Genomic DNA, 186,545 nt, shown 5'->3' with positions numbered 1-186,545 from the left:
ATTATTGCAAAATGCCTTCTCAAAGTGTATACCATGTCCCTGAATCAGACAAATTCATACGAACCTATCATTGAATTACACAAAATATTTAATTAAATTATTTAGTATTTTGATTGGAAAAATTTAATTAATCTAAGATTTAACTAATGTACTTGTCCGGCAGGTGGATCAGTAATCTTGTAACTAACCATCTGATTTAAAATTATATAAAAGTAGGTGAAAAAATGAGGAGGAAAAACATACTAATAATGGGAGCTGCAGGGAGAGATTTTCATAATTTTAACGTATGCTTTAGAAATAATCCCAATTATAATGTGGTAGCATTTACTGCTACCCAGATACCTAATATAGCTGGTAGAAAATACCCAAAAGAATTAGCAGGTAATCTGTATCAAGATGGTATTCCAATCTATGGTGAAAAAAACCTTGAATTTTTGATAAGTAAATACAATATAGATGAAGTTGTCTTTTCCTACAGCGATGTTTCACACGAGTATATAATGCACAAGGCATCTCTTGTAATAAAAGCTGGTGCGAACTTCAAATTACTTGGTTCCAATTCAACAATGCTGAAATCATCAAAACCGGTAATTGCAATATGCGCTGTTAGAACAGGTTGCGGGAAAAGTCAAACTACTAGAAAAGTTGCCTCAATACTTAAAGAAATGGGGTACAAAATAGCAATAATTCGTCATCCAATGCCATATGGAGATTTAAAGAAGCAAATATTACAAAAATTTAACTCAGTAGAGGATTTTAAAAAATACAATTGCACTATCGAAGAAATAGAAGAGTATGAACACCATATTTTAAACGGCAATACTGTATATGCTGGGGTAGATTATGAACTGATCCTAAGGGAAGCTGAAAGAGAAACAGATATTATACTCTGGGATGGGGGAAATAATGATATCCCATTTTATAAACCTGATCTCTACATAACCATCGTAGATCCTCACAGGGCAAATCATGAAGTAAAATATTTTCCAGGTGAAATAAACTTTATTGCTTCTGATGTCATAATCATAAACAAAATAGATACTGCTAATCCTATGGATATTCAAGTTGTGAGGGACAATATTAGCAAATATAATCCAGACGCGATTGTTATAGAAGCTGCTTCACCTATAATAGTAAATGAATATAAGAAGATAAAAGGAAAAAACGTCATTGTTGTTGAAGATGGACCAACTCTAACCCATGGAGAAATGAGTTATGGTGCTGGAAAAATAGCTGCCGAAAAATATGGTGCAAAAGAGATTATTGACCCCAGACCATGGTTATCTGGGAAAATAAAAGAGACATTTCAAAAATATCCAAATACTGGTAATATTATCCCAGCTATGGGCTACAGCGGGAAGCAAATCGAGGATTTAGAGAAGACAATCAATCAGATACCTGCGGAATTAGTAATTACCGGAACACCGATAGATCTCTCAAAAATTATCAAAATAAATAAACCCATGGTAAGGGTATATTATGATATACAAGAAATTGGATATCCAGATTTAAAAACGGTTATAAAAGATTTCTTAAATAAAAAGTAAAAAAAGATTTTTGTAAGATAAATCAGCTTATACTATATTTAAATAAAGGAGTTCTTTATGAATTACACTTTATCGATTTTAAAACCTGATTGCATAGAGAGAAAACTTACAGGTGAAGCTATTGACTTTATCTTAAAAAAAGGATTTGAAATAAAAGCAATAAAGATGGTTAAATTAACTAAACAGCAAGCAGAAGATTTTTATTCAGTTCATAAAGGAAAATCTTTCTTCCCAGATTTGATAAGATATATGACTTCTGGACCTGTAATCGTAATGGTCCTAAAAAAAGAAAATGCCGTTGAAGAATTTAGAAAAATAATTGGAGCTACTGATCCTAATGAGGCTGAAGAGGGCACCTTAAGAAAAAAATATGGTCTGGATGTAAGAAAAAATTTTGCTCATGGGTCAGATTCAGTAGAAAATGCAAATAAAGAGATTGCTTTTTTCTTTCCCCTGATTGAAATTATGGTATGAAAAATATTCAGGGGGAAATATGAAAAAATTAATTGGCTTAATGACGATCATTTTTTTAATTGTAAGTTTTTTGTTAATCATTAGCTGTGCTAAAAAAGAGGTAATACCAGGATATGTTGGTGAACCAATTCACCTCGCTGCAAAGATTAGTTCTCCTTCAGATACAGTAGGATGTACCTTTAAATGGTCGTTTGTATCAAAGCCAGAAGATAGCAACCTTGATGTCTTATCTTTTCAACCGACAAGCAGAAATTTCAATATTTACTTTGTCCCTGACGCTCCAGGTGAATATGTCGTTGAAAATATTATTTACGATCCAACAGGGAAAGAAAAAAAGAAAGATACTTTCATCTGTCAGGTAATTGAAGCGACACCAACCGAGGAAGCACCGGAAACAGTTACTGCTGAACCTGCTATACCAGAAGAAGAATTACCAATGGTAGAGGAAGAAGTTGAAGAAGCTCCAGCTGCAAAAGTAATATACGAAGAAAAGCCAGCACCAGAAAAAAAAGAAAGAATTGTTGCAAAGGGAATTCCCATTGTCTCTGGAAAATACACAATACAGTTATCCTCATGGAAAACATACAACGGTGCTAAGAAGGCTCTTGACGAAGTAAAGAAAAATGGTATTGATGCTTACATTCAGAAGGCATATATTCCAGAACTTGGTGGAATATGGTATAGAGTCAGAACAGGCTCTTTTAGCACATATAGCGAAGCAAAACAATCACTAAAACAACTGCAGAATCTTTTAGGTTGTAAAGATCTATGGATAGACTTTATGAGAAAGGATTACAGTGAATAATGGAGGTGTAAAATGATTAAGTTATACTTTGATGTTAGAGATGTTTTCAGAACTCCAAGATTAGCGCTAAGTGGTAAAAAGATCTGGGTTAACCTTCTTGGGTTATTCATTGGTTACATTGTATATTTTATTTCCTCTTACCTGGCTTTATTATTAAGCGGACAACCTTTATCTGAAATCTGGACTACTCATTACCTATTCCCATGTTTATTTAACAGCTCTATGACAATAACATGGTATTCTTGGGTTATTTACATCATAGGCATCATCATCTGGGGGTTAATCTTTTTACTTGCACAGACAGCAGTATCAAGAATCACTTACAAGCAACTTAAAGGAGATGAATTCTATTCCTCCGGAGACAGTTTCAAATTCGTTAAAAAACACTGGATAGCCCCAATTATGGGACCTGTTTCAATAATTTTAATAATTGCGTTTTTCATTGTTCTCGCAATAATTGCGGCATGGATAGCAAAATGGCCAGTGCTTGATATTATTTTCTTTGGAATACCATACCTCTTATATTTTATTGTTTCGGTATTTGTTGTCTATACAGCAGTGGTTTTTATTGTTTCCATGCTTATATCACCTTCAGTTGTGGCTACTGCTGAAGAAGATACTATGGAAACTGTATTCCAGAGTTATTCCACCTTATGGTCTCAACCATGGAGACTAGTTATTTATGAAGCAATTGTGGGGGCATTATCGGCCGTTGCTACTTTTGTATATGGATGGGCATTAATACTGGGTTATAGATTAATAAATTTTGTTTTTGGACAAAGCTGGTTGATGGGTGGTAAGCTAAGTAGAATAATTGAAACAGCAACTTCCTACATATATGGTACTCATTCACCTTTAACACCCAGTATCTCAAAATTCTTCAATGTATATACACCTTCTTCCTTAGGTTTTTCTTCATCTCCGGTACTAAGTACAACTGAAGCTATAACTACAACTATAGTAGCAATATTCCTTCTGATAATAGCTGGCACAGTCATATCCTATCTATTTACGAATTTTACGGTAGGACAAACATTGATTTATATAATATTAAGAAAGAAAAAAGATGATGAGAATCTGATTGAAAGAAAAGACGAAGATGAGATAGAAGAAGAAGAAGAAGAGGGAATAGAGGAAGAAAAGAAAGAAGAAAAAGAAGAAATCAAAGAAACGGAAGAATCCGAAGAAGGAAAATCCGATAGTCGGAATTCCGAAAGATAGTTGACATTAATCCAAAATTATAAATAAAATATGTTTGAAATTGGGCACCTTAATTAACAGGTGCCTTTTCTTATGAAATTTACTTGATTATACCAATGTGTAAATCTAAATTAGTATGACTTTTTGGTAATAGGTTATGATAATTAGACTTAACTCATTAAAAGAGGGATACCAAGAAATAACAATGCCCGTTAATATATCTGAAATTGATATTATTGAAGAGGAATTTATTTATCCTGTAAGCATCACTTTAAAAATTGAAAAATTCAAGTCCCAGATAAATATACATGGCACATTACATACAGAACTTGATCTTGTATGTGATAGATGTTTAGAACATTTCAAATATAAAATTGATCCGGAATTCATTGTAATATTTAAAATATCACCCAATAAAAAGTATGATATGGCAGATGAGATTAAAATAATTTCACCTTTTGAAAACAATCTCGATATAACACAGGATATAAAAGACTCTCTTTTACTTAGTATCCCAATGAAAAAACTGTGTCATCCTGATTGTAAAGGTATATGCCCTGGTTGTTTTGTGAATTTAAATTATGAAGAATGCAAATGCATCGAAAGTCCAATTGACCCAAGATGGGATGTATTGAGCAAGTTATTTTCCAAACAGTAAGGAGGTAAAATTGGCACAACCAAAAAGAAAAACATCAAAATCAAGAAGAGATAAAAGAAGAACCCATTGGAAAGCTGAACCTGTTACAACAGTGGCTTGTCCAAACTGTAAGGAACCAAAGCTACCACACAGAGTCTGTCCAAACTGTGGATACTATAATGGAAAACCTATTTTAACCGTCAAAGAGAAATAAAACTAAATAAAGGGTAAGTTTATTATTAAAACTTTATAAAACCAACTAACGGGGATGGAATCAGATGAATAAGCGGAGGGCAAAAATAACTGCATTAGGAAAATTTATACCTGAAAAAATACTTACAAACGCCGAACTTGAAAAAATGGTTGATACATCTGACGAATGGATAAAAACTAGAACAGGTATTGAAAAAAGGCATATTCTAGAAGATGACAAAGCAACAAGTGATATGATTGCTTATGCTTTTGAGAACATGAAAAAAAACTTCAAAATTAATCCTGAAGAAATAGAATTAATTATAGTAGCAACAATTACCCCTGATATGTTTTTCCCATCTACAGCAGCACTCACACAGAATAAAATAGGTGCAACCAATGCCTGGGGATTTGATATATCTGCTGCATGTTCAGGATTTCTCTATGCAATGGAAATTGCCCGTCAGTTTATCGAAAATGGAACCCATAAAAAAATACTTGTAGCGGCGGCAGAAACCCTTAGTAGGATAACCGATTATCAAGACAGAAATACCTGCGTACTTTTTGGAGATGGAGCCGCTGTGGTTTTAGTTGAACCTACTGAAAATAATGAAGATACTGGGGTAATTGATTCCATACTTAAAATGGATGGAAACGGAAAGGACTACCTCCATATTTTAGCTGGTGGGAGCAAACATCCTGCTTCAAATGAGACTATCAAAAAAAGAATGCACTACATTTACCAAGATGGTAAAACAGTATTTAAATTTGCTGTCAGTCGTATGGCTGATGTATCTCAGGAAATCTTAGAGAGAAATTCCCTATCAGGAGAGGACATTGCTCTTTTCATACCACATCAGGCAAACAAAAGAATAATAGATGCATGTGCTAATAAGCTGAAACTAAAAAAAGAGCAGGTTCTTATAAATATACACGAATATGCTAACACCTCAGCTGCAACCATTCCAATTGGTCTTGTAGACGCTTTTGAACAGGGTAGATTGAAAAAGGGTAATTTAGTACTGTTATCGGCTTTCGGTGGAGGATTTACATGGGGAAGTATGTTATTAAAATGGGGAATATAAATGAGTAAAATTGCCTTCATATTTCCAGGCCAGGCATCACAATATGTCGGAATGGGAATAGATTTTTATAATAAGAGTAAAATTGTAAAAAAACTATACGACTGTGCAGAAGAAAAATTTAATTTTTCTCTAAAAGAGATATCTTTCTACGGTTCACTTCGAGAGCTAACCGAAACAAGGGTAACCCAGCCCGCTATTTTCGTATTATCAGTCGCAATATTTCAAGAATTAAAATATCGCAATATTGTTCCAGATATGGTTGCAGGCCACAGCCTTGGGGAATATTCTGCAATAGTTGCCGCTGGATGTATCTCTTTTGAAGAAGGTTTAGAACTTGTTAAAATTAGATCCGAGCAAATGCAAATTGCATCAGAAAAGACACCTGGTACAATGGCGGCTGTCGTAGGACTTTCCTATAATAAGATAAAAAGTGTACTTTCAGGGACAAAACTATCTGGCGTCTGCACCATTGCAAATTATAATTCACCAGTACAACTTGTCATTTCAGGTGATAAAAAAGCTATCCAGAATGCAATGCTTGCACTTAAAAATGCCGGAGCAAAAAGGGTTATAGAGTTATCTGTTGGAGGAGCTTTCCATTCCCCTTTGATGGAACCCGCTTTCAAAAAAATATCAGAAACAATAGATTCTATTGAATTTAAAAAACCAGAAGTTCCAATATATATGAATGCCACTGGATTACCAACACAAGATGTGAATGAAATAAAACAAAGGCTAAAAGAACAACTTACATCACCTGTACTATGGACGACTATCATTGAGAATATGGTAGAAAATGGTGCGAAAAGATTTCTTGAAGTGGGTCCAGGTAAAGTTCTTCAGGGACTAGTAAAAAGAATAAATCCAAAAGTCATTGTAAAAGGAGTTGGGACATGGGAGGAGCTGGAGAATTTCAAATGGGAAGAATAGACCTAAACGATTACGTAAGTCTTATCACAGGCTCAGGCAGGGGAATTGGTTATACAACTGCAAGAAAGCTGGCTGAGCACGGCTCAAAAGTTGTACTATCAGACTATGATGAAAAAAGTTTGGAAAACGCCTCTGCTGAATTTAAAAAACTTGGATTCGATTTTATCTCAATCTCTTGCGACGTTACAAAACCTGATCAGGTAAATAGTATGGTTGATAAAATTTTAGAAAAATTTGGTAAGATAGACATCCTTGTCAACAATGCTGGTATCACACGGGATACTTTGATCATTCGAATGAATGAAGAACAGTGGGATCAGGTTCTAAATACTAATTTGAAAGGAACTTTTCTGGTGACACAAGCTGTAAGTAAAATAATGGTGAAGCAAAAATTTGGAAGGATCATTAATATTAGCTCTGTAGTAGGTATCACAGGTAATGCTGGGCAATGTAACTATTCTGCGAGCAAAGCTGGTGTAATTGGATTTTCAAAATCCATTGCGAAAGAATTGGCTTCAAGAAATATCACTGTCAATGTAATTGCTCCTGGATTTATAGAAACCGAAATGACAGCGGGATTACCAGATAATATAAAGCATGATTACTTAAATAAGATTCCTTTAAAAAAGGCAGGTAAGCCTGAAAATGTTGCCGATGCAGTTCTATTCTTTGCAAGTCCCCTAGCTGAATACATTACAGGACAGGTACTTAATATTGATGGTGGCATGGTAATGTAAAAAAGGAGGTAAAAATGGATTACTTAGAAAAAATTAAAGACATTGTAGCAGAAAAACTCGGTGTAGAAAAAGAAAAAATTACACCTGAAGCTTCTTTCATCGATGATCTTGGTGCAGATTCATTGGATACGGTTGAATTAATAATGAAAATGGAAGAAGAATTTGGAATTGAAATACCGGATGAAGAAGCTGAAAAATTAAGAACTGTTGGTGATGTCATCGAATATCTAAAAACAAAAGTAGGGCAGTAAAAGAAAAAAATACTATGGGTAAAAGAGTTGTTATAACAGGAATCGGAGTAATAACTCCAGTCGGGAATAGTGTTGAGGAATTCTGGAATAGCTTATTAAGTGGGAAAAGTGGTATTGATTATGTTAAAGCCTTTGATCCTATAGATATTCCTACAAAAATAGCGGGCGAAGTTAAAAACTTTAATCCAGATGAGTACATCGAACCAAAGGAAGCCAGAAAGCTTGACAAATTCACCCAGTTCGGATTCGCTGCAGCAGTCCAGGCTATCAAAGATGCAGAAATAGATTTTAAAGATATTCCAGCTTATAAAATTGGTGTCGTAACTGGCTCTGGGATCGGTGGTATCGGAACACTTGAAGCCCAACATCAAATAATGCTAAAAAAGGGGAAACGATTCGTTAGTCCATTTCTAATCCCGGCTATGATTCCAGATATGCTACCTGGCTATATTTCTATACGATATGGTTTAAGGGGACCAAATTACTCCGTTTCTTCCGCCTGCGCTTCTTCTGCCCATGCCATAGGGATTTCATATCAGCATATAAAAAATGGTGACGCCACTGTTATTGTAACAGGCGGTGCGGAGTCAAGCATAACGCCTCTATCATTTTCCGGTTTCTGCAATATGAAGGCTTTATCAACTAGAAACAATGAGCCGCAGAAAGCAAGTCGACCATTTGATAAGAATCGTGATGGCTTCGTTATGAGTGAGGGAGCAGGAATTTTAATACTTGAAGATCTGGATCATGCTGTAGCTAGGAACGCAAAAATATATGCAGAACTATCAGGCTTTGGATTTACTGCCGATGCCCACCATATTACAGCACCAGATCCCGAAGGGAAAGGTATGAAAGAAGCAATGGAAATGGCAATAGAATCCAGTGGAGTAAGTAAAGCAGATATACAGTACATCAATGCTCATGGTACCTCGACTCAGCTGAATGATAAGATTGAAACCAAAGCAATAAAAGAATTATTTGGAGAGCAGGCAAAAGAAATTAATATTAGCTCAACAAAGTCGATGACTGGTCATCTTCTAGGTGCTGCTGGTGCTGTGGAAGCCATAACTCTTACACTGGTTATTAAATATGGTAAAATACCACCTACAATAAACTACGAAGAACCCGATCCAGAATGTGATTTAAATTATACCCCTAATAATTTTGTTGAACGAGAAATAAAAGCTGGTTTGAGTAATTCCTTTGGTTTCGGTGGTCATAATGCTTCAATAGTTATAAAAAAATTCCAATAAAAGTTGACTATATTAAAAAACATATTTAAAAACCCCAGTTTTGAAATAGAAGCAAAACTGGGGTACGTTTTTAAAAATAAAAAACTTCTTAAATTGGCTATTACCCATAAATCAGCTGCTTCCAGAAGAGACGAATCATACGAAAGATTAGAATTTCTTGGTGATTCGGTATTACAACTCATAATCACAGAATTTATTTATAAAAGGTTCCCGACAAAAACCGAGGGAGAATTAACAAAGTATAGATCTGCAATTGTTAATAAATACAATCTTTATATAATTTGTAAAAAATTAAGCCTTATAAATTATCTGATGGTAAACCACAATGTTGATTTAGAAAAAGAGTCCACACTTGTCAATCTCTCCAACAGTTTATTAGAGGCAATAATTGGAGCAATTTATATTGATGGTGGTTTTAAAAAAGTAAGAGAATTCATAAACAAAAAAATTATCCAGAATATCGATCTGGATGATATATTAGACTCCTTTAATATAAAGGGAAAGCTAATAGAAATATGTCACCAAAGAGGAATAAAAAAGGTAAAATTTCGCACCATCTCAAAAGGTCCTGATCATGATAAGACATTCAAATCTGTGGTCTATATTAACAATAAGGAAATTGGAACTGGAACTGGTAAGACAAAGAAATTTGCTGAGGAAAATGCAGCAAAAATGGCTTTTAAAGAAATAAAAAAATTAAGTGATTAATTTTTCTCCGACTCCTTTTCCAGCTTATTTATTTCATCACGGATTTTTGCAGCAAGTTCATAATTTTCCTCATCTATCGCCTTTTGCAACTTCAACTGCAATTCAAATATTTTACTCAATTTGTCATCTGATTCAATCTCTTCCATATTTTGTATGTTATCCTCATATTTTTTCCTTCTTACCAGCTGTCCAGCCTCTCTCATTACCTTTTCTTCAACGTAAATCGGAGCATTTGCTCTCAACGCTAAAGCTATAGAATCGCTTGGTCGCGAATCAATTTCAAAAATAGCTCCATCATACATTCTTTCTATTATTACCTTAGCATAAAATGTCCCTTCGATCAGATCAGTAACAATCACCTCTTTTATTTCCGCATCAAGAGATTTCAAAATGTTGATGAAAAGATCATGACTAAGAGGTCTCGGCATTGTAACCTTTTCTAAAGAAAGAGCTATTGCCTGTGCTTCGAAAACCCCTACAATTATAGGTAATTGTCTAAATCCGGAAATCTCCCTCAGGATAATTGCATATCCTTTACTCGGAGGGTAAAATACTATCTTATCTATCCTTACTCTAACCATATCAACCAATATGCAATATATAATATGTGACAGCTTCAGTCAAGTATTAATTTTATTGAGATAAAGATTTTTTCAAAATATCTATCTTTTGCACAGGTGTTGGATCAGTTTCAAACATTATAGCAATATACCATGAGATAAAATCTCCGAGATAAACAAGATATAGCCATCTTTCAAGCAATGTATTCCCTTTGGAATTCACTTCAATTACTTTATTCGGTAATAACTCATCATTTTTATCCACAAGGAGCTTCTTTGTGATATTTTGCCTTAATTTTATTCTATCATGATCTCCAGAATCCTTCAGGAAAACTATATTGAAATTTTTTAATAGTTCCTTAAGGTTCTCCCAGCCGACTATTTCATTGTGATTCATTTCAGGGAGCGAATTATAATATGCAAGTATCTTGCTATTTTCAGAAAACTGGGTTGTCCATCTGCGTGCTATTACATCGGTTGAATCAGCTACTCCATAGATAATAGGTATTCTATTCATCAGAGATAGAGCTAATTCATATGGGTAATTTGGGCTATTTTCAAGATCAAACCTTTCCGCACATTCGTCAAGAAAATCAATCGAGTCCTCAATTTCTTTTGTATAATTGTCAGGAATATAACCCATTTTATTTAAAAGAAATACTAATGGCACAAATAAGTAACCAAAGGCTGTCCTTGGTGGATATCCTTTCGGCACTTCGATAAAAGCTATCCTCTCTTCTCGACTTATTAGCTGATCATACATATCTTTTATCTTTCCATCACTTGAAACGCAAACAACACGTGCCTTTTTCTCAACCGCTTCATTAAAGCAGGAAATTGTCTCTTCAGTGTTACCTGAATAGCTAACTAAAATTACCAGTGAATACTCATCAACATAACCGGGCAAGGTGTAATTTCTCACAACTTCAATAGGTATTTTCAAATCTCCTCGCAAATAATTTTTAACGAAATCCCCGCTTATGGCGGAACCCCCCATTCCACAATAAACAATATTATTAATATCAATCTTTTTATTAAGTTGTAGCCTTTTCCCTATTTCTATGGCTTCTCGTATTTGTTGTGGGAAATTTTGAAGGATACTATACATGTTTTCTAAATCAACACTTAGATTTAAACTCATATCAACCTCCCTTTCACCTTTCAGTTACTCATTATTTCATCATACTTAGCCTTTAATATTTTATAAAGAGATAGAATATTTGTCTCAGAAAGAATTAATTTTTCCATCTTTCTTACTTCCTTAAAGCTGATTCTGGAAATTAAGTCTACCACTGTTTTGAAAGCACTTAAATTTATACTAATTGAATCGATACCAATAGCAATTAACCCAATTAGTGAAATTGGATCAGCAGCCATCTCACCACAGACATAGACAGGTTTTTTATGAGTTTTACCTACTTCTACCACTTTCTTTATGGCTCTAAACATTTCGGGATGATAATGATTCTTTATCATATACTCGTCTCTTCCTTTCCCAAGCAAATATACGGCAAGATCATTCGTCCCTATACTCATGAAATCAACTCTTTTGGCAATTTCTTCCAAATTTTCAATAGCTGTTTTTGTCTCTACCATAGCACCAATAGGAATATCTGTACGACAACCAAGACTCTTACAATCAGTCTCATTCATAACTTTTCTAAACAATTTTATTGAAGCATCTATTTCATCTACCTTTGAAACCAGAGGCAGGAGTATCCTAATCTCTCCATTTTTTGATGCCCTTATAAAACTTCGGAATTGCGTTACAAGTAGTGAAGGATTTTCAAGCATAAAACGAACACCACCAACATCTTCCAAAACTTCCATTCCTTTCAGAGCTGTTATATCAAGAATATCAAGTATTTTATCTCTTCCAAAATCGAATACTCTGAAGGCCACTGGTTTCCCTTTCATATGTAATAAAACCTTTGTGTATAACTCAAATTGCTCATCTTCATCAGGTATTGCATTTTTCTCAAAGCAGATATACTCAGTCCTAAATAATCCTATTCCTTTGACCGATGATATGTTTATTAATTTTACTTCCTCAAAAAAACCTGCATTAACATAAATATCTATCTGTTTCCCATCTTTTGTTTTATGTTCCTCTCCTTCAACTCTAAAATATTTTATCTTAGTTATAAATTTTTTTCTCCGTTCTTGATATTCGTGTTCCAAAATAGGGTCAGGATCTATTATAACCTGTTCATTGTCCGCATCAAGAATTACATTACTATTTTCGTTTATTTTGTCGATATCTACCCCAGAAATATAAGGTATATTTAATGCCCTCGCCAGAATCCCGGTATGGGAATCAAATCCACCATATCGTGTTATCACCCCTAATATATCCTGATCATGCAAATGTATTAAATCAGAGGGACTCATCCTCTCACAAATAACAATAGAGGGAGTTTGTATCTTAGGTAAATTATACTTTTCATTAAATATTAAATGGTGTAGAACTCTTCTTTTTATATCGTTAATATCTATCACTCTTTCACTTTGATACAAAGATCCGGTATTCTTTAACATGTTTTCATATTCTGTCATTATCTCATGATAAACCCAAGCAATATTTTTTTTTGATTTTCTTATTCTCCTAAAAACCTCCTTTATCATTTCCTCATCAGCCATAGCTACTAGCTGAGAATCTATCAATTGTAACTGATCATCTCTTAGTTTACCCTTCAACAGAGACTTTAACTCCGTCAATTCAGTTATAGCTTTACCTATAGCTTTTCTAAACTTTAAAATTTCCAGAGGTATTTCATCATTTTTTATATACGTTCTTGGGACAAGATAATTTGTCCTTTCAACATAATAAACAGGACCTATAGATACCCCTGGAGATATTTTGTGCCCTTTCAGCTTTTTCATCTCTTATTCCATATTAAATTTATTGCCAATTAATCTTATTATACCCTCCATTGCTTCTTTCTCGTCAGGACCATCGGCTTCTATTACTACCTCAGCACCAGGTTCAATTGCCAGTATCAATATTCCGAGAATACTCTTTGCATTTGTTCGAACACCATTATATATAATATATATCTCGGAATCATATTTGCTCGCTTCATTTACAAGAGCAGTAGCAGGTCTTGTATGTAGTCCGTATTTGTTCAAAATCTTTACTTTCTTTCTTATCATTCAGTTTTGACGGTTTGATAAATAATCAATAAATGCTATCAAGTCACTTTTAAGATTTATGGGAAAGTTTCCGATAGCCAATTTAGCCTTTTCTAAATATTCACGTATTAAGTTTACAGCGTTTTGAATAGTACCAGAGTCTGAAAATAGATCAATAATAACTGTTTTGTTATCAGAATTAGTAATCAAATATTCACAAAAATTAACCCTTTCTGATTCGCTCAGCTTTTCCATATAATCGACAACTAAAAATGTCTTTTTCCCACTTTCAAGATCACTTTTTAAACTTTTCCCCATTTTTTCTTCTGTAGAAATTACCTCAAGTAAATCATCCTGTATCTGAAATGCAACACCAACGAGTCTTCCGAACTCTTCAAGCTTCTGTAGTATTTCAGCGTTCTGTACTGCCAAAATACCCCCAAATTTACAGGCAGTGGCAATTAACCTACCAGTCTTTTTTTCAATCATTCTCAAATATTCACTTTTAGAAATATCATATCTTTTTTCAAAATCCATATCCATTTGCTGACCATCGCATATCTCTAGCATCGCATTACTTAACTCCTCAACAAGCAAACCAGAGACATTCCTTGGAGCTTTTGCAAGTTCCCTAAATGCTAACGACATCAAAGCATCACCAGCAAGTATAGCAGAGTTAATTCCAAATTTTTTATGGACGGTCTCCCTTCCCCTCCTATAGTAATCACTATCCATTATATCATCATGGATAAGAGTAAATGTGTGAAGAATTTCAATTGCAAGCGCTGGATGAATAAGATCAGTTAATTCAGCCCCAAAACCGGAACCAACAAGTATTAATAGGATAGGTCGGAGTCTTTTACCCTTTGAAGATAGGGAATAGTAGACCAGATCACTTATTGCATCAAAAACCAGATTCCCTGCTATAGAATCCATCTGATTATCTATAAATTCCCTTAAATTTAAAATTTTTGCCTCAAAATCTTTCAAAGGTTACTCCGAGATTTTAATTTCACCAAATTCTTTAAGCTTATTTAATACTAACTCCTTGATCTCGTTCAACCTTCCCTCACTGATGGCTTCAAACCTTGTTACGATAACAGGTTGAGTATTAGAAGCTCTAACAAGTCCCCATCCATCCTTAAATTTTATCCTTACACCATCGACATCTATACAATCATAATTTTTCATAAAATAGTCATGAGCCTTTTTTGCAATTTCAAATTTTGTTTTATCATCAGGACATTCAAGCCTCATCTCTGGCGTTGAATAATAATGAGGATACTCTTTTAACTTCTCCGATAGTTTTTTATCAAGCCTCGAAACTTTTTGTGCAAATCTCGCTGATACGTAGATCGCATCATCATAACCAAAATAATCATCTGCAAAGAAAATATGCCCACTCATCTCCCCAGCAAAAGGAACCCGCAATTCCCTCATCTTTTCCTTTATCAGAGAATGTCCTGTCTTCCACATAAATGGTTTCCCACCAAGTCTCTTTATTTGGTCTTCCAGCACCTGAGAACACTTAACATCAAAAACGATAGTCTCTCCACTCTTTTTTATAACCTCATCCAGGAATAAAATCATTATATAGTCAGCAAAGATGATATTTCCTTTATCATCCACAACCCCAATTCTATCTGCATCACCATCATAGGCAACACCAAAGTCATAATCACATTTTTTTATCTCATCAATCAACCATTTCAGGTTGCTTAAAACAGTTGGATCAGGATGATGGTTCGGAAAAGTACCATCGATCTCACAGAAAAGTTCTTTCAAACCGCAACCAATTTTCTTAAAAATTTCAGGGGCAGCAAGACCAGCAGTACCGTTCCCGCAGTCCATTGCAACCTTCAATTTCCTTTCCAACTTTACCTTGGAAACTATATAATTTATATAATCCTGTAGAATTTCCTTTTTTTGAAAGCTACCCTTACCTGTTCTGAATGAACCTTTTTCAATCAACTCTCTCAAGTACTGAATATCTTTCCCATAAACTGCTTTTTTATCATAAGACATTTTAAATCCATTCATATCCGATGGATTATGACTACCAGTAATCTGCACAGCTCCATCGACTTGCAGTACAAACATGCTGTAATAATTCACAGGTGTCGGTACTATCCCCACATCTATCACGTTAACACCTGTTGAGAGTAACCCTTCGGTAAAAAGTTCTTTTAACCTGGGAGTTGATATTCTAACATCTCCACTGATGACAATTCTACTTCCCCCTTTCTCAATTACATAACTCCCAAAAGCTTTTCCAAGGTTTACTACCACCTCATCGGTAAAATCTTTTTCTACAACACCTCTTATGTCATATTCCCTGAAAATATAAGGGTTCATAACACCTCCCCTTCATTATTATCTAATATAAATCTAACAAATCCATTATATTTATCTAACAATTTTATTGCCTGTCTCTTTGTAATTCCTCTTTTAATCATCACGAGGGCGACTTTAACATTTTTATTAACCTTAAATAAATACTTTTTACTTTCCTCATAGGATAAACCTATTACCTTTGATATAATCCTGCAACCTCTATCAATCAGATTTTCATTAACTGCCTTTAGGCCCACCATCAAATTCCCGTATACCTTTCCAAGCTTTATTTTAGTAGCTGTACTAATCATATTCAAAACCATTTTTATTGCAGTACCCGCTTTTAATCTGGTGGAACCCGCAATGATCTCAGGACATGTAAGCACCTCTATCACGATATCTGCATTTATTTCTATATCTCTGCTTAGAGTACTTGTAAGAAATATAGTTTTACAACCTATTGATTTTGCATACTCCAAAGCACCATGCACATAAGGTGTTGTTTCCCCTGTAGCAATACCTATAACAACATCATTTTTATTGATCCCCTTTCTCACGCAATCACGTTTACCATCTTCGGGATTATCCTCAGCACCCTCAACTGACATACGTAATGCTTTGTACCCACCAACAATAATTCCCTGGACCATATCACGGGAGACAGAAAATGTAGGGGGGACATTCACTCGCATCAAGTACTCCTAACCTTCCACTTGTTCCCGCACCCACATAATACAGCCAACCACCAGCCTTTAATGTATTATACACAGTATCAACAGCTTTTACAATCTCGGGAATAGCTCTTCTAACTGCTTTATGAACAGTTCCATCCTCTTCATTCATCAATTTTACAATTTCTTCTGTACTCATAAGATCAATCTTTGAACTCTTTGGATTTTCTTTCTCCGTCAATATATAACTTCTTTTATACATCTTATCAATTGGGAAAAGCTACCGTCTTGTATTCACGAAGTCGCCGAAGGCGATTCCCCGAAGGGCAAGATAGCCTTATGGCAATTGCAAAATGAAGATCGCAAAGTGCAAAAGTCAAATTTATTTCCGTATACATTTTGAGTACAAAAGCCAAATCTGACAAAAGACGATTTTGCATTTTTCAATTTGCATTCTGATTTTTGCAATGAGCGATACCAGCTATACGACGCTGTGGCCTTCCTTCGTGAATACAACATTGCAAAATGAAGATTGCAATGTGCAAATTGCAAAGTCATTTTCCCCCTCCTTTCGCAGTGATTACCGATTTTGCAACAATTTTGATCAATTCGTTTGATTCAGCCAATAATGGTTGTAGCTCATTGCCAGAAATTAAGTCGCTTCTCTCCACCAGTTTCAGCCAATATAAAGACTCTCGTAATTCCTTCAAGACGAGTTGCATCTTATCTATAAAATCGGCTCTACTTTCTGCTCCACATGCCTCTTCATAATTTGCCCCAGAAGACGAAGCAGCTCGCATTAGCTGATTTGCTATGTACCGTCCCACAGCAGTCCTTTTAAGTCTAACTGTCAATTTAATGCTACTTGCTGCGAACTCTAATAGCCGTTCTGATAAATCGCTTCTATTTTGGCATTTTTCAATTTGCATTCTGCATTTTGCATTCTGTATTGAGCCATTGCGCTTAACACCCTATATACTCCTTTAGCCAGCTAAATAATTTTTATTACCAGAATCTACACGTCAGAGTAAAGACTGTTTCTCTCATTATAGGCCATATTCATATTAAGCACTATTGCACAACCATCAGGGATTAGATCAGCAACGATAATGCATCTTCGACTTATCAAATCAACCAAGTATAACACTCGCCTATAATTAGTAAGTAAATTCAACTTGGTAAAAATCTAACAATAAGATAATCAGAGTATTACTTTTCACAAAACTCCTTTTGCCTATTTAATTGAATAATTTCTTTATAAATATTACTACCCTCTTTGAGCCTGCGCTTCAAAGTTTTAAAATCCACATGATACAATCCAAATCTTTTAGTAAAACCCTCAGCCCATTCAAAATTATCCATCAATGACCAATAAAAATAACCTCTAATATCAACTCCATCAAGAAGTGCTTCATGCATAGCGTCAACATGATATAAAATAAAATCTCTCCTTAGATTTTTATTCTCCGTTGCTATACCATTTTCAGTAATAAAAATAGGTACCCCGAGTTTCCGATATTTTATAAGAGTCCGATATAATCCCTGAGGATATACTGTCCAGTTCATATCCGATATCGGTAGACTCTTTGTATTTTCCAGCAACAATCCCCACTGTCTCTTTAATGAAAAACCGCACAATATTCGTGTGTAGTAATTAATTCCTATCCAATCATATGAATATTTCAAACCTGGAATACTTTTCTTAAGATTTACTTTAAATGGAATATGTAATCTATATTCACCCGTTAATAATGACTCGATAAAAGATTCATTAAAGAAATTATCCAAGTAATAAAACACAATCCAATCGGGTAAATACCATCTACGATATGGATCAAATATCTGAGCACTTTTGGCTATACCGACGCTACAGTTTATTCCATCACCATCACTATCAACATTATCCAGCTCGTGAATAGTCCTGTATGCAAGACAATGAGCCTCTAAAATATTCATTAATACCTCGACTGATAGTATTAAATCCTTTTTCCCTGGTGGAAATTTACCATATATCCAGCCCATAATTACATAAACTAGTGGTTCATTAAAAGTCATCCAGAAATCAACATATTCTTTCAGTTCATCCACAACCTTCGCAACATAATCTATAAAGTAATCCACCGTATCTCTATTCTCAAAACCACCTATCTCCCAGATCCAGATCGGATTTGTAAAATGATGTAATGTCACAAAAGGTTTAATTTCTGAATCCCTAAGTCCTTCACAAAGAGCTTTATAATGATCCAAAGCCTCCCGAGACCATATTCCTCTTTCTGGTTCTACCTTACTCCATTCTATTGAAAATCTATAGGAATTACAACCAAGCTCTTTTATAAGCTTTATATCTTCCTTATATCTATTCCAGTGATCGCATGATAAACCTGATCTATGTCCAAATCTTACTCTTGGACAACCTTCCTCATCAATACTATTTTCCCATAGAAACCAATCATTGCTCGTACAATTACCTTCTACCTGATGTGCAGATGTTGCAACACCCCACAGGAAATCATTAGGGAAAATTAAATCTCTCTTATCAATATTTTTTAAATCCCATGAAATGGCTGGATATTTTAAGTTTAAATATATTGAAATTAGTATTATTAAAAGGATTAGATATATAATCAATAGCATAAAATCACTTTTTTCAATAAAATAACTTTTAAAATATAACAGTTAATATTAAATCACAAGAAAAAGAAATAGAAAGAAATTATTTATTAAATTACACGGGCAACTTTTGACCACTTTATTTAGTCCCATTTACGAAAATTGAAAACAAAAGAGGTTATATATAATGATAAGAAAACTTGAAATTATCTGGTTACTTTTTTTAACAATAGTTTATTCTGAGCTTTTCCCCTCGGAAAAGACAATAAAGGCAGAAAAGCTTATGCCTGGGGAAGTAATAATAATTGACGGTAAACCTGATGATCCTGTCTGGCAAAGAGCACAGAAAGCAGGAGGTTTTATTCAAAGGGAACCTGAGGAGGGGAAACCTGGTTCTGAACCAACTTATTTTCAGGTAGCTTATGATAATAAATTTTTATATGTCTTTGTTTATTGTTATGATTCGAAACCAGACAAAATAAAGGCATATCTTACCCGAAGAGATTCTTACTCTTCATCGGATTGGGTCGCAGTATCAATCGACAGCTACAATGACAACAGGACAGCTTTCGAATTCCGGATAAATCCTATAGGTGTTAAAATGGATATGATTAGATTCGATGATAATAATAGTGATCGGAGCTGGGACCCTATATGGTTTTGTGATACAAGAATTGATACTAACGGATGGTTTGTAGAATTCAAGATTCCTATGAAAGAGTTGAGATTTTCTAATAATAACACAGGACAGTGGGGTATACAGGTTTATAGACAAATTGCCAGGAAGAATGAGAGACAGTATTGGACTTATTGGTCAAAAAATGAAACTGGATGGGTTAGTCACTATGGAAACCTAATTGGAATCACAGATATACCAAGGCAAAAAAGAATTTACCTATACCCATATACTCTTGGCGGTATTAACTTATCCAATCTTTTAAGGACAGAAGTACATAAAAACAATTACGATATTTTAAGAAACTTTGGATTAGACGCAAAAATTGGTATTACAAATAATCTAACTATGGATATGACTGTTAATCCTGACTTTGGTCAGGTAGAGGCTGATCCAGGTGTTTTAAACTTAACGGCGTTTGAAACGTTCTATCCTGAAAAAAGACCATTTTTTATAGAAGGCAGAAATATTTTTAATTTCTCACTTGGCATTGGCGACGGAGATCTATCTCGAAACTCCCTATTCTATTCAAGGAGAATAGGACGAGCTCCTCAGCGAGATGTAGAATCCGACATAAGCTCTGATACTGTCTACTGTAATCAACCCGACTGGACAACAATTCTTTTCGCAAGTAAAGTCACCGGTAAAACAAATAATGGAATATCAATTGGAATACTCAATGCACAAACTGACCGTGAATACGCGTATATAAGATATAAATCAGGTAGAAAAGAGAAAGAGGTTGTTGAACCGATGACGAATTATACAGTTGCAAGACTTCAAAAGGACTTTAGAAATGGAAATACAACTCTCGGGGGAATTTTAACTTATACATACCGAAAGATTGATGATCCTGCACTTAATTTTTTACGAGACAGAGCTCTAACTATGGGATTTGATTTCACCAACTTATTCTGGAATAGAAATTACATGATTGACTTTGCACTGGCATATTCATATGTCCATGGCTCAAATGAAGCTATGATAGAGACCCAGCAAAGTTCGGCAAGGTACTTTCAAAGACCGGATGCAAAACATGTAAATCTTGATTCCAATAGAACATTCCTTACAGGATATGCTAATAAAATAGCTTTTGGTAAAATAGCAGGAGGACATTTTAGATTTGCCTCAGGTCTTGTCACCTCCAGTCCAGGTTTTGAGATAAATGACCTCGGATATATGCAACAGGTTGACCAAATTATCCATTTTACATGGGTGGCATTTGTTCAAACAAATCCAAAATATTTCTATAGAGAATACCAGATTAATTTCAACCAATGGTCAGCTTTCAATTTTGAAAAAATTAATCTTGGTAATGGAGGCAATGTCAATTTTCATATTGAGTTCAAAAACTACTGGGAACTACACACAGGTTATAACATTGAATTAAGTGGTATTTCAACAAATGCATTAAGAGGAGGTCCTTCTATTAAATATCCAAGAAGTCATAACTTCTGGTTTGGTATTAAATCTGATTACAGAAAAAATATAGCAGGGAACGTTTTCCTCGGGCAATCAAAGAGTAAAGATAATTCCTATAGCAGGTGGATAAATCCTCACTTGACACTTCGTCCGCATCAAAACATGAGAATTTCCATTGAACCATCCTATAGAATCGCTGTTAATAATTGGATGTGGGTAGATTGCTTTGAAGTAGATAATAAAAATCACTACGTATTTTCTAAAATAGAACAAAAAGTTATCTCATGCCAAATGCGATTGGATTATACCCTCACTCCAAATCTTTCTCTTCAATTTTACTGTGAACCATTCATAGCTACTGGAAAATACTCAGAATTTAAAGAGGTAAACAACCCAAGAGCTGATAAGTTTGATAAAAGATTTTACACCTACTCACCTTCGCAAATAAACTACGATGAGGAAAATGAGGTTTATAATATTGATATTGATACAGATGGTAATACCGATATATCTTTTGATAATCCCAATTTTAACTATAGGCAATATAGATCAAACTTTGTAATACGATGGGAATACTCACCTGGCTCGCTTCTTTACATAGTTTGGTCTCAGAATATTGATTCTTACGATAGTTTCGGGATATTTGATTTTGATAGAGAATTAAAATCTTTGAGAAAAGCAGCACCATTTAATACTATAATGCTAAAACTAAGTTACCTGATAAATTTTTAGCTTCTACCCCCACCCCGAGAAAGGGAAGCCCAAGCCCAATAATAAGGCTTCCCTTTTCTTTTTTATTTTGATTTATAACGTTTAAAACTTATTTTTCATCTCTGTTTTATGGTATAGTTATGATCTGGTACATATTATCAATCACATCAGGTTTATTTTTTGCTGCTGCCGACACAGTATCAAAGAAAGAATCTCAATTCTCATCACCATTGATCATAGCATGGGTACGTGAGGCATTTGCTTTACCCTTTTTACTCCCTACACTCTTCTTTACCAAAATACCATCACTCGATCTAACCTTCTGGATCGCTATTATTCTGTGCGTAGCCATGGATTTACTATCAACATATATGTATATGTATGCTATAAAAGTGGCACCTCTGTCTCTTACGGTCCCCTATCTCGGACTAACACCTATATTTTTACTATTTCTACCCAGAATAATTCTTGGCGAAACTCTTTCTGTCAACGGGATCATCGGTGTGATTCTTGTATCACTGGGGACTTACATACTCCAGCTTGATAGAGCTAGATATGGCTTTTTAGAACCATTTAAAGCGATATTTAAGAATAAAGGTTCACTCCTAATGTTTTTAGTAGCAATAATATATTCAATTACCGGTACCTTGGGGAAACTAGCTATTCAACACTCCAACGCTATTATTATGTCGACATTTTATTTTACATTACTTGCTATATTCTTTACCCCAATTGCGATAATGGAGGCGAAAAAAAAGAATATAAAAATATTAAAAAGAAGCAAAAGCTACATTATGATTGGAATTTTTATGGCGATAATGGCTATCACTCACTTTATAGCTATTTCAAAAATTCAGGTTGCATACATGATTTCTTTAAAACGCTTCTCACTTCTTTTTGCCATCCTGTTTGGCTGGATATTTTTTAATGAAAAGAATATAAAAGAAAGATTAATTGGTGGTATAATTATATTAACTGGTGGATTGCTTATTACACTTTTTTAAATATTAAAGTTTGCAATGTACTTTCCCGAAATTACGTGAAGACCATTGTCACGTGCATTTTCTATAAAACTTCTATTTGGCTGATGTGATACGAATATATAACCTTGAGCATTAAATAAATTTATTGTATGAATAATAGATCTCAAGGCTATAAAAGATTCCCTTGTTATAGGATAGGAAAAACATTGAAATATATAAAATTTACACCCTCTTAGCATTGCGATATCAATAATTGCTTCTGCCTTTGGACTAAGTGAGTGAGAGCTTCTGTCAAGCTTAACATCAAGTCTTATATCATCATATTGAGACCTATGCACTCTGAGAAAAACCAGCTCCCTCAACCATCCACCATTGAAAATATATGAATAGGCATTTCCTCCTATCTCACAGGTTTTAACGTTGTCTTGCTGACCATACCTAAATTTCATCGCCTTTTTTTCAGCATCATAATTAATAGTAAATTTTATGAAACGATCATTCAGTTTCCACTGTCTGGAAGGTTTTTCTTCTCCCAGTTCATTCCACTCTGCTCTTACCTTATCTATGAAAAGAACAATCTTCTCTATATTATTTCCCAAAAAATATGTCAAACTACTTCTCTTCCCAATCTCTGGATCAAAGCGTGTACCTGATAAAACTTTCACACCGTATAGTGCAGCATATTCATTCACAGTAAGTGCTGCATGAAAAGATTTAACTTCCTTGGATTTCAAATCAACTATTCTGGAATGATCCGTATCTACCAATATAACTTCTTTCCCTGCATTCATAAAAATATCGTAGGCAAGTATCGCCTGAATCCTGTCACCACCGGAAGCATTCAATATTATATCGTACTGTGGGTAGTCCTTTATAATCTGCTCGCATACTTTTATAAAATCATGGATATCTCCTGGCTGAACCTCTCGGGTCTCAAATTCTGCTTTTATCTGAGTGCTTAGAACACTCTCCAAATTAGATATCTTATTTTTTTGCCCCGGCATCTTAATCCAGACCACCGCATCAGGTTTTTTTAATAGGTTTCCTATATAATTCGCTACTGGACTATCATTTACAATACAAACTTCTAACAAAGGCATATTAATCTCCCATTTGAAAAAATACTAATTATCTATTTCTTTACCAATTAAAAAAACAGCTAAAATCAGTATCATTGATATAATAAAAATTATTATGAAATAATTCAATCCTAAACCCAATAGAGTATAACCCAGAATACCAGAAAAAATGGCAACTGTTATCGCATATGGTAATTGAGTTCTAACATGATCAATATGGTCTGAACTCGAAGCCACTGAGGATAAAATTGTCGTATCAGAAATGGGCGAGCAATGATCTCCAAATGTAGCACCTGATAATATAGCTGCGAAACTGGAAAGGAAAATTATAGAATCCGGATTACCATCTGTGTATCTAAGAGCTAATGGTGATATAAGGGGGACAAGAATCGACATTGTTCCCCAAGAAGTGCCAGTGGAAAAACTCACAAGTGCAGCCGAAGTAAAGGTAACAAAAGGTAAGAGCCAGGGTTTCATAATATTTTTTGTTATATTTATTATATAATCAGCTGTTTTTAGGTCAAGACAAACCCGTCCTATTGTCCATGCTAATACGAGTATTATAACTCCTAGCAACATAGATCGCAAGCCCAATAACCATCCTTCAATAGCCACCCTCAATGTTAAAAGTTTTCTAAAAAGAGATAAAATTATCGCCGTTATACCACCAACAGTCGATGCCCATAACAGGCTCGAATAAGCATCTGAACTTCCAATTATATTAATGATATTCTTTAACTTACCATTCAGATTCGAAAGCCCTGTAAAATATAAACTTATAACAGTTGCAATTATAACCACGAGAATAGGTATCGCACCATCAATCCATTTGCCTTCTTTTCTCTTTATTTTATTAGCATAAAATTTTGAGTCATCCATCAAAGGTTGGGCATCATCCCTTAACAATTTATTCTCTTTATAAGCTCTTACCTCCGCATCATACATCGGACCAAAGTCCCTTTTTGAAATGATCAACAGAAATACAACATATATAGCAAACAAACAATACAAATTAAATGGAATTGATTTTAGAAAAACTATATAAGGACTTCTGTTAATACCATAAATTTCAAAAGGTATTTCAAGAAGACTCATCTGGAAAACCGACCATGTGCTAATAAACGCTAAACATGCAACTGGTGCAGCAGTAGAATCTACGATATATGCAAGTTTCTCCCTTGAGATTTTCATTTTATCAGTAAAAGGTCTCATTGTATTGCCTACAATCAGTGTATTCGAGTAATCATCAAAAAATATAAATAGTCCTAACAATAGCGTTGCTAACTGAGCTTTACGACGACTATTTGCATATTTAGATACAGACATAGCAATGCCATTCATACCACCATTTTTAGAAATAACGCCAATCATCCCACCAAATAAGAGCGTAAACAATATTATTGTCGCATGTTCCTGATTCGTCACCGTTTCTACTAAATATTCACTCAAAGTGTACAGGAATCCTTTAAAAACATTGTAATCATAAATGATTGTCACACCGATAAAAATGCCTGTAAATAGTGCTACAATCATCTCCCTTACCAAAAGTGCAAACAATATCGCAACCAGCGGAAGGACAATGGCTATAAACCCAGGGATAACGCGAATAGAATATCTCTTATAGAAATCCTTTGCTGTTATTTCAAGTATATTCTTTCCAGTCTTAGAAAAAATCAAATTTTCTACACTAAAAAATTTATTTTTTACTAATACTGTATCAATATTCTTCTCAACTCTATAAACCAAACTTTCATGTATATATTGATCTGGAACTTCAAATTCAACTTTAAATGGGATATTCCTCAACACGATTTTTGGGAAATTTATATGAAACTCATCACTCCATCTTGGACTGATAGCTGATGATAATGACATTGTGACAAGAATTAGTTTAAATAAATTTTTAATCATAATGCTCAAAAAATTAATCGAATAAATTAAAAGAAATGAATTTTAAATCAACCAAGTAATTGATAATTTTAACTGATTTTTACCAATTAATAAGATTTTGAAAATGAAAGTTCTGGACAAATTTGTACTAAAATCTTTTCTCCAACTATTTATTTTGGTCATATTGACATTTATATTCATATTTATAATTGTCGATTTAATTGAAAAAATTGACATATATATTAAGAACCAGTTAACTGTGAAAATGGTATTATTTTACTATACTTATCAGTTACCATTTTTCATCAGCATAGCATTACCAATGTCGCTATTAATTGCAACAGTATTCTCAATAAGTTTCATGAAGAAAAATAATGAACTGTCAGCTATAAAATCAGCCGGAATCAGTATGTACAGAGTCTCTCTACCAATACTAATTCTTGGGTTGATGTTCACAATTTTTTCCTTTTTATTTGAGGACCACGTAGTAATCCCCGCCAATAGAAAAAGAATTGAAATTGAAAGAAATGAATTAAAACGTTCAAAATATAGAAAAAAAAATATACTGACTGATCTATCCTTCCAGGACTCTGAAAATTGCAATATATTTATAAAATGGTACAACGTCGAAGCATGTTACGGGAAAGAAATCTCAATCCAGTATTTTGAAGAAAATAGACTTTTAAAAAGAATTGACTCAAAATTACTTCACTGGGACAACGAAAGGCAAAATTGGCGAATAAAGAATTATGTATATCGGGAGCTCGACTCTGAGGGTCAACCTATAGTAGCAAAGACAGGAACCGATAGCCTGATAAAACTAAGTATAAAGCCAGCAGATGTAAAATATATGACATTAGACCCTGAAGGGATGAAAATCAATGAACTCAGAAGGTTTATAAAAAAGATAAAATCAAGTGGTAATGACACAACTAGGTGGGAAGTTAACCTCCATTATAAATACGCATTCCCACTGACATGCTTCCTAGTTATACTCATCGGGATCCCAATATCAGTTTATAGACCAAGGAAAGACATTGCCTTTGGCGCCGGATTTAGCCTGCTTGCAATTTTTATATACTACGGATTAGTAAAATTCGGGCAATCCCTTGGCTATCACAAGGTACTATCCCCTTTTTTATCTGTCTGGATCGCTAATCTGATTTACTTATTTGCAGGGGGTTATATGTTTTACAAAATAAGACAATAAATAAATTTATCGTATTTTATTCACGAAGTCGCCGAAGGCGATTTCCCGAAGGGCAAGATAGCCTTACGGCAATTGCAAAATGAAGATTGCAAAATGCAAAAGTCAAATTTATTTCTGTCTACATTTTGAGTACAAAAGCCAAATCTGACAAAAGACGATTTTGCATTTTTCAATTTGCATTCTGCATTCTGCATTGAGACATTGCGATTATCGTCTTGTATTAACGAAGTCGCCGAAGGGCAAGATAGCCTTACGGCAATTGCAAAATGAAGATTGCAATGTGCAAAGGTCAAATTTATTTCTGTATACATTTTGAGTACAAAAGCCAAATCTGACAAAAGACGATTTTGCATTTTTCAATTTGCATTCTGCATTCTGCATTGAGACATTGCGCTTAACGTCTTGTATTCACGAAGTCGCCGAATGCGATTTCTCAAAGGGCAAGATAGCCTTACGGCAATTGCAAAATGAAGATTGCAAAGTGCAAAAGTCAAATTTATTTCTGTCTACATTTTGAGTACAAAAGCCAAATCTGACAAAAGACGATTTTGCATTTTTCAATTTGCATTCTGCATTCTGCATTGAGCCTTTGCGCTTAACGTCTTGTATTCACGAAGTCGCCGAATGCGATTTCTCAAAGGGCAAGATAGCCTTACGGCAATTGTAAAATGAAGATTGCAATGTGCAAAGGTCAAATTTATTTCTGTATACATTTTGAGTACAAAAGCCAAATCTGACAAAAGACGATTTTGCATTTTTCAATTTGCATTCTGCATTCTGCATTGAGACATTGCGCTTAACGTCTTGTATTAACGAAGTCGCCGAATGCGATTTCCCGAAGTGTAAGATAGCCTTACGGCAATTGCAAAATGAAGATTGCAAAATGCAAAAGTCAAATTTATTTCTGTCTACATTCTGAATACAAAAGCCAAATCTGACAAAAGACGATTTTGCATTTTTCAATTTGCATTCTGCATTCTGCATTGAGCCTTTGCGCTTAACGTCTTGTATTCACGAAGTCGCCGATGGCGATTTCCCGAAGGGCAAGATAGCCTTACGGCAATTGCAAAATGAAGATTGCAAAGTGCAAAAGTCAAATTTATTTCTGTCTACATTTTGAATACAAAAGCCAAATCTGACAAAAGGCGATTTTGCATTTTTCAATTTGCATTCTGCATTCTGCATTGAGACATTGCGCTTATCGTCGTGTATATACCATTATAGAAAATTTTATCCCTTGCATTTTTCTTATTACAATACTATTGCAGAACCCTATAGCCCAATCAATATTTACAAGACCACCATAAAAACCACTACCTATTGCCACTTCCCTCATCTCTTTTCCACCAATACCAAAGCCAATTCTAACAGGTCGATTAACAGCTCTCAATATTTCAAATCCTATAGCCCATTTCCATTTTCCAAAGCTATAAAGCCGATCCTCGAAACCAGCTATAATATCAGAGCATATCACAACATCATTAAATCTCTTACTAAATCCTATCCTGAATAAACCTGGGTATCTCATAACGAATTTTGTAGTATCTTTGAACTCTGTCCCTCTCCCACTAAATACCTCATCATAAGATACACCTCTAAAAAATCTCCCGAAGCGTGCCTCATTTATTTTAAACTCATACTTATAATAATTACCATCCATTAATAGTATCTCATCAGTATCAAGTAAGCTATTCAGGAGTACCCTTTTGTTCCAGTATATCCTCCCAAACAGGTTGATAATAGATAATCCAAACCTGTATCCATTTATAAGCTTAGTGGTAACTCCAAAGTCAAAGCTATATCCCATTCCTCCAATTGTCTGCTGGAAAAGATAATAACCTTCCCCCTCTATATAATTCTTTTCGTCCGTAAAATAGGTAATTAAATATCCATACGATGAATCAGGATTAAACCCCATATAAATTAACCCCTGAAGATATTTAAAAGAAAACCCGATATTGAAATTTTCAAATGGGATACCAAAGGAAAATGCCCATTGACCAATACCTATTGCCTCTTCCTTTAACGTAAGATCAAGTTTCTCATTTATTGGATTACTATCAATTAACACTCTTATTAAATCTTTTGCAATGCCAATATCCGTTATAAACAACAAATCATAGGTAAAAGCTTTATTACCAGAAGAATAGTTTACAAGCGGTATCGGTAGGTGAAATCCAGCAAAAATACGCCATCCAGATGATGGTAAAGAAGCAAGGAAACTCTTTTTTAATGCCCCATTATTAGCTTCAAAATCCTGCCCGTTATATTTTCTATAGCGATATATTGTTAAAAAATTATTATTAATATTTAGAGCAAATCCACCAATGATTCTAATCCTGTCTTTCTCTTGTCTTATTGCAAGGTTAGCAGGATTATACCCTACGGAAAATAGCCCACGGGATTCAACTGCATAGGCACCACATAATGCCATCTCCCTCGGATCTGTGCGAGTCTGGGAATATAAAATAGAAAGTGTTATAAAGAGGATAAGAATTAGCAGTTTGTATTTCATAATATTCGCTATTTTAACAATCCTTCTGAGCTGATCGTAATAGAAAGTAATGATGAAATCTTGACCATATTTCTATCAGATACTCTAACATATGTTGAAGTACTATCTAAAAATATACGTGGTCTTATGTAATGAACTTTATCTTCGATTATCCTAAATAGTTTGACTGTATCAAGTACCGACGACTCAGAAATAAAACCTGGATTTTTAACCGAACCATCTACCTGATCAATTTCAGCTTTAGGCAGTCGTACTCCAAATAGTGTATCGATTGATATATATACTAAGCCAGTATCAGTATCTGCAAAAAGAGAATCATTAATCCAGACATACCCGGAGTCAAGATTTTCTTCACTACTATCAAGAGGAAAATAATCAAAATTAGAGAATAATAGTTGTAAAGTCCCCGCCAAAGGACATCCATTTTCAACATTATACATTACCTCCGCTGAGACTAGCCCAGTTTTTATCCTCTGTCTTGTGTCTTCATCAACAGGCTCCAGAACGGTCGATTTTACGGGAATAAAAGTAACAGGTTTTGTTTTCATTACAAATGGAACATTTACCTCATAACTGCCCCAGAAAGATTTACCCACTTGTAGCCTTGATGTATCGTTTGATGGAATATAGGCAACACCTGTTACTTCTATCGAGTCCGGCAATAAGTTAAATAACGGGGCAACATTAACTTTTATAATAGACTCAGAAACAGGGATTGCGTCAGTAGCCTTTGTTATTGTGTCTTCTACTGTTATTGTCTTGGCAACATTACCATTCTTATATCCATTCAGATCAAGATTGAGGTAGGTTGATGTCTGAATCTGGTTATATATTGTAATCAATAGATAAGCATATTTAAACTTTACGAAATCCAGACCTTCGGGTATATTTCTTATAGTCATCGGAGGAATATCAAAATATAAATTGAAAAATCCCGTAATTTCACTTAACAACATATTTGATATATAAAGATTAATACCTAATCCACCAGCTCCTTTTCCGATTCTTATAGTAACCAATGTATCCTCGGCATTTGGTAAAAAATCAAATTCAGCTTTAATAAATATAGAATCGACAACAGAAACACCATCTGGATTCCTCAATGTATCACCATCCAGTCTCTTTTTACTTATTATCTGTGTACCACCGGAAATAGTATTCTCCAGAGCTACCACCCCATCCTCATCGTAGAAATTCAATAAAGTCACTTTATTCAATAAGTTCAGATCTGTATTATTGTTATATGTTATCTTTAAAAAATTTGTATCTTGTGGGTTAGTTTGAGTCATTGCCAGTACAGCATTAATAACTGTATTCTTTGATTTAGGTAATTTCCGCCTTATATCAAAACTTATAGGCTTTGGAATTCCAGTAACACTCTCTACCTCCCTTACATTTAAACTTACCGAAAGACTTGCATACGGGTCTGTTCCTGCAGGGATTGTATGAGGTTGTCCATCAGTACCTGGTATCTCAGCTGCTATTATAAAATAAATAGAATCAGCAATACTAACTCCTGCAAGATTACCATATTCACCGTCTTCAATTGTAGTTCCTGACTCTATTATATCATGACTGGCATTATAAATAACATTTCCTCGAGTATCAACAATCTGTATTATAACAGGTGAAATATCTAAACCAAGTCGATTATCAATTGTTACAAATAAATCGCCATCTCCTATCGTTACATAATCGACCCTTTTAAAAAAAGGTATCCCATATTTATCGAATACTCTGAACCCTTGTCGACTATCAAACATTGTCATTCTGGGAATGGAGTCTACAACAATGTTATAATCTGATGGCAGATGTTCATTAAGTACTTCAGATAATCTAAACCTCTCTGTGTGTGATATATTTAAATTAAAGTAGCTCTGGTCAATCTCTTCAAATGATTGAGTTATTTCAAAACTCATATTTACAGGAAGAACAAATATATCTCTTGTCAGAGTTGTGGTATCGATATCGCCTTGAAATCTAAAATATATATAATCGCTATCAACATTTGATAGAATATTGTTCTCTGGATCTACCAGTTCAGTAAACTTATAATCAACTTCAAGAAGAGGTATATTTATCTTAGTATTGAATTCAGGCACTTCTGGCTCCGGTAACGGTTCATATGTACACTTTATAACAGCAATAGTAATTAATACAATTATTAAAAGATGATATCTAAACAATTTCAACATACTGTACTATTTATTAATTGAAATACTAAGTCCAAAATCAATTCCTTTTATCTTATGGATAAACAAACCCCTGTGAAATGCTATTGCCCAATCTATATTTATAAAACCGATTTTAACAATTGAACCAACCGATAATGCCACTCCTTTATAGCCGCCAATATTTAATCCTGTTCTTATGGGGAATCCCAAAACCTTATTAAATTCCGCTCCACATGCTAACTGCCACCCCTGCTTGTATAAGTAACCATCCCCAAAGGTAGATATTAAATCAATATTTAAGATCAATCTTTCCCATTTATTGGATACTCCAAATCGCAATACTAGTGGTATTCTTTCTAATGGAGTTGTATTATTTTTTTTAACCTCCCTTTTACTTACAAAAAAATCCGAAATAGAACTATCGGAATCAATAATTTTCTGCCCGTTCACTTCTCTAACTATAAATTCATAACTGTATGTCGAACCATCGAAATCAAGATCAGATACATTATTTCTTCTATTAAAACTATCACCTAATTTTTTTAAAGCAATCTCCCCATATCGCATTGATATAAATGTTGGTACATTTAATTTCAAAATTCCACCAACATTTATGATGCTTAAACCAATCCGCCATCCAAAAAAATTCGGGAATAACAACCCTATGTCCGATGAGAACCCTTCAGCCCCTATATATTGATCCAGTACAAAACTACCGCTACCGCTAATTACAAATTTTGAAGTATCAATTTTAATATACCCATTAGATTTATCTGGATCTATTTTTATACCTGCCAATCCCTGGATATAATACACTGATACCCCTAGACAAATATTTCCCACAGGGAACCCAATTGATAATCCATTTTTTAACCCAATAAATTCATTCCCTGAAATTTCATATTTATAATCTCTGCCCTTTTCCATCTCACCGAATAAAACTTCTATAAAATCTTTCGATAAACCATATTCCGTTAAATAAAAATACTCTGATGATATGGCTTTATTACCAAATGATATCTTGAAAAGAGGGATATTCATTATGGAAAAAGATTCCCAGCATTCATCAGAAACAAGCTCAGCAATCAATCCTTGATTATTTTTCCCCGTAACTCCAGCATTTTCCCCGGCGAAAGCAGAATAATCTTCAAGTGAAAAGGCATTATTTGATAAAGAAAAATTTACACTCGAGGCTAATAAAATATTAATGTGTCCCTGCTCATTTAAAGCAAGATTAGCAGGATTATAACCAAGACAATTTATACCATGAGCATATGCCGTCATTGCTTCTCCCATAGAAAGGGCAACAGGATTTGGTAAATAAAAACCGAGGAGATCAATAGCGAGCAAAAATGTAACTATTACAGATCTTAATGCCATAATTTTAATTCCCTCACTCTACTAGGCTGTCCGGATCGAAATAAAATCTAATATAGGATTTTATTATAATATTCTGATCTTGCTTTAATGTTAAAATGGAATCCCCACCCGGATAAAATTCGAAAAAAGGTATAAGAAAATGTTCACCATCTGATAGTAATCTGGATGTTTTTTCATAATTAATATAATAGTCAGACTGCTTTCCCCCACTTGAGTCAAACATAATACTACCAACGGTATCAATAAAAATAGAGTCAATAGCTAATAAACTATCAAAGTTTATACTATCATAAACGGTAAAATTATAATTAGTGTGAATAAATCCAACAATACCTTCCAATGGAGTATTATTAAAAACATCTGCTTCAAGACTTGCACCCTTTTGACATTTTTGCAATTTTCTTTTTGTGGTTGAATCTTCTATATAGAACTCAGTTGCTTTCCCACCATTAATTCTTATTGTATCAGTTAGTAAAATCTTAAAAGGAATATCAATAACTAGTTCCGCATTAATATTAGGTGTTATTAAAGAACTTGTACTATAGTATGTATTCAGCTTACTATAACACAACAACTCCATTACAATACTATCTGGAAATGTATTTATAACACCTAACGAATCAAGAGTAATAACACTTGATGGAGTGAAAAGTTTTGTATAAAAATGATTTCTCTCTCCGTGCTCAACTGTAAACAGGTTTAACCTCATCAAATCAAACTGGTTAAAATTACCTGATAAATGAAGTGCCAGAATACAATCACTAAAGTCAATTGTATCCGATGTTTCTGGATTATTTACAAATGAAATACTTGACACTTCCGTACTTGAGATCACTCTTCCCGTCAACTGATTGAACTCTAAGGGTAAAGGTTGAATAGACAAACTGAAATTATAAGAATTATTAATTAATTCCACACTTCTAAAATTTAATACAATCTCAAGTAAGAGCGAATTCACTGTATCAGCGTCGACAACATTAAAAACTGTATCATTTCTTAAATCGACAAACATGCTATCTTCTGTCGTCCCGGGTGGTATAGCCATATTTGCTAAGGTTTCATTTCGATCAACGTTATGAATGTTAGACGAAAATACAGCTATGAATAACGTTTCTGGTGCAGGATTAGAACTAGTAAAATGTATCATTATATGATTAAAATCGCTATTATTGGATAGTATCCCTTCTTTGATAAAAACCTTTGATGTATCAAAATATATTGGTATACGGCGCATTATAACATAGCTACCATCTTCAATTTGAACTGCCTGATCAGTAGAAAATCCCTCATTTATTCCATATGTATTCATTATCCAGAAGCTATCGGGGAAGTCGCTTACAGTCGCTGGAATGATTTTACTATAGTGTAATATCCCGGATGTATCAGCAATTATGTCATCATCTTTAAGTAATTCTTTAAGGTTATATGAATTTTCATAAAAGGGGAAAAGTGCCCTTATTTCCCATGATGACGGCAAAGATGGTTCAGGTGGCAGTTTAAATTCGCAATAATAAAGAGTGACACAAATGAACAAAATGAAGATTATTATATTTTTGGTAAAAAATTTTTTCACAAACTTTTATATTTTGCTATGTCCCTTCCTGATAATTGGTCTTGTACTTCATTTGCTCTTCTGTCAGGCTATCTATTTTAATTCCCATTGTCTCAAGTTTCAACCTTGCTATTTCCTGATCCTGCTCATCAGGGACACGATAAACTTTGTTTTCAAGTTTGTCTCCATTTTTCGAAAGGTAAATCATTGATAAAAACTGATTTGCAAAGGACATATCCATAACCTCTGATGGATGTCCTTCCGCTCCTACCAGATTTATGAGCCTTCCTTCACCCAATACAAAGACTTTTTTACCATTTTTTAATACACGCAATACACAATTTGATCTCATTTCTTTCTTCTCAACCGTCATTTTTTCCAGATCATCAAGATTCAACTCACAGTTATAATGCCCTGTATTACAAACAATAGCACCATCCTTCATTTTTTCAAAATGTCTACCAACGATTACATCTTTCATTCCTGTAGCCGTTATGAATACATCGCCAATAGTGCAGGCTTCATCCATGGGCATTACTCTAAATCCATCAAGGGTAGCCTTCAAAGCAGCTGTTGGTTTGACTTCTGTTACTATAACATTAGCACCCATTCCTTTTGCTCTTATTGCAACACCTTTTCCACAGTGCCCATATCCAGATACTACCACCTGTTTTCCTGCAAATAAAATATTTGTTGATCTTAATATACCATCAATAGTTGACTGTCCAGTACCATATACGTTATCAAAATCCCACTTTGTTTCTGCGTCGTTTACCGCTACTACAGGATAAAGTAGAGCTCCATCATCAGCCATCGCTCGCAGACGAGTAATCCCTGTCGTTGTCTCCTCAGATCCTCCAACAACCTGCTTTGCAATATCTTTATATTCTCTATGCAATGTAAAAATCAGGTCAGCACCGTCATCAAGGGTAAGTGTTGGCTTTTGCTTTATCACCTGTCTGATACACCAGTAAAATTCATCAACGGATAAGCCTCTCCATGCCCAGATAGGAATCCCATCGGCATACAAAGCTGCAGCAACATCATCCTGAGTGCTTAAAGGATTACATCCACTCCACGCAACTTCAGCACCAGCAGCCACAAGAGTTCTTATTAAAACAGCTGTTTCCTTCGTCACATGGAGACACCCGCTTATACGCATACCTTTCAAAGGCTTATCCTTCTCATACTTTTTTCTCAGAGCCATTAAGACAGGCATATGCGCTTCTGCCCATTCTATTTTCAGGCGCCCTAAATCCGCTAATCCTACATCTTTTACTTTACCTTCCATTAATTCACCCCAAAATAATCTTTTAATTTTTCAACCATATTACGCTTTTCCCAAGTAAAATCCTCATCGTTCTCTCTTCCAAAATGTCCATATGCTGCAGTTTTAAGATAAATTGGTCTCTTAAGATTTAGATATTTAATTATCTGCGCTGGTTTTAATGGAAAAATTTCCATAACAGCCTTAGCTAATTTTTGTTCATCAACCTCTCCAGTACCAAAAGTATCTACGAATACAGAGACTGGATTGGCAATACCAATTGAATAGGCAAGTTGAACTTCGCACTTCTTTGCCAATCCACTTGCTACTATGTTCTTTGCTATATGTCTTGCCATATATGAAGCTGATCTATCAACTTTGGATGGGTCCTTACCAGAAAAAGCTCCGCCTCCATGACGACCCATACCACCGTAGGTATCAACAATTATTTTCCTGCCTGTAACTCCAGAGTCTGCCTGAGGTCCACCAATTGTAAAAATACCAGTTGCATTTATATAAAACTTTGTTTCCTTGGATACATATTCACCAAGCACTGGATATATTACATAATTTTTAATATCATCAACAATCTGCTTATGAGAAACCTCAGGATTGTGATGAACTGCAATTACTACGCTCGGTACCCATTTCGGCTCTCCATCTTCGTATTCAACTGTGACCTGTGCTTTACCGTCCGGCCTGACCCAGTTTAAAATACCTTTCTTCCTGACCTCTGCTAGTCGCCTTGTCAACCGGTGTGCAAGTGAAATAGGAAGTGGCATCAACTCTGGAGTTTCATCAATAGCAAAACCAAACATCATCCCCTGATCGCCGGCTCCCTGCTCTTTATCGTTTGTCTCTGTTACTCCTATTGCTATATTCTCACTTTGTTCATGAATAGATGTTATAACAGCACATGTCTTTGCATCAATACCAAAATCTGGATTATTATATCCTATGTAATCAAGAGTATTCCTTACTACCTGTGGAATATCAACATAGCAGGTTGTACTAATCTCACCAACGACAAGGACCATTCCGGTCGTGGTTAATGCTTCACATGCCACCCTTGCATCAGGGTCCTTGGCTATTATCTCATCAAGAATGGCATCAGAAATTTGATCACATATTTTATCCGGATGCCCCTCAGTAACCGATTCTGAAGTAAATCTAAACTTTTTCATATTATCATTTCCTCCTATTCTAAAAATAAATCAGACAAAACTATTCATACTTTTTTGTAAAATCAAGCTAAATCCATCGAAGGATAACCACCAACTTCAAGAATAACCGAAGACCCCCTAATATGAGAATTATTTCCAATGAGACTTTCCTTAATTATTGCTTCCCTAGCGGTGGAATTCTTATCGATTATTGAATCCTTGATTATTGAATACTCTATAATAGTATTAGCACCTATACTCACATATGGTCCTATTATGGATTTTCTTACATCCGCATCGGGATGAATATATACAGGCGGTATTATTATAGAATCTTTAAAGGAATAAATAGCTGTTTTAAACTTATTCAATAAAACTCTATTTGACTCAAGCAATGCTTCTCGAGTACCACAGTCATAGCAAGCATCTATGGGTTCTATCCACAAATCAACACCCTTTTCTATGAGCATTCTCATTGCATCGGTAAGCTGGTATTCACCTTTTGTTTTTACCCCTTTTTTCATTATTTCATCAATACCTTTTTTTAATAATGACTGATCCTTAAAATAATAGACACCAGCAATAGCAAGATTGCTCGGTGGATTTTCCGACTTTTCAACTAAATCAACAATTTTTCTCCCGTTAACCTCCACTACTCCAAACCGCCTTGGATTTTCAACTTCCATAACGCCAATTGTATTTTCCCCTTTATTTATAATTTTTTTATAATCAACATCAATAATCGTATCACCTAGAACAATAAGCACAGGCGTTCTTTTCTTTTTTAAAGCCAATCTTACCGCATGTCCAAGACCCAGTAAATCCTTCTGTTCAACGAATCTAAACTTTCTGCCCTTATAATTTTCCATCACATACTCTACTACCTGGTTCCCAAGATAACCTATTACTATTGTTATCTCTTGGATCTCCAGATTTTTTAGTCGGTCAAGAATGTGTCCAAGAATCGGCTTATCTGCTACCGGTAACAAGACTTTGGGTATCGATAACGTAATTGGTCTTAATCTTTTACCTAATCCTGCTGCAGGAATTATTACATCAATCATACCCATTACCCCATTACTATTCAAAATCCTTTTTGAAATATTGCTTTAACTCCTTATCACGTGCTTTTTGTTGCAATTTCTTAAATAACTTTTTCTCAAAATCCCTTGCCATGTATTTACCATAAGTTTTAAGCAGGTGATTCATAGCAATAACTTCAATTATCACTGTAATATTTTTCCCCGGGTATATTGGCAGCTTCACAAGGGGAATTTCAACATCAAGTATCTTAATTCGTGTTTCTGACGTCCCTATTCGTTCATAATTATCAAGCTTACTCCAATCCTCAAGCTCTACCTGAACTTCAACTCTTTTCTGCTTTCTTATTGCCCTTATGCCAAACATACTGCTCACATCCACTATCCCAACACCACGTATCTCAATCTGATGTTCGTAAAAATCTAACCCCATCCCAATCAAAACATTATCAGCTCTTCTTATAACTTTCACAAGATCATCAGCGACAAGCCGATGTCCCCTCTCAACGAGGTCCAGGGTAATCTCACTTTTCCCGATGCCACTTCTTCCAGTCAACAATATACCAACTCCATAAACATCAACAAGTGACCCATGCAATACTGAAGATGGAGCAAGATTCCAATCAAGATAATCCATTAAAAATGCAATAATATCACTTGTTGTAATCGAAGTTGCAAATACCCCAATATTTCTTTTTGTTGCCATATCCAGAATTTCTGGAATTGGTGGCTTTGTACTGTGGGCAAAAATAATTGCAGGAATATTGTATGAAACTAACTTTTTAAAAATTTCCCCTATTTCTTCTTCATTAAGCCTGTCAAAATATTTTTTTTCCTTCAAACCGAAAACCTGAATTCTTTTCTCATCAAAATATTCCCAGTGACCGGCAAGTTCCAATCCAGGACGATTTAATTGATAGGATTTTAAAAGTCTGTCCCTGCCAATTTCACAATTTAACTGTCTTAACCTTAATTTTTTTTTATTATCTTTATATAATCGACCTACAGTTAATGGTTCCTGAATCATTTTTCATACCTTTTTTCTTTAAATTTTTTTAATTGAACCTCTATCTTATCGATAGCAGTATCGATAGATTTTATAAGATTATCAGTTGTTACTTTTGTTATAAAATTTTTTCCGGAAATATGCAAATTGACCTCAACCATTTCACCTTCTTTTTGCCTATCAAGCACAACTTGACAATTTACAATATTTGGATAATATCTCGACAGTTTTTCAACCTTTTCTTTCAAATATTCTTTTACTCGATCTGAAATTTCTGCATGTCTCGATGTAATTTCAATCTGCATAGCTTCTCCTTTCTTTTTTCTATTTTGCATGAGGATGTGCATTTTTATATATCTCTTTTAATCTCCCAATACTTAAATGGGTATAAATTTGCGTGGTAGATAATTTACTATGTCCTAATAGCTCTCTAACGGAATTTATATCAGCTCCCCTATCTAACATATGCGTTGCAAAGGTATGCCTTAATACATGTGGACTTAAATGTTCCTTCTCCGAAACCTCTTCCAAATATTTCTTAACAATCACTTGAATCATTTGGCGAGATAATCTTCTCCCTCTTTTACTTATGAATAAGGGACTATCAAAATGTGGCATTCCAAAGTCAATTTTTCTATATTTAAAATATTCATCAATCGATTTTATTATTTTCTCTCCAACTGGCACCATTCTTTCCTTTTTCCCTTTGCCAAATACTCTGATCAAATAGTTCCTTTTATCAAGATCAATACAATTTAACCAAACCAACTCACCTAATCTTATACCTGTCCCATATAATAATTCTATTATTGATTTATTCCGGCTTGTTATAAAATCATATGGGGTGATATTATCAAGAACGTCAAAGACTTCTTTTTCACTCAACACTGTAGGTAATTTCTTTGCAAGCTTTGGTGACCTTATTCTAATTGCTGGATTATTCGTAACATAACCATGTGTTACTAAAAATTTATAAAAGGATTTAAGTGATGACAGTTTCCTTGAGATTGAAGATTTCTCAAGGCCAATACTATCGAGTACACCCAGATACTCCCTGATATGACTTCTATCCAGCTTTTTAAGGTCTATTTCCCCTCCAGAGAAGTATTCAGATTCTATATATCTTAGAAATTGCAAAATATCTCTTTCATAAGACTCAATAGTGTTACTGGAATATCCACGCTCAATATTAAGAAAGTCTTTAAACAAACTGAGGTATTGATCGATGTTCTTCATTACTAAGTATTATAACATTCTTTTAGAATTTTTTCAATCATTTCAAAATCTTCTGGGATCGGAGCGACCAGAGAAACATCCTTTTCAAAAAAAGGATGAAAAAACTTTAGTCGATAGGCATGTAATAGGTGTCTATCGACTACATTTCTAATCTTATTTATACACTCTCTATCTCTTCTATTTACACGAATACCGCCAAAACTGTAACATCCGTATTCTCTATCACCCACAATTGGATGTCCAATATACTTCATATGAACTCTTGCCTGATGAGTCCTACCCGTCTTTAATATTAAAGACACATACGTTATGCAATTGTACTTCTTTATTACATTGAACTCGGTAATTGCTTCTTTCCCACCCTCAGATACTACAAATTTTTTTCTATTTTTCTTACTCCTATCAATCGGTTTACATATAACTCCATGATCATCTCTAATTGTGCCCCATATATATGCTAAATATTCTTTGTGTACTTGCCTATTAGCAAACATTTCCGACAGTTTCCAGTGTGCTTCGTCTGATTTTGCAACTATTAAGACTCCCGACGTATCCTTATCGAGTCTATGAACTATTCCAGGTCTAAATTCACCACCAACCTTGCTTAAATTACGTGTATAATTCAATAGTCCACTTACCAATGTATTGTGAAAATTCCCAGCGCCTGGATGTACCACAATCCCTGGTTTTTTATTGATTGCTATATAAAATTCATCCTCGTAGATAATATCCAGTGGTATATTTGCTGGTGTAATTTCTATCTCTTCTGGTTCGGGCAAATTTATCAACACTACGTCACCTGTACGAACTCTGTAATTTGGCCGTACAATATGATTATTCACCAGAATGTCTCCGTCCTTAATGAGTTTAGATATTTTACTCCTTGAAATATCAATTTTCGATGAAATATACTTATCTAATCTAGATGTTACCTCATTATCAACAATTATATTGAAACTCTCTCTATATGATTTACACATTAAAAATGTGGGTAAAAAATTTAATAATATTAATTCCAGGTTATTTGGGCTTATTTTTGCACTTCACACAGTGCTGGGTATGTGGAACCTCTTCCAACCTTTCCTTCGGTATTTTGTCTCCACATTCTATACAAAAACCGTATTCTCCCGTTTCAATTCTTTGCAGTGCTGCATCAATATGTTTTAAAAACTTATTTTCTCGAGATAACCACAGGAATGCTTTTTCTCTCTCCTGAGCATCTGTGCCCACGTCTGCCATATGATACGCATAAGTTGAATCAAAATAAGTACCTTCTTGCTTTGACTGATCATTTATAGTTATCTCTTCTAATTTTCTAATATTCTCAATTACTTCTTCCCTTTTTTTTAGCAAGATATTTTTGTAGTATTGAAGTTCCTCATCACTTAGCCTTTTCTTTCTCGCCATATTTCACCTCTCATTTAATGCTAATCTTTTTATACTTACTTTTATTTCTCTTTTACCCATCTTGAAAGTCTTTGAATATTCACCCTCATCATTATACTTAAAATTCAACTTTTCGCATAATGTTTCCGTCATAAAGTAATCTTTAAAATTTTTCAATGATAATTCCAGATCATCTGGCAGTTGAATACTAACTTCAATTCTATCGTCAACTTCAAGATTGGCTTCTTTTCTTATCATCTGAACATGCCTTATCAAATCTCTGACCTGCCCTTCTCTGATTAAATCATCATCAAGTTCCGTACTTATAGCCACAAAATAACCATTATCTTCTGCAGATGCAAACTTGTCTTTATCTTTTTTTTCAACTATTAAATCATCACCTGTCAAAAATATTTTTTTATCTCCGAGATTTAGTTCTATACTACCACCAGAATTTATTTTTTTATAAATAAGAGATTTATCAAAGGTAGAAATTACCTTATTAATTTTGCTCAAATCTTTACCATAACGAGGACCAAGTACACTATAATTTAGTTTCACATCATAATCAACAAATTCCATCTCATCGTCAATAAATTCTATATCCTTAATGTTTAATTCTTCCAGTATCTGCACCGATATTTTTGAAATTTCTTCTCTTTTTAAACTGCTAGGGAGTTTGACATAGATTTTCCTTAAAGGCTGACGAACCTTAATGTTAGCTTTGTTTCGTGCTGCCCTACCGAGACTTACAATCTTAATAACCGCATCAATTTTATGTATTAAGTCTTCTTTTATATATCTTTCACTAGGTAATGGCCAGGGACACAGATGGACACTTTCAGGTGCGTCTTCTTCAATACCTCTAACAAGATTCTGGTAAATAGCCTCTGTGACAAACGGAACTATCGGAGCCAAAACAGTTATTAGTCCCTTTAGTGCATGATACAATGTAAAATAAGCACATTTTTTATCTTTATCATCCTCAGACTTCCAGAAACGCCTTCTACTTCTTCTTATATACCAATTGGATAAATCATCAAGAAAACTTTCAACCTGTACCATGAATTTATGTATAATATATTCATCATAGCTCTCTTTAGCATGCTTATATAGCATATGTAACCTAGCAAGCAACCATTTATCCAGTTCTGATAACTCTTCATACTTAACTTCAAAATCCTTCAAGTTAAAATTATCAATCTCGGCGTAAGTTGTAAAAAATGAGTATGAATTCCACAAAGTTATCAATTTCTTTCTGATATCATTAGCAATATTATAGCCAAAAAGTAAATTGGTAAAGGGATTATGAGAGGCGTATAGCCATCTCATTACATCAACTCCCATATTTTCCGCCGCATCATCAAACCATATCGCATTTCCAGCACTCTTATGCATGTCCTGACCTTTTTCATCTTTCACAAGGGCATACCCAAGTACTGTTTTAAATGGTTCTCTATTTTCAAGAACTGTACTCATAGCAATAAGAGAATAAAACCAGTTCCTAAACTGTCCTGGTAGTGATTCACATATAAAATCAGCAGGAAACCAGCTCTCCCAATATTTTCTATCATTTGTATATTTGATTGTAGAATATGGTACAATTCCAGCATCCAACCATGGATTGCCCACATCGGGAATGCGACTGGCTAACTCCCCACATTTTTCACATTTTATTTTAACCTCATCAATCCATGGCCTATGGGGAGAATGTCCCTCAAATTTATCCCAACCTTTTATTGCTTTAACTTTCAACTCTTCCTTGCCACCAATCACAGTAAAATGTCCACAACTATTACATTCCCATATAGGCAAAGCCAAACCCCAATATCTCTTCTTTGAGATCATCCAATCACCCATATTACGTAACCAATCGAGTTCTCTTTCCATCCCATATTCAGGAATCCACTTGATTTTTTTTGTAATTTCCATCATGTCATACCGTATACTATCCATCGAAATAAACCATTCATCTACTAATCGGAAGACGAGCTCCGTACCATGCCTCCAACAAACAGGATATCTATGAGTATACTTTTCTTCAGAAAATTTTATACCTTTCTCTTCAAGGTTTTTCAAAATTGGTATAGCAACCTCACTTACATTCATCCCGGATAACCAATCAAAACCATCCACATAATTACCAAATTCATCAAGGGGTGCTATAACGGCTAAATCAAACTCTTTCCCTAAGGCAAAATCCTCCTGTCCACAGCCAGGAGCAATATGAACAATCCCTGTACCTTCCTCCTCCGTAACCTCATCCCAGGGTATTACTTTATGAACTACACCATTTTGTACGGGCAGTTCATCAAAAGGTCCAAAATATTCCCAGCCCACCATATCTTTACCAGAAATGGAGCTTTCTATATTATAATCGTTTCCAAAAATAGACTCCCGATTTTTGATTACATAATATACTTCATTCCGGAAACGAATTCTAAGGTATTCTTTATCAGGATGGACAGCTGCAGCTGTGTTTGCAGTGAGTGTCCATGGGGTTGTCGTCCATACAAGTAGATTCTCATTTTCTCTATTTTTTAGTCTAAACTTAACATAGACACTTATGTGCGTTAGTTCTCTATATCCTTCTGTCGCAATCTCATGTTCAGATAAAGCAGATCCACATCTTGTGCACCAGGGCATAACATCGTGACCTTTATATATCAATCCTTTTTCATGGCATTTTTTTAAAAATAACCATATTGTATAATTATTTTCATCCGACATTGTGTAATAAGAATTATCCCAGTCCATCCAATAACCAAGACGGATGGATTGCATTGTCTGTATCTTTGAATATTTATATACTCGCTCTTTACATTTATTTACAAAATTTTCAATACCATATGCCTCTATATCAGTTTTTGATTTGAATCCAAGTTCTTTTTCAACCTCTACCTCAACCCATAATCCCTGGCAATCAAAACCATTCTGATATCTCATATGATAACCGTTCATCGCTTTATATCGATGGAAAATATCCTTATAGGTCCTGCCCCATGCATGATGAACACCCATGGGATTATTAGCGGTAATTGGTCCATCAACAAATCTCCACTTAGGACCGTTTTCATTCTTCTTTCGAAGCTTTTCAAATATTTTATTCTTATCCCAGAAATCAAGTATTTCATGTTCCTGTTTAATAAAATTGACTGAAGATGGAACCTTCTTTATCACTACTTCCCTCCACTATCTCCTAAATATGTTAAACAATATGAATAAAACCAAACTAATCAATACACAAGTCGTAATTGGAAAATAGAAAACAAAGTTATCCCTCTTTATGAATATATCGCCGGGAAGATGACCCAGCTTGTTTATAAATGGAATCTTGCCCCCTATAGACAAAAATAAACCGATTAAAATTAAAATAATACCAAAGGTTATAATTATTTTCCCCATTTCTTGCAACATTTTATCAATTAAAATATTTTTTTAATAATAGCTCATATTTGGATTTTTGATTTTCATCAAGCAAAGTTAAATCTGTAACTATCGCATTTTTAAGAGAATTTTCACATTCACATTCACCATCAGGAGGAAACTCTCTTATAAACATTTCTAAAAGTCTCTTCGAAATTGATGCAGACCTTTTTAGATTTTCTAGGACAGTTGGCACATCCACAAACTCCTCCCTCCAACTATCATAATCTGTTACCTGTGCAACAGTTGCAAAATGCAGTTCTGCTTCCCTGCAAAGTCTTGCCTCATATATATTTGTCATCCCGATAACATCCATACCCCATGATTTATATACCCGCGATTCAGCTCTCGTTGAAAAAGCGGGACCTTCCATATTTAAATACGTCCCACCAAGATGATAATCAATTCCAATTCTTCTGGCTATATCCCCAAGAGTTTTAAATAACACAGGACATACAGGATCAGAAAAAGCTACATGAACTGCAATTCCTTCATCAAAAAATGTATTATTGATGGAGCTTTTTGTTCTATCAAAAAACTGATCCACAATCACAATCGAACCTGGCTTAATTTCCTCTTTAAAACTTCCAACAGCAGAAATTGACACAACGTGAGTTACACCAAGTTTTTTCAATCCGTAAATATTTGCTCTATAATTTATCTTAGATGGTAATATTCTATGACCTCTACCATGACGAGGTAAAAACAAAACCTCCTTACCATTTACCTCTCCAAGTATAAAATCGCTGGAAGGTTCACCAAAGGGAGTATCAACCCTGATACTATCCTTTATTATTAAACCTTCAAATTCGTAAAATCCTGTTCCGCCTATTATCGCTAACTTTTTCATTTTATACTCCTACTAAATGATTAAAAATCAAAAAATGAAAATATACAATATAGCCATTAAATTTAAGTAATTTTTAATTAAATATTACAAGTGTTTACATGACAAACATAAAAAGAGGCTCTCCACTGGAGCCTCATAATTACAACCTTAATTTTTTATCTTATTTCTTCTTATACGGATTATCTATTGTTACGAAAAATGTATTCTCACTTCTTTTGGCGAGAAAAAGTAAAACTTCTGTATCTGCGCTCTCAACCGCCTCATTAAATTCCTTCACATTATCTATTACTTTATTGCCAACTCTTTTGATAATATCTCCTGGTCTTAAAACTTTTGCCGCCTGACTTCTACTTTCTATAGAAGTGATGATTACCCCTTCTTCATCAGGATCAATATCATATTTTTTAGCTAATTCCTCAGTAATATTTGAGACGGTAAATCCAAGTTTTGTTTCGCTCCTTTCCTCTCCCGATGTTAATAACTTTTCTTCTGGCAACTCCGCAAGTTTTACTTTTAGCTCTCTTTCTTTTCCATTTCTAATAATTACCAACTTCTTTTCACTACCAGGCTCGGAATTTGCCACCAGAGTTCTTAGCTGCGACGAATTCTTTACCTTTTTCCCATCAAATTCTATAATGATATCACCTACTTCCAAACCCGCTTTATCTGCAGGACTACCTTTCTCAACTTTACTTATAAGTGCTCCTTTCGGGACGTTAAGTTTCATTGACCTTGCAATTTTATCATCCACATCCTGAATCCACACACCAAGCCATGCCCTAGCTACCTTCCCCTTTTCGATCAGATCTTTCATCACCTTTCTTGCCAGATTTATTGGGATAGCAAAGCCAATTCCGATGTTTCCTGGATTACCACCACTCGTAGCAATAGCCGTATTAATTCCTACCAGTTCGCCTCTTAAATTAACAAGGGCTCCACCACTGTTACCGGGATTTATTGCTGCATCAGTTTGAATAAAATATTCATAATTTCTTGGATTAATTATATTGCTTCGTCCTTTCGCACTGACAATCCCAGCTGTTACAGTATGAGCAAGATTTTCAGATAAAGGGCATCCAATAGCAAGGACCCACTCACCAGTCTTCAGAGAATCCGAATTACCAAACGGTAGAAACTTCAAGCCCCTTGCATCAATTTTCAAGACAGCTAGGTCTGTTGGGGGGTCCGTCCCAACTACCTCAGCTTCGTATTCTTTATTATTTATTAATCTAACATGTATTTTTTCCCCTTTCTCTACTACGTGGTTATTAGTCAGAATATATCCCTTCTCATTTACTATTACCCCAGAGCCAAGAATAGTACCTTTCATTTCGGTTTCAGGCATTGGACCGAAAAATCTCCAGAACCACTCCTCATCGAACTCAGGGAAAAAGGGATTTACAACTTTTCTCCTTATAACTTTTTCTGTGATAATTGTAACAACCGCTGGTATTGCCCTTTGGGATACTCGAGTAAATATATTGTTAATACTCTGAGCAATAGCTTCTTCACTTTGAGTAGTTGACATATCCATACTGGCATTTACAAAACTTGCTGAGGGGACCGATGAATTCTCATAAATCACAATAGGATCTGAATTTTTCTTGCCATAAATTGTGCCTGTATAGAAACCTATACCAACTAGTATAATTAATATTAAGGAAAGTAAAAATATTCTCTTCATTGTATTTTCCTCCACATTTCAACTAAATTTCAACCATTAAAAAACACAATGGTTCCGATGACAAAAATTATACCAGAACAATAGCTTTGACAATTCTGCAATTAACATGTTAAAAACTGGACATCTAAAATATGTAATAAATAATCAGACTTATACCCACTATTCTTGAATATTCAGTAGGAAATCCAAAATCAGTAATAGCATAAGGTATACTTGGTTTTATATTAAAGATTTTTTCAGCTGGTTGCCCTTTTTCAAAATCATGAAAATATCCGCACTCAAAACCAGCTTTTTTTATTACTACACCAGCGAGGAAACCAAATCTGAAACTCCTACCTCCAGTTATACCATAAGGAATGTACATCAACCTAAATCCACTGTATAAAGATTTTATCAAAGAAGCTTTAATCTTTCTTATACTATAATATGTAAAATCAAAATTTGAATTGGAATTAATTGAATAAGCAAAATTAATAATTTCTCTCCTCTTTTCAGTATTAAAAACCGTATATGAAAAATCTACTCCCGTTCCATAGATTGGCAGTCCTATCCTGATACCAATGTCACTCTTTTCGCTTAGACCATACTTGTAAAATAAGACTGGAGTAATATTTTCAATCGACCAAGATATACCTTTTACCACTGAGCCCTTTTCCAATGGCTCAGTGGTAATAACGGCATGGGTAGAGCATTGGCTTAGCATTATAACTAAATTAGTCAAGACAATTGTTGATATAATTTTTTTAACCATATTAAGCACATCGTTTTAAATATCTCAATATTAAAATTAAAATTTTAGGTGTAAATTACAATGAAATAAAATTGTTTTTATAATGGCTGGTTATATTTACATATACACTGGAGAAGGCAAGGGAAAAACAACAGCAGCAATAGGGATGGCAATTAGAGCTGCAGGGGCGGGATTCAAGGTTTACATTGCTCAATTTTTAAAAACTGGAAAATACAGTGAAATCAAAGCACTCCAAAGGTTCAACAATATTTTAATTGAACAATTTGGCGGTAAAAATTTCATAACAACTAAAATAATATCACAAAAAGACATAGAAAGAGCCTGGAAGGGATTGGAAAATGTTAGGGAAAAAATCTTATCCAGAGAATTCAAACTTATCATACTTGATGAGATTAATATGGCACTGCATTTAAAATTGATCAATGTAAAAGAAGTAATTAATCTATTAAAGGCAAGAGACGAAAATACCGATATAGTGCTAACTGGTAGATACGCTCCACAAGAATTAATAGAAATGGCAGACCTTGTCACAGAAATGAAAGAAATTAAACATTATTTTAAAAGAGGAATAAGAGCGAGGAAAGGATTCGAATATTAAAAAATGTTGAAAAGTACAAGCTGGAACAATAATAACATATATTTAGTTTTTATAATTGCTTGCAATTTGAATAGAGTCTAAAAGTCTTGATTGTTGAAAAAAAATCTCATAATTTCGACTTGTAATTTTGGAGGAAGAGTTTAATTTATTGTTAAATTGAGCTAGAAAATCTACAGCCCACCGAATGTCAAGAGAGCATTCGGTTTTTTTTAGCGAGGTTATAAAATGAAATACTTGAAGATATTATTTGTAGCGATAAGTTTAATTTTACTTTTCAACTTTTCTTATAGCCAGAGTCAGGCAGGAGCTATATGGCTACTTATAAACCCCGGTGCGAGAGCAGACGGCATGGGGGAAGCAAATGTAGCAATAGCCAATGATGCATACGCTAGCTACTACAATCCCGCCGGTCTTGGCTTCCTCAGAGGGAAGTCCATTGGCTTAATGCATACACAATGGCTACCAAATCTTGCTTCAGACATTTATTATGATTATGTCGGTGGATATTATCACCAAAAATACTGGGGCACCTTCGGCGCACATATAATAATGATGAACCTTGGGAAGCAAATAGCAACTGATGAACGGGGTAAATATCTCGGTACGTTTGCATCATATGTCTTCGCTGTAACACTATCATATGGCTCCCAAATAAATAGATACACTTCTATCGGACTGAGTGTCAAACTCATACATCAGCACCTTACTGATATATTAGCAGGGAGAGAAAAGGGCAAAGGATATTCCTCTAATATTGGATTTGACTTCGGCTATTTAAAGAAAAATGTTTTAACAGATAATTTGAATTTTGGTTTTTCTATTTCCAACATAGGTTCTAAAATTGCCTTTATCGATGTGAATCAGGCTGATCCAATGCCCACAAATTTGAAATTAGGATTTGCCTATACACTCGGAAACAAATATAATAAAATAAATATAGCATTTGATATCAACAAACTATTGGTAGCCTCATATCCTGATAGAGATATTGATGGCGATGGAAAAGTTGGCGGTTACGATAAAAGTGGCCGCCCGAGGCCAGGTGGAGACTACAATAAAGATGGACGAAGAGAAACTGCACATTCTGATCCATGGTATATTGCACTTTTTACCTCCTGGATTGATGACTGGTTATTAGTTTACGATTCAGAAGCGGATGGAATAGGAGAAGAAGACGAAGATGGCAATACAAATGATGGCTCATTTAAAAAAGAACTTGAATCCATAGTATATAACTTTGGAATTGAATATTGGTATTCAGATATGTTCGCCATTCGTACAGGGTTCTTATATGACTATGCTGGAAAAATTGTCATGAAAGGTAAATATCCCGTTCCAACATATGGTGTTGGTTTAAAATATGCAGGGATGTCCTTTGATTTTGGTTATACGTGGGGTGACCCAGGACATCCAAGACAGAATACTATGTTATTTTCCTTAAACATAAAATTTTAGTGGACAATTAAACAAATACTTGCTAACCCAATTTAAAATTTGGACAATATATGAAGAAATTTTATTTGAGCATAATTTTAATAGCGTTACACTTAAATATTATCTACCCCCTTGATTTGAATTCCTTTTCACCGTTAACTGTGAAAGATTTTACACAAAATACAATAAATCCAATTGGAACAATTAAAATATGTGCAATACGTGTAGAGTTTTTAGAGGATGATGATCCAAGTACAACAGGTAATGGCAGGTTTTTATTTAATAGTGAAATGGAATGTCCAATTGTCGTAGACCCTCCTCCACATAACAAACAATATTTCCTTGACCATATAAGAGCACTATCAAACTATTATTATCATGTTTCTCGTGGCAAACTATATATAGATACTCTCAATTCCCACGTATATCCAGAGGGGGAGAATGAAGCATATAGATTAAAACATAAAATGTCCTACTATCACCCGTTTGATAAAAAAGACTCTATCGATATCAGATTGACAGAACTCTTTATAGATGCAGTTGAGGCAGCAGATGAAGATATAGATTTCTCAAACTATGATTTGGTTGTGGTATTCCATGCCGGAGTTGGGCAGGACTTCACAATCACTCTTGATCCTACTCCTTATGATATACCATCAGTCTACCTAAGACCGGAAGATTTCAATAGCTATATCAACGAAACCTACTACAGTGGAATACCAGTTGATAACGGCACTCTTTTAATAAATAAGGGAATAATTTTACCAGAAACAGAAAATCATATCCTATATCCAGAAGCTGAAGAAATTTTTGCTGGATATAGTGATTTATGCGAGTTCCAGATCGGACTAAATGGTATCTTCGCTCTAATGTTCGGGTATGCTATTGGATTACCCGCGCTGTATGACACCGAAAGCGGTGTATCCGGGGTGGGAAAATTCGCTCTTATGGACCAGGGTTCTGTAAACTTAAATGGACTGGTACCATCAATACCATCGGCATGGGAAAGAATATTCCTTGGTTGGGAAAAACCAGCTATAGCAACAAGCAATGTATCTGTTATCCTTAAGCATGCTGAATCATACTCTGATACCACGGTTTGGCTTGTACCAATTAATGAGAAAGAGTATTTTCTTATCGAAAATAGATGCTCACAAACAAGACAAGGTATTACTATTGACAGCATGATGTATAGAGATTACCTTAAATCAGGTAAGAAAGAATATCCATCGATTCTTCCCTATATAAAAGACTCAATCGATGCAAAATTTTCAAAAAAAAGTGGTGTACTAACATCCGTACCGAGATATGATGTTGGATTACCAGGATCAGGGCTTTTAATCTGGCATATTGACGAAGGAATTATAAAAGAAAATTATAAAACATTAAGTATAAACAACAATAGAGATTTGCGAGGGATCGATTTAGAAGAAGCAGATGGAGCCCAGCAAATTGGATTTGAAGATTTATTGAGTTTTGATGTAACTCTAAACAACCCTGACATACCAATCGGATGGTATTTTGACCCATGGTTTGCTGGAAATGAAGGATTTTTCCATCTAAATCCAGACTATCCGAGGGATTCCTTAAAAACCATCGGATTCGCCGATTTTACCAACCCATCAACAAAGAGTAATACATATTCCTACACTGGAATACGTATAGACAGTATAGGAAATTCAGGCGAAGTGATGACATTCAGAATAATGTTTGATAATAAAGTTTCATTAATAAATATAAATAAAAAACTACTCAGTGAACCGGCAATTATAAAAATATATGGCAGAAGCTACGTCATAGCTCTTTCGGACTCTATATACTTATATAATATTAATGGAAAAAGAATAACGTCTGCACCTTTTACATCACTGGTATCAAAAAGTATATCCGAAATAAAACCCATTATTGTCAAAGACAATCTAATATTAATAGTAGTAAAATCCTCCAACATTTGGCATCTTTTTAAATATCAGGTTAATGCAAATGAGACGGTAATGTTTACTGATCACAAGGTATTCACTCTTACCAATACAAATATTTCATCAAACGTAACACTGATAGGTAACAGACTTGCATTTGCAACGGAAGATTCATTAATTTATTTTAATATTAATGCAAATAATGAGAATAAAATCTCTACGGAAGAAAAATTAGTTAAAATTACTGGATTTAGTAAAAATAGTAATATCAGTATTTATGGTATTACAGTTAACGGTAATATTGTAAAAATTGACACAAATATCAAATTAATACGGCAATTACCAGAAATGACCGATTCGCTAGATAGTATAAGCCTACTTTCAGGATTCATAAATAAAAATGAGAATATCGATCTCATACTATCAAATGGAGAAAATTTAACACTGATTCTGGATGTAGATTCAACAAATTCAAAATACAGTACGATTAATCTAAATAAAGAAATAGATGCTACAGCACTTGCCGATGTTGATGGCGATTCCTCTATCGAAATTATTTTGCTTTCAAACAATAATATATATGCATATAATGAAAAACTAATAGTTGAGGGGAATTTTCCAATAGAGCCATCAAGTTTGTATGCAAATTATAATTTTTCTCCACAGATACTTACCGCTGATGTTGATAATGACAACATCATGGACATCATTGTAAAAATGCAAGATGTGGGAATATTTAGATATAGCCACTCTGGAAACCTTATTAATCTTCATCCAATCGCAATTGGTAGCAGCTTTCATGCCAAGGATGCTATTTTCAATTCCAACGAAAAATGGTTTTATTTAACTGTCTCAAGTGACTCAACTAAAGTCAATTGCATTGAGATTGGTAAAGGAAAGGAGACAGGATACGAATGGAGATGTAGTGGGAGCAGTTTCGAAAGAAACTATCATCAGAAATATGTTTCAACCTTCCATATTCTAAGTATCAAAAATCTATTAGACTGGGATAAGGTATACAACTGGCCCAATCCTGTTAAAGGTAATAGCACAAATATAAGGTTTTTTGTAAACAGTCAACCCTGTAAGATTAGTGTAAAAGTTTTTGATTTAGCCGGTAATAAAATAGATGAGTTAAAATGCGAAATCCCACTGCTGAATGATTATAATGAACTAAAATGGGATACATCAAGAATCCAAAATGGTGTTTACTTTGCCGTAGTAAAAGCAACAGGGGCAGGAAGAGAAGAATCGAAGATTATTAAAATTCTGATAACAAAATGAAGTTGAAAACATGTATTCCAATAATTCTGATATCGGTTTTTTTCCTGACGCAATTTCTATCAGCTCAGGAAGAGTTTAATCATCCAGAGCTAAAATGGTACACAATCGAAACAGAGCATTTTCTTATACATTATCATAATGGAGCCGAATGGACAGCTAATAGAGTAGCAGAAATAGCGGAAAAGATTTATATTCCTGTAACCCAATTCTATAACTATGAACCAGATAGTAAAACCCATATAATAATAAAAGATACAGATGATTATTCAAATGGTGCAGCATACTACTATGACAACAAAATTCTAATCTGGGCTACACCACTTGACTTTATCCTGCGTGGAAGTCATAACTGGTTATGGGATGTTGTAACCCATGAGTTTACACATATAGTTTCATTACAGGCATCAATGAAATTTACGAGAAAAGTGCCAGGTGCATATTTTCAGATATATTCATATGAAGATGAAAAAAGAGAAGATGTTATTTACGGATATCCATACGTAATGGCTTTATATCCACTCCCCGGAGTTATTATACCTATGTGGCTTGCAGAGGGAGTAGCTCAATATATGTACAGGGATTGCCCGAACGATTTTTGGGATTCCCATAGAGATATGATACTACGTGATAGAGTGACAAATAATAATCTTCTCTCCTTCGATTATATGAATCATTTTGGATATGAAGGGACAGGGAATGAAAGTGTCTATAATCAGGGTTTTTCCCTGACAAGCTACATAATTGATAAATACGGGGATGATGTTCCCGCAAAAGTATTTAAAGAAATGAGAAGTATAAAACATCTATCCATTAATTCTGCATTTAAGAAAATCACTGGGAAAACAGGAGGAGAAATATACGAAGAATGGAAAGACTATTTAAATAGATATTATCATGAACGTTTACAGGTTATAAAAGAAAATGAAAAAAAGGGAGAGATCATCATTAATACTGGCACATGTCAGATATATCCTGAATGGATAAACGATTCAACTATTTACTACCTTTCAAATAAAGGTAGAGATTACATGTCACTTACATCTCTCTACTCTTATGATTTAAAAGATAAAAAAGAGAAATTAATTCTACCCAATGTAACATCCAGAGTTTCAGCTACGAAGGATGGTAAAGTTTTGTATTACACAAAAAAAAGTAAGCCAAACAAATACGGTTCTATTTATTACGATATTTATTCCTACGATATCAAAAAAAAGAAAGAGAAGCAAATTACAAAATGGAGAAGGGCATATAATCCTTCTGTCTCACCCGATGGGAAAAAAATTGCCTTTATAACAGGGAAAGATGGAACGTCTAATATAGTTCTATTAGATATGGAAAATAAAAAAGAACATCAATTAACCAACTTTAATAATGGGGAGCAGCTTTTTAATATTGCGTGGTCACCTGATGAAGAAAAAATTGCTTTTGATATACTAACCACACATGGTAGGGATATCCTAATTTATAGTTTTATAGACAGCACAATATATAATTTTAATTCACATAAATATGATACACGTGACCCATATTTTAGCCGTGATGGCAAATGGCTTTATTACTCATGTGATAAAACTGGAATTTTTAATATATATCGCAAATCACTTATTGATAATAAAGAAGAAGTTATTACAAATGTTACTGGCGGAGCATTCATGCCAAGTGTTAATGAAAAAGGGGAGCTTGTATATTCTCTTTATGAAAACTCTAAATTCAAAATAGGTTATATGAGGATACCAAATTCAATCGATACTAATCTAATAACATATACAAATTACCTCGAAAAAATTCCTACCCTTTACGTAATAAATAGCAGCTCAAGTCACAACTATAGAAAATACGAGCATCAGTTTTCAAATTTTTTCTTTATTCCAACATTAATTGTCGATTACGGTACACTAAAACCCGGTAGTTACTTCTACTCGTCGGAAATTCTTGAAAAAATGTCGGTTATGGGAATCTTTGCAATGAATAAAAAGAAAGATAGGGATCTTGCATTTATCTTTGAATACAGAAAATGGAAACCTACCTGGTATATTGAAATTTATAATATGACCCGAAATGTAATATCCTCTGAAAAACTTTACAATTCTTATAGGGTTATTTCAAAATACAAGTTCAACTTGAGTGAATTGAATATAGGAATAACAAAGCCATTCAGTCGCATTATAAGAATGGATTTGAAAACGATTTATTCTGTATACAGAGTATCAATTCTTGAATATGTACCTGAAGAAGACCTGAACCTCGGACCTTTCTCGTACCGATATTATAGGGGATTAAACTTCAAATTAGAAACTACTTATAGAAAGGTAGTTCCTGTTGTTAATTCTACCACTAATCCAGAAGAAGGGCTGGAGTTAAGAATCGATATAGCCCGCAACTATGATCATTTTATTAATGGTTTTGGTATATACGAGGATTTTGGAACATTAAAAGAAGAATTCACCCCAAATTACTATTGGATGATATTTACTGAGGGGAAATTATATTTTAAACCATTCAAGAAGAAAAAAATAACAAATACTATTAGATGGCAGGCAGGATGGATATCTAAATACGACGTTAACTCATTTTTCTATTTTTTTGCAGGGAGTATTCCAGGTCTAAAAGGTTATCCATACTATAGTATCGAGGGAAGAAATCTTTTCACTATACATTATTATTTCAAAACCCCGATATTCAGACAAAAAAGTATACAAATACCATCCTTTTGTATAAGCAACGCGTTTTTCGGAATATATACAGAAGCAGGGAATGCATGGAACAGTGTGCCCGGGTACTCTAATTTGACGTTCTCAAAGTTTATATCAAATGCTAAAGGAGTTATTTCAAACTGGCTAAATAGCTTCAAAAAGGATATTGGTGTACAGTTGATACTTAGTGGTTTTTCTTTTTATTCATATCCTTTATCTTTAACTTTTGACTTTGCTTATGGTTTTGACAAAGTTATTTGGCAAGAGGGAACAAAAAAACAAGAATATGGAAAAAAACTAAGATTCTACTTTACTGTTGACTTTGGAATTTAAAGGAGGAAACTATGAATAAAACATTTAAAATTCTTTGTCTTTTAATCATTTTAACATTATTCTTGTCAAATATAGCCTTATCCCAGACTAATTCTATTTTTTCTTCCTCTATTGAGAAAGATAAATTAATTGCCACTATGAAATATAGTCAAGTTGAGAACGAAGAAGACACCAGTTTCTTTTACACCAAAAAAGTCCAGAGAGCTTTTTTGATGTCTTTAGTTCTACCTGGCGCTGGAGAGCTATATGTTGGCTCTAAGATTAAAGCAGTAATATTTGCAGGAACTGAGGCTGCTCTCTGGGCTATGTATTACTCCTATACAAAAAAAGGTAACAACCTGATAAAAAAATACAAAAAATTTGCTGATGAACACTGGGATTTGAAACGATGGTATCTATGGGGACTTGAGAATGAATTAACAGGTTTAAGGGACACAAAAAGTGAATCTCATTTTATATGGATACTGAACAGAGAAAATAATAAGGAATACATAGCTATAGATGATTCATTAGATAAATATCTACCTGAATGGGAACAACTTATTGTTGATGATAAATTCTCTCCTGTTAAAACTGATGAATATTACGAAAATATCGGTAAATACGACCAATTTGCCTCGGGATGGGATGATTTTCGCGATTACAATCAACAGCCAGATACCATTATCGTCAGTCCAAATAGAGATAAATATTTATCAATGAGGTGGGATGCAAACAAAACACTGCAAACCGCAACTAATATCGTATCGGTTGTTATGTTCAATCATATCATAAGTGCATTTGATGCATTGATAACGGCAAAACACGCTGAAGCAAAGGAAAGGAAAAAAGTTTCAGTAAACGCTGCACTCATTACCAATTACGCTTACAGGAACCCAATAAGGGGAATAAGGTTATATTTTACTTTTTAAAAGGTGCCTAATAAAAATGAAATATTACATATTATTACCGATGATAATAATTATAATAGCAGCTCTGGCTACCGACTGTTCCTCACAAAAAGAATTAATTGCTAAGAGTGATAAGGATTATTTTGACCAGGGTATGAAATACTTCAAAAATAAAAAATGGGAAAAAGCGATTAGCACCTTCGATATTATTCTACTGAATTATCCAGGAAGTGAATATGCTGATGATGCGAAATTTTATAGCGGTGAAGCATACTTAAATAAAAAAGAGTTCCTTCTTGCAATAAATGAATATGAGGAGCTAACCATACGATTTCCTAATAGCGAATATATTGAAAAAGCAAGTTTTAAAATAGGATATGCATACTATAAACTATCGCCACATTTTCAGCTGGATCAGGAATACACCAAGAAAGCAATATTCGCATTTCAGGATTTTATTGATACATATCCCGAAAGTGAATTATGTAAAGAAGCAGAAAAATACATTCACAAATTAAGAAATAAATTGGCTCGTAAGCTGTATGAAACAGGGAAATTTTATATAAGATTTCAGGAGTATAACTCGGCACTGATTTATTTTGATGATTTACTTGAGAAATACTATGATACCGATTGGGCTGATGACGCAGAGCTCGGGAGAGCTCTGTGTTATATAAAATTAAAAGAATTTGATAAGTACAAAGAAATATTAGCAAAATATAATAACAACGAAAATGAGAAATTAAAAAACTATATATCAATATTAAAAAGAAATTATGACAAAGAATTGAAAAAAATAGAGAGGCAAAATAAAAAAGGTAAATGAGGATTGCTATATTCGGAGGGACTTTCGATCCCCCACACATAGGTCACCTTATTCTTGCTCAGTCATTAATAAATTCATTAACAATAGAAAAAGTACTTTTTATACCAGTTTACATTCCACCACATAAGGTGGATAGAAATATTACCGATTCAGAAAAAAGAATAAAAATGCTTCATTTATCTATAGATGACAATCCTAAATTTGAAGTTTCACTAATTGAAATAGAAAGAAAAGGTGTCTCCTACTCTATAGATACAATTAACCAGATAAGAGAAAAATATAAATTAAAAAAAGATGAACTTTTTTTTGCCATCGGTTCTGACAGCATTGTTGAGTTTAATATTTGGAAGTCACCTATGGAGATATTAAACAAGTCGACTGTGGTTGTTTTCCCTCGCCCAGGATTTGAATTATCTCAGGTAAAAAAGGAATATAGGGAAAAATCAATATTTTTAAAAACTCCTCTGATAGACATATCATCTCGAATGATAAGAGAAATGGTTAAAAAAGGTCTGGATATTAAATATCTTGTAACTGAAAAGGTTTACGATTTTATCAAAAAAAATAAACTATATAGATAAAAATCTTATGGATGAAACTACGCCAAAAATAAAAAATTTCTGTATTATAGCTCATGTTGATCATGGCAAATCAACTCTTGCTGATAGGTTTCTTGAAATTACAGGTACAGTCAGAAAAGAAGAGATGGTCGAACAAATTCTTGATGACATGGATCTTGAAAGAGAGAGGGGTATTACTATCAAATCACATCCGATAACAATGTTTTATGAAGGCTATAAATTGAACCTCATTGACACCCCAGGTCATGTTGATTTTAACTATGAGGTATCAAGAAGTCTTGCAGCATGTGAAGGAGTAATCCTTCTTGTAGATGCAACCCAAGGAGTAGAAGCCCAGACAGTAACTAATGTATATCTTGCAATAGAGAATGACCTCAAAATCATACCGGTTATCAATAAAATAGATTTGCCCGGAGCTGACATCGAATCCACAAAAAGGCAAATAATCGATCTAATAGGTTGTGATGAGAGTGAAATAATGATGGTAAGTGCTAAAACGGGTTCTGGTGTAAAAGAACTATTAAATGAAGTCATAAAGAGGATCCCACCACCAAAAATTGAGATTGATAAACCTCTAAGAGCATTGATTTTTGACTCAATATTCGACCCATTTCGTGGTGCTATACCATACATAAGAATTTTTGAGGGAGAAGTAAAACCTGGCGATACTATTATGCTCTTCTCACATGAATCAACCTATGAAGTCTCAGAGGTTGGATACTTCAAATTGGGGAGAGTAAAAACCGATAAGCTATCATCAGGTGAGGTTGGATATTTGTTAGCTTGTATTAAAGAAATAACCAAGATAAAAGTCGGGGATACAATCACAACTAAAGACAATCCAACTTTTGAACCACTGCCAGGTTACCGGGAAATTAAACCCATGGTTTTTAGTGGACTTTACCCGGTAAATAGTGAAGATTTTAATGACCTTAGATCAGCGCTTGAAAAAATGAAATTAAATGACTCAGCTATAGTTTATGAGCCTGAATCATCCAGAGCGCTTGGATATGGGTTTAGGTTAGGTTACCTTGGCCTTCTACATATGGAAGTTGTACAGGAAAGATTGGAAAGGGAATTCAATCTCGATCTTGTTACTACCCTACCAAATGTAAAGTACATAGCTGTGTTGAAAAATTCCCAGGAAGTGGAAATCGATAATCCAGGTAAAATGCCGAGTGCAGCTGAAATAGATTATATTAAAGAACCATATATCAGAGCTGAAATAATCACTCCAATAGAATATATTGGCAATATAATGCAGCTTTGCAAAGAGAAAAGGGGAATTTACAAAGAAACTCACTATTTAGACCCGAAAAAAGTTCAGATCGTTTATGAACTACCTTTAGCAGAAGTTATTATTGACTTTTATGACAAATTAAAATCAGTTTCCAGAGGCTATGCATCATTTGACTACGAACACATTGGATTTAAAAAAGGAGATCTGGTTAAGCTGGATATTCTGATAGCCGGTGAACCAGTAGATGCTCTATCGATAATCACACATAGAGAGAAAGCTTATTATCAGGGAAGGGAATTGTGTAAAAAATTGAAGGAATTGATTCCAAAACAGCTATTCGAAGTTGTAATTCAAGCTGCTATCGGTAGTAAAATAATAGCAAGAGAAACCGTTAAACCATTAAGAAAAAATGTCACCGCAAAATGTTATGGTGGTGATATAACAAGGAAAAAAAAACTGCTGGAAAAACAGAAAGAAGGCAAAAAAAGGTTGAAACAGATAGGCAAAGTAAGTGTTCCTCAAGAAGCTTTTTTTGCCCTTTTAAAAGTAGGTAAATAAGTTGTTAGAAAAAATTACGGAATATAATAAAGCCACAAGAATTCCATTTTTTAGTTTTCTCACTGCTACACCACTAATCATTTTTTATGAAATTTCAATTATTTTTTTAAATCACTCAGATATTACTGGTTTAAGAAATGGAGCTGATGTAATTTTTAAACAGTTATTTTCGCTTTTTAACATATACGGTTTTTATTCAATAGGGCTTCTAATTCTAATTATTTTAGTTATAAGCTACTATTTCTACTCCAAAGAAAATACCAGATTGAATTTTAGATTTTATTACTTTCCGCTTGTTTTATTAGAGTCAGCAATTTATGCTGTCCTTTTATACCTGATTTTCTCAAAAATTGCTCAATTCGATATATCACTTAATTTGAATAAAAGGTTAAACCTAATACTCGCAGCTGGCGCAGGAGTGTACGAGGAATTCCTATTTAGAGTAGTTTTCATTACTGGATTTGTATTTTTTTTTAACCAGATTTTGAGATTCCAAAGATATATAAGTCTTATACTTTCGATTATTCTATCGTCTTTTATCTTTTCCTGCTTTCATTATATCGGCTTTCATGGTGATACGTTCCAGTTAAAAACATTTGCTTTACGATTTTTCTCGGGGCTGTACCTTTCAATTCTATACATATCGCGTGGATATTCTGTAGCCGCCTACTCACATGCTTTTTATGACATTATTTTAATTTTCATTTAATTTACATTAAAAGGAGGATAATATGCCCAAAACAAAGAGAGAATATGTGGATAAACCACATCAATTAATGGAGGAGTACTACAATCTCTTAGACAACATTGATAACCTTGAAATATCCAAAGTCAAAGATAGCTTGAAAAATATGATAAAACTCGATCCTCAATTTCTTGACCCATACCTGTTATTATTTGAGATATATCTGCACGAGGGAAATTTTGACGATGCCGACAATCTACTGGATAAGGCATACACAACCGCTATTGACCTGATAACCGATAAAAATGGAAATTGGCCTGATATTTTAAGCTGGGCAAACCTTCTAAACAGACACATTATCAGAGCAATCCTTACAAAAGCAATAATATTGTGGGGAGATCAGTACAAGGATGAAGCTCTTGATATTTTTAGAAAACTCTTGAATTCAAATCTCTCCGACAATATAGGAGCACGATTCTATATACTGGCTATTAGAATGGGTATTGACTTTGAAGATTTTGATAAAAGATTCAATAAAGGTGGATATTACGATGAAGAGATATTAACCTGGTTTGATAATAATTATAAAAAATTTCCTGAAGAATTCTCCGCATGGGAAGAAAAATTAAGAAATACAGGTATAGCTTAGAGTTTTAGTAATTTAAATATGTAGTTTTAATATAAAAAATATTCTGAATTTAAAGATAGTAATGTTCCTAAAAAAGGGTTATTAAAAACTTATAAGAAACTGTTTATAAAATTTTTAAACTTTATTCATAGATATACGTATTAAATAATAATGAAACCAGAAAGAAAATCAAATATCCGCTTGAGAAATATATCAATACACGTTTTGATAAACTCACTATAAGAAATAAGTAAAAACTACCTATTGAAAAGTCGCTACTGAACGATCCAAAATTACTTATTCTTGATGAACCTACAATTGGTCTTGACCCTGATATTCCTATAAAATTAAGAAAATCTATTAAGGATATAAATCGGAATTGGAATTAAGTTTATTACATATTTCAAAATTTTTTATATATTATATCTGGCTTATTAAAATTCAATTAATCAGTTGAGGAAAAGATGAAAGTTTATTTAAAATTTTTAGTTTCAGTGGCAATCCCATTCATTATAATGATAGTCGGTAGTATTTTTACCTCAAAAGGACTTGGAGAATGGTATACGACATTGAACAAACCATCATTTAATCCTCCCTCCTGGGCATTCCCAATCGCCTGGACTACTATTTACACCCTTATGGGAATTGCATTCTTTTTAATCTGGCAAAACAAAACCGAAATACTATTCAAACCTGCGCTACTGATTTATGCAATACAACTAATACTAAATCTATTTTGGCCTTTTTTCTTCTTTATATTGAAAAACCCGATGTTAGCATTTATCGATATTGTTCTTCTCTGGATAGCAATAATAGCTACAATAGTAATTTTTAACAAAATCAGCACTATCACAACATATCTACTCCTACCGTATTTATTGTGGGTTTCCTTTGCATCAATATTGAATTTTAGTATAATGATTTTGAATAGCTAAATACTTCCTGCAATCAACCTGATTATCGTTTTATCATTATAAAAATTTTATCTGAGAATAGTATTTTTCTTATTTAGATTTAAGCAATGTGGATAAAAATTTTTGCGGAGAGGCCGGGATTCGAACCCGGGTTCCCGACATTACTCGGGAAACTCGCTTAGCAGGCGAGCGCCTTAAGCCAACTCGGCCACCTCTCCATCAATAAGTCAAAACATCCCAATAAGCACCGCAAAATTAATTATTTTGAAAAGCAAATACAATTAATAATGAATCAATATTGTTTGCATCATATTTTTTAAATAAATTTTCACGCAATTTTGAAACCGGAGTAGTAGTTTTTACGTTATAAATTAAGCATCAAGTATCTCGTAGTGGACTTTCGAAGAAAGTCAGTGAATCTTGTAAATCTATTGAAAATATAAATTTTGATGGTATTTTAAAACGGAGGCGTAGACCTAATTGGTAAGGCAGCGGTCTTGAAAACCGCCGTCCGTAAGGACTTGGGGGTTCGAGTCCCTCCGCCTCCGCTTATGTTTAAAGTTTATGTCTTAAAAAGTCTTAAAGATAACTATCATTATATTGGACATACCGCAAACCTAGAAAAAAGATTAAAAGAACATAATAAAGGTAAAGTCAGATCAACTAAACCTCATAGACCATTTAAAATTATCTATACCGAATCATACCATAACAGATCTTCTGCTTTTAAAAGAGAAATGTATCTTAAAAGTTTTGTTGGAAACATCTGGCTTAGAAAAAAATTAAAAAATCTTAAGATAAAGCTACCCCATTTTAAATCTTCCATCATCTTTCATCTGGGATAGCTTATCTACTTTCCCTTCGAGCCAACCTATTTTTTCTACTTTTCTTGAATCAAATTCCGGCACATAGGGCTTTATATCTAAAAGAGGTGTCCCATCGACAATATCAACACCCTGAATATGAAGAATATTCCCTTCAATCTTTAAAAGTCTCACAATTGATAATCCAATTGAGTTTGGTCTACTTGGTGCACGTGTTGAAAATACTCCATGCTCCTCATCATCCATAAAAGGCTTTACCTTTAAGGAAAATTTTTTAGATAAATGAAAATGGTAAATCAAAATAATATGAGAAAATCCTTCCAGACTATCTAACCCATCTACAAACTCGAGAAATACTTCAACCCTCCCTTTTAAACCCTTTGCAACACCAGACTGAATGGGCACTCCTTTTGGTTCTTTGAATGGAGAGTGAACTATACCAATTGGATTATATATTATTTCACTCATTTTTACCTCATTCTGCAAAAGATTTCATATTTATTTACTACATTTATATATCCTGTTACCAATTCTATTACCAATTTTCAAAATAAAATTAGTAAGGCTCTTTCTTCTAGGTTTAATTTCCATCTTTACCTTACTAACTTCTTCACCATCTTTCACATAAACAGATTCAGACTTCCTGATCTTTAATATTTGAGAAGGATAAATACTTCTATGCCCTGTTATATAAAAACTCACAATAGTGGATAAGGCTGCGTAAGAAGCTATCTCAATTCCAAAGAGTTCAATCGCAAGAATACAGGATGCAATAGGCGTATTTGTAGCTCCAGCCAACACACTGACGAAACCGATTGCAGCAAGTTTTACATTATCAACCTGAAGCAAGTTGGCAAAAATTGCTCCGGAAGATGCTCCAATGAAAAATATAGGGGTTATTACTCCTCCGCTCCCACCAAAATTCAACGTAATCGCAGTAAATATCATTTTTATGATAAAAGCATACCAGACAATATCTTTACCAGTAAGAGCATCATTGATAGTATCTAATCCTAATCTCAAGTATCTCGATGAAAAAACAATAGTTAATACAATCAAAACCGAGCCCCCAATAAATCCTTTTAATGGCGACCAGATTTTTATCTTTGAAGAAATATACTTGGCTAATTCCATCAATTCAATTAAAAGAAATGAAACGAGCCCAAAAAGTATACCACCAATTATTATCTTAATGACAAGAATAATATTAAAACTGGAAGCAAATTCAATGTTAAAACAAATATGTGTTACTCCCAACGTATATGAAACATAATAAGCCATTATTGAGGAAATAATTGATGGTAATAATACTTCATAAAGAATGCCACCAACAAATAAAACTTCAACTCCAAAGATAGCACCCGCTATAGGAGTACCAAAAACAGATGCAAAACCAGCACTGATACCACAAATTACAAGCTTCCTTCGATCAGTATCATCAAGTTTTAACAGATCAGAAATAAGTGATGTAACACCACCACCTATCTGACCGGAGGGACCCTCTTTTCCAACCGACCCACCAAAAGCTATTGTCAGCACGGTCGTAAATAACTTTACTGGTATTACATTAGCCTTGATTTTACCTGAGTATTTATGTACAGCTTCAATTACTTTTTCTGTACCATGCCCCTCAGCCTCGGGCGATATATATTTTGTAAGTATCGATGAAATGAAAAATGCAACAGGCAGAAAAATATAATAATGAGGAAATCGAGTGGTTAAATGTAAACTCCAACTTATTATTTTTAGAAAAAATGTTACAACAACTCCAACCAGAATACCAGCGATAGCTGCGATGACACTCCATTTTACCACACTTATGAATATTATAGTCGCTTCACCTAATTTTTTCTTCATCTGAAAGCTAACTACAAATTCCGAACTGTCCCACCGCAAATTTAAAAGTAATGAGTATAAAATAGTATAAAAATGACCTCCTAATAATAAAACTACAGGAATTATTTATGTATAAAATACGGGGAAAAACAAACAATTGTTTTTACACTCATTGTCCCCAAATCCACTCGGGCGGGATTAGTCTATTTAACTTATCAATTAAATCTTCAGGTAACATTTTGACACCTATCTGATAGCTGGCATTTGTCCAGCCAAATCCTTCTTTTGTTATATAGCTAAATTTAGTTCCAATATTACCATATTCGACAAAAACTTGATGAGACCTTTTGACCACATCATACTTTTCTGTAACCGTTCCATTGTAATCGACAGCATTCCTAGTAATTGTATAAAGCCAGCGGTATACCAATCTGACTACTTCTGATTTAAATCCATAATTTCTCAATCCCATCCATGCAATCATTTGATGTGGTGCCCATCCAAATGGATAATCCCATTGCCTCTGGGGACGTTCATCTGAAACCTTCCCTCTTGATTCTTCATTAGAAGCTGCTATTCCACCTGGCATTTCCAGTTGGGGCAGGACATTTTCTACAATAGACTTTGCTTGTTCTTTCGTAGCCAGACCCGCCCATAATGGGTAAAATATTGTCGCTGATATATACATCTTTCTTTTTCTTTCAATAAAATTATAATCAAAAAATAGTCCGTATTCCCTATCCCATAAATATTTATTTATTAAGTTTTTCCTTTTTTTAGCCCTTTCTAACCAATCCCTGCTTGTTTCAAGCTTACCACTTACAACAAAAGAATCGTTGAAAACATTCTTAATTGCCCACGCAATATCTACCTCCATTTTATATAACAATGAGTTTAAATCAACTGTTACAAAATCAGCGCATTTATCATTCCATCTGTATGTCTTATCGTGCCCTGATTCACGCATACTTCTATCATGGATAAAAAACTCACCTAGCTCCCTATCAACAATTTTCCCGCTTCTATAAGCTTCCTTAAAACTTTCTAAATTCATATTATACTTTTTCGCAAACTTCCTATACACTTCATCAAAATGTCCAGGCTCTACTTCCGGTGGCTGTCCTATACCCTCTCCATAATATCGACTTAACCCAGTCCATGTCAATCTCTTTTCACCCATCCATACATTATAGTACTCCATAATAGCCGCATCGATCACATTTTTAAGCCATTCCTTTGTCTTAGAATTTTCTGGTAAACTATCATATACTGCCAGAGCCATAGATGTAAGGAACGGCGGCTGGGACCGAGTAAGATAATAAGTTCTATTGGCATTTAATATCTTACCATAATGTTTTATCTCATATACAAAATTATCCACTATCGATTTTGCAAGCTCAACTTTCCCATCAACAAGAAGACCGAGCACTATAAAATAGCTATCCCATCCATACATCTCGTTAAATCTGCCTCCAGGTACAACATAGGGCACCCCTTCAATCTCACCGTTTTCACCTTTTCTCAATGCCAGAGTCAGAAATCCATGACAACCTTCGAGATTGCGTACGTAGTCTGGCGTAATAACCTCAGGTAAGTAAACAACTTTGATTTTCAACTCGGGACGCTTTGTGGCAATTCCACTATAATAATTGAAAGCCAATGTATCGTTACGAGGAACGTAAATATAATTTACTCCACTGATAGTTTTAATTTTTGTATCAATTATAAGATCTTTAATTGTCTCATCGGTTATCTTTCTTGTCAGACCATTCCAGTAGACCTCACTTATCAGTCTTGATATCCTATCTGACGGATTTTCAAAAATTTTATCAAAAGAAAGAGGGGCAATGTTTTTACCATCATTCTCTTGTAGTTTTAGTTCCTGCAAAAGATTGGATAAATAATAAGTCCCGCTAACTTCATATTCATTACCGGCTGTATCAATCAACCAGAATTTTTTATCCCCCCTCACATCTCCAGCATAATGGTCATTAATAGTAATTTTCTTATCTTTATCAACATCTTCTTCTTCAAGCAATCTTTGTATATTGTATTTTACATCTACTACAACATAAAAACAGTCTTTTGTATTTCTACCAGCCGATGGATTGGCAAGAAGAAGGAAGATAATTAAAGGATAAAAAGGAATATTAAATAACTTTAAAAACGAACTCCGTACTAATTTCACTTTAATATAACACCCCATTCAACAATTGTAAAGCCATTCCTTTCAAATGGATAAATTTCAGGCGGAGTGATTTCTACTCCGATGAAATTTGTACCCATTATGGCATAGTATAACCTGAAAAGGGTATCTATTTCTCGGCTACACCTAATTTGAATAACCCTGGATATATCCTCATTCAGCTGTGGAAATATTATATACCTTTTAAATTTATTCAACTTCGGAACCCAATAACCTATAAAATCATCAATTTCTTTATCATTAAATCCATAGGCTTCCATATTCTGTCTGAAAAATTTTTCTAAATTCTCCCTTTCAACAACCCAACCATAGTCATATTGACATAAATCTGGAGCATTGAATTCATAATAAAGGCACTCATAAGTCCCATTTATCTTACCTTCGCTCGATACATTTATCTTCCATCCATCATCATATGGTGGTAATGACTCCGTTATATAACCACCTCTAGGAAAATCTAAATAGATTTCAATATTGGTATCCGTTTCTGGATATATGTATATATTTGGTTTCCGAAACTGAACCCAATTCGAAATAAATATATCCTGGTAATATTTATCGACTATAACTGTTTCAGAGAATTTTGTAAAATTTCCATCCCCTATAAATTTATATAAACCGAATTCCAGCTTATCCGTTGAAAAGTGACCTAACGAATCAGTTTTAAATTCTCTTACAATTTCCCCATTCTTTTCTATTTTAACCCATTGGTTTGCCAATACATTCACTGGAATAATTCCTCTTTTTAATATAATAGTACCTGAATACTTTGAATTATCTACGGGTATAAGATTTAAAACAATATAATCCCCGCTCCTGCATTTAAAAAGTTGAGAGAAATAACCATCACTTTTTGCGAGTACGAAATAATATAAATATTCAGTGTAGTTAACCTTAAAAGTGTCTCCTATGGAAACACTATCTTTATCAATCATTTGCGTCGTATCGGAAGGGGAGTAAATTTCCAAAATTACCTTTTCTTTTTCTTTATCTTCATCAGGACCAAAAATCTGTGAGCAGAGGTAAAATGATATACCTAAAACAACTGTTATAAAAATTTTTAAGTTTTTCACTTTGTTTCCTCCACTCCTTATAAAATAATGTTCTTGTATCAATATTATTTAATAAAACTATAAATGTCAATAAAGTCAAATACAAAACCAACCACAATACTCAACCATAATAACAATCATATGAACGATATATGCAACATAATTACCAAAATATGAGATGATTTTAACTTTTCACTGTCTTACAATAATGACAGAGTGTTTTGTTGAAATATTATTATAGAAAAATAATTATGCAATCAATATAGACATTTTTGCAAACATTTTTTCGAGATGCCACTAAAGAATCAAAAGATAAAAGCCATAAATCTAATAGAAGGGGGTCTAAAGTGCTTAGAACCAAGTTAAAACTTATTCTACTCCTTTTAATAATAGCACTCGTTTTTATGCAATTAATAGTCGCAGGAACAACCGGGAAAATCACTGGAACTGTTACAGACCAAAAGACAGGTGCACCAATTGTAGGAGCAAACATAATCGTTGAGGGTACAACCTTAGGTTCAGCTACTGATCAGAATGGGCAATTTACAGTACTCTACGCACCGCCTGGTAATTATACTGTAAGGGTTTCGGTTATAGGATATAAAGAGGTAAAAGTAACAGATGTTATAGTACATATTGATCAGACAACGAGGATTGATTTTGTTCTTGAACCTGAGGTACTGCCAGGCGAAGAAATCGTGGTTGTAGCTGAACGCAAAATTATTAAGCCAGATGTAGCTACGAGCACAGTTGCGGTACCATCAAGTGATATAAGTGTACTTCCTGTCTCAAATGTCAATGATATAATTAGTCTCGAAGCAGGCATAAGTGGAATGTCAATTAGAGGAGGCTATGCACAGGAAATATTATTTCTATTAGACGGTATAGCACTACGTGATCCTCGAAATAATGAACCCGTCACAAAAGTTCCATTAAGTGCAGTAAAAGAAATATCAATCCAAAGAGGCGGTTTTAATGCCGAATATGGACAAGTTCAATCTGGAATTATAAATGTTGTAACTGTAGAAGGTGATAGAGATAGATATAGCGGCAATATTGAAATCAAAATAGTTCCACCAGCTCCAAAATATTTTCGTACAGATGGAATACCAGATGTTCATGACCCTAATTCATACTGGATGCGACCATATCTTGACGATGCTGTTTGCTGGACTGGGACAACACAGGGGGAACCCTATACAGATCTAAATGGCAACGGAAAATGGGATGAAGGTGAACCTTTTGAAGACCTGAATGGGGATGGAATAAGAACCTACTGGGATAAATATATGCAGATGCAATATCCATCATTTGTTGGTTGGAATGCTGTTTCGGACCAATTACTTGCAGATGATGATCCAACAAATGATTTGACACCTCGTGGAGCACAGAGAGTTTTCATGTGGGAAACAAGAAAAAAGCAACCAAATAATTTAGCTGATTATGACATAGACGCTGGTTTTGGAGGACCTGTACCATTGATATCTAAAAAGCTTGGAGATTTACGCTTTTTTACTTCTTACCGCAGACATAGAGATGTATTGCTGTGGCCTCAGGCAGATCCAGATTATATCGATTGGGATTGGACATTTCAGTTAACATCTGATATAGCAAAAAATACCAAACTGCGATTTTCAAGCCTCATAGGACACATTAGAACACTTGCTGAAAACTGGAATTATGGTTTTTACCCCCACTGGCCACATGAAATAGCAGCAGGTACCGGTGGTTATCAAATGTTTAACACGTTCAGTGATTGGGCGTGGTCAAGGGCAAATATAGGACACCGTTCATTTTCCATGAAATTAACCCAACAACTAAGCCCTAGAACATATTATGAAATTTCTGTAGACCATTTTTACAGAGAATATGACACTAATCCTACGTCACTGCGTGATACAACAAAGAAACATGAAATATTACCCGGCTATTGGGTTGACGAATACCCCTTTGGTTATTGGCCCTATGAAATTGTCGGAGTAACTCCCGAAATAAAAGATGGAATACAGGCATCTTTAGCTCGAGATTTTTCAAAAGTTAAAGCAACAACTATCAAAGGAGATTTTACAAGTCAGATCAATTTTAATAACCTGATGAAGTTTGGATTCGAATTTGTGTATAACGACTTGAATATGGACTATGGCTTTATTCAAATGCAGAGTAAAGGTCAAACCTACGCTAATCGTGTGCAGATGCATAATTTCCCCATTAGAGCTGCTTTATATATTCAGGATAAACTAGAAACACAGGGTTTTATTATGAATGTCGGATTAAGACTGGATTATAGTCACTCAAGAACTGATTGGTGGGACTTAGAGAAAAATGCGTATAATCCTTACTTTATCTCATCTCAATACGCTAAATATAAAGATGATTACGAATTTGAAATGGTTAAATCCAAACCTCAGTGGCAACTAAGCCCTCGACTAGGTATTTCGCATCCCATTACAGTAAACTCCAAATTATTTTTCAATTATGGTCATTTCAAACAGATACCCCAATATGAGACTTTATTCAGGATACAACGTAGCTCTACAAGCGCATTATCTGCTATTGGTAATCCGAATCTTACTTTAGCAAAAACTATTGCATATGAACTTGGTTACGACCATCTAATATTCAACTCAATTTTAATTCAGCTTGCTGCTTACTATAAAGACATATCTGATCAGCAGAATGTAACCACCTATGAATCAATAAGTGGTGATAATTATATAGTAACTACGAGCAATGGATATCGAGATATAAGAGGATTTGAACTTACAATAAGAAAGAACACCGGTCGCTGGTTCAGAGGCTGGATAAATTACACATATCAGGTGGCTTCCAGTGGACATTTTGGTCCTGAGAGGTTTTATGAAGATCCAGCTCGCCAGAAACTATATAATGAGGAAACAGAAAATTTCTACCAGCAACGATCAATCCCAACTCCCTTTGCAAGGGCAAATTTAAGTTTATTCACACCTGAAGATTTTGGACCCAATTTAATGAATTCCCATCCACTCGGTGAATTTATGGTAACACTCCTATTAAACTGGAGCGAAGGTGGCTGGACAACTTATAATCCTAAAGGCGCTTCCGGAGTTGTAAATAATGTTCAATATGTTGATTACTTTGATGGTACTTTACGAGTTAGTAAAACATTAAATTTAAAATCTATAAAGATTCATCTATTTTGTGATATATCAAATCTTTTTAACCAAATGCGACTGCGCGACACAGGCAACCAACTTTATCGCCAATCCCTACATTTACCCAAGAGTGAAGCGTATGATAATATCCCAGGGAATGATAAGTTCGGTGATTATCGCAGACCAGGAATACCCTGGCAACCAATCGAATATCGAGCTGTAATTGAGGGAACTCAACCACCTGATAATACCGTTCCTATTTACTATGAGGGTACTACCGGGAAATACTGGGAAATAGTAGATGGACATTGGCAAGAAGTCGAAAAAAGTAAACTCGACTGGATATTGGAAAATAAAGCATACATTTATAATCCCGGACCATCTACATGGTGGTTCCTAAATCCAAGAAGGGTCACCCTTGGCATCAGAATCTCTTTTTAATATTAGTTAAAAAAATGAGGTAGAGACTATGAATAAACAAATTAAAAAAATGAAATCATTTCTCCTCTATTTTATGCTGAACACGTTATTTTTATTCCTCATCCCACATAATTACGCACAGGAAATTCGATGGTTAATCTACGGAGAAACTCAGTGTTGTTTTATTGATTATGGGTGTGAACCAGAGCTATTTTACTCAAACATAAACTTTCTAACATGGCCCACTCAATATGGAACAAACCAACATACTATGAGGCAAAAGGGGCTCTGGATTGGTGCTAGAAATTTTTATGATCCAATTGAAAGAAGACAAAAATCTGTTAAAGTTGTTGGGATCGGACCACGTATATCAGATAACCTATTAACCATGATCTTTCCTCAATATATCAAAGTTATAGGACGATTTAAAGCTCCAACAGTAGTCGTAGACGACCAGATTGGAAATACGAACCATCTTTACGACCAGGTGGATGGTTATGACTCCAATCTTCCATGCGACCGTATGATTATTAACGAAGTAAACACTTCGATGGGCGTAACAATAAGACGAAAAATTATGAGTTTCACTAATCCTGAACATGATGATTACTTTATTTATGAGTACACATTTAAAAATACAGGCATATACAGTGCAGAAGGTGATGTATATTCTCAGACACTAAACGATTTCTGGATTTATTTCGTTTGGAGACCGGCTTTTGCCGGGATAACTTCATCAGGATGGGGTTCAACCTGGGGTAGTTTTGCTTCAGAATGGGGAACCAGCACTTTAATACACACATTCACTGGTTCTGAAGAAGGATTGAGAGGATTCTATGCATACTATGGACCAACAAATTCATACGATCATCCGCTCACTCCCGAGGAAGACTGGGGTTGTCCAGATCATCTAGAAACAGGGGTGTTAGGATCTGCAAAATATATGGGAGCTGTAGTTCTTTTTGCACCCGATCCTGACAATCCCAGTGTCGATGACCCGAATCAGCCCGCAACTGACGCATATGTTGGAAGTGATGGTGCACCAATGGAAGCTTCTGTTAGCCAGTTTGATGAAACTTTTATGCAACAACGCTGGAACATAATGACTGAAGGAAGGCTTCCAAGCCAGGATGAAGAAGTTTTTAAAAACGTAGGGCATAACGGCTATGTAGAGGACTGGACGTCAGGAAGTGTATACAGAAACACGAACACAACAGGGAGTAGTTCACAGGGATGGGGCTTTGGACCATATACCCTGAGCCCTGGTGATAGTATAAAAATTATTTTCGCGGAAGGCGTTAACGGAATTAGTTGGGAAAAGTGCAGGGAAGTAGGGGCAAATTGGTTTGCTTATTTTAAAGACATGGAAAATAAACCCGAATTGGACATGCCTGATGGAAGTCCTGCTACATCGAATAATCCATGGGGCTATGCACCTCACAATGCCTACAAGAGAGCATGGTGTGAAACCGGGGTGGATTCTATAATGAAAGTTTTAAGAAAAGCAGTTGAAAATTACAGATCAGAATACAATATTCCTCAACCACCTCCTCCACCAAATGAATTTACCGTTAAATCTGGAGGCAATAAAATTCGATTAACCTGGAGTGACAATGCTACTACTCATCCTCATTTCGATGGATACGTCATTTATCGGAGTGAAGGAAATGTAAAGCACTACAAAACTGTCTACACTAAAATCTTTGAATGTGACAAATCTAATTACGTACATGAATTCAACGATACAAGTGCAGCTCGTGGAAATGATTATTACTATTATATCCAAACAAAAAGCGATGGTCTTGAAAACAATGGCAAACCTTTATATAGCAGCCTATTTTGGACCCTAACAACTGTCCCAGCACATTTAGGGAGACCTCCTGGAAATCTAATTGAACATGTTAGAGTAGTACCTAATCCCTATGATATTCGTGCACGGATGTGGCAGTTTGGTGAAAATTATCAATATGACCGCATCGCTTTCTATGAATTACCACCTATTTGCAAACTCAAAATTTTTACAGAGAGAGGTGATTTAATATGGGAAAAGTACCACGATGATGGAACAGGTGACGAACTATGGGATTCTATGACATCTTCAGGCCAGATCATTGTGAGTGGAATCTATATTCTCTACGTTGAAGTCCCAGAAGATATATATGCTACAGAAACTATTGTGGCAAGTCGTGACTATTACAATCCCAAAACTGGAGAATTAGAAATAAAAAAGGGTGATATAATTTTTGAGCCAGGAGATTTGATGTTCAAAAAAGGCGAGTCGGTATTTCGCAAATTTGTAGTCATCAGATAAGGAGGATTGAATAATGAAAGTAATTAATTACTCAATTAATGTTATAAAAACAATAATCGCACTACTAATTTGCATTAGTATGTTAAACGCAAAAAATGTCAAACTGGCACAGGCAGGTTTCGAATTTCTATCAGTCGTATCAGATGCTCGTGCTGCAGCTATGGCTGATGCTGTAACGAGTCTGGAAACCGGTTCAAGCTCCTTATTTTTCAACCCAGCTGGAATGGCGAGATTAACAAGTTTCATTGATATAACAGCAAGCCACAATCAATGGATCGCAGATATAGTACATAATACTTTTTCCTTGGCAATCTCCCCTGCAAAAGGAAGATTTGGTGTCATAGGTTTCAGTTACCAGAATGTGAATTATGGAGAATTCTATGGAACAAGGGTAAATAAAAATATTCCTTCTGGATACGATGATACGGGTATTTTTCATCTATCTGCCAATGCTATTGGAGTAGGTTATGCAAAAAAGCTAACAGAATGGTTCAGCGTCGGTGGTCAAATTCGTTATGTGAAACAAGATCTAGGTAAAAGTGTAATACCCAAAATTTCAAAAATTCCGGATACTACTGCTGTAGTGGTAGAAAATGTTTTAACACCCCTATCCTTTGATTTCGGGACACAATATAGAACAGGTTTTAAGGGCATTGTATTCGGAATGTCTGTTAGAAATTTTTCAAAAGAAATCAAATATGTTCAGGAATTGTTTCAGTTACCATTAGTCTTCAATCTTGGTGTGTCAATGGATATACTGGAATGGTTAAATAATAAACCACAAGACCAGGCTGTTTATATAAGTATAGATGCCAGTCATTATCGATCACGCCCAGAACAACTTAAAGTAGGTTTAGAGTGGGAAATATTTAATACTCTCTATTTAAGAGGAGGGTATATTACAAACAGTGATGAAAGCGATTTTTCTTTTGGAGTTGGAATTTCTCGTTTTAGATATGCTATTGATTATGCATACGTCCCATATGGCGTATTTAATAGTGTTAAGCGAATAACTGTAAGAATATCATTTTAATAGAATACAGAGAGGGAGAGAAAGATCATGAAAATCAAACACATATTAATAAAATTAACTTTTTATTTAATGCTATTAATGTTTATCAAGTGCGAATATGATGTAACACAACCATTATGGTATAAAGATTATCCCGAATTACCAATCCCCTCAATTGTTAAAATATACCCACCAGAGGAAGCTACTCCAGGTTGTAATTATATAAAAATATTTGGGTCAAATTTCGTTGGCAAAGTATCCGTTTATTTTGACAATGTTAAAGCCAACGTGGTATCTGCATCTAATGATTCGATAGTAGTTCGCAGACCAGCCATAAGTAAAGATTCTTGCGTTGTAAAAGTTGTATGTGATAGCGCCATGGTGGTGGCAAAATATAGTCCATATAAAATACATAAAGTAATTGAACCATATGGCAATTTTCTTGAAAACAAACAACTAAATGCGGTAACAGTAGACGACGATGAAAATATTTACGTAGTTGAAAAGAAAATAAATATATATAAAATTACATCCTCTGGAGATAAAACGATTATTGGTACAGCGAATCGTATTATTTACGATATTACTATTGGATTCGATAATAACTTATATCTATTTGAGAATAATCGGGCAATAGATGTCCTCAATTTACAAACAGAAGAAATGACACAATGGATAAAGTTAAAATCCGGCAAAGTTGTTAAATACGGAGACTTTACCAGCCACGGTTACCTAGTCACTGGTGGACGCAGATCAGGGCTAGTGGTAGTTACACCGGATAAAAATCCAATTTATACTGATTACTATATTAAGGATGAGATTATCGGAATAAGAGTTTACAACGGCTATGTATATGTTAATGTTATTTGTAATGAGCCAGATGAGAATAATCCTGAATTTGCAATATGGCGTCATTCTATAGATAGCAAGGGCAATGTAGGTGATAAAGAACTGGTACTGAATTTGACTAACTTTACAGACCAATACTTTACAGATATAGATCAGATAAATAGTTTCTATTTTAGCGAAGATGGTAGGCTATTTATCGGCGTGAGTGCAGAAAATCCATTATTAGTATACGATTTCAACACGCAGACTATGGACTTTTTCTACCTTGGCATAGTTCCATCCTATTGTAAATATTTTGCCTGGGGCACACAGTCTTATATTTATCTTATTCGCGGTGACAACGATCTAGAAGAAGAATGGACTATGTACAGAATTGATATTGGAATGAATAAGGGGTCAAAATAAAAGTGTTTTCCTATTTTTACAATTTACTAAACAAACTGTGTCAAATCATAGGACTATAAATTATGACTAGAAAATTAAAAACCGCTCTTTTTTTAGCTATCTTCTCATCTCAAATCTTTAGCGATACATTTCCCAATTGTTTTCTAGAGGATTTCAAACCTAAAAAAGCTACTATCCCGATATCAATAGATGCTTCACCACCAACCGAAGAAGCAAATGTTGAGATAACTGTTTTTTCAAAGGATACATTAGGAAAAATTTCAAAATATATATTTGGAAACGCAATTGCTGCCTGGGTTGGAAATAAAATTTATAATCCAACTATTATGGATTATCTTGAAAAACTCGAAGTAACAATCTTACGCTATCCCGGAGGAAGCTGGTCCGATATTTTCTTCTGGAATGGCATACCTGATGACATACCAAACACTATTCCAGATGGTACAAAAAATGGACAACCGATTAATTTATATCCCCAGACTGGAAATGGAACAAGCGAATGGTCACCTACAAACGTAGATACCTATTACAATATGAGATGGGATCTTGATATAGAAGGACTAATTACAGTCAACTATGGTTATGCTCGCTATGGACTAGGCGAGAATCCAGTAGCAAAAGCTGCGCATCTCGCCGCAGAGTGGGTACGCTATGATGATGGAAGAACAAAATTCTGGGAAATTGGCAATGAAAATGCAGGACCATGGGAAGCAGGCTGGCAAATAGATACTAATTTAAATAAAGATGGTCAACCAGAAATAATAAATGGTTCCCTATACGGAAAACACTTCAGGATCTTTGCTGATTCGATGCGCGCTGCCGCTGTAGAATTAGGAAATAAAATTTACATTGGAGGACAGATAATTCACTATGATGCTACAAATAGCTGGAATGTTGCTGAAAGAGACTGGAATGAAGGTTTTTTCAGGGAAGTAGGAGATGCTGCAGATTTTTATGTAATTCATAATTACTTTGGAAATGATAATTCCACAGCTCAAAAGCTTCTTGATGCAGCATCTAAAACAGTCAAAGATATGATAAATTTTATATACAAAGATATAAATGATAAAGGCGCAGTGCCAAAACCGATTGCTCTTACCGAGTGGAATATGCGTAGTATGGATGGCAGTAACGATAGTGCTAAGATTTCAATAATTAATGGTATACAGGCAGTAATAGTATTCTGTGAATTAATAAAATATGGTTATGGAATGTCATGCCGTTGGCTGGTTGCAAACTGGGATACTGACGGTATGTTTTACTACCACGACAATCCATCATATCCGTTATGGAACCCCAGACCTGATTTCTTTTATATTTATTATCTAAAAAAATTCACCGGTGATCACGCTCTAAAAACAAATTCCAACAATAAAAACGTATTAGCATATGCATCAACATTTAGAGATGGTGAAATAGGAATTGTAATAGTCAATAAATCAACAATTAATTTAACAGCAAAGATAATGATAGATTCACGTTCAGTTGGCAATCTTTACTATGTCTATTCACTAACAGGAAAAGCTGATGAAGGTGAATACTCCCAACATGTATTTGTAAATGGATACGGGCCTACTGGATCATATTGGGGACCTATCGAAAATTTAGAAGAGATTCCTGCTTTCGCATATCCTGCCTCTGATGAAATAAAAGTTGAACTACCTCCTCGCTCAGTTCAGTATATATTGATTAAGGCAAGTGAGGGAAACGATATAGGAAAATGTGATCCATCCACAATTAACAATGGATTCCAACTTTTTCAAAATTATCCAAACCCCTTTAACTCAAATACTATAATACCTTTTACATTAAAACAGCCTTCAAAAGTATCACTGAAAATATTCAATATAAAAGGAGTCGAAGTCGCTTCTTTAATAAACAATAAATATTACAATACAGGTAAACATTCAATAACCTTAGACGCATCAGCCTTCAATAACGGTATTTATTTTTACAAACTATATATAGGAAACCAGACGATAACAAAAAAGATGATCTTGTTAAAATAAAGATTATCCCTTTTTACAACAACGAGGAAAATGATATGTAATACTGGAGGAATAATGATAAGGTATTATTTTACTGTATCATTGATTCTAATAAGTATTTTTCATATTAATTCCAAAGCTGAATCAACTTCAACTAAATATGCATTTATTAATTCAGGTATAATTACAGGCGAATATGCAGTTCCTGATTGCCCTGATTGGCTACATATAGCCGTTATTTATCAGGTCTATCCACAGTCATTTTACGACTCCGATGGAGACGGAATAGGTGATCTAAAAGGAATTATAAAGAAGCTTGACTACATTAAAAGCCTTGGTGTAGATGGAATTTGGATTAATCCATTTTTTGAATCATCTTTTTTTGACGGTGGTTATGATATTACAGACTACTATAAAGTAGATAATCGTTATGGAGCAAACGAAGATGCCAAACTTTTATTCGAGGAGGCTGAAAAACGAGGATTGAAAATTATTTTCGATTATGTAATAAGCTATACCAGTATCTTACATCCTTGGTTTCAAGAGTCTGCCAAACAGAAAAAGAATCGCTATACAAACTGGTATATATGGACGGACAATGTATGGATAGACCCTCCCATGGCATTTCGTCATTCCTTTATAAAGGGCTACGGTAATAGGAATGGACAATATATGTACAATTTTTACTGGTGTCAACCAGCACTTAACTTTGGATTCGTAAAGCCAGAAGGGCCATGGATGCTACCACCTAATCATCCTGATATACTCGCTCTGCATGAAGAACTGATAAAAGTTTTACGATTCTGGATGGATATGGGCGCTGATGGATTTCGTGCAGATATGGCTGGCGCTCTTGTAAAAAATGCAAATGTTACAAAAAATGACCCGGAGTATAATAATCGAGATGAAGCAACAAAAGAATTCTGGAGAAAAATTCGCAATATTATAGACAATGATTATCCTGATGCTTTCATGGTCGCTGAGTGGGGATATCCTGAGGTTGCACTGGATAATTGTTTTCATGCTGATTTTTTCCACTGGTTTCCAGGTTTCAATGATTTATATCAAAAAGAAAGCTGGAGGATACTGAATGGGCATTCTGAAGGATATAGCTTTTTTGATAGTGCCGGCAAGGGCAATATAACATATTTTTTAGAAAAATATATGGATCAATACAAAAAAACAAAAGGTAAAGGATATATAATTCTACCACTTGGTAATCACGATCTGTCACGGCTTAATATTAAGAGAAGCTATGATGAACTTGAAATGATTTTCGCTTTCGCATTTACCATGCCCGGGATACCATTTATTTACTACGGAAATGAAATTGGAATGAGACAATTATATGATGTGCCCATTAAAGAAGGAGCATATCCTCCACGCGCAGGAGCCCGTACCCCAATGCAATGGAAAAAAGATAAAAATTTTGGGTTTTCAACAGCCCCTGCAGAAAACATATATCTACCTGTTGATCCTGATCCCGATGCACCAACTGTTGCGGAGCAGGAACAGGATCCAAATTCATTACTTAATAAGGTACGACAACTTATTAAATTGAAACACAGCGAGCCAGCATTGGCTGCTTATGCTGAATTTGTTCCCATATACGCAAAAGAAAATGATTATCCATTCATTTTTGCACGTGCGGTAAAAGAGGATATAATACTGGTAATATTCAATCCATCCAATAGAGAGGTTAATGCAAACTTTAAACTAAATATTAAAGCCAAAAATTTAAAATTGATTTTCGGGAAAGAATCGAACGTTAAAGTGAATGGGAATCATTACGAAGTAAAAGTAAAACCCATATCTTACTCTATTTATAAAGTAAACCGAAATTGATTAATTTTTCTACATCTCAAAACAAAAACATATTAATTTTCAAAGATTAACAATACAATATATTTTAGTATATTACTTAACAACATTTTTGTATATGCGTTATCTAAGTCAGATATTTAATTACAATCTGATACTCAATAATCTGTCTTTTCTAATCTAAGTTCTAAGAACAAACTGAACATTAATTCATATTGATAGAATTTCCTAAACTATAGGCAAACTTTCATTTATTGACAAAAAAACACCCGCTATTTTGCATAGCGGGTATCACTTTACTCTAATTGTCCAACGATTATTAATTATTTGAGTAGTATCATTTTCTTCGTATCTGCATTATTACCAACCTGTAGACGATAGAAATATACACCAGAGGGGAGTCCTAATCCCATAAATGGTACTCTGTATTCACCAGCTTTCTGTTTTTCATTTATCAGTATAGCCACCTCCTTACCTAAAAGATCATACACAGCCAGACGAACATTACCTTGTTGCTCGAGTGTATAGGAAATAAATGTAATCGGGTTAAATGGATTTGGATAATTTTGATTTAAAACAAACTTGTAAGGTGTTGTCCTTTTATCACGAATAAAGGTTGGTACAGTCAGATCTTCAAATGAAGAAGCAATTGTAATTTCATCAAATACCAATCTGACATTTTCTCCATCACCACCAAACTCAAGAGCGATATGATCAAATCCATCAGGCATCGAGGAATTTCTCTTTACAATTGCATCGTTTGTATCTGGCTCTCCTCCACTCGGATCCGGATCAATCCACATATAGGTCCTATCTGGTCCCTCTCCTCCTGACATTTTGATCATCGTAACTATCCACACAGGTCCCGCTGTAATCTCTGTCGTGGATACATCAGGAGGATCTCCTGTCCATCCACTACCACAGGAAAATACAGGCGTACTCTGACCTCCCGACTTACCAATTGCCAATAACTCAGTAGTACCCTTATACAACTTCACCATGAAATAGGTATTACCAACAGGCAACGGCTCCTTTACATCCAATAAATAACTAACCCAGTACTTCTTACCCGCCTCATTTGGCCATACCTCCGCCAAAGGTCGCATATAACGATTGTGATCAGTCCAGGCATTGCTCTTTACTACCTGCAAATGCGCAGTATCATGAGGTATTTCATAATTCAAATCACCATATGCAAAGCGTGTCCCCGCTATCGATACCAATCCCTCTACCCCATTATCCGTAACATCAGTAAACCATGACCCACCAAATCCGTCACTTGAAGAACCTAATCCATTCAGAGTATTAGCAGGATAATTGAAAGATTCACGAACTACAGGCCCTGTTGGTGATTCGGCAGTTAAATCTTCAAAAGATGTAGCAATTGTAATTTCATCAAATACCAATCTGACATTTTCTCCATCACCACCAAACTCAAGAGCGATATGATCAAATCCATCAGGCATCGAGGAATTTCTCTTTACAATTGCATCGTTTGTATCTGGCTCTCCTCCACTCGGATCCGGATCAATCCACATATAGGTCCTATCTGGTCCCTCTCCTCCTGACATTTTGATCATCGTAACTATCCACACAGGTCCCGCTGTAATCTCTGTCGTGGATACATCAGGAGGATCTCCTGTCCATCCACTACCACAGGAAAATACAGGCGTACTCTGACCTCCCGACTTACCAATTGCCAATAACTCAGTAGTACCCTTATACAACTTCACCATGAAATAGGTATTACCAACAGGCAACGGCTCCTTTACATCCAATAAATAACTAACCCAGTACTTCTTACCCGCCTCATTTGGCCATACCTCCGCCAAAGGTCGCATATAACGATTGTGATCAGTCCAGGCATTGCTCTTTACTACCTGCAAATGCGCAGTATCATGAGGTATTTCATAATTCAAATCACCATATGCAAAGCGTGTCCCCGCTATCGATACCAATCCCTCTACTCCATTATCCGTCAAATCAGTAAACCATGATCCACCAAATCCATCACTTGAAGAACCTAATCCATTCAGAGTATTAGCAGGGTAACTGAAAGATTCCTTAACGACACTCTGTGCCAACACCAATGAAGTAATTAAAATCACTAAGGTTAATAACATAGTAAAGCTTTTCATTCTCATAATTTCCCTCCATTTTTAATCACCAATTATTTCCCAAACTTATGAAAAACATGGTGGAAAAATATTTAAACAGTTTGCTTAGAAATTCTCTATTCATTAAATATACCTATAAAGTATTATAAAAAGTAAAACGATAAAGATAACGCTTAAAACCTCAATTAGAATCCATTTTAAATAGTTCCGACTTTTTTTATCATTGGACTTATAGCTTGATTTACCCTTTTTCTCTTTCACAAAAAGAAAGTAAAATACCACAAATAGAAAATCATCTCATTGTCTGGTAAATAGGTTGCATTTTTTAAGTAATTATTTTTACTCGAGGATTAAATTTATTTAGCTATGCACTTGGGAATTCTTTTTTTATTTCTTGAGGTGTCTTACCAAACTGTTTTTTGAAACACTTAGAAAAATATGATGGGTCCCTAAAACCTACTTTATAACACACCTCAGATGAAGAATAACCCTTTTTAAGAAGCTGCATCGCTCTTTGCAATCGATAATTCTTTATAAAATCACTGGGTGTTTGATCTATCAATGCTCTTACCTTACGGTATAATTGAGCACGACTTAAACAAACATTATAACTCAAATCATCTACTGAAAATCCCGGATCTGAAATATTATGTTCAATAATTTCTATTATTTTCTTAATAAACTCCAAATCTGGTGATTTAACATCTATCTCCTTAGGATTAAGATAAATCATTTTTAAATATTTTTCCTGAATCTTTTTTCGCGTGGCTAATAAATTTTCAATACGTATTTTTAAAAGTTCTGAGTTAAATGGTTTAACTATGTAATCATCTGCTCCTGATAATAATCCCTCTCTCAGTCTTTCATGCGAAGGGTCTGCTGTTAACAAAATTATTGGTATATGACTAGTACGCTGATCTCTCTTACATTTATTACAAAATTCCAGACCGTCCATCACTGGCATTATAATATCGCAAACGATCAAATCAGGAATTTTATCCACTGCTATTTCATAACCGCTCAAACCCTCTGTGGCTTGAATTATAGAATATTGATTCTCAAGCTCCATAACAAGGTACCTGCGTAAATCCTCATCATCTTCTATAACTAGGATCAAAGGTTTATTGTTATTTTGTCCAGAATTATAGTCATATCCACCTTTTAATGTATCTGAGCACACCTTATCTACCAATTCATTCTCTTTGGTGGAATGAATGTGAATGATATTCAAATTTTTTATCTCCTCTACTTTCATTCTAACAGGAATTAATAAAGCGAATGTGCTACCTTGACCGGGCGTACTTTCAACAAACACTCTACCACCATGCATTTCAATGAATTCCTTGCATAAAGATAACCCAATACCACTTCCTTGAAATTTCCATTCTGGCTTGCTCTGCACTTGATAAAATGGATCAAATATATTTTTAATATGTTCTGGTGATATACCAATTCCCGTATCTTTTACTTCTACTTTCATATCACCAACTATTCTCATATCGCCATTTTCACATTCAAATTCATTATGAGGAGTATATGAAAGTAAAACATTTATTCTGCCCCCAGATGGGGTAAATTTAAAAGCATTATTAATAACATTATAGATAGCTTTCTCTATTTTATCAGGGTCAAACCAAAAATAAAGGCTATACACTTCTGTTTTTAAAGAATACGTGATTCGTCGCTGCTCAGCCTGAATACGGAAAACAGAAAAAATAGCTTTTACAAAAGAAATAAATTCTCTTCTCTTTAATTCTAAAGTCATGCTACCTGTATCCAACTTTCGGGCATCCATTATCTGATCTACCAGCCTTAACAGTCTTCGAGCATTTTGTAAGATCAAATTGTAATACAAACGGCGCTTTTTACCGGTAATTCTGTTCTCAACACGCAACAAATGTTCAATAGGATCAATGATAAGTGTTAAAGGAGTTCTGAACTCGTGAGAAATATGAGTAAAAAATCTCAGTTTTACCTGATCTATCGCATGCATTTTCTCTGCTTCCATTAACTTCATTTGGTTCCTGGCACGATTACGCTCTCGAATTTGTACCGCCATTCGAATTAAAAACAACGCCAGTAGAATCATAACGATATATATGGCTAACATCCAATTTGTCTTCCAGAAAGGAGGAGTTATGATAATTTTTATCGAGGAACCAACCTCATTCCATACCCCGGAATTATTAGAACCCTTTACTAAAAAGGTATATTTACCTGGAGGTATATTAGTATAAGAAGCAATTCTGTGACTTGCGTCTGTTTTATGCCATTGCTGGTCAAAACCTTCAAGCATGTAAGCATACTTATTTTTCCTCGGACAGCTATAATCAAGAGCTGAAAACTCAAAAGAGAAGAAATTATCCTTATATGAAAGTACTATATTATCCGCGGTTATGATTGACCGTTTTAGCTTGCACTTGGGAGAATTTCCAGGAATGACCTTCTTACCAAATAGCTTAAACTTTGTTATAGCGATGGGAGGAACATATGGATTCTCAGTTATATTGGCAGGATGAAATACATTAAATCCATTTATTCCACCAAAATAAAGCAATCCCTGCCTGGACTTCAAAACTGCACAACGATAAAAAATATCCTGACCGAAACCATCTCCACTGTCAAAAGTTCGAATTTCTTTAGTAAGAGGATTCAGTCGAACAATTCCATGGTTTGTACCAAGCCATAAAATTCCATTATCATCTTCAATTATACTTTCTATCATATTGTCAGGCAAGCCATTTTTCCTCGTGATTCTGCCAAAACGAGCACTACCCGAATCAGGGTTAAACGATTTAAGATAACACAGTCCTCCTCCCATTGTCCCAATCCACAATTTACTATCATGGGTAAAATAGAGTGCGCTTATATTGTTATGTGCTATACTATTCGTATCATTTTCATTATTCATGAAATAAATCATTTGTTCAGTTTCAGGATCAAAACAAACTAACCCTTTCCCATAAGTGCCTAACCATAGTTTCCCAGATTTATCCTCAACAATATCTGTAACTACATTTGTTCTTACATTTACCTTGTCTACCGAGTAGTTTGTGAATGTACGTCCATCAGGATTAAGCTTCGATAATCCACCACCCCATGTCCCAATCCACAATGTGTTATTATAATCAAGGTAAAGCGAATATATTGCATTTTCACCTATTGAAGATCTATCGCTGACATCGTGTTTAAAATTGGTAAAGGAACCGTTCTTAAAATCATATCGAACCAGTCCGTTACCATCCGTCCCTATCCATAAACATTCGCCATCACCTTCCAGACACACTATCGCATCCAGATTGATATTCTGACCACGAACATGTTTATAAACTTGAAATTTATTTTGAATCGGGTCAAATCTGTTTAGACCACCAAATCGGGTCCCTATCCATATAATTCCATTTTTACCCTCATAAAATGATGTAACATGATTATCAGAAAGACCGCCTTTTTCCGGGATGACAGAGCGAAAGTGCTGTATATATCCTTGTTTTGTATCGCATTTATCAATACCACCATTTTCGTTACCTAACCATACAACCCTGCCCCTGTCTTCATAAACCGTCCATATAGAATTGGAATGAATCCCTTCATCCTTTAAGGGATCATAATAATAATGCTGAACATTATAAAAATGATTCAGTATTAAGTTACCTGATATTTGAGGAAGAATAAACAAACCATCGTTGTAAGTACAAATCCATAATCTACCAGATTTATCAATCATCAACTTTGTAATTATATCTGGAAAGTATTCAATTCCTCTATCGTCAAAAAGAGTAACTCTCTTAAAACACTGATTATAAATATCAAATCGCTGTAATCCATCGCCCCATGTCCCAATCCATAAATTAGCCCATTGATCCTCACATATTGTAATAACAGCGCTTATTGATGAATCTGAGTTAGATAGTTCATGTTTATAACTGATAAATGACTTAGTAGCACGGTTGAATCTAAAAATACCCTTTTCTGTTGCAATCCACAACTGTTTTCGACTATCTTCGTATATATCATGGATTATGTTACCCTCGAATCCATCAAATTCATCCGATTCGATTAGATAGTTATGAAATATTCCTTTATCAGGATTGTAAGCACTTAAACCACCTTCAGTACCAATCCATATTATCCCTTGATGATCTTCAGTAATACACCTTATTCTATTATCAACAAGCGAATTAGGGTTTTGTGAATCATGATATATTCTTATGAATTGATCCCGCTCGCGGTCGTATCTATTTAGACCATTTAATGTTCCGACCCATAACACTCCATTATGATCTTCAAAAAGAGCATTGATTATATTATTGCTTAGAGTAGTACTATCACGTGGAATGGGTAAGTATACTTTAAATTCATACCCGTCATACCTATTTAATCCATTCAATGTACCAAACCACATAAAGCCCTGCTCGTCCTGAATAATCTCAATAACTGTATTATGTGAAAGTCCTTGTCGAGTTGAAATATGCTCAAACCGATAAATCGGAAAACTATTGGCAATTATTTTTACTATTATCAACCAATATATAAAAATTAATTTAAACCACTTCATCATAGAACTCATACTGCTAAGAAAAAATATACATATAATAGTATCAAAAATAAAGGAAATGGGTTAGATTCAAGTTGATTGTCTTTGATTTAAGAAAAGCCTTTTCTTGAAACCTATAGAGATAATATAATTGCGTTTCCAATGGCTCGCCCTCTGTGTAATTCAAATAACTCAAACGGGCGCTAAAATGGCACTCCCAGCTTTTCAATTTCCTTGATAAATATTTCTTGTTTTGCGCTTTAAATACAAAGAATAAGTAATAAAAACAGGTATTTTGCCTTGAAACATCTCCATTTCTTGAGTCTTCTTTTTGTTTTTCTAATCAATATCCCAATTGAATTATTCATGTAAATATATCCCCCATAGTCTTGAATCATTTAGAATTACTACCCTGTCTCCAATACTAACCCCTTGTATAATATACATTACCTTTCCTCTTCCATATAAGATAGGTGGTTATTTTCAAATATTTACCTATTCAAATAAAATTAAATTTGCTCAGCCATCAATTACTTTTATTATCGAAAACATTACCAATAAAAACCTAAAAAACAGAGAAAACTTTATAGGAATCACTTAACCAGAATCCAAACATAAATGTCATATTTTGTCAAAAATTTATTAATTTTATGGTTGTAATTTGATGAAAGGCTTAGCATTCGGGAAATTAGAATTAATTATACAATTTTCCCAAAAGGGGCATATTTAGAATAGATATGAATACACTTATTAAAATATTAGTAATAATCACATTATTAGCAATATTTCTTGTCATATCGGGTGTATACCTCTTGCATCATATTCAATACTGGGATTCATATTTCCTTGACTACTTCAATAAACAGCTGACTTCATTAAATATAAACTTGAAGGCAAAAAGTATAAAGGGTAGCCTTATCTCAGGTTTCGATTTCTATGGTGTAGATATTTTTAACGCTTCAAATAACAAGTTAATCTGCCAGACTGATACATTTTTAATAAGGTTCAGCCTCTTATCTTTCCTTACAAAAACACCTACGATATCAAAAATCAAATTAAAAAACACAAACATATATTTACCATTTAAATTTAAAACAGATAAAACTCCTACAAAAAAAACTAAAAAGGGTGAAAAAAACACCGTAACAACGATTAAAAAGGTAGAATTAAATAATCTCAATATCTATAATAATGACAATATTGTTATTGATTCGGCATTCGTTAGATCAAAAATTAATATACAGAATGATAAAGTTACCGTTAAATTAAATGATTCATATCTACACATTCCTACCTATCGGGAATCATTTAACCTTACCAATGCACAATTTGTCTATTCAAAAAATATTATAAACGTTGAAAAATTTAATCTAAAAAATAAGAGTTCTATAATAAAGCTTAGTGGTATAATAGATTTTTTAAATTTAAAAGGAGAACTAGACTTAAACGTTCAAAATATTATTCTTTCTGAAAGGTTCAAGACATCATACAAATTTCCAAATCAAGATGATTTCTTAAATATAAAAGGAAAAACATCAATAGAAAAGTCAAGGATAAATTTCTACGGGATATTTAGCGGAAAAATGCTAAACAAATCATTAAACAATGGAGTACTGGATTGCATAGTTAACAATGATACAATAATAATAAATAATCTATCTGCAAGACTAGAAAACAGCTCATATTCGGGTAAATTCTTCATAGTAAGAGATGATACAATATATGCAAAAATACAATTTACTGATGCCTCGATTAATCAACTGTACAACTTTAATACCCCTCTATCCTCGACAGGTAGTATCTTTATTACCAGCAAAAAAGTAAAGGAATATATTCCCATTGAATTTAAAATAAAAACAGACTTTGATTTTATAAAAGTAAAAAACCAAAAAGTAACTGATATAAAGGGGAAATTTCTATTTAAAAACAATATAGTATCGATTACTGATACACTTTTTTTAAATGTTTATGGAAATAAAATATACATAAGAGGTAAATATGATCTATCTTCTAATTATATCAATGCCGAAGCATATGCCCAGGTGAAAAAACTATCGAATTTCTCGTACTTGATTAAATCATCAAAACTCACAGGCAAGGGAAATTGCTATTTTAATGTATCAGGTGATGTAAATAAACCTGATATAAAGGGATGGATCAAAATAGATTCTCTTGATTCAAACCACTTTACCCTTAGTGATTTTATGGCAAGATTTGGCTATGTATATTCATCCAATAAAAGATTTGGTAATATTGACATAGAATTCAGCAAAGCAATAATAAAACCATTGGGAAGAAAAATACCAACATCAAATATCTTTACACATATTAAAAATGATACAATATTTATAGATAATCTTCAATCATATGATAGAACTAAATCTGTTTCACTATCAGGGAAAATCATAGCGTTTAAACAATTTATAGTTGATAACTTACATGCTAACTACCATGATGCAATTATTAAAAATTCAACACCAATTTATATCGGATTGTATAATGATACAATAAAAGTCAAAAGCTCAAGAGTCTCAATAGACTCGGGCTATTTTGAAATAAATGCCGAAATATATAAAAGAAAGCATTTTTTCATAAATTCACGTATATCTAACATTAACATTGGAAAACTTACCGACATTTTAGGAGTTAAAAATGACATTGACGGAACTCTAAAATCGAAAGTAATAGTAAATTTTAATAAGGACAAAAATGCAAAAGCATTATTCTATATAGACAATTTTAAATACAATGGATATAGTTATAATTCAGCATATGGTGAAATATCCTACAATGTTAATAAAATTTTAATAAATAGATTAAACCTTATAGATAAATATAATGGTATTTTATCAATATCAGGTTATATCAGAAAGAGGCAACCAACAACAATTATAGACCGAATTCTTGCCCGAAATGACAGTATCTCAATATCTATTAAATCCGATAGTTTCGACATAACTTACCTTGATCCAGTATTTTTCAAAGGTATAAACAAAAGGGGTAAAATTAATGGTTTTATAAACGTAACAGGGATACTTAACAATCCCCAACTTGACATTAATCTTGGGATAAAAGATCCGGTCTTCGATAAATTAGATGCGGATACAATGTATATAAAAGGGAGATATGCTGAGAAAAATCTAATATTAACAGATGCAATTATTGCTGAGGATAGCTCAAATTATAAAGCTTATGGATTTATCCCCTATTCTGTCAGCATCAATCCTTTAGAAATTAAAATGCTAAAAGATTCAACAATAAATGTGAATATTTCTGCCAAAAGTAATACTCTTGAATTTTTAACAAAATATGGTCAGATATTTCAAAACATAATCGGAGATTATGCCATTGCTTTAAATCTTTCAAACACACCAGACTCTATTGTTTATCGTGGAAATATTAATGCGAAAACTGACGTTCTATACCTAAGTTTCATCGAAAATCCTATAACGAGCCTTGTTGGTAGTGGAATTATAGAGAATAATAAAATAAAAATAATTTCATTATCCGGTTTTACAAAAAGAGAAAAGCCTCAATATAAGGGTGTATTTAATAGAATTGGTAAATATTTATCAAAGATTTTTAAACCTTCATCAAAAAAATCCTCATATCCAAATATTACCATATCGGGTGATATTGATATCTCAAATCCTTTCAAACCAGTTTTAAACTTAAATCTAAATGGCAAAGACCTCTATTTCAGAACCTTCCTCGGAGAATATGAGGGTATTATGGACGGAAACTTAAAAGTCACTGGCAATAAAACTATAAAAATTGAAGGTGAAGTAAATAACAAAGAACTAATAATTAGAAGCGAGCTATTAAAAACCAGTGAGACAGAAGGAAGCGAAAGTTTGAAAAATCTTGCAATAAATATACATATCAACTTCCCCGCAAATCTCTATATCAAAAGCAGTATGCTTGACTGCCAGATGGAAGGTGAACTATTTCTTACAAAAGAGATTAATGAGCCGCTCCAAATTTCAGGGGAACTTCATACAAGGAAAGGTAACTTCTATTATCTCGGCTATAAGTTTGTAATCGAAAAGGGAGATATATATTTTGATCCTTCACTGTCAAGCCCTCAGGTTGATATAATAGCAGGTGTAAATATCGCTGTTCCAGATACTGTCACTGGCGATGGGAAATACACAAGCGAATATGTAACTGTACAGATAAGTGGAGAATTGAATAATCCAACACTTCACTTTATATCTGATAAATATTCCGAAGCCGATATCATTAAATATCTAGCAAAAGTTCAAACTCTTGAATCGGGACTCACAGGACAACAATTAACTGGAGAGGCTGTAAACATTTTCGGAATTTATTTTGAAAGACTATTAAAGAATCAAATAACGCAATTAGGACTGGTTGACGATATCGAGGTAAGAACAGGAGGCTCCTTTACAGCATCCACTCCTCCTGAACAATGGACTATAATGCTCAGTCGAAGATTAAGATCCAATTTATTTCTTACCTATGAACGAAGTCTTTCCTTAACAGAACCATTTCAAACATTTGAAATTGAGTATTTTATAAATCCTAACTTTTCTATAGTTGGTAATGTAGACTCACAAGGATTGATTCACATTCGGTATAAATATAAGTACAGGTACTAATCAATATGAGAAAAATTCTAACAAAACTAATATCTATATTTTTATTTATCAGTCTTGTTTTTCCACAAGCGACAATAACTTCAAAAAGAAATTATTATGTCAATTATATTTATTTTTATGGTAATAAAAATTTTGAAGACAAGATTCTTAAGAAAAACCTGATTATGAAAGAAAAGGGATTGATTTCTAAATCTATCTTCAACAGAAGAATTCTTGAGCTGGATAAAATAAATCTTACAAATTTCTATAAAAACAATGGATTTCTTGAATGCATAATAAATGACTCTATTTCTATAGAAGATAATCTTGTGAATGTATATTTCTTTATAGTCGAGGGTAAAAGATACTACTTGAAAAGTTTAAAAATTACTGGTACCAGACAATTTTCAGAAAGGCAGTTAAGGAAATATTTTGACGTGAAAAATGGAGAGCCTTTTAACCAACATGCTATTAGAACAGGTCTAAACAAAATCTTATCACTTTACCTTGATAAAGGATATTTAAACGTAAAAATGAAGGATAAAATTCAGATCGAAGAAGATAATCAGATTCTATTTAAACTGTCGATCAATGAAGGCAGTGTGTATAAAATTGGAAATATAGATATTCAGGGACTTAAAACTGTTAAACCCAATATAGTTTTGAGAGAAATGATAATAAAAAGCGGTGATATTTATTCTAAAGAGAAAATAGAAAAATCCCGTAGATATATTTATGAAACAGGCCTCTTCTCAAGTGTAAATATAACAATAAGCTCCATAGATACTGTTAACAAAATTGCACATCTAAACATTATATTAAGAGAATTGGAAAAAAGATATCTGGGTCTTAGTATTGGTTTTGGTCAAGACCGTGGTATCTCAGCCGGTAGTGAACCATACACATCATTTGATATAACATCTGAATGGCTCCATAGGTATCTTACAAATCGTGGCACTAAACTAAACGTCAAATTAATCGGTTCATTAAATCTTTCCAGCGTTCATATAAGACCAAAAACAGATTTTGAAATAACTTATACAGAACCCTGGTTATTCAAATTTAGGTCTTTAACATCTGTTAAAACTTTTTTTAACAACCAAATTTATCAGAATCAAGAAATCACAAATTATGGTCAAGAATATTCACTAACTTATCGAAAAAGCAAGAGAAAGTTTATAAAAACAGCTTTTGAGATTAGGAGGGTTATATATAGTTATTCCTATGGTAGTTTGATATCACGACAAAGAGATGTAGAAAACTCCATAAATATAATTATTTATGAAGACAATAGAGATAACTTCCTTTACCCTTCTAATGGAACATTTTTTAATACTACAGCAAAACTAGCGGGAATATTTCCTTTTAGCACCACTAAATATTACAAACTCGAAACAACTTTTAACCACTATACAGATATATATAAAAATATAATCTGGGCAAATAGGGTAAAAATTGGAATCATGGATAATCTTGGTAAAAAGGCAACCCCGGAATATGAAATATTTTATCTTGGTGGTTCGACAAGCCTACGAGCATGGTTAGATAGAGAATATTTAATAGTCAATAAAAGACCTGTTGGAGGAAATCTTAAAGTAATTTTTAATACAGAATTACGTTTCCCGATTGTCTGGATTATGGGCGGTGAATTATTTATTGACATAGGAGATCTACAATATGACATAAAAGATGTCAATAAGATAGAGCTAAGTATAGATGCCGGATTTGGCTTAACATTTGCTACCCCTTTAGGACCGTTAAGAATTGACTATGCGAAAATTTTGAAATCGCGAGTAGAGACAAAAACCAATAGCCTGATACAATTTGCTTTACAATATGCGTTTTAATTGCTATTGGTAAAACAAAAAAGGGAGGGTAGCAAATGATAAATCTAGATCGTTATACAATAAAAGCACAGGAAATAATAAAGAATACAATAGATATAGCCTTAAAAAATAATAATCAGGCGATCGAACCAGAGCATGTCTTTCTCTCATTGTTAACGACCCCAGATAATGCTGGATTATCTGTGCTGAAGAAACTTGTTGGAAACATTGACCCAATAAAATCTGAAACAGAAAATCTAATCCAGAAACTACCAAAAGTAATAGGAACACCCGAACAGCCATTCTTAAGTAGTGACACAAATAGACTTTTCCAGATAGCAGAAGAAGAAGCAAGAAAATTTGGAGATGAGTATATAAGCGCTGAACATTTATTAATCGGTATAGAGAGTGTAGCAAAAGCAGGACTAAGGGCATTTCTAAAAAATAATGGAATCACTGCTGATTCAATCAAAAAAGCTATTAAAGAATTCAGAGGTACACAGAGGGTCACAGATCAATCACCAGAAGACAAATATCAGGCATTAAAAAAATTCTGTCGTGACCTGAACGATCTTGCAAAAAGGGGTAAACTCGATCCTGTAATCGGGAGAGAAGATGAAATAAGAAGGGTCCTACAGGTTCTATCTAGAAGAACCAAAAACAATCCAGTACTAATTGGTGATCCAGGAGTTGGGAAAACAGCAATTGTGGAGGGCTTAGCACTCCGCATAGTATCAGGTGATGTTCCCGAACCTATGAAAGATAAAAGGGTCATGGCATTGGATATGGGCGCTCTAATTGCGGGAGCTAAATACCGCGGTGAATTTGAGGACAGATTAAAAGCTGTAATAAAAGAAATAGTTGAATCCGATGGAAATATTATTCTATTTATCGACGAAATACATACAGTCGTCGGTGCTGGAGCTGCAGAAGGTGCTGTAGATGCATCAAATATTTTAAAACCTCCTCTTGCCAGAGGGGAATTGAGATGTATAGGAGCTACAACTGTCGAAGAATATAGAAAGTATATAGAAAAGGATAAAGCTCTCGAGAGGAGATTCCAGCCTGTATATATAGATGAGCCAAGCGTAGAAGATTCAATCTCTATATTAAGAGGAATCAAAGAAAGATATGAAATACACCACGGTATTAGAATAACAGATGGTGCAATTGTAGCTGCTGTAGAGTTATCTCATCGTTACATAACCGATAGATTTTTACCTGACAAAGCTATAGATCTAATTGATGAAGCAGCCAGTAGACTGAGGTTGCAGATTGATTCCATGCCTGCCGAACTGGATGAGATAAAAAGAAAAATTGCTCAATTAGAAATCGAAAACCTTGCATTATCCAAAGAAAAGGACAATCCTGAATCTCAAAAACAGATAGAAAAGATTCAACGTGAACTTGCTGAACTAAGGGAAAAGGAAAAGGTTCTCGAAAGTAGATGGCAAGAAGAAAAGGGACTTTTGAATAATATAAATGAACTTAAAAAGAAAATTGAAGATAAAAGATATGAAGCAGAACAAGCTGAAAGAGAGGGCAATTGGGAAAGAGCTGCACAAATTAAGTATGCTGAAATTATAGAATTAGAAAAAGCACTAGAAGAAGAAAAGAAAAAATTAGAGAAGATTCAAAGTCAGAAACCTCTACTTAAAGAAGAAGTTACCGCAGAAGATGTGGCAGAAATTGTATCTAAATGGACAGGTATACCTGTTTCTAAACTGGTAGAGACAGAAAAGGAAAAGCTCGTACATATGGAGGAAAGACTCAAACAGAGAGTAGTAGGTCAGGATGAAGCCGTAAAAGCAGTGTCCAATGCTATAAGAAGAGCCAGAGCTGGATTACAAGATAAGAATAGACCGCTCGCAACGTTCATATTTACAGGTTCCACAGGTATAGGTAAAACAGAATTAGCAAAAGCACTCGCTGAATTTCTATTCAACGATGAAAATGCCCTTATTAGAATAGATATGTCTGAATATATGGAAAAACATTCTGTTTCTAGATTAATTGGAGCCCCACCGGGATACGTAGGATATGAAGAGGGCGGACAACTAACTGAAGCAGTAAGGAGAAAACCTTATTCTGTAATACTATTAGATGAGATTGAAAAAGCTCACCCCGATGTATTCAATATACTGCTTCAAGTTATTGACGAAGGTAGATTGACCGATAATAAAGGTCGAGTTGCCAATTTCAAAAACACAATAATCATAATGACATCAAATCTTGGAAGTCAGTATATAATGAGCCAAGCAGAAACACTAAACGAGGATAATTTTGAAGTCATTTACGAAAATATAAAAGAAACAGTAATGAGAGAATTAAAGAGTCACCTGAAACCAGAATTTTTAAATAGAATAGATGAGATCATTGTTTTCAGACCATTACTGCCAAAAGATGTGGAAAAAATTGTTGAGCTACAATTTAGCAGGCTAACCAGTCAACTTGAGAGTCAAGGCATTAAAGTTCAGTTAACTCAAAAGGCAAGGGAAATACTCGCAAAAGCCAGCTGGGACCCTGCCTTTGGTGCTCGACCTGTACGCAGAGTGATACAAAAGAGAATACTTGATCCCCTGGCTCTCGAGATACTAGAAGGTAAATTTAAATCTGGAAATACTATCAAAGTTGATATTCAAAATGGTAATATTGTCTTTAAAAGATAAATTTTTCTGGAACATCATCAACTAAATCGTAATATAATACCTGATTTTTTGTCTTTGAGCATTTCTTTCCATTGAATAAATTACCATACCTATGAGGGGTTATGAATTATTACAAAATAGTTACACGAGGTGACTTATGAAAAGCTTAAATCTGATATTATCAATTTTAGTATTGATTGCTCTACTCTCAATATTTCATTGCTCAAAGGAACCAAAAATGGATCCAAAGGGATATTGGGATCAGGCAACATCCTTATTAGAGAAAAAGAAGTACGAAGAGAGCATCAATCTTTATCGGAAAATGGTTAGATACTATCCGGAAGACTCACTTACTGTTGAAGCACTCTTTGTAATGGCTGGAATTTATAAAAATAACCTTAGGGAAATGGATAGTGCCCTTGCTATTTATAATAGAATCTGTCAGAAATATCCGAAATCTCCAAAAGCTCCAAATGCTATGTTTATGATTGGTTATATCTACGCCAACGAAATCAAAGACTATGAAAAAGCCAGGGAGAGTTATAATGCTTTTCTTAATAAATATCCTCACCACATTTTAGCTCAATCAGCGAAGTGGGAACTAAAATATCTCGGTAAACCACTCGATGAAATACCGGAACTACAAACTTTTACAAAGGAAAATCGAAGCAAGAGGTAACTCATGGTTTTTGATCTAACAGATCTAAACGAAAGAATTCGAGATGAAAGTACATTCATACAAAAAATAAAAGACGAGATTAAAAAAGTAATTGTTGGACAAGACGTAATTATTGAAAGATTGATAATAGGGCTCTTATGCCGTGGGCATATTCTCATAGAGGGAGTCCCTGGTCTGGCAAAAACTCTAACTATCAGCACTCTCTCAAAAATAATTAAAACAACATTCAGAAGAATCCAATTCACACCGGATCTACTTCCTGCTGACTTAATAGGAACACTGGTTTATAATCAAAAGACTGGAGAATTTGAAACGAAAAAAGGACCGATATTTGCAAATATAATCCTCGCAGATGAAATAAACCGTTCTCCTGCCAAAGTTCAATCAGCCCTCTTAGAGGCGATGCAGGAAAAACAGGTAACAATTGGTGAAAAAACACATAAGTTGGAAGAACCGTTCCTTGTATTAGCCACACAAAATCCCATAGAACAGGAAGGGACATATCCTCTGCCCGAGGCACAAATCGATCGATTCATGTTAAAGGTTCTGATAGGTTATCCCAGCAAAGATGAGGAAATAAAAATTATAAAAAGGATGGCAAAAACAGATGGCTTGCCTGAGGTAACCCCGATTGTAGATCCAAAAAATATTTTGAAAGCAAGGAAAGTTCTAAATGATATATATGTTGACGAAAAAATAAATAAATACATCGTAGATATTGTCTTTGCTACAAGGGAACCTGAAAATTACGGCTTAAAAGATATCGCTGGTCTCATTGAATACGGTGCTTCACCGAGGGCATCAATATACCTTACTCTCGCAGGAAAAGCAAAAGCCTTCATCAATGGAAGAGGATATGTAATCCCTGAAGATATAAAGGATATTCTCCATGATGTCTTAAGACATCGTATTATACTAACTTTTGAAGCTGAAGCGGAAGAAATTACATCAGACAACATAATCAATCGAATAGCTGAAAAGATCGAAGTACCGTAATAATCAATGCTACCACAGGAATTATTAAAAAAAGTAAAACTATTAGAACTAAAGACAAGGAACTTGGTTAATGATGTATTTAGTGGCGAATATCATTCTATATTCAAGGGAGTTGGAATCGAATTCTCTGAAGTCAGGGAGTATCAGTATGGAGATGATATCCGAACGATTGACTGGAATGTTACAGCAAGATACAATAAACCATTCGTAAAAATTTTCAATGAGGAAAGAGAATTAAACGTTGTACTCGCCATCGACCTTTCTGCATCCCAATATTTTGGTACTATAAAAAAATTTAAACATGAAATTGCAACAGAAATTTGCGCTCTTCTTGCTTTTTCTGCTATAAAAAATAATGATAAAGTAGGCCTGTTAATCTTTACCGATACAATAGAAAAATTTATACCTCCCAAAAAAGGCAAAAGCAATGGATTGAGGGTTCTAAGGGAAATTCTTTATTTTAATCCAGAATCAAAGGCAACAAATATATCAAGTGCTATAGAATACCTTATCAGAATTTTAAAAAGAAAATCTATTATATTTATTATTTCAGATTTTCTTGATGATGGTTTTATTCATTCAATGAAAATATTAAATAAAAAACACGATGTTATTGCTATAAAACTAAAAGATCATAGAGAAAAAGAATTGATACCTATGGGATTGATGAGAATATATGATCCGGAAACAGGTGAAGAAGTATGGATTGATCTATCCAACAGAAAAAAAATTCAAACTTATAAGGACTATATTGAACAAAGGGAACAGGAATTCATTAAAGAAGCGAAAAAAATGAAACTTGATCTAATCGAGATTGACACAGGAAAAAGCTATATCGAACCACTAGTGAGATTTTTCAAATTGAGGGAACTCAAGTACAAAAGATAAGGAATATTGGCTTTATGAAAAGAAATACGATTTTCCCGAATACGGTTATATTGATTATTTTATTCTTTACAAATATTCATTCATTAACTAAATCAATAAATGTTTCAATAAGCATTGATACCACCATTGCAACAATTGGCGATAGAATTAATTTAAATATAGTACTTTCGTACCCAACCAATAAAACCCCAATCTTACCTAAAACAACCAACAAAATAGGTGATTTTGAAATCATTGATTATAAATTTTTTAAACCAAAAATAGAAGGAGATTGTATAAAACAAAAAGCAAAATTTGTAATCACAAGCTTCGATACGGGGAAGGCTACAGTTCCCTCTTTCAATATTCTATTTGTTGATAAAAACGATTCAACATCAATTGATACATTCAAAACCAAAGAATGTAGTGTTAATTTTATTTCAACCCTACCACCAAATACTCAAGATATAAAAGATATTAAGCCTCCTTTCCCTCTACCATCAATAATCCAATGGGACTATATCATTGTTTCATTAGTAGTAATCCTACTTATAATCGCAGGAATTATATATTACACGAAATGGAAAAGGAGCTTATATTATTTTAAAGTAATGGATAAATTTCTTACTCCGCCCCACATAGAAGCTATCGAAAAAATTGAAGAAATAAAAAAAGATGGTTCCGTTCCATCATACAAAAGATGTGAACAATTATCTTCCATATTGAGAAGATATCTTGAACGTAGATATTTTATGAGAGCTCTTGAGATGACAACAGAAGAAATAACAGAAGCCCTTAGTTTACAAGAAGTAGACGATTTTAGTAAAAAATTGATAATAAAAGTTCTCGAACAGCTAGACGAGGTTAAATACGCTAATAAGCCTATAGATGAAAAAAATATAGAATCCATAGCTAATGAGGCAATACAGTTTATATATGATACAAAAAAGGAACCTTTAATCAAAACTGAGGAGGTATAAAGGTGATAGAAGTAAGAAATTTAGTAAAATATTATGGAAACCTTGCGGCTGTAAAAGACATATCATTCACCGTAGAAAAGGGAGAAGTTCTTGGTTTTCTGGGACCAAATGCGGCAGGAAAAACTACAACAATGCGAATTATCACCGGTTATATGCCACCGACCGGTGGTACAGTGACTGTTTCCGGATATGATATATTTAAGAATCCACTTGAGGTTAAAAAGAGAATAGGTTACCTTCCTGAAAATCCACCTCTTTATCTTGATATGAAAGTCAGAGACTACTTGAAATTTGTAGCGGAAATAAAGGGAGTGGATAAAAAAGGTATAAATGCAGAGGTTGAACGTGTAGCTGAACTCACTTCTATTACACACGTTCTTGAAAAATACACAGGAAAACTCTCCAAGGGTTACAAGCAAAGAGTTGGTTTAGCACAGGCACTTATCAACAACCCACCTGTTTTGATCCTGGATGAGCCGACAATTGGCCTCGACCCGAAGCAGATAATAGAAGTAAGAGAATTAATAAAAAGTCTTGGTAACGAACACACTATAATTCTGTCCACCCATATACTACCTGAGGTAAGTATGACATGCAGCCGTGTGATAATAATAAACGAGGGGAAACTGGTAGCTATAGACTCACCTGATAACCTTACAACAAGGCTGCAAGGTTCAGAAACTGTGTATCTTGAAGTTGACGGACCAATCCAGCAGGTATTAAATACAATTAACAATATGGAAGAAGTTATCTCCGCTCAGATTGAACAGAAGAAAAATGAAGCCATTGCCACCTACAAGGTACAATCCAGGGTTGGCTCAAATATTCAGAGAAAACTTGCTAGCACAATAGTTAACAACAATTGGGGATTATTAGAACTAAGAACTGAAAGATTGAGTCTTGAGGAAATCTTCCTTAAACTAACAACAAAAGAGGAGGAGATAAATTAAAATGAGTAACATAATTGCTATATTCAAAAGGGATGCCCGTGGATACTTTACATCTCCAATCGCTTATATCGTCATTGGATTGTTTCTTGTGGTCTCGGGAATTTTCTTTTATTTAATGTTAAGAAGCTTCCTGCAATATAGCTACGCCGCAATGATGCAAAGAGCGGGGTACCCAATCAACGTTAACCTCATGCTGATCAGACCATTTCTTCTGAATACCTCGGTGATAATACTCTTTATTGTTCCTATAATCACTATGAGGTCATTCTCCGAGGATAAAAAAAGCGGCACAATGGAATTACTTCTAACAAGCCCTATAACAAATTCCCAGATTATAATTGGTAAATTCATAGCATCCTATCTGCTTTACACTGTGATGGTTTCAATGACATTCATATTTATGATTTTTCTTTTTATATGGGGAAAACCGCAATTTATGCCAATTTTTATTGGTTATATAGGAATACTACTCTTAGGTGCTGCTCTAGTAGCAACTGGGAATTTTATATCATCGCTGACAGAAAACCAGATTGTGGCAGCTATCGGAACCTTTGGCGCTACAATGCTACTTTGGGTTATCGGATTTGCCGGCGATTTTGCAGGAAAGGTCTTTGGAAATATCTTGAAATATCTATCAATAATTGAGCACTTTGACGATTTCTCAAAGGGAATATTCGATACAAATCATCTGGTATTCTATCTTTCATTGATGCTTATAATGTTATTTCTAACATATCAATCAATAGAATCTTCAAAATGGAGGGGATAAAAAATGAAGTTTTATAGATGGTTATTAATTACTGGAATCGGCCTGATTTTCATAGGGCTTATTATCTATTCTATAACCAATCTATGGGATTTGAAAACAATAATACCACTTGCAATTGGTCTTGGATTGACAATTTTTTCACTAATAAAACTCGATTTCACGCAAATAATAAAGAACCGCAGATTTCAATATGGATCTAATGCCATAATAGTAATTCTTCTGGTTGTAGCAATTGTTGGCCTTCTGGACTTTTTCCTTGCAAGACATACAATTAGAATAGATACTACTGCAAGTAAGATCTTCAGCCTATCTGATCAAACAAGAAAAATTCTCAAAAATCTCGATAAAGATGTAACTGTACTTGCTTTTGTAAAAGATATAAACAAAGAGTCGGTAGAAGACCTCTTAAAAGAATATGCTCACCTTTCAAAACATTTCAAATATGAACTAATAGATCCGGATGAAAAACCAGCTATTGCGAAAAGGCATCGTGTTAAAGCTTACGGGAATCTTGTTATTATCTGTAACGATAGAGAGGAACAGATCGATCAGGCAACCGAAGAAAAAATAACCAACGCTATTATAAAAGTAACACGTGAGGAGAAAAAAAAGGTATATTTTGTTTCCGGACACGGAGAAGGAAGTATAACAGACAACGAAAGGTACGGGTTTTCAAAAGCGAAAGAGGCTATATTAGAGCAAAACTATGAGGTGGAGGATTTACTACTTGCAGATAAAGATTCAATACCAGATAATGCCTCAGTAATCGTTCTCCCCGGTCCAAAGAAAGAATTATTCGAACATGAAAAAGAAATGCTTAAAGACTACATTGATAGGGGTGGTAGTGTACTATTAATGCTTGATCCAAGACCATCAATTGGATTAATAGAGTTCCTTAAACCTTACGGTGTACAAGTTGGTGACGATATAGTTATAGATGCAAGTGGGCTGGGACGTCTATTTGGCGCTGGCCCTGATATACCCCTTGTGGCTAATTACGGATCACACCCAATTGTTAGCGAAATGGGTAACTATATGACCTTTTTCCCAGGTGTAAGATCCGTTAGAAAGGATGAAGAAAATAACGATACCAAGATTAAAATAGTAGAACTTGCCAAAACAAGTCCTCAGAGCTATGCAGTAAAAAATTTCGAAGAAATGTATAAAACAGGAAAGATAAAAATCAGTAAAGACGATGAAAAAGGTCCTATTCCAATCGCAGTAGCTGTAACCAAAAATGTTGAAAAAGATGAAAATAAAATACGTGATAAAGCAAGACTTGTCGTTGTTGGAGATTCTGATTTTGCCACTAACGCCTATTTTTCAAATCAAGCAAATGGCGATCTATTTATGAATATGATTAACTGGCTACTGGCTGATGAAGACCTGATTTCTATTAGACCAAAATCTCCAGATGTTAGAACAGTAAATATGACTCCAGCACAGGTTAAAACAGTGTTCTGGTTAACTGTTATAATCCTACCAGCTATCTCCTTTATAGTCGGCGTTTTGGTTTATATAAGGAGGAGGTAAAAAATGAAATGGAAGAATACCCTGATACTTTTCTCGGTATTTCTTGTTTTACTAGCTATTATATATATTTTTGAAATACAAGGAACAAAGAAAAGAGAAGCAAAAGAAGAATACGAAAAACTTTTGCTAAAAGTTGATAAAGATAGCGTGGTAGAATATTCACTTAAAAATGAAAAAGATACTCTAACAGTAAGAAAATCAAATGGTAAGTGGGACATAGTTTCCCCATTTTTTGCTGGGGGAGATAATAAAAAAATTCAATCAAATCTTGAGTCAATACTTGAAAGTAAAATTGAACGAACTATAGTGCAAAACTTAACTGATCTTGAGCCATATGGACTTCATAAACCAAGGGGAGAGGTTACTGTAGTAAAGAGTGACTCTTCGAAAATAAGACTTTTAATCGGTGATGAAAATCCAACGGGTTCCTTTATTTATGTAAAATATCCTGAAAAGCCCGATATTTACACTACCAAAAAGTCTCTATGGAGTTATGTGAATAAATCTATATACGATCTGCGAGACAAGCAAATACTGCATTTTGATAAGGACAACGTAAGGAAAATAGATTTATCTTCTAAAAAGTATGGTAAAATAATAATCGAAAAAATTGGAGAGGACAAATGGCAAATCACTGAACCTATAAAATATCCTGCAAGATCAAGCACCGTTAGGATATATCTGAATTCATTAACTGGCAATAAAGCAAAAGAATTTGTTGACGAAGACCCACAAGACCTGAAAAAATATGGTCTTAAAAACCCACTTCTTATAGTCAATTGTTACGTTGGGGAAGAATTGACAAAGGCAACCCTCATTATTGGTGATAGTCTGGATGGTTCCAGTAAATTCTATTCAAAAGAAGAGTCAAGAAAACCAGTCTTCACAATACAAAAATATGTATTCAGAAACCTAAACAAAGATGCTTTTTATTTCCAGGAGAAAAAAATATCCGGCTATGATGGGAAGAATGCCGATAGCATTATTGCAAAGATAGAAGATGAAGAATTTGCCTGTGTAAGAGATACTAACAATCACTGGATAATTGTAAAACCCGATACTATAGAGCTTGAAAAATCAAGAATAAATAACTGGTTAAACGGCATCAGAGACTTCATAGTTGATAAACTCGTAACTTATAAACCTAAGGGGCTAAAAACATATGGTCTGGACTATCCAAGTGTGAAGATAGCATTATTTAATAAAGGCAAAAAAGTAGAATCAATTCTTGTTGGCAAAAAAGACGGTGACTATTATTACACAAAGAATGAATCCTATCCATATGTATATAAAATAAAAGAATACAAAGTCAAAAGACTGTTGAAGAAAATAAATGACCTGAAGAAATCGGAGGAAAAAGATAGCAAGTCAGAAAAGTAAAAAATGGCTTTTATTATTGATGAAAAAAATTAGGGGACGCTATTGTCCCCTTTTTGTTTAAATTTAAATATGAGAAATATAACCTATCTCTTCGCTCCAATTGGATCAAATTACACTGAAAAAATAATTCAGATCATTTCAAACCACATGGGTAATGATTCAAAAGTCTATATAATTACCTCTTCAAACCTTTATGCAGAAAAATATAAACGATTGATATCTCAAAATGGTATAAAATACACACCCGGGCAAATCATGATTGGAACAATACTATATTTTGCGGAAAAAATTCTTGATAATCAAAAAATCCTCTATAACTCACTATCACCGGCTGAGGAACAGCTCCTTATTTATAAGCTAATTATGGATTCATCAAAGTCTAAAGATGAAATAGAGCAAATTCGAACTCTCTCAAAAGTCCCATCTTACTATGATATTTTATTAAAACTAAAAGAGCAGGCGATAAAAAAAGAGGATGTTTATAGATATCTAAAAAACAAGAACATTGATGATAGTGAAAAAAATACTATACTAAAAATATTCTTCCAAGAGCTGGGATTTGAAGAATCAGAACGCAAATACTCAAACTCATATAAAATTTTAAAATCAATCAACTATATTAAAAATTTTATTAACAATAGAATGAATAATATTCTAATAGTCGATGGTTTTTATGAATTAACCAAATTGCAAAAAATTTTCCTTCAAGAAGCTATAAAAAATGTCACAAACTGCTACATAAGATTAATCAAGGGCTCAAATCCCGTATATGAATATTGCTCAGTAGACCATACCTACTTCGGAACAGGGAAAAGCATATACATCGAAGAATACAACAAGCATAATATTATAGCAGATATTAGACGACTAATTTTCAACAACGAGAACTATTTAGATATCGAATTAAACTTTTCAACAAAAAAATATGAGCTCAACTGTGACAGTAAAGATATTAAAATAATCAAATGTTCAGACAGGGAATCAGAGGTTGAGATAGCATGCAAAACAATTAAGCACTGGATACTAAATGGTATTAATCCATCGGAGATATGCGTAACCTATCGAGGAGGATATGACTATTCAAAACTTTTTAGATTTTATCTAAATAAATATAGAATACCTTATAAAGAAAAAATACCTTGTACAGGCTATGAACCTTTATCTGAATTTATCCTAAAGCTTATTGAATTAAACATCTCAAATTTTGAACGAGACAAACTATTAGATTTCTTAAAATGTAACCTGCTAAACAGACATTTTGATAGAGAAATAGTTTTAAAATTTGAGAAAATTTCTTCCCGCTGGGGAATAATATACGGAGAAAAAGCATGGATAAAGGCATGCGATAAAAGAAAAGCTTACCTTAATTTCATCCTAGAAAATTATTTAGAAGATGAGGCAACACAGGAAAAAGAATCCATCAAAAATGAAATAAAAATTCTCGACGAGATAAGAGCTTTACTTTCTAAATTCTTAAATATATTTCATCTTGAAAAAAAAGCTACACTAAAAAATTATATAAAATCATTGTTAGAGATTACAAGCCAGATTGGATCTGAAATCGAATCACCCTATACAAAAAAATTATTAAATTTATTTCATAGTTTGTTTAATAATTCATCCCACAGAATAAGCTTGAATACTTTACTTAATATTCTTACAAATCTATTATATCAAAAAATTGAGTACAGAAGTGAAGACTACGGCGTTACTATTTCTGATGTTATGAACATAAGAGGCGCGGAGCCAGAATGCATGGTAATTCTGGGCTTTGTAGACGGAGAATTTCCACTCTATAGGTACGATTCAAAATGGGAATTATCACTAAAAGAGGAATTGAACACACTTTTTAATGAACAAATTTTTGATATAGGTAAAAAATATCTGGTGGAGGAACAGTTTTTACTATATTACCTTATCTCATCTACTAAAAGCAAACTAATGTTGACCTACCCTGAATTTGACCTAAGAAGAAAACAGCTTCAAACTTCACCATTCATTTATGAGGTGGCAAATGTTTTAAAATCCCTTTCAAAATCCTTTTATATTGAATCCTATAACAGCAATAATATTGAATTAACAATCGATACAGCATACAACGAACAAGAATTGCTTGATGCTTCCTCTCTCAATAAAGAAATTATATCTGTTGTAGCCCCGGAAAAATATAAATTTATAATTGAAAGAGCGAGAATCGAAAATTGGAGAATAAATCGAATCTATAACTCCTTCACCGGAAAAATTTCTAACAACTCTCTTATAATGGAGTTTTTCAAAAAAAATATCTCGATTTCACGTTTACATGAATACACTAAGTGCCCTTTTTATTTCGCTTGTAAGAATATCTGGAAGATAGAGGTAGTTGAAGAACCTTACTTTGAAATTGACAGGATGATGATTGGACTGATAATACACAAGTTGCTCGAAGAGTATGTGAAGGATTTCTTACTCAGGAAGGAAATAAACCCTGAATTAAGCTGGGCTGAATACCTTGAACAATACGATCCCGAATGCGAAGATGAGATGATTGAAAATTTAATAAAAGAATATAACCATGAAATATCACTATTGCCACCCATGATACGAAATCAAAAGTTGGAATTTTTAAAACTGGGTTTAAAGAATTTTATAGATTACGAAATCGCCTTATCAAAAAAATCAAATTATCAGCCTATTTTCGCCGAAAAGGAAGTAAAAGCCAAAATAAATGAGCTATCATTGCCGGACGGATTAAAAGAGGTAAATTTTATAAGCAAAATAGATAGGATTGACTATAATATAGACTACAATGGTTACACAATCATCGAGTACAAATTGAGCTCAAGTAGTATTCCCAATACCCTTAAAAGCTTAGAGGAGAAAAGATATCTTCAGATACCATTTTACCTTTTAATGTTAAAATATAACAGAGGATATAGTGATAAACCGATTTTAGGTGGTGTATACTTCTCATTTAAAGATGGGACAAGATCAAATGCCTTTTCGAAAATACAACTTATAAAAAGGCAAAATAAATTTATTGAAGATCTCGATGAAAAATTGAATACAACAAAGAACATTTTATCTGAAATAATCAATAAAATCTACCAGGGAGACTTTTCTGTCAAACCTTTCGATTCAAATGAATGTAAAAACTGCGAATACAGTGACGTCTGCCATGTATATTATTAATTAAAAAGCTTATATAAAATAACAGAATAAACCCCGCCCGAAAAAGTACATATAAGATTAACAAAATCGTTATTGACAAACGATAAACCGGACTCTATTTTAGTCACTGCGCCATTACAATGTTTACGTTTTTCAGTGAGTTTACCGCATGATGGGCATCTATATTGAGCCTGGATTGTTGCCCCCAGAATAGAATCTGTCAGGGCACCAAGAAATCCACCAATTATTATAGGTATAAAAATCCTCGATTTCTCAATAGTACTCAGCAATCCAGAAATAGAAAGAGCTGATGCTCCGAGAAAAGCACCAAATGTTCCAAGGACAGTTATCCCACCTGAGGAGCCAGCTTCTACAGGATAAAATCGTATAATATTAACTGGTTTCGCCTTCGATAAAACCCCGATCTCAGTCCCCCATGTGTCTGCAGTTGCTGCTGCTATCGAACCCAGGAAAAAAATAAAAAATATATCATCGCCTGTGTACCAATATAACAGTGCACAGATAAAAGCTACTATGCCATTTGCCAAGACCTGATAAACATCCCGTATATCATCTTTTTCGACCACCTCCCTTATAATTTTCTTCTTAGATTTCCCTATCTTTGAAAGAATGGAAGACAAAATATAAAAAACTACCATTGGCACAACCCATGGTAAACCGCCAATAGAAAATACAATCGAACCAATAATCATAGCACCAAATGATCCCCCTAGATCAAGGGAATGTAATTTTAGAGACGCAAAAGCAAGGAAGAAGCTAAATAGTAACCAACCTCCTATTAAAATCAATTTATTCCAATTGGCTCCTATGCAGATATCAAGCATAAGTGCTGAAAATAAAGGTAGAGTGATATTATCAGAGCCAGACCAGGAAGCAGCCTCTAATACCATCGAAATTACAGCCACATAAATGCTTATTAAAATTATTCGAATAATATTCCCATCAAAAGAATCAATGTATTTTCCAGCCAAAAAAAGAACAATTACTGTGATAAAAAAAGATGAGATAAAAACTATGAAACTGCCAAGGACGCTCTTTTCATCTTTCCACGGCTTAAACCTTTTGCTCATAAACCTATTACCAATAATTGATGCAAGAGGATCTGATAGCGTCATTATCAGCATACCAGTTATCAAAATATATGCTCTATCCCAGTAAAGCAATATCAGTATTAAAAATGATAACGGGAAAAATACAGTCCCCAAACTAAATCTCTCAATCCCATGAATACCCTTCCACCTATTCATAATAATGTTTATAGAATTTAAAACTATAAAAATAGATGCAAGAATAGCAGGTATAAGCGGAGATCTAATGGTAAATGGACAAGTAACTACCAATATACCAACGCCTATATGAACAAAATATCTGGTTACCTCCGGTTGTATTTTCAATCTTTTAAATAATATATTACTTATTCCAACCATTGAAATGATAAGAAAAAAATATACTATAAACCCGATCCAATCACTTCTAAATATGCTATAAAAAGGCATCTTTACTCCCCAAAATACAACTACAATATCACATCCAATTTTATTATATTTAATCTGTATAAACAATATTCTGTCAGGTATTATGTCATATAACAGTAAAAGTAAGCTAACAAATGATGAATCCATAATGATATGTGCATCTGCAGGTACAGGCAAAACTAAAATGCTTGTTGACAGATTTGTCGATCTAATCAGGTCAGGTAAAGCAGATATTGACCAACTTGTCGCCATTACATTTACAGAAAAAGCCGCCACGGAAATGAAGGAAAGAGTTTATGAAGAACTATATAAGGAGAAATTATTTAATAATTTGATAGAACTTCAGCATGCTATATCTAACTCATTTATATCCACCATACATAGTTTTTGTGCAAGAATAATTCAGGAAAACATAGACAGTACTCAATTACCATATAACTATACGATTATAGACGAGGCAGAAGAAAATATAATAAGGGAAAGATTTACAAACAGGTTTTTAAGCGATCACATAGAAAATGACTCCAAAGAATTAAAGATTTTATTAAAATACATGTCTATTAATAAAATTAAAAAGCTTATCTTTAACAGCTGGGAAAGATATTTCCTAATAAAAAAATATAAAAATAAACTGACTGATATAAATTCCTATATTTCAATTATTAATAATATTGTAAATTCTATGTTAAAATCCTATTTAAGAGACGAGAGAATCAAAAACCTTATTACCTCCCTTCTACCATTTAAGGATCAACTTAATGAAAATCAACTGCTATTCCTCAATAATTTTGAAAAAAACAATATTGATAGAGACGACTTTACTTCTTTCTTCTCCGACAGAGCCGATAAACTAAAAAACATTGATCTAAAATGTTACCGACTATACCAGGAATTAAAAAATGAATATTACAGTGAAATAAACTTTTTGAAGAGGCTTTCATTATCCGATATTGATGAAAAATTTATCGAAGTAAACACGCATGCTTATAACTTGATAAATGAATTTCTGGATAAATATAGGCAGGAACTTGAGTTAAATGGTTTACTTGATTTTACAGGAATGGAATTATATGCAATAGAATTTTTAAACTCGAAATCTGAAAGAGCAATTCAATTCTGTAAAAGATTTAAATATTTACTTGTTGATGAGTTTCAGGATATAAATCCGGTGCAACATGAAATAATACAAGAAATATTAAACAATAATCCGAAAATCAAAGTATTCTTTGTTGGTGATGAAAAACAATCCATATATCGATTCAGAGGAGCAGTAGTCGAAATTATGAATCAGCAAAAAAATAAGCTCAAAACAGACGAGCTTTTGATAAACTATCGAAGTATAGACAAGCTTGTCGACTTTCAAAATGAAATTTTCCCAAAGCTGTTTAAATCTTCCAAAACCATTTACCCCTTTGAAGCATCTTATCCATCAGTGCCTATTAAAGCTCAAAATAAACCAAGGATTACTAATAAACCCGTAGAAATCATAATATTAAAACACGATAAAAAAATTCCAGAAGAGAACATCGATTATATAGAGCTGGAAGCATTCCTGATCGCCAATAAAATTAAAGATATGGTAAATAATCTAACCATATACAAAGTCAAAGATAATAAATTTGACAAAGTAAAATACAAAGATATAGCAATTCTATTAAGAGCTTATACCCATCAGGAAAAGTACGAAAAGGCACTTAAGGAGATGAATATTCCTTATCACACACTTACAGGATTTGGATTCTATAACCTACCAGAAGTAAAAGATCTCATCAATTTTATTAGAGCACTTATAAATTTCTATGATGAACCTGCTCTTATTGGAACTATCAGGTCAAGCATGTTTGCTATCAGTGATGATGCTATCAACGAGCTTGCGACAGCGGGTACAATTACCGAGGGATTACACAAGTATTTATATAACAATAAAAAGTTTAATTTAAGCGAAAACGATATCTCTAAACTGGAATTTTTTAAAAATCTTTATTTAAAGCTCCAATCTCTGCTATATGAAGACAATATTATCAACCTTCTTGAAAATATTATAGAGGAAACAAACTACCTATCAATTTTAGCAAACTTAAAAGAGGGGAAAAGAAAAGTAGCAAATGTTAAAAAATTACTAAACTTAGCCCGCGAGTGGTATTCAATCTCTGGTCTCAGTCCAGTTGATTTTGTAAGAAAAATAAACACTTACAAAAATATAAACGTAAAAGAAGGTGAGGCACTTAAGGAAGACACTGATGAAGATTCAGTAAAAATTATGACAATACATTCCTCAAAAGGGCTCGATTTCCCGGTGGTGATAATTCCCTTATCATATAGCCTAACTACATCATCACCTCTAATCTTCACTGACGAAAATGCTGGAACAGTATTGAATATCAAAGATCAGGCAACTAAAGAAGAACCAGCAATCGTAAAAGCTCTAAAAAAACTAGAACAATTGAAAGATGCTGCAGAGGAAAAAAGAATATTTTATGTTGGCGTAACAAGAGCAAGTTCCCACCTGATAATAACAGGTATCGAAAAAGAAAGAACAAGATACAATATAAACTGGCAATCCTTAAGACAATACCTTCAAAAGAATAATCTTAAATCATCTATAACAATCAAAGAAATAATCCCAGAGGATATAAGAATTGGAAAAGAGGAAGTTCACTATGAAGAAATTGCTCTAAAAAATTACAAGAGACCCAGATTTTCGAAAGACAAAATAGATGAAATAAGGACCAGAACTTCTCCAATTGAGAAAAAAATTACAAGAATAACTCCAACTGAATACGCTGATAAAACCATTTCAACTATCACTCCATATAATGTGATCGCCGACTCAACTCCACTTAATCCAGTTGAACTGGGAAACTTAGTTCATAAAGCTTTATCATTATGGGATTACAAAAATTTAGATGATATAAAGAATTATATAGTTGATTTAATCAATATACAAAGATTGACTGGCAAGGAAAAGTCAATACTTATCAATGAAATCTTCAACTGGATTGAAAATTTTGCTTCATCCGGAAATCCAGTTTACCAGCTAATCAGAAACTCTCAAGAAATAAAAACAGAAGTAGAGGTAATGGGATATATTAATAACATATTCATAGAAGGGGCCATAGATCTGCTCTTAAAGAATGAACAGTCATATTATATAATAGATTACAAAACAGACCATAGCGAATTATCCAAGAATGACACAGTTATAAAAAAGTACAAAGCCCAATTAGACCTGTACGCTACAGTACTTTATGAATGTTACCATCTACCAGTAAGAGAATATTTAATCCACTTTCTTAGAAACAATAAAACTATACGAACAACCGTTAATAACGAACTTATATTATCTGTAATAGAAAACCTTAAAAATATAACCCCATAAATCTCTAAAAATATAAACTTTTAACCTATTGTAGCTCTTTATGTCTAAAAAAGTGGTTAATTTGAAAAATCGGGACAGGTATTTGAATCAGGAAGAATTCAACCGTATAATACTGGAAAACTATAAAATGATATATCTGCTTTTTCTAAGAATGCTCAGGGACTATGAGGAGGCTAAGGATTTGACTCAGGATACATTTTTAAAGGCATATAAAAAAATTAATACTTTCAGAGGGAATTCAAGCATATCAACATGGCTATATCGAATCGCCATAAACACTGGAATAAATCATATAAAGAAAAGAAAAAGATACGTCAATAACTACGAAAAAGAGCCAACTCACGAAGACAACAACGACCAAATCTCTGTGACAAAATACGATCGTAGAATTTTATTGAAAGCAATATCAAAACTACCCAAGAAACAGCAATCAATAGTAATTCTCAGAGTATTTCACAATTTACCTTTTAAACAGATTGCAAGTATTATTGATAGCACCGAAAATGCCGCAAAAGTAAACTTTTCACATGCTATTAAAAATTTGAGAAATTATCTATTGAGGAAAAATAAGCTATGAATTGCAAAAAAGTGAGCATATTGATTCCATTATATGCTTTGGGAGAATGTAGCGATAGGGATAAAAATATTGTATTAGATCATATAAAAACATGTAGCAAGTGCAATAGCTTTTACTCTGATATCAAAAAAATCTATAGCTCTATCAGAATTGAAGAAAAGCCGGATTTGCCTGACATAGGAGCAGAGATAGTATTTAACGTCAATTCAAAAATCAATAAACTTGAAAAGAGAAAAAAAATGATAGGTAGAATTGTACCTTCAATTTCACTATTGATTGCCTTAATCTTTACAGTTGGAATTTTAACTATTAATAATCTCAGCTTTATTGGATTTAAAAAAGGTAATATGAATACAACATACGAAATACTAAAAGAAATAAACGATTATAGTTTCTACAATTTGATTATCAATTCTGATGAATCAATTGTGGATCAGATAAACAATATAGATGAAATAAAGAAAGAATTTATACTCTATACCATAACGTACCCTTCTGGCTATGAAGAAAGCAATATCATAAATGCAATGAAAGATGAGGAATTTGAGCATTTTGCAAAGCAATTATATGCTGGCTCATTATAAAAAGGAGTATGCAATGAAAATCTTAAAACTTTTAATTATTACCACAATTTTTATATCAATGGTAATAGCACAGGGACAACCTCCAAAACGACCGCCTATAAAACCAGTGCCTACGTGGGAAAGAAATATGCACGGAATGGGAAAAGCAGAGAGATTAAGAACAATTAAAATATGGAAACTCACAGAGTATCTCGACCTGACTGAGGATCAATCAACCAGGTTTTTCCCGAGGTTTAATAATCTTGAAGACATCATAAGAGATAAATACAAAGAAAAGATGTATCTAGTCAAAAAAATTGAAGAAGAAATCGACAAAAAAGATGGGTCCATCACAAGCAGAGAAGTCAATAGCTACATTGATAAGCTATATGGCATAGACAAGGATATCATTAATGAAAAAGAAAAATTTATACGAGGGCTGTCTGATATATTAACTCCAGAGCAGCAACTCAAGTACCTTATCTTTGAAGACAAATTCAGAATGCAAATGATGAAAGTTTTTATAAAGGAAGAAAAAGAGATAAAAAGAGAGGAGGATAAAAAATGAAAAGATTAATAGTTTTTTCAACAATCACCTTGCTTCTTGCAAGTACTATCTTTGGACAACAAATGCAAAGAAGAATGATACACAAAAAAATGATAATAGCTCCAGAAATGACTGAGAAGCTACAATTAACTGACGATCAAATCGCAAAATTGAAAGAAATACAAAGGAAATATAAAAAAGAGAGCATAAAACTTATGGCTGATTTGAAAATAGCAAGACTAGAACTTTCAGAACTTGTTGACAAAGAAGCTTCGGAAAAAGAAATTCAGAAGGCAATTGATAACGTGAATACTATTCGTGGAAAACTTTTGAAACTAAAAATTCAGAAGAAACTTGATATTGCAAAAGTATTGACTGATGAGCAAAAAAAATTGCTAAAAAAGTCAATGCCATTCAGACACTTACTAAGAGGTTATTGTCCGATGTCTGGAAAGGTAAAAATAAATGTAGATACCGATGAGATAATACCATGTTATGATATGGTCTGGTTTGATGAAAACATGTCGAATAAGGAAATAGAAGATATCAAAGTAATAGAATTAGATGAATAAAACTCTCGTAAAAGAAATAATTAAAATTGTAGAAAGGACAGAGATTGGAGATGGGGACCTGACCACAGAAGTGGTCACCCCATATCCAAAATTTGGCCAGGCACATCTTATCTCTGATGACGAATGCACTTTCGCAGGCAAAAAATTAGTTGACATATTATTTTCTGATTACCAAGATGAGATAAAACTACAATGGCATATTAAAGATGGCGACAAAATTAAAAAAAATCAGAAAATTTTTACATTTAATGGGAAAATACCGCATATATTATCAAGGAGGAGAATTCTCGAGTATTTAATCGGAAGAACTTGCTATATTGCAACAAAGACAGAAGAATACGTAAAATTTTTTGAACAATACAGTAAAAAACTTATAACGCCAAATAAAATAGTTCCCCTTTATGAGACCTTTGACAACTATGCATTTCAGATAGGTGGTGGTATTTTAAGAGGCGAAGGGCTCAAAGATTCAATTTATATTACAAATGAACACGTAAAATATGGCGGTGACATTGAAAGTATCCTTAAAAATATAACCTCCGAGCTTGGTCCGGCACGGAAAAATATAAAAATTGAGATTGAGGTGGAGAATTTCAATGACTTTATTAAAATAAATGACATGGATATTGATATGATACATCTTGTAAATATGAATGAAAAGGAAATAATAAAAATTTTTGAAAAAGCCAATCCAAAGAAGAAACCTGTATTACATCTATCTTCAATTAGTGATTGGAATCACACATATAAAGACCTATTTTTTATTTATTTAGCTATAGAGGATATTTACTATAACGTAGTCCCTATGAAGAATCGAATTGAAATAACTGGAGGACAAAAATGAAAAATTTAATAACAACACTGATTCTGATCACAGTCGTTCCAACCTTCCTAATTTTTATCGCATGCGAAAATACCACCGCTCCAGACATCAATGAAATAGTTGAGGCGCTGGAGGAAATCGTCCTGGCTGACAGCGTAATTATGATTGATGGACTCGATGACGAGGGTGCCATCGATCTGGAATATTCAGAAGGTCTGGAGAAGGCAGTTGGCGATACTTTCCCCTATGACTTTTTCCTTGTAAGATTCGGGAAAAAGTTTTCAGGTTCATTGAATAAAGATGTACATATTGAGGTAAATGGAGATACAGCAATCGCCCTAATAACTACTACTATCAATGCAAAATTCATAATCCACCTTCTTGACACAACAAACAGCACGGTAACTGTTATCGACTCAGTGAAAAAGGATTTTACAATCACAACAAAACAGAATCTAAAAATTGCCAAGTTTCGCAACACTGGCAATCCAAGAAAAGATTGGAAAGTAGTTGCCTTTACCCCTATATTAGGTAGATCTGACAATTGCGACTTAGAAATCACTAATATTAAATTATTTTATCTTGATACGACAGTAATGGACATTTCAAACGATCAGAATGAGTCCTTGCTAGATTTTTATATCGGAAGGGATACCTTTATTCATTTTAAACCAAATGTTAGATTTGATGTATTAATGACAGTGGAAAATCCAACACCATTTATCTATGAACCTAGCGAGTTAGCATTAGTGCATTATGGGTTAAGACGCGGGTTACTAAAAATTAGAAAACCCCTGCTGGATCCAGAAAATGATAATACATTTACAGGTAAAATAAAAATGCATGGTCATAACTCCCATATGTGCCGTATCTATTTTGACCTGATAGATCTTGCTTCTATTTTCGACAAAAACGCCCCAGTCAATTTCACATTCTGGGGATTACCTTATAGAGTCAGGAGACATTAACCACCTATCTCGGATGAAAAAGGGGGACAGACGTTCCCCTTTTTCATTTTTACAGCCTTAACTATATGCTGCTTATCACCAATATTACTGTTAAAAATTGACCTGTAATCGAAAGATATCCTATCGGAAAGATGATGTTACTAGTATCTTTGTAATTCAGCCACTAAATAATTGAAAGAATATCATTTCCTTTTAAAAGCCTATATAACTCACGAAGTAAACTTTTTATCCTTCACATCATAAAAACCTGTGATAAGAATACATATTCAATCTTTTCAGATTTTATTGGAATTACCTTTACTATTGTTTTGAATCACCAATAAATTTTATTTTTTACCCTCAGTGGCATTAAACACTTCAAAAGATACATCAAATCCAATAATTATTCCATCCCTATTCTTCCCAATCAAATATGGGATGAAAAAAAATATCCTTTCTTATAAAAATTTACTTCTTTCTTATACCTAATTCTTTGAGTATATTCGCAGGGCAAACAACTCTTAAACTTTCCGACCTAATTTTCTTCATATCTTTCGGATTGAATCTTTGCAGATTTCAGTTTAGTATTTTTCTGCCTCATCGATTAACATAATAGGGATATCGTCTTTAATCGGGTACTTAAGTCGACAACTTTCGCATATTAGTTTATCATTTTCCTGATCATATATAAGATCACCTTTACATTTTGGACATGCCAGTATTTCAAGCAATTCTTTTGAAATCATGCTTTTTCCCCTCTTAGGTATGAAGCTTTAATCAAAAATTTTTCATTTTAATGATAATTTATCTATCTGATTCCTGAATTCATCAAGGTCTTTAAACTTTTTATAAACCGATGCGAATCTTATATATGCGACCTCATCCAGCTCCCTCAGATGCTTCATAACAAGTTCACCAATTAAGCTTGACCTAACTTCACCAGTAGACTTTTCTTCTATCTCTTTCTCAATATCCATAACTATATTTTCAATTTTTTCAGAGGGAATCGGCCTTTTATTGCAGGCTATTTTAATGCTTTTCAACAGCTTTGATCTATCGTACTCTTCACGACTACCATCATTTTTTATTACCATTAAGGGATATTCAACAATGTATTCATAAGTGGTGAATCTTTTCCCACATACAATGCACTCTCTTCGTCTTCTTATTGCATTATTCTTTTGGGCAGGTCTTGAATCAACTACCTTTGAATCCATTGCATTACAATAGGGACATCTCATATCTCACCTAAATTTTTATCTCAGTATAGAGAGGAAAATTTCTGCATAGATCTTCCACTTCTTTTCTTATTTTCTTTTTTAAATTTTCATTCTTATGATCCGATAGTACCATATCAATCCACTTAGCTATCATCCTCATTTCCATTTCTTTCATACCCCTCGTTGTTAAAGCGGGCGTACCCAATCTCAATCCACTTGTAATAAGAGGACTTCTCTTATCAAAAGGTACCATATTTTTATTTGTTGTAATACCTGCTTCTTCAAGCGCAACCTCTGCCTCTTTTCCCGATATTGGTCTATCCGAAAGGTCAATAAGTACGAGATGAGTATCAGTTCCACCAGAGACGAGCTTATATCCGCGATTCAATAATTCCTCAGCAAGAGTTTTTGCATTATCTATTACCTGCTTACAATAAAGTTTAAATGATGGCTTTAAGGCTTCTCCAAAGGCAACCGCCTTTGCCGCTATTATGTGCATTAAAGGTCCACCCTGGATACCCGGCATAACATTGGAATCAATAATCTCGGACATCATCTTTACCCTACCGGACTTAGGGGCAACAATTCCAAAGGGATTTTCATAATCTTTCCCGATAAGAATTAAACCACCTCTTGGGCCCCTCAATGTCTTATGTGTCGTCGATGTGACCGCATGACAATATGGTAATGGGGTAGGATGAAAACCAGTTGCAACAAGACCAGCAGGATGGGCAATATCCGCCATCAGAAAAGCACCTACCATATCAGCAATCTCACGAAACTTTTTAAAATCTATCGTCCTCGGATATGCACTCCCCCCAGCTACAATCATTTTTGGTCTATGCTTTTTTGCAAGATCCAAAACCTGATCATAATCTATCATACCTGTATCAGGATGAACACCATATGATACAATATTAAAAAGTTTACCGGAAAAATTCACTGGGCTACCATGAGTTAAATGACCGCCATGTGCCAAATCCATCCCGAGTATGGTATCCCCTACATTTAGGAATGAGAAATAAACAGCCATATTTGCCTGTGACCCAGAATGGGGTTGTACGTTAGCGTACTCTGCATTAAATAATTTTTTGACTCTATCTCTTGCAAGGTCTTCAGCTTTATCAACAGCAAAACAACCACCGTAATACCTTTTATTCGGATACCCTTCCGCATACTTATTGGTCATTACACTACCAGCAGCCTCAAGGACAGCTGGACTGACAAAATTTTCTGAGGCTATCATTTCAAGGGTATACCTTTGACGGTTGATTTCAAGCTGAATGGATTCCAATACATCCGAATCTTGAATTTTTAGAAATTTATAATCCAAAATCACACCTCCATCTTCTTTACTTTTCGGACCCTTCTAAAATGTCTACCGCCTTGAAATTCTGTATTTAAAAAAGTATCAACGATCTTTTCCGCTTTCTTCTTGTCAGTATAATCCGCACCAAGGCAGAGCACATTTGCATTATTATGAGACCTGGCAAGGACGGCAAAATTCTCATCATAGCAGACTGCAGCTAGTATACCCTTTACTTTATTCCCAGCGATGCACATCCCCAATCCTGTCCTGCATATTAAAATCCCAAAATCAGCCCTTTTATGATTTATTAATAATCCTACTCTTTTAGCATAGTCAGGATAGTCGGCGGAAAGTTTTTTATCGACTCCTACATCAAGAACTGCGATACCTTTACTTTCAAGATATTCTTTCAGGGCACATTTTAAATCGTACCCACCGTGATCACTACCTATTGCTATATTCATTTCTCTTTACTCGGCTCTTCCTCTATCCAATTATAGTTTTCACCCATAGGCTTAAAGCTCTTTCTTAGATTACCTTTAGAGTCATGTCGGTTTAAAAACCAGTCTTCCTCAGTTGGTATTAGATACTGGGCAAGGTAATCAAGACGTGATTTGACATCTATCTCGCCTTTTTGATATGCCATTTTATATTTATCATAGGCAAGTTTATAAACAAGCTTGTCTTCAAAGGTTAATTTTTCTTTATTTACATAATACTCTGCTGTTGCATAGTATATATCCCCCAGCATTCTATAGACAAGCCCAGATTCACGATTGATTTGTCTTGCCCTAACTGCCCATTTATATGCTTCTTTAAACTTTAATATCTGAATATTAGACTTTACCAGTTCGTAATAAATGGATAAATCTCTAGGTGAAATATTTTTAACTATATATTCGTACGTTTTAGATGCGTCCCCATAATTACCTATGGACGCATAGAGCTTTGCCATATATTCCCATGCCTCTCTATTTCTCAAATTTGCCTGCGTTACCTCTTTTAAAACCGCAACAGCCTCATCGTATCTTAACCTATCCACCAGAGCTTTCGCATACTCAATTCCAGTTGCCACATCCGTTTTGTTATTCATCCATTGATCTTTTAGAACATCCAGAACATCCCTACCAAGTTTCTGATTAGCCATAAGCTTATCATTAATAGCCTGTTGATTATTGGGATCAATTTTTAGTATCTGTTCACATGCCCAGAGTACATCACGATACCTTTCCGCCCTAAAATACAATTTTGTAAGTGTCTGTAATATTTCAATATTCTCCGGTTCAATTTCTACCATTTTTTCATATTCCCGTATTTCCATATCAATATTTCCTTTCAAATGATAGATATAGGCTAGATTCCTGTGAATAAACATGTTTTTCGGTAAGTATTCTTCACCTCTTATATATACCTCCAGTGCACTATCAAGATATACCTTGTTCTCCTGTGCCAACATCTGGTAACACCTACCAAGATATGGGAAAATATCTTCTGCATACTTATCCTCACATCCTAAGGATAGCATGGTATTATAATTTTTAATAGCACTCCTCCAATCCTGATTTTGGTAGTAGCTATAAGCAAAACTTAAATACAATTTACATTTCATATCTCTAATAGAATCCTGCTTTGCTCTTTCTTCCGCTGAAATTACCTGTTCTTCACCAAGTTCCTCTGCTGGTGGTGGAACACAATAACTCAACAGAATGATAAACATTATAAAAAATAAAAATAATAATTTAGCTTTCATTTTCTACCCCGCATATTACTTTCTTATTTTTACAAACCACACCTCTCCCGTTGACACCCCAATGTTTATTGTTATCATATTTTCATTGATATTCTTAAAAAAATAACCCTTTCTTTTAGAATAAACAATTGATACATCAATTCTGCTACTATTATAATTAAATTCATAGCCAAAACCAAATGTAATACCATATTCATTCTTAAGATTGGCTGTTAGATTTGGATATTTATGATAAAATAAGCCTGTCCTCAAACTGAGTCTATTATAATATTTCCCTTTCGCTTTGATCCTGTAAGCTTTCTCATAACCACCCGATAAGAAGAACGAATCTTTACTTTTAGATTTTTTTATAAAGTAAACTTTCTTAAAGATATCCTCAGAGACATCAGTATATCTTAATTCGAAGTTGATTAAACGATTTTTGCCAAATTTCTTGTTTAATCCAAAACCATAGATGCTGTATAGATTAATATCTTCATATGAACCTGTCGAATCTATATCACAATAGAAGTAGTGATAGATTTTTCTCATTCTACTGCCGATATTTATATCTGTATAGACTAAAAATCTGGTATTCGCTATTTCGAACATAGCCCCGAAATTAAAATATCTGCCTATAATCTCATTATATTTTTCAAGGTAGCTATCATAACTACCGTCATCTTCAATATCAGTACTCACCACTTGTTTATAGTTTCCAATTACATAACCCAGGCCAAATCCCAGATGCATGTTTGCACTTTTTCTATAACCAGTACCCAGATAAAATCTTGATAGTCCTCCATCTACATCCACATTAGAACTATATTTTATTGTATCCCCTAAATCAACAGAACTTTTAAAGTTTGAAGTAAATTTTGCTCGCGCCTCTGGTCTAATTCCCATTACAATACCGACATTACGTGACACTGGGAACCCAAATGAAAAACCCATGAATTTGAAATAAGTGGTATTATAACCTATGGGGTCACTAATATTCTTTATATTCATTGCCCCGCATAACGAAACCCTTTTAAAATTAGACCATGTAGCAGGATTATAACTCTCAATGAAAAAAGAATCTGCTAAAGAAATAGCAGATTTACCAATACCAATACCTCTTACTGATTCATTATATAGCAATATACCCAATCCGTCACCGCTGAATTGCGACACCTGTGCCATTAGTAAAATCCTTGAAAAACAGAGTATAAGCAACAACCTCCTAATCATCACTTCTCTCTCATTAAAACTATTCTCGAAACCGGTCTTTTCATTAATTCATCGCACTTATATCCGTAAAAACTGACTATCGAAATATCAGGCGTATAATAAGATGAAGGCCAGAAAACCATTCTCAACTGGTCACCACTAGAAATTGCGCTTTGTAAACTTTTTGAAATATCCAATGTTACAACCTTGTCTGTTGGATATATTGCAACAGAATATCTGTTGATTGAGCTTGGGGAATATGAAATATCAAGCCAGGCAGATGTGTCAATATATGAGTAATATAGTACAATTGGGTTATTGTAGAAATAACTGTAGTTTTTATCAACATGTAATACCAATTCTGCCTTTGCTACAACATCAGTCGTCTTAAAACTGTCCTTTGGGATTACAACATTAAAAAATGACTTGTAGCCATATCCACAGGACACCAAAATATTATCAGCCGGGAATTCAGTATTCTTAAAATTAATAATCGACAGATCAGCATAACATTTATGCGAATATTCTAATGTATCGCCATTATCAATATAACTAATGTAAAGGATCGGCGTATCATCTCCATATTCGTGAGAGTGGAAGGCAATAAAATCATGGCTATTTGCATTATCCCATATTATTGCAAGCCCATTATTATTTTCATCTCTCCAATATGTATACAAAGTATCTGGTATATCTATAACTAAAGTATCATCAAAATTGACATAATATGAACCTAAAAATTTTCTTTCAACCTTTTCCAAATCAAAATTTGTAATATTTGAACTATCTTCGCGCCATAGGTCTTCAGTTTTATCAGTAATTAAAAATAACTTTATACCAACTGAATCTTTATTAAGTGTATCGGAGGTTAATACAGAAGAAATCAATGTTATTTTCATTGAAATTATTGAGTCCCTTTCAATATTCTTCAAATACCCACCAAATTTTAATAGTATAAAACTTGAAAATTTATCATTATCACCAACAAAGAGTAAAGGACTGTCTGAAAAATTTGAAGTATATTGAATTGATGTATCTATTATCGAAATAGAGCTGCTATCTATGTCATGAAATTCTACAGGAGATATATCCAAATTATAAAAAGGAACTCTTTCTTCACAGCTAAAGATAAAAAAAACTGAGAGAATAACTGAGATATAAAATCTATTTTTCAAAAATTTTAATGAAGTTATCTGCGATTTCCTGCCATTCATCAGGATCTTCCATATCTTTAATTGAAAACTTATGGACACACTTTCCTTTTACCACCTTTTTAAAAGACGATTCTTTATTATATAAACCATAGGGATTTGTTCCATCAATATCCACAAATATTATCTCATCAACTAATTTCATAGCCAACAATGAAACATCGACAAATCCTTCAACTATACACTTCTCATCAATATCCTTCACACCTAATCTTTCAAAAAAACTGATAGGATATAAGGATTTCTCACTTTTTGAATGTACAAAAAGCACTATTTTAGCATCTTTAGCAAAATTATTATCAATAAGCCCCATCCTTAAATAGACAGGTATAAGTCCCATCTGCCAGTCATTACAGATAATTACCTCAGGCTTCCATCTTAGATATTCTAATGTGGTAAGGGACGACACTGCAAAATAACCGAATTTATTATAATTCTTATTATTCTCTCCCTCCCCTTCCTCATAAAGCTTCTCGGGATCTTCTGGAGAAAAGTAATCCTTGTTTTCAAGGAAATATACCTGCACCTTGGTATTTGGAATAAAAGCAGACTTGACAGCCGCTTTCAACTCTGTCCCCATAAATTGAACATTCATGCTCCTCAATCTTATAACTTCTCGCAAAATATAACGCCTTTCACTAATAAACTCATATTTTGGCATCATTACACGAAAATCGTTCTTCCTTTCTATAAAAACATTCGGGAATTCTTTTGAAAAGGTCGCTAATTCATACGTTTCAGCGAAAGGCACAATTTCAGAGGTTAAAAAATAAAATCTTACAACCATGATTTTAGCTCTTTATTATTTTTTAATTTTAATTAACAAATCCTTCACGAGTATAAAAGATTTTATTAAGAAAATATGCGATAAAAAATTATTTTAACAACATTCAAAAATCCAAATTATCTTGTTAAAATTAAAAATTTTCGACTTAAAAACCAATTAAATACTTTTATGCTAAAAAGTTAAACTTTTCTACTCAAATTTATCACAATACCGAGCATTACATAGCAACATAAAAGAAATGAACCACCATAACTAATAAATGGTAAAGAAAGACCTGTTACTGGTAAAAGCCCCGCTGATACTCCAACATTAATAAATATATGAAGAAATAAAAATGATTGAAATCCAATTATCACAAGCGAACTAAATCTATCCTTTGCTTTATAGGCAGAATTCAGTAACAAAACCAACAATACAAAAAAGAGTATTAACACAGATACAACGCCAACAAAGCCATATTCTTCACCAACTACTGAAAAAACAAAATCACTATGTTGCTGAGGTAAAAATTTCAAATGTGTCTGTGTCCCCTGCCCAAATCCTTTACCAAACAAACCGCCCGAACCAATAGCTGTCTGAGATTGTATAACCTGGTAACCCACACCCTGTGGATCCTCCCAGACATTAAACATTGTAATTATACGTTTCTGCTGATAAGGCTTCAAATGATCCCAAATGAAAGGAGTAAAAAATCCAAGAGATAAATTGGAAATACCGACTAAGAACGACACCCAAATCCTTTGACTATTCAAATACAAAACAATTAACAAAATTATAACCCACACAAAAAATGAATAAAAGTTAAAAGCCGCTATAATACTGATAATAGGTGAGATCAACAAAAAAATATTGTATATATTGACTCCAGCCCAGTATAACATGGGTAATAAAGTAATCAGAAAAAGCACAGCTGTACTCAAATCTGGTTGGTTTAAAATTACAATAAAAGGTATTATAGTAAAAATCAATGGGATAAATATTGCATTGGGACTGTTAACATCCAATTTTTCTCCAGATAAATATTTAGCTACTGTTATCACAAAGAATATTTTCATAAACTCTGATGGTTGGAAGCTTAAAGGACCAAGTCTTACCCACCTATAGGTTTCACTCACCTTTATTCCAATTAAAAAAGGTAAAGCCAAAAGGGCTACACCTATCAGATAAAAAATGTAGGCGTTATCATATATAAACTTCTTCTTAGTAAAAAACATCACCACAAAAGCTATTATACTTATGAAAAACCATATAAGCTGTTTACCCACTGTCTTTGAAAAAAAAGCTATTTGTAACGGCTTTGATATGCTGTACAGTACTAATAATCCAAAAAGAGTTAATAAAAAAGATATCCCTATTATTATATAATTCTGACTCGTAATTATATTTACTTTTTTTCTGCTAATTTTTTCACCTCGTAAAATTTATTTTTATAATAATAATTCATCACATCTCCAGCTACTGCCGCAGCATTTGATCCGCCAGTACCCCCATGTTCAATTAAAACTACTATCACCAGTCTTTCGGAACCATCGGTAAACCCTATAAACCACGAATGGGGTTCTCCAAGAGGATTTTGTGAAGTTCCTGTTTTCCCATAAAACTTAATGTCTTTAAAATCCAGCTTAGCACGGATACCCGTTCCTTTTTTCCAATTTACAACTTTATACATCCCCCTCTTAACAAGTTCCCATACATCTTTTCTGATCACAGATATTGAATCAACCTTCGGAGTAAAAGTTACATATTGATCTCTCGATCTATCATAATACATTTTTGCTAGATGTGGCTGAACTACTTTACCGTCTGTTGCTATAATGGACGTAAATTTTGCCATTTGAATCGGAGTAACAAGTAAATCCCCCTGTCCAATAGCTAGATTTAATTTCATCCCTTCCGTCCATCCATTCACTCCAAATTTAGTATCCAGGAACTTTTCATCTGGCACAAGCCCCTCCTCCTCTATTGGCAAATCAATTCCCGTCTTTTTACCAAAACCAAATAACCTTGCATACTTCGCCCACAGGTTTATATCAATCTTTCTTATAAGAGTATAGAAAAACACATTACAACTCAATCCTATGGCATCAACTGGATCTATGATTCCATGTCCCCCAAGATTCCAGCATTTAAACCATCTTCTACCTAATTTATAATAGCCTGTACAATTGACCGTCCAATTACTATCAATAATACCTTCATTAAGTGCTGTAATAAGAGCAATGAGTTTAAAAGTTGAACCCGGTGGATAAAGACCCTGAGTCGCTCTATTAAAGAGGGGTTGTTCAGGATCATTCGTTAAAATATTCCATTGTTCTGGCTCAACAATACCAGAGAATAATTTTAAACTGTAATCAGGTTTGCTAACAAGACTTAATATTTCTCCATTGTCAGCATTCATAACAATTACCACGCCATGAGTATCACTTATCACGCGTTCGCAGTATTTCTGCATTTCCAAATCTATTGTTAAATACAAATCATTGCCCGGTGTAGGAGGAATATTTTTTCTCTCTTGTAAATTACCGAGAACTCTCCCATGTGCGTCCACCTGTAGATATTCATAGCCATCTTTACCTCGCAGAATAGTTTCATAGATTCTTTCCACACCTCTCCAGCCAATCAAATCTCCTTTCCTATATCCATATTTCTTAAACTTTATCAAATTCTCTCGATCTATCTCCCTAATATATCCGATTATATGAGATGCTCTTACTTCATCAATATATGCCCTGGTTGGCACATAAGTAAAAAGCACCCCTGGGAATTCCAATTTATGCTCCTCAATATATGTCAATACATTAAAATTAACATCTTCACTTATAGTAGCTGGGAAAAAATCGCCTTTCCAGTTTTTGATCACTCGTTTTCTAATCTCATTGATAGATACATCTATAACACTACTTATTCTTCTAAAAACTGTATCTGCTAAAGAACCTCTGATTTCATAAGGTATGACATTCAAATTGTATTGCGACTCATTATAAACAATTATTCTGCCCTTTCTATCATAAATATTACCTCTTGGAGCTTTTATCGGGATAATTCGAACACGATTTGCTTCTGCAATTTCAACAAATCTATTATATTCAACAATTTGCAAAATATAAAAACGTATTATAAGTATCAAAAAGGATACAAAAAGCAGTATGAGAGTTACATATTTCTTTACTGGGGTAGCATTATTTTGTGAATATACCATCTCATTTTTCCAAAGACAATAGCTTATCTATAATTACAAAAAGCATATAAGTGTAAAGAGTAGACGGAAATACATACCTCGAAATTACATAGAGTGGCGAAAGATCTGAACCAAGAAAATTGATCATGTAAAAAATGAGAAAGTGAAAAGTAACTATCAAAAAATTGAAAAAATAGAAAAGATATGAATTCATTTTTAACTTGCTACCCTTTAAATATCCAGAGATAAAACCTGTAATGGTTTTTACGAGTGCCGAAAGTCCTAGATAAGAACCCACTCCAATTGAATCTATTATTAAACCAAACAAAAAACCGGAAACCGACCCTGCGACTTTCCCTTGCAACCTTCCAGTCAAAATAACAAGAATCAATATAAAATCAGGTCTTATATCTTCTATCGTTAACCATTGTACAAAAATTATTTGTGCAAATAACACAACTATACAAATACCGATATACAATATGAATTTTGTAATCATTCTTAGAATCTCTTTATTACAAAAACTTCTTCAACAGTATTTAAATTGGCAAAGGGTCTAATAATCGCAATCTGATTAATTTTATCTTCCGATGGAACTACTTCTACCACTTCACCAACTGGTAATCCCTGCGGAAATATGTCACTGAAACCTGAAGTTACTACTTTCTCTCCCTGGCTTATCTTAAGTGTCGATGGAATATTTCTAACTTCTGCCAACCCTCCTTCTCTCCATTTCATTATTCCTAATAATCTCGAATTCTGGAATCGGACACTGAGCCTGAAATTAACATCATCCAAAACCTGTACAATTGATGTATTATCACCAGTAGTAACCACTTTACCAATAACTCCAGAAGTAGTAAGCACAGCCATATTGGTTGCTACACCATGCTTTCTACCAACATTTATTAGAATAGAGCTCAAGACAGGTGTAACTCCTCTATTTAATACCTTCGCTGGGATCAATTCGTAGCTGGTTTGCTTGATAAAACCAATCAGATCTTTTAACCTCTTATTCTCTTCATATGCCTCCAACAATTGATAATTCAGTAATTTCAACTTCAGATTTTCCTCTTTCAACTGTTTATTTTCGTCAATTATATTCGACAATTCATCAAGCCACAATCTCGGATAATGTAAAAAATAAAAGAAGTCCGCTACTCTACCTTGCATATATCGTATGGGTATAGATTCATTCGATAATAATATAAATATAGAAACGAGTACAAGTATCGCCAATATCAGGTATTCATAATTTTTATATATAAAATTTATAATCTTTTCAAACATTTATTGATTAAAGGAGGATATCCCTATATTTGTCAATATTTTCAAGAATTTTTCCAGTACCTTTAACAACTGATAAAAGGGGTTCCTCCGCCACATGGACAGGCAAGCCAGTCTCCACCTTTATCCTCTGGTCAAGACCTTTTAACAATGCACCTCCACCACTTAAAATTATCCCGCGGTCTAGGATATCACTGGATAATTCAGGAGGTGTCTGCTCAAGTGCCTGCTTTATAGCATCAATTATTAAATCAACAACTTCTTTTAAACACTCTCTTATTTCGACACTGGAAACCTCGATTGTCTTTGGTATTCCTGCCACTAAAGAACGCCCTTTAACTGTTATTGTTGTATCATTTATTGGCATGGCGGAACCAACGGTACATTTTATCAATTCAGATGTCTTTTCACCTATCAAAAGATTATGCTCACGTTTAAAATATTGTATTATAGCTTCATCCATTTCATCTCCTCCAACTCGAATTGTCTGCTTAGTCACTATTCCATTAAGAGCAATGACTGCTATTTCAGTCGTACCACCACCTATATCAACAATAATATTTCCAACAGGTTCTGATATATCTATACCAATCCCTATAGCTGCAGCTATCGGTTCTTCCACAAGAAATACTTCCCTTGCATTTGCCCTATCAGCAGAATCTCTTACAGCTCTTTTCTCTACCTCTGTTATACCAGAAGGGATACAGATCACCATCCTTGGGCGAGCAATACGGCTCAAATTAATTTTTCTAATGAATCCACGAATCATAGCATCCGTCATTTCAAAATCTGCAATAACCCCATCCTTTAGAGGTCTAACTGTTACTATATCTTTATGTGTCTTTCCGAGCATTTCCTTTGCATCATTTCCTACAGCAACAACTTCTCCAGTATGAGCACTCTGGGCAACTATTGATGGTTCATTTAATACAATCCCCTTACCTTTTACATAAATCAATGTATTGGCTGTGCCAAGATCAATAGCTAAATCACCTGTGAATGCATTAAATAATGAAAAACCCATACTCTCCTCATAGCCTAATGTTTAAATACCCTCTTACCCGTAAATATCATGAACATTTTATGTTCATTACAGGCATTTATTACCTCATTATCCCTCACACTTCCTCCTGGTTGAATAACTCCCTTAATGCCATATTGGGAAGCTAAATCAATAGAGTCTCTGAACGGGAAAAAAGCATCAGATGCTAAGATCGATCCTTCTATTTTTAAATTAGCTTCCTGTGCTTTTCTTATTGCTATTTTCAACGCATCAATTCTCGACATTTGGCCAGCACCAATCCCCACCGATCCATCATTATCTGCGATAACGACAGCATTGGACTTTACAAACCTGACTAGATGCCATCCTATATGTAAAGCCCTCATAAAATCATCATCTGGCTCAATCTCAGTAACAACATTCCAACCTCCCGGATCGTCAGATTGACCCTCTTGTAAAAGAAAACCTGCTCCATAGCTTTTTATCTCAATATCACTATCAAAAAACTTCTTGTTAGGGATGACCAACCTAAGGTTCTTTTTCTGTTTCAATATCTCAAGTGCATCATCCATAAATCCCGGTGCTACTATACATTCCAGAAAACTTTTCACCAGCTCTTCTGCGGTCTCCTTTTCCACAATCGTATTGAAACCAACAATTCCACCAAAACAGCTAACTGGATCGGTTTTAACAGCCCTTTTATATGATTCTACTTGAAAATCACCTGTCCCAAATCCGCAGGGATTCGTATGCTTAATAATAACGCAGCAGGTATGATTAAATCCTTTAACTATATCAAATGCTGCCAGGCAATCTATATAATTATTATAAGAGAGTTCTTTTCCATGCAATACCTGAAATGGGTCACCATTCCGGTTATCAACTCTTTTATAAAATGCAGCATTCTGATCAGGATTTTCGCCATATCTAAGCTTTTTATCTATCACTATTGCAAATATTTTTTTCTCAGGCAGGAGGCTCTCTTCTCCTTCCAAATAATCATAAATGATAGAATCATAATTAGCTGTCTTCCAGAAAACCGATGCAGACAAACGTTTACGGTAATCAAGGTCTATAGAACCAGTTTCCAATCTTTCCAGAAACTCATCATATTGACTTGTATCACTTAGCACTACAACATGCTTATGATTTTTTGCTGCCGCTCGCAATAAAGAAGTCCCTCCAATATCAATCATCTCTATCATCTCTTCATGATTAGCTCCCTTTCTAAGAGCCTCCTCAAAAGGATAAAGATTGACAACCACAAGTTGAAACGGAACAGTATTTATTTTTTTTAAATCATCAATATGAGCTTTCTTCTCTACGTCTGCCAGGATGCCCGCAAATATCATGGGATTCAAAGTCTTTACTCTACCATTCATTACCTCCGGGAAACCTGTAAAATCTTCAATCTTTGTGGCATCTACTCCGATATTTTTTAGATACCTATAGGTTCCCCCTGTTGAATATATCTCTATCCCATTTTTACTAATTCCTTTTGCAAGCTTATCAAGCCCGGCCTTATCCCATACACTGATAATCGCCCGCTCTATTCTTTCCATATCACTTTCCTTCCCTTAACCTCAAGCTTATCCTCACAAAAAGCCTTCACAACTTTTGGAAAAACTTTATGTTCAACCTCAAGAACCCTATGAGCAAGGGTTTCCGGGGTATCTTCAGGTAAAACTCTCACCGGTTCCTGTAAAATAATCGGTCCATTATCATAGCGTTCATCAACAAAATGCACCGTTACACCAGTTATTTTCACTCCCGACTCTATTACAGCCTCATGTACTTTCATTCCATAATATCCTTTCCCACCAAAATTTGGAAGTAATGCAGGATGTATATTGACAATTTTGTTTCTATACTTCTCCACCACTTTCGACGGGATTAATTTTAAATAACCAGCAAGCACAACTAAATCAATATTAAAACTATCAAGAAGATTCAATATATTTTCTACGTACTCATCCCCGCTTTTGAAATTTTTTCTATTCAAATGAAATGTCGGTATTCCCTCACTCCTTGCAATTTCAAAAACCGGAGGATTCTGCCTGTCGCTTATAACACAGCATACTTTTCCCGGTATATTCCCCTTCTTTATTTCCTCTAAGATAGCCTTGAAATTCGATCCTCTTCCAGAAGCAAAAACGGCAATATTTTTAAGATTTTTATTCCTTTCTTTCATAGTCTATTAAATTTACTTTATAAATACACTTTTACCAATTAAAAACACAACCTATTTATTGGAAGTCAAAACTCCATTTTTTCATATCTAGATTGAAATCCTCAAAATAGGGGTTATCTATCAATAACTCACATAATGGTTTCCATCCAAATCTCTTAGCAAGCATCTCTGTCATAATATTCTTACCAACATAAATATTTCCAGACAAAAAAAACACTTACCCTTTAATCAATTAGCTCTCCCTGTAAAATCTCATCCTTCATAAATGTGGCTCGAACGGATAACAATTTATCTTTAATATTAATCTCACTTTTTACCAATACTCTTACGTAATTTTCTGAATAACCATAATATTTACCATCCTCTGATTTTTCAAAAAGAACGTTAAGGGCTTTACCTATTTGCTTCTTCATAAATTCGCTTCTCTTATCCCTTGATAATTTTTGAATTTTCTGGGATCGGACTTTTATCTCACGTGGTTCAACCTGATTATCGAAACTGGCTGCAGGTGTCCCTTCCCTATTTGAATAACTAAAAACATGAATATAACTAAAAGGTTTTCCTTTCAGATAGTCGTACAAGTATTCAAAGTCAGAAACTGCCTCACCCGGAAATCCAACAATTACATCAGTCCCGATACAGACATTCTCTACCGAATCATATATTTTATTAAAAATTTTATCATAATCTTCAATACCATATTTCCTGTTCATAAGAGTTAAAATTTTATCACTGGCATGCTGTAACGGGATGTGAAAATGTGGGCAAATTCTGTTATCTGCTCTCACAAGATCTATTAACTCATCATTGATAAGATTCGGTTCTATGGAGCTTAACCTAATCCTCCCAATGCCTTCAATTTCAATAAGCCTTTTTACCAAATCTACAAGTTTGTTTTTCCCATATTTATATGAACCGATATTTACTCCCGTCAAAACTATCTCTTTATAGCCAGCTTCTACCATCTTTTTTGCTTCTTCCACGCAGTCCTCAACAGGCCTGGCTCTTGACCTACCCCTTAGTTTTGGGACTATGCAATAGGAACAGCTAAAGTTACAGCCATCCTGGATCTTCAAAAAAGCTCTTGTTCTGAACTTTCTGTGCACCAATCCAGACTTTATAAAGCAACTTTCGTTAAATTCATCTGCTATATGAACTTTGCTTTGAACTACGTTAATATTATCTATAATATCAATCAATTTCGATTTCTTTACATTATCAATAACATAATCAACACCCTTAATATTTTTTACTGCAATCGGATCCTTCTGTGAATAACACCCTGTCACAAAAATTTTACTATTTGGCGATACTCGCCTTGCAAAAGCAATCGCACCACGCGATTTTGCCTCAGCATGAGCTGTAACCGCACAACTATTAATTATTACAATATCAGCACGATCTCTTTTATCTACTACACTGTAACCTCTCTCAATCAACTGATCAATAATCGAATCAGACTCCGCTTGATTTACCTTACAGCCCACAGTTATAACAGATACTTTCACCTTATCTTGCATTTTACTTTAAAAAACCTATTAATATCCCTACCAATCAACAATAAACAAATTAAAAATAAAAAATTAACCGATTGAATACAACATGGATTATAAGAATAGTAATATTGTTACTATATTTAGAATGAATTAATAATACTTCATCTTATTTCAACAATGCTCTGATCACCAATGAGGAATCTATTTGTATATGGCTTCGTATTTGCTTTAATTATCTTAACATCTTTACCAAGTAAACTCGCCTCAATTCGAACATTTTGATTTTTAACAACACATCTTTCAAGTATAATACTATACTCTATCTCCGAATGTTCTATACAACAGTCATAATAAACCGATGTATACGGGCCGATATATGACTCCACAATACTACTACCAGCTCCTATTATTGCAGGTCCACGAATGTTGCTGTTGATTATCTCAGCCCCTTTTTCTATAACTACTCTTCCAGTAATCTGGCTATTACCCTTTATTTTACCCTCAATACTGCCTTTTAAATTATCCAGCATCAGCCTATTTGCTTCAAGTAAATCCTCAGGTTTACCTGTATCCTTCCACCAGCCAGTAATCTCAGAATAGGTTACTTTATAACCCTTATCAATTAGATATTGATGTGCATCGGATATTTCAAGCTCACCTCGAGCACTCGGCTCGATATTGTTTACCGCCTCGAAAATATGTTTATCGTAAATATAAATTCCCGTAACAGCATAAGGACTCCTGGGCTTTTTCGGTTTTTCTTCAATTCTTACGATTCTGTTACCCTTCAAATCAGGGACACCAAACCTTTCAGGATCTTTCACTTTCGCAAGCACAAGATGACAGTTTGCATCATTTTTGTAAAACTCATCAATAAATCCCTTAATACCACCAACAATAATATTATCACCGAGATAAAATACAAATGATTCATCACCGATGAAATCCTGCGCAATCTTCACGCAGTGAGCAAGCCCCAGTGGAGCCTCCTGGGGAATATAACTAATGTTCAATCCCAGATCAGAACCATCACCATAAACTTCTTCAACCTCTTTACTATCCTTGTTTGTTATGATTCCAACATCCCTTATCCCGGCATCTCTCATATATTCCAGTGCATAACTGAGCATAGGTTTATTGGCGATCGGAATAAGGTGCTTATTCTGAGTATGAGTTATTGGTCTAAGACGAGTACCTCGTCCTCCTGCAGTTATTAATCCCTTCATTTATCCTCCACACACTTTATCTCACCTACAAGATCTATCCCATCATTGTCAACTATTTTGACTCGATAAATTTCACCAGTCTCAATTTCAATGCTTTCTCTTCTTATTTTGACTACACAATCAATCTCTGGCGCATCCCATTGAGTTCTTCCCACTGCATTATTCTCCTCAATGCAATCAACTAAAACATCAATTTCTTTTCCAACAATAGACTCAGCTCTATCTTCCATTATTTCCCATTGCTTCTGCATTATGAAATCTCTTCGTGAATCCTTCTCTTTTTGCGGGATGTCATCTTTAAGTAGATAAGCTTCTGTGTTTTCTTCAGGTGAATAAGTAAAAACTCCAAGCCTATCAAATCTAAACTCCTCAATAAAATCTACCAATTCTAAAAATTCCTTCTCAGTTTCACCTGGATAACCTACTATAACACTTGTTCTTATTGCAACATCAGGTATTTTTGATCTAATTTCATACAGTAGGTTTTTTATCATACTTGCTGACTTAACCCTTTTCATGCTTCTCAATATTTTATCTGAAAAATGCTGAATAGGAATATCTAAGTATTTACATATTTTATCATGATCCCTTACCAGATCAATCAAATCATCTGGCCAAAAATCGGGATTACAATACAATAGTCTTATCCAGCTTGCATTGGTAAATCTAAGTATTTTCTCCAGGAGCTCAGGTAGGGTATCCTTTGAAGGCAGGTCAGTTCCATATCGAGTTGTATCCTGAGAAACCAGTATTAGTTCTTTTACGCCAAGCGTATTGAGATATTTCACTTCATTTATTATATCCTCTACTGTTCTGGATTTTTGTTTCCCTTTAATAAGAGGAATAGAGCAAAATGAGCATTTATTATCACATCCATCAGAAATTTTTATATATGCATAATGGCCTGGAGTTAATAGGTCTCGATCCTCAAAACGGGGGAAATAATAGTTCCCTCCAACAATCTCTTCATATAATCTCTTTTGAAAATCCACTCCTGAATAAAAATCAACCTCAGGTATCTCCTCTTTCAGTTCATCTTTATATAACTGCACAAGGCAACCCACAACCGCAATACTCTTTATTTTATTTTGTTTTTTTAAATTTACTGCCTCGAGTATTGCCTCGACAGTCTCCTCTCTTGCTGGTTCTATAAAACCACAGGTATTAATAACCAGCAGGTCCACCCCCTCTGGATTCTCTTTATATTTCAGTCCAGCTTTTATAAGTCCCCCTTTCAGCACCTCCGAATCTACTGTGTTCTTGGGGCATCCAAGTGTTACTATAGAAAAGCTTTTTATTCTATTTCTCATTACTCTGGCTTAAACATCCCTCTTAAATAATCATCGAGATCAAATTCAGCAATACTCTCAATTGATTCACCAAAACCTACATATTTTATTGGAAGCTCATATCTTTTAACAATAGAAATCGCCACTCCACCTTTTGCAGTACCATCAACTTTTGCTAATATTATCCCAGTTAGACCAATTTTACTCAAAAACTCCTCCGTCTGAACAACTCCATTTTGGCCAAAGGAAGCATCCACCACAAGCCAGACATCATGGGGCGCTCCTTCCATAACTTTTCCGCATACCCTTTTAATTTTTTCAAGTTCATTCATTAAGTTCTGCCGTGTATGCATCCTTCCAGCAGTATCAATAAGAACAATATCATAATCCTTTCTTTTTGCCCTTCTCAATGAGTCAAAAACCACCGACCCCGGATCATTGGATTCTGGATTTGCAAAAAAATCAACTCCTGCTCTCTTTGCCCATATCTCAAGCTGTTCACCAGCGGCGGCTCTAAACGTATCGGCAGATACGACAAGTACCCTATCCCCGTTTTTTCTATATTTATTAGCAAGTTTCCCAATAGTTGTTGTCTTCCCTGTACCATTGACACCAACTACAAGAATTACATGGGGTTTCGCACCTTTTTTAAACTCAGAGTCCATCTCAGGTAGCATTTCTTTTAATATTCTTATTATTTTATCTGATAATACAACTTCTTTTTCAAAGCCATCTTTCTTTAGCTTTTCAATAATCTGCTCTGTAATTTCAATCCCCACATCGCTTGTAATAAGTGCTGTTTCAATCGCCTCTATGTCTTCATCGGATATTTTTCTTATCCTGAATAAGTTGCCAACTTTTTCTAATACTCCTTTTCTTGTTTTCTTTAATCCATCTATTATAAAATTCCCTGCCATAAAACTTTTATCACTCCTTAGTATAGCACTTAATTCTCAGTAAATTTATAAAAGTATACATATATTGAACCCAGGAAACTATCATCAAAAAAATTGATACCCATAAGAGATAATATTTGATTGATTCAAAATTATACAAAAATGCCATTATAGCTGCCGCCATGAAAACAATTGAAACTTTACCTAACTTGTTTGATTGCGGTGTCACATCTTTTATATTCATCAAATATATACCAAGAATAGCAATACTTAAATCCCTTATAATGAGTAAAAGAAAATAATAAACAGGTATCAGATCCTCCATTATCATATACATCAATATACTCAGGATAACGACTTTATCCGCAAGAGGATCAAGCACCTTACCAATTTCTGTTATTTCATGAGCTATCCTTGCAAGCCACCCATCCAAAACATCCGAGGCAAAAGCGACAAGTATCACAATCAAAGCAATCCATGGTCTATCATTTTTTAAAAAATATAATATCGGTATAGAAAGAAATGCCCTGAAAATCGAAATTATATTTGAAATAGTAACAAAACTTTTTGGTTTTATACTATGTATACTGGCCTGCAATTTCTCTTTCATATCTATATACTTTGTATAACTCTGTCTTCCTTCTTCTTCATTGGCAACAGTATCGTTCCATTATCGATTAGATAAATATCATCACAAACTCTATCAATAAAATTCCTATCATGTGAAGCTATAATTACATTCCCATGAATTTGTTCCTTTAAAAGCTTTTCCAGCTTGCTCTTACTCTGCCAATCAAGTCCAACAGAAGGCTCATCAAGAATCAGTAAATTGGGATTTGCTGCAATACCCATACTTATAGCTAATTTCCTTAACTCACCCATACTCAATTCGAAGCCGAACCTATTCATAATTTCCAGATAATTTATATCAAAAAAGGATAAAATACTTTTAAATAAGTCAATAGACTTATCGTAATTCTTTTTATTCTTAAAAATGAGTGATACACTTTTTTTTACTGTTCCACCGATAAGGATTTTCTCAGGAAATTGGGGAATATAAAGGGAATTGCAATCCGAATGATTGAATATAATCACTCCCTGCCTGGGCTTTTCCAGACCTGCCAAAAGCTTTACAAAAGTCGTCTTTCCTGAACCTGAATCACCCACAATACCTACAATGCCATCTACCTGTATTTTCATATTATCAATTCTTAGCTCGAAGTCAGAACTATTTTCGTAGTAAAAAATTAAATTATGAATAGATATCGATATCATTCTTCAAATACTTCCCAGGTTCATAAAAAGTTCTGATACCAGATTGACTCAGTTCAATTAAATAATCTGCCATCTCAATTTCATTAGTCTGCTGTGATACCATGACAATAGTTTTACCCTTCTTCCTCGCCATATTCAAACTATTGTAGAAAATAGCTTTACCTCTTTCATCAAGAAAAGAGGTGGGCTCATCCATTAATATGATCTCTGGATTATAAATCATTAAGCATGCTACAGAAAGTTTCTGCTGTTCTCCTCCTGATAGTTTATCTGGACTGTCATATTTTTTTTCAAGCATATTATATTCTTTCAGGTTGAGATTTACTCTTTCTTTCATGCTATCACTATCAAGCCCTATATTCTCAAGTCCAAAGGCAAGCTCTCGCTCCACAGTTAAATGAACAAACTGATCATTTGGATTTTGAAAAACATACCCTATACGTTCCGGATTAATTGAAGAATCATTGTATAGTATCTCTCCAGCTTGCGGCTTGAGTATACCAGCTATCAATTTTAATAAAGTAGTCTTACCACTTCCATTAGGTCCTATAATAATGGTCAACTTACCTGATGGTATTATTAGATTTAAGTCTGTGAAGATATATTTACTCTTTCTGTATTTAAAATACAAATTCTTAATTGTTATTTTCATTCAATTCTAATATTTCTTTTACCGTTTTAGTTGATGCTCCAAGATTGTTTAAGATAAAATCACTGGCTGCCTTAGAGGATTTTAAAAAGAAATCCTCATCCACAATGAATTTGAAAATAAGTGAGTAAATCTCACTTTCATTCGTGCAACAAAATGCTCCCCCAACTTCTAACAGTTGCTCAGCTTCTCTGGAATTCTTGTAGTAAGGACCAAATATTACAGGATTTCCAGCTACAGCTGGTTCCATAACATTATGAATTGATCCACGGAAACTGCCCCCAATAAATGCAACATTCGACTGATGATACAGCTCGGCAAGTAAACCAATAGTGTCAATAACTACAACCTTCGAATCAGATACGCCATTTAAAGAGGTATAAGTCTGGACTCTAATATCATACTGGCTAAACCAATCTCTGACCATTTCAATAGCATATTCTGTAGGTTCATGAGGAGCTATAATAACTCTAAAATTATCGAATTTATCCATGACACCTTTTATAGCTGGGAATAAAAATCTGGCATCCTGCGGCCATATACTACCACAAATGAGAACAAAACCATCATCGAAAATCTTCTTGACGTTAAATTTTATTCTCCTTTTCGCCCTTTCTATGACCTGGTCATATCTGGTGTCACCAAGTGTTAGAACACGAATCTTATTAATACCAAGAATATTCTTAAATGCCCTTTCATCCTTTTCAGATATAGCATATATGTTATTTATCATTTCATATAATGTTTTCATAATACTCTTTAATAACGGCTTGGATTTAAATTCAATATTCCTTAATCTTGCCGAAATAAGATATGTTTTTATATTATATCTTATAGCCAAGAAAAGAAGATTTGGCCATAGCTCATACGAGACAAATATTATTTTTGACGGTTTTATTTTATGAAGGAATATCCTCATTCCTATGTAAGTATCCAAAGGTAGGTAAGTATAATGATCAACTTCCGTCATCCTCTCCGCATTCTCAAAACCACTGGGAGAGGTAAAGGAAGCTACTATTAGTATATCAGGTCTCAACGCCTTCAATCCCCGTATGACAGGCTTAGCCTGTTCAAATTCACCAAGGGAAGCAGAATGCACCAGGAAGGTTTCCCTCCTACTGCTCTTTTTCCTTATAAAATTCAACAAATCAACTCTAGATTTTATCCTACCTCTTACCCCAGCTCTGGCTTTTTTATTTACCAACGCCAGCAAGTTGAACCCTATAAAACCAATAGGGACAACAATCAAGTTATATACAAGTATCCAGAAATATATCAATACCGCCTCACATTTTTATAAGTTTTTTCACAGATTTAAAAATTTCATCTGGCTCTATTTCCAGGCAATATTGCTTCTTGCGGTAACATTTTCTATTACCCCTTTGGGAACAGGGTCTGCACCACAATCTCTTTTCAATAGTAATGCCATGATCAGTGTATAATCCTGCTCCGGTTTCACATGAAGTGGGTCCCAATATTAAAATTGTTGGAACTCCAATTGCTTCAGCAGCATACGTTAAGCCTGTATCATTACCGATAACAAGATTTGATAGACTCAAAATCCCAAGCGAAAGAGCCATGTCCTGACTTAAATATAAATAATTGGAATTTTTATCCCGAATGGGCAGTTCTTTTAGATAAATATCATTTTTTCCGCCAAGCCACAGCACTGATAAATTATATTCCCTGGTTATTCTCTCAGCAAGGATAGCATATTTTTCCAGAGAATACCGTTTGTTTTTCCAGTTCGCAATGGGTAATATCGTGGCAAATGGTCCATTCAGCCCTATATTTCTCAACTCATTTTTTGCTTTATCTACTATTTTTTCATTTAAAAATATTTCCGGCTTCTGACCATTGTAATTGATCCCCAGTGGTTTCAATACGTTATAGTACTCCTTCAATAAGGAATAATCAGGAGGAAATAAGTTTATATAAAAATAGAAAAGTAAAAATCGAAATAACCTCGGTTTATAATATCTTAATTGAATTGCCTTAAATAAAATTAACGATAGTATCCATGTCCTTAATACATTGTGCATATCAATTAGTAAATCATAATCTTCTGAGGCAAGTTCACGACAGATACGAACCCATCCCCTAAAACCTTCTCTAACATCATATAACCAGAACCTATCAACATATGGATTATCCTGCACAATTGGATAAAATTCTTTTTTAATCAGATAGTGAATTCTAGCGTACGGAAATTTCTCCTTTATACTTCTGAAAATTGGTGTCAATATCACGATATCACCGATAGAGCTTAATCTTACAATAAGTACTTTTCTAATCTCTTTTTTCACCTTCTTCTTTCTTTATTGAACCAGATAAAATCAATTAGTTTACTTTTTATCTCTGATTCGGGAAATATAGAAAGAGAATCCGTAGCTTTTTTAGAGAACTCATCAATTTTATTCTCAGTGTACTCTATTCCACCTTTAGCTTTTATAATATCTATTATGTCACTAAAATTCTTAACTTTACCACCTGAGTTTAGCATATCAATTATTCTTTTCCTTTCAATATCATAGGCATTATTTATCGTATAAATCAGTGGTAAAGTCATTGTATTTAACTTTAAATCGGCATGTATCGGTTTACCCATCTCTTTTACATCGCCTATAAAATCGAGAATATCATCTTTTAGCTGAAATGCTATTCCGAGATTTTTCCCATATTCATACAAAGCATTTGCCTCGCTCTGGCTGGCTCCAACTGACATTGCACCAAGTTGACATGAGGCCGCTATTAAAGAGGCTGTTTTCGAAAATATCATTTGAAAATATATTCCCTGGTTTACGTGATAATCAGTTGTTGCTTCAATCTGCCTTATCTCACCCTCACTTAAATATTCAGCTGTCCGTGCCAAAATTTTCAACATATCGAAATTATTTAACGAGAGCATACAGGACAAAGCCCTACTGAATAACCAATCTCCCATCAGCACGGAAGTTTTATTTTCCCAGATAGCATTTATTGATGGCATACCTCTTCTTGTGTCCGATTCATCAACAATATCATCGTGAATAAGAGTTGCGGTATGTAACATTTCAACAAGAACTGCCGATGTATATGTATTATCGTTGGGCTTACCGCACAATTTTGAGGTTAGCAAAACCAGGATAGGCCTGATTCTCTTGCTTCTCTGCTTTAAAATATAATCTACTATTGTACTAATTAATGTAATATCAGATTTAAGGCTTTTTTTATATAACCTATTAAATATTTCTAACTCCTCACTAATAGGACTACATATATCATCAAGGGTGCGCATTATACTTTCCTATTAACCAGCTGGTGATTCTTCGTCTTCATTTTCTTTAATTGGTTTATATGCAATTTTTGACACAATTATACTCAGTTCATATAATAAAAACAAAGGAATCCCCATTATAATCATGCTTATAGGATCAGGAGGAGTAATAAATGCGGCAAGTACAAGCATAATAACTACCGAGTGCCTCCAATACTTGCGAAGTGTTTCCGGGGAAATTAATCCAATTTTTGTAAGTATAAATGACAACACAGGAAGTTGAAACAATACCCCCGCTGCAATAATAAGCTGCATTACAAACTTTGCATAGTAGTTTATTGAGATATTTTTCTCCACATCTTCTACACCCATCGATGTAAGAAATCTTACAGCAAAAGGAATAATCACAAAATAGGCAAATACAGCTCCCCCAATAAAAAAAATAGTCACACTCGCAATCAACCACGGTACCCATCTCTTTTCATGCTGATATAGTCCAGGCGAAACAAACGCCCATATCTGATAGACAATAAGGGGAATAGAAAAAGCTATCCCCAATGCAAAAGCAATCCACAATTTCAATACTAATAACCCCTGCACCTTTAGTACCTGAAACTTTACTTCAGGATTTATTTTCTTAATAGGTTCTATTAAAAGTTTTATTACAAAATCAGAGAATAAAAATGAAACAACAGCAAAAATTAAAATGCCAAAGATGCATTTTATAATACGCCATCTTAACTCTTCGAGATGATCTAAGAAACTCATTTCCTTTACTTCATTCCCATTTCCTGGCATAAATCATGAACTAATCTTATAATATCAAACACATAATTTATAGAATAAAATTTAAATAAAAACCCAGCAAAATTTACTATTAAGCATTATAATCCAATAAAGAAAGCACATCGAATCTGACCAACTATTTGTAGAAATTGACTTTTTAATTATTAAAAGAGAAGGTTAACTAAAGCGTTTTACAAAATCTTCAAAATTCAGAATAAGCAGTTTTCTACCTTCTTTTTTTATATAACCAAGATTTTCAAAATGCTTAAAAACCCGCGAAACGGTCTCTCTGGAAGTACCAGCCATATTGGCAATATCTTGCTGATATGGGAGGTTTTCTATTATTACCTGTCCCATTTTTATAACACCCAGCTCCTCTGCCAGCCTGACAAGAGCCATAGCAATTCTATTCTCTGCATCTGCAAGAGATAAGCTCTCAATCTGCTGGTCTGATTTTCTTAAACGTGACGCAAGTTCCTGAAGAAGTATAATTGCAATTTGAGGATGCTGCTCAAGCAGATCAAGAAAATCAGCTCGCCTCAAAGTAAATACTTCTGAATCTTCGAGTGCAACAACATTTGCGGACCTTGATTCTCCATCAAGAATTGACATCTCGCCAAAGAAGTCACCTTCACCCAATATCGAGAGTATAACCTCCCTGCCATCTTCGCTCATGCGTGTAATCTTTACACTGCCCTTGCTCAGGATAAACAGTGTATCACCAAATTCCTCTTCCATTAAGATCAAATTACCTTTTTTGTAAGTCTTTTTTTGCATTCTACTGTAGATTTTCTCTAAGATGCTATCCTTCAAATCCGTAAATATTGGGATTTTTCTTAATATTTTGTAATCATCCATAACGTACCTTTTAAATGTCACAAAATTATATTTATAAAAATCAAAAATGTAAAGTAAAAAATATATTATTTTATGAAACAATAAAATTCACATTTCCGCTGATAATCTTTTATTAAAATTTTTTGATTCAAAGAAAATAGTTAAATTTCGCCATGATTTACTCGATGAATACTAAAATTAAAAATATCCTAAAAATTATCTATTACCTTATATTTGTAAATTGCATTTTAGCAAAAATTTCCTTTGATAATATTCTAAGTGATACAGTCGAAGTCTCAATAAATATTTATTCAGATAAAAAAACAAATGATAGTAATATAAAGGTCATTGACCATCGTACATATAAGGATAGAGTACTATGTATATCTGAGACGAAAAAATTCTTTATTCCCGTTGACCTGTATGTCATATTAGATAAACCTGTAAGTCAATATTTAGAAAAATACATTTCTATTTACTGTCCAGATAAAAAGGGTACTCTTTATTTAAATGATTTAAATATTGAATACGAAAATCAAACCTTCTTATCAAAAGGATTTCTACTAAATGCTTATACACTTCTGACTGATGAGCAAGGAAAACTAATTTCCAGCTGGACATGGGAAATAAAGCTAAAAGCTCCACAAAAAGAAAAAAAACCAGAATATTATTCTCAACTACTTGACAAATTCTTTACAAACCAGGCAAAATACATCGCAGAAGAAAAATATAGCCCAAATACATATCCCTATCTATACAAAAGAAACTTATACCTCTGGACAGAATTTTTGGTATTCCCAAAAAGCTTCTGCATAATACCAAGAATGATGCTCTATTATCCAGAAGGAATGAATAAAAAATTTGCCAGAGCAACAAGATACATTTACTACAAAAAATCAAATATTCACGAATCGATTGGCATAAATGGGCTTAATTATTTTTCCTATATAAGAATAGATCAAAATTTCTTAAGAGTATGTAACGTTAATATAAACTTCGGTATAAACAACTTTAATCCGAAAAAGATCAAACATACAGAATACTTCAATATTCTCATGTTCAATATCCTTACTGGATACTCTTTTGAATATAACAGGTATCATCGAAAAGGATTCATTGCAGGTTGTGGACTGTACCTTCAAATCAATATCTTACCAACTGAAATAGATAAGATAGAACCTGGCTTAAGTTTCTATATAGGATATAAGATACCATGAGAATCCTTAAAATACTTATACTGATAACGATAATATTTTCCCAAATTTTATACTCCTACAATATTTCAGGATATATTGTTGATAAAAATTCTGGAGAGACCATACAAGGTGTTAATATTTTTATCAAAAATTCAAACATGGGGACTGTTTCTGATTTAAATGGATTTTTTCTTATCTCTGGAATAAAGGAAGGAAAATATATTGTCACATTCAGTCACATTGCGTATGAGAAATGTGAAATAGATATTAACATAATTAACAGCAGCATTTTTCTTGGCAAAATAGAACTAAAGCCAAGGGTAATTCAGGGTGAGGAAATAGTTGTAACAGCTCGTAAAGAAGCCCTTATTTCAAAGGAAACAGATATTTCCACCTACCAGATTGACCCAGCAATTTTACAGGAATTACCTCAGGTAAATCGAGATATCTTCAAAATGCTTCGACTTTCACCAAGTGTAACAATTGCTGATCCAATCTCGCCTCAGTTATATGTAAGAGGAAGCGACCCTGGTGAAAACCTTGTATTACTCGATGAGATTACCATATACAATCCAAAACATTTTCTATCATATGAGGCTATATTTAATCCCTATGCAATAAAGGATATCTCATTTATGGTTGGTGGATTTGATGTAGAATTTGGAGGGAGAAATTCATCAATATTAAAGATAACAACAAGGGATGGACATAAAGAAAAATTTATGGGAGAGTTCAGCCCCTCAACAAATGGAGTATCTGGTGCTATTGAATTCCCACTCTCCCACAATACAACTGCTATGATTTCGGGAAGATTTACTTCAGACTTAATAACGCGTTTCCTTATGGGTTCTCCAAACGTACTTGCTGACTACAATCTCTCCATCCTTAGAAAAGGAGAAAAAAGTCGATTTAAATTCTCATCTTTTTATGCAAGAGATTTTATGAAATGGAATATTAAGCATCTGTTAGTTTATTTTCCCGATGAAGAGGAAAATTTTAACAATTTCGACGAAAGTTTTAAAACTTCCACTACTAACTTTGCAACAGGATTTCAGTATTCTTATTTATTGTCTTCTGGGCTGATACTGAACTTAAAAACTTACTACTCTTCCTGCTTTTCAGAAAATTATAGCCTTCTCGCAGTAAAAACAGGAGAGGAAGAGGATGAAGACTTAAACGTATTTGTGAATATGGAGTCAAAGTTTAATAATAAAGTTTCTGACATTACTCTGAAGCCATCAATAACAGTTTTTACAGTTTTCAATCAGATCATAAAAGCAGGACTTGAGGCAAAATTTTACAACTTCTTTAACAAATATTTATATTTTGCGGGAAGTTATCTTTCAAAGAAACAAACCTATAACATAAACTCAATTTACCTGCAGGATAAAATATCGACTTCTTTCTTATCATTTGTCATGGGATATCGACTAACCACTATAGAAAATAAAAACTTTATCCCCGAGAGAAGATTCTCTTTAATTCTTGATCTAAATCCTTTTAATATAAAATTTTCATCGGGAGAGTATAAACAATTTCTCACAACACTAAATACAACAAACGAGGAATTTGTCCAGTTTCTTGATTATTATGTTCCAATTAAGAATAGAAAACCCATAGCCAGTTATCAAAATGTCCTGGAACTCGAGTACGAAATCTCAAAGCTATCAAAAATTTCCATTTCAGCATATTATAAAAATATGAATAGGCTATATCGAATAATTTATAAAGACGTAAACAATCCCTTCAATGATCTATATTTTGAGAATGGTAAAGGCAAATCATACGGTATAGAATTTCTTTATAGCATCAATTCAAAAAATATAATAAGCTGGATTTCCTATACCTATTCAAGGTCATTTCGCCAATTTCCAAGTATCAACAATGGAAAAGAATACATTTTCGATGCGGACCAACCTCATTCTCTGAAACTGGCAGCAATGCTTATGCCTACAGAGTCGATTACCTACAGCCTGACAATGCAGATTTCATCTGGCTTTCCAAAAACTTTCACAAAACATTTCTACTGGTATTTCAGCTATGATCCCGTTCTGAACGATTTTACTCTGGTTCCTTCATATCTAACACCAGAAAAAAATAATATAAGATTTCCACCGAGAGTTAAACTCGATGTAGGTGTTAAGAAAAAACTTCGTAAAGGGTTTGGATATAAACTCGCGAAATTCCTGAGGGCAAAGGGCGCTGTACTTAATTTTAGTATTAAAAATCTTTTATTCCTTTACAGAAATCCATATTATTATATTTATATTCCCGATTATGGATATTACGCTATAGGGATAGAGTATTTTCCATCTATAAGTGCAGGATATATTATAAAATTTTAGAGGGATTAATGAATATTAATAAAATTACCGTAATATTATCATTGGCTATACTTTTAGTATCATGTTACCTTCCCAATCAACCAGGTCCAATGCCAGCGGGTATCGATAGAATTGGCAAAGATGTAAAGACGAATGTCCTTGGAGTAATCCGCAACGATGGACAACCCGGCTCATCATTCATTTTTCTTATAAACTGTATTAATATCGAAACTAATGATTTTGAAGAAAAACCCAATGTCCATGATGCAACTGTTAAACTAATAAATTTAGGCAACGGCAAAGAGATTTCATTTTATATAGACACAGCTTTTTCTACCGATACCATTCAATATGCAAAGTACATAAATAATGATTTTATCCCTCAAGATAATTGCAAATATTTGCTTAAAATAGAACTGCCTGATAGTGTGACTATTGTCGACACCACTATAGTTCCATCTAAGCCAGTAATAGTTCAGAATGATGTTAAGTTCGAAGACAATTCCATCAACATGACCTACCATCCACCCGAGAATTCTGCTTATTCTGAATTTTATTTTGTACCAAATATTCTTAATACAGAATTTCTATCAGTTACACACAACGGCATCGATAGTTTGAAAATCAATATAGCATCCACATATCCTCTTAATACAATAGATAGTCTTACAGTATTGATCTATTCTTTTGATGAAAAATACCTCAGGTACCAAAAAACATCAAGAAATCTCCTGAATCACGTTTACAATCCTATCGCTACCACAATCGAAGGTGCCTACGGCTGTTTCTTTTCATTATCCGTCGGTGTTTACAAAGTAAAATAGCACTTTACATAAATAACTAAATCAGATATTCATTTTTCCCGTGCATAGTTTTCATGCCAATACATCTATGGTAGAAGATAAGGACTATGTAAATAGTCCAACAGGAATAATTTATATACCCCTCAACGATACCACTTGAGAATTTCTTGAGACTGGTTAAACTCTGTGGTGTAAATTTTATAGAAAGAAAATACTTGATAAAAATAGCATAACAGCATATTTTTCAGGGGCAAAAAACGTTGCTATTATGAAAAGTTCAAGTGAAAATTCACAACCATACATGTATTATCAGCTTTTTAGTAATGTTTCCTCTTTTTCTAATAAAATAATTAAAACAATAAATAATCAGGAGATAAAATTATGAACATCGCTATCATTGGCTTTGGCAAAATGGGAAGAACAATAAAATCTATTGCTCCAAAATTTAACCATAATGTTGTCGCTACTATAGACCCTATTTCTAATGAAGCTGATTTCAACGAGATAAACGAAAAAACAGTGAGCAATGCCGATATATGTATAGAATTTACCACACCATCTGTTGTTCTTGATAATATTCAAAAACTTACAAAACTAAAGAAAAATATAATTGTCGGTACAACAGGCTGGTATGATAAAATTGACGAAGTAAAAAAAATGGTTGAAGAGAGTGGCATAAAAATGATATACGCTCCTAATTTTGCTATTGGTGTAAATATTTTCTTTTTTGTTACTCGCTATCTTGCACGGATAATGAACAACTTCCCTTCCTATGACGCATCAATAGTAGAATTTCACCACAACCAAAAGAAGGATATCCCATCAGGGACTGCTATCAAAATGGGAGAAATTATTATCAATGAACTGGATAGAAAAAAGGCTATAAACTCAAATCTTACCAGTAAAATTTCAGAAAATGAACTCCATATCGCTGGTGTAAGATGCGGTCATATTTTTGGCGAACATAGTGTGATATTTGACTCTCCATATGACACTATAATTCTAAACCACAGAGCAAAATCCAGGGAAATATTCGCCGGAGGCGTCTTCTTTGCTATTGAAAAAATGGATAAAATAGAAGGGATGGTCTCTTTCTATGATTTAATCAAAAAGGAGATTATTAAGGAATAAAAGGGGGATAAAAATGAATTTAAAGGGCACATATACTGCACTGATAACACCATTTAAAAATGGTGAAGTTGATTATGAAGGACTAAAAAAATTAATAAACTACATTATCAATGGAGGAGTTGATGGGATACTACTGCTTGGTACCACAGCTGAAACACCCACTCTATCATCATACGAAAAGGAAAAAATCATTGAAATAGGAATAGAAACAGTAAATAAACGAGTTCCTGTAATGGTAGGTACTGGAAGTTACTCAACAAAGGTAACTATAGAAAATACCAAAATGGCAAAGGAAAAAGGTGCAGACCTTGTTCTTATTGTTACACCATATTATAATAAACCGACACAGGAAGGCATCTACCATCACTTCAAGGCAGTTGTAGAAGAAGTCGATATACAAGTTGTGGTTTATAATATTCCCGGTCGCACCGGCCGAAATATCGAAGTTGATACGATGGCAAGACTCTCCGAACTACCAAATATAATCGGTGTAAAGGAAGCATCCGGTAACATAGATCAGATAATGAGAACTTACGCTGATATTTCTGCCAAGAAAGATTTCTCCATAATGAGTGGCGATGATAATTTAACATTTCCGATAATGGCTCTTGGAGGTGTGGGCGTTATATCTGTTGCAAGCAACCTCATCCCCGATCGAGTATGTAAAATGGTAAATGCAATGCTTGAAAATAAATTAAAAGAGGCAAGAAAAATTCACTATGAGCTATTACCCTTCTTCAAAGGTATATTTATTGAAACCAATCCAGCACCCATCAAAGAGGCAATGAATATGTGTAATCTGCCTGCTGGAGAAGTGAGACTACCGCTTGTCCCATTAAAACCCGAAAACAAAGAAAAGCTCAAAAATATTCTTATCTCCACCGGAATACTTAAGGAGGCATAATGGATTTAAGGAATAAAATAGAGGAATTATCGGAAAAGAAATTAGAAACTGAGGAAGAACGAAAAGAGGCAGTATCTGTCTACAACGAATTTATCGAACTACTGGATGAAGGAAAAATTAGAATAGCAGAAAAAAAAGAAGATGAATGGATAATTTATCCATGGGTAAAAAAGGGGATACTTCTTGGGTTTAAAATTGGTAAGATAGAAAAAATTAAGATTGGTGAATGGATATTTTATGACAAAAATACATTACCAATAAAGGAAATCGATTCTTCAAAAAACATAAGAGTTGTTCCTGGGGGCACAACAGTAAGAAAAGGAGCATATATAGGGAATAATGTAATAATAATGCCTCCTTCATATATAAATATTGGCGCTTACGTTGATGATGGTACTATGGTTGATTCTCAGGTATTAATAGGCAGCTGTGCACAAATTGGCAAAAATTGTCATATAAGTGCAGGGGTTATAATAGGTGGTGTACTTGAGCCGATCGGTTCATATCCTGTGATTGTAGAAGATAATGTCTTCATTGGCGGAAATTGCGGAGTTTACGAAGGAACATTAATAAAAAAAGGGGCAATCCTTGGGTCAGGCACAACTATAACCGCATCAACCAAAATCTACGATCTTGTCAATAATCAGATAATTGAGCCTGATGAGAAGAGCAGAATAGTTGTTCCGGAAATGGCTGTCGTAGTCCCTGGCTCAAGGTCATTAGATAAAACGGTAAAAGGGACAAATATAAGTCTATATACACCCGTTATCATCAAGTATAGAGAGCCAAATGATACAAAAATAAAACTGGAAGATTTATTAAGGGATTGATTTAACAATTAAAAATGCTCTATAATTTTTATTAAACTCTCCATTTATAGTCACCCTAATCAGTTAAAGAATAAAAAAAAGATTTAAAATTATTAAACCGAATTGAATAAAAATCCCGCAAAATGGTGATACCAGATAACTGCGAGTAATAGATAAGCAGTCCGCTGTAACAAGGGGGAAAAGGTAAGAATATCGAGAGGGATCATTTCTTTTACAGGTTGTTACTGGAAAAGGCAAATCAATCATATATGGAAAAAGAGAGATTGAATTAGATATAAAAAAATTGTAAAAAATACTTGACAAACATAAAAATCCTGCATACATTCTTAGTGTTATATTACACTAATACAGTAATATGGAGGAAAAATGATCGAAATTAATAAACTTTCATTTGGATATAGGAAAAAAGAAAAACTGTTCCATGAGTTATCATTAAATCTCACACCTGGCAGAATATATGGATTACTTGGTAAAAATGGTGCTGGAAAAACTACATTGCTGAAAATTATGTGTGGATTACTTTTTCCACAGAACGGGGAATGTAAAATATTCAAGTATCAATCGGACAAAAGACTGCCTGAAATGCTAAAAGAAATATTTTTCTTACCTGAGGAATTTTATCTGCCACCTATAACACCAAGGGAATTCGTAAACGCCTATTCTCCATTCTACGATAAATTCAATAAAAACCAACTCTACGAATACATCAGTAATTTCGATATACCAGCCAACTCAAAGCTTACATCCATCTCTTACGGTCAGAAGAAAAAATTTATCCTTTCCTTTGGGCTTGCAACAAATTGCAAAATACTACTTCTTGATGAACCAACTAACGGTCTCGATATACCTTCAAAATCTCAATTCAGAAAAACTATAGCTTCTGCAATAACTGATGATAAAATAATTATTATTTCAACACATCAGGTTAGAGATACAGAAAATCTGATAGACTCAATTATAATACTTGATGACGGCAAAATAATTTTTAAACAGGATATGGATACAATTCTCAAAAAATTAACAGTAAAGCTAACCTCCGATTTGAAATCCGATAAAGATATAATTCACTATGAAAAGACAATCGGCGGATTTGCTATCCTTCTCCCGAATAAAGGTGATCAGGATGCAAAAATCGATCTGGAAATCCTTTTTAACGCTATTATTAACAATAAAGAAAAATTCCATCAACTTTTTCACGAGGAGGCAACAATATATGAGAACCAATAGTTACTTTAATTTTAATCGTCTATATCACCTTATAAGAAACGAGTTGATAACGCAATATAGAACTTTACTCATCGCCACAGGAGCAATATTTGGAGTGCTGCTTTTTTTGAATATTATCACTATTAACGCAAGCAGGACATGGGATTTTCACAAAACCTTCTACCTTATTGTACTTTTCTTCGGCGGATATACCTACACAGCCTCTGTTTTTAAAGAACTGCACCAGTATCCAAAAAACTACGCCTTTCTTACTTTACCAGCATCAATCTTCGAAAAATTTCTGACAAAATTTCTAACCTCTTCCATAGGATTCATAATAGTATCTGTCATAACATACTTTTTATTTTCCATAATAGCCTCTATTGTAACCAGACTAATCTTTGGATCAAATTTCCCAATTTTCAATCCCTTTCAAAATAATATCATAACATCAATAAAAGTATATTTAATTACCCAGTCCGTTTTTCTTTTCGGTTCTGTCTATTTTAAAAGTCATAATTTATTAAAGACACTTTTAGCACTATTTCTAATATCAATTGTATTATCTTTTTATTCCGTTTTGCTCACTCGAATTTTATTCATATGGACTTATGAAAATAACATAATTTTCCCACCTATCGAATTTGATATTCATACTTTTGAATCTCTTGGAAACCAGCTGGCACAAATATTCAGCTTTATTTTTCACTTCTTACTGGCACCTTTTTTCTGGGTTTTAACATATCTGAGACTGAAAGAGACGGAGGTATAGGTGGAATTTAGAGAAGATAGAGCAATATATTTACAAATTGCTGATTATATTCTCGATAATATTATCCTAAAAAACTGGAAACCGGGAGACAAAATACCATCCGTTCGAGAAATGGCGGTAAATATCGAAGTTAATCCAAATACTGTTATGAGAACATATAATTATCTGCAGGATAAAGGTGTCATATTCAATAAAAGAGGAATAGGATATTTTGTAAGCGAAGATGCCTATGAACTTTCTATAAAGTTAAAAAAAGAAGATTTTATAAAACTACAGCTTCCTGTTTTATTCAAAAACATGGAGATGCTGAATATAACTTTTAAAGATTTAGAAAAATTGTACGATAGTTATAAAAACAAAACTGAAGAGGAGTTAGGATGAAGTTAACAAATAAAATATTACTTGCAACTTTTGGATTGATTTTAATAGCAATATTTATTCTATTAATAATTATCAGAATTCAAATAAAAGATGAGTTTTCTATCATTGACGGCAATGGAATATCACATATAATCTTGAGTAACAAAGAATTGCATTTAGCAAATTTTAAAAGTATTAGGATATTGATCCCTTCCTCTGTAAGCGTAATAAATTCTAAAAACAACAGCATTGATATTTCAGGTTCAGAAACTGAACTAAATAACTTAAAAATAAATATTTCAGATAATAATCTTGTCATAAGTTCAAAAAAGAATATTTTAGATTTCAAGGAAAAATTGTTCATAAAACTATCTTTATCACATATTGAAAAAATAGAAGTATCTTGTCCATCGTGCATCAATATCAAAAACTTTTCACTAAAAAGCCTTGAAATTCTCATCGGCGAAGCAGGTAAAATAAAAGGAACCAATAATTACATTAAAAACCTGAAAATAACCTCAAAAATAGCAGGAAATATAGATTTTAAAAATTGCCATATCGTTAATGCTGTCTTGAATCTAAATGGCAAAAATCGAGTCGAAATTAACATGGCAGGTGGAGTTCTCAGAGGACATGTAGACGGCTCCTCTATCATAACATATTATGGAAATATAAAAGAACATAAATTAGTTTCATTAGGATTGGTTTATATAATTGACGGATCAAACAGGTTAAAAAAGACCTGACGGAATTATAAAAACAAAATAGGAATCTTATTCAGGCTGATACCCACCAGTCAAAATTTAAAAATGTTTGATTTTTATTTGGTAATTATGTATAATAATTAACAATGATTAATTTTAAGATGAAAATTTCTATAAGAAAAGCTAATTATTTATGAAAAGGGGGGAATCCCAAGCTTCAGAAATCTTAATAGTAAAACAGCAGGATCCCTATCTACAGATGAATGATCATACTATTTATTGAATTACCAAAAGTAGGAAAATTCTGCTATGAAAACTGGGACGTAGTTGAGATTTAAGAAAGACCTAATTGATAAATGGACCGAGAAAAAACAACATAATATTAAAAAGGAATCGAAATGGAAAAGATACTTACTGAAGAGCAAATAAATGCAATAAATACTTTAGATTTAACTTTCATTGTAAACGAACCGAATAAAACCTTAAAAGATAGGTTTGAACAATTAATAAAATATGCCAGATTTTTTGATTGTTTAGTTGCTTATTTCTATGTAAGTGGATTTTATAATTTGTATAGGGCATTGGAAAAAACAGAAAGAATAAGGATTCTTATTGGGATTGGAACAACAAGAAAAACTTACAATTTGATAAAAACTGCTCAAGGTAAGTCTCAGCAATCATTTCAATTATCTTATACTGAGACAAAGCAAAAAATAGAGAATACGATAATAGAAGAAATGGAAGATTCAGAAGACAGCCAATATATCGAAGAAGGAGTTAAAAAATTTATTGAATGGATAAAAACAGGTAAACTACAAATAAGAGCCTACCCTTCTCAAAATATTCATGCAAAATTATATATTATAACCTTTAGAGAAGGAGACAGAGATGTTGGAAGAGTTGTTACAGGATCAAGCAATTTTACTCAATCAGGTTTAGAGGATAATCTCGAGTTCAATGTAGAGCTAAAAAATCGTTCCGATTATGAATTTGCTAAAAAAAGATTTGAAGAGTTGTGGAAAAACGCTGTTGATGTTACAGATAGATACATCCAAACAGTAACAGAAAAGACCTGGCTTAATCCCAATATTTCTTCCTATGAACTTTATCTCAAGTTTCTGTATGAATATTTTAAAGATGAACTAAGCAGAACAGATGAAATTTTCATGAAATATTTACCCTCTGATTTTAAAAGATTTGAGTATCAGGAACAAGCAGTTTTAAATGCCAAAAAGATACTGGAAGAGTATGGAGGAGTTTTTATTTCTGATGTTGTAGGACTTGGAAAAACTTACGTCTCTGCTATGCTGACAGGGCAACTCGATGGAAGAACACTTGTTGTTGCACCTCCATCCCTTCTCAACCCAAACAACCCTGGTTCATGGCGAAATGTTTTCTCTGATTTTCGTATTCCTGCAGATTTTGTTTCAACTGGTAAACTCGATAAAGCAAAAAAATTGATAAAGTATAGAGAATATAGGAATATCATAATAGATGAAGCACACCGCTTCAGGACAGAAACTACGGTTAGTTACGAAGATATCGCTGAAATATGTCGTGGCAAAAGAGTTATTTTAGTTTCTGCCACTCCTTATAATAATTCCCCAAAAGACATTCTTACTCAGATAAAGCTCTTCCAGAATCCAAAGAGAAGTACTATTCCAGGAGCCACTAATCTTGAACAGTTTTTTGCAAGGCTTGAGAGAAGGTTAAAAAAAGTTAACCGTCAGAAAGATTATGATAAGTTTCTTGAAATAACCAAAGCAAATTCAAAAGAAATACGAGAAAGAGTTTTAAAATATTTAATGGTCAGAAGGACGAGGACAGAAATTGAAAAATACTTTACAGGGGATTTAAAGAGAAATAATGTTAAATTTCCCGAGATAGAAGACCCAAAACCATTTTATTATCAGTTGAATGATGAAGAAGATAAAATCTTTATGGAAACAATCCAATTAATAACCCAGGATTTTAATTATGCCCGTTATACTCCTTTACTCTATCTGAAGAAAAGAATTTCACAACTTGAGGAACAGTCTCAGAAAAATATGGGCGGATTTATGAAAGTTCTACTTGTAAAACGATTAGAGAGTAGCTTTTATGCCTTTAAAAAGACCATTGATAGATTTACTTATTCTTACCAGAAATTTATTGAAGAATACAAAAAAGGTAATGTTTATGTAAGCAAACAGTACATAAATAAAATTTTCGAACTTTTAGAACAAGGAGATGATGAAAGCGTTCAGAGATTGATCGATGAAGGAAAAGCTGAAAGGTATGATAGCAAAGATTTTAGAGAAGAATTTAAAGATGCACTTGAGAAGGACCTCGAAATTCTTAAAAAAATAATATTAATATGGGAGAACATAAAAAGGGATCCTAAATTGGAAACACTACTAAAAAACTTAAAAGAACATCCACTTCTTAGAAATAACAAACTAATTATATTTACAGAGTCAAAAGAAACTGCAGAGTATCTCACCCAAAATGTTGGAGAAATAGCTCTGCTTTTCCACGGCAATTCTCCAGAAGAGGTTCGTGACAAGGTAATAGAAAACTTTGATGCAAGAGCAAGAAATAAAAAAGATGATTATAAAATACTGATTTCGACAGAAGTTCTATCTGAAGGTGTAAATCTTCATCGGGCAAACGTTGTAATAAACTATGATATCCCCTGGAATCCTACACGCTTAATGCAAAGAGTAGGTAGAATTAACCGTATTGATACTCCTTTTGATAAAATTTATACATTTAACTTCTTCCCTACAAAACAGGCAGATAATGAAATAGAATTAACCAATATTGCTCGTTCAAAAATAGAAGCCTTTTTAACATTGCTTGGTGGTGATGCATCAATTTTAACTGAAGGAGAACCTGTCTCTTCTCACGAGCTTTTTGATAGATTACTTTCTAAAAAAACAATTACACAAGAAGAGACAGAGGAAAGTGAACTCAAATACTTAAGAGTTATAGAGGATATTCGTGATAAAAATCCAGAACTCTTTGAAAAAATAAAACGACTTCCTAAAAAAGCACGTTCTGCAAAGGTTTTTAATCAATCTTTGAAAGATTTTGCCCAGCCTAATGCCCTCCTTACATTCTTTAGAAAAGGGAAACTGATGAAATTCTTTTTATCAGATAAAAAAACAAAAGAACCTATTGAACTTGACTTTCTTAATGCAGCAAAAATTCTTGAAAGTTCAATAAATGAACAGAGGAAAAAACTCCCATTAGAAGATTACTATGAGTTACTTAATAAAAATAAAACAGCATTTTTCAATGCCACTGTTGAAGAAGTTATTGAAACCCGCCGTAAAGGTGGAACTGATAGTGCAACTAAATTATTTAAAATTTTAAAAGTGGTGCAGAAAAATAGTAAAAAATTAACAGAAGACCAGGAAGAATACCTCAGAAAAGTTATAGAGCAACTTGAAAAAGGTGCTTTACCAAAAAAGACAGTCCAAAGAGCACTAAAAGCAGTTCAAAAACTTAAAGTTGAAGAGATAAAAAATCCATTAAAAGTAATTGCAGTGTTATAAAAAGAAATTTCTTTTCGCTTTCTTGAAAGTCATTATGCAGAGTTTTCAGGAAATATAGAAGGGAAAAGAGAAGTTATATTATCAATGTATCTCACAGAAGGAGAGAGATGAAAAAAATTGAAGAAATAAAAAAGACATTGATAAAACTTAAACCTTTCTTGAAAGAAAAATATAAGGTCAAAGAAATCGGCATTTTTGGTTCTTATGTAAAAAATAAACAGAAAAAAAGAAGTGACCTTGATATACTGGTAGAATTTGATGAAGTTCCGTCTTTAATTGAATTCATTGAGATGGAAAATTTTCTTTCAGACAAACTTAAAATAAAGGTTGACCTTGTTATAAAAAGGGCTTTAAAACCTCATATCGGTAAAGTAATACTGAAAGAGGTAATCTATTTATGAAACGAAAAATTACTGATTATTTGGTAGACATATAAACTGAATGTAATTACCTTCTAAAAGAAAGCGAAAATCTGGACTATGAGTCTTTTATAAACAATGAACATCTAAAAAGAGCGTTTGTAAGAAGCCTTGAAATCATTGGAGAGGCATCTAAAAAGATTCCCAAATCTATTAAAGAAAAATATCCTCAAATTAAATGGAGAGAAGTAGCAGGGATGAGAGATAAATTAATTCACGAATACTTTGGTATTATCTATGAAGTTGTGTGGAAGACAGTTAAAAAAGAAATATCAGTATTAAAAGAAACGGTTGAAGAAATTTTAAAAGATTACAAAAAAAATGAATAGGGAATTAGCAAAACGAATTGTAATTGAAACATTTGAAAGCGAATTCAATAAGGATAAATTTATTATATTCTTAAAAAATCTCCTTAAAGATTACGAAGAAAAGACATTTATATATAGAGGCAATTATATTCCGGATGCATTTGAGCAATATATAAACTCATTTGAAAGAATAGGTAAATACACAGATGGAGAGAATGAAATTGATTTATTAATTGTAAAACTTAAAAGAGAGACATCTTTAACTCGTGCAAGGACTGCTCAAAGAAATTTTATCGCTTGGTATCTTAAAGGAAGCAGAGGAGTGAAATGGAAAGACGCTGCACTTGTCGCTTTTGTTTCTCCTGATTCAGAAGATTGGCGCTTTTCACTTGTCAAAATAGATTATAAGATTGAAGAAACTCCTACTGGCAAAATAAAAGTAAAAGAAGAATTTACACCAACAAAAAGATGGTCATTTCTTGTAGGCAGAAACGAAAAAAGCCATACCGCACAAAGTAGATTTGTCCCCCTTCTTGAGAGAGATGAAAAACCAACACTTGAGGAACTTGAGGAAGCTTTTAATGTTGAGGTTGTTACAAAAGAATTTTTTGAAAAGTATCGTGATCTTCTTATCCTCACAGTAGATGCCCTGGATAATATAATTAAACACAACCGAGCAGTTAGGGAAGATTTTGAATCGAAAAATATTAATACCGTTGAGTTTGCCAAAAAGCTCTTGGGTCAGATTGTATTTTTGTATTTCTTACAGAAAAAAGGATGGTTTGGTGTTTCTCAGGATAAAAAATGGGGAGAAGGCGATAAAAATTTCATAAGAGATTTATTTGAAAAATGTAAAAAAGAAAAGAAAAACTTTTTTAACAATTACCTCGAACTCCTTTTCTACAATACCCTTAATAATCCAAGAAGTGATCAACTCGATCCAACATGGTCTAAAGATTTCAATTGTAAGATTCCCTTCTTAAATGGCGGACTTTTTGAACCAATTGGTGGTTATGACTGGGTACATACAGATATACTCCTTCCAGATGAACTTTTTTCCAATAGCCACAGAACCCCGGAAGGCGATATTGGAGATGGTATTCTTGATGTATTTGACCGTTTCAATTTTACAGTTAAAGAAGACGAACCCCTTGAAAAAGAAGTCGCCATTGACCCGGAACTTCTCGGTAAATTATATGAAAAATTCAATGCCATAAGGCCTGATAATTTTTGTGAATATAAAAAAGCTCTGGCAAGCGGTAAAAAGAGTTTGGAGAAGCGATTCAATAAAAAATTTGGGGTTTATTACACTCCGAGAGAAATTGTTCACTATATGTGCCAGCAGAGTTTGATTTATTATTTAGAGAGTAGCACAGGCATTCCTGCCTGTGATGATATTCACATTACCCGTCGCAATTTACCTCACTGGACCAAAACTGGTGCTATTTACTGGATTACTTTTAGACTTTCAGATTCTTTGCCCCAGGAAAAAATTGAAACATGGAAAAAGGAATACAAAATATGGGAAAAGTCTCATCCAAAACCGTGGACAGAGCAAGAATGGCAAGAATACAATGAAAAATTTGGGAAACGTTTTGAAAAGTGGATTGATGCGGGATATGGTTCATGTATTCTAGCTCGGGATGACGTAAGAGAAAAGTTAAAAGAATGTATAATGAAATTTGATGGAGAACGATTGAGAGTTCACTCTGCTGTTATTATGCCAAACCATGTTCATATTCTTCTTGAACCTATTTCAGGATATTCGCTTTCTGAATTACTTAAAGGAATAAAAGGAACAAGTGCCCGAGAGATTAACAAACTCTTAGGAACTACAGGTAAGAAAATCTGGATGGAAGAATCTTATGACCATATTGTACGGAGTGAAGCACAATATCTTTATTTTCTCAAATATATAATGTCCAATCCAGCTAAGGCAAATTTATCTGCGGACAAATTTTGGCTATATCAAAGTAACACAGGAATTTCTGCCTGTGAAGGTAGAAATGATAATACGCTAAAAGGAACACAGACAAGAATGTCTGTGCTACGATCCGCTTACAATTTCAAGCGAGAGTGCATAGAAAACTCTATCTACGGCGTAGATATTGACGCGGGAGCTTGCGAGGTTGCCAAACTCCGCCTTTGGCTCTCTCTTATAGTGGATGAAGAAGACATAAAAAAGATTAAACCCCTGCCTAATCTGGATTATAAGATTGTATGTGGCAACTCTCTTTTAGGCATAGAAAAGGATTTATTTAATAACGAACTATTTAACCAACTTGAAAAATTAAAACCACTTTATTTCAACGAAACTAATCCAACAAAGAAGCAGGAATATAAAAGTAAGATTGAAGAATTAATAAGTAAGATTACGAAGGGACGCAAGGAATTTGATTTTGAAGTATATTTCTCTGAAGTATTCCACGAAAAAGGTGGATTTGATTGGTGATTGCAAATCCACCGTATGTCGACTATAGGGATATTTCAAAAAATATTATTAAAGCAGTATCTCATTATAAAACGAATATAAAATCGAAAAGGCCTAACCTTTACATGTACTTTATAGAAAGAGGATTTTATTTACTGAAACATAAAGGTATTTTTGTATTTATTAATCCCAATCATTTCCTATCTATAAACTCAGGCTTGGGACTAAGAAAGTTTATATTAGAAAACACAACGATTAAATTTATTATAGATGTTTCATATATCAAGGTTTTTCAAGAAGTTGCGACGTATCCAATGATCTGGTTGTTTGTGAAAAATAATGAATCTAATTATGAAATTAAAATCAACGCTTGCAATCATTTAGATAAACTTGGCGATACAACTTTTTCTGTAACTAAAAACGAGATTTTGAATGAATCCTCTTTACTAATACCAATTAACCAAGACTATAAACTAATAAGGAAAATCGAGAACGGAAACATTAAGTTGGGATCTGTCTGTAATATGATCTTGGGTACTTCCCAAAGTGGTTATGGTAAGAAGAAAATTAACAAGTCCCAATATCTTAAACTTGAAGATAAGCAGAAAAAACGATATAAACCTATTTTGCAAACTAGTGATATCAAAAAGTACTATATAGATTGGCAGGGAGAATATATACCTTACAACATATATTCAGACAGTGTAATATCGGTTTTTGAACAAAAAGATAAAATAGTTATTGCCCGTGTTACACGGAGACTTCAATGTGCAATTGATAGTGAACAAAGATTTATCGGGAAAGCTACAATACTTTTTGATTGTAAAATTAACATGCTTTATATTCTCGGTATTCTTAATTCAAAATTAATTAATTATTGGTACAGTAAAAAATTTGAAACGGTTCATATGGCTAGTGGTTATTTAAGATTTGATATTCCTTATTTAAAAGAAATCCCAATACCATCAATATCATCACAAAGCCATCATACCATTAAGCAGATTGAAACCCTTGTCGACAAAATCCTCTCCCGCACCCAATCCGAAGACTATCTTGAAAATCCACAAAAACAGGCAAAAGTAAAACAATACCAACGCCAAATTGATCAGTTGGTTTACAAACTTTACGAGTTGACAGATGAAGAAATAAAGATTGTGGAAAGAGAAGTCTATGTCAAAAAGTGAAGATTTATGGGAAATAACTAATAGAATACCTGAAGACGGTCCTCGGGTAGAATATTATATTGAAAAACAAAAAAATGTTTTATTTGATGAAGCAATGATCAAAATTAAAGAATTTAGAAGCAACATCATCTCCAAAAAACCAATCCCGGAAGAAGAATTAGGATTAGAATCTCTTTCAATAGTAATGATCGATTATGATTATAACGGCGAATATTTTGATATGGACGATAAATGGTTTGCTTCTGATTTAGAGAAAAATAATTATGAGATCGGATTTCCTGTAGAGAAACTAACGGATAGAATGATGATAATTTATATGGATGTTTTTGGGAATGAGAGGAAGGAGATAAAGGGAAGGAAGGATTTTAAAAGCAAAAGGGCATAAATATGGCTACTACTATATCACAAGCATTTAGCGAATTTAAAAGCAGATTAGAGTTGAGCGAAAGTTTTCAGAAAAAAATCACAACCCATCACAATGCTATTAGATCATGAATTGAAAATCATGATCCTTCGATAAAAACAAAGTTAATCGGTTCTTTGCAGAGAAAGACAAGAATTCAACCTCGTTCAAATGATACATTTGACATTGATATTTTAGTCATCCTTGGGAGTTTTGCACGATGGGTAGATGTTGGCGGTATAACACCAAAAGATGGTTTAGACAAAGTTGAAGATATAATTTCAGAACACGAAACTTATGATAAGATGGGACCAGAAACAGATAGTCCTACCATTATTATCAACTATGCCAATAATACCAAAGTCGAGCTTGTACCTGCTTATATTGATAATATAGGAGAATATGCTGATGGAACTCCAGCTTTTCCTAAAGGTAGAGGTTATTGGATACCTAAAAGGAATAGATGGATCCTTGCCGATTACGACTATGATGCTGAATATATTTCAAAAAAGAACGAAGAAACAGATAGATATTTAATTCCTACAATAAAAATGTTAAAAGCTGCTAAAAGAAATTTGTTTCCTGAGATGAAATCCTACCACCTTGAGGTTTTGGCTGTAAATGTTATTCCTACCATTGTATCTTATTTGAAGAATAAGATATACCCGATTCCCTCTCCGCTTTTATTATGTGGTTTCTTTTGTATTGCAAAAGATGAAGTTTTGAAATCTTTAAAAATCCCGGGAAGTAAGTCTTCTAATGCTGATAATTATTCCATTGACAAAAACAGTTTGGCAGAAATATTTGGAAAAATATGCAATTATTGCAATTCTCTTATCAAATTTGATGGTAGAGAAGCTATTGAAGGATGGAGAGAATTATTTGGAGAACCTTTTCCTGCTTATGGATAATACCATGGAAAATTTCAAAAGCAACAAAAAAATAGAAAATTTAGTTAATGAATGTAGACGGATAGAAGAAGACTCAACTTATACTGCTGAGGCGCATTATTTATTTGCAGCCAGTTTATGGAAAAAATCTTTTTGGTTTAAGTTTATACCTGTCATTATTACATGAGTATCTGCTTTGGCTTTACTTTTAGGTAGTCCCAATTGGGTAAGCTGGATTACTCTAATATCGTCTATAATCGCAATTACAAACATAATTTTAGAACCAGAAAGTAAAGCAAGAGAACATGAATTTGCTGCAAAAAGTTTTACTGTTTTGAAACATGATGCAAGATCTTTATATGAAAGTTTCAAAGATTTTATAGATGGAAAAGATTTTTATTATGAAGTGAAACGCATAAGAGAAAAATATAACTGGCTTGTTCAAACTACTCCTCCTACTGATGAGAAAAGTTTTGAAAAAGCAAGAGAAAGAATAAAAAAAGAAATTCATAAACCAGATTTTAAAAAGGCACATAACCATGCCTGAAATATTTACCATAAAAGCAAGTGATTTGGTTTTTAATAATTTCTTTGAAGTATTGAGAAGAGGTGAACTTTCTGGGTTTAAATCAAAACTGGATGCAGAGTCAGAAAAAGAATAATCTTCCCTCCATCTCGATTTAATAAAAGCAATTCTTCAACTTTTGGAAAGCCTATAAATGGTAACCATATCCAATTGGACATAGTCTTTAAATTGTTTTACTGTTAGAATTTTTTTGATATACGTTGTTGGGTAAAATTACTTGAAAGGTTTGATTATAATTTAATTCTGGACACTTTACTGAATTCAAATTTCGATTTAAAACTAATCACCCCATCTCAGCCAGCACAACATTTTCTTCCTTCATTATTTCTATAGGTATCATATTCGAAGATAGCTTTTCTCCATTAACCACCAACCTTTTTATCCCTCTCTCAATACCTTTATGATTATCTATAGTAATCTCGAATTTTTTACCTCTAAAGTTTCTTTTTATTTTTATCTCCTTCCAGTGGGATGGTATACATGGATCAATAATCAGACCATAGTAGTCAGGTCTGATACCCAAGATATATTGAGAAATTGCGTAATATGTCCAGCTTGCCGATCCTGTTAACCATGGAATCCTTCCTGCGCCAAATCTCGGGCTATATTTGCTATGTGTAAACTGACAATGAACATATGGTTCAACCTCTCTAACTTCTGCTTTTGAATTAAAATAAGCAGGTAAAAAGGCTCTAAGGTATTCATATGCCTCGTTACCATTTCCAAGAATTGCTGCCGATATTACAGCCCAACCCTGGGTATGATTAAAAATTGAGGCATTCTCCTTCATACCTTTATTAAACAGAACAGCCTTAATAATTTTATGATCTGTCTTTACATAAGGCGGATCAAGTATCAAAAATCCATATTCAGTAAAAAGTTCTTTCCTTATAATATTTAATAATTTTTCAGCTCTTTTCCCTGTTGCATGACCACTTAAAATCGCCCATGTCTGAGGATTTAACCATATTTTACCCTCGTCATTTTCTTTTGAGCCAAATTTCATTCCATCATATCTATAAGCTCTTATATACCAATCTCCATCCCAGGCATATTTTTCAATGCATTCATCCAATTCCTTTAGATGCTTCCTTGCCCAATTGACTTCCTCATTCTTTTTTAAAAGTTCACATATTTCTATATAAGTTTTTAATGCATATCGGAGCTGCATTGCAACAAATACGGTTTCCCCATCATGTCCCAGTTCCAGACAGTCATTCCAATCGGCAAAAAGACCACAGGGTAAGCCGTGTGCACCCCTTCTTTGTAAATTAAATTCAATAGCCTTCCTCATATGACCAAGCACTGTATCATGACCTTTATCCGCATAGGGTAGCACTTTCTCATAAAATTTTATATCTCCTGTCTCTTTTACATATGCTGGAATTGTAACAAAAAGCCATATACAATCATCGGAACGATATTCTTCTTCCCGGGGAGGCTTCTCTTGGCCAGGTTTATGTGTAAATTGATTAACCACTGGAATAGCACCACCGGTGGAAACTTGACCTGTTATCATTAATTCAAGTCTTTGCCCTGCCTCATCGGGAATCAGATGAAGTACTCCAAGCACATCCTGTACTGTATCCCTATAACCCAAACCATCTCTTTCACCACTGTAAACAATACTGGCGGACCTACTCCACGCATAAGTTATCATACAATTATAAGGATTCCATACATTGACCATACTGTTAAACTCTTTATCGGGAGTCTCAACTTTAAGGTTTTCAATTCTGTTATGCCAGTACTCTTTCAATTTATTAAATTCATCATGCAATTTATTAACAGAATTATAATTGAATATCGTTCTCTTCCCTTCGGTTTCCGCTTTACCTATACCCATTAATACTGCAAATTCTCTTTCTTCTCCAGGTTCAAATTCAATGTCCACCTGTAAGACACCACAGCTATTATCACCAACTGCTATCGAATTCTCACATTCACCTTTCTCAACAACAGAAGGATTATTATAGCTTCGATAAGGACCAACGAATACCTCTCTATCAGTATCATATCCGGTAACTTTCTCACCGACTAGACCAAGCCATGTATGTCTATTCCCATCATGACTATCAAAATCTCCAGTACTATCAGGAAGGAATACATTAATTCCATGGTCAATCATACCGTCTACGTACTTCATGCAAACAATATGTTGTGTATACTGTAAATTTATCCAATCCTGCAATATGTACCAGTTATTAGAATATTCCACAAAAGTGAAAATTCTAAGCTTTCTCCTTTTTCTATCATTATTTCTTATCTTTAACATCCAGACTTCAAATATTTTATCCAGTGGCACAAAATAGGTCGACACGGTTTTTATCCCATCGTATTCTGATTCAATAATTGTATAAGCAGTACCGTGTCTACAGGCTGATCTATACTTTTCAAGTGGCTTTCCAACAGGCTGCCAGGAAGCTGACCAGTAATCATCCGTCTCAACATCTCGAATATAAAAATATCTCCCTGGTTGATCCATTGGAACTGTATTAGCTCTAAAACGAATAAACCTTCCTCTGGCAGATGATTTATAAAAACTGTATCCACCAGCATTATTAGTTATTATAGCACCATATTCAGTCGTCCCAAGATAATTACACCAGGATCTTGGAGTATCGGGTCTGGTTATAACATACTCTTTACTCTTATCATCAAAATATCCATATTGCATATCCATCCCCCTTAGATAACAATCTATAATTCTGGTATTGGTTTTAACGGATGAGCTTTAATATATTCAATTATTTCCTCTACATAGGCAAAAGCAACAGCCACATATGTATCAGCTGCTCCATAATAAATAGCTATCCTTCCCGTTTCTGAGTCACAAACAGCAGCACATGGGAAAGTAACGTTAGGCACAAATCCAACCGTCTCATAAATTTCTTTGGGCGTCAATAAATAATCTTCACAATCAACTATCACCTTCGACGGATCATCCAGATCTAATAAAGCGGCACCAATGCTATAAATAAAACCGCTACATGACTGGCAAACACCATGATATATTAAGAGCCAGCCTTCACTTGTTTCTATTGGAGTTGGACCTGCTCCTATTTTGACGTTTTTCCACCACGAATGACTAGGCGACATTACCAATCTATGTCGCCCCCAATGAATTAAATCAGGACTGTAGCTTATAAATATATCTCCAAACGGTGTATGTCCTCTATCACTTGGTCTATTTAACATAGCATAATAGCCATTTAACTTTTTTGGGAAAAGTACTCCATTTCTATTATATGGTAAAAAGGCATTTTCATACTGAATAAAGGTTTTAAAATCCTTTGTCTTTGCAACCCCAATCGTTGGACCATAATAGTAGTTGCACCATGTAATAAAATACTCACCATCTATCTCTACCAATCGTGGATCATAAGCATAAAGGATTGGACTCGCGGGGGACCCATCTTCTTTTACAAACTCAATCTCCTTTCCCTCTATTTCCCAATTCAAACCATCCTTACTTCTTCCCAGATGTAGCTTAGGATATCCGTTTTTATGCTCAGCTCTAAAAACACCTATAAACTCTCCATTATAATGAATCACAGCACTATTAAAAATTCTATCAGCCGTTTTTATAAAATTTCTCCCGATTATAGGATTCTTACTGTATCTCCACATTATATCAAAACAGTCAGATGGTTTATCTTCCCATGGAATATTTGGTAAAGCCTTACCAATAATTTTTATTCCCATACTAACTCCCCCTTTACAATTAAATTTTATTTACCCTTTTATTCTTTCTCCCTTCTTCCAGCAAGATCTTTTACAATACGATCAACCTTCTTTTCATCCAGTGGATACATAAGAGAGATTGCGATAGCTATAATTCCAAGTCCAGCAGGTATCAGACTAAATAACAATTTTATTCCCCTTATGCTCTGAGCTGTTTGCTCAACATTTGGTTGAAATCCCACTGATGCCATAAGTTGTAATGCTATAAATGCTCCAAGTGCCCATCCCATCTTTTGCGACATAGTCGAAGCAGAGAAAACAAGTCCTGTTGCTCTTCTTCCATGTTTCCACTCTGAATAATCAGCCGTATCCGCGTACATAGCCCATAAGAGCACGCTTAAAGGACCACCTGTTAGTGAGCCAATTATCTGAAGTAAAAAGATTATGATTATTTGTTCAGGTTTTAACACATAGAAGAAGGCTGTACTAATAATCGCAATAACAAAAAGCGTAACAAACGCCCTTTTTTTACCTAACCACTTAGCCACATAGTTTATCAACAAAGCACCGACAAGTGAAGAAATCTGTCCTATACCATTAAAGACTGAGACGACGTCATCAAACCTATAAAATTTCTTCCCTACAAAAGGCAGAGAGAACTCTCTCGAACCAACCACATATTTAAAATAATACACTGTCACACTGCTGCGAACAGCAACGAAAAGAATAAATGTTATTGTGGTTACAAGTAAGATTAACCACGGTACATTAGTGATAAGTTCATGTAAATCCTTTTTTACAGATGATTTTTGTGATTTTGGTGGCTTAACCCTTTCCCTGGTATTAAAAAAAGCTATAAGAAAAAATACGACAGCAGCAATCCCATATATAACAAAGGATAATTGCCATCCCTTTGCATCATTTCCCTTACCCAATGCTCTCACCATCGGAAGTAAAGTAAAAGAAACAATTGTCCCAGCTAAAAATGCAAAGATAAATTTTATTGATGAAACAGAAGTCCTCTCAAGAGAATTCGGAGAAATAACTCCAAGCAGGGCAGTATATGGAATGTTAATTGCAGTATATAACATCATTAATAGGTTGAAAGTAATAAATGCATATATAATCTTGCCCGTCATCCCAAACCCAGGAACTGTAAAGGTCAATACTCCAACTACCGCAAATGGAGCGCATAACCATAGCAGAAACGGTCTAAACTTCCCCCATCGAGTATTTGTTCTATCAGCAATCATACCCATAATAGGGTCATTAATACCGTCCCAGACTCTGCTAAAAAGAAACAGGTATGAGGCAATAGTGGCAGGAATTACGAAAACATCGGTATAATAGTAGGTTATATACAACATAAATGTCTGCCAGTACAGGACGGATGCAAGATCACCAAAGGCATAGCTAATCTTCTCCTTTAATGAAATCTTTCCATTCAATTCACTCATATTGCAAATCCCCCTAATTATTAACTATTCTAATTTCCATATCTATTGTCAGTATGACAAAAAATTCTTTAATGATATAATCCACCACCAACAAAAATTTTAGTATATTCGAAAAATCTCATTTATAAGGTGATAGATTATAAATATATAATTAATAATTTTCAAGAATAATTATCAGGATAACATATGCCAAAATTGCAATATTTAAGTTTTCGTATTTTTATTAATATCATAATAGAATGAGTGTAAGGGAAAATTTACAATATATCCAAATTTTTAATTTGAATATCAGTTTATAATTAAATAAATTTCCAGACCTTTTTGATATTTAGGGTGGAGAATATGGCTAAGAAGAGTAAATCAGTTTTAAAAAGAGTAAGGCAAGCAGAAAAGAGAAGGTTAAGAAATAAACATTATAAATCATTGATTAAAACAATGATAAAAAAGGTAAAATCTGCTCAAACAAAAGAAGAAGCAGAGGAGCTTTATAAAAAAGCTGTTTCAGTTATTGATAAAGTCGCTTCAAAAGGTATTATCCATAAAAATAACGCCGCTCGCAAAAAATCAAGACTTGCCAAATACCTAGCAAAACTCCAATAACCTTTTATATTTAAATTCCTGAATTCTTAATTCTCAATTCTGCATTCTACATTGAAGAACTATCTATCTTTCCGATAATTTGGAGCTTCTTTTGTAATCTTTATATTGTGCGGGTGACTTTCCTCAACGGATGCCTGAGTAACCCTTATAAACTTTGATTTTCCTTGAAATTCTTTAATATTTCTGGCACCACAATATCCCATAGCGGACCGCAATCCGCCAACCAGCTGGTGTATTAAATCTTTAACAGGACCTCGATAAGGGACCATTCCCTCTATCCCTTCAGGAACAAGTTTCGATGCTTCCTGCCCCTCCTGAAAATATCTATCTTTACTACCTTCATTCATTGCAGATATCGAGCCCATACCACGGTAAGATTTGTAAACCCTGCCCTCATAAAGAATTGTCTCCCCAGGACTCTCATCTGTTCCTGCCAATAGACTACCAAGCATCACTGACTCAGCACCAGCAGCTATGGCTTTCGCAATATCACCAGAGTATCTAATCCCTCCATCAGCTATTATCGGAACACTCTCTCTCGAAGCTTCTTCATAACATTCCATAATAGCTGTCAATTGTGGAATACCAACTCCAGATACTACTCTTGTGGTACAGCTTGCACCAGGCCCTATGCCAACCTTCACAGCATCAACCCCTGCATCAATCAACGCTCTGGTACCTTCTCTTGTTGCTACATTTCCAGCTATTAGTTGAACATCAGGTAATCTTTTCTTTATTTCTGAGGCAAGGTTTAATACACCTTTTGAATGTCCATGTGCTGTATCTATAACGATTACATCGATTCCAGCTTCAATCAATCTCTCCGCTCGCAAAATTGAATCCTTTGATACTCCAATTGCTGCACCCACCATCAGCCTTCCTATTTCATCCTTCAAAGCATGAGGGAATTCCTTTTTCTTCATAATATCTTTAACAGTAATAAGTCCTTTCAATCTACCCTTATTATCCACTATTAGCAATTTTTCTATTTTATGTTTTTGAAGAATCTTCTCAGCTTCCTCAAGAGTTGTACCCTCAGGTGCTGTTATAAGATTTTCCTTCGTCATTCTTTCTCTTATGGGAACAGATAGGTCTGTCTCAAATCTTATATCTCTGATAGTTAGAATACCAACAAGCTGGTCATTATCTACAATCGGGATCCCAGATATCGAATATTTTCTCATAACAGACAAAGCTTCACTGATTGTTTTATCAGAACTTAAAGTTATCGGTTTAATTATCATAGAGCTTTCTGCTCTTTTTACTTTTAATATTTCCTCAACCTGATTTTCAATTGACATATTTCTATGGAGAATACCAATTCCACCCTCCCTTGCAATAGCTATAGCCATATCACTTCCCGTAACAGTATCCATTGCAGCACTGAGTATAGGAATATTCATTCTCAGTTTTCTTGTTAAACGAGTTCTGACATCGGTATCTTTTGGCAAAACACTTGACTTTTGTGGCACGAGTAATACATCATCAAAAGTCAAACCTTCACCGATAATTTTATTACTCATTTCCCTCTCCCTTTTCTACTATTGATTTTATGTTTTCCATAAACTCTTTATTTCAAAAAGTCTTATCATATGAAGTAAAATCTTCATCTTTCATACTCACATTACTTAACTTATCAAAACCGGTATTGACTCCATAGATTGCCTTACCGCTTTTTATCTGCTTTAATATTATTTCTCTTAGTTTTTCAACCCTATTTATCGAATCTTCAGAAATCATTACTATTAATTTTTTATAATAGAATCTTCTTAAATCATTCAGGACTAAACTATTTCCATCGATAACCAGTTGATCCATATTAGAAATTTCCTATATAACTCAATTAACATATTCTAACTTACCGAGATTACTTAAAATATTAAAGATAAATATTCTTAAAAATAATATTTGTTTATAATTCCGCTACATTTTCTCTGGTGCTGAAATTCCTAAAACACCTAAACCAGATTTTAAAACATTCTTTACTGCTTTTACCAGCAAAAGCCTCGTCTGACTTAGTTCCTTGTCGTCTGACAGAACACGGTAAATAGTATAATACCTATGAAATTCTGTAGCGAGCTTTTGGAGGTAAACTGTAAGATGATGTGGTTCATAGGTCCTCATACAGACCTGCATTATATCTTTATATTCACCTATCATATTCATTAGTCTTAGTGTTTCTTCTTCACTTAACAAAGAGAGGTCTACATCTATCTTATCAATGTCAAAGCCACGCAATTTAGCGTTTCTTAAAATGCTTGCTATCCTGGCATGAGCATATTGCAGATAATAAACCGGGTTTTCTTCACCCTCTGTTCGAGCCAGCTTTAGATCGAAATTCAAATGGGCATTCATACTTCTCATTAAAAAGAAGTAACGCACAACGTCCTTACCAAGCTCATCTAGTAATTCAGATAATGTTACATAAGTTGCTTTCCGTGTGGACATCTTGATCTTTTTGTCACCTTCAACAAGTGTTACAAATTGATGCAACAGCACTACAATATTGTCAGTGGAATACCCCAATGCCTTTAAGCCTGCCAATACATCAGGATAAGTTGCATGATGATCAGCTCCAAATATATCTATTATTAAATCATAGCCCCTTTTGATCTTTGTTTCATGATATGCTATGTCGGGAAGCCTATATGTTGCCTCATCTACCACACTTTTCCACAAAACTTTATCACCTGTACCACCATACTCGCCCGCCTTAAACCATAACGCACCATCTTTTTCATAGACCGCTCCAATTCCCTTTAATCTATTTATTACGCTATCAACCAGACCTTTCTCATATAATGACTTCTCATTATAAAAACTGTCAAACTCAATATCCAACCTTTTTAAAGTATTCTTTATGTCCTCGAAAACCCATTTCTCAGCCATCTGTATGAAAATGGGATTATCCTTGTCATCTTTTAAAAAGTCACCGTACTCTTCATAAATTCGCTTGGCAATATCCACGATATACTCCCCCTGATAGTAGTCTTTGTGGAATTCTTCTTCTATACCCAGAATCTGTCTGTATCTCATGTATGTCGAATACCCCAGAATCCTCATCTGTCTTCCAGCATCGTTATAATAATACTCTCTATCAACCTTATATCCATGAAACTCAAGAATTCTGGCGATGGTATCACCAAGCACTGCCTGTCTTCCATGTCCCACAGTCAGTGGTCCCGTTGGATTAGCACTAACAAATTCAACCTGTGCTCTTTTACACGCACCAATTTTAGTTTTACCATAATCCTCACCTTTTTCAACTGCTTCTATAACATTCTTGGACAGCTCTTCCCGAGAGAGGAAAAAATTTATAAATCCTGGTTTTTTTATCTCTACCCTTTCAAGAAATGGTGGCAACCTATCAAGTTTCGAAGCAATATCCTTTGCCACATCTATCGGAGACTTTTTTAAATATTTTGAAAGATTAAAAGGTAGGTTTGTAGAATAATGTCCGTGTTCATCAGCTCTTGGTCTCTCCACTTTTATTTCTATCTCATCTTTTATTCCAAATGAATTAACAATATCCTGTAATAAATTTCTTATCTTATCCATATCCTCAACCAGCTTTTTACAGGCGAAATTTAACTATTTAATTAGAAGGAAAAAATAAAAGAAGGGATAATATCCCTAGTCGCTCTCTACAATTTCCATCGGGGCATCTGCCCATAGTCTCTCTAGATTATAATAGTTTCTTTTCTCTTCTGTAAACACGTGAACTACAAAATCAACATAATCCATCAGCACCCAGCTTAGATTACTGTACCCTTCAATATGCCAGGGATTGGCATACGGAGAAAGTTTTTTTTCTATCTCATCAACAATTGCCTTTACGTGCAGGTCTATTTCACCAGAGCAAATAACAAAATAATCGGTAATGGAGGTAAGGTTTTTCAAATCCAGAATTATAACATTATTGGCTTTTTTATCTAATGCTATCTCGGCCGCTTTCTTTGCTAAATCGTAACTTGTATAATCAGGCTTCTTTTTACCTTTCCCCATTAATTTAGATTAAAATTCCTCACTGATTGATAGTACATCATTATAAACAGGTAAATCCTTATAGTCCCTACCAAGTATTATTGAAATATCTATATTATAATCCGATGACTTCCTGGGAACAACACGTGATCTATCAAGCTTCATAACTTTTAAAAATTCAGCAAGCTTCTTACTATCGCCTCCTCTATCTATTACCAATGTCCTGCTGTAATTCATTCTGTCCGCATTTCCGATATAAAGAACATCAAAACCCTCTTTTCTTAGAAAATTAGAAAACTTATGGGCAAGACCATTCACTCCACATCCGTTCAATACCTCGACTTTTGTATCCAGAAATCGCTTATAACCTATTAAATCTTCAGGGCTTCCATAAATCTCATCGATTGTTGATAGATTAATTTTGTCTTTATTTGATGTATATTTCGATATCATTGAAAATATAAATCCAACAACCACTACCGTTAAACAGAATATTACAAGATTCAAAAGCCATTTCTGTACTTCACTACCTGATAATGAATCCTTTTTCCTCTTTTTCATTCCAGCCTTTCATTAACGATGCAAATAATAATAGCGTGGATAATAATAGTAAGGTTCTTTGTCAAAACGTAGGTTCAAAATAGTATTCCTTGTCGGTCTATAAATCAACTCTGCACCATAAATTAGATTATTCCAGAGATTATTCTGTATCCCAATTTGATTAAAAGGACTGTATATAAATCCTATTTTCGTATTTAATAACAGTTTATCCGAAAGTAAAAAGGACATTCTATTTTCGTACATTCCAATAGAACCGGTCAAACCACCCATTGAAAAATATGATAATGAATAGCTCTGGCTCATGTGGAATCTTTCAGGACTGAATATACTATAAGAACCATTCATTATGGAGGGCATCTGAATCCTCTCTTCAACCGACATTTTCTTTTGTACCTGATTCTTTAGCTGTGCATCCAAATTGTAAGCCAAAACAAATACAACAATTAATAAAATTACCAACTTTAATGCTCTCATTTTTCAACCCACTGACTAATTTCTAAGTAGATATTATATCATTTCCTGTTAATTGTCAAGGCAATAGTTTTGACAAATATTTTTAGTTTTGGTTAAAATCATAAAGGTATCAAGTCACTCTTCTATTTTTAGTTCATATCCGACAAAAATATTGAATATCAAATTTAATTATCCTCCATCAAGATAATGTTATCAATAAGCCTGGTTTTACCAAACCAAACAGCTACTGCAGCAAAAGAACCCGGAACCACCTCATTAACACTCTCAAGATTCTTATCTTCGACAACCTCAATATATTCAATCCTTGCAAGTGGGGCACTACTAATTGTCTCAGCTATTGCCTTTTTCAAAACTTCTGTGTTTCTTTCTCCCTTCTCTACCATTTCTTTAGCTTTTTTGAGTGCTTTATAAATAATGGGTGCCTGTTTTCTTTCCTCCTGACTGAGATAGGTGTTTCTTGAACTCATAGCTAGACCATCTGGTTCTCTTACAATTGGTCCAATTATTATTTTTACCGGAAAGTTAAGGTCTTCAACCATCCTTTTAATAATAATTGCCTGCTGGTAATCTTTTTGTCCAAAGACAGCTATATCTGGCTGGACAATATTAAACAGCTTGGCAACAACTGTTGTCACCCCACGAAAATGCACCGGTCTGAATTTCCCGCAGAGCACATCCGGAAGTTTCTCTGTAATGACATAGGTAAGAATTTGCTCAGGATACATTTCATTGACTGAGGGATGAAAAATTATATCAACGCTCCTTTCTTCAGCCAACTTCATATCTCGTTCAAGGTCACGGGGGTATCTATCATAATCCTCGTTTGGACCGAACTGTATCGGATTTACAAAAATCGACACAACCACTACATCGGACTTTTCCTTTGCAATATCCATAAGTCTTAGGTGTCCCTCGTGGAAGTAACCCATTGTAGGCACAAAACCTATTACCTTACCACTTTTCTTTAACCTATTTATCTCCTTTCTTAACTTATCTATTTTTTCTATTAATTTCATCGAGACATTTCCTAGTAACTTTCCTCATTAGAGGGAAATTTACCTTCTTTTATATCCTTTGCATAATTTTTTACTGCTTTTCTGATCTCATCACCAAGATTAGCATATCTTCGTACAAACTTAAACTTAACCTTATCATAAAGTCCCAGCATATCGTAAAGAACCAATATTTGCCCATCACAATAGGGACCTGCTCCTATTCCAATTGTTGGTATTTTTATTGATCTGGTTATCTCTTTTGCAAGATTTGCCGGAACCTTTTCAAGCACTAGGGCAAAGGCACCCGCCTCTTCAACTGCTTTAGCATCCTCTTTTATTCTCACTGCTTCATCTTCATCCTTACCTCTCAATCTGTAACCACCAAATTCATGAATACTCTGAGGTGTAAGCCCGAGATGACCTAAAACCGGTATTCCTATATCAACCATTCTTCTTATCAGATTACAAACCGGCTTCCCTCCTTCAATTTTCACTGCCTCTGCACCGGCTTTTAAAAAAAGACCTGCATTCTTTATAGCTTCATCTTCATTTACCTGATATGATAAAAAGGGCATATCAGCTATCAGTAGCGCCCTTTTTAAACCTCTTTTAACAGAGCTAACATGATAAAGCATTTGCTCAAGTGTGATTGGCAATGTATTCTCATATCCTGCACATACCATAGCTGCAGAATCTCCAACCAGTACAAGATCGACACCTGCCTCATCAATTAAATAAGCAAAGGTATAATCATAAGCAGTCAAAGCCACTATCTTTTCTCCGCTCTTCTTCATACTCCTTATAGTTTTAGTAGTTACCTTATCCATTTATTTTTCCTTTCAAAAATTTTTAAAAATATAACAATTCATATCTCATATACACTCAATTTACAGGTTACAGCTATTGTTTCTTTTTCTCACCCCACCATCTATTTAAAATTTCCTCATGAGGTTCAAAAACAAGTTCAGGTCTGGTTTTATATTCAAATAACCCAACATCAATCGAGTCATCTCCCGGTTTCATATCATAAAAATCTACAACTTCAACCTCATAACAAATTAATAAAATGCTGCTATACGTTTTGCTTTTGTGATATATTACATCAATTAATTTTGCACTTTTACCTTTTAGATTCGTTTCTTCGCATAACTCTCTCAGGACTGCATCAATCGGTGTCTCTTCCATTTCAATGAACCCACCAGGAAGTGACCAACCGCCTTTTCCGGGCTCAATCCCCCTTTTTACAAGAAGAATTTTATCACCACTGGATACAAGAGCAACAACGGTAGGTATCGGATTTTCATAAAGAATTAAATTGCATTCTCTGCAAAATGCTCTCATCTTAGATTCAATCTCTAAATAATCAACTTTTGCTCCACATCGGAAACAATACAGATACTTCATAATGATAATTTAGACAAATATTAAGATTATTGTAAACAAATATAACTTTTTGTATTTTCCTTTAGTTAATTGAGGTAAAAGATGAACAGTTTACCTGTTCTTGTTGTCGGGTCAGTTGCTATTGATGATGTTGAAACACCATTTGGTAAAATGGAAAATTCCATCGGTGGTTCTGCAATATATTTTTCCACCGCCTGTTCTTTTTTTACAAAAGTAAGGATTGTCGGCATTGCTGGCAGGGACTTCCCAAAAGAAGTTATAGAAAGACTACATGCAAGAGGTGTGGATACTACAGGACTCACTATAGAAGATGGGGATACTTTCAGATGGGGCGGCAGATACCATCAGGATATGAACTCCCGAGATACCTTATATACAAAGCTTGGACTCTTTGAAAAATTTAATCCTGAACTGCCAGATGAATACAAAAACACGCCTTTAGTTTTTCTCGGCAATATCCAGCCATCCTTGCAGCTACAGGTTATGAATCAGATGAAAAATTACAAATTTGTAGCATGCGATACCATGAATCTATGGATTGAAACAGCAAAAAACGAACTTTTGAAATTATTAAAAAAAGTTAACATGATTATTATCAATGACAGCGAATTACATGATTTAACAGGAGAAATCAACATTATTAAGGGATTGGAAAAAGTCCATAATATGGGTCCAGAATATGTTATCGTAAAAAAGGGAGAAAATGGAGCATATTTAAGTCACAACCTTGAACTTTTCTTTACTCCAACCTATCCTGTAAAACAACCTATTGATCCTACCGGTGCAGGCGATAGTTTTGCAGGAGGCTTTTTCGGCTATTTGTCAACGCAGAATACCATAGATTTTAAAACTTTAAAAAAGGCTGTTATTTATGGAAATGTAATGGGGTCTATCTGCGTTGAAGATTTTAATATTCAAGCCCTTCTAAGAGCTGATAAAAAAACCATCGAAGATCGGTACAATTCTATAAGAAATATGTTAAAAATATAATGATAAAATCCATTTACTATGAAAGAGATAGCCTGCTTCTAATTGACCAACGACTACTGCCGGGTCAATTAAAGATTGTCCAACTCAACAATATTACTGAAATAGAAAAAGCCATAAAAGAAATGATGGTGCGTGGTGCACCGGCAATCGGTATCACAGGTGCATACGGAATTGTGATTGGACAAAAGAATTATATAAACTCCGATACGGAAACATTTTTCCAGAAGCTTGAAGAAAATTACAAAACACTTGTTAATACTCGTCCAACTGCAATTAATTTAAAATGGGCACTTGATCGGGTGAAATCAATTGCAAGAAAGAATAAAGATAAGCCTATAAAGGAAATCTGGGAACTTATGCTTAAAGAGGCAAAAAAAATTCACAATGAAGAAATAGATAGATGTAGAAAAATATCTAAAAATGGAGCAAAGCTGATACCACAGAGAGCCAATATTCTGACACATTGCAATACAGGGCCTCTTGCAACTGGCGGTATAGGAACCGCACTCGGTTCAATAATACAGGCACATAAAAATGGCAAAGAAATACACGTTTTTGTCGATGAAACTCGACCTTTACTGCAGGGAGCACGATTGACAACCTGGGAACTCGAGCAGGAAAACATTCCACACACTCTTATAACAGACAATATAGCTGGGTTTCTAATGTCGCGAAAGAAAATAGATCTTATATTGGTTGGCGCTGATAGAATAGCTAAAAACGGCGATACAGCCAATAAAATAGGAACATATTCACTAGCAATACTTGCAAATTATCATAATATTCCTTTTTATGTAGCAGCTCCTTTTTCAACAATTGATACTACTATAGATGATGGCTCAAAAATACCAATCGAGTATAGAGACCCAGCTGAAGTTACTAATTTTAACGGTATTAAAATAACACATAATAGATGCAATGCAATATCACCAGCTTTTGATGTTACCCCATCAGAGTTAATATCAGCAATTATTACAGATAAAGGGATATTTAGATATCCTTACAGCTTTTAGCGAGCATATATATTTGTTAAGCGCAATGGCTCAATGCAGAACGCAGAATGCAAATTGAAAAATGCAAAATCGCCTTTTGTCAGATTTGGCTTTTGTACTCAAAATGTATACAGAAATAAATTTGACTTTTGCACTTTGCAATCTTCATTTTGCAATTGCCGTAAGGCTATTTTGCCCTTTGTGAAATCGCCTTCGGTGACTTCGTGAATTCAAGACGATTTAGACATACCACTTACAAAATGCCGATAATGGGACAAATGGTTAATCTATAAATAATAAAACATATTACAACCATTAATAAGAATCTCTTGTTTATTTCATTCGCAACTTTATTTCTTTCTTATGTAATTCCTGATTAAGTTTTGGAGCAACCGCAGAGTGCCCAAAGCCATCAAACATTTCGTTAATCAAGCCATTACTTTTAACATCTTTTCTATGTTATAAAACCAATATTGTTTATACTCATCGAGGGCTTTTGAAATATCCTTCGGTCTTAGTAGCAACTTTATTCTGACTTTGAATCCGTTGTAATTAAAAACCTTCTCTTTTCCGTTTTCCTCGAACAATACCTTATACCCATCAATTTTCCTGTAAGCACCTGTATGTTCTGTTCCCTTTGGATCAACAAAAACAATAAAGTAGTTATCCCCTTTCTTGAACCAGAAAATAAAATCCGGCTTAAACTTGCTGATTCTATTTGTTTCAGGGTTATAATAAGGGATATAAACTTCATCAAGGGATTCATCTAATTTACTGAAAAGCCACCAATCAAAATCATTGAACTTACTTCTATTTTCATTTAAATATTGTTCTAAGTCATTTACAAAGTTTACTTCACTTTGGGTTTTAATTATATGCTTGATGTAATCTATCTTTTCCTCATCAGATAAAATAAGTGGGAGGTAATAGTGATTGGCAACATATTTAATTGTAATTTTTTTATGATCACTCTCAAAAATTGTCTCTTTTTTTATTTTTCCTCTCCTTCTGTCATATTCATCTGGTGGAATTTTCCCATATTGGCTTTGTAGTTCTTTTATCCTTATTGGATAATCTCTTACCATTTCAATACTCTTAAGTATTTTATCTATGCTTTTAAGATAGACCTTGATATTTCTAAAATGTCTTATCTCTTCATCCAACTCTTTAAACTCTTTCAGTTCTTCCGGAGTTACACTAAAGTAATCAAATAGTCTCTGTACAAATATATGGATATTCTTGAAACTTCGCTCTGCATATTTATAATACTGATCAGAATTATATAAAGTTTTTCTCAAAACCCTAACTTTTTCTGGCGTAGTATCATAGTTCATAATAAAAATTCTATCATCATTTATATATTCAGAATATTTCTTCAAGATTTCAAAATCTGCCCTTGAAATCTCAAACTTAGCCAATCCTCGTTTCTTCATTAGGGGATAATCTGCCAATTTATAAACGGGTATTAAAAGTGTTTGTTTTTCAGCACATTTATTTACAAAAAGAGAGATTTGTTGGCCTTTTTCTTTGCTCTCACGTTTAAGCTCCTTGATAACTGTAAGCAAAGCACTTCTATTTGTCCCAAAAACAAACAATGTCTCTAAAGGACGACATAAATCCTTTATTTTTCCAAACAGATTATCATCTATTTCTTTGTTATTATAAAGTTCTACTAACCTTCGTCTTTTATTTGCAATCGGTTCAATTCTTATACCTCTTCCAATAGACTGCAGAATGAATTTCTTAGCGTCTGTCCCTGTACCAATATTGATAAAATTTATAATGTTTGGCCTATTAGAATCCCATCCTTCATAAAAGGCACGGGACCCCATTAAAATATTAATTGGTGAGTCATCCTGATTTATTCTTTCAAAGAATCCTTCCTCCTCAAACCGATGGTTTACATTGAATCTTCCTAATTCTTCTTTCAACCAGGATGGTATGTCTCCAGTTTTACTTAAAGCAAAGTGTTTATCAGATGTAGTAAGTTTAAAGGCAACCTGCTTCTTATCTGATGGTCTAAAGGAAATCTCGATCTCACCAGGGCTATCAGAGTTATAAACATACTTCCATATATCTTTCAATGTAATGCCTTTGAATATATTTTCATCTATCTTTATCCTTTTTCCATCCTCAAAGACAAACTCAGTCTCTTCTTTAAAAAATTCTTCCCATAGTTCATCTATAGACTCTTTAAAGACCATTTCTTCAATATCCCCTTTCCCAATCCTCTCAATTTCTCTAAAGAAGAGCTTTAAATCTGCATCCTCTGTATTGATAGAATTGACAAGGGTTAAAAGTAATGGCTTGTGATAGAGTTTTGTCTCAATCTTACTTATTTTTTCATAAAATTTTTTTGAATATGTTAGTAGAATTAAAGACTTCAAAACTATTTTCTGCTTTTCATCTCCACTGTAGTCTTCATCCTCTCTAAATGCCCGTATTTCTTGTCTTAATACGCTGATATGTTTTCCGTAACCCTTTTCAATAAATGATGAGAGGTTAAACTCAAATGCGGCGGTTATAACGTCCCTTGGATCAGTAAAGGTAGCAGAAAAATTAAATAAAAATCCATTTCTTGAAAGGATGGAATAAATATGCTGTCTTTTAGAATCTTCTTTATCCCCTTTGTGTGCTTCATCTAAGAATATATACCATTTCCCGTCATTGTCATAATTTCTGAAATCAATAATTTTTTCCTTCTGCTCATCACCAATGTTATCAGACCTGTAGTAAAATACCTGTGTTCCAAATAGAGACATTTGCCTTTTTACTTCAGGGTATTCTTTTAATTCCCGAAGTTCAATTTTTTCTGCGTCCGCATAATTTACCTCATCTACCATCCTTTTAAATTGTTCAATCAGATCATTCCTATGGGTTAGAAATAAAATATCGTATTCAGGGATTTCCCCTCTTGCCATAAGCTGTTTCAAGATTTTGATAAGTTTGATGATGATAAGAGTCTTACCGCTCCCTGTTGCCATCCAGAATGACATGCGGTTAATATAATTCCAATAAGGTATCTTTCCATCTTTAGGAGTGTAATATTCAGTAAGTAAATTATATATTTTTCTGTTCAGTTTATCTAATCTTATATCTAAATCTTCTTCTAAACTATTATTTTTATACCATTCAAATAATTTCTTTTTTCTTTCCTGATTTACCTCAAGCTTTTCTCCATTTACAAAATCTTTCAAATCTTCGTAGTATTTCCATAGTACCTTGATAGCATTCTCAACCGCCTTCTGTTGAAAATCCCACAACCTTTTATCTTTTGAAAAGCCCTCTAAGTTAAAATAGTTCCAGTTATATGGTAAGGTAGATATGCTGATATCTTCTATAATATTTTGTAAAAAGGTGTTATTCATAATTATTCCTTTTTCTCTCTGTCTTTCTTTTTTTGGCGTCTTTCTGGCGTCTTTCTGGCGTCTTTGGCGTTTTTATGGCTTCTTAAAACATATTCAGTTCCTCTTCCGGTAATACCCTTTTGTTCAAAAAGTCCTATGGAAACTAATGCAGATAAATCTCTTGTTGCGGTTCTTTCTGAAGTATTACAAACCTGCTGATATTCTCTATTCGTTATCTTCCCTGTTTGTTTAACATACATTACTGCCTTAATCTGTCTTTCATTTAACCTCATCTTTCTCAAATTTTCTTCTGTATAAATATCCTTATAAAACCAGACACTAAATCCTCCCTGTTCTTCTTTGTATTCAGGTTCAGGCAATCCCTGTGCTTTACATAAATCTACAATTCTTCTTGTGCCTGATCCCCATCTCTCAATAAAACCAGCAAGATAAAAAGCGTTTGCTATTAAAGGGTTTCTTGGATATGAGGAATGTTCCTTTTTTAAGTCATCCACAGTAAGCTGGGGAGGAAGTTTTCCCGGATTCCATATCCATATTTTGTCATCATATATCTTGATTTGAATTTCTGCTGTGCTTGAATAGTCTTTGTGAATAAGGGCATTAATTACTGCTTCTCTTATTGCCTCTATTGGATAGTCCCATATATCTTGTCTTTGAATGCCCTTTATCTCAAATCTTAGGTTCAGATGTTTCTTCATTGCCTCTAAAACCGTTTCTAATTGTTTAAAAAGATTGCCTTCTGCTATTACTGTATCAATAATATCGGTAGATGTCTTAAATCTCCCAACTCTTGTTTTTGCTGAGATAAAAAATTTCTGAGGGTTTTCTCCAAAGAGTAAAATAGCTGCATTTGTCATCTCTTTTTTATCAGCAATAAGATCCAGATTGACAAAAATTTTCTTCGTGGAATCCAGTTTAGAGATACTTGGTGTCCTGTCTTTAGCAAGGCTTTTGAATTCTTCCACAGCAGAAGTTTCTATATCAGAAAAACTTGCTTCACAAGTGAGACTATCCCATGTCCTACCCGTCTTCTTTAGCAGGAAATGTATTAATTCGTTACCTTTTACTTCCTGGCTGGTGCTACCACTTCTAACATAATATCTGCCATTGTATGAGACAGGAACAGTAGAAGGGAAGATTTTAATATAGATAATTTCTTCCCTATTTTTTCTTTCTACAGTAACTAAAGGAGTTATTCCAAGTTTATTTCTTATCTTATTTGGTAAATCCTCTAATAATTTTCTGGCATTCTTAATTCCTATAACCTTACCTTTATCATTCACCCCAATTATCAACTCTCCTCCATCTGTATTGGCAAAAGCACAGATTATCTTAAGATACTCATCCCACCAGGAGGATTTGAATTCGGTGGCGTGTGATTCAGGTTGTTCTAAAGCCATACTTCTTTTCTCTTTTTTCAAATGCATCCTTTCCGCCTTCTAAAATTAAGCAGACATGTTCTCTGATACCTTGTTTTTCTAAAAGAATTTCTGCTGAATCGTCTTTAGATGTATTTTCAAGAGAGCCACTAACATAAAATATTCTTGAATTTTGTCTCTCTAAACTTCTGTCAAAATCGGCAACGATTACTTGTTCGGAATCTGTATTCACAACAAGATTAGGATTATGAGTAACAATAATTACCTGTCTTCTTTTCTTGGCATCTCTGAAATATCTCACAAGTGTATGATAAATTGATCGGTTATCAAGGTTTTCTTCTGGCTGATCAATTAAAAACGGTCTTTTGTCTTCTTTATCCAGTTCTAAGAATAAGATAAGAAGTGCTACTCCTTTTAATCCCGGTGATAAGTTATTAAGTTCTATGCCATTAAATTTAATGGAATAACTTATATCGTAATACCTCGTAGAATAAAGCCAACTGTAAAAATCTTGTTCAGTATATCTTTTTTCCTTTAACTGAGAAGTAAGACTTTTCCCCTCTTTAGTAAATAATTCTTCAACCCTTTTTAAAAATTTCCTTATGGATTCCTTATCAGCTTCTGACATTTCTTTATTATCTAAATTTAAGCTAAACTTCAATTCTTCTAATTTTTCTTTAAGTTTCTCTGGTCTTGACTGACGAAACTCTCCCTCTGCTCTTAAATCTATAAGCTCATGTCCTTCGTCTGCCATTGAGTCTACATCAAAATTAAACTTAACCGCAAAATCAAATAATTTTTCATTTTCTTCTCCACTGGATTTTAGGATATTTTCTAATGGAGAATAAATCTCTTCTAGTCTCTTTTTTTCCTCAAAAATTAATTCAAAATAATTTAGGAAAAGACTTTCTCTATTCTCTAACAATTGAGGTAATTCTTTCTCTGCATCCTCAATTTTTTTAATGTCAGCATTCAAAGAATCTTTTTTCTTTCTTAATTCTGATAACGATTTATTTATCTCTTTAATTTTATCCTGTTTTGACTTTTCAAGATTTATCTTGCCGTTTTCTTTGTGAATATCCTTAAGAATATCATTTAATTTCGTTTGCCTCTTTTTAATTTTAGTCTCAATTATTTTATTCCTTTCATCAAGTACCTGCTCAAGATCTTCTGGGTATAAAACTACTCTTACTTTTTCTATGACTTCCTTTTTAACACCTATATCCTCAAGATCTTTTTTTAATTCATCTAAAAACTCTCTTAAATTTTCTAAAAATATGGCAACTTCACTTTTTATCTCTTCTATCTTTAACAATTTAGTTTTTAACCGTGAAATTGTCTTCTCAAGATTGGATTTTTTCTCGGTAAGAGCTTGGAGTTTAGTTAAAATTTCTTTTTGTTCTTCAGAGTCTTTTACAGCCTCTGATATTCTTTCAATTTCTCTCTCAAACCTTTTTATCTCTTCTCCAATCTTTTTAATATCTTCTTTTTTAGTGGGCTTAGATTTGATTAATAACTTATGCTGATATATTTGAGAATTTATATCTCGTATCTGTTGTGCAACTCTCTTTTTATTATTATTTATCACTTTTAATTGAGCATCCTTATAACTTTTAAAATCTGTATATGTAGCCTTAAGTTCTAGAGGAATTTTTTGAAAAATTACATCTTCAATTTGCCTTTCAAGTTCATTTTTCCCTATTTCAGAACATAACTGGTCAACATAATCTTGAGGCAAGTATCTCACTTTACCCTCTTTAACGAATTCTTCTAATTTATCTTTGATCTCTTTCTCATCAGAATTACCATCTTCCCATTCAACCTTTATCTTTGCTCCTTTTAACTCTTTAAATGCCTTCTTTAAGAATGACTTAGATTTATTCCCATCTTTCTCATAACATTTGTAGCTTTCTGTAGCATAAGCAATTAAGTCTAAGATAGCGGTCTTACCTGTTCCCTTCCCTCCTATAATGCTTACTAATCCTTCATTCAATAGAATTGGCTTGTCTTCAAACCAGTTATTTGAATTAGAGATTGTAATTGATCTGATTACTTTATTTCTTTCAATCTTACGCGGAGGCTCTTCACCTATGTAAACCCTCTCGTCAGGCTCATAAATTATCTGTTTTAAACCTTCAAATGTAGGGTCGGCTTTAATCCATAAATTGTTTCTTCCAATATCAGCCAAACTTTTAGCATCGCTTGAGGTTATACAGCAGATTGACTTAGGGATGCCTTTATCATCGCAATATTGTGTATTACGTCCTTCAATAATATTTTTCTTTCCGATATCCAAGATACCATTAATAGGTATCTGAAAAATTTGAGTCAATCTGTGGCTATAAATTCTTTTTTTTGTATTTCCACTTGAAATCCCAAAAAATCCTTTTCTGTTACCTATAACATGGGCAAAAATGCAAATCGCATCCCATTTTTCAGCCTCTTCCATTATCTCTTCCGTAGTCTTAGAAGAATTGTTTGTACTCGTAATTCGTATTGCTGTTAAAAAATGCTCTATTGTCTCTCTCCAGGTAGCACGCCTAAAATTTCTATTAACCACATCAGATTGAGTTTCTGGATTAAAAATCACTAAAAGGTGTATACCATCACTACTTTCTATTTCAACCCCGGGAAAAATTGTTATCACGTTTTCTTCTTTAAGGTTATTTTGTTTTGAAAAATATTCATTAGCTTCAATAATTTTATCAATCCAATCTGCCTTATTATGATCAGTTATTGCAATTGCACCCATATTATCTATAGAATAAATATGTTCTATAAAAACTTTTGGATACTCATCGTCGTTTTGTTCTCTTATAGAAATTGTATGATCAGAAGAAAATGTATAACTTGAATCAGATTTAGTATGCACATGTAAATCCCATTTTCTCCACTCAGATCCTCTTGGATACTTAAACCCACTCATCT

146 protein-coding genes, 2 tRNA genes and 4 pseudogenes are annotated in these 186,545 nt (G+C 33.8%); 72 read left to right on the top strand and 80 right to left on the bottom strand.

Annotation, left to right across the window (positions count from 1 at the left end):
• The first annotated feature begins 224 nt into the window (after nt 1-224).
• From H0Z29_05360 to rnc, 12 genes are all read left to right on the top strand, one after another.
• Complete coding sequence (locus tag H0Z29_05360; protein ID MBO8130931.1) at nt 225-1,547, top strand: GTPase; 1,323 nt, start codon at nt 225-227, stop codon at nt 1,545-1,547.
• Nucleotides 1,548-1,604: 57 nt separating this feature from the next.
• Complete coding sequence (gene ndk, locus H0Z29_05355; protein ID MBO8130930.1) at nt 1,605-2,021, top strand: nucleoside-diphosphate kinase; 417 nt, start codon at nt 1,605-1,607, stop codon at nt 2,019-2,021.
• A gap of 19 nt (nt 2,022-2,040) precedes the next feature.
• Nucleotides 2,041-2,826 (top strand): SPOR domain-containing protein, encoded by a 786-nt coding sequence (locus H0Z29_05350; protein MBO8130929.1) that lies wholly within the window; start codon nt 2,041-2,043, stop codon nt 2,824-2,826.
• A gap of 12 nt (nt 2,827-2,838) precedes the next feature.
• On the top strand, nt 2,839-4,047 hold the full coding sequence (locus H0Z29_05345; GenBank protein ID MBO8130928.1) for a hypothetical protein: 1,209 nt from the start codon (nt 2,839-2,841) through the stop codon (nt 4,045-4,047).
• A gap of 136 nt (nt 4,048-4,183) precedes the next feature.
• Entirely contained in the window at nt 4,184-4,684 is a 501-nt protein-coding gene (locus H0Z29_05340) for a DUF177 domain-containing protein (protein ID MBO8130927.1), read from the top strand.
• Nucleotides 4,685-4,694: 10 nt separating this feature from the next.
• On the top strand, nt 4,695-4,877 hold the full coding sequence (gene rpmF, locus H0Z29_05335; protein MBO8130926.1) for a 50S ribosomal protein L32: 183 nt from the start codon (nt 4,695-4,697) through the stop codon (nt 4,875-4,877).
• A gap of 64 nt (nt 4,878-4,941) precedes the next feature.
• Nucleotides 4,942-5,940 (top strand): ketoacyl-ACP synthase III, encoded by a 999-nt coding sequence (locus H0Z29_05330; protein ID MBO8130925.1) that lies wholly within the window; start codon nt 4,942-4,944, stop codon nt 5,938-5,940.
• Entirely contained in the window at nt 5,941-6,870 is a 930-nt protein-coding gene (fabD, locus tag H0Z29_05325) for an ACP S-malonyltransferase (GenBank protein ID MBO8130924.1), read from the top strand.
• Nucleotides 6,858-7,607, top strand: coding sequence for a 3-oxoacyl-[acyl-carrier-protein] reductase (fabG, locus tag H0Z29_05320; protein ID MBO8130923.1), 750 nt, complete (start codon nt 6,858-6,860; stop codon nt 7,605-7,607). The genes fabD and fabG overlap by 13 nt, the downstream gene beginning before the upstream one ends.
• A gap of 14 nt (nt 7,608-7,621) precedes the next feature.
• The gene (locus tag H0Z29_05315) at nt 7,622-7,858 is read left to right on the top strand and encodes an acyl carrier protein (GenBank protein ID MBO8130922.1); all 237 of its coding nucleotides are present in this window, start codon (nt 7,622-7,624) and stop codon (nt 7,856-7,858) included.
• 14 nt (nt 7,859-7,872) lie between these two features.
• The gene (gene fabF / locus H0Z29_05310; GenBank protein ID MBO8130921.1) at nt 7,873-9,111 is read left to right on the top strand and encodes a beta-ketoacyl-ACP synthase II; all 1,239 of its coding nucleotides are present in this window, start codon (nt 7,873-7,875) and stop codon (nt 9,109-9,111) included.
• A 3-nt stretch (nt 9,112-9,114) separates the two neighbouring features.
• Nucleotides 9,115-9,819, top strand: a complete 705-nt coding sequence (gene rnc / locus H0Z29_05305; protein MBO8130920.1) for a ribonuclease III — start codon at nt 9,115-9,117, stop codon at nt 9,817-9,819.
• Here rnc and H0Z29_05300 read toward each other — a convergent pair.
• The 9 genes and pseudogenes from H0Z29_05300 to H0Z29_05260 form a co-directional block, all read right to left on the bottom strand.
• Nucleotides 9,816-10,400 carry a bifunctional nuclease family protein gene (locus H0Z29_05300; protein ID MBO8130919.1) on the bottom strand — a complete coding sequence of 195 codons (585 nt, stop codon included), beginning with the start codon at nt 10,398-10,400 and terminating at the stop codon, nt 9,816-9,818. The two genes, rnc and H0Z29_05300, sit on opposite strands and share 4 nt — an antisense overlap.
• 52 nt (nt 10,401-10,452) lie before the next feature.
• Complete coding sequence (locus tag H0Z29_05295) at nt 10,453-11,520, bottom strand: bifunctional phosphoglucose/phosphomannose isomerase (protein ID MBO8130918.1); 1,068 nt, start codon at nt 11,518-11,520, stop codon at nt 10,453-10,455.
• A gap of 20 nt (nt 11,521-11,540) precedes the next feature.
• Complete coding sequence (gene ptsP, locus H0Z29_05290; GenBank protein MBO8130917.1) at nt 11,541-13,262, bottom strand: phosphoenolpyruvate--protein phosphotransferase; 1,722 nt, start codon at nt 13,260-13,262, stop codon at nt 11,541-11,543.
• A gap of 3 nt (nt 13,263-13,265) precedes the next feature.
• Nucleotides 13,266-13,532, bottom strand: coding sequence for an HPr family phosphocarrier protein (locus tag H0Z29_05285; GenBank protein ID MBO8130916.1), 267 nt, complete (start codon nt 13,530-13,532; stop codon nt 13,266-13,268).
• Nucleotides 13,533-14,501 carry a polyprenyl synthetase family protein gene (locus H0Z29_05280; protein MBO8130915.1) on the bottom strand — a complete coding sequence of 323 codons (969 nt, stop codon included), beginning with the start codon at nt 14,499-14,501 and terminating at the stop codon, nt 13,533-13,535.
• A gap of 3 nt (nt 14,502-14,504) precedes the next feature.
• Complete coding sequence (locus H0Z29_05275; protein ID MBO8130914.1) at nt 14,505-15,866, bottom strand: phosphomannomutase/phosphoglucomutase; 1,362 nt, start codon at nt 15,864-15,866, stop codon at nt 14,505-14,507.
• Nucleotides 15,863-16,787, bottom strand: a pseudogene (gene murQ, locus H0Z29_05270) (N-acetylmuramic acid 6-phosphate etherase). The gene H0Z29_05275 and the pseudogene murQ overlap by 4 nt, the downstream one beginning before the upstream one ends.
• A 283-nt stretch (nt 16,788-17,070) precedes the next feature.
• Nucleotides 17,071-17,445: a four helix bundle protein gene (locus H0Z29_05265; protein MBO8130913.1), complete on the bottom strand. Its 375-nt coding sequence runs from the start codon at nt 17,443-17,445 to the stop codon at nt 17,071-17,073.
• A gap of 280 nt (nt 17,446-17,725) precedes the next feature.
• Nucleotides 17,726-19,150: a glycoside hydrolase family 1 protein gene (locus tag H0Z29_05260; GenBank protein ID MBO8130912.1), complete on the bottom strand. Its 1,425-nt coding sequence runs from the start codon at nt 19,148-19,150 to the stop codon at nt 17,726-17,728.
• 163 nt (nt 19,151-19,313) lie between these two features.
• Here H0Z29_05260 and H0Z29_05255 point away from each other — a divergent pair, with 163 nt between their 5' ends.
• Nucleotides 19,314-21,956, top strand: coding sequence for a carbohydrate binding family 9 domain-containing protein (locus tag H0Z29_05255; protein MBO8130911.1), 2,643 nt, complete (start codon nt 19,314-19,316; stop codon nt 21,954-21,956).
• A gap of 119 nt (nt 21,957-22,075) precedes the next feature.
• Nucleotides 22,076-22,939 carry a DMT family transporter gene (locus H0Z29_05250; GenBank protein MBO8130910.1) on the top strand — a complete coding sequence of 288 codons (864 nt, stop codon included), beginning with the start codon at nt 22,076-22,078 and terminating at the stop codon, nt 22,937-22,939.
• Here H0Z29_05250 and H0Z29_05245 read toward each other — a convergent pair.
• Entirely contained in the window at nt 22,936-24,018 is a 1,083-nt protein-coding gene (locus tag H0Z29_05245) for a DUF1887 family protein (protein ID MBO8130909.1), read from the bottom strand. The genes H0Z29_05250 and H0Z29_05245 overlap by 4 nt on opposite strands.
• A gap of 24 nt (nt 24,019-24,042) precedes the next feature.
• On the bottom strand, nt 24,043-25,908 hold the full coding sequence (locus H0Z29_05240) for a Na+/H+ antiporter NhaC family protein (GenBank protein MBO8130908.1): 1,866 nt from the start codon (nt 25,906-25,908) through the stop codon (nt 24,043-24,045).
• Nucleotides 25,909-26,011: 103 nt separating this feature from the next.
• On the opposite strand from H0Z29_05240, the gene H0Z29_05235 reads away from it, so the two are divergent.
• Nucleotides 26,012-27,097, top strand: a complete 1,086-nt coding sequence (locus tag H0Z29_05235) for an LptF/LptG family permease (GenBank protein MBO8130907.1) — start codon at nt 26,012-26,014, stop codon at nt 27,095-27,097.
• 1,198 nt (nt 27,098-28,295) lie between these two features.
• Here the strand turns inward: H0Z29_05235 and H0Z29_05230 are convergent.
• From H0Z29_05230 to H0Z29_05150, 17 genes are all read right to left on the bottom strand, one after another.
• Nucleotides 28,296-29,612, bottom strand: a complete 1,317-nt coding sequence (locus H0Z29_05230) for a hypothetical protein (protein MBO8130906.1) — start codon at nt 29,610-29,612, stop codon at nt 28,296-28,298.
• Nucleotides 29,613-29,620: 8 nt separating this feature from the next.
• Nucleotides 29,621-31,807, bottom strand: a complete 2,187-nt coding sequence (locus H0Z29_05225) for a hypothetical protein (GenBank protein ID MBO8130905.1) — start codon at nt 31,805-31,807, stop codon at nt 29,621-29,623.
• A 6-nt stretch (nt 31,808-31,813) separates the two neighbouring features.
• Nucleotides 31,814-33,166, bottom strand: coding sequence for a hypothetical protein (locus H0Z29_05220; GenBank protein ID MBO8130904.1), 1,353 nt, complete (start codon nt 33,164-33,166; stop codon nt 31,814-31,816).
• Between the two features lie 13 nt (nt 33,167-33,179).
• Nucleotides 33,180-34,643 carry a hypothetical protein gene (locus H0Z29_05215; protein MBO8130903.1) on the bottom strand — a complete coding sequence of 488 codons (1,464 nt, stop codon included), beginning with the start codon at nt 34,641-34,643 and terminating at the stop codon, nt 33,180-33,182.
• A 112-nt stretch (nt 34,644-34,755) separates the two neighbouring features.
• The gene (gene ahcY, locus H0Z29_05210) at nt 34,756-36,009 is read right to left on the bottom strand and encodes an adenosylhomocysteinase (protein ID MBO8130902.1); all 1,254 of its coding nucleotides are present in this window, start codon (nt 36,007-36,009) and stop codon (nt 34,756-34,758) included.
• Complete coding sequence (locus H0Z29_05205) at nt 36,009-37,169, bottom strand: methionine adenosyltransferase (GenBank protein ID MBO8130901.1); 1,161 nt, start codon at nt 37,167-37,169, stop codon at nt 36,009-36,011. The genes ahcY and H0Z29_05205 overlap by 1 nt, the downstream gene beginning before the upstream one ends.
• 62 nt (nt 37,170-37,231) lie before the next feature.
• Complete coding sequence (locus H0Z29_05200) at nt 37,232-38,212, bottom strand: NTP transferase domain-containing protein (GenBank protein MBO8130900.1); 981 nt, start codon at nt 38,210-38,212, stop codon at nt 37,232-37,234.
• 16 nt (nt 38,213-38,228) lie between these two features.
• Nucleotides 38,229-39,215: an HPr(Ser) kinase/phosphatase gene (gene hprK / locus H0Z29_05195; GenBank protein MBO8130899.1), complete on the bottom strand. Its 987-nt coding sequence runs from the start codon at nt 39,213-39,215 to the stop codon at nt 38,229-38,231.
• Nucleotides 39,212-39,499, bottom strand: coding sequence for a ribosome-associated translation inhibitor RaiA (gene raiA, locus H0Z29_05190; GenBank protein MBO8130898.1), 288 nt, complete (start codon nt 39,497-39,499; stop codon nt 39,212-39,214). Before raiA ends, hprK begins: the two co-directional genes overlap by 4 nt.
• A gap of 19 nt (nt 39,500-39,518) precedes the next feature.
• A complete protein-coding gene (locus tag H0Z29_05185; GenBank protein MBO8130897.1) occupies nt 39,519-40,430 on the bottom strand; it encodes a tyrosine recombinase XerC in 912 nt (303 codons plus the stop codon).
• A 2-nt stretch (nt 40,431-40,432) separates the two neighbouring features.
• Complete coding sequence (locus tag H0Z29_05180) at nt 40,433-41,410, bottom strand: RluA family pseudouridine synthase (protein ID MBO8130896.1); 978 nt, start codon at nt 41,408-41,410, stop codon at nt 40,433-40,435.
• A gap of 40 nt (nt 41,411-41,450) precedes the next feature.
• Entirely contained in the window at nt 41,451-41,837 is a 387-nt protein-coding gene (locus H0Z29_05175; GenBank protein MBO8130895.1) for a TraR/DksA C4-type zinc finger protein, read from the bottom strand.
• 3 nt (nt 41,838-41,840) lie between these two features.
• Nucleotides 41,841-44,996 carry an isoleucine--tRNA ligase gene (locus H0Z29_05170; GenBank protein ID MBO8130894.1) on the bottom strand — a complete coding sequence of 1,052 codons (3,156 nt, stop codon included), beginning with the start codon at nt 44,994-44,996 and terminating at the stop codon, nt 41,841-41,843.
• Between the two features lie 12 nt (nt 44,997-45,008).
• The gene (locus H0Z29_05165) at nt 45,009-45,230 is read right to left on the bottom strand and encodes a DUF2905 domain-containing protein (GenBank protein MBO8130893.1); all 222 of its coding nucleotides are present in this window, start codon (nt 45,228-45,230) and stop codon (nt 45,009-45,011) included.
• Between the two features lie 7 nt (nt 45,231-45,237).
• Nucleotides 45,238-46,092, bottom strand: a complete 855-nt coding sequence (gene mtnP / locus H0Z29_05160; protein ID MBO8130892.1) for an S-methyl-5'-thioadenosine phosphorylase — start codon at nt 46,090-46,092, stop codon at nt 45,238-45,240.
• Nucleotides 46,093-46,252: 160 nt separating this feature from the next.
• The gene (locus H0Z29_05155; protein MBO8130891.1) at nt 46,253-47,776 is read right to left on the bottom strand and encodes a Do family serine endopeptidase; all 1,524 of its coding nucleotides are present in this window, start codon (nt 47,774-47,776) and stop codon (nt 46,253-46,255) included.
• A gap of 124 nt (nt 47,777-47,900) precedes the next feature.
• On the bottom strand, nt 47,901-48,527 hold the full coding sequence (locus H0Z29_05150) for a hypothetical protein (protein MBO8130890.1): 627 nt from the start codon (nt 48,525-48,527) through the stop codon (nt 47,901-47,903).
• 82 nt (nt 48,528-48,609) lie between these two features.
• Here H0Z29_05150 and cobO point away from each other — a divergent pair, with 82 nt between their 5' ends.
• From cobO to H0Z29_05095, 11 genes are all read left to right on the top strand, one after another.
• On the top strand, nt 48,610-49,125 hold the full coding sequence (gene cobO, locus H0Z29_05145) for a cob(I)yrinic acid a,c-diamide adenosyltransferase (protein MBO8130889.1): 516 nt from the start codon (nt 48,610-48,612) through the stop codon (nt 49,123-49,125).
• A gap of 225 nt (nt 49,126-49,350) precedes the next feature.
• Nucleotides 49,351-50,580, top strand: a complete 1,230-nt coding sequence (locus H0Z29_05140) for a PorV/PorQ family protein (protein ID MBO8130888.1) — start codon at nt 49,351-49,353, stop codon at nt 50,578-50,580.
• 50 nt (nt 50,581-50,630) lie between these two features.
• Nucleotides 50,631-53,762, top strand: a complete 3,132-nt coding sequence (locus H0Z29_05135) for a T9SS type A sorting domain-containing protein (GenBank protein MBO8130887.1) — start codon at nt 50,631-50,633, stop codon at nt 53,760-53,762.
• A complete protein-coding gene (locus H0Z29_05130; GenBank protein MBO8130886.1) occupies nt 53,759-56,788 on the top strand; it encodes a PD40 domain-containing protein in 3,030 nt (1,009 codons plus the stop codon). The genes H0Z29_05135 and H0Z29_05130 overlap by 4 nt, the downstream gene beginning before the upstream one ends.
• A gap of 11 nt (nt 56,789-56,799) precedes the next feature.
• On the top strand, nt 56,800-57,699 hold the full coding sequence (locus H0Z29_05125; protein MBO8130885.1) for a hypothetical protein: 900 nt from the start codon (nt 56,800-56,802) through the stop codon (nt 57,697-57,699).
• Nucleotides 57,700-57,715: 16 nt separating this feature from the next.
• A complete protein-coding gene (bamD, locus tag H0Z29_05120; GenBank protein ID MBO8130884.1) occupies nt 57,716-58,504 on the top strand; it encodes an outer membrane protein assembly factor BamD in 789 nt (262 codons plus the stop codon).
• Entirely contained in the window at nt 58,501-59,085 is a 585-nt protein-coding gene (locus tag H0Z29_05115; GenBank protein ID MBO8130883.1) for a nicotinate-nucleotide adenylyltransferase, read from the top strand. Before bamD ends, H0Z29_05115 begins: the two co-directional genes overlap by 4 nt.
• A gap of 7 nt (nt 59,086-59,092) precedes the next feature.
• Nucleotides 59,093-60,883 carry an elongation factor 4 gene (lepA, locus tag H0Z29_05110; protein ID MBO8130882.1) on the top strand — a complete coding sequence of 597 codons (1,791 nt, stop codon included), beginning with the start codon at nt 59,093-59,095 and terminating at the stop codon, nt 60,881-60,883.
• Nucleotide 60,884: 1 nt separating this feature from the next.
• Nucleotides 60,885-61,592, top strand: coding sequence for a CPBP family intramembrane metalloprotease (locus H0Z29_05105; GenBank protein MBO8130881.1), 708 nt, complete (start codon nt 60,885-60,887; stop codon nt 61,590-61,592).
• Nucleotides 61,593-61,614: 22 nt separating this feature from the next.
• Complete coding sequence (locus tag H0Z29_05100) at nt 61,615-62,217, top strand: tetratricopeptide repeat protein (protein ID MBO8130880.1); 603 nt, start codon at nt 61,615-61,617, stop codon at nt 62,215-62,217.
• A 443-nt stretch (nt 62,218-62,660) separates the two neighbouring features.
• Nucleotides 62,661-63,131 carry a tryptophan-rich sensory protein gene (locus tag H0Z29_05095; GenBank protein ID MBO8130879.1) on the top strand — a complete coding sequence of 157 codons (471 nt, stop codon included), beginning with the start codon at nt 62,661-62,663 and terminating at the stop codon, nt 63,129-63,131.
• A 105-nt stretch (nt 63,132-63,236) separates the two neighbouring features.
• On the opposite strand, the gene H0Z29_05090 is transcribed toward H0Z29_05095, so the two are convergent.
• Nucleotides 63,237-63,328, bottom strand: a tRNA-Ser gene (locus H0Z29_05090).
• Nucleotides 63,329-63,574: 246 nt separating this feature from the next.
• Here H0Z29_05090 and H0Z29_05085 point away from each other — a divergent pair.
• Both H0Z29_05085 and H0Z29_05080 read left to right on the top strand, forming a co-directional pair.
• A tRNA-Ser gene (locus tag H0Z29_05085) sits at nt 63,575-63,658 on the top strand.
• Between the two features lie 3 nt (nt 63,659-63,661).
• Complete coding sequence (locus H0Z29_05080; protein MBO8130878.1) at nt 63,662-63,955, top strand: GIY-YIG nuclease family protein; 294 nt, start codon at nt 63,662-63,664, stop codon at nt 63,953-63,955.
• Here H0Z29_05080 and tsaA read toward each other — a convergent pair.
• From tsaA to H0Z29_05060, 4 genes are all read right to left on the bottom strand, one after another.
• Nucleotides 63,914-64,402, bottom strand: coding sequence for a tRNA (N6-threonylcarbamoyladenosine(37)-N6)-methyltransferase TrmO (tsaA, locus tag H0Z29_05075; GenBank protein ID MBO8130877.1), 489 nt, complete (start codon nt 64,400-64,402; stop codon nt 63,914-63,916). The two genes, H0Z29_05080 and tsaA, sit on opposite strands and share 42 nt — an antisense overlap.
• A 30-nt stretch (nt 64,403-64,432) precedes the next feature.
• On the bottom strand, nt 64,433-65,791 hold the full coding sequence (locus tag H0Z29_05070) for a chloride channel protein (GenBank protein MBO8130876.1): 1,359 nt from the start codon (nt 65,789-65,791) through the stop codon (nt 64,433-64,435).
• Nucleotides 65,792-65,939: 148 nt separating this feature from the next.
• The gene (locus tag H0Z29_05065) at nt 65,940-67,976 is read right to left on the bottom strand and encodes a trehalase (protein MBO8130875.1); all 2,037 of its coding nucleotides are present in this window, start codon (nt 67,974-67,976) and stop codon (nt 65,940-65,942) included.
• Nucleotides 67,955-69,049: a hypothetical protein gene (locus tag H0Z29_05060; protein ID MBO8130874.1), complete on the bottom strand. Its 1,095-nt coding sequence runs from the start codon at nt 69,047-69,049 to the stop codon at nt 67,955-67,957. Before H0Z29_05060 ends, H0Z29_05065 begins: the two co-directional genes overlap by 22 nt.
• Nucleotides 69,050-69,375: 326 nt before the next feature.
• Here H0Z29_05060 and H0Z29_05055 point away from each other — a divergent pair, with 326 nt between their 5' ends.
• The 6 genes from H0Z29_05055 to H0Z29_05030 all read left to right on the top strand — a co-directional run bounded on the left by H0Z29_05055 (nt 69,376) and on the right by H0Z29_05030 (nt 80,989).
• Nucleotides 69,376-72,600: a TonB-dependent receptor gene (locus H0Z29_05055; protein ID MBO8130873.1), complete on the top strand. Its 3,225-nt coding sequence runs from the start codon at nt 69,376-69,378 to the stop codon at nt 72,598-72,600.
• Nucleotides 72,601-72,628: 28 nt separating this feature from the next.
• Entirely contained in the window at nt 72,629-74,890 is a 2,262-nt protein-coding gene (locus H0Z29_05050) for a hypothetical protein (protein ID MBO8130872.1), read from the top strand.
• Nucleotides 74,891-74,903: 13 nt separating this feature from the next.
• A complete protein-coding gene (locus tag H0Z29_05045; protein MBO8130871.1) occupies nt 74,904-75,923 on the top strand; it encodes a PorV/PorQ family protein in 1,020 nt (339 codons plus the stop codon).
• A 27-nt stretch (nt 75,924-75,950) separates the two neighbouring features.
• Nucleotides 75,951-77,156 carry an IPT/TIG domain-containing protein gene (locus H0Z29_05040; GenBank protein ID MBO8130870.1) on the top strand — a complete coding sequence of 402 codons (1,206 nt, stop codon included), beginning with the start codon at nt 75,951-75,953 and terminating at the stop codon, nt 77,154-77,156.
• A gap of 62 nt (nt 77,157-77,218) precedes the next feature.
• Entirely contained in the window at nt 77,219-79,165 is a 1,947-nt protein-coding gene (locus tag H0Z29_05035; protein ID MBO8130869.1) for a T9SS type A sorting domain-containing protein, read from the top strand.
• 54 nt (nt 79,166-79,219) lie between these two features.
• The gene (locus H0Z29_05030) at nt 79,220-80,989 is read left to right on the top strand and encodes a glycosylase (GenBank protein MBO8130868.1); all 1,770 of its coding nucleotides are present in this window, start codon (nt 79,220-79,222) and stop codon (nt 80,987-80,989) included.
• A 299-nt stretch (nt 80,990-81,288) separates the two neighbouring features.
• On the opposite strand, the gene H0Z29_05025 is transcribed toward H0Z29_05030, so the two are convergent.
• Both H0Z29_05025 and H0Z29_05020 read right to left on the bottom strand, forming a co-directional pair.
• The gene (locus tag H0Z29_05025; GenBank protein ID MBO8130867.1) at nt 81,289-83,109 is read right to left on the bottom strand and encodes a T9SS type A sorting domain-containing protein; all 1,821 of its coding nucleotides are present in this window, start codon (nt 83,107-83,109) and stop codon (nt 81,289-81,291) included.
• A 337-nt stretch (nt 83,110-83,446) separates the two neighbouring features.
• Nucleotides 83,447-87,640 carry a response regulator gene (locus H0Z29_05020; GenBank protein ID MBO8130866.1) on the bottom strand — a complete coding sequence of 1,398 codons (4,194 nt, stop codon included), beginning with the start codon at nt 87,638-87,640 and terminating at the stop codon, nt 83,447-83,449.
• Nucleotides 87,641-88,356: 716 nt separating this feature from the next.
• Between H0Z29_05020 and H0Z29_05015 the strand changes: the two genes are divergently transcribed.
• The 12 genes from H0Z29_05015 to H0Z29_04960 all read left to right on the top strand — a co-directional run bounded on the left by H0Z29_05015 (nt 88,357) and on the right by H0Z29_04960 (nt 108,019).
• Nucleotides 88,357-92,241: a translocation/assembly module TamB domain-containing protein gene (locus H0Z29_05015; protein MBO8130865.1), complete on the top strand. Its 3,885-nt coding sequence runs from the start codon at nt 88,357-88,359 to the stop codon at nt 92,239-92,241.
• 5 nt (nt 92,242-92,246) lie between these two features.
• On the top strand, nt 92,247-94,067 hold the full coding sequence (locus tag H0Z29_05010; GenBank protein ID MBO8130864.1) for a BamA/TamA family outer membrane protein: 1,821 nt from the start codon (nt 92,247-92,249) through the stop codon (nt 94,065-94,067).
• 35 nt (nt 94,068-94,102) lie between these two features.
• A complete protein-coding gene (gene clpB, locus H0Z29_05005) occupies nt 94,103-96,715 on the top strand; it encodes an ATP-dependent chaperone ClpB (protein ID MBO8130863.1) in 2,613 nt (870 codons plus the stop codon).
• Nucleotides 96,716-96,851: 136 nt separating this feature from the next.
• Nucleotides 96,852-97,373, top strand: coding sequence for a tetratricopeptide repeat protein (locus H0Z29_05000; GenBank protein MBO8130862.1), 522 nt, complete (start codon nt 96,852-96,854; stop codon nt 97,371-97,373).
• 3 nt (nt 97,374-97,376) lie between these two features.
• A complete protein-coding gene (locus H0Z29_04995) occupies nt 97,377-98,369 on the top strand; it encodes an AAA family ATPase (GenBank protein MBO8130861.1) in 993 nt (330 codons plus the stop codon).
• Nucleotides 98,370-98,375: 6 nt separating this feature from the next.
• Entirely contained in the window at nt 98,376-99,257 is an 882-nt protein-coding gene (locus H0Z29_04990; GenBank protein MBO8130860.1) for a DUF58 domain-containing protein, read from the top strand.
• Nucleotides 99,258-99,271: 14 nt separating this feature from the next.
• On the top strand, nt 99,272-100,216 hold the full coding sequence (locus H0Z29_04985) for a DUF4381 family protein (protein MBO8130859.1): 945 nt from the start codon (nt 99,272-99,274) through the stop codon (nt 100,214-100,216).
• Nucleotides 100,217-100,218: 2 nt separating this feature from the next.
• The gene (locus H0Z29_04980; GenBank protein ID MBO8130858.1) at nt 100,219-101,166 is read left to right on the top strand and encodes an ATP-binding cassette domain-containing protein; all 948 of its coding nucleotides are present in this window, start codon (nt 100,219-100,221) and stop codon (nt 101,164-101,166) included.
• A gap of 1 nt (nt 101,167) precedes the next feature.
• Nucleotides 101,168-101,935, top strand: a complete 768-nt coding sequence (locus H0Z29_04975; protein MBO8130857.1) for an ABC transporter permease subunit — start codon at nt 101,168-101,170, stop codon at nt 101,933-101,935.
• Between the two features lie 3 nt (nt 101,936-101,938).
• On the top strand, nt 101,939-103,468 hold the full coding sequence (locus tag H0Z29_04970) for a GldG family protein (protein ID MBO8130856.1): 1,530 nt from the start codon (nt 101,939-101,941) through the stop codon (nt 103,466-103,468).
• A 3-nt stretch (nt 103,469-103,471) separates the two neighbouring features.
• Nucleotides 103,472-104,848: a DUF4340 domain-containing protein gene (locus tag H0Z29_04965; GenBank protein MBO8130855.1), complete on the top strand. Its 1,377-nt coding sequence runs from the start codon at nt 103,472-103,474 to the stop codon at nt 104,846-104,848.
• Nucleotides 104,849-104,917: 69 nt separating this feature from the next.
• A complete protein-coding gene (locus H0Z29_04960; GenBank protein MBO8130854.1) occupies nt 104,918-108,019 on the top strand; it encodes a PD-(D/E)XK nuclease family protein in 3,102 nt (1,033 codons plus the stop codon).
• Here H0Z29_04960 and H0Z29_04955 read toward each other — a convergent pair.
• A complete protein-coding gene (locus tag H0Z29_04955; protein ID MBO8130853.1) occupies nt 108,016-109,515 on the bottom strand; it encodes a DUF92 domain-containing protein in 1,500 nt (499 codons plus the stop codon). The genes H0Z29_04960 and H0Z29_04955 overlap by 4 nt on opposite strands.
• A gap of 82 nt (nt 109,516-109,597) precedes the next feature.
• Between H0Z29_04955 and H0Z29_04950 the strand changes: the two genes are divergently transcribed.
• From H0Z29_04950 to H0Z29_04920, 7 genes are read left to right on the top strand one after another with little or no spacing between them, the layout of a single operon-like run.
• A complete protein-coding gene (locus H0Z29_04950) occupies nt 109,598-112,873 on the top strand; it encodes a UvrD-helicase domain-containing protein (GenBank protein MBO8130852.1) in 3,276 nt (1,091 codons plus the stop codon).
• A 40-nt stretch (nt 112,874-112,913) separates the two neighbouring features.
• A complete protein-coding gene (locus H0Z29_04945; protein MBO8130851.1) occupies nt 112,914-113,450 on the top strand; it encodes an RNA polymerase sigma factor in 537 nt (178 codons plus the stop codon).
• On the top strand, nt 113,447-114,034 hold the full coding sequence (locus H0Z29_04940; protein MBO8130850.1) for a zf-HC2 domain-containing protein: 588 nt from the start codon (nt 113,447-113,449) through the stop codon (nt 114,032-114,034). The genes H0Z29_04945 and H0Z29_04940 overlap by 4 nt, the downstream gene beginning before the upstream one ends.
• Before the next feature lie 13 nt (nt 114,035-114,047).
• On the top strand, nt 114,048-114,581 hold the full coding sequence (locus H0Z29_04935; protein MBO8130849.1) for a hypothetical protein: 534 nt from the start codon (nt 114,048-114,050) through the stop codon (nt 114,579-114,581).
• The gene (locus H0Z29_04930; protein ID MBO8130848.1) at nt 114,578-115,132 is read left to right on the top strand and encodes a Spy/CpxP family protein refolding chaperone; all 555 of its coding nucleotides are present in this window, start codon (nt 114,578-114,580) and stop codon (nt 115,130-115,132) included. The genes H0Z29_04935 and H0Z29_04930 overlap by 4 nt, the downstream gene beginning before the upstream one ends.
• Nucleotides 115,125-115,976, top strand: coding sequence for a hypothetical protein (locus H0Z29_04925; GenBank protein MBO8130847.1), 852 nt, complete (start codon nt 115,125-115,127; stop codon nt 115,974-115,976). The genes H0Z29_04930 and H0Z29_04925 overlap by 8 nt, the downstream gene beginning before the upstream one ends.
• Nucleotides 115,973-116,923, top strand: coding sequence for a hypothetical protein (locus H0Z29_04920; protein ID MBO8130846.1), 951 nt, complete (start codon nt 115,973-115,975; stop codon nt 116,921-116,923). The genes H0Z29_04925 and H0Z29_04920 overlap by 4 nt, the downstream gene beginning before the upstream one ends.
• A gap of 560 nt (nt 116,924-117,483) precedes the next feature.
• Here H0Z29_04920 and H0Z29_04915 read toward each other — a convergent pair.
• From H0Z29_04915 to H0Z29_04780, 28 genes are all read right to left on the bottom strand, one after another.
• A complete protein-coding gene (locus H0Z29_04915) occupies nt 117,484-117,648 on the bottom strand; it encodes a Trm112 family protein (GenBank protein MBO8130845.1) in 165 nt (54 codons plus the stop codon).
• Nucleotides 117,649-117,690: 42 nt separating this feature from the next.
• Nucleotides 117,691-118,143, bottom strand: a complete 453-nt coding sequence (gene nrdR / locus H0Z29_04910; GenBank protein ID MBO8130844.1) for a transcriptional repressor NrdR — start codon at nt 118,141-118,143, stop codon at nt 117,691-117,693.
• 7 nt (nt 118,144-118,150) lie between these two features.
• Entirely contained in the window at nt 118,151-119,455 is a 1,305-nt protein-coding gene (locus H0Z29_04905; GenBank protein MBO8130843.1) for a serine hydroxymethyltransferase, read from the bottom strand.
• A 2-nt stretch (nt 119,456-119,457) separates the two neighbouring features.
• Nucleotides 119,458-119,895: a ribose 5-phosphate isomerase B gene (gene rpiB, locus H0Z29_04900; GenBank protein MBO8130842.1), complete on the bottom strand. Its 438-nt coding sequence runs from the start codon at nt 119,893-119,895 to the stop codon at nt 119,458-119,460.
• Nucleotides 119,892-121,181, bottom strand: a complete 1,290-nt coding sequence (locus tag H0Z29_04895) for a hypothetical protein (GenBank protein ID MBO8130841.1) — start codon at nt 121,179-121,181, stop codon at nt 119,892-119,894. The genes rpiB and H0Z29_04895 overlap by 4 nt, the downstream gene beginning before the upstream one ends.
• 15 nt (nt 121,182-121,196) lie before the next feature.
• Complete coding sequence (locus H0Z29_04890; GenBank protein ID MBO8130840.1) at nt 121,197-122,345, bottom strand: hypothetical protein; 1,149 nt, start codon at nt 122,343-122,345, stop codon at nt 121,197-121,199.
• A 47-nt stretch (nt 122,346-122,392) separates the two neighbouring features.
• A complete protein-coding gene (locus H0Z29_04885; protein MBO8130839.1) occupies nt 122,393-123,586 on the bottom strand; it encodes a hypothetical protein in 1,194 nt (397 codons plus the stop codon).
• Entirely contained in the window at nt 123,537-124,370 is an 834-nt protein-coding gene (locus H0Z29_04880; protein ID MBO8130838.1) for a glycogen/starch synthase, read from the bottom strand. Before H0Z29_04880 ends, H0Z29_04885 begins: the two co-directional genes overlap by 50 nt.
• 179 nt (nt 124,371-124,549) lie before the next feature.
• Nucleotides 124,550-125,791 (bottom strand): rod shape-determining protein RodA, encoded by a 1,242-nt coding sequence (gene rodA / locus H0Z29_04875; protein ID MBO8130837.1) that lies wholly within the window; start codon nt 125,789-125,791, stop codon nt 124,550-124,552.
• Nucleotides 125,755-127,569, bottom strand: a complete 1,815-nt coding sequence (mrdA, locus tag H0Z29_04870) for a penicillin-binding protein 2 (GenBank protein ID MBO8130836.1) — start codon at nt 127,567-127,569, stop codon at nt 125,755-125,757. Before mrdA ends, rodA begins: the two co-directional genes overlap by 37 nt.
• A gap of 1 nt (nt 127,570) precedes the next feature.
• Nucleotides 127,571-128,047, bottom strand: a complete 477-nt coding sequence (gene mreD / locus H0Z29_04865) for a rod shape-determining protein MreD (GenBank protein ID MBO8130835.1) — start codon at nt 128,045-128,047, stop codon at nt 127,571-127,573.
• A gap of 2 nt (nt 128,048-128,049) precedes the next feature.
• A complete protein-coding gene (mreC, locus tag H0Z29_04860) occupies nt 128,050-128,838 on the bottom strand; it encodes a rod shape-determining protein MreC (GenBank protein MBO8130834.1) in 789 nt (262 codons plus the stop codon).
• Between the two features lie 7 nt (nt 128,839-128,845).
• Nucleotides 128,846-129,859 carry a rod shape-determining protein gene (locus tag H0Z29_04855; protein MBO8130833.1) on the bottom strand — a complete coding sequence of 338 codons (1,014 nt, stop codon included), beginning with the start codon at nt 129,857-129,859 and terminating at the stop codon, nt 128,846-128,848.
• A gap of 14 nt (nt 129,860-129,873) precedes the next feature.
• Entirely contained in the window at nt 129,874-131,400 is a 1,527-nt protein-coding gene (purH, locus tag H0Z29_04850) for a bifunctional phosphoribosylaminoimidazolecarboxamide formyltransferase/IMP cyclohydrolase (protein MBO8130832.1), read from the bottom strand.
• Nucleotides 131,388-132,029: a phosphoribosylglycinamide formyltransferase gene (locus H0Z29_04845; GenBank protein ID MBO8130831.1), complete on the bottom strand. Its 642-nt coding sequence runs from the start codon at nt 132,027-132,029 to the stop codon at nt 131,388-131,390. The genes purH and H0Z29_04845 overlap by 13 nt, the downstream gene beginning before the upstream one ends.
• A gap of 55 nt (nt 132,030-132,084) precedes the next feature.
• Entirely contained in the window at nt 132,085-132,237 is a 153-nt protein-coding gene (locus H0Z29_04840) for a deoxynucleoside kinase (protein ID MBO8130830.1), read from the bottom strand.
• Nucleotides 132,238-132,253: 16 nt separating this feature from the next.
• Nucleotides 132,254-133,537, bottom strand: coding sequence for a tRNA (N(6)-L-threonylcarbamoyladenosine(37)-C(2))-methylthiotransferase MtaB (gene mtaB, locus H0Z29_04835; protein ID MBO8130829.1), 1,284 nt, complete (start codon nt 133,535-133,537; stop codon nt 132,254-132,256).
• Nucleotides 133,538-133,686: 149 nt separating this feature from the next.
• On the bottom strand, nt 133,687-134,751 hold the full coding sequence (locus tag H0Z29_04830; GenBank protein MBO8130828.1) for a glucose-1-phosphate thymidylyltransferase: 1,065 nt from the start codon (nt 134,749-134,751) through the stop codon (nt 133,687-133,689).
• On the bottom strand, nt 134,748-136,061 hold the full coding sequence (gene rimO / locus H0Z29_04825) for a 30S ribosomal protein S12 methylthiotransferase RimO (protein MBO8130827.1): 1,314 nt from the start codon (nt 136,059-136,061) through the stop codon (nt 134,748-134,750). The genes H0Z29_04830 and rimO overlap by 4 nt, the downstream gene beginning before the upstream one ends.
• On the bottom strand, nt 136,061-136,957 hold the full coding sequence (gene ftsY, locus H0Z29_04820; GenBank protein MBO8130826.1) for a signal recognition particle-docking protein FtsY: 897 nt from the start codon (nt 136,955-136,957) through the stop codon (nt 136,061-136,063). Before ftsY ends, rimO begins: the two co-directional genes overlap by 1 nt.
• 10 nt (nt 136,958-136,967) lie before the next feature.
• Nucleotides 136,968-137,546 carry a CDP-alcohol phosphatidyltransferase family protein gene (locus H0Z29_04815; protein MBO8130825.1) on the bottom strand — a complete coding sequence of 193 codons (579 nt, stop codon included), beginning with the start codon at nt 137,544-137,546 and terminating at the stop codon, nt 136,968-136,970.
• 2 nt (nt 137,547-137,548) lie between these two features.
• Nucleotides 137,549-138,211 carry an energy-coupling factor ABC transporter ATP-binding protein gene (locus H0Z29_04810; GenBank protein MBO8130824.1) on the bottom strand — a complete coding sequence of 221 codons (663 nt, stop codon included), beginning with the start codon at nt 138,209-138,211 and terminating at the stop codon, nt 137,549-137,551.
• A complete protein-coding gene (locus H0Z29_04805; GenBank protein ID MBO8130823.1) occupies nt 138,189-138,863 on the bottom strand; it encodes an ABC transporter ATP-binding protein in 675 nt (224 codons plus the stop codon). Before H0Z29_04805 ends, H0Z29_04810 begins: the two co-directional genes overlap by 23 nt.
• The gene (locus H0Z29_04800; protein MBO8130822.1) at nt 138,847-140,139 is read right to left on the bottom strand and encodes a hypothetical protein; all 1,293 of its coding nucleotides are present in this window, start codon (nt 140,137-140,139) and stop codon (nt 138,847-138,849) included. The genes H0Z29_04805 and H0Z29_04800 overlap by 17 nt, the downstream gene beginning before the upstream one ends.
• 7 nt (nt 140,140-140,146) lie before the next feature.
• Nucleotides 140,147-141,166, bottom strand: a complete 1,020-nt coding sequence (locus H0Z29_04795) for a glycosyltransferase family 9 protein (GenBank protein ID MBO8130821.1) — start codon at nt 141,164-141,166, stop codon at nt 140,147-140,149.
• On the bottom strand, nt 141,163-142,137 hold the full coding sequence (locus H0Z29_04790; protein ID MBO8130820.1) for a polyprenyl synthetase family protein: 975 nt from the start codon (nt 142,135-142,137) through the stop codon (nt 141,163-141,165). The genes H0Z29_04795 and H0Z29_04790 overlap by 4 nt, the downstream gene beginning before the upstream one ends.
• Before the next feature lie 12 nt (nt 142,138-142,149).
• Entirely contained in the window at nt 142,150-142,914 is a 765-nt protein-coding gene (gene tatC / locus H0Z29_04785; GenBank protein ID MBO8130819.1) for a twin-arginine translocase subunit TatC, read from the bottom strand.
• Between the two features lie 165 nt (nt 142,915-143,079).
• A complete protein-coding gene (locus tag H0Z29_04780; GenBank protein MBO8130818.1) occupies nt 143,080-143,760 on the bottom strand; it encodes a Crp/Fnr family transcriptional regulator in 681 nt (226 codons plus the stop codon).
• Between the two features lie 164 nt (nt 143,761-143,924).
• Between H0Z29_04780 and H0Z29_04775 the strand changes: the two genes are divergently transcribed.
• From H0Z29_04775 to H0Z29_04745, 7 genes are all read left to right on the top strand, one after another.
• A complete protein-coding gene (locus H0Z29_04775) occupies nt 143,925-144,956 on the top strand; it encodes a hypothetical protein (GenBank protein ID MBO8130817.1) in 1,032 nt (343 codons plus the stop codon).
• Nucleotides 144,953-147,280 (top strand): TonB-dependent receptor, encoded by a 2,328-nt coding sequence (locus tag H0Z29_04770; GenBank protein MBO8130816.1) that lies wholly within the window; start codon nt 144,953-144,955, stop codon nt 147,278-147,280. Before H0Z29_04775 ends, H0Z29_04770 begins: the two co-directional genes overlap by 4 nt.
• An 8-nt stretch (nt 147,281-147,288) precedes the next feature.
• Complete coding sequence (locus H0Z29_04765; protein ID MBO8130815.1) at nt 147,289-148,083, top strand: hypothetical protein; 795 nt, start codon at nt 147,289-147,291, stop codon at nt 148,081-148,083.
• A 360-nt stretch (nt 148,084-148,443) separates the two neighbouring features.
• The gene (dapB, locus tag H0Z29_04760) at nt 148,444-149,193 is read left to right on the top strand and encodes a 4-hydroxy-tetrahydrodipicolinate reductase (protein MBO8130814.1); all 750 of its coding nucleotides are present in this window, start codon (nt 148,444-148,446) and stop codon (nt 149,191-149,193) included.
• Between the two features lie 13 nt (nt 149,194-149,206).
• The gene (locus tag H0Z29_04755) at nt 149,207-150,097 is read left to right on the top strand and encodes a 4-hydroxy-tetrahydrodipicolinate synthase (protein ID MBO8130813.1); all 891 of its coding nucleotides are present in this window, start codon (nt 149,207-149,209) and stop codon (nt 150,095-150,097) included.
• Nucleotides 150,097-150,927, top strand: a complete 831-nt coding sequence (locus tag H0Z29_04750; GenBank protein MBO8130812.1) for a 2,3,4,5-tetrahydropyridine-2,6-dicarboxylate N-succinyltransferase — start codon at nt 150,097-150,099, stop codon at nt 150,925-150,927. The genes H0Z29_04755 and H0Z29_04750 overlap by 1 nt, the downstream gene beginning before the upstream one ends.
• A gap of 366 nt (nt 150,928-151,293) precedes the next feature.
• Nucleotides 151,294-152,154, top strand: coding sequence for an ABC transporter ATP-binding protein (locus H0Z29_04745; protein ID MBO8130811.1), 861 nt, complete (start codon nt 151,294-151,296; stop codon nt 152,152-152,154).
• A gap of 237 nt (nt 152,155-152,391) precedes the next feature.
• Here H0Z29_04745 and H0Z29_04740 read toward each other — a convergent pair whose 3' ends face one another.
• Nucleotides 152,392-152,559 carry a hypothetical protein gene (locus H0Z29_04740; protein MBO8130810.1) on the bottom strand — a complete coding sequence of 56 codons (168 nt, stop codon included), beginning with the start codon at nt 152,557-152,559 and terminating at the stop codon, nt 152,392-152,394.
• Between the two features lie 346 nt (nt 152,560-152,905).
• On the opposite strand from H0Z29_04740, the gene H0Z29_04735 reads away from it, so the two are divergent.
• The 9 genes and pseudogenes from H0Z29_04735 to H0Z29_04695 all read left to right on the top strand — a co-directional run bounded on the left by H0Z29_04735 (nt 152,906) and on the right by H0Z29_04695 (nt 163,690).
• The gene (locus H0Z29_04735; protein MBO8130809.1) at nt 152,906-153,286 is read left to right on the top strand and encodes a GntR family transcriptional regulator; all 381 of its coding nucleotides are present in this window, start codon (nt 152,906-152,908) and stop codon (nt 153,284-153,286) included.
• A complete protein-coding gene (locus H0Z29_04730; GenBank protein ID MBO8130808.1) occupies nt 153,283-154,011 on the top strand; it encodes a DUF2807 domain-containing protein in 729 nt (242 codons plus the stop codon). The genes H0Z29_04735 and H0Z29_04730 overlap by 4 nt, the downstream gene beginning before the upstream one ends.
• 356 nt (nt 154,012-154,367) lie before the next feature.
• Nucleotides 154,368-157,619: pseudogene (locus H0Z29_04725) on the top strand (helicase).
• Nucleotides 157,616-157,909, top strand: coding sequence for a nucleotidyltransferase family protein (locus tag H0Z29_04720; protein MBO8130807.1), 294 nt, complete (start codon nt 157,616-157,618; stop codon nt 157,907-157,909). Before H0Z29_04725 ends, H0Z29_04720 begins: the two are co-directional and overlap by 4 nt.
• Nucleotides 157,906-158,256: pseudogene (locus H0Z29_04715) on the top strand (DUF86 domain-containing protein). Before H0Z29_04720 ends, H0Z29_04715 begins: the two are co-directional and overlap by 4 nt.
• Nucleotides 158,249-161,850, top strand: a pseudogene (locus tag H0Z29_04710) (Eco57I restriction-modification methylase domain-containing protein). Before H0Z29_04715 ends, H0Z29_04710 begins: the two co-directional pseudogenes overlap by 8 nt.
• A complete protein-coding gene (locus H0Z29_04705; GenBank protein MBO8130806.1) occupies nt 161,837-162,235 on the top strand; it encodes a hypothetical protein in 399 nt (132 codons plus the stop codon). The pseudogene H0Z29_04710 and the gene H0Z29_04705 overlap by 14 nt, the downstream one beginning before the upstream one ends.
• Before the next feature lie 155 nt (nt 162,236-162,390).
• Entirely contained in the window at nt 162,391-163,164 is a 774-nt protein-coding gene (locus H0Z29_04700; protein MBO8130805.1) for a hypothetical protein, read from the top strand.
• A 175-nt stretch (nt 163,165-163,339) separates the two neighbouring features.
• Complete coding sequence (locus H0Z29_04695) at nt 163,340-163,690, top strand: hypothetical protein (protein ID MBO8130804.1); 351 nt, start codon at nt 163,340-163,342, stop codon at nt 163,688-163,690.
• 322 nt (nt 163,691-164,012) lie between these two features.
• Here H0Z29_04695 and H0Z29_04690 read toward each other — a convergent pair whose 3' ends face one another.
• Genes H0Z29_04690 through H0Z29_04680 form a run of 3 tightly spaced genes read right to left on the bottom strand, consistent with a single transcriptional unit; the run spans nt 164,013 to nt 168,870 of the window.
• Nucleotides 164,013-166,406: a N,N'-diacetylchitobiose phosphorylase gene (locus H0Z29_04690; GenBank protein ID MBO8130803.1), complete on the bottom strand. Its 2,394-nt coding sequence runs from the start codon at nt 166,404-166,406 to the stop codon at nt 164,013-164,015.
• Nucleotides 166,407-166,429: 23 nt separating this feature from the next.
• A complete protein-coding gene (locus tag H0Z29_04685) occupies nt 166,430-167,434 on the bottom strand; it encodes a glycoside hydrolase family 130 protein (protein ID MBO8130802.1) in 1,005 nt (334 codons plus the stop codon).
• A 38-nt stretch (nt 167,435-167,472) separates the two neighbouring features.
• On the bottom strand, nt 167,473-168,870 hold the full coding sequence (locus tag H0Z29_04680) for an MFS transporter (protein ID MBO8130801.1): 1,398 nt from the start codon (nt 168,868-168,870) through the stop codon (nt 167,473-167,475).
• A 342-nt stretch (nt 168,871-169,212) separates the two neighbouring features.
• Between H0Z29_04680 and H0Z29_04675 the strand changes: the two genes are divergently transcribed.
• Entirely contained in the window at nt 169,213-169,470 is a 258-nt protein-coding gene (locus H0Z29_04675; GenBank protein ID MBO8130800.1) for a 30S ribosomal protein S20, read from the top strand.
• 59 nt (nt 169,471-169,529) lie between these two features.
• Here H0Z29_04675 and guaB read toward each other — a convergent pair whose 3' ends face one another.
• The 9 genes from guaB to H0Z29_04630 all read right to left on the bottom strand — a co-directional run bounded on the left by guaB (nt 169,530) and on the right by H0Z29_04630 (nt 176,888).
• The gene (gene guaB / locus H0Z29_04670) at nt 169,530-170,993 is read right to left on the bottom strand and encodes an IMP dehydrogenase (protein ID MBO8130799.1); all 1,464 of its coding nucleotides are present in this window, start codon (nt 170,991-170,993) and stop codon (nt 169,530-169,532) included.
• Between the two features lie 52 nt (nt 170,994-171,045).
• Nucleotides 171,046-171,288, bottom strand: a complete 243-nt coding sequence (locus tag H0Z29_04665) for an aromatic amino acid lyase (protein ID MBO8130798.1) — start codon at nt 171,286-171,288, stop codon at nt 171,046-171,048.
• A gap of 105 nt (nt 171,289-171,393) precedes the next feature.
• Complete coding sequence (locus H0Z29_04660) at nt 171,394-173,028, bottom strand: arginine--tRNA ligase (protein ID MBO8130797.1); 1,635 nt, start codon at nt 173,026-173,028, stop codon at nt 171,394-171,396.
• Between the two features lie 75 nt (nt 173,029-173,103).
• Nucleotides 173,104-173,475: a ribosome silencing factor gene (gene rsfS, locus H0Z29_04655; GenBank protein ID MBO8130796.1), complete on the bottom strand. Its 372-nt coding sequence runs from the start codon at nt 173,473-173,475 to the stop codon at nt 173,104-173,106.
• Between the two features lie 9 nt (nt 173,476-173,484).
• Nucleotides 173,485-174,015, bottom strand: a complete 531-nt coding sequence (locus H0Z29_04650) for a LytR C-terminal domain-containing protein (protein MBO8130795.1) — start codon at nt 174,013-174,015, stop codon at nt 173,485-173,487.
• A 12-nt stretch (nt 174,016-174,027) separates the two neighbouring features.
• Nucleotides 174,028-174,489, bottom strand: coding sequence for a hypothetical protein (locus H0Z29_04645; protein ID MBO8130794.1), 462 nt, complete (start codon nt 174,487-174,489; stop codon nt 174,028-174,030).
• Between the two features lie 164 nt (nt 174,490-174,653).
• Nucleotides 174,654-175,505 (bottom strand): pantoate--beta-alanine ligase, encoded by an 852-nt coding sequence (locus tag H0Z29_04640; protein ID MBO8130793.1) that lies wholly within the window; start codon nt 175,503-175,505, stop codon nt 174,654-174,656.
• A gap of 11 nt (nt 175,506-175,516) precedes the next feature.
• On the bottom strand, nt 175,517-176,311 hold the full coding sequence (panB, locus tag H0Z29_04635) for a 3-methyl-2-oxobutanoate hydroxymethyltransferase (protein MBO8130792.1): 795 nt from the start codon (nt 176,309-176,311) through the stop codon (nt 175,517-175,519).
• A 73-nt stretch (nt 176,312-176,384) separates the two neighbouring features.
• Nucleotides 176,385-176,888 carry an NUDIX hydrolase gene (locus tag H0Z29_04630; GenBank protein ID MBO8130791.1) on the bottom strand — a complete coding sequence of 168 codons (504 nt, stop codon included), beginning with the start codon at nt 176,886-176,888 and terminating at the stop codon, nt 176,385-176,387.
• Between the two features lie 81 nt (nt 176,889-176,969).
• On the opposite strand from H0Z29_04630, the gene H0Z29_04625 reads away from it, so the two are divergent.
• The gene (locus H0Z29_04625; GenBank protein ID MBO8130790.1) at nt 176,970-177,878 is read left to right on the top strand and encodes a sugar kinase; all 909 of its coding nucleotides are present in this window, start codon (nt 176,970-176,972) and stop codon (nt 177,876-177,878) included.
• On the top strand, nt 177,878-178,891 hold the full coding sequence (gene mtnA / locus H0Z29_04620; GenBank protein ID MBO8130789.1) for an S-methyl-5-thioribose-1-phosphate isomerase: 1,014 nt from the start codon (nt 177,878-177,880) through the stop codon (nt 178,889-178,891). The genes H0Z29_04625 and mtnA overlap by 1 nt, the downstream gene beginning before the upstream one ends.
• 407 nt (nt 178,892-179,298) lie before the next feature.
• Here the strand turns inward: mtnA and H0Z29_04615 are convergent, their stop codons facing one another.
• The 3 genes from H0Z29_04615 to H0Z29_04605 form a co-directional block, all read right to left on the bottom strand.
• Complete coding sequence (locus tag H0Z29_04615; GenBank protein MBO8130788.1) at nt 179,299-182,238, bottom strand: DEAD/DEAH box helicase family protein; 2,940 nt, start codon at nt 182,236-182,238, stop codon at nt 179,299-179,301.
• 2 nt (nt 182,239-182,240) lie between these two features.
• Nucleotides 182,241-183,638: a putative DNA binding domain-containing protein gene (locus H0Z29_04610; GenBank protein ID MBO8130787.1), complete on the bottom strand. Its 1,398-nt coding sequence runs from the start codon at nt 183,636-183,638 to the stop codon at nt 182,241-182,243.
• The coding region (locus H0Z29_04605; protein MBO8130786.1) for a hypothetical protein at nt 183,619-186,545 on the bottom strand (2,927 nt) is incomplete at its 5' end. The genes H0Z29_04605 and H0Z29_04610, both read right to left, overlap by 20 nt.

The sequence above is a fragment of the Candidatus Neomarinimicrobiota bacterium genome (genome assembly GCA_017656425.1).
Taxonomy (GTDB): Bacteria; Fidelibacterota; UBA2242; order UBA2242; family B5-G15; genus JACDNV01.
The sequence above is the reverse complement of the archived record's forward strand: the minus strand, read 5'-3'. Positions and strand labels throughout refer to the sequence as shown.

Excerpts from the sequence above, each read along its gene's own strand:
- H0Z29_04755 (MBO8130813.1), top strand. The coding sequence starts at position 149,207 with ATGAATTTAAAGGGCACATATACTGCACTGATAACACCATTTAAAAAT.
- H0Z29_05080 (MBO8130878.1), top strand. The coding sequence starts at position 63,662 with ATGTTTAAAGTTTATGTCTTAAAAAGTCTTAAAGATAACTATCATTAT.
- panB (MBO8130792.1), bottom strand. The coding sequence starts at position 176,311 with ATGGATAAGGTAACTACTAAAACTATAAGGAGTATGAAGAAGAGCGGA.
- H0Z29_04890 (MBO8130840.1), bottom strand. The coding sequence starts at position 122,345 with ATGGCACAGGTGTCGCAATTCAGCGGTGACGGATTGGGTATATTGCTA.
- H0Z29_04810 (MBO8130824.1), bottom strand. The coding sequence starts at position 138,211 with ATGATATCGATATCTATTCATAATTTAATTTTTTACTACGAAAATAGT.
- H0Z29_04630 (MBO8130791.1), bottom strand. The coding sequence starts at position 176,888 with ATGAAGTATCTGTATTGTTTCCGATGTGGAGCAAAAGTTGATTATTTA.
- H0Z29_04745 (MBO8130811.1), top strand. The coding sequence starts at position 151,294 with ATGATCGAAATTAATAAACTTTCATTTGGATATAGGAAAAAAGAAAAA.
- mtnP (MBO8130892.1), bottom strand. The coding sequence starts at position 46,092 with ATGAAAAAGTTAGCGATAATAGGCGGAACAGGATTTTACGAATTTGAA.
- H0Z29_04990 (MBO8130860.1), top strand. The coding sequence starts at position 98,376 with ATGCTACCACAGGAATTATTAAAAAAAGTAAAACTATTAGAACTAAAG.
- H0Z29_05135 (MBO8130887.1), top strand. The coding sequence starts at position 50,631 with ATGAAGAAATTTTATTTGAGCATAATTTTAATAGCGTTACACTTAAAT.
- H0Z29_05350 (MBO8130929.1), top strand. The coding sequence starts at position 2,041 with ATGAAAAAATTAATTGGCTTAATGACGATCATTTTTTTAATTGTAAGT.
- H0Z29_04665 (MBO8130798.1), bottom strand. The coding sequence starts at position 171,288 with ATGGATCAACTGGTTATCGATGGAAATAGTTTAGTCCTGAATGATTTA.
- purH (MBO8130832.1), bottom strand. The coding sequence starts at position 131,400 with ATGGAAAGAATAGAGCGGGCGATTATCAGTGTATGGGATAAGGCCGGG.
- H0Z29_04965 (MBO8130855.1), top strand. The coding sequence starts at position 103,472 with ATGAAATGGAAGAATACCCTGATACTTTTCTCGGTATTTCTTGTTTTA.
- raiA (MBO8130898.1), bottom strand. The coding sequence starts at position 39,499 with ATGCAGATTGAAATTACATCGAGACATGCAGAAATTTCAGATCGAGTA.
- H0Z29_05225 (MBO8130905.1), bottom strand. The coding sequence starts at position 31,807 with ATGTTGAAATTGTTTAGATATCATCTTTTAATAATTGTATTAATTACT.
- H0Z29_05330 (MBO8130925.1), top strand. The coding sequence starts at position 4,942 with ATGAATAAGCGGAGGGCAAAAATAACTGCATTAGGAAAATTTATACCT.
- H0Z29_05045 (MBO8130871.1), top strand. The coding sequence starts at position 74,904 with ATGAAAGTAATTAATTACTCAATTAATGTTATAAAAACAATAATCGCA.
- H0Z29_04615 (MBO8130788.1), bottom strand. The coding sequence starts at position 182,238 with ATGAATAACACCTTTTTACAAAATATTATAGAAGATATCAGCATATCT.
- H0Z29_04780 (MBO8130818.1), bottom strand. The coding sequence starts at position 143,760 with ATGGATGATTACAAAATATTAAGAAAAATCCCAATATTTACGGATTTG.
- H0Z29_04845 (MBO8130831.1), bottom strand. The coding sequence starts at position 132,029 with ATGAAAGAAAGGAATAAAAATCTTAAAAATATTGCCGTTTTTGCTTCT.
- fabG (MBO8130923.1), top strand. The coding sequence starts at position 6,858 with ATGGGAAGAATAGACCTAAACGATTACGTAAGTCTTATCACAGGCTCA.
- H0Z29_05020 (MBO8130866.1), bottom strand. The coding sequence starts at position 87,640 with ATGAAGTGGTTTAAATTAATTTTTATATATTGGTTGATAATAGTAAAA.
- H0Z29_04690 (MBO8130803.1), bottom strand. The coding sequence starts at position 166,406 with ATGCAATATGGATATTTTGATGATAAGAGTAAAGAGTATGTTATAACC.
- H0Z29_04920 (MBO8130846.1), top strand. The coding sequence starts at position 115,973 with ATGAAAAATTTAATAACAACACTGATTCTGATCACAGTCGTTCCAACC.
- H0Z29_04750 (MBO8130812.1), top strand. The coding sequence starts at position 150,097 with ATGGATTTAAGGAATAAAATAGAGGAATTATCGGAAAAGAAATTAGAA.
- H0Z29_05070 (MBO8130876.1), bottom strand. The coding sequence starts at position 65,791 with ATGAAGAAAAAATTAGGTGAAGCGACTATAATATTCATAAGTGTGGTA.
- bamD (MBO8130884.1), top strand. The coding sequence starts at position 57,716 with ATGAAATATTACATATTATTACCGATGATAATAATTATAATAGCAGCT.
- H0Z29_05275 (MBO8130914.1), bottom strand. The coding sequence starts at position 15,866 with ATGAACCCTTATATTTTCAGGGAATATGACATAAGAGGTGTTGTAGAA.
- H0Z29_05295 (MBO8130918.1), bottom strand. The coding sequence starts at position 11,520 with ATGAGTTTAAATCTAAGTGTTGATTTAGAAAACATGTATAGTATCCTT.
- ptsP (MBO8130917.1), bottom strand. The coding sequence starts at position 13,262 with ATGAAAAAGCTGAAAGGGCACAAAATATCTCCAGGGGTATCTATAGGT.
- H0Z29_04765 (MBO8130815.1), top strand. The coding sequence starts at position 147,289 with ATGAATATTAATAAAATTACCGTAATATTATCATTGGCTATACTTTTA.
- H0Z29_05095 (MBO8130879.1), top strand. The coding sequence starts at position 62,661 with ATGAAAGTTTATTTAAAATTTTTAGTTTCAGTGGCAATCCCATTCATT.
- H0Z29_04680 (MBO8130801.1), bottom strand. The coding sequence starts at position 168,870 with ATGAGTGAATTGAATGGAAAGATTTCATTAAAGGAGAAGATTAGCTAT.
- H0Z29_04940 (MBO8130850.1), top strand. The coding sequence starts at position 113,447 with ATGAATTGCAAAAAAGTGAGCATATTGATTCCATTATATGCTTTGGGA.
- H0Z29_05035 (MBO8130869.1), top strand. The coding sequence starts at position 77,219 with ATGACTAGAAAATTAAAAACCGCTCTTTTTTTAGCTATCTTCTCATCT.
- H0Z29_04895 (MBO8130841.1), bottom strand. The coding sequence starts at position 121,181 with ATGAAAGCTAAATTATTATTTTTATTTTTTATAATGTTTATCATTCTG.
- tsaA (MBO8130877.1), bottom strand. The coding sequence starts at position 64,402 with ATGAGTGAAATAATATATAATCCAATTGGTATAGTTCACTCTCCATTC.
- H0Z29_04675 (MBO8130800.1), top strand. The coding sequence starts at position 169,213 with ATGGCTAAGAAGAGTAAATCAGTTTTAAAAAGAGTAAGGCAAGCAGAA.
- H0Z29_04925 (MBO8130847.1), top strand. The coding sequence starts at position 115,125 with ATGAATAAAACTCTCGTAAAAGAAATAATTAAAATTGTAGAAAGGACA.
- H0Z29_04935 (MBO8130849.1), top strand. The coding sequence starts at position 114,048 with ATGAAAATCTTAAAACTTTTAATTATTACCACAATTTTTATATCAATG.
- H0Z29_05155 (MBO8130891.1), bottom strand. The coding sequence starts at position 47,776 with ATGAAGAGAATATTTTTACTTTCCTTAATATTAATTATACTAGTTGGT.
- H0Z29_04945 (MBO8130851.1), top strand. The coding sequence starts at position 112,914 with ATGTCTAAAAAAGTGGTTAATTTGAAAAATCGGGACAGGTATTTGAAT.
- hprK (MBO8130899.1), bottom strand. The coding sequence starts at position 39,215 with ATGATTCAGGAACCATTAACTGTAGGTCGATTATATAAAGATAATAAA.
- ndk (MBO8130930.1), top strand. The coding sequence starts at position 1,605 with ATGAATTACACTTTATCGATTTTAAAACCTGATTGCATAGAGAGAAAA.
- H0Z29_04995 (MBO8130861.1), top strand. The coding sequence starts at position 97,377 with ATGGTTTTTGATCTAACAGATCTAAACGAAAGAATTCGAGATGAAAGT.
- H0Z29_04815 (MBO8130825.1), bottom strand. The coding sequence starts at position 137,546 with ATGAAAGAGAAATTGCAGGCCAGTATACATAGTATAAAACCAAAAAGT.
- H0Z29_04975 (MBO8130857.1), top strand. The coding sequence starts at position 101,168 with ATGAGTAACATAATTGCTATATTCAAAAGGGATGCCCGTGGATACTTT.
- ftsY (MBO8130826.1), bottom strand. The coding sequence starts at position 136,957 with ATGGCAGGGAATTTTATAATAGATGGATTAAAGAAAACAAGAAAAGGA.
- H0Z29_04625 (MBO8130790.1), top strand. The coding sequence starts at position 176,970 with ATGAACAGTTTACCTGTTCTTGTTGTCGGGTCAGTTGCTATTGATGAT.
- H0Z29_05180 (MBO8130896.1), bottom strand. The coding sequence starts at position 41,410 with ATGTGTAAATCATATAGAGAGAGTTTCAATATAATTGTTGATAATGAG.
- H0Z29_05345 (MBO8130928.1), top strand. The coding sequence starts at position 2,839 with ATGATTAAGTTATACTTTGATGTTAGAGATGTTTTCAGAACTCCAAGA.
- H0Z29_05315 (MBO8130922.1), top strand. The coding sequence starts at position 7,622 with ATGGATTACTTAGAAAAAATTAAAGACATTGTAGCAGAAAAACTCGGT.
- H0Z29_04720 (MBO8130807.1), top strand. The coding sequence starts at position 157,616 with ATGAAAAAAATTGAAGAAATAAAAAAGACATTGATAAAACTTAAACCT.
- rsfS (MBO8130796.1), bottom strand. The coding sequence starts at position 173,475 with ATGGGGAAAGGTAAAAAGAAGCCTGATTATACAAGTTACGATTTAGCA.
- fabF (MBO8130921.1), top strand. The coding sequence starts at position 7,873 with ATGGGTAAAAGAGTTGTTATAACAGGAATCGGAGTAATAACTCCAGTC.
- rpiB (MBO8130842.1), bottom strand. The coding sequence starts at position 119,895 with ATGAATATAGCAATAGGTAGTGATCACGGTGGGTACGATTTAAAATGT.
- ahcY (MBO8130902.1), bottom strand. The coding sequence starts at position 36,009 with ATGGAAGGTAAAGTAAAAGATGTAGGATTAGCGGATTTAGGGCGCCTG.
- tatC (MBO8130819.1), bottom strand. The coding sequence starts at position 142,914 with ATGCCAGGAAATGGGAATGAAGTAAAGGAAATGAGTTTCTTAGATCAT.
- fabD (MBO8130924.1), top strand. The coding sequence starts at position 5,941 with ATGAGTAAAATTGCCTTCATATTTCCAGGCCAGGCATCACAATATGTC.
- rimO (MBO8130827.1), bottom strand. The coding sequence starts at position 136,061 with ATGAGAAATAGAATAAAAAGCTTTTCTATAGTAACACTTGGATGCCCC.
- H0Z29_05140 (MBO8130888.1), top strand. The coding sequence starts at position 49,351 with ATGAAATACTTGAAGATATTATTTGTAGCGATAAGTTTAATTTTACTT.
- H0Z29_05240 (MBO8130908.1), bottom strand. The coding sequence starts at position 25,908 with ATGATTAAAAATTTATTTAAACTAATTCTTGTCACAATGTCATTATCA.
- H0Z29_05250 (MBO8130910.1), top strand. The coding sequence starts at position 22,076 with ATGATCTGGTACATATTATCAATCACATCAGGTTTATTTTTTGCTGCT.
- H0Z29_04955 (MBO8130853.1), bottom strand. The coding sequence starts at position 109,515 with ATGCCTTTTTATAGCATATTTAGAAGTGATTGGATCGGGTTTATAGTA.
- H0Z29_05030 (MBO8130868.1), top strand. The coding sequence starts at position 79,220 with ATGATAAGGTATTATTTTACTGTATCATTGATTCTAATAAGTATTTTT.
- cobO (MBO8130889.1), top strand. The coding sequence starts at position 48,610 with ATGGCTGGTTATATTTACATATACACTGGAGAAGGCAAGGGAAAAACA.
- H0Z29_05025 (MBO8130867.1), bottom strand. The coding sequence starts at position 83,109 with ATGAGAATGAAAAGCTTTACTATGTTATTAACCTTAGTGATTTTAATT.
- H0Z29_04705 (MBO8130806.1), top strand. The coding sequence starts at position 161,837 with ATGTCAAAAAGTGAAGATTTATGGGAAATAACTAATAGAATACCTGAA.
- H0Z29_05125 (MBO8130885.1), top strand. The coding sequence starts at position 56,800 with ATGAATAAAACATTTAAAATTCTTTGTCTTTTAATCATTTTAACATTA.
- H0Z29_05360 (MBO8130931.1), top strand. The coding sequence starts at position 225 with ATGAGGAGGAAAAACATACTAATAATGGGAGCTGCAGGGAGAGATTTT.
- H0Z29_05245 (MBO8130909.1), bottom strand. The coding sequence starts at position 24,018 with ATGCCTTTGTTAGAAGTTTGTATTGTAAATGATAGTCCAGTAGCGAAT.
- H0Z29_04855 (MBO8130833.1), bottom strand. The coding sequence starts at position 129,859 with ATGGGTTTTTCATTATTTAATGCATTCACAGGTGATTTAGCTATTGAT.
- H0Z29_05100 (MBO8130880.1), top strand. The coding sequence starts at position 61,615 with ATGCCCAAAACAAAGAGAGAATATGTGGATAAACCACATCAATTAATG.
- H0Z29_05230 (MBO8130906.1), bottom strand. The coding sequence starts at position 29,612 with ATGAAATACAAACTGCTAATTCTTATCCTCTTTATAACACTTTCTATT.
- H0Z29_04660 (MBO8130797.1), bottom strand. The coding sequence starts at position 173,028 with ATGGATAAGATAAGAAATTTATTACAGGATATTGTTAATTCATTTGGA.
- H0Z29_05340 (MBO8130927.1), top strand. The coding sequence starts at position 4,184 with ATGATAATTAGACTTAACTCATTAAAAGAGGGATACCAAGAAATAACA.
- H0Z29_05265 (MBO8130913.1), bottom strand. The coding sequence starts at position 17,445 with ATGCAAATTGAAAAATGCCAAAATAGAAGCGATTTATCAGAACGGCTA.
- lepA (MBO8130882.1), top strand. The coding sequence starts at position 59,093 with ATGGATGAAACTACGCCAAAAATAAAAAATTTCTGTATTATAGCTCAT.
- dapB (MBO8130814.1), top strand. The coding sequence starts at position 148,444 with ATGAACATCGCTATCATTGGCTTTGGCAAAATGGGAAGAACAATAAAA.
- H0Z29_04830 (MBO8130828.1), bottom strand. The coding sequence starts at position 134,751 with ATGAAGGGATTAATAACTGCAGGAGGACGAGGTACTCGTCTTAGACCA.
- H0Z29_04880 (MBO8130838.1), bottom strand. The coding sequence starts at position 124,370 with ATGGTTGTAAGATTTTATTTTTTAACCTCTGAAATTGTGCCTTTCGCT.
- H0Z29_04770 (MBO8130816.1), top strand. The coding sequence starts at position 144,953 with ATGAGAATCCTTAAAATACTTATACTGATAACGATAATATTTTCCCAA.
- mrdA (MBO8130836.1), bottom strand. The coding sequence starts at position 127,569 with ATGGTATATTCACAAAATAATGCTACCCCAGTAAAGAAATATGTAACT.
- mreD (MBO8130835.1), bottom strand. The coding sequence starts at position 128,047 with ATGATTACAAAATTCATATTGTATATCGGTATTTGTATAGTTGTGTTA.
- H0Z29_05220 (MBO8130904.1), bottom strand. The coding sequence starts at position 33,166 with ATGGCATTAAGATCTGTAATAGTTACATTTTTGCTCGCTATTGATCTC.
- H0Z29_04915 (MBO8130845.1), bottom strand. The coding sequence starts at position 117,648 with ATGATTTCAAAAGAATTGCTTGAAATACTGGCATGTCCAAAATGTAAA.
- H0Z29_05285 (MBO8130916.1), bottom strand. The coding sequence starts at position 13,532 with ATGATAAGAAAGAAAGTAAAGATTTTGAACAAATACGGACTACATACA.
- H0Z29_04610 (MBO8130787.1), bottom strand. The coding sequence starts at position 183,638 with ATGGCTTTAGAACAACCTGAATCACACGCCACCGAATTCAAATCCTCC.
- H0Z29_05235 (MBO8130907.1), top strand. The coding sequence starts at position 26,012 with ATGAAAGTTCTGGACAAATTTGTACTAAAATCTTTTCTCCAACTATTT.
- H0Z29_04960 (MBO8130854.1), top strand. The coding sequence starts at position 104,918 with ATGAGAAATATAACCTATCTCTTCGCTCCAATTGGATCAAATTACACT.
- H0Z29_04930 (MBO8130848.1), top strand. The coding sequence starts at position 114,578 with ATGAAAAGATTAATAGTTTTTTCAACAATCACCTTGCTTCTTGCAAGT.
- H0Z29_04970 (MBO8130856.1), top strand. The coding sequence starts at position 101,939 with ATGAAGTTTTATAGATGGTTATTAATTACTGGAATCGGCCTGATTTTC.
- H0Z29_04805 (MBO8130823.1), bottom strand. The coding sequence starts at position 138,863 with ATGAAAATAACAATTAAGAATTTGTATTTTAAATACAGAAAGAGTAAA.
- H0Z29_05150 (MBO8130890.1), bottom strand. The coding sequence starts at position 48,527 with ATGGTTAAAAAAATTATATCAACAATTGTCTTGACTAATTTAGTTATA.
- H0Z29_05015 (MBO8130865.1), top strand. The coding sequence starts at position 88,357 with ATGAATACACTTATTAAAATATTAGTAATAATCACATTATTAGCAATA.
- H0Z29_05260 (MBO8130912.1), bottom strand. The coding sequence starts at position 19,150 with ATGCTATTGATTATATATCTAATCCTTTTAATAATACTAATTTCAATA.
- clpB (MBO8130863.1), top strand. The coding sequence starts at position 94,103 with ATGATAAATCTAGATCGTTATACAATAAAAGCACAGGAAATAATAAAG.
- H0Z29_05115 (MBO8130883.1), top strand. The coding sequence starts at position 58,501 with ATGAGGATTGCTATATTCGGAGGGACTTTCGATCCCCCACACATAGGT.
- H0Z29_05130 (MBO8130886.1), top strand. The coding sequence starts at position 53,759 with ATGAAGTTGAAAACATGTATTCCAATAATTCTGATATCGGTTTTTTTC.
- guaB (MBO8130799.1), bottom strand. The coding sequence starts at position 170,993 with ATGAGTAATAAAATTATCGGTGAAGGTTTGACTTTTGATGATGTATTA.
- H0Z29_04885 (MBO8130839.1), bottom strand. The coding sequence starts at position 123,586 with ATGAATGGCAGGAAATCGCAGATAACTTCATTAAAATTTTTGAAAAAT.
- H0Z29_04640 (MBO8130793.1), bottom strand. The coding sequence starts at position 175,505 with ATGAAATTAATAGAAAAAATAGATAAGTTAAGAAAGGAGATAAATAGG.
- H0Z29_05300 (MBO8130919.1), bottom strand. The coding sequence starts at position 10,400 with ATGGTTAGAGTAAGGATAGATAAGATAGTATTTTACCCTCCGAGTAAA.
- H0Z29_05205 (MBO8130901.1), bottom strand. The coding sequence starts at position 37,169 with ATGAAAAAGTTTAGATTTACTTCAGAATCGGTTACTGAGGGGCATCCG.
- H0Z29_05065 (MBO8130875.1), bottom strand. The coding sequence starts at position 67,976 with ATGGGGTGTTATATTAAAGTGAAATTAGTACGGAGTTCGTTTTTAAAG.
- H0Z29_05050 (MBO8130872.1), top strand. The coding sequence starts at position 72,629 with ATGAATAAACAAATTAAAAAAATGAAATCATTTCTCCTCTATTTTATG.
- H0Z29_04950 (MBO8130852.1), top strand. The coding sequence starts at position 109,598 with ATGTCATATAACAGTAAAAGTAAGCTAACAAATGATGAATCCATAATG.
- H0Z29_04790 (MBO8130820.1), bottom strand. The coding sequence starts at position 142,137 with ATGCGCACCCTTGATGATATATGTAGTCCTATTAGTGAGGAGTTAGAA.
- H0Z29_04650 (MBO8130795.1), bottom strand. The coding sequence starts at position 174,015 with ATGAAAAAGAGGAAAAAGGATTCATTATCAGGTAGTGAAGTACAGAAA.
- H0Z29_04645 (MBO8130794.1), bottom strand. The coding sequence starts at position 174,489 with ATGAGAGCATTAAAGTTGGTAATTTTATTAATTGTTGTATTTGTTTTG.
- H0Z29_04985 (MBO8130859.1), top strand. The coding sequence starts at position 99,272 with ATGAAAAGAAATACGATTTTCCCGAATACGGTTATATTGATTATTTTA.
- mtnA (MBO8130789.1), top strand. The coding sequence starts at position 177,878 with ATGATAAAATCCATTTACTATGAAAGAGATAGCCTGCTTCTAATTGAC.
- H0Z29_04730 (MBO8130808.1), top strand. The coding sequence starts at position 153,283 with ATGAAGTTAACAAATAAAATATTACTTGCAACTTTTGGATTGATTTTA.
- H0Z29_05175 (MBO8130895.1), bottom strand. The coding sequence starts at position 41,837 with ATGGCGAGAAAGAAAAGGCTAAGTGATGAGGAACTTCAATACTACAAA.
- H0Z29_05200 (MBO8130900.1), bottom strand. The coding sequence starts at position 38,212 with ATGATTGATGTAATAATTCCTGCAGCAGGATTAGGTAAAAGATTAAGA.
- H0Z29_05255 (MBO8130911.1), top strand. The coding sequence starts at position 19,314 with ATGATAAGAAAACTTGAAATTATCTGGTTACTTTTTTTAACAATAGTT.
- H0Z29_05000 (MBO8130862.1), top strand. The coding sequence starts at position 96,852 with ATGAAAAGCTTAAATCTGATATTATCAATTTTAGTATTGATTGCTCTA.
- H0Z29_04685 (MBO8130802.1), bottom strand. The coding sequence starts at position 167,434 with ATGGGAATAAAAATTATTGGTAAGGCTTTACCAAATATTCCATGGGAA.
- H0Z29_04775 (MBO8130817.1), top strand. The coding sequence starts at position 143,925 with ATGAATACTAAAATTAAAAATATCCTAAAAATTATCTATTACCTTATA.
- H0Z29_05040 (MBO8130870.1), top strand. The coding sequence starts at position 75,951 with ATGAAAATCAAACACATATTAATAAAATTAACTTTTTATTTAATGCTA.
- mreC (MBO8130834.1), bottom strand. The coding sequence starts at position 128,838 with ATGTTTGAAAAGATTATAAATTTTATATATAAAAATTATGAATACCTG.
- H0Z29_05185 (MBO8130897.1), bottom strand. The coding sequence starts at position 40,430 with ATGAAGAACATCGATCAATACCTCAGTTTGTTTAAAGACTTTCTTAAT.
- nrdR (MBO8130844.1), bottom strand. The coding sequence starts at position 118,143 with ATGAGATGTCCCTATTGTAATGCAATGGATTCAAAGGTAGTTGATTCA.
- H0Z29_05010 (MBO8130864.1), top strand. The coding sequence starts at position 92,247 with ATGAGAAAAATTCTAACAAAACTAATATCTATATTTTTATTTATCAGT.